195 protein-coding genes, 2 tRNA genes, 4 pseudogenes and 1 riboswitch (2 of these 202 running past the window's edge) are annotated in these 230,686 nt (G+C 61.3%); of the genes and pseudogenes, 101 read left to right on the forward strand and 100 right to left on the reverse strand.

Annotation, left to right across the window (positions count from 1 at the left end; all coding sequences use genetic code 11):
• The 4 genes from hslV to FJD34_RS18325 form a co-directional block, all read right to left on the reverse strand.
• A protein-coding gene (gene hslV / locus FJD34_RS18310) for an ATP-dependent protease subunit HslV (RefSeq protein ID WP_017738857.1) crosses the window boundary here: on the reverse strand, nt 1-400 show its 5' portion. 131 nt of this gene lie to the left of the window's left edge; the window shows 400 of its 531 coding nt (coding positions 1-400); it begins with the start codon at nt 398-400; its stop codon lies off the left edge, out of view.
• A 233-nt stretch (nt 401-633) separates the two neighbouring features.
• The gene (locus FJD34_RS18315) at nt 634-1,335 is read right to left on the reverse strand and encodes an SPOR domain-containing protein (RefSeq protein WP_029296044.1); all 702 of its coding nucleotides are present in this window, start codon (nt 1,333-1,335) and stop codon (nt 634-636) included.
• 1 nt (nt 1,336) lies between these two features.
• Nucleotides 1,337-3,073 (reverse strand): arginine--tRNA ligase, encoded by a 1,737-nt coding sequence (gene argS / locus FJD34_RS18320; protein WP_090293254.1) that lies wholly within the window; start codon nt 3,071-3,073, stop codon nt 1,337-1,339.
• Nucleotides 3,074-3,277: 204 nt separating this feature from the next.
• The gene (locus FJD34_RS18325; protein ID WP_032862221.1) at nt 3,278-5,497 is read right to left on the reverse strand and encodes a primosomal protein N'; all 2,220 of its coding nucleotides are present in this window, start codon (nt 5,495-5,497) and stop codon (nt 3,278-3,280) included.
• A 243-nt stretch (nt 5,498-5,740) separates the two neighbouring features.
• Here FJD34_RS18325 and rpmE point away from each other — a divergent pair, with 243 nt between their 5' ends.
• The 3 genes from rpmE (at nt 5,741) to FJD34_RS18340 (ending at nt 8,244) form a co-directional block, all read left to right on the forward strand.
• Nucleotides 5,741-5,971, forward strand: a complete 231-nt coding sequence (gene rpmE, locus FJD34_RS18330) for a 50S ribosomal protein L31 (protein WP_029296053.1) — start codon at nt 5,741-5,743, stop codon at nt 5,969-5,971.
• A gap of 14 nt (nt 5,972-5,985) precedes the next feature.
• Entirely contained in the window at nt 5,986-6,792 is an 807-nt protein-coding gene (locus tag FJD34_RS18335; protein ID WP_090292791.1) for a thermonuclease family protein, read from the forward strand.
• A gap of 183 nt (nt 6,793-6,975) precedes the next feature.
• Entirely contained in the window at nt 6,976-8,244 is a 1,269-nt protein-coding gene (locus tag FJD34_RS18340) for a malic enzyme-like NAD(P)-binding protein (protein ID WP_032862217.1), read from the forward strand.
• Nucleotides 8,245-8,355: 111 nt separating this feature from the next.
• Here the strand turns inward: FJD34_RS18340 and FJD34_RS18345 are convergent, their stop codons facing one another.
• Nucleotides 8,356-10,797 carry a penicillin-binding protein 1A gene (locus tag FJD34_RS18345; RefSeq protein ID WP_373290112.1) on the reverse strand — a complete coding sequence of 814 codons (2,442 nt, stop codon included), beginning with the start codon at nt 10,795-10,797 and terminating at the stop codon, nt 8,356-8,358.
• 221 nt (nt 10,798-11,018) lie between these two features.
• Here FJD34_RS18345 and pilM point away from each other — a divergent pair, with 221 nt between their 5' ends.
• From pilM to hemE, 11 genes are all read left to right on the forward strand, one after another.
• A complete protein-coding gene (gene pilM / locus FJD34_RS18350) occupies nt 11,019-11,672 on the forward strand; it encodes a type IV pilus biogenesis protein PilM (protein ID WP_065944536.1) in 654 nt (217 codons plus the stop codon).
• The gene (locus FJD34_RS18355) at nt 11,672-12,223 is read left to right on the forward strand and encodes a PilN domain-containing protein (RefSeq protein ID WP_032862211.1); all 552 of its coding nucleotides are present in this window, start codon (nt 11,672-11,674) and stop codon (nt 12,221-12,223) included. Before pilM ends, FJD34_RS18355 begins: the two co-directional genes overlap by 1 nt.
• The gene (locus FJD34_RS18360; RefSeq protein WP_090292794.1) at nt 12,220-12,840 is read left to right on the forward strand and encodes a type IV pilus inner membrane component PilO; all 621 of its coding nucleotides are present in this window, start codon (nt 12,220-12,222) and stop codon (nt 12,838-12,840) included. The genes FJD34_RS18355 and FJD34_RS18360 overlap by 4 nt, the downstream gene beginning before the upstream one ends.
• Nucleotides 12,837-13,352 (forward strand): pilus assembly protein PilP, encoded by a 516-nt coding sequence (locus FJD34_RS18365; RefSeq protein ID WP_083204931.1) that lies wholly within the window; start codon nt 12,837-12,839, stop codon nt 13,350-13,352. Before FJD34_RS18360 ends, FJD34_RS18365 begins: the two co-directional genes overlap by 4 nt.
• 70 nt (nt 13,353-13,422) lie before the next feature.
• Nucleotides 13,423-14,754, forward strand: a complete 1,332-nt coding sequence (locus FJD34_RS18370) for a type IV pilus secretin PilQ (RefSeq protein ID WP_090292795.1) — start codon at nt 13,423-13,425, stop codon at nt 14,752-14,754.
• Between the two features lie 4 nt (nt 14,755-14,758).
• Nucleotides 14,759-15,277: a shikimate kinase AroK gene (aroK, locus tag FJD34_RS18375; protein ID WP_032862206.1), complete on the forward strand. Its 519-nt coding sequence runs from the start codon at nt 14,759-14,761 to the stop codon at nt 15,275-15,277.
• Between the two features lie 147 nt (nt 15,278-15,424).
• On the forward strand, nt 15,425-16,525 hold the full coding sequence (aroB, locus tag FJD34_RS18380; protein ID WP_032862203.1) for a 3-dehydroquinate synthase: 1,101 nt from the start codon (nt 15,425-15,427) through the stop codon (nt 16,523-16,525).
• A gap of 10 nt (nt 16,526-16,535) precedes the next feature.
• Complete coding sequence (locus tag FJD34_RS18385; RefSeq protein ID WP_090292796.1) at nt 16,536-18,110, forward strand: SPOR domain-containing protein; 1,575 nt, start codon at nt 16,536-16,538, stop codon at nt 18,108-18,110.
• 348 nt (nt 18,111-18,458) lie between these two features.
• Nucleotides 18,459-22,904: a glutamate synthase large subunit gene (gltB, locus tag FJD34_RS18395; protein ID WP_032862199.1), complete on the forward strand. Its 4,446-nt coding sequence runs from the start codon at nt 18,459-18,461 to the stop codon at nt 22,902-22,904.
• Nucleotides 22,905-22,936: 32 nt separating this feature from the next.
• Entirely contained in the window at nt 22,937-24,355 is a 1,419-nt protein-coding gene (locus FJD34_RS18400; protein WP_032862197.1) for an FAD-dependent oxidoreductase, read from the forward strand.
• A gap of 243 nt (nt 24,356-24,598) precedes the next feature.
• Nucleotides 24,599-25,666, forward strand: a complete 1,068-nt coding sequence (hemE, locus tag FJD34_RS18405) for a uroporphyrinogen decarboxylase (protein WP_090292798.1) — start codon at nt 24,599-24,601, stop codon at nt 25,664-25,666.
• A gap of 119 nt (nt 25,667-25,785) precedes the next feature.
• On the opposite strand, the gene FJD34_RS18410 is transcribed toward hemE, so the two are convergent.
• Entirely contained in the window at nt 25,786-27,027 is a 1,242-nt protein-coding gene (locus FJD34_RS18410) for an MFS transporter (protein WP_229752224.1), read from the reverse strand.
• A gap of 155 nt (nt 27,028-27,182) precedes the next feature.
• Here FJD34_RS18410 and FJD34_RS18415 point away from each other — a divergent pair, with 155 nt between their 5' ends.
• A complete protein-coding gene (locus FJD34_RS18415) occupies nt 27,183-28,076 on the forward strand; it encodes a LysR family transcriptional regulator (protein ID WP_032862190.1) in 894 nt (297 codons plus the stop codon).
• A 321-nt stretch (nt 28,077-28,397) separates the two neighbouring features.
• Here the strand turns inward: FJD34_RS18415 and FJD34_RS18420 are convergent, their stop codons facing one another.
• The 20 genes from FJD34_RS18420 to FJD34_RS18530 all read right to left on the reverse strand — a co-directional run bounded on the left by FJD34_RS18420 (nt 28,398) and on the right by FJD34_RS18530 (nt 46,334).
• A complete protein-coding gene (locus FJD34_RS18420; RefSeq protein WP_032862188.1) occupies nt 28,398-28,847 on the reverse strand; it encodes a hypothetical protein in 450 nt (149 codons plus the stop codon).
• A 27-nt stretch (nt 28,848-28,874) separates the two neighbouring features.
• A complete protein-coding gene (locus FJD34_RS18425) occupies nt 28,875-30,101 on the reverse strand; it encodes a beta-ketoacyl-ACP synthase (protein ID WP_090292800.1) in 1,227 nt (408 codons plus the stop codon).
• Entirely contained in the window at nt 30,101-30,829 is a 729-nt protein-coding gene (gene fabG / locus FJD34_RS18430; RefSeq protein WP_032862184.1) for a 3-oxoacyl-ACP reductase FabG, read from the reverse strand. Before fabG ends, FJD34_RS18425 begins: the two co-directional genes overlap by 1 nt.
• Nucleotides 30,822-31,286 (reverse strand): ApeP family dehydratase, encoded by a 465-nt coding sequence (locus FJD34_RS18435; RefSeq protein WP_032862182.1) that lies wholly within the window; start codon nt 31,284-31,286, stop codon nt 30,822-30,824. Before FJD34_RS18435 ends, fabG begins: the two co-directional genes overlap by 8 nt.
• Entirely contained in the window at nt 31,283-32,449 is a 1,167-nt protein-coding gene (locus FJD34_RS18440; protein ID WP_090292802.1) for a beta-ketoacyl-[acyl-carrier-protein] synthase family protein, read from the reverse strand. Before FJD34_RS18440 ends, FJD34_RS18435 begins: the two co-directional genes overlap by 4 nt.
• Nucleotides 32,446-32,928 carry a hypothetical protein gene (locus tag FJD34_RS18445; protein WP_090292804.1) on the reverse strand — a complete coding sequence of 161 codons (483 nt, stop codon included), beginning with the start codon at nt 32,926-32,928 and terminating at the stop codon, nt 32,446-32,448. Before FJD34_RS18445 ends, FJD34_RS18440 begins: the two co-directional genes overlap by 4 nt.
• A complete protein-coding gene (locus tag FJD34_RS18450) occupies nt 32,925-33,659 on the reverse strand; it encodes a class I SAM-dependent methyltransferase (RefSeq protein WP_090293256.1) in 735 nt (244 codons plus the stop codon). The genes FJD34_RS18445 and FJD34_RS18450 overlap by 4 nt, the downstream gene beginning before the upstream one ends.
• An 11-nt stretch (nt 33,660-33,670) precedes the next feature.
• Nucleotides 33,671-34,918 carry an NAD(P)/FAD-dependent oxidoreductase gene (locus FJD34_RS18455; protein WP_083204820.1) on the reverse strand — a complete coding sequence of 416 codons (1,248 nt, stop codon included), beginning with the start codon at nt 34,916-34,918 and terminating at the stop codon, nt 33,671-33,673.
• 57 nt (nt 34,919-34,975) lie between these two features.
• Nucleotides 34,976-37,288: an MMPL family transporter gene (locus tag FJD34_RS18460; RefSeq protein ID WP_090292805.1), complete on the reverse strand. Its 2,313-nt coding sequence runs from the start codon at nt 37,286-37,288 to the stop codon at nt 34,976-34,978.
• Nucleotides 37,278-37,961, reverse strand: coding sequence for an outer membrane lipoprotein carrier protein LolA (locus FJD34_RS18465; RefSeq protein WP_174553298.1), 684 nt, complete (start codon nt 37,959-37,961; stop codon nt 37,278-37,280). Before FJD34_RS18465 ends, FJD34_RS18460 begins: the two co-directional genes overlap by 11 nt.
• 398 nt (nt 37,962-38,359) lie before the next feature.
• Complete coding sequence (locus FJD34_RS18485) at nt 38,360-38,788, reverse strand: acyl-CoA thioesterase (RefSeq protein WP_032862167.1); 429 nt, start codon at nt 38,786-38,788, stop codon at nt 38,360-38,362.
• Nucleotides 38,781-40,325, reverse strand: a complete 1,545-nt coding sequence (locus FJD34_RS18490; RefSeq protein WP_032862165.1) for an HAL/PAL/TAL family ammonia-lyase — start codon at nt 40,323-40,325, stop codon at nt 38,781-38,783. Before FJD34_RS18490 ends, FJD34_RS18485 begins: the two co-directional genes overlap by 8 nt.
• On the reverse strand, nt 40,306-41,244 hold the full coding sequence (locus FJD34_RS18495) for an LpxL/LpxP family acyltransferase (RefSeq protein ID WP_065942907.1): 939 nt from the start codon (nt 41,242-41,244) through the stop codon (nt 40,306-40,308). The genes FJD34_RS18490 and FJD34_RS18495 overlap by 20 nt, the downstream gene beginning before the upstream one ends.
• Nucleotides 41,241-41,975: a glycosyltransferase family 2 protein gene (locus FJD34_RS18500; protein WP_032862161.1), complete on the reverse strand. Its 735-nt coding sequence runs from the start codon at nt 41,973-41,975 to the stop codon at nt 41,241-41,243. Before FJD34_RS18500 ends, FJD34_RS18495 begins: the two co-directional genes overlap by 4 nt.
• A gap of 131 nt (nt 41,976-42,106) precedes the next feature.
• Entirely contained in the window at nt 42,107-43,777 is a 1,671-nt protein-coding gene (locus FJD34_RS18505) for an acyl-CoA synthetase family protein (protein WP_032862158.1), read from the reverse strand.
• On the reverse strand, nt 43,774-44,319 hold the full coding sequence (locus FJD34_RS18510) for a COG4648 family protein (protein ID WP_032862156.1): 546 nt from the start codon (nt 44,317-44,319) through the stop codon (nt 43,774-43,776). Before FJD34_RS18510 ends, FJD34_RS18505 begins: the two co-directional genes overlap by 4 nt.
• Entirely contained in the window at nt 44,316-44,570 is a 255-nt protein-coding gene (locus FJD34_RS18515) for an acyl carrier protein (RefSeq protein WP_032862153.1), read from the reverse strand. Before FJD34_RS18515 ends, FJD34_RS18510 begins: the two co-directional genes overlap by 4 nt.
• A 9-nt stretch (nt 44,571-44,579) precedes the next feature.
• A complete protein-coding gene (locus tag FJD34_RS18520; RefSeq protein WP_032862152.1) occupies nt 44,580-44,849 on the reverse strand; it encodes a phosphopantetheine-binding protein in 270 nt (89 codons plus the stop codon).
• Nucleotides 44,827-45,639 (reverse strand): lysophospholipid acyltransferase family protein, encoded by an 813-nt coding sequence (locus FJD34_RS18525; protein ID WP_032862150.1) that lies wholly within the window; start codon nt 45,637-45,639, stop codon nt 44,827-44,829. The genes FJD34_RS18520 and FJD34_RS18525 overlap by 23 nt, the downstream gene beginning before the upstream one ends.
• Nucleotides 45,615-46,334: a beta-ketoacyl synthase chain length factor gene (locus tag FJD34_RS18530; RefSeq protein WP_065942905.1), complete on the reverse strand. Its 720-nt coding sequence runs from the start codon at nt 46,332-46,334 to the stop codon at nt 45,615-45,617. The genes FJD34_RS18525 and FJD34_RS18530 overlap by 25 nt, the downstream gene beginning before the upstream one ends.
• Before the next feature lie 345 nt (nt 46,335-46,679).
• Between FJD34_RS18530 and FJD34_RS18535 the strand changes: the two genes are divergently transcribed.
• Nucleotides 46,680-47,450, forward strand: coding sequence for a ParA family protein (locus FJD34_RS18535; RefSeq protein ID WP_029296134.1), 771 nt, complete (start codon nt 46,680-46,682; stop codon nt 47,448-47,450).
• Nucleotides 47,451-47,563: 113 nt separating this feature from the next.
• On the opposite strand, the gene trxC is transcribed toward FJD34_RS18535, so the two are convergent.
• From trxC to FJD34_RS28885, 7 genes and pseudogenes are all read right to left on the reverse strand, one after another.
• Nucleotides 47,564-47,998 carry a thioredoxin TrxC gene (gene trxC / locus FJD34_RS18540; RefSeq protein WP_032862147.1) on the reverse strand — a complete coding sequence of 145 codons (435 nt, stop codon included), beginning with the start codon at nt 47,996-47,998 and terminating at the stop codon, nt 47,564-47,566.
• Between the two features lie 75 nt (nt 47,999-48,073).
• Nucleotides 48,074-49,537: a protein adenylyltransferase SelO gene (gene selO / locus FJD34_RS18545; protein WP_032862146.1), complete on the reverse strand. Its 1,464-nt coding sequence runs from the start codon at nt 49,535-49,537 to the stop codon at nt 48,074-48,076.
• Nucleotides 49,538-49,585: 48 nt separating this feature from the next.
• Entirely contained in the window at nt 49,586-52,924 is a 3,339-nt protein-coding gene (mscK, locus tag FJD34_RS18550; protein ID WP_032862143.1) for a mechanosensitive channel MscK, read from the reverse strand.
• 70 nt (nt 52,925-52,994) lie between these two features.
• A complete protein-coding gene (locus FJD34_RS18555) occupies nt 52,995-54,737 on the reverse strand; it encodes a potassium/proton antiporter (RefSeq protein WP_032862142.1) in 1,743 nt (580 codons plus the stop codon).
• Between the two features lie 280 nt (nt 54,738-55,017).
• Nucleotides 55,018-55,428 (reverse strand): hypothetical protein, encoded by a 411-nt coding sequence (locus FJD34_RS18560; protein ID WP_090292807.1) that lies wholly within the window; start codon nt 55,426-55,428, stop codon nt 55,018-55,020.
• Between the two features lie 304 nt (nt 55,429-55,732).
• The gene (locus FJD34_RS28880; protein ID WP_411736497.1) at nt 55,733-56,605 is read right to left on the reverse strand and encodes a methyl-accepting chemotaxis protein; all 873 of its coding nucleotides are present in this window, start codon (nt 56,603-56,605) and stop codon (nt 55,733-55,735) included.
• Between the two features lie 30 nt (nt 56,606-56,635).
• Nucleotides 56,636-57,358, reverse strand: a pseudogene (locus FJD34_RS28885) (MCP four helix bundle domain-containing protein); the annotation flags it as partial.
• Between the two features lie 275 nt (nt 57,359-57,633).
• Between FJD34_RS28885 and FJD34_RS18570 the strand changes: the two are divergent.
• Together FJD34_RS18570 and FJD34_RS18575 are read left to right on the forward strand one after the other, a co-directional pair.
• On the forward strand, nt 57,634-57,864 hold the full coding sequence (locus tag FJD34_RS18570) for a hypothetical protein (RefSeq protein ID WP_032862136.1): 231 nt from the start codon (nt 57,634-57,636) through the stop codon (nt 57,862-57,864).
• On the forward strand, nt 57,861-58,154 hold the full coding sequence (locus FJD34_RS18575; RefSeq protein WP_032862135.1) for a cell division protein ZapA: 294 nt from the start codon (nt 57,861-57,863) through the stop codon (nt 58,152-58,154). Before FJD34_RS18570 ends, FJD34_RS18575 begins: the two co-directional genes overlap by 4 nt.
• Here the strand turns inward: FJD34_RS18575 and FJD34_RS18580 are convergent, their stop codons facing one another.
• On the reverse strand, nt 58,155-59,957 hold the full coding sequence (locus FJD34_RS18580; RefSeq protein WP_090292809.1) for an acyl-CoA dehydrogenase: 1,803 nt from the start codon (nt 59,955-59,957) through the stop codon (nt 58,155-58,157). It lies immediately after the preceding gene.
• A gap of 186 nt (nt 59,958-60,143) precedes the next feature.
• A complete protein-coding gene (putA, locus tag FJD34_RS18585) occupies nt 60,144-64,097 on the reverse strand; it encodes a trifunctional transcriptional regulator/proline dehydrogenase/L-glutamate gamma-semialdehyde dehydrogenase (RefSeq protein ID WP_065942901.1) in 3,954 nt (1,317 codons plus the stop codon).
• A gap of 29 nt (nt 64,098-64,126) precedes the next feature.
• Here putA and FJD34_RS18590 point away from each other — a divergent pair, with 29 nt between their 5' ends.
• Nucleotides 64,127-64,333, forward strand: coding sequence for a hypothetical protein (locus FJD34_RS18590; RefSeq protein WP_146552247.1), 207 nt, complete (start codon nt 64,127-64,129; stop codon nt 64,331-64,333).
• A gap of 223 nt (nt 64,334-64,556) precedes the next feature.
• Nucleotides 64,557-66,041 (forward strand): sodium/proline symporter PutP, encoded by a 1,485-nt coding sequence (gene putP / locus FJD34_RS18595; RefSeq protein ID WP_032862131.1) that lies wholly within the window; start codon nt 64,557-64,559, stop codon nt 66,039-66,041.
• An 82-nt stretch (nt 66,042-66,123) separates the two neighbouring features.
• On the opposite strand, the gene FJD34_RS18600 is transcribed toward putP, so the two are convergent.
• Nucleotides 66,124-66,498, reverse strand: a complete 375-nt coding sequence (locus FJD34_RS18600) for a hypothetical protein (RefSeq protein WP_032862129.1) — start codon at nt 66,496-66,498, stop codon at nt 66,124-66,126.
• Nucleotides 66,488-67,228 carry a hypothetical protein gene (locus FJD34_RS18605; RefSeq protein ID WP_223232731.1) on the reverse strand — a complete coding sequence of 247 codons (741 nt, stop codon included), beginning with the start codon at nt 67,226-67,228 and terminating at the stop codon, nt 66,488-66,490. The genes FJD34_RS18600 and FJD34_RS18605 overlap by 11 nt, the downstream gene beginning before the upstream one ends.
• 179 nt (nt 67,229-67,407) lie before the next feature.
• Here FJD34_RS18605 and FJD34_RS18610 point away from each other — a divergent pair, with 179 nt between their 5' ends.
• Nucleotides 67,408-68,244: a 23S rRNA (adenine(2030)-N(6))-methyltransferase RlmJ gene (locus FJD34_RS18610; protein ID WP_032862126.1), complete on the forward strand. Its 837-nt coding sequence runs from the start codon at nt 67,408-67,410 to the stop codon at nt 68,242-68,244.
• 74 nt (nt 68,245-68,318) lie between these two features.
• Here the strand turns inward: FJD34_RS18610 and msrA are convergent, their stop codons facing one another.
• The 4 genes from msrA to aceE form a co-directional block, all read right to left on the reverse strand.
• The gene (msrA, locus tag FJD34_RS18615; protein WP_032862125.1) at nt 68,319-68,966 is read right to left on the reverse strand and encodes a peptide-methionine (S)-S-oxide reductase MsrA; all 648 of its coding nucleotides are present in this window, start codon (nt 68,964-68,966) and stop codon (nt 68,319-68,321) included.
• Nucleotides 68,967-69,033: 67 nt separating this feature from the next.
• Nucleotides 69,034-71,724: a putative bifunctional diguanylate cyclase/phosphodiesterase gene (locus FJD34_RS18620; RefSeq protein ID WP_032862123.1), complete on the reverse strand. Its 2,691-nt coding sequence runs from the start codon at nt 71,722-71,724 to the stop codon at nt 69,034-69,036.
• 412 nt (nt 71,725-72,136) lie between these two features.
• Complete coding sequence (gene aceF / locus FJD34_RS18625) at nt 72,137-73,780, reverse strand: dihydrolipoyllysine-residue acetyltransferase (RefSeq protein ID WP_090292810.1); 1,644 nt, start codon at nt 73,778-73,780, stop codon at nt 72,137-72,139.
• An 11-nt stretch (nt 73,781-73,791) separates the two neighbouring features.
• Nucleotides 73,792-76,437, reverse strand: coding sequence for a pyruvate dehydrogenase (acetyl-transferring), homodimeric type (aceE, locus tag FJD34_RS18630; RefSeq protein WP_032862120.1), 2,646 nt, complete (start codon nt 76,435-76,437; stop codon nt 73,792-73,794).
• Between the two features lie 383 nt (nt 76,438-76,820).
• On the opposite strand from aceE, the gene glnE reads away from it, so the two are divergent.
• From glnE to FJD34_RS18675, 9 genes are all read left to right on the forward strand, one after another.
• Entirely contained in the window at nt 76,821-79,760 is a 2,940-nt protein-coding gene (gene glnE / locus FJD34_RS18635; protein WP_032862118.1) for a bifunctional [glutamate--ammonia ligase]-adenylyl-L-tyrosine phosphorylase/[glutamate--ammonia-ligase] adenylyltransferase, read from the forward strand.
• Nucleotides 79,761-79,978: 218 nt separating this feature from the next.
• On the forward strand, nt 79,979-81,013 hold the full coding sequence (gene waaF, locus FJD34_RS18640; protein ID WP_032862117.1) for a lipopolysaccharide heptosyltransferase II: 1,035 nt from the start codon (nt 79,979-79,981) through the stop codon (nt 81,011-81,013).
• Nucleotide 81,014: 1 nt separating this feature from the next.
• Nucleotides 81,015-82,076: a lipopolysaccharide heptosyltransferase I gene (gene waaC / locus FJD34_RS18645; protein WP_032862116.1), complete on the forward strand. Its 1,062-nt coding sequence runs from the start codon at nt 81,015-81,017 to the stop codon at nt 82,074-82,076.
• Nucleotides 82,076-83,197, forward strand: a complete 1,122-nt coding sequence (locus tag FJD34_RS18650) for a glycosyltransferase family 4 protein (protein WP_065942899.1) — start codon at nt 82,076-82,078, stop codon at nt 83,195-83,197. Before waaC ends, FJD34_RS18650 begins: the two co-directional genes overlap by 1 nt.
• Nucleotides 83,197-84,003 (forward strand): lipopolysaccharide core heptose(I) kinase RfaP, encoded by an 807-nt coding sequence (gene rfaP, locus FJD34_RS18655; protein ID WP_032862113.1) that lies wholly within the window; start codon nt 83,197-83,199, stop codon nt 84,001-84,003. Before FJD34_RS18650 ends, rfaP begins: the two co-directional genes overlap by 1 nt.
• A complete protein-coding gene (locus FJD34_RS18660; RefSeq protein WP_065942898.1) occupies nt 84,003-84,737 on the forward strand; it encodes a lipopolysaccharide kinase InaA family protein in 735 nt (244 codons plus the stop codon). The genes rfaP and FJD34_RS18660 overlap by 1 nt, the downstream gene beginning before the upstream one ends.
• Nucleotides 84,734-85,486 (forward strand): lipopolysaccharide kinase InaA family protein, encoded by a 753-nt coding sequence (locus FJD34_RS18665; RefSeq protein WP_032862110.1) that lies wholly within the window; start codon nt 84,734-84,736, stop codon nt 85,484-85,486. The genes FJD34_RS18660 and FJD34_RS18665 overlap by 4 nt, the downstream gene beginning before the upstream one ends.
• Nucleotides 85,486-86,934, forward strand: a complete 1,449-nt coding sequence (locus FJD34_RS18670) for a lipopolysaccharide kinase InaA family protein (RefSeq protein ID WP_090292812.1) — start codon at nt 85,486-85,488, stop codon at nt 86,932-86,934. The genes FJD34_RS18665 and FJD34_RS18670 overlap by 1 nt, the downstream gene beginning before the upstream one ends.
• Before the next feature lie 126 nt (nt 86,935-87,060).
• Complete coding sequence (locus tag FJD34_RS18675) at nt 87,061-87,375, forward strand: hypothetical protein (protein ID WP_146552249.1); 315 nt, start codon at nt 87,061-87,063, stop codon at nt 87,373-87,375.
• 134 nt (nt 87,376-87,509) lie between these two features.
• On the opposite strand, the gene FJD34_RS18680 is transcribed toward FJD34_RS18675, so the two are convergent.
• Nucleotides 87,510-89,603 (reverse strand): TonB-dependent receptor family protein, encoded by a 2,094-nt coding sequence (locus FJD34_RS18680; RefSeq protein WP_174553299.1) that lies wholly within the window; start codon nt 89,601-89,603, stop codon nt 87,510-87,512.
• 164 nt (nt 89,604-89,767) lie between these two features.
• Here FJD34_RS18680 and FJD34_RS18685 point away from each other — a divergent pair, with 164 nt between their 5' ends.
• The 4 genes from FJD34_RS18685 (at nt 89,768) to FJD34_RS18700 (ending at nt 94,546) form a co-directional block, all read left to right on the forward strand.
• Entirely contained in the window at nt 89,768-90,109 is a 342-nt protein-coding gene (locus tag FJD34_RS18685; RefSeq protein ID WP_032862107.1) for a YceK/YidQ family lipoprotein, read from the forward strand.
• 150 nt (nt 90,110-90,259) lie between these two features.
• Nucleotides 90,260-92,014: a carbamoyltransferase family protein gene (locus tag FJD34_RS18690; RefSeq protein WP_065942896.1), complete on the forward strand. Its 1,755-nt coding sequence runs from the start codon at nt 90,260-90,262 to the stop codon at nt 92,012-92,014.
• Nucleotides 92,007-92,912, forward strand: coding sequence for a glycosyltransferase family 2 protein (locus FJD34_RS18695; protein WP_090292814.1), 906 nt, complete (start codon nt 92,007-92,009; stop codon nt 92,910-92,912). The genes FJD34_RS18690 and FJD34_RS18695 overlap by 8 nt, the downstream gene beginning before the upstream one ends.
• 227 nt (nt 92,913-93,139) lie before the next feature.
• Nucleotides 93,140-94,546: a hypothetical protein gene (locus tag FJD34_RS18700; protein ID WP_223232730.1), complete on the forward strand. Its 1,407-nt coding sequence runs from the start codon at nt 93,140-93,142 to the stop codon at nt 94,544-94,546.
• A gap of 2 nt (nt 94,547-94,548) precedes the next feature.
• Here the strand turns inward: FJD34_RS18700 and FJD34_RS18705 are convergent, their stop codons facing one another.
• Nucleotides 94,549-95,205: a phosphotransferase gene (locus FJD34_RS18705; RefSeq protein WP_090292817.1), complete on the reverse strand. Its 657-nt coding sequence runs from the start codon at nt 95,203-95,205 to the stop codon at nt 94,549-94,551.
• 124 nt (nt 95,206-95,329) lie between these two features.
• On the opposite strand from FJD34_RS18705, the gene msbA reads away from it, so the two are divergent.
• The 3 genes from msbA to FJD34_RS18720 all read left to right on the forward strand — a co-directional run bounded on the left by msbA (nt 95,330) and on the right by FJD34_RS18720 (nt 99,633).
• Nucleotides 95,330-97,150, forward strand: a complete 1,821-nt coding sequence (gene msbA / locus FJD34_RS18710; protein WP_032862102.1) for a lipid A export permease/ATP-binding protein MsbA — start codon at nt 95,330-95,332, stop codon at nt 97,148-97,150.
• A 105-nt stretch (nt 97,151-97,255) separates the two neighbouring features.
• Entirely contained in the window at nt 97,256-98,692 is a 1,437-nt protein-coding gene (gene hldE, locus FJD34_RS18715) for a bifunctional D-glycero-beta-D-manno-heptose-7-phosphate kinase/D-glycero-beta-D-manno-heptose 1-phosphate adenylyltransferase HldE (protein ID WP_032862101.1), read from the forward strand.
• A gap of 11 nt (nt 98,693-98,703) precedes the next feature.
• Nucleotides 98,704-99,633: an NAD-dependent epimerase/dehydratase family protein gene (locus FJD34_RS18720; protein WP_090292819.1), complete on the forward strand. Its 930-nt coding sequence runs from the start codon at nt 98,704-98,706 to the stop codon at nt 99,631-99,633.
• A 27-nt stretch (nt 99,634-99,660) separates the two neighbouring features.
• On the opposite strand, the gene FJD34_RS18725 is transcribed toward FJD34_RS18720, so the two are convergent.
• The 4 genes from FJD34_RS18725 to FJD34_RS18740 form a co-directional block, all read right to left on the reverse strand.
• Nucleotides 99,661-100,626 carry a hypothetical protein gene (locus FJD34_RS18725; protein ID WP_032862097.1) on the reverse strand — a complete coding sequence of 322 codons (966 nt, stop codon included), beginning with the start codon at nt 100,624-100,626 and terminating at the stop codon, nt 99,661-99,663.
• Nucleotides 100,627-100,667: 41 nt separating this feature from the next.
• Nucleotides 100,668-101,480: an aldo/keto reductase gene (locus FJD34_RS18730; protein WP_032862096.1), complete on the reverse strand. Its 813-nt coding sequence runs from the start codon at nt 101,478-101,480 to the stop codon at nt 100,668-100,670.
• On the reverse strand, nt 101,477-102,652 hold the full coding sequence (locus FJD34_RS18735; RefSeq protein ID WP_090292820.1) for an NAD(P)/FAD-dependent oxidoreductase: 1,176 nt from the start codon (nt 102,650-102,652) through the stop codon (nt 101,477-101,479). The genes FJD34_RS18730 and FJD34_RS18735 overlap by 4 nt, the downstream gene beginning before the upstream one ends.
• 85 nt (nt 102,653-102,737) lie before the next feature.
• Complete coding sequence (locus tag FJD34_RS18740) at nt 102,738-103,073, reverse strand: DMT family transporter (RefSeq protein WP_032862093.1); 336 nt, start codon at nt 103,071-103,073, stop codon at nt 102,738-102,740.
• Between the two features lie 201 nt (nt 103,074-103,274).
• Between FJD34_RS18740 and FJD34_RS18745 the strand changes: the two genes are divergently transcribed.
• Both FJD34_RS18745 and waaA read left to right on the forward strand, forming a co-directional pair.
• Nucleotides 103,275-104,165: a LysR family transcriptional regulator gene (locus FJD34_RS18745; protein ID WP_032862092.1), complete on the forward strand. Its 891-nt coding sequence runs from the start codon at nt 103,275-103,277 to the stop codon at nt 104,163-104,165.
• Nucleotides 104,166-104,188: 23 nt separating this feature from the next.
• The gene (gene waaA, locus FJD34_RS18750; protein WP_032862091.1) at nt 104,189-105,466 is read left to right on the forward strand and encodes a lipid IV(A) 3-deoxy-D-manno-octulosonic acid transferase; all 1,278 of its coding nucleotides are present in this window, start codon (nt 104,189-104,191) and stop codon (nt 105,464-105,466) included.
• A 45-nt stretch (nt 105,467-105,511) separates the two neighbouring features.
• Here the strand turns inward: waaA and FJD34_RS18755 are convergent, their stop codons facing one another.
• Nucleotides 105,512-106,951 (reverse strand): TolC family outer membrane protein, encoded by a 1,440-nt coding sequence (locus FJD34_RS18755; protein WP_090292822.1) that lies wholly within the window; start codon nt 106,949-106,951, stop codon nt 105,512-105,514.
• Between the two features lie 196 nt (nt 106,952-107,147).
• Nucleotides 107,148-107,253, forward strand: a riboswitch (TPP riboswitch).
• Between the two features lie 150 nt (nt 107,254-107,403).
• On the opposite strand from FJD34_RS18755, the gene thiC reads away from it, so the two are divergent.
• Nucleotides 107,404-109,293: a phosphomethylpyrimidine synthase ThiC gene (gene thiC, locus FJD34_RS18760; protein WP_032862087.1), complete on the forward strand. Its 1,890-nt coding sequence runs from the start codon at nt 107,404-107,406 to the stop codon at nt 109,291-109,293.
• 141 nt (nt 109,294-109,434) lie between these two features.
• A pseudogene (locus tag FJD34_RS18765) lies at nt 109,435-109,677 on the forward strand (putative hydroxymethylpyrimidine transporter CytX); the annotation flags it as partial.
• 22 nt (nt 109,678-109,699) lie between these two features.
• Here the strand turns inward: FJD34_RS18765 and FJD34_RS18770 are convergent.
• A complete protein-coding gene (locus tag FJD34_RS18770; protein ID WP_032862086.1) occupies nt 109,700-110,446 on the reverse strand; it encodes an RsiV family protein in 747 nt (248 codons plus the stop codon).
• A 202-nt stretch (nt 110,447-110,648) separates the two neighbouring features.
• Between FJD34_RS18770 and FJD34_RS18775 the strand changes: the two genes are divergently transcribed.
• The 3 genes from FJD34_RS18775 to cpdA all read left to right on the forward strand — a co-directional run bounded on the left by FJD34_RS18775 (nt 110,649) and on the right by cpdA (nt 112,620).
• Nucleotides 110,649-111,266 carry an NUDIX domain-containing protein gene (locus FJD34_RS18775; protein WP_032862084.1) on the forward strand — a complete coding sequence of 206 codons (618 nt, stop codon included), beginning with the start codon at nt 110,649-110,651 and terminating at the stop codon, nt 111,264-111,266.
• Nucleotides 111,257-111,706: a DUF1249 domain-containing protein gene (locus tag FJD34_RS18780; protein ID WP_090292824.1), complete on the forward strand. Its 450-nt coding sequence runs from the start codon at nt 111,257-111,259 to the stop codon at nt 111,704-111,706. The genes FJD34_RS18775 and FJD34_RS18780 overlap by 10 nt, the downstream gene beginning before the upstream one ends.
• 98 nt (nt 111,707-111,804) lie before the next feature.
• Nucleotides 111,805-112,620 (forward strand): 3',5'-cyclic-AMP phosphodiesterase, encoded by an 816-nt coding sequence (cpdA, locus tag FJD34_RS18790; protein ID WP_032862081.1) that lies wholly within the window; start codon nt 111,805-111,807, stop codon nt 112,618-112,620.
• Here cpdA and FJD34_RS18795 read toward each other — a convergent pair.
• From FJD34_RS18795 to FJD34_RS18805, 3 genes are all read right to left on the reverse strand, one after another.
• Nucleotides 112,614-113,600, reverse strand: coding sequence for a M14 family metallopeptidase (locus FJD34_RS18795; RefSeq protein WP_090292826.1), 987 nt, complete (start codon nt 113,598-113,600; stop codon nt 112,614-112,616). The two genes, cpdA and FJD34_RS18795, sit on opposite strands and share 7 nt — an antisense overlap.
• A gap of 71 nt (nt 113,601-113,671) precedes the next feature.
• Nucleotides 113,672-114,988 (reverse strand): MFS transporter, encoded by a 1,317-nt coding sequence (locus FJD34_RS18800; RefSeq protein WP_090292828.1) that lies wholly within the window; start codon nt 114,986-114,988, stop codon nt 113,672-113,674.
• A 223-nt stretch (nt 114,989-115,211) separates the two neighbouring features.
• Complete coding sequence (locus FJD34_RS18805) at nt 115,212-116,102, reverse strand: LysR family transcriptional regulator (protein ID WP_032862077.1); 891 nt, start codon at nt 116,100-116,102, stop codon at nt 115,212-115,214.
• Nucleotides 116,103-116,235: 133 nt separating this feature from the next.
• On the opposite strand from FJD34_RS18805, the gene FJD34_RS18810 reads away from it, so the two are divergent.
• From FJD34_RS18810 to FJD34_RS18835, 6 genes are all read left to right on the forward strand, one after another.
• Nucleotides 116,236-116,844: a YqiA/YcfP family alpha/beta fold hydrolase gene (locus FJD34_RS18810; protein WP_065942884.1), complete on the forward strand. Its 609-nt coding sequence runs from the start codon at nt 116,236-116,238 to the stop codon at nt 116,842-116,844.
• A gap of 44 nt (nt 116,845-116,888) precedes the next feature.
• Nucleotides 116,889-118,793 (forward strand): DNA topoisomerase IV subunit B, encoded by a 1,905-nt coding sequence (parE, locus tag FJD34_RS18815; protein ID WP_032862074.1) that lies wholly within the window; start codon nt 116,889-116,891, stop codon nt 118,791-118,793.
• On the forward strand, nt 118,793-119,776 hold the full coding sequence (locus FJD34_RS18820; protein WP_032862073.1) for an esterase-like activity of phytase family protein: 984 nt from the start codon (nt 118,793-118,795) through the stop codon (nt 119,774-119,776). Before parE ends, FJD34_RS18820 begins: the two co-directional genes overlap by 1 nt.
• A complete protein-coding gene (locus FJD34_RS18825; RefSeq protein ID WP_032862072.1) occupies nt 119,773-120,294 on the forward strand; it encodes a retropepsin-like aspartic protease family protein in 522 nt (173 codons plus the stop codon). The genes FJD34_RS18820 and FJD34_RS18825 overlap by 4 nt, the downstream gene beginning before the upstream one ends.
• A gap of 10 nt (nt 120,295-120,304) precedes the next feature.
• On the forward strand, nt 120,305-122,569 hold the full coding sequence (parC, locus tag FJD34_RS18830; RefSeq protein WP_032862071.1) for a DNA topoisomerase IV subunit A: 2,265 nt from the start codon (nt 120,305-120,307) through the stop codon (nt 122,567-122,569).
• A 177-nt stretch (nt 122,570-122,746) separates the two neighbouring features.
• Nucleotides 122,747-123,454, forward strand: a complete 708-nt coding sequence (locus FJD34_RS18835) for a PqiC family protein (protein ID WP_090292829.1) — start codon at nt 122,747-122,749, stop codon at nt 123,452-123,454.
• Between the two features lie 174 nt (nt 123,455-123,628).
• Here FJD34_RS18835 and FJD34_RS18840 read toward each other — a convergent pair whose 3' ends face one another.
• Nucleotides 123,629-125,161, reverse strand: coding sequence for an AhpA/YtjB family protein (locus FJD34_RS18840; protein ID WP_032862067.1), 1,533 nt, complete (start codon nt 125,159-125,161; stop codon nt 123,629-123,631).
• Nucleotides 125,162-125,294: 133 nt separating this feature from the next.
• On the opposite strand from FJD34_RS18840, the gene serB reads away from it, so the two are divergent.
• Nucleotides 125,295-126,506 carry a phosphoserine phosphatase SerB gene (serB, locus tag FJD34_RS18845; RefSeq protein WP_032862066.1) on the forward strand — a complete coding sequence of 404 codons (1,212 nt, stop codon included), beginning with the start codon at nt 125,295-125,297 and terminating at the stop codon, nt 126,504-126,506.
• A 126-nt stretch (nt 126,507-126,632) separates the two neighbouring features.
• Here serB and asd read toward each other — a convergent pair whose 3' ends face one another.
• From asd to FJD34_RS18860, 3 genes are read right to left on the reverse strand one after another with little or no spacing between them, the layout of a single operon-like run.
• The gene (gene asd / locus FJD34_RS18850) at nt 126,633-127,493 is read right to left on the reverse strand and encodes an archaetidylserine decarboxylase (protein WP_032862065.1); all 861 of its coding nucleotides are present in this window, start codon (nt 127,491-127,493) and stop codon (nt 126,633-126,635) included.
• Nucleotides 127,494-127,509: 16 nt separating this feature from the next.
• Nucleotides 127,510-128,325 carry a thiosulfate sulfurtransferase gene (gene rhdA, locus FJD34_RS18855; RefSeq protein ID WP_032862064.1) on the reverse strand — a complete coding sequence of 272 codons (816 nt, stop codon included), beginning with the start codon at nt 128,323-128,325 and terminating at the stop codon, nt 127,510-127,512.
• Nucleotides 128,326-128,382: 57 nt separating this feature from the next.
• Entirely contained in the window at nt 128,383-129,918 is a 1,536-nt protein-coding gene (locus FJD34_RS18860; protein WP_065942915.1) for an HDOD domain-containing protein, read from the reverse strand.
• Between the two features lie 166 nt (nt 129,919-130,084).
• On the opposite strand from FJD34_RS18860, the gene motA reads away from it, so the two are divergent.
• Together motA and motB are read left to right on the forward strand one after the other, a co-directional pair.
• Nucleotides 130,085-130,936, forward strand: a complete 852-nt coding sequence (gene motA / locus FJD34_RS18865; protein WP_032862061.1) for a flagellar motor stator protein MotA — start codon at nt 130,085-130,087, stop codon at nt 130,934-130,936.
• A gap of 3 nt (nt 130,937-130,939) precedes the next feature.
• Nucleotides 130,940-131,962 (forward strand): flagellar motor protein MotB, encoded by a 1,023-nt coding sequence (gene motB / locus FJD34_RS18870; protein ID WP_090292831.1) that lies wholly within the window; start codon nt 130,940-130,942, stop codon nt 131,960-131,962.
• A 63-nt stretch (nt 131,963-132,025) separates the two neighbouring features.
• On the opposite strand, the gene FJD34_RS18875 is transcribed toward motB, so the two are convergent.
• Nucleotides 132,026-132,472: a type II toxin-antitoxin system PemK/MazF family toxin gene (locus FJD34_RS18875; protein ID WP_223232729.1), complete on the reverse strand. Its 447-nt coding sequence runs from the start codon at nt 132,470-132,472 to the stop codon at nt 132,026-132,028.
• A gap of 232 nt (nt 132,473-132,704) precedes the next feature.
• Nucleotides 132,705-133,736, reverse strand: coding sequence for a small ribosomal subunit biogenesis GTPase RsgA (gene rsgA / locus FJD34_RS18880; RefSeq protein WP_032862057.1), 1,032 nt, complete (start codon nt 133,734-133,736; stop codon nt 132,705-132,707).
• A gap of 108 nt (nt 133,737-133,844) precedes the next feature.
• Between rsgA and orn the strand changes: the two genes are divergently transcribed.
• Together orn and FJD34_RS18890 are read left to right on the forward strand one after the other, a co-directional pair.
• Nucleotides 133,845-134,387, forward strand: a complete 543-nt coding sequence (gene orn / locus FJD34_RS18885) for an oligoribonuclease (protein ID WP_003188046.1) — start codon at nt 133,845-133,847, stop codon at nt 134,385-134,387.
• A gap of 104 nt (nt 134,388-134,491) precedes the next feature.
• Nucleotides 134,492-135,106: a trimeric intracellular cation channel family protein gene (locus FJD34_RS18890; protein ID WP_169851492.1), complete on the forward strand. Its 615-nt coding sequence runs from the start codon at nt 134,492-134,494 to the stop codon at nt 135,104-135,106.
• Here the strand turns inward: FJD34_RS18890 and queG are convergent.
• Nucleotides 135,088-136,167, reverse strand: a complete 1,080-nt coding sequence (gene queG, locus FJD34_RS18895) for a tRNA epoxyqueuosine(34) reductase QueG (protein ID WP_032862054.1) — start codon at nt 136,165-136,167, stop codon at nt 135,088-135,090. The genes FJD34_RS18890 and queG overlap by 19 nt on opposite strands.
• Before the next feature lie 63 nt (nt 136,168-136,230).
• Between queG and FJD34_RS18900 the strand changes: the two genes are divergently transcribed.
• The 12 genes from FJD34_RS18900 to FJD34_RS18955 all read left to right on the forward strand — a co-directional run bounded on the left by FJD34_RS18900 (nt 136,231) and on the right by FJD34_RS18955 (nt 150,582).
• A complete protein-coding gene (locus FJD34_RS18900) occupies nt 136,231-137,091 on the forward strand; it encodes an NAD(P)H-hydrate dehydratase (RefSeq protein WP_065942881.1) in 861 nt (286 codons plus the stop codon).
• Nucleotides 137,079-137,546, forward strand: coding sequence for a tRNA (adenosine(37)-N6)-threonylcarbamoyltransferase complex ATPase subunit type 1 TsaE (gene tsaE / locus FJD34_RS18905; protein ID WP_090292833.1), 468 nt, complete (start codon nt 137,079-137,081; stop codon nt 137,544-137,546). The genes FJD34_RS18900 and tsaE overlap by 13 nt, the downstream gene beginning before the upstream one ends.
• Before the next feature lie 17 nt (nt 137,547-137,563).
• Nucleotides 137,564-138,985 carry an N-acetylmuramoyl-L-alanine amidase gene (locus FJD34_RS18910; RefSeq protein WP_032862336.1) on the forward strand — a complete coding sequence of 474 codons (1,422 nt, stop codon included), beginning with the start codon at nt 137,564-137,566 and terminating at the stop codon, nt 138,983-138,985.
• Nucleotides 138,986-138,999: 14 nt separating this feature from the next.
• Complete coding sequence (gene mutL, locus FJD34_RS18915) at nt 139,000-140,898, forward strand: DNA mismatch repair endonuclease MutL (RefSeq protein ID WP_162276358.1); 1,899 nt, start codon at nt 139,000-139,002, stop codon at nt 140,896-140,898.
• The gene (gene miaA, locus FJD34_RS18920) at nt 140,898-141,869 is read left to right on the forward strand and encodes a tRNA (adenosine(37)-N6)-dimethylallyltransferase MiaA (protein WP_065942878.1); all 972 of its coding nucleotides are present in this window, start codon (nt 140,898-140,900) and stop codon (nt 141,867-141,869) included. The genes mutL and miaA overlap by 1 nt, the downstream gene beginning before the upstream one ends.
• 95 nt (nt 141,870-141,964) lie before the next feature.
• Nucleotides 141,965-142,225: an RNA chaperone Hfq gene (gene hfq / locus FJD34_RS18925; RefSeq protein WP_010221594.1), complete on the forward strand. Its 261-nt coding sequence runs from the start codon at nt 141,965-141,967 to the stop codon at nt 142,223-142,225.
• A 12-nt stretch (nt 142,226-142,237) separates the two neighbouring features.
• Nucleotides 142,238-143,539, forward strand: a complete 1,302-nt coding sequence (hflX, locus tag FJD34_RS18930) for a ribosome rescue GTPase HflX (RefSeq protein ID WP_029299582.1) — start codon at nt 142,238-142,240, stop codon at nt 143,537-143,539.
• 96 nt (nt 143,540-143,635) lie between these two features.
• Nucleotides 143,636-144,814, forward strand: a complete 1,179-nt coding sequence (hflK, locus tag FJD34_RS18935; protein WP_032862048.1) for an FtsH protease activity modulator HflK — start codon at nt 143,636-143,638, stop codon at nt 144,812-144,814.
• Nucleotides 144,814-145,680: a protease modulator HflC gene (gene hflC / locus FJD34_RS18940; RefSeq protein WP_017849753.1), complete on the forward strand. Its 867-nt coding sequence runs from the start codon at nt 144,814-144,816 to the stop codon at nt 145,678-145,680. Before hflK ends, hflC begins: the two co-directional genes overlap by 1 nt.
• Nucleotides 145,681-145,976: 296 nt before the next feature.
• Nucleotides 145,977-147,164: an ATP phosphoribosyltransferase regulatory subunit gene (locus FJD34_RS18945; RefSeq protein WP_090292836.1), complete on the forward strand. Its 1,188-nt coding sequence runs from the start codon at nt 145,977-145,979 to the stop codon at nt 147,162-147,164.
• Nucleotides 147,165-147,218: 54 nt separating this feature from the next.
• Nucleotides 147,219-148,508: an adenylosuccinate synthase gene (locus FJD34_RS18950; RefSeq protein WP_032862045.1), complete on the forward strand. Its 1,290-nt coding sequence runs from the start codon at nt 147,219-147,221 to the stop codon at nt 148,506-148,508.
• Between the two features lie 139 nt (nt 148,509-148,647).
• Nucleotides 148,648-150,582, forward strand: a complete 1,935-nt coding sequence (locus FJD34_RS18955) for a methyl-accepting chemotaxis protein (protein ID WP_090292837.1) — start codon at nt 148,648-148,650, stop codon at nt 150,580-150,582.
• Between the two features lie 90 nt (nt 150,583-150,672).
• Here FJD34_RS18955 and FJD34_RS18960 read toward each other — a convergent pair whose 3' ends face one another.
• From FJD34_RS18960 to FJD34_RS18975, 4 genes are all read right to left on the reverse strand, one after another.
• Nucleotides 150,673-152,238 (reverse strand): ABC transporter permease, encoded by a 1,566-nt coding sequence (locus FJD34_RS18960; RefSeq protein ID WP_032862042.1) that lies wholly within the window; start codon nt 152,236-152,238, stop codon nt 150,673-150,675.
• A complete protein-coding gene (locus tag FJD34_RS18965) occupies nt 152,238-153,263 on the reverse strand; it encodes an extracellular solute-binding protein (RefSeq protein ID WP_090292839.1) in 1,026 nt (341 codons plus the stop codon). The genes FJD34_RS18960 and FJD34_RS18965 overlap by 1 nt, the downstream gene beginning before the upstream one ends.
• A gap of 143 nt (nt 153,264-153,406) precedes the next feature.
• Nucleotides 153,407-153,493: transfer RNA gene (locus FJD34_RS18970), tRNA-Leu, on the reverse strand.
• 177 nt (nt 153,494-153,670) lie between these two features.
• Nucleotides 153,671-153,757, reverse strand: a tRNA-Leu gene (locus tag FJD34_RS18975).
• A 224-nt stretch (nt 153,758-153,981) separates the two neighbouring features.
• Here FJD34_RS18975 and rnr point away from each other — a divergent pair.
• From rnr to FJD34_RS19040, 11 genes are all read left to right on the forward strand, one after another.
• Nucleotides 153,982-156,612, forward strand: coding sequence for a ribonuclease R (gene rnr / locus FJD34_RS18980; RefSeq protein WP_032862040.1), 2,631 nt, complete (start codon nt 153,982-153,984; stop codon nt 156,610-156,612).
• The gene (rlmB, locus tag FJD34_RS18985; protein ID WP_032862039.1) at nt 156,609-157,364 is read left to right on the forward strand and encodes a 23S rRNA (guanosine(2251)-2'-O)-methyltransferase RlmB; all 756 of its coding nucleotides are present in this window, start codon (nt 156,609-156,611) and stop codon (nt 157,362-157,364) included. The genes rnr and rlmB overlap by 4 nt, the downstream gene beginning before the upstream one ends.
• A 307-nt stretch (nt 157,365-157,671) precedes the next feature.
• Nucleotides 157,672-158,094 carry a 30S ribosomal protein S6 gene (gene rpsF / locus FJD34_RS18995; RefSeq protein ID WP_003217491.1) on the forward strand — a complete coding sequence of 141 codons (423 nt, stop codon included), beginning with the start codon at nt 157,672-157,674 and terminating at the stop codon, nt 158,092-158,094.
• A 29-nt stretch (nt 158,095-158,123) separates the two neighbouring features.
• Nucleotides 158,124-158,354: a 30S ribosomal protein S18 gene (gene rpsR, locus FJD34_RS19000; protein ID WP_003171373.1), complete on the forward strand. Its 231-nt coding sequence runs from the start codon at nt 158,124-158,126 to the stop codon at nt 158,352-158,354.
• A gap of 36 nt (nt 158,355-158,390) precedes the next feature.
• Entirely contained in the window at nt 158,391-159,284 is an 894-nt protein-coding gene (locus FJD34_RS19005) for a YybS family protein (protein WP_029299607.1), read from the forward strand.
• An 18-nt stretch (nt 159,285-159,302) separates the two neighbouring features.
• Nucleotides 159,303-159,749 carry a 50S ribosomal protein L9 gene (gene rplI / locus FJD34_RS19010; RefSeq protein WP_003171376.1) on the forward strand — a complete coding sequence of 149 codons (447 nt, stop codon included), beginning with the start codon at nt 159,303-159,305 and terminating at the stop codon, nt 159,747-159,749.
• 109 nt (nt 159,750-159,858) lie between these two features.
• Nucleotides 159,859-161,253 carry a replicative DNA helicase gene (gene dnaB, locus FJD34_RS19015; RefSeq protein WP_032862036.1) on the forward strand — a complete coding sequence of 465 codons (1,395 nt, stop codon included), beginning with the start codon at nt 159,859-159,861 and terminating at the stop codon, nt 161,251-161,253.
• A 219-nt stretch (nt 161,254-161,472) separates the two neighbouring features.
• Nucleotides 161,473-163,776 (forward strand): YgiQ family radical SAM protein, encoded by a 2,304-nt coding sequence (locus tag FJD34_RS19025; RefSeq protein WP_032862035.1) that lies wholly within the window; start codon nt 161,473-161,475, stop codon nt 163,774-163,776.
• 250 nt (nt 163,777-164,026) lie between these two features.
• Nucleotides 164,027-164,944, forward strand: coding sequence for an NAD synthetase (locus tag FJD34_RS19030; protein ID WP_090292840.1), 918 nt, complete (start codon nt 164,027-164,029; stop codon nt 164,942-164,944).
• Entirely contained in the window at nt 164,944-165,384 is a 441-nt protein-coding gene (locus FJD34_RS19035; RefSeq protein ID WP_090292842.1) for a hypothetical protein, read from the forward strand. Before FJD34_RS19030 ends, FJD34_RS19035 begins: the two co-directional genes overlap by 1 nt.
• 69 nt (nt 165,385-165,453) lie before the next feature.
• Nucleotides 165,454-165,903 carry a hypothetical protein gene (locus tag FJD34_RS19040; RefSeq protein ID WP_032862030.1) on the forward strand — a complete coding sequence of 150 codons (450 nt, stop codon included), beginning with the start codon at nt 165,454-165,456 and terminating at the stop codon, nt 165,901-165,903.
• Between the two features lie 42 nt (nt 165,904-165,945).
• Here the strand turns inward: FJD34_RS19040 and FJD34_RS19045 are convergent.
• Nucleotides 165,946-166,086 (reverse strand): annotated as a pseudogene (locus FJD34_RS19045) (type VI secretion system tube protein Hcp); the annotation flags it as partial.
• Between the two features lie 123 nt (nt 166,087-166,209).
• On the opposite strand from FJD34_RS19045, the pseudogene FJD34_RS19050 reads away from it, so the two are divergent.
• From FJD34_RS19050 to FJD34_RS19070, 5 genes and pseudogenes are all read left to right on the forward strand, one after another.
• Nucleotides 166,210-167,113: pseudogene (locus tag FJD34_RS19050) on the forward strand (NAD synthetase).
• Between the two features lie 96 nt (nt 167,114-167,209).
• Nucleotides 167,210-167,584 (forward strand): hypothetical protein, encoded by a 375-nt coding sequence (locus FJD34_RS19055; protein WP_223232728.1) that lies wholly within the window; start codon nt 167,210-167,212, stop codon nt 167,582-167,584.
• Between the two features lie 201 nt (nt 167,585-167,785).
• Nucleotides 167,786-171,070, forward strand: a complete 3,285-nt coding sequence (locus tag FJD34_RS19060; protein WP_090292843.1) for a transglutaminase family protein — start codon at nt 167,786-167,788, stop codon at nt 171,068-171,070.
• 97 nt (nt 171,071-171,167) lie between these two features.
• A complete protein-coding gene (locus tag FJD34_RS19065; RefSeq protein ID WP_032862026.1) occupies nt 171,168-173,654 on the forward strand; it encodes a circularly permuted type 2 ATP-grasp protein in 2,487 nt (828 codons plus the stop codon).
• Nucleotides 173,654-174,544, forward strand: coding sequence for a transglutaminase family protein (locus FJD34_RS19070; RefSeq protein ID WP_090292845.1), 891 nt, complete (start codon nt 173,654-173,656; stop codon nt 174,542-174,544). Before FJD34_RS19065 ends, FJD34_RS19070 begins: the two co-directional genes overlap by 1 nt.
• Nucleotides 174,545-174,643: 99 nt before the next feature.
• On the opposite strand, the gene FJD34_RS19075 is transcribed toward FJD34_RS19070, so the two are convergent.
• Entirely contained in the window at nt 174,644-174,826 is a 183-nt protein-coding gene (locus FJD34_RS19075) for a hypothetical protein (RefSeq protein WP_032862024.1), read from the reverse strand.
• A gap of 382 nt (nt 174,827-175,208) precedes the next feature.
• Between FJD34_RS19075 and azu the strand changes: the two genes are divergently transcribed.
• On the forward strand, nt 175,209-175,655 hold the full coding sequence (gene azu, locus FJD34_RS19080) for an azurin (protein WP_032862023.1): 447 nt from the start codon (nt 175,209-175,211) through the stop codon (nt 175,653-175,655).
• 133 nt (nt 175,656-175,788) lie between these two features.
• On the opposite strand, the gene nadE is transcribed toward azu, so the two are convergent.
• From nadE to FJD34_RS19095, 3 genes are all read right to left on the reverse strand, one after another.
• Nucleotides 175,789-176,616: an ammonia-dependent NAD(+) synthetase gene (gene nadE / locus FJD34_RS19085; protein WP_032862022.1), complete on the reverse strand. Its 828-nt coding sequence runs from the start codon at nt 176,614-176,616 to the stop codon at nt 175,789-175,791.
• 3 nt (nt 176,617-176,619) lie between these two features.
• Entirely contained in the window at nt 176,620-177,834 is a 1,215-nt protein-coding gene (gene pncB / locus FJD34_RS19090; RefSeq protein ID WP_029300515.1) for a nicotinate phosphoribosyltransferase, read from the reverse strand.
• Between the two features lie 137 nt (nt 177,835-177,971).
• The gene (locus tag FJD34_RS19095) at nt 177,972-178,862 is read right to left on the reverse strand and encodes a LysR family transcriptional regulator (protein ID WP_032862020.1); all 891 of its coding nucleotides are present in this window, start codon (nt 178,860-178,862) and stop codon (nt 177,972-177,974) included.
• 150 nt (nt 178,863-179,012) lie between these two features.
• Between FJD34_RS19095 and amaB the strand changes: the two genes are divergently transcribed.
• The 9 genes from amaB to FJD34_RS19145 all read left to right on the forward strand — a co-directional run bounded on the left by amaB (nt 179,013) and on the right by FJD34_RS19145 (nt 190,106).
• On the forward strand, nt 179,013-180,503 hold the full coding sequence (gene amaB, locus FJD34_RS19100; RefSeq protein ID WP_090292847.1) for an L-piperidine-6-carboxylate dehydrogenase: 1,491 nt from the start codon (nt 179,013-179,015) through the stop codon (nt 180,501-180,503).
• A 152-nt stretch (nt 180,504-180,655) separates the two neighbouring features.
• Nucleotides 180,656-181,939: an L-pipecolate oxidase gene (gene amaA, locus FJD34_RS19110; RefSeq protein ID WP_032862016.1), complete on the forward strand. Its 1,284-nt coding sequence runs from the start codon at nt 180,656-180,658 to the stop codon at nt 181,937-181,939.
• Nucleotides 181,940-182,327: 388 nt separating this feature from the next.
• Entirely contained in the window at nt 182,328-183,464 is a 1,137-nt protein-coding gene (locus tag FJD34_RS19115) for a branched-chain amino acid ABC transporter substrate-binding protein (protein ID WP_032862014.1), read from the forward strand.
• 203 nt (nt 183,465-183,667) lie between these two features.
• Nucleotides 183,668-184,582, forward strand: a complete 915-nt coding sequence (locus FJD34_RS19120) for an ABC transporter permease subunit (protein ID WP_029300506.1) — start codon at nt 183,668-183,670, stop codon at nt 184,580-184,582.
• Nucleotides 184,583-184,584: 2 nt separating this feature from the next.
• Nucleotides 184,585-185,862: a high-affinity branched-chain amino acid ABC transporter permease LivM gene (gene livM / locus FJD34_RS19125; protein ID WP_090292849.1), complete on the forward strand. Its 1,278-nt coding sequence runs from the start codon at nt 184,585-184,587 to the stop codon at nt 185,860-185,862.
• On the forward strand, nt 185,859-186,734 hold the full coding sequence (locus tag FJD34_RS19130; RefSeq protein WP_029300504.1) for an ABC transporter ATP-binding protein: 876 nt from the start codon (nt 185,859-185,861) through the stop codon (nt 186,732-186,734). The genes livM and FJD34_RS19130 overlap by 4 nt, the downstream gene beginning before the upstream one ends.
• Nucleotides 186,731-187,447, forward strand: a complete 717-nt coding sequence (locus FJD34_RS19135) for an ABC transporter ATP-binding protein (RefSeq protein WP_032862008.1) — start codon at nt 186,731-186,733, stop codon at nt 187,445-187,447. Before FJD34_RS19130 ends, FJD34_RS19135 begins: the two co-directional genes overlap by 4 nt.
• A gap of 803 nt (nt 187,448-188,250) precedes the next feature.
• Nucleotides 188,251-189,015: an SDR family oxidoreductase gene (locus FJD34_RS19140; RefSeq protein ID WP_090292851.1), complete on the forward strand. Its 765-nt coding sequence runs from the start codon at nt 188,251-188,253 to the stop codon at nt 189,013-189,015.
• Between the two features lie 185 nt (nt 189,016-189,200).
• The gene (locus FJD34_RS19145) at nt 189,201-190,106 is read left to right on the forward strand and encodes a cation diffusion facilitator family transporter (RefSeq protein WP_065942870.1); all 906 of its coding nucleotides are present in this window, start codon (nt 189,201-189,203) and stop codon (nt 190,104-190,106) included.
• A 110-nt stretch (nt 190,107-190,216) separates the two neighbouring features.
• Here the strand turns inward: FJD34_RS19145 and FJD34_RS19150 are convergent, their stop codons facing one another.
• The 5 genes from FJD34_RS19150 to ureE form a co-directional block, all read right to left on the reverse strand.
• Complete coding sequence (locus FJD34_RS19150) at nt 190,217-191,338, reverse strand: AGE family epimerase/isomerase (protein ID WP_090292852.1); 1,122 nt, start codon at nt 191,336-191,338, stop codon at nt 190,217-190,219.
• Between the two features lie 184 nt (nt 191,339-191,522).
• Nucleotides 191,523-192,095, reverse strand: coding sequence for a HupE/UreJ family protein (locus tag FJD34_RS19160; protein WP_032862398.1), 573 nt, complete (start codon nt 192,093-192,095; stop codon nt 191,523-191,525).
• Between the two features lie 24 nt (nt 192,096-192,119).
• Nucleotides 192,120-192,734, reverse strand: coding sequence for an urease accessory protein UreG (gene ureG / locus FJD34_RS19165; RefSeq protein ID WP_017849719.1), 615 nt, complete (start codon nt 192,732-192,734; stop codon nt 192,120-192,122).
• A 9-nt stretch (nt 192,735-192,743) separates the two neighbouring features.
• Nucleotides 192,744-193,418 (reverse strand): urease accessory protein UreF, encoded by a 675-nt coding sequence (locus FJD34_RS19170; protein ID WP_032862397.1) that lies wholly within the window; start codon nt 193,416-193,418, stop codon nt 192,744-192,746.
• The gene (gene ureE / locus FJD34_RS19175) at nt 193,415-193,915 is read right to left on the reverse strand and encodes an urease accessory protein UreE (protein ID WP_065942867.1); all 501 of its coding nucleotides are present in this window, start codon (nt 193,913-193,915) and stop codon (nt 193,415-193,417) included. Before ureE ends, FJD34_RS19170 begins: the two co-directional genes overlap by 4 nt.
• A 297-nt stretch (nt 193,916-194,212) precedes the next feature.
• Between ureE and FJD34_RS19180 the strand changes: the two genes are divergently transcribed.
• A complete protein-coding gene (locus tag FJD34_RS19180) occupies nt 194,213-194,719 on the forward strand; it encodes a C40 family peptidase (protein ID WP_032862395.1) in 507 nt (168 codons plus the stop codon).
• A 5-nt stretch (nt 194,720-194,724) separates the two neighbouring features.
• Here the strand turns inward: FJD34_RS19180 and FJD34_RS19185 are convergent, their stop codons facing one another.
• Both FJD34_RS19185 and FJD34_RS19190 read right to left on the reverse strand, forming a co-directional pair.
• The gene (locus tag FJD34_RS19185) at nt 194,725-195,357 is read right to left on the reverse strand and encodes a TetR family transcriptional regulator (protein WP_029300780.1); all 633 of its coding nucleotides are present in this window, start codon (nt 195,355-195,357) and stop codon (nt 194,725-194,727) included.
• Nucleotides 195,358-195,509: 152 nt separating this feature from the next.
• The gene (locus tag FJD34_RS19190) at nt 195,510-195,929 is read right to left on the reverse strand and encodes a hypothetical protein (RefSeq protein ID WP_082445654.1); all 420 of its coding nucleotides are present in this window, start codon (nt 195,927-195,929) and stop codon (nt 195,510-195,512) included.
• A gap of 368 nt (nt 195,930-196,297) precedes the next feature.
• On the opposite strand from FJD34_RS19190, the gene FJD34_RS19195 reads away from it, so the two are divergent.
• Both FJD34_RS19195 and FJD34_RS19200 read left to right on the forward strand, forming a co-directional pair.
• Complete coding sequence (locus tag FJD34_RS19195; RefSeq protein WP_090292854.1) at nt 196,298-198,367, forward strand: AsmA family protein; 2,070 nt, start codon at nt 196,298-196,300, stop codon at nt 198,365-198,367.
• Nucleotides 198,368-198,501: 134 nt separating this feature from the next.
• Entirely contained in the window at nt 198,502-199,392 is an 891-nt protein-coding gene (locus FJD34_RS19200; protein ID WP_065942865.1) for an esterase/lipase family protein, read from the forward strand.
• Here the strand turns inward: FJD34_RS19200 and FJD34_RS19205 are convergent.
• Nucleotides 199,389-200,261 (reverse strand): DMT family transporter, encoded by an 873-nt coding sequence (locus FJD34_RS19205; protein ID WP_032862390.1) that lies wholly within the window; start codon nt 200,259-200,261, stop codon nt 199,389-199,391. The genes FJD34_RS19200 and FJD34_RS19205 overlap by 4 nt on opposite strands.
• A gap of 97 nt (nt 200,262-200,358) precedes the next feature.
• Between FJD34_RS19205 and FJD34_RS19210 the strand changes: the two genes are divergently transcribed.
• From FJD34_RS19210 to FJD34_RS19220, 3 genes are all read left to right on the forward strand, one after another.
• Nucleotides 200,359-201,147, forward strand: coding sequence for an AraC family transcriptional regulator (locus FJD34_RS19210; RefSeq protein WP_032862400.1), 789 nt, complete (start codon nt 200,359-200,361; stop codon nt 201,145-201,147).
• A gap of 71 nt (nt 201,148-201,218) precedes the next feature.
• Nucleotides 201,219-201,518, forward strand: a complete 300-nt coding sequence (locus tag FJD34_RS19215; protein ID WP_032862388.1) for a PsiF family protein — start codon at nt 201,219-201,221, stop codon at nt 201,516-201,518.
• 345 nt (nt 201,519-201,863) lie between these two features.
• The gene (locus FJD34_RS19220) at nt 201,864-202,877 is read left to right on the forward strand and encodes an AI-2E family transporter (RefSeq protein WP_032862386.1); all 1,014 of its coding nucleotides are present in this window, start codon (nt 201,864-201,866) and stop codon (nt 202,875-202,877) included.
• A 136-nt stretch (nt 202,878-203,013) separates the two neighbouring features.
• On the opposite strand, the gene FJD34_RS19225 is transcribed toward FJD34_RS19220, so the two are convergent.
• Nucleotides 203,014-204,282 (reverse strand): Hsp70 family protein, encoded by a 1,269-nt coding sequence (locus FJD34_RS19225; RefSeq protein ID WP_032862385.1) that lies wholly within the window; start codon nt 204,280-204,282, stop codon nt 203,014-203,016.
• 272 nt (nt 204,283-204,554) lie between these two features.
• On the opposite strand from FJD34_RS19225, the gene FJD34_RS19230 reads away from it, so the two are divergent.
• Nucleotides 204,555-205,499 (forward strand): DnaJ C-terminal domain-containing protein, encoded by a 945-nt coding sequence (locus FJD34_RS19230; RefSeq protein ID WP_090292855.1) that lies wholly within the window; start codon nt 204,555-204,557, stop codon nt 205,497-205,499.
• Between the two features lie 7 nt (nt 205,500-205,506).
• Here the strand turns inward: FJD34_RS19230 and FJD34_RS19235 are convergent, their stop codons facing one another.
• The 23 genes from FJD34_RS19235 to cbiE form a co-directional block, all read right to left on the reverse strand.
• On the reverse strand, nt 205,507-206,631 hold the full coding sequence (locus FJD34_RS19235) for a sensor histidine kinase (RefSeq protein ID WP_032862380.1): 1,125 nt from the start codon (nt 206,629-206,631) through the stop codon (nt 205,507-205,509).
• Between the two features lie 99 nt (nt 206,632-206,730).
• Nucleotides 206,731-208,431 carry an urease subunit alpha gene (ureC, locus tag FJD34_RS19240; RefSeq protein WP_032862379.1) on the reverse strand — a complete coding sequence of 567 codons (1,701 nt, stop codon included), beginning with the start codon at nt 208,429-208,431 and terminating at the stop codon, nt 206,731-206,733.
• A 111-nt stretch (nt 208,432-208,542) separates the two neighbouring features.
• Complete coding sequence (locus tag FJD34_RS19245; protein ID WP_090292857.1) at nt 208,543-208,848, reverse strand: urease subunit beta; 306 nt, start codon at nt 208,846-208,848, stop codon at nt 208,543-208,545.
• A complete protein-coding gene (locus FJD34_RS19250) occupies nt 208,845-209,378 on the reverse strand; it encodes a GNAT family N-acetyltransferase (protein WP_032862377.1) in 534 nt (177 codons plus the stop codon). Before FJD34_RS19250 ends, FJD34_RS19245 begins: the two co-directional genes overlap by 4 nt.
• A 5-nt stretch (nt 209,379-209,383) precedes the next feature.
• On the reverse strand, nt 209,384-209,914 hold the full coding sequence (locus FJD34_RS19255) for a GNAT family N-acetyltransferase (protein WP_090292858.1): 531 nt from the start codon (nt 209,912-209,914) through the stop codon (nt 209,384-209,386).
• A 9-nt stretch (nt 209,915-209,923) separates the two neighbouring features.
• A complete protein-coding gene (locus FJD34_RS19260; RefSeq protein WP_032862374.1) occupies nt 209,924-210,226 on the reverse strand; it encodes an urease subunit gamma in 303 nt (100 codons plus the stop codon).
• A gap of 79 nt (nt 210,227-210,305) precedes the next feature.
• The gene (locus FJD34_RS19265) at nt 210,306-211,145 is read right to left on the reverse strand and encodes an urease accessory protein UreD (RefSeq protein WP_032862372.1); all 840 of its coding nucleotides are present in this window, start codon (nt 211,143-211,145) and stop codon (nt 210,306-210,308) included.
• A gap of 30 nt (nt 211,146-211,175) precedes the next feature.
• Nucleotides 211,176-211,874: an urea ABC transporter ATP-binding subunit UrtE gene (urtE, locus tag FJD34_RS19270; protein ID WP_032862370.1), complete on the reverse strand. Its 699-nt coding sequence runs from the start codon at nt 211,872-211,874 to the stop codon at nt 211,176-211,178.
• A 142-nt stretch (nt 211,875-212,016) separates the two neighbouring features.
• The gene (gene urtD, locus FJD34_RS19275; protein WP_032862369.1) at nt 212,017-212,877 is read right to left on the reverse strand and encodes an urea ABC transporter ATP-binding protein UrtD; all 861 of its coding nucleotides are present in this window, start codon (nt 212,875-212,877) and stop codon (nt 212,017-212,019) included.
• On the reverse strand, nt 212,874-213,953 hold the full coding sequence (gene urtC / locus FJD34_RS19280; RefSeq protein ID WP_090292860.1) for an urea ABC transporter permease subunit UrtC: 1,080 nt from the start codon (nt 213,951-213,953) through the stop codon (nt 212,874-212,876). Before urtC ends, urtD begins: the two co-directional genes overlap by 4 nt.
• On the reverse strand, nt 213,953-215,455 hold the full coding sequence (urtB, locus tag FJD34_RS19285; RefSeq protein ID WP_090292861.1) for an urea ABC transporter permease subunit UrtB: 1,503 nt from the start codon (nt 215,453-215,455) through the stop codon (nt 213,953-213,955). Before urtB ends, urtC begins: the two co-directional genes overlap by 1 nt.
• A 159-nt stretch (nt 215,456-215,614) precedes the next feature.
• On the reverse strand, nt 215,615-216,880 hold the full coding sequence (urtA, locus tag FJD34_RS19290; protein ID WP_032862366.1) for an urea ABC transporter substrate-binding protein: 1,266 nt from the start codon (nt 216,878-216,880) through the stop codon (nt 215,615-215,617).
• Nucleotides 216,881-217,060: 180 nt separating this feature from the next.
• On the reverse strand, nt 217,061-218,071 hold the full coding sequence (locus tag FJD34_RS19295; protein WP_090292863.1) for a FecCD family ABC transporter permease: 1,011 nt from the start codon (nt 218,069-218,071) through the stop codon (nt 217,061-217,063).
• A complete protein-coding gene (locus FJD34_RS19300; protein WP_065942860.1) occupies nt 218,068-219,015 on the reverse strand; it encodes an ABC transporter substrate-binding protein in 948 nt (315 codons plus the stop codon). Before FJD34_RS19300 ends, FJD34_RS19295 begins: the two co-directional genes overlap by 4 nt.
• Nucleotides 219,012-219,800, reverse strand: a complete 789-nt coding sequence (locus tag FJD34_RS19305) for an ABC transporter ATP-binding protein (RefSeq protein WP_090292865.1) — start codon at nt 219,798-219,800, stop codon at nt 219,012-219,014. Before FJD34_RS19305 ends, FJD34_RS19300 begins: the two co-directional genes overlap by 4 nt.
• A 150-nt stretch (nt 219,801-219,950) precedes the next feature.
• Nucleotides 219,951-222,059: a TonB-dependent receptor gene (locus FJD34_RS19310; RefSeq protein ID WP_090292867.1), complete on the reverse strand. Its 2,109-nt coding sequence runs from the start codon at nt 222,057-222,059 to the stop codon at nt 219,951-219,953.
• Nucleotides 222,060-222,209: 150 nt separating this feature from the next.
• Entirely contained in the window at nt 222,210-223,592 is a 1,383-nt protein-coding gene (locus tag FJD34_RS19315; protein ID WP_090292868.1) for a PepSY-associated TM helix domain-containing protein, read from the reverse strand.
• Nucleotides 223,593-223,741: 149 nt separating this feature from the next.
• Entirely contained in the window at nt 223,742-225,817 is a 2,076-nt protein-coding gene (locus FJD34_RS19320) for a TonB-dependent copper receptor (protein ID WP_032859846.1), read from the reverse strand.
• 95 nt (nt 225,818-225,912) lie between these two features.
• Nucleotides 225,913-226,335 (reverse strand): DUF2946 domain-containing protein, encoded by a 423-nt coding sequence (locus FJD34_RS19325; RefSeq protein WP_090292870.1) that lies wholly within the window; start codon nt 226,333-226,335, stop codon nt 225,913-225,915.
• 19 nt (nt 226,336-226,354) lie between these two features.
• Nucleotides 226,355-226,837 (reverse strand): copper chaperone PCu(A)C, encoded by a 483-nt coding sequence (locus FJD34_RS19330; RefSeq protein WP_032859844.1) that lies wholly within the window; start codon nt 226,835-226,837, stop codon nt 226,355-226,357.
• A 45-nt stretch (nt 226,838-226,882) separates the two neighbouring features.
• The gene (locus tag FJD34_RS19335; protein ID WP_032859843.1) at nt 226,883-227,278 is read right to left on the reverse strand and encodes a DUF2946 domain-containing protein; all 396 of its coding nucleotides are present in this window, start codon (nt 227,276-227,278) and stop codon (nt 226,883-226,885) included.
• A 273-nt stretch (nt 227,279-227,551) separates the two neighbouring features.
• Nucleotides 227,552-228,262 (reverse strand): cobalt-precorrin-6A reductase, encoded by a 711-nt coding sequence (locus tag FJD34_RS19340; protein ID WP_090292871.1) that lies wholly within the window; start codon nt 228,260-228,262, stop codon nt 227,552-227,554.
• Nucleotides 228,259-229,464, reverse strand: a complete 1,206-nt coding sequence (cbiE, locus tag FJD34_RS19345) for a precorrin-6y C5,15-methyltransferase (decarboxylating) subunit CbiE (protein ID WP_090292873.1) — start codon at nt 229,462-229,464, stop codon at nt 228,259-228,261. Before cbiE ends, FJD34_RS19340 begins: the two co-directional genes overlap by 4 nt.
• 111 nt (nt 229,465-229,575) lie before the next feature.
• On the opposite strand from cbiE, the gene cobG reads away from it, so the two are divergent.
• Nucleotides 229,576-230,686, forward strand: partial view of a precorrin-3B synthase gene (gene cobG, locus FJD34_RS19350; RefSeq protein ID WP_090293263.1) — the 5' portion only. 194 nt of this gene lie beyond the right edge of the window; 1,111 of the gene's 1,305 nt are visible here — the first part of the coding sequence; its start codon is at nt 229,576-229,578; its stop codon lies beyond the right edge, outside the window.

Below are 230,686 nucleotides of genomic sequence, written 5' to 3' on the forward strand. Positions count from 1 at the left end.
CTGCAGCCTGGGCGTAGCCACCGCCGGAACCCATGGCGATCAGGCCGTTCTCAGGCTCCACTACGTCACCGTTGCCGGTGATGATCAGGGACGCGTCTTTGTTGGCGACGGCGAGCATGGCTTCGAGGCGGCTGAGGGAGCGGTCGGTGCGCCACTCCTTGGCCAGCTCGACAGCGGCGCGAACCAGATGACCCTGATGTTTTTCCAACTGGCCTTCAAAGCGTTCGAACAGGGTAAAGGCGTCAGCGGTGGCCCCTGCAAAACCAGCGAGGACCTGGCCGTGGTACAGGCGGCGCACTTTTTTGGCGTTGCCTTTCATCACGGTATTGCCAAGGGAAACCTGGCCGTCGCCGCCCATGACGACTTTGCCGTGGCGACGAACTGAAACGATGGTGGTCAAGGGGAGAGTCTCCACGCTGCGGGGCGAAAATGCCCTGATGGAACTCATATGGGGGTGGCGAGGGAGATTTCAACCGTAGGACGGGTCTGTGGACGAGTGGTGGAAACACCACAAAACCAAATGTGGGAGCTGGCTTGCCTGCGATGACGGTGCACCAGTCACCGAGAATATTGACTGATACACCGTCATCGCAGGCAAGCCAGCTCCCACATTTGATCCGTGTTGGCTGTGAATCAGCGGCTCTGGCGTTGTTGTAACAACAGGTTGCTAAAGCCAGCGCCCGCCAGTTGTTTCTGCGCCACGGTCAGCTGTTCACGGTTGCTGAACGGCCCGACCAATACGCGGTACCAGGTCGCCTCCTTCACCGTCCCGGACTCCACCGTCACGGTCTGCCCGAGCAGGATGATCTGCGCACGCACCCGATCCGCATCCGCCTGCTTGGGGAACGAGCCCGCCTGCAGGAAGAACTTGGTCACCGGCGCCGCCTTGGTGGTGGCGACCGGTGGTGCCGGCGGCGGGGTAATCCCGGCCAGTGCCGCCTGGGCGCGCGCAGTGTCGATTTTCGCCGCTTCCGCCGGGGTTACCGGGGTGGTCGGCACCTGCGGTGTCGGCAGGGTTTTCTCCGGCACGGCGTCTTGCGGCACGATCACTTCCGACTCCGGCAGCAGCGTGTAGAAGTCGTACTTAGGCTTCACTGGTGCGGTCGGGCTTGGCGGCGTCTTGTTCGCCTCGGCGATCTTGCTGGCCTTCTGCTGCTCCTGTTTGACCCGCTTGACGTCCTCGCCCTGGCCCGGCTCCAGTTTCATCAGGAACACGATAAACGCACCGACCGACAAGCCGATGGCCAGCCACATCCAGCCCGGGATCGGTTGTTTTGCCGGAGCCTGGTAGCGGCTGGCGCCGCGCTTGGGTGCAGGTTTTTTCTTGGCTGCCAACTTACATACGCTCCAGAGTTTCCAGGCCCAACAGTTCCAGGCCTTGCTTGAGGGTCCGTCCAGCCAGTGCGGCGAGGCGCAGGCGGCTTTGCTTTTGCGTTTCGTCGTCGGCGCTCAGGATCGGGCAGTTCTCGTAGAAGCTGGAGAACAACCCGGCGACTTCATACAGGTAGGTGCACAGAATGTGCGGCGTGCCTTTCTCGCCGACGCTGTTGAGCACTTCGCCGAACTGCGCGAGCTTGGCGGCCAGTTCCTGCTCGTGAGGCGCTTGCAGGATGATCTGGCCGTCGACCTCGCTGAAATCCTTGCCCAGTTTGCGGAATACACCGGCCACACGGGTGTAGGCATACAGCAGGTACGGCGCGGTGTTGCCTTCGAAGTTGAGCATCAGTTCGAAGTTGAAGCTGTAGTCGCTGGTGCGGTGCTTGGACAGGTCGGCGTATTTCACCGCGCCAATCCCCACCACTCGGGCGATGTTGCGCAGGTCGGCTTCGGCCAGCTCCGGGTTCTTTTCCTTCACCAGGTTGTAGGCACGCTCCTGGGCTTCGTTCAGCAGGTCGATCAGCTTCACGGTGCCGCCGTCGCGGGTCTTGAACGGACGGCCATCGGCGCCGTTCATGGTGCCGAAGCCCATGTGCTCCATGTGCATCGGGTGGGTGACGAAACCGGCGCGGCGCGCCACTTCGAACACTTGCTGGAAGTGCAGGGCCTGGCGCTGGTCGACGAAATACAGCGCACGGTCGGCCTTGAGCACGCCGCTACGGTAGCGCACGGCCGCGAGGTCGGTGGTGGCATACAGATAGCCGCCGTCGGCCTTGACGATGATCACCGGCAGCGGCTCGCCGTCGGCGGTCTTGAACTCGTCGAGGAACACGCACTGGGCGCCGTTGCTTTCAACCAGCAGGCCCTTGGCCTTGAGGTCGTTGACCACGTTGATCAGGTCGTCGTTGTAGGCACTTTCGCCCATGACGTCGGCCATGGTCAGCTTGACGTTCAGCAGCTCGTAGATTTTCTGGCAGTGGGACAGGGAAATATCGCGGAAACGCGCCCACAGCTCCAGGCATTCCTGGTCGCCGGCCTGCAGCTTGACCACCAGGCCACGGGCGCGGTTGGCGAACTCTTCGGATTCGTCAAAGCGCTTTTTCGCGGCGCGGTAGAAGTTTTCCAGGTCCGACAGTTCGTTGCTGGTGATGGGGTTCTCTTGCAGGTACGCCATCAGCATGCCGAACTGGGTGCCCCAGTCGCCCACGTGGTTCTGGCGGATCACGGTGTCGCCGAGAAACTCCAGGACCCGCGCCACGCCGTCGCCAATGATGGTCGAGCGCAGGTGGCCGACGTGCATTTCCTTGGCCAGGTTGGGCGCCGACAGGTCGATGGCCACACGCTGTACCGGGCCGGCCTTGCGCACACCGACTTTGGCGTCAGCCAGGGCTGCGTCCAGGCGCGAGGCCAGGGCTTGGGTATTCTGGAAAATATTGATAAAGCCTGGGCCGGCGATTTCGGCCTTGCTGACCTGTGGATCAGCCGGCAGCGCGGCAATGATTTTTTCCGCGAGGTCGCGCGGTTTCATGCCCGCAGGCTTGGCCAGCATCATCGCGATGTTGCTGGCGAAGTCGCCGTGGGTCTTGTCTCGGGAGTTTTCCACCTGGATCGCCGGCGTCAGGCCTTCAGGCAACACGCCTTCGTTGACGAGTTGGGTGAGGGCTTGTTGGATCAACTGGCGAATGGTGTCTTTCATGGTGTTCTCTTTCGACCGCAAGCGGCGGCGCGCAATGCGCAGGTGGAAAAACTGGACATTATCCGGTGCGAGGGCGGGCTTGCCAACCTTCAAGGTCCGTTACTGGACCTGCGGGCCTCATCGCGGGCAAGCCCGCTCCCACATTTTGATGTGTGAATACCGTCAAATGTGGGAGCAGGCTTGCCTGCGATAGCGATTTATCGATCAGTACAAATCCACCGGATCAACATCCAACGACCATCGCACCTGCCGCCCACTGGGCATTTGCTCCAGAGCAAGCAACCAGCTACTTAATAGCCGGTGCAGCGGCGCGCGGGCAGTGGCTTGCAACAGTAGCTGCGCGCGATAACGGCCGGCGCGGCGCTCCATCGGTGCTGGCACAGGGCCCAGTAACTCGATGCCGCTCAGACCCAGTTCAGCGAGCAAACGTTCAGCCGCGCTGCACGCTTCATCCAGGAAACCTTCGGCCTGCCCCGGTTTATGGGCCTCTGCGCGCAGCAATGCCAGGTGCGCAAAGGGTGGCAAGCCCGCGGAGCGACGTTCGCTCAACGCCTGCTCGGCGAAGGCGAAATAACCTTGTTCTGTCAGCTGAATCAGCAGCGGGTGGTCCGCCAAGTGGGTCTGGATGATCACTTTGCCGGGCTCTTCGGCACGCCCGGCGCGGCCTGCGACCTGCACGATCAACTGCGCCATGCGCTCGCTGGCGCGGAAGTCTCCGGAGAACAGCCCACCGTCGGCATCCAGGATCGAGACCAGGGTGACGCGTGGAAAGTGATGCCCTTTGGCAAGCATCTGCGTGCCGACCAGGATGCACGGCTGGCCTTTCTGGATGGTGGCGAACAGCTGGTTCATTGCATCTTTGCGCGACGTACTGTCGCGGTCTACACGCAGCACCGGGAAGTCCGGAAACAGAATCCCCAGGCGTTCCTCGGCGCGCTCGGTGCCTGCGCCCACCGGCCGCAGGTCGACTTTGCCGCATTGCGGGCAATGGCGCGGCACACGTTCCACATGGCCGCAGTGGTGGCAGCGCAGTTCGCCGGAGCGTTGGTGTACGGTCATCCGCGCGTCGCAGCGGTTGCATTCGGACATCCAGCCACAGTCGTGGCACAACAGCGTCGGCGCAAAGCCTCGGCGGTTGAGAAACACCAATACCTGCTGGCCGGCCGCCAGGGTCTGGCCGATGGCTTGTTGCATCGGCCCGGAAATACCGCTGTCCAGCGGGCGACTTTTTACATCCAGGCGCAGGAAACGCGGCTGCTTGGCGCCGCCCGCCCGCTCATTGAGGCGCAACAGGCCGTAGCGCCCGGTGTAGGCGTTGTGCAGGCTTTCCAGGGACGGGGTGGCCGAGCCGAGCACAATCGGGATGTTTTCCTGGCGGGCGCGGACCAGGGCCAGGTCGCGGGCGTGGTAGCGCAGGCCTTCCTGCTGTTTATAGGAACCGTCGTGTTCTTCATCGATGATGATCAGGCCGGGGTTTTTCATCGGTGTGAACAGCGCCGAGCGGGTGCCGATAATAATGTCGGCCTCGCCGTCCCGGGCGGCGAGCCAGGATTCCAGGCGCTCGCGGTCGTTGACGGCCGAGTGCACCAGGGCGATCCGCGCATTGAAGCGTTGCTCGAAGCGCGCCAGGGTCTGCGGCCCGAGGTTGATCTCGGGGATCAGCACCAGCGCCTGTTTGCCGGCTTCCAGGGTTTCGCGGATCAACTGCAAATAGACTTCGGTCTTGCCGCTGCCGGTGACGCCGGCCAGCAGGAACGCATGGAAACTGTCGGCGCCGGCGCTGATCGCCTCAAAGGCAGCGCGCTGTTCCGGGTTCAGCGGCAACTCCGGTTGGGCCAGCCAGTGTTCGTGACGTTCGCCGGGGGCGTGGCGGCGGATCTCCACCTGCACCAGGTCCTTGGCCAGCAGCAGGTCCAGGCTGTCCTTGCTCAACATCAGTTTGCTCAGCAACTGGTGAGCGACGCCATGGGGATGCTGGGCCAAGGTGGCCAGTGCCTCACGCTGGCGCGGGGCGCGGGCGATGCGCGGGTCATCCAGGCGCGCGCCGGGAGTTATCGACCAGAAGCGCTCCTGACGGGTCTCGGCCAACTCGCCCTGGCGCAACAGCACCGGCAGCGCCCAGCTCAAGGTGTCGCCCAGGCTGTGCTGATAATACTGGGAGGTCCACAGGCACAGCTTGAACAGCGACGCCGGCAGCGGTGGCGTGGCATCGAGGATGGCCAGGGCTGGCTTGAGCTTTTCTGCCGGCACTTCGCTGTGGTCCGCGACTTCGATCAGGATTCCGATCATCTCCCGTCGGCCGAACGGCACGCGCACGCGCATCCCCGGCTGCAACTGCGCCCGCACCACGCCCGCCGGCGCCCGGTAGTCGAACAGGCGGCGCAGGGGCGAGGGCAGGGCGAGGCGCAAAATGGCGTCGGGCACGCGGGAGGTTCTCATATGGCGGGCGGTGAAGAAGGGGGCGAGCCTAGCAGACCGGCGGTGCAAGTGTCCTGTGTGGGAGCAGTCCGGCGGGTACAAGAGGGTGTGGCAGGCCGGGCTTTTCTGATGAAAGGGTGCATGGCGGCGCTTGCGCGTTTAAAAAGCTCTGGTAGAATCCGCGGCCTAATTACGTGCGGTATTCGACAATAGTGTCGAGTGGCGGCACGCTAGCCCGAGGAAGACACCATGAAAGCCGATATCCATCCAGCGTACGAAACCATCCAAGTTACTTGCAGCTGCGGCAACAAGTTCGAAACCCGTTCGAACCTGTGCAAGCCACTGGGTACTGACGTATGCAACGAGTGCCACCCGTTCTACACCGGTAAGCAGAAGACTCTGGATACTGGCGGCCGTGTACAGCGCTTCGCCGACCGTTTCGGTGCTTTTGGCAAGAAAGCTCCAGCTGCTGCAGAGTAAGGTTCGAAAGCCTGATGGGCTTTTACCTGCTAATGAAAAAGGCGTCCCTTGCGGGCGCCTTTTTTGTGCCTGCGATTTGGCTGTCGGCCGCCCAGGCCGAGGTATTTTGCCCCGCGCCGACTACGCTCGGCACCTTTGAGGTACAGCGCGTGGTCGATGGCGACACTGTGCGTCTCAAGGATGGTCGCAGTGTGCGGATGATCGGCGTCAATGCCCCTGAAACCGGCAAGAAAGGCCGCCCTGACGAGCCATTCGCCGTGGCTGCACGCCAACGCCTGCAAGCCTTGGTAGATGCCAGTGGCGGTCGGGTCGGGGTGGTAGCGGGCCGCGAGGGCAAGGATCGTTATGGGCGAACGCTGGCCCATCTTTATGGGGCCAACGGCGCGAACCTGGAGGCCCAACTGCTGGCCGAGGGGCTCGGGTTCCTGGTGGCGGTGGCGCCCAATGTCGATCTGGTTGCCTGCCAGCAAGCGGCCGAGCGCAGCGCGCGCGCGGCCAGGTTGGGCCTCTGGCGTCAGTCGCCCGTGCAAAAAACCTCGCAAATCAAGCAGTCGGGCTTTGCCGTGGTCAGCGGCCGCGTAAGCAAGGTCGAACGCAATCGTGGCGGGATCTGGATCGAATTGCAGGACTCCCTGGTATTACGGGTTGCACCCAATCTTGTCGGACAATTCGATAACGCTCTGCTCAAGCGCCTTCAGGGCCAGGATATCGAGGCCCGGGGCTGGGTGCTGGACCGCTCCCGACGTGGCGGCCTGAAAAGTGGCCAGGCGCGCTGGCTTTTGCCAATAACGGATTCCGGCATGCTGCAATTGGCGCAATAAGAAAAAATTGTAGACATTTTTTATATCGATTGTGAACAGTTGTAGGCCTTGTATCCCGTGGCTCTTGGCCGAAAGTCGTAGGGTAGGGCCCTTGACACCTGTGACCGCTCAGTCTTGTAGGGACTTTGCGAGGCGAGTATCCTCGGCGATCCGTCGTCCAACAGTAAAAAGCGGAATGCCGATATGTCTGATTTGAAAACTGCCGCTCTCGAATATCATGCCCATCCTCGTCCAGGAAAGCTGAGTGTCGAGCTCACCAAAGCCACTGCTACCGCACGCGACCTGTCGCTGGCGTACAGCCCCGGTGTAGCCGAGCCCGTGCGTGAAATCGCCCGCGATCCCGAGCTGGCCTACAAATACACCGGCAAGGGCAATCTGGTTGCAGTGATTTCTGATGGCACCGCGATTCTCGGCCTGGGTAACCTCGGCCCATTGGCCTCCAAGCCAGTGATGGAAGGCAAGGGCGTACTGTTCAAGCGCTTTGCCGGCATCGATGTATTCGACATCGAAGTTGATTCCGAAAGCCCACAGGCCTTCATCGACACCGTCAAGCGCATCTCCATCACCTTCGGTGGCATCAACCTGGAAGACATCAAGGCACCTGAGTGCTTCGAAATCGAAAAGGCCCTGATCGAACAGTGCGACATCCCGGTTTTCCACGATGACCAGCACGGCACCGCGATCGTTACCGCGGCCGGCATGATCAACGCCCTGGAAATCGCTGGCAAAACCCTGTCTGACGCGAAGATCGTCTGCCTGGGCGCGGGTGCTGCCGCCATCTCCTGCATGAAGCTGATCGTGAGCATGGGCGCCCGCCTTGAAAACATCTACATGGTCGACAGCAAGGGCGTGATCCAGTCCGAGCGTACCGACCTGAACCAGTACAAGGCGATGTTTGCCCATCCGTCCTCCAAGCGCACCCTGGCTGACGCCCTCGACGGTGCTGACGTGTTCGTCGGCCTGTCCGGCCCGAACCTGCTGAGCGCCGAAGGCCTGAAGTCCATGGCGGCCAACCCGATCGTGTTCGCTTGCTCGAACCCTGATCCGGAAATCGCCCCGGAACTGGCACACGCCACCCGTAACGACGTGATCATGGCCACTGGCCGTTCGGACTACCCGAACCAGGTCAACAACGTACTGGGCTTCCCGTTCATCTTCCGTGGTGCCCTGGACGTTCGCGCCAAGCGCATCAACGAAGAGATGAAAGTGGCTGCCGCCAATGCCCTGCGTGAACTGGCCAAGCTGCCAGTACCTCAGGACGTGTGCGACGCCTACGGTGGCGCCAAGCTGGAATTCGGCCGTGAGTACATCATTCCCAAACCAATGGATAAGCGCCTGATCACCTTGATCTCCGATGCCGTGGCCAAGGCCGCCATCGAGACCGGCGTGGCTACCCTGCCGTATCCGAAGAACTACCCGCTCAAAAGCGTGGATGATGTGTTCAACGTCTAAACCGTTGTAGCGCACCAACAAAAAGCCCCGGCTCTTGCGAGTCGGGGCTTTTTTGTGGCTGTGCACAACAGGGGCGTGCATATAACCCCTTGTGGGAGCGGGCTGTGTTTATCAGAACAGATCGATCGGCGCCGACTCATCCGCCGGCAACGGGCTGCCCGGTGCCACGCCATTGCCCAGTTCATTCATCGATGGCGGCGTGTCTTCGCTCTTGAACAGTTCGAAGTACGCATTCGGCGTGCCTGGTGCGGCGGCGCGGCCGCTGATCGGGTCGATACGCAGGCTGAGGATGCCTTCCGGCTCCGCCTGGGTGTGGGCCGGCTTGTCCTTGAGAGCACCGGCCATGTAGCTCATCCAGATCGGCAGCGCGACAGTGCCACCGTATTCGCGGCGACCGAGGCTTTCCGGCTGGTCGTAGCCCGTCCACACGGTGGTGATGTAGTCAGCGTTGTAACCGGAGAACCACGCATCCTTGGATTCGTTGGTGGTACCGGTCTTGCCCGCCAGGTCCGTGCGGCCCAGGGCCAGGGCTCGGCGGCCGGTGCCGCGCTTGATCACGTCCTGCAGCATGCTGGTGAGGATATAGGTGGTACGGCCGTCAACCACGCGCTCGGCCACTGCCGGTGTTTGTGGGGCAGGCACTGCGTCGGTTGGTGCGGCGCCAGGCGTCGGCTCGATGGTGATACCGCCGTTGGCCGGTGCGGCCAGGCCATCACTTGCGGCAACGCCCTTGGGCACGCTCGGCGGGTTGGCGACAAACAGCGTGTCGCCGTTGCGGCTCTCGATCTTGTCGATCAGGTACGGCGTGACCTTGTAGCCGCCGTTGGCAAGCACACTCCAGCCGGTGGCGATCTCCATTGGCGTGAGGGTCGCGGTGCCCAGGGCCAGCGACAGGTTGGGCGGCAGGTCCTGCTTGTTGAAGCCGAAGCGGGTCATGTAATCAATGGTCTTGCCCACGCCCATCGCTTGCAGCAAGCGGATCGACACCAGGTTACGCGATTTGTACAGCGCTTCGCGTACGCGGATCGGGCCGAGGAAGGTGTTGGTGTCGTTCTTCGGACGCCAGACCTTGTCCAGGTACTCGTCGACAAACACGATAGGTGCGTCGTTGACCAGGCTGGCGGCGGTGTAGCCATTATCCAGCGCAGCACTGTAGACAAAAGGTTTGAAGCTGGAGCCCGGCTGGCGTTTGGCCTGCATGGCGCGGTTGTAGTTGCTTTGCTCGAAGGCAAAACCGCCGACCAGGGCACGGATTGCGCCGTTCTGTGGGTCCAGGGATACCAGCGCGCCCTGGGCGACCGGGACCTGGCTGAACTTCAGGCTGTCATCCTTCTGGCGCTGCACGCGGATCAGGTCGCCGACCTGGGCCACATCCGACGGCTGCTTGGGCATTGGTCCCATGCTGTTGGTGTTCAGGAAGGGACGGGCCCACTTCATGCTGTCCCACGCTACATGTTCTTCGCCGCTGCGGGTCAGCACCTGCACGCCATCTTTCTTCACTTGGGTGACGATGGCTGGATCAAGGCCGCTGATCGAGCGCTGCTTGCCCAGTTCGACTGTCCAGGCGCTCAGGGTCTTGCCAGGCAGGCGCGATTCCGGCCCGCGGTAGCCATGGCGCTGGTCGTAGGTGATCAGCCCTTCATGCACGGCGTTGTTGGCGATTTCCTGCAAATTGCTCGGAATAGTCGTGGTGACGCGGAAACCTTCGGTGTAGGCGTCGCTGCCATAGCGGCCGACCATTTCGGCGCGGGCCATCTCGGCGATATACGGTGCGCTGACTTCTGGCGTCGGTACGTGGTAGCTGGCGTTCAGCGGCTCGGCTACCGCGGTTTCATAGGCGTTCTGGTCGATCTTGCCCAGCTTGTACATGCGGCCCAGGATCCAGTCGCGACGCTCCTTGCTGCGGGCTGGATTGGCCAGCGGGTTGAAGCGCGAAGGCGCCTTGGGCAGGCCGGCAATCATTGCCATTTGTGCCAGGCTGGCATCACGAATCGACTTGCCGTAGTACACCTGGGATGCCGCCTCGATCCCGTAGGCACGGTTGCCCAGGTAGATCTTGTTGACGTACAGCTCCAGGATTTCATCCTTGGTCAACTGACGTTCAATCTGCAGCGCCAGGAGGATTTCCGTGGCCTTGCGCGAGAAGCTGCGCTCGCTGGTGAGGAAGAAGTTCTTCGCCACCTGCATGGTGATGGTGCTGCCGCCCGACTGAATGTGTCCGCTTTTTACCAGCTGCGTAGCTGCACGCACCAGGCTGCTGGGGTCCACGCCATAGTGGTTGGCAAAATTATCGTCTTCGGCCGATAGCAGGGCGTTGATGAAATTGGGCGGAATATCGGCGAAACGGATCGGGGTGCGGCGCATTTCGCCGAACTCCGCGATCAGTTTTTCATCGCTGCTGTAGACCCGCAAAGGAATCTGCAACTGGATACTTCTAAGGGTCTCTACCGAGGGCAATCCCGGGCTAAGGTAGAGATAGGCGCCGCTGAACACGAGCAGCAGCCCGCAAACGATCGCAACGAAGGAGTACCCGAAAAACTTCAGCAGACGAATCAAGGCTTTTGGATTTCCAGAGAAAAGAATGAGTTAGGTGTCGGGATAGGCATGACTTAAAGATGTATCGACCCGACCTGCAGATAAAAAGCGGGAAAAAACGCTGGGCATTAAAGCATTTTTCGCCTCGGGGCGTCATGGGCGCCACTCAACCGAGCCGACCGAATGCATCAAACCCGGAACCGACCAGCCCTGAGACAGGCAAAGCTTTAGGGAGTTTTATGAAAAAGGGATTTTTCAGGCGAAAAGCCGATACCGTACTGGGTGTGGACATCCAGGATAGCGGCGTCAAGGTACTGGAGCTGGCCCGCGCTGGCGATGGCTATGCAGTGCACGCGTATGCGAGCCAGCCTTTGCCGGGCCATGCGGTGGTCGACAGTAATATCGTTGATCTGGAGGTTGTCGCGCAGACCATTTCCAAGGCATTGTTCCGCGCGCAGATCCATCTCACGCATGCGGCAGTTGCCGTGGCGGGACCTGCGGTGATCAGCCGGGTGGTTGCGCTGGAGGCGGGGCTTGAGCCCGATGAGATGGAGCAGCGGCTGCTCTGCGAAGCCGACCAGTACATTCCTTATCCGCTGGATGAGGTAGCCATTGATTTTCAGGTCCAGGGCCCGTCGGGTCGTGAACCCGGTTATGTTGATGTACTGCTTGTGGCGTGCCTCAAGGAGCAGGTGGAAGCGCGCGAAGCGGTATTGGCCCTGGCCGGCCTGGTTGCGCGAGTGGTGGATGTAGAGGTGTTTGCCCAGGCGCGGATGACCGAGCAAGTGGTCGCGCGGATAGTGCCGGGGAGTGGGATCAATAGTGCACAATGGGCTGCCGATGCCCAGGGATTGCGGGTCGCCTGCGGTTTGGCCCTCAGGAGTTTCGATTGATGACAAGAATCAACCTTTTACCCTGGCGTGAAGAGCGCGCTGAGCGCCGTCGCAAGTTTTTCCTGATTTTTCTGTTGCTGATCACCACTATTGCATTGGCCGCCGTATGGCTGGCCGACCGGGTCATCGATCGCGCGATTGATCGACAAGTGGCCCGCAACAACCACTTGAGCAAGCAAGTCACGGTATTGGACTCGCGCATCAAGACCATCGATGAACTGCGCGAACAACGCCAGCAACTGATGGAGCGGATGAAGGTGGTCGAAGATCTCCAGGGCCATCGCGCCTCGGGCCAGCAATTGTTCGAGCAGTTGGCCCGCGCGATGCCGGATGGCGTTCAATTGAGCGAGGTCAGTGTCAGCGGTACATCGGTAGAGGTCACCGGCACGGCGGTGTCCAGTGATGATGTCGCCCGGCTGATGCGCAGCCTGGAAGCTTCCAACACGTTACGTGCGCCCAATCTGCGCCATGTACGGGCCGAGGAGGGGGGCGCGGGCAGTGCCTTCCAGTTGATGGTGGACCATGGGGAGCACCAGGAGACGCAGCGGTGAACCTTTCGCCCGGCCTGCCCAGGCTGGCGATCCCGGAACTCTCCACGCTGTACCGCAACATCGCCCACTGGCCATTGGCTGGCAGACTTATGGTGGGCGCCGTGCTCGCCTTGCTGGCGCTGGTTGCGGGGGATGCTGTGTACCTGGGCGGCGCGCGCGAGGACTTGCAGCGTCAGGAGGCGGGAGAAACAGCGCTGCGCCAGCAGTTTGCGGCAAAAGCCCGGCAAGCCGCCCAGCACGAAGGGCTGGTGCGCGAGCTTGAAACCCAGCGTGCCGCTTTCAGCGAACAGTTGCGCCAGATGCCGACGCTGACGCAAATGCCCGACCTGTTGGAGGATCTCGCCCGGCTGGGGCAAGCCAGCGGGGTACTGGTCGAGCAGCTCAGTGTGCTGGACGAGCGGGTGCAACCGGTGTTCGTCGAGCGACCGATGCAACTCAAGCTGCTGGGCACCTATCACGACCTCCTGACCTTCGTCAGTGGCGTGGCCGGGTTGTCGCATATCGTTACCTTGCATGACTTTGTCATTCGTCCCGTGGATCCCCAGGATGGCGCATTGCTGAGCCTGACGATGCTCGCCAAGACCTATCGATACAGCAACCTGGGAGCATTGCCATGAACCGCCTCAAGGTTGCGGGTCTGGGCCTGGCACTTCTTGCTGGATGCGACAGTGACCCGCAGTTGCAGGCGCTGAATGATGAGTTGCAACTGATTCGCCAGCAGGCAGTGCCGCTTGCTGACGAAACGCCTGTAGCAATGCCGGGGCTACGGTTTGTCGCCAGCGCGCCACCCCTGCGTGACCCTTTCCAGCCCCCTGACCAGCCGGCCAGTCGCCCCACCGGCAAGCCCGGATCTGCGCCGGATCTCGACCGCCCCCGGCAGTTTCTCGAAGGATTTGCCGTGGATCAGTTCCGGATGGTCGGCACGCTGTCGCTTGGGGCGCAGACATTTGCCCTGCTGCGCGGCACGGCAGGTGTTCATCGCCTGGCGGTGGGGGATTACCTGGGGGGTGATCATGGGCGCGTCGTAGCGATCCATGAGGGGCAGTTGGAGTTGGTCGAGCTTTTTCCCGATGGTGAGGGTGCCTGGCTTGAGCGCCCGCGCACCTTGGTGCTGAACGTGAACTCATAACGGAAGCAAGAAAATGAAAAGGATTATTTCGTCCTTCGGTGTGGCGCTATGGATAGCGTTCACAGCACCGATGACTGAGGCCGTGCCCAAGCGGATCGACCTGATTCAGTTGCCACCTCCCGGCGCTTCGCCCGTGAATGCCGGGCGTGGCACGTATAGCGGCGACAAGCTCTCCCTCAACTTCCAGGACATCGAGGTGCGCGCCGTCCTGCAGCAGATTGCCGACGTCGCCGGCCTCAATCTGGTGGCCGGCGATGATGTGCAGGGCTCGATTACCTTGCGCCTCAAGGACGTGCCGTGGGACCAGACCCTGGACCTGGTGCTGCAAGCCAAAGGTCTGGACAAGCGGGTGACGGCCAATGTGCTGTTGGTGGCGCCGGCCGAAGAGTTGGCTGCGCGCGAGCTGCTGGCCCTGGAAACGCGCAAATTGATGACCGAGCTGACGCCACTGCGGCGGGAGCTGCTGCAAGTCAATTACGCCAAGGCGTCTGAGCTGGCCAAGCTGTTCCAGTCAATGGCCGGGCCTGAAGGGGCGGCCGATGAGCGTGGCTCCGTGGCGGTGGATGACCGAACTAACCACATCATCGCCTACCAGACGGGGGAGCGCCTGGCCGAGTTACGGCGCATCGTCGCGCAGCTGGATGTTCCGGTGCGCCAGGTGATGATCGAGGCGCGGATAGTCGAGGCCAATGTCGACTATGACAAAAGCGTCGGCGTGCGTTGGGGCGGGTTGCTGCGCAACAAGGGTAATTGGAGTGGTGGCGGGGTCGATAAAACCCCGCCAGGTGAGGGCGAGTCTCCCGATAGCTCGCCGTTCGTTGACCTTGGAGTGGTCAACGCGAGCTCCGGTCTGGGCATTGCGTTTATCACCGATAACGTGCTGCTGGACCTGGAACTCACCGCCATGGAAAAAGGTGGCAATGGCGAGGTGATTTCCCAGCCCAAGGTGGTCACTTCCGACAAGGAGACTGCGCGGATTCTCAAGGGCACCGAGATCCCTTACCAGGAGTCCACGTCCGAGGGGGCGACCTCGGTTTCGTTCAAGGAGGCTTCGCTGTCCCTGGAAGTGACGCCGCAAATCACCCCGGATGGCCAGGTCATCATGGAGGTCCGGGTGACCAAGGATGAGCCGGACTACCTGAACAAACTCAATGATGTGCCGCCGATCAAGAAGAACGAGGTCAACGCCAAGGTCCAGGTCAAGGACGGCGAGACCATCGTCCTGGGTGGGGTTTTCTCTAAAAACCAGAGCAAGGTGGTAGATAAAGTGCCATTTTTGGGCGATGTGCCGTATCTTGGCCGCCTTTTCCGGCGTGATGTCGTTGCCCAAAGAAAATCCGAGCTGCTGGTATTCCTGACTCCGCGTATTATGAATAACCAGGCGATTGCTGTGAGTCGTTGATTCTGTGCGAAATTTGATTCTTGTAGGGCCGATGGGGGCTGGAAAAAGCACCATCGGCCGTTTGCTGGCCAAAGAGCTGCGCCTGCCATTCAAAGACTCCGATAAGGAAATTGAATTGCGCACGGGCGCCAATATCCCGTGGATCTTCGATAAGGAAGGCGAACTGGGCTTTCGTGACCGCGAGCAGGCAATGATTGCCGAGCTGTGCGGCTGCGATGGCGTGGTCTTGGCCACCGGCGGCGGTGCGGTGATGCGCGAGGAAAACCGGCGGGCGCTGCGTGCCGGCGGTCGGGTGGTCTATTTGCATGCGTCGGTCGAGCAGCAAGTCGGGCGCACCGCTCGCGATCGCAACCGACCGTTGCTGCGCACCGCCAACCCTGAGAAAACCCTGCGGGACTTGCTGACGCTGCGCGACCCGCTTTATCGGGAAATCGCCGATCTGGTGGTGCAAACCGATGAACGGCCGCCACGAATGGTGGTTCTCGACATTCTGGATCGTTTGCAGCAACTGCCGCCCCGTTAAAGCCAGGGCCGAAATGCGCTATTCTCGGCAGCGCGTTACAGCCGTCCGAGTTGTGGCGTAGAGCCATCAGGCAGCGCTCGACCTCGACGGTGCCGACAACGTTAATACAGGGCAGGACGCCTGCTTCCATCTTCAGCGCGGGGACACATGCAGACACTTAAGGTCGATCTTGGCGAGCGTAGCTACCCGATCCATATTGGCGAAGGTTTGTTGGACCAGCCCGAGTTGCTCGCACCGCATATTGCCGGGCGACAAGTGGCGATCATCTCCAATGAGACGGTGGCGCCGCTCTACCTTGAGCGTCTGAGTCGCAGCCTTGCGGCGTATTCGGTGATCTCGGTGATTCTTCCCGACGGCGAAGCGTTCAAGAACTGGGAAACCCTGCAACTGATCTTTGACGGGCTGCTGACCGCGCGCCACGACCGGCGTACTACAGTGGTGGCCCTTGGCGGCGGTGTGATCGGCGACATGGCCGGTTTTGCGGCCGCTTGCTACCAGCGTGGCGTGGATTTTATCCAGGTGCCGACTACCTTGCTGTCCCAGGTCGATTCGTCGGTGGGCGGCAAGACCGGGATCAACCATCCGCTGGGCAAGAACATGGTCGGTGCGTTCTACCAGCCCAATGCCGTGCTGATCGACACCGCGACGCTCAATACCCTGCCGCCTCGCGAGCTGTCGGCGGGCCTGGCGGAAGTCATCAAGTACGGGCTGATCTGTGACGAGCCGTTCCTGACCTGGCTTGAAGAACACGTCGATGCCTTGCGCAACCTGGACCAGGTGGCGCTGACTGAAGCCATCTCCCGCTCCTGCGCGGCCAAGGCGCTGGTGGTCAATGCCGACGAGCGTGAGTCTGGCGTGCGCGCCACCTTGAACCTGGGGCACACCTTCGGCCATGCGATTGAAACCCACATGGGCTATGGTGTCTGGTTGCATGGCGAGGCCGTAGCGGCTGGCACGGTGATGGCGTTGGAGATGTCGCAACGTCTGGGCTGGATCACGGTCCAAGAGCGTGACCGTGGTATTCGCCTGTTCCAGCGCGCCGGATTGCCGGTCATTCCTCCCGAGGAAATGACCGAGGCTGATTTCCTTGAACATATGGCAATAGACAAGAAAGTGATCGATGGTCGTTTGCGTCTGGTGCTGTTGCGCCGAATGGGCGAAGCGGTAGTGACCGACGATTATCCGAAAGAGATTCTACAGGCCACGCTGGGAGCGGATTACCGCGCCCTGGCCCAGCTGAAAGGTTAACCAGATCCCGATGACTAGTTTGCATGCCGACGAGGCTTTCCTCGGCCATTACCAGTTGAGCCACGACCCTTTTGCACCACGGGTCCCCGGTTTCAAGTTTTTCCCTGCACAACGCAAGCCTGTGTTGGGGCAGTTGCACCACCTGGCGCGCTACAGCCAGTTGCTATTGGTGGTCACAGGCCCCTTGGGCAGCGGCAAGACGCTGCTGCGCCAGGCCCTGGTAGCCAGCACCAACAAGCAATCGGTGCAGAGCGTGGTGGTTTCCGCCCGTGGTGCCGGCGATGCGGCAGGCGTGTTGCGCCAGGTTGCCCAGGCGCTGGATGTGGCCAATGCCGAGCCGACCGCGATTCTCAAGCAAGTGGTGCAACTGGGTTTGACCGGCCAGGAAGTCTACCTGCTGGTGGACGATGCCGAGCAGCTCGACGAATCCGCGCTGGAGGCCTTGCTGGCCCTGGCGGCCGGTACGCCGGAAGGTCGTCCCCATGTGTTCCTGTTCGGTGAGGCGTCGCTGATTGCCGACCTGGAGCAGCTCAGTGGCGAGCAAGAGCTGTTCCACGTCATCGAATTGCAGCCCTACGAAGAAGAGGAAACCCGCGAGTACCTGGCCCAGCGCCTTGAAGGTGCGGGCCAGGGCATCGAACTTTTCTCCGCCCAGCAGATCTCTGATATTCACGAAAGCTCCGACGGCTGGCCTGGCACCATCAACCAGGTGGCCCGGGATGCGATGATCGAAGCCATGATTGCCAGCCGCTCAGCGGTTAAGCGTCCAAAGATGGGGTTCACCATGCCGAAGAAACACGTACTGGCGATTTCTGCTGTTGTCGTGGTTGCCGTTGCCGCCGCCTGGTTGATTCCAGGCCGCAGCAAGGCACCGACCGCTCCAGGCGCGCCTACCGAGCAGGCACAGTTGCCACTGGGCAAGCCCACCACCAACGGCGCACCTGCCGTTGAGTTCGCCGGTTCTGGCCAGCCTACCAACCTGCCGATGGTCGGCCAGCCGGTCATGCGTGGCCCGTTGGCAGAAGAAGCAGGTGGTATCACCGAAGGCGATGATGGCGTACCGGTAGAAGGCTCCAGCGCCACGCCTCCGACCGTCACCACCGTGGCTCCACCACCTGGCGCAACCGCAAGCCCTGCACCTGTCCCGGCGGCCAAGCCAACGCCTGCGCCGACTCAGGTCGCTACCGCCAAGCCAGTCCCGGCACCAGTGGTCAAGCCAGCGCCAGCCCCTGTGGCCAAGCCAGCTCCCGCCGTCAAACCTGCGGAAAAATCGGTCACCGTGGCCAAGGCCGCTGCCGGCAGCGGCTGGTACGGCAGCCAGCCAGCCAAGAACTACGTGGTGCAGATCCTCGGCACCAGCTCTGAAGCCAACGCCCAGGCGTTCGTGAAAGAGCAGGGCGGCGAGTACCGTTATTTCAAGAAAGTGCTCAACGGCAAGCCTCTCTACGTGATCACCTACGGCAGTTTCCCGAGCCGCGCGGCAGCCGACTCCGCTATCAAGGCCTTGCCAGCGAAGGTCCAGGCTGGTAAACCTTGGCCTCGCACTGTTGCCAGCGTTCAACAAGAACTCGCAACAACTCGCTGAAGATCCGGCGACCTTACCCAGGTCGCCCTCCCAGCACCTCAAAAAACAACAAAGCGTGCAGCCCTGAAGGCCGCGCGCTTTGTGGTGTCTGCGTTACAGTAGCTTTTGAGTAGTAGCAGTCAGAATTAAAAAAGTTTTGACTAGCACAGCATATCGCTTTAAACCTTTCATAAATGCGACATAGATTTGCGACAGTTCGTCGCCAAATTTGTGGGCGTCTGTGTCGGTGTGTACAATGACCTCCCTTTTGCCCCCGCTAAGCCGGCGTACGTTCGGCGTGGAAGGTAACCGGTTGAATTGAAAAGAAATTTGCCTCGAAATAAGAGGCAGCCTGGTGAGAAAGTGTCTATGAAAGCAGGTCTGTACCAACCCGATGAATTCAAGGATAACTGTGGTTTCGGCCTGATTGCCCATATGCAGGGCGAACCCAGTCATACCCTTTTGCAAACGGCCATCGAGGCCCTGACCTGCATGACCCACCGCGGTGGGATCAACGCTGACGGCAAGACCGGTGACGGTTGCGGCTTGCTGATTCAAAAGCCTGACCAGTTCCTGCGCGCAATCGCCAAGGAAACCTTCGGCGCCGATTTGCCCAAGCAATACGCGGTGGGCATGGTGTTCTTCAATCAGGACCCGGTAAAAGCCGAGGCCGCTCGCGAGAACATGAACCGCGAGATCCTGGCCGCTGGCCTGCAGTTGGTCGGCTGGCGCAAAGTGCCGATCGACACCAGCGTACTCGGCCGCCTGGCCCATGAGCGCCTGCCGCAGATCGAACAAGTGTTCATCGCAGGCGATGGCCTGAGCGACCAGGACATGGCGATCAAGCTGTTCACCTCCCGTCGCCGCTCGTCCGTGGCCAACGCCCTGGATAGCGACCACTACATCTGCAGCTTTTCCCACAAGACCATCATTTATAAAGGCCTGATGATGCCGGCGGACTTGACCGCCTTCTATCCAGACCTGAGCGATGAGCGCCTGCAAACCGCGATCTGCGTGTTCCACCAGCGCTTTTCCACCAACACTCTGCCGAAATGGCCGCTGGCCCAGCCATTCCGCTTCCTCGCCCACAACGGCGAGATCAACACCATCACCGGCAACCGCAACTGGGCCGTGGCCCGTCGCACCAAGTTCGCCAACGATTTGATGGACCTCGAAGAACTCGGCCCGCTGGTCAACCGCGTGGGTTCCGACTCTTCAAGCATGGACAACATGCTGGAACTGATGGTCACCGGTGGCATCGACCTGTTCCGTGGCGTGCGCATGATCATTCCGCCAGCGTGGCAGAACGTCGAGACCATGGACCCGGACCTGCGGGCGTTCTATGAGTACAACTCGATGCACATGGAGCCGTGGGACGGCCCGGCCGGCGTGGTCATGACCGATGGTCGCTACGCGGTGTGCCTGCTCGACCGCAACGGCCTGCGCCCAGCGCGTTGGGTGACCACCACCAACGGCTTCATCACCCTGGCCTCGGAAGTCGGCGTGTGGAACTACCAGCCTGAAGACGTGATCGCCAAAGGCCGCGTGGGCCCTGGGCAGATCCTTGCCGTGGACACCGAAACCGGGCAGATCCTCGACACCGATGCCATCGACAACCGCTTGAAGTCGCGTCACCCCTACAAGCAATGGCTGCGCAAGAACGCCCTGCGCATCCAGGCGACCATGGAAGACAACGACCATGGCTCGGCTTTCTATGACGTCGACCAGCTCAAGCAGTACATGAAGATGTACCAGGTCACGTTTGAAGAGCGTGATCAGGTACTGCGCCCCCTCGGCGAGCAAGGCTACGAAGCCGTCGGCTCCATGGGTGACGACACGCCAATGGCCGTGTTGTCCCAGCGCGTGCGCACGCCATACGACTACTTCCGCCAGCAGTTCGCCCAGGTGACCAACCCGCCGATCGACCCGCTGCGTGAAGCCATCGTGATGTCGTTGGAAGTGTGCCTCGGTGCCGAGCGCAATATCTTCCAGGAATCGCCAGAGCACGCGTCGCGCGTGATCCTCAGCTCGCCGGTCATTTCCCCGGCCAAGTGGCGCTCGTTGATGACCCTGGACCGCCCAGGCTTCGACCGGCAGATCATTGACCTGAACTACGACGAGAGCCTCGGCCTGGAAGCCGCTGTGCGCAACGTCGCCGATCAGGCAGAAGAAGCGGTGCGCGCCGGTCGCACCCAGATCGTGCTGACCGATCGCCATATCGCTCCAGGCAAGCTGCCGATCCACGCGTCCCTGGCCACCGGCGCGGTACACCACCGCCTGACCGAAAAAGGCCTGCGCTGCGACTCCAACATCCTCGTCGAAACCGCCACCGCCCGCGACCCGCATCACTTTGCGGTATTGATCGGCTTTGGCGCCTCGGCGGTGTATCCGTTCCTGGCCTACGAAGTGCTGGGCGACCTGATTCGTACCGGCGAAGTGCTGGGCGATCTGTACGAAGTATTCAAGAATTACCGCAAAGGCATCACCAAGGGCTTGCTGAAGATCCTGTCGAAGATGGGCATCTCCACCGTCACGTCCTACCGTGGCGCGCAGTTGTTCGAGGCCATCGGTCTGTCGGAGGAAGTTTGCGAACTGAGCTTCCGTGGCGTGCCAAGCCGCATCAAGGGCGCACGTTTCGTCGATATCGAAGCCGAACAGAAAGCCTTGGCGGCCGAAGCCTGGAGCGCGCGTAAGCCGATCCAGCAAGGTGGCCTGCTCAAGTTCGTACACGGTGGCGAATACCACGCCTACAACCCGGATGTGGTCAACACCCTGCAAGCCGCTGTGCAGCAGGGCGACTACGCCAAGTTCAAGGAATACACCGCGCTGGTGGATAACCGCCCGGTGTCGATGATCCGCGACCTGTTCCAGGTGAAAACCCTGGACACGCCGATGGACATTGCCGAGGTCGAGCCACTGGAGTCGATCCTCAAGCGCTTTGACTCCGCCGGTATTTCCCTGGGTGCCTTGTCACCTGAGGCCCACGAAGCCCTGGCCGAAGCCATGAACCGCCTGGGGGCGCGTTCCAACTCCGGCGAAGGCGGTGAAGACCCGGCGCGCTACGGCACGATCAAGAGCTCGAAAATCAAGCAGGTCGCCACTGGCCGTTTCGGGGTGACCCCGGAGTATCTGGTCAACGCCGAAGTGCTGCAGATCAAAGTGGCCCAGGGCGCCAAGCCCGGCGAGGGCGGCCAACTGCCAGGCGGCAAGGTCAACGGTCTGATCGCCAAGCTGCGTTACGCGGTGCCTGGCGTGACCCTGATCTCGCCGCCGCCACACCACGACATCTATTCGATTGAAGACTTGTCGCAGCTGATTTTCGACCTCAAGCAAGTCAATCCCAAGGCCCTGGTCTCGGTGAAACTGGTGGCAGAAGCCGGCGTGGGCACCATCGCTGCCGGCGTGGCCAAGGCCTATGCCGACCTGATCACCATCTCCGGCTACGATGGCGGCACTGGCGCATCGCCGCTGACTTCCATCAAGTACGCTGGTGCGCCGTGGGAGCTGGGCCTGGCCGAGACTCACCAGACCCTGCGCGGCAACGATCTGCGCGGCAAGGTCCGGGTACAGACCGACGGCGGCCTGAAAACCGGCCTCGACGTGATCAAGGCCGCAATCCTCGGTGCCGAAAGCTTCGGCTTCGGTACCGCGCCAATGATCGCCCTGGGCTGCAAATACCTGCGCATCTGCCACCTGAACAACTGCGCTACCGGTGTGGCGACGCAGAACGAGAAGCTGCGCAAGGATCACTACATCGGCACCGTCGACATGGTGGTGAATTTCTTCACCTACGTCGCCGAAGAGACCCGCGAGTGGCTGGCCAAGCTCGGCGTGCGCTCCCTGGAAGAGCTGATCGGTCGTACCGATCTGCTGGACATCCTCCAGGGCCAGACCGCCAAGCAGCACCACCTGGACCTGACGCCGCTGTTGGGCAGCGATCACATCCCGGCAGACAAGCCACAGTTTTGCCAGGTCGAGCGCAACCCACCGTTCGACAAAGGCCTGTTGGCCGAGAAAATGGTCGACATGGCCGGTTCCTCGATCAATGACGCCAGCGGTGGCGAGTTTGCCCTGGATATCTGCAACTGCGACCGTTCCATCGGCGCGCGGATTTCCGGCGAAATTGCACGCAAGCACGGCAACCAGGGCATGGCCAAGGCGCCGATCACTTTCCGCTTCAAAGGCACGGCCGGCCAGAGTTTCGGCGTGTGGAACGCCGGCGGCCTGCACATGTACCTCGAAGGCGATGCCAACGACTACGTGGGCAAGGGCATGACCGGCGGCAAGCTGGTTATCGTTCCGCCGGCCGGTAGCGTCTACAAGACCCAGGACAGTGCCATCATCGGCAACACCTGCTTGTACGGCGCCACCGGTGGCAAGCTGTTCGCCGCCGGGACCGCCGGTGAGCGTTTCGCCGTGCGTAACTCCGGTGCCCACACCGTGGTTGAAGGCACTGGCGATCACTGCTGTGAGTACATGACTGGAGGCTTTGTCGCGGTATTGGGCAAGACCGGTTACAACTTCGGTTCAGGCATGACCGGCGGTTTCGCCTACGTGCTGGACCAGGACAACACCTTCGTCGACAAGGTCAACCACGAGTTGGTCGAGATCCAGCGGATCAGCGGCGAAGCCATGGAGTCCTACCGGAACCACTTGCAGCACGTGCTGGACGAGTACGTCGAGGAGACCGGCAGCGAATGGGGTCGTAACCTCGCCGAGAACCTCGATGATTATCTGCGTCGTTTCTGGCTGGTCAAGCCCAAGGCTGCCAACCTGAAATCGTTGCTTTCCAGCATCCGTGCCAACCCGCAGTGATATGCGCCTGAAGAGTTTGATGAGGTTTTAACATGGCTGAACGTCTGAATAACGACTTCCAGTTCATCGATGTCGGGCGCAAAGATCCGAAGAAGAAACTGTTGCGTCAACGCAAGAAAGAGTTCGTGGAGATCTACGAACCCTTCAAACCCCAGCACTCGGCCGACCAGGCCCACCGCTGCCTGGGGTGCGGTAACCCGTATTGCGAATGGAAGTGCCCGGTGCACAACTTCATTCCCAACTGGCTGAAATTGGTGGCCGAGGGCAACATCCTCGCCGCCGCCGAACTGTCGCACCAGACCAACACCTTGCCGGAAGTCTGCGGCAGGGTGTGCCCGCAGGATCGTCTGTGCGAGGGTGCCTGCACCCTCAACGACGGTTTCGGCGCGGTGACCATCGGTTCGGTGGAGAAGTACATCACTGACACCGCGTTCGCCATGGGCTGGCGCCCGGACATGTCCAAGGTCAAGCCGACCGGCAAGCGTGTCGCGATCATCGGCGCAGGCCCGGCGGGCCTGGGTTGTGCCGACGTGCTGGTACGTGGCGGCGTGACCCCGGTGGTGTTCGACAAGAACCCGGAAATCGGTGGCCTGCTGACCTTCGGCATCCCCGAGTTCAAGCTGGAAAAGACCGTGCTGAGCAATCGCCGCGAAGTCTTCACCGGCATGGGCATTGAGTTTCGCCTGAACACCGAAATCGGCAAAGACGTGACCATGGAGCAGTTGCTCGAAGAATATGATGCGGTATTCATGGGCATGGGCACCTACACCTATATGAAGGGCGGCTTCGCCGGTGAGGACCTGCCGGGCGTGTATGACGCGCTCGACTTCCTGATCGCCAACGTCAACCGCAACCTGGGCTTTGAAAAATCCCCGGAAGACTTCATCGACATGAAGGGCAAGAAGGTCGTGGTGCTGGGCGGTGGCGACACCGCGATGGACTGCAACCGTACGTCGATCCGCCAGGGCGCCAAGTCGGTGACCTGTGCCTATCGTCGTGACGAAGCCAACATGCCGGGCTCGCGCAAAGAGGTGAAAAACGCCAAGGAAGAAGGCGTGAAATTCCTCTACAACCGCCAGCCGATTGCCATTGTGGGTGAAGATCGCGTCGAAGGCGTGAAGGTGGTCGAGACCCGTCTCGGCGAGCCGGACGCCCGTGGCCGTCGCAGCCCCGAGCCGATCCCGGGTTCCGAAGAGATCATCCCGGCCGACGCCGTGGTCATCGCTTTCGGCTTCCGTCCAAGCCCGGCGCCGTGGTTCGAGCAGTTCCAGATCCAGACCGACAGCCAGGGCCGCGTTGTAGCCCCGGAACAAGGCCAGTACAAGCACCAGACCAGCAACCCGAAGATCTTCGCCGGTGGCGATATGGTGCGCGGTTCGGACCTGGTAGTTACCGCGATCTTCGAAGGCCGCAACGCCGCCGAAGGCATCCTGGACTACTTGCAGGTCTAATACCGATCCCCAGCTGCAATGGGATCAAAAATGTGGGAGCGGGCTTGCTCGCGAATACGGTGTAACAGTGACTAGATATGTCCACTGACAACCCGCATTCGCGAGCAAGCCCGCTCCCACATTTGTTTTGCGGCGCTCTCATGTCCGCGACAAATTGACCCGATAGACAAAAGGCTGACCTGCAACCGTGCCTTTTGCGTCCGGCTCTGAGAAAATGCCCGCACTTTTTTTGCGGATGCCGACATGACTGCCCTCAAGAACGACCGTTTCCTTCGTGCCCTGCTCAAGCAACCTGTAGACGTCACCCCTGTGTGGATGATGCGTCAAGCCGGTCGCTACCTGCCGGAATACCGCGCCAGCCGCGCCAATGCGGGCGATTTCATGAGCCTGTGCATGAATCCGGAGTTCGCCTGCGAAGTCACGATGCAGCCGCTGGACCGCTATCCACAACTGGATGCGGCCATCCTCTTCTCCGATATCCTGACCATCCCTGACGCCATGGGCCAAGGCCTGTACTTTGAAACCGGCGAAGGCCCGCGTTTCAAGAAAGTGGTCAGCACCCTGGCCGATATCGAAGCCCTGCCGATTCCTGATCCACACAAAGACCTCGGTTATGTGATGGATGCCGTCAGCACCATCCGCCGCGAGCTCAATGGCCGCGTGCCGCTGATCGGCTTCTCTGGCAGCCCGTGGACCCTGGCCACCTACATGGTCGAAGGCGGTTCGTCGAAAGATTTCCGCAAGACCAAGGCCATGCTCTACGACAACCCACAAGCCATGCACTTGCTGCTGGACAAGCTGGCACAGTCGGTCATTTCCTACCTCAACGGCCAGATCATGGCCGGCGCGCAAGCGGTGCAGATCTTCGATACCTGGGGCGGCAACCTGTCGGCGGCGGCGTACCAGGAGTTCTCCCTGGCCTACATGCGCAAAATCGTCAGCGGCCTGATCCGCGAACACGAAGGCCGCAAAGTGCCGGTGATCATGTTCACCAAGGGCGGCGGCCTGTGGCTGGAAAGCATTGCCGACGCCGGTGCCGACGCGCTGGGCCTGGACTGGACCTGCGACCTGGGCGAAGCCCGTCGCCGTGTGGGTAACCAAGTGGCCCTGCAAGGCAACATGGACCCGACCGTGCTCTACGCCAAGCCGCAAGCGATCCGTACCGAAGTCGGTCGCATCCTCGCCAGCTACGGTAAAGGCAGTGGACACGTGTTCAACCTCGGCCATGGCATCACCCCGGAAGTGAACCCGGAGCATGCTGGCGCGTTCCTGCGGGCGGTGCATGAGTTGTCGGCGCAGTATCACGAATAACACGCAAAACATATGTGGGAGCGGGCTTGCTCGCGAATGCGGAATGTCAGCTGATATATTCATGACTGATACACCGCTTTCGCGAGCAAGCCCGCTCCCACATTTGAAGCAACACCGTATCAGGTCTTTACGTTCCCCAGCGGCGGCAACTTTGCCAGCTTCAGCGCCACCAGCAGCGCAACGGTCAACAGCGCAACGATAAACCCGCCAATCCCGTTCCACCCCGCGTAGTGCCAGAAAACCCCACCCGCCGTACCGGCAATACTCGACCCCGCGTAGTAGCTGAACAGGTACAGCGACGAGGCCTGCCCCCTGGCTTTCAGCGCACGCCGGCCAATCCAGCTGCTGGCCACCGAATGGGCGCCGAAGAAGCCGAAAGTGAAGATCAGCATGCCGATGATGATCAGCGGCAGCGAGCTGAACAGGGTCAGGGTGATGCCGGCGAGCATCAGCACGATAGTGGCCCAGAGCACCCGGCGACGGCCCAGGCGGTCGGCCAGCGAGCCGATCTTCGCTGAGCTGTAGATCCCTGACAGGTACACCACTGACAGCAGGCCGACCACCGCCTGGCTCATGTCATAAGGGGCGGCCAGCAAGCGGTAGCCGATGTAGTTGAACAGCGTGACAAAGGCGCCCATCAGTACGAAGGCTTCGAGAAACAGCCACGGCAGGCCGGCATCCTTGAAGTGCATGACAAAGCCATTGAGCAGGTTGCGCGGCTTGAGGCTGCTGGCGCGGAAGTTGCGCGACTCGGGGAGGATTTTCCAGAACACCGTCGCCGCAATCAGTGCCAGCGCGCCGATGATCAGCATTGCCGTGTGCCAACTGACGAAATCGATCAGTACGCCGGTGATCAGGCGCCCGCTCATGCCGCCAATCGCATTGCCGCCGATATACAGGCCCATGGCCAGGCCGATGTGCTGCGGATGGATCTCTTCGCTGAGGTAGGTCATGGCCACGGCCGCCAAGCCACTAAGGGACAGGCCCAGCAACGCGCGCAGCCACAGGATGCCTTCCCAGGTCGGCATCAGGCCGCTGGCGATGGTGCATACCGCCGCGCAGAACAGCGAGGTGACCATCACTGGCTTGCGCCCCAGGCGGTCGGAAATCGGCCCGGTGATCAACAGGCCAAAAGCGAGCATCGCCGTGGAGACGGAGAGGATCAGGCTGCTTTGCGCGGCATTGATGGAAAATTCGTGGGACAACGCCGGCATCATCGGCTGCACGCAATACAGCAGGGCAAAGGTGGCAAAGCCGCCGGAAAACAGTGCCAGCACCGTGCGCATGAACATCGGCGTATCTTTTTCGATGTACACATCGTTGAGCTGCGCCACCACCTCGTCGAGGGCGGTGGGTGGCAGTTCCTGGGCGAGTGGAGCGACAGCAGATTTCACGCGGGACCTCGGGGGCAAAGGCTGCCAGGGCTGGCAATGAAAAAAGAATATAGCTGGCTAATGATTCTTTCCAATATATTGTTCGACCTGTTTGATAGCTTTTACGACCTAATGAGGTTTTCATGGAATTGCGCCACTTGCGCTACTTCATCGCCGTGGCTGAAGAGCTGCATTTCGGCAGGGCGGCCCAGGTATTAGGCATCTCCCAGCCGCCGTTGAGCCAGCAGATACAGGCCCTGGAACAGGAGGTCGGCGCCCGCTTGTTTGAACGTACCAATCGTCGGGTTGAGCTGAGTGAGGCCGGGCGTTTGTTCCTCACAGAAGCCCGCCTGGTACTGGCCCAGGTCGACAAGGCCGCGGATGTGGCACGCCGGGCGCAGTTGGGGGAGTTGGGTGAGCTGAAGATCGGCTTCACCTCTTCGGCGCCGTTCAACTCCAGCATCCCACAGGCGATTTTCGCTTTTCGCCAGGCTTTCCCGGCGGTGCACCTGAACCTGCAAGAGATGAGCAGTACCGAGGTGGCGGGCGCGTTGGTGGACGAGTCGATCCAGGTCGGCCTGATGCGCCCGCTGCCGCTGCCGGACTCATTAAGTGTCGTGGAGCTGATGCGCGAGCCTCTGGTGGCGGTGCTGAGTGCCGGCCACCCACTGGTAGAAGGCAGCGAGCGCGGTTTGCACCTGGCCCAGTTGGCTGAAGAACCTTTTGTATTTTTCCCACGGGCCTACGGCAGTGGTCTGTACGCCCAACTGATCAACCTGGCACGCGATGCCGGTTTCAGCCCGCACTTCGCCCAGGAGGCAGGAGAGGCCATGACCATCATCGGCCTGGTGGCAGCGGGGTTGGGGGTGTCGGTGTTGCCGGCCTCATATCAGCGCATCCGCATCGACGGCGTGGTCTACCGCACCTTGCTCGACCCTGAGGCAGTGACGGCGGTGTGGCTGGTGCAGCGTAAAGACCAGCAGTCGCCCATGGCCAAGGCGTTTGTCGAGCTGCTGACGCGCAAGGCGTTGGTGTAGCGGCACTCACATATCAGGTAATGGAACCGGTTTAGTGATTTGCCTTGGAGTTGCGCAGAATCGTTTCTTTTTCACTGAGTGACATGGATGACACTTCTCTATCAACCCAAAGACAGGAGGCGTTTTGCCATGGATTGTCCTGTCCGGCTTTTCAGGCATACTGCCCCAGTTCCCGAAAGGGGCTTGTGAGACTCTGAGGATCCTGGAAATCCAGCCATCGCAGAGCCGGGCAGGACAAAGGCGATGACAAGCCAGCCTGCTTGTGAAGAGGGCGCCGAAAGGCGCCCTTTGTCGTTTCTGGTGTTATGTCGGAGGCATCGATCAGTTCTGCTTCGACGTCCCCGTCTCCTTGAACAACTGCTCCGCCGTACCCGCTTGCGCCGCGCCGCTTGCGCGCAGCCCGGCCATGATGTCGCGGTCGAGCATGCTGATCCAGCGGTTGTAGTTGCGATGAATCTTGCCGTCCTTGTAGCCCAGTTCCTGGCTGTCACGATAGGTGATGGCGTAGCGGGTGCCGGTGTAGCGGATGTCGATCTCGGCGTAGTAGCGGTTGCGCACGTTGATCTGGGCCTGGATCAGGCGTGGGTCGGCGCGCTGGACGGTCCAGTTGCGCTTGTCCAGGGCGGTGAGGATGCTCTGTTTCATTTTCTCTTCGCTGACCTGCTCGTTGGCGGCGAGCGCGTGCTGGGTGTTGAGTACCGGCTTGCTGGTACAGCCGGCAGCGGTCAGCAGGGTCAGGGCGATGAGGGTGGCGCGTAGCAACGAAGACATTCCGTTCTCTCCAATCAAATAAAAGGCTTACTGCCAGCGGCGAAAGATCAGCGACGTGTTGACGCCGCCAAAGGCAAAGTTGTTGTTCATCACGTAGTCGTTGTGCATCTGGCGGAACTCGCCGCGCAGGTAATCCAGTTCGCCGCAACGCGGGTCGACTTGATCGAGGTTGAAGGTCGGCACGTACTGGTCGTGGTTCATCATCTCGATGCTGAACCACGACTCCAACGCGCCGCAGGCACCCAGGGTGTGGCCCAGGAAGCTCTTCTGCGAACTGATGGGCATACGGCTGCCGAACAGGCTGCTGGTGGCCAGGGTTTCGGCAATGTCGCCTTGTTCGGTGGCGGTGCCGTGGCCGTTCACGTAACCGATGGCATCCGGCGTCAGGTTGGCATCTTCGAGGGCCAGCTCCATGGCCCGGCGCATGGTGACCTGCTCGGGACGGGTGGTGTGCTGGCCGTCGGCGTTGCTGCCAAAGCCGACGATCTCGGCATGGATATGCGCGCCACGGGCCAGGGCATGTTCCAGCTCCTCAAGCACCAGCATGCCGCCGCCTTCGCCGATCACCAGGCCATCGCGGCCGCTGTCGTAGGGGCGAGGACTGGTTTGCGGGGCGTCGTTTTTCAGGCTGGTGGCGTAGAGCGCATCAAACACCATGGCTTCGGTGGGGCACAGCTCTTCAGCGCCGCCGGCGAGCATCAGCGGCAGGCGGCCGAACTTGATCGCCTCATAGGCATAGCCGATGCCCTGGCTACCGCTGGTGCAGGCGCTGGACGTGGGGATCAGGCGTCCGGTGAGGCCAAAGAAAATGCTGATATTGGCCGCTGTGGTGTGCGGCATCATGCGCACATAGGAGTTGGCGTTCAGGCCCTCGGCCACCGAGTTGAGCAGCATATTGCCAAACGCCTTGATCTCATCGGTGCTGCCGGTGGATGAGCCGCAGGCCACACCCATGCGCCCGTCCTTGATCGACGCATCGCCCAGCAGGCCGGCGTCCTGCAACGCCTGCTCGGCGGCCCACACGGCCAGGCGCGAGACCCGGCCCATGCTGCGCAGTTGCTTGCGGGTCCAGTGGGCCGGCACCACAAAATCGTCAATCGGCCCGGCCAGCCGTGTGTTCAGTTCGCTGAAGCGATCCCACTCATCCATGCGCCGGATGCCGCTGCGCTGGGCGCGGAAGTTGGCGACGATGGTTTCCCAGTCGCAGCCCAGGGAGGTCATGCCGGCCATGCCGGTGACTACCACACGTTTCATCAGCACAGGCCCCCATTCACGGCCAGGACCTGGCGGGTGATGTAGCCGGCCTCGGCCGACATCAGGAAGTTCACCGCACTGGCGACCTCTTCTGGCGTACCCATGCGTTGCGCGGGGATCATCTTCAGCAGTTCTTCCACCGGCACGTTCTCATCAAGCATTGCCGTGTCGATCAGGCCGGGGGCCACGCAGTTGACAGTGATCTTGCGCTTGCCCAACTCGATTGCCAGCGCCTTGGCCGCACCGATCAAGCCGGCCTTGGACGCGCTGTAGTTGACCTGGCCACGATTGCCGATCAGCCCCGAGACCGAAGTGATGCACACAATACGCCCGGCCGCGCGGCGCCGGATCATCGGCATCATCACCGGGTGCAGTACGTTGTAGAACCCGTCGAGATTGGTGCGCATCACCACGTCCCAGTCATCCTCCGACAGGGCTGGAAACGCGCCATCGCGGGTCAGCCCGGCGTTCAGCACTACACCGTAATAGGCGCCGTGGGCTTCAACGTCGGCTTCGAGGATCTGCTTGCAGGTGGCACGGTCTGCCACATCAAATTGCAGCACCCGCGCCTTGCGTCCCAGGGCCTGGATTTGGACCTGTACGGCATCCGCCTCGGCGCGGCCACTGCGGCAATGCAACACGATGTCATGGCCGGCCTGGGCCAGGCGCAGGGCGATAGCGCGGCCGATACCCCGGCTGGAGCCGGTGACCAGTACGGATTCAGTCATGACGCGTGTCCTTCGATTCAGCTAAATAGTTGGCCGCCTGGGGCGGTCGAAATACGTTCAGGCGCGCGCTGGCCTGGATGCCGTCGCCGGTCAGGTGGCATTCGAACACACCCATGCCGTTGTCGTCTTCCAGTGAGCGCAGGCCGTGGATGGTCAACTCGGTGCCGGCGGGAAAGTGCTCGACGTTGCATTCGAACTTACGGGTGCCCAACAGGAACCCCAGCTCGACGGCTTCGCCGTTCTGCCGTGCCCGACAGCCGGCATAGGCGGCGACGCTTTGCGCCATCAACTCGACGCCGACCCAGGCCGGCAAGCTACCGTCGGCACGGTTGAACAGCCCGCCGGGCTTGACGGTGAGGCGGGTGCGGATCTGCTCTTCATCGAACGCCAGCACCTGGTCGATCAGGATCATGTCCCCGGCGTGGGGCAGCAGTTCGGCGAGCGGCCAATTGATCATGGGGCGTCTCCGATAATCAGGCTGACGTTATTGCCGCCGAAGGCAAACGAGTTGCTCATCAGGCAGCGTGTTTGCAGGGTGTCGCCGACCTTGGCCCAATGCAGGGTAGGCAGCGCCGGGTCGGTTTGACCGTCCCAGACATGCGGCGGCACGGTACCTTCCATCAGGCTCAACCAGCAGAACGCCGCTTCCAGCGCACCCGCGGCGCCGAGGGTATGGCCGGTCAGTGGCTTGGTCGAGGAACAGGCCACGCCAGCGGGAAACAGCGCTGCCACGGCCAGGCTTTCCATCGCATCGTTATGCTGGGTCGCGGTGCCGTGCAGGTTCAGGTAACCGATCTGCGCGGGTGTCAATTTGGCGCTGGCCAGGGCTTTGCTCATCGCCTGCAATGCGCCCTTGCCGCTGGGCTCAGGGGCGGAAATATGGTGGGCATCGCAGCTCGCGCCACTGCCCAGCAAAGCGATCGGCGCCGGGCTTTTGCTCATCAGGAACAGCACCGCCGCCTCGCCGATGTTGATGCCGTTGCGGTTCACCGAAAACGGGTTGCAACGCTGGGCGGATACCGCTTCCAGGGAGGTAAAACCGTTGAGGGTCAACTTGCACAGGCTGTCGACCCCACCACACAGCACCGCATCGCACAGGCCCAGGTCCAGCAGGCGCTGCGCGCTCATCAGGGCGCGGGCGCTGGACGTGCAGGCGGTGGAAATCACATAGGCCGGGCCGCTCAGTTGCAGCCAGTCGGCGAGGAAATTGGCCGGGGCGCCGAGCTCTTGTTGCCGATAGTCATAATCTGCGGGGAAGTGCCCTTCACGCAGGTAGTCGGCGATACCGCGACTGGCCTCATCGATGCCCGAGGTGCTGGTGCCCAGCACGATGCCGATGCGCGAGGCGCCAAAGGTCTGGATCGCCTGTTGGATCGGGCCTTCGATCTGCAAGGCGGCCTCCAGCAACAGCTGGTTGTTGCGACTGTTCTGTTGTGCCAGGTGCGGCGGCAGCGCTGCCAGCTCACCGGGCACGCTACCCACCGGCAATACCCGCTCGGAAACCCAGCCGCTCTCGCTGCGCATGCCGCTGCTATCGCCGGCAAACAGGTTGCGCCGCACTTCGTCCTGGTCGCGACCCAGGGCACAGATGATCCCGAGGGCGTTGAGGTAGGCCGTCATGGGGTGTTCCCAAGCGCGCTGACGCGATAGTTCAGATGTTGGCCAGGCATGCTCACGCTGAATGCCAAGGGCGCCTGGTAGATCACTTGCCAGTGCGGCTTGAGCACCCGCACCCCATCGTGTTCACGGGCCTGGGGGTAGTTGCCGGGCACCTCGGCGGCGGGCGTCAAAGCAAACAGTAAGGCGGCAAACAACTCGCGGGCCTGGGGATTGGGTGGCAACAACCCATCCGCCTGCCAAGTACCCTCCACCAGCTTTTGCCGGGCCTGGGGGATGCCCAGCGGATCCATCAGCGACCAGCGCAAGGCATCGCCTTCGCGCTGGATCACCAGCAACCAGTCCTGGCGCTGGCCATCCTGTTCGCGTTCTACATGCAATTGCAGCGGCAGGGCCAGGCTTGGGGTGTGCACAGGCAGCGGCGGCTGGCTGGCGCAGGCGGCCAGCAGCAACAGGCAGCCGATCAACAGCGCACGGATCATGCTGTCGGGCCTGTGAATGGCTTGCGTGCGACCACATTCACCAGGGTCTCTTCACGCTCGCCAAACGGCTTGGGTTGGCGCAGGCCCCAACGCTCCAACAGGCCGAAGTCCGCCGAGCGGCTCCACCACAGGTAGGGGTACGAGACATTCTGCGAGCCAAACTCGAAGCCCTGGTCACGGATCATCTCCAGGTACTCTGCGGCACTTTTCTGCACGTGCATCGGGTGGCGGAACAGCCAGCGAATCACCCAGGTGTCGATATAGGCTTCGGTGGACTCGGCAAACAGCAGGTAGCCGCCGGGCTTGAGCACCCGGTAGAACTCGGTCAACGCCCGTTGCTGCTCCACCAGGTGGTGGAAGGTCTGGTGGCAGAACAGGATGTCGACACTTTCATCGGCCACCTCAAGGGTTGCGCAATCACTGCCGATCAATTCGATATCAATGCCCTGGCGCGCGGCTTCGGCACGGCTCAGATCGAGGCTGTGCGGGTCGGCATCAAGGCCGATCAAGCGCTCGGGGGCGAACACCTGCTGCAAATAGCGGAACGACTTGCCCTGGCCGCAACCGGCATCCAGCAGCACCGGCGCCTCAGGCAACGGGTCGCTGAACAGGTTGCGCAGGTCGTTGATCGCCACACGCAATACGTGATGCTGCCAGGTGTGGCTGCGCAGGAACCAGAAGCCGAATTTGGTTTCTTCGACGTAGTTTTTGCTCAAGTACTCTTTTTGCACAGACGAGCTGCTCATACGTTATCCCCAGCACAAATTTCCGAGAGCATCCGCAAGCGGCGCTTGGGTTCGCTGACAAATGGGTTGCGCTCGTCCCAGGCATAACCAGCAAGGATCGAGCTGATCATGCGGCGTATCTCCGGCGAGCTGCCAGGGTGGTAGATCACATCCTGGAACGTGCCGGCGTACCAGCCTTCGACGTAGCAGCGGAAGGTGTCGACCCCGCGTTTGAGTGGCTCGGCGAACTCGGTTTGCCAGTCGACGCTTTCACCCGTCAACTGGCGGTGCAAGAGGCCTGCGGCCATGCTGGCCGAGCGCATGGCGATGGTCACGCCAGAGGAAAACACCGGGTCGAGGAATTCGGCGGCGTTGCCCAGCAGCGCGAAGCCCGGACCATGCAGCGTCGTGACATTGGCCGAGTAACCGCCGATGGTCCGTGCCGGAGTATCCCAGAGCGCGTTTGCCAGGACGCGGGACAGGCTTGGCGTTTGCTCGATAAAGCCGCGCAGGCAGGCATCGAGGTCGGCGTCGTGACCGTCGAAATGCGCCTTGGCCGCCACCACACCTACCGAGCAGCGCCCGTTGCTGAACGGGATGGTCCAGAACCAGATATCGCGCTGGGTCGGGTGGGTGGTGATGAGGATTTTGCTGCGGTCGAAGCCTGGGTGCTCGATACGGTCTTCGACGTGGGTGAACACCGCCTGGCGCAACGGGAAGTTCGACGGTGCTTCGAGGTCCAGCAAGCGTGGCAGCACGCGGCCGTAACCGCTGGCGTCGAGGACAAAGCCGGCCTTGATGTGGTATTCGCGGCCATTTTCGCGGCGTACGTGCAGGTAGCGGTGGCCGGCGGCGAAATCCACGCCGACCAGGGTCTGGCCGTAACGGATCTCTACCCCTTGCAACGCGGCCTGATCGGCCAGCAACTTGTCGAAATCGGCGCGCTGGACCTGGAAGGTAGTGGGCTTGCCATCGCTGAACGTATCGCCGAAATCGAAGGCACTGTAGCGCTCGCCCCAGGCAAACGCGGCGCCGGTTTTCAGCTGGAAGCCGGCGGCGTTGACTGCGTCGAGCATGCCGGCTTCTTCGATAAAGTCGATGCAGTGGGACAGCAGGCTTTCGCCGATGGAAAAGCGCGGGAAGTGCTGGCGCTCGATGATCAGCACATCATGCCCTTTACGCTTGAGCAACGCGGCCGCAATGGCGCCGGACGGGCCGGCACCGATCACCACGACCTGGCGATGTTCCATTTCAACTGTGGGCACTGTGGCTCCTTGCCGGGTTGGCGATCATCACATTCAACTCGATAAAATTAGTGGGCATCATTGCGCATGTTCCTGGCGGCCAGCCCACGGCGCCAGCATAAAGCTGAAGGCCAGGCCCAGGCTCACCGACAGGCCGAAGTTACTCACCGCCGGGGTGCTGGACACCGCCAGCAAACCAAAGGACAGCCAGGTGGTGACGGCTGCCAGCAACGTCCCCAGCAGGCTGACCGCGGCCCCGCCGATCTGTTCGCGCATGAGGATCGCATAGTCGACGCTGATCGCCGTCACCAGCAGCAGGCCGAACAGGCTGAACAGGGTCAGCGGCTGCCCCAGCCAACCGAGGCTGGCCAGGCTGCACAGGGCGGCCAGCAGCGGCAGCGCGACGATCCGCAGCGCGCCGCCCAGGCCAAAGGGCAAGAGCAGCAGCAAGACGATCAGTACACAGGACAATAATTTCAATTCGGCGGCGCTGACCTGGGTCGCGGCAAAGACCTGGTTCAGGTCGCCGAGGCGATCCACCAGTTGCACGCCAGGCAAGTCCTGGGCCTGGATGCGCAACAGCGCCGGGTTGTTCAAGCCTTGCAGGCTGACCATTGCCGCCACGCCGCCATCGACATTGCCCAGCCACAACAGGCGCCAGGGCTCGGCCAACGGGCCGGCCAGGGCCGCGTTGATATCTGCGGTGGGCAGCGTCTGCAACTGCGCCAGCTCCCCTTGCAGGGCGCTGGCCGGAATGCCGAGGTCCAGCAGCGGTTGCCACAGCGCCGGCAATTGCTTCAGGGCCTCGCGCAGTTGTTGCTGTTCGTCAGGCGTGCTGACCAGTTGATTGAGCGCCAGGTAACCCTGGAGCTTGTCCATATGCACCAGTTGATCCAGGCGTTGGCTCAGGGCCGCCTGGCGTTCCAGCAACTGCTGTTGATTATCCGCACGCACCAGGAAGAACTGGCTGGTGGGCTGGTAGCCGGTAATGCGTGCAATGGCCTGGGCTTCTTGCAGTAACTGCGGCGGCGCGCCGATCCACTGGCGAATATCGTTCTTGCTGTTCAACTGCCACAGGCCACCGGCACAAAACAGCAGGGCCAGCACCAGTAACGCCTGGCTCGGCAAGCGTTTGAGCAGCGATTCGCGCACCCCCAGCAGGAGCTCGGCGACCCGCAGCGGCCACTGCGCCGGGCGCAGGTCCAGGCCGTTGAGCAGCGCCGGCAACAGGCACACCGCCGACAAATAGGCCCCGACCAGACCTGCGGCAGAGAATACGGCGATTTGGGTCAGTGCCGGGAATGGCGTCCAGGCCAGGGCCAGGTAGCCGATGCAACTGGTGGCCAGGCTCAGGCTCAGGCCCGGCAGGGTCAGGCGCAAGGCCGGCCAACTGCGCCAGGGTTGCAGGTTCCAGCTCTTGGACAGGTAGTGCAGCGGGTAGTCGACCGCCACGCCGATCAGGCTCGCCCCCAGCACCAGGGTCATCACATGCATATGGCCAAACAGCGCCACGCAGGCGACTGCGCCAAACAGCATGCCCACCAGCACCGGGACAAACGCCAGCAACACGCGCCAACGACGGAACGCCAGTAACAGCAACAGCAGGATGCCGACGGTGGCACCGCCGCCGACCCAGGTCATCTCCCGGCTTGCCTGTTGTTGGCCATTGGCCGCGTACAGCAGGCCGCTGGCGGCCAGCAGTTGTACGTCGTGCTCGGCGGCCTGTGCGCGGCTGGTTTGCAGCAAGTCGGCGACTTGCAACGGCAGTTTCATATCAAAGGCATTGCCCTGGGTGCGCGCACGCAGCAGCACCCAGCTTTTGCCGTCGGCATCGGCGATCAACGCGCCGCTACCGATATCCAGTTGCACCGCGCCGTGTTGCGGCTGGCTGCTCTGGATGCGTCCGGTCAGGCCCAGCCAATCATCCTGGCTTGGCACCAGGCTGAAGCCGGTGAAGGGGTCGAACAGTGATTGCACACGCTGCTGGATAAACGCTTCGGGCTCGGCGATCAACTGTTCGCGGTCCTTGGCCGAGAGCATCGCCAGGCGCCCTTGCAACAGTTGCTCGCGCAGGGCGGGCAAGTCGGCCTGCAAGGTCCAGGTGACCTTTTCAAACAGGCCGCTGGCTTGCCACTGTTCGCCGAGTTGTTGGGCCATGCCCAGGGCTTGCTGGCGATCGGTATGCCCGACCAGCACCAGCATCTCGCGGTTCAGCGGCTCTTGCATGCGTTGCTCGGCCATAAGCTCCAGCGCATCCGGCGAGTTGCCTGGCACCAGTTCCATCAGGTTGGCCGACAGCGGCGCGCCATGGCGCCACTGCCAGCCGGCCAGGGCCAGCACGGCCACCAGCAGGATCAGGAACAGGCGCGGTAACCAGCGCTCACTGGGCAAAGTCGTGTTGCTCCGCGTCGCTCAAAGGTTGCGTGCTGGTGCTGTCCTGCATGCGCAATACCGTGCTGTCGCCCTGAGTTTCCAGCAATTGGATGGTGTGCACCAACTCGCCACCGTCGATATTGATCTGGGTGAACACCTGCTTGAGCAGCAGCGAGCGTGGGGTCAGCATGAGTTTCCAGGCCGTGGCCGTGCCTTGCAGCTGCAACTCGAAGTCGCGCTGCAAGCCACTGCTGTCACCTTGCAGCACCGCGAGGAACAAACGGTTCTGCTCGGCCCCGGCGCTTTTGTTGGGCAGTGGCTGCCAGCCGTTGGCATCGCGGCGGGCAATGCCCTGGGCGTTGATGCGATAGTCCTGTTGCAGCGGGGTTTTCAGCAGCCAGAGCAGGCCGTGGTCCCGGGCCAATACAAAGGTGCCCTTGCTGGTCAACGGCTGGGGCAGGGCGCGTAGGTGTTTTTCCTGGATGAAGTTGCCGTGGATCACCGAGGGCTTGGCCAGTTGGTCGCTGAGCTGCTGCAAGTCAAAAGCATAAGCCCCAAAACTCAGCAACAACCCAGCCCCTGTAGGAGCGAGCTTGCTCGCGAAAAACCTGAGGACGCCGCGCAGTGTCAGGTGTCCCGCGTTATCGTTGGCGACCATCGCGGGCAAGCCCGCTCCTACAGGGGGCCGCATTTCAAAGTCCCTTCGACGACCCTCTGTAGGAGCGAGCTTGCTCGCGAAAAACCTGAGGCCGCCGCGCAGTGTCAGGCGTCCCGCGTTATCGTTGGCGACCATCGCGGGCAAGCCCGCTCCTACAGGGGGCTGCATTTCAAAGTCCCTTCGACGGCCCTCTGTAGGAGCGAGCTTGCTCGCGAAAAACCTGAGGACGCCGCGCAGTGTCAGGTGTCCAGCGTTATCGTTGACGACCATCGCGGGCAAGCCCGCTCCTACAGGGGTTAGCATTTCAAGGCCCCTTCGACGGCCCTCTGTAGGAGCGAGCTTGCTCGCGAAAAACCTGAGGGCGCCGCGCAGTGTCAGGCGTCCCGCGTTATCGTTGGCGACCATCGCGGGCAAGCCCGCTCCTACAGGGGTCAGCATTTCAGGGCCCTTTCGACGGCGTCAGTGAATACTTTGGGCGAGGCCAACTGCATTTCGCGGCTGGCAATTTCGACGGCCACTTGCACGGTACTGGCGCGGGTCAGGCGTTCGCCGCTGGCAAGGTCGGTGATCAGGTAGTTGACCTTCAAGCGGCTCTCCCATTCCACCAGGCTGGCGCGCACGTTGAGAGTCTGGCCAAAGGTGGCGCCACGCACGTAGCGCAGTTGCATGTCGATCACCGGCCAGGCGTAGCCCGACTCAAGCATGGCCGTGTAGTTATGGCCGAGCTTGTCCAGCAGCGCGCAACGGGCGATTTCCAGGTATTTCACGTAATGGCCATGCCAGACCACGTTCATCGTGTCGATGTCGAAGAACGGCACGAGAATCTGTGTGTCACTGTGCAATACGCCGGGGCTACGCATGCAGCCTCCAGTGTTGCGCGGCGATACGTTGCAGGCACAGGCGCAGTTCGCCTTCCAGGGCGCGGTCTTCAATGACTGGCGGGAAGTCTTTGGCCAGCTCGATATGCATGGCCGCCAGGGCCGGCGGCAACGGACGTGCATCGGCGACCTGGGCGCGCAGCCACACGCCCTGGTTGGCGGCGAGCAAGGTAGCGGCGGCGACCTGTTCGGTCAGCTCCAGCACGCGGATCGCATCGCGGGCGGCAATGGTGCCCATGCTCACTTTGTCCTGGTTGTGGCACTCGGTGGAGCGCGAGAACACGCTGGCCGGCATGGTGTTTTTCAACGCTTCGGCGGTCCAGGCGCTGGTGCCGATCTGCACGGCCTTGAAGCCGTGGTTGATCATCGCGCGATCCGCCGGGGCGCCCGACAGGTTGCTCGGCAAACCATGGTTGTAGCGCTCGTCCACCAGCAGTGCCAGTTGCCGGTCGAGCAGGTCGGCGACGTTGGCCACCAGGTTTTTCAGGCTGTCCATGGCAAAGGCGATATGCCCGCCGTAGAAATGCCCACCGTGCAGCACGCGCTCGGCCTCGGCGTCGATGATCGGGTTGTCGTTGGCGCTGTTGAGTTCGATCTCGATAAACGAACGCAGCCAGCTCAAGCTGTCGGCCAGCACGCCAAGGACGTGGGGCGCGCAGCGCAGCGAGTAGCGGTCCTGCAGGCGGTGCAGCGGCGCGGTCGGGGCGTCGATGGCCAGGTCCTTGCGCAACCAGGCCGCGACCTGCATTTGGCCGGGGTGCGGCTTGGCGGCGAACAGGCGCTCGTCAAAGTGCTCCGGGTTGCCTTGCAACGCCACCACATTCAACGCGGTAATGCGTGTGGCCAGTTGCAGCAGGTAGTCGGCGCGGGCGAAGGCCAGGCAGGCAAGGCCGGTCATCACTGCGGTGCCGTTCATCAGTGCCAGAGCTTCCTTGGGCCGCAGCACCAACGGGGTCCAGCCCAGTTCGCGATGCACATCGCCAGCCTGGCGGCGCTCGCCGCGAAACAGCACTTCGCGCTCGCCGGACAAGGTCGCAGCCACATACGACAGCGGCGTCAGATCGCCGCTGGCACCCACTGAGCCCTCTTCGGGGATCAACGGCAAGATGTCATGTTCAAGGAACGCATGCAGGCGCTCCAGCAGTTCAACCCGCACCCCGGACACGCCATGGCACAGTGACTGCAAGCGCGCCGCCAGCACCGCACGGGTGGCCTGGGCGTCGAGCAGCTTGCCCAGGCCGCAGCCGTGGAAGGTGTACAGATGACGCGGCAAAGCCTCGACATGCTGCAACGGTACCGCCACCACACACGAGTCGCCGTAGCCGGTGGTCACGCCGTAGATCACGCCTTCCTTGTCCAGCAGCGAATCGAGGAACTGCGCGCCCTTGGCGATGCGCTGGCGGTAACCGGCATCGTCTTGCAGGCGGGTAGGCGCCTGACGGTTGGCCAGGGCCAGCACGTCTTCGATGCGCAAAGGGAGTTCGCCGAAGGTTACCGGCTCAAGCAGATGCGTCGTCATCGGTCTTCCAGAAAGGGTAAAAGTTGAACCATTGTTGGGGCGCTTGCAGGCAGAACTGGCCCAGGCGCTCGGCATAGCGGGCGGTCCAGTGGGCGATCACGTGCTGGCGGTCGCTGCGTTTCCATTCGATCAATTGCGCAAAGGGCTCGATGATCAGGCGATAGCGGCCCTGGTGCTTGAGGCACATCAGCAGGTTGACCGGGCATTTGAGCAGGCCTGCCAGCAGCCACGGGCCCTGGGGGAATGCCGCGTCATGGCCGAGGAAGTCCACGCGCACCGTGCGTCCACCGTGCAATGGTACGCGGTCACCGGCAATCGCCAGCCATTCGCCGTCGTCCAGGCGCTGGCTGAGCAGCAGCATCACTGCCGGGTCCAGCTCGCTGACCTGGATCAGTCGCAAGTTGTTCGCCCCGGCTTCACCCAGCAGGCGGTTGAACTGTTCGGCATGCTTGGTGTGCACCAGCACGTTCATGGTGACTTTCTCGCCAAGCTCCGCGAGGGCGCGGCACACTTCCAGGTTGCCCAGGTGCGCCCCTACCAGCATCTGCCCGCGCTCGCCGCGCAGTTGCCCGCGCAGCTGCGCCGGGTCGATGATTTCGATCTGTTCCAGGCGCAGCTTGCCGTTCCATACGTCGAGCTTGTCCAGCAAGGCGTCGGCAAAGGCCATGAACTGGCTAAAGACCCTTGTGTGGCTGGGGCGCAGGTCGTCGCGCCCGCTCCAGTCGGCCAGGCGCTGCTGGTATTGCCAGATGCTCTGGCGGGCGGCACGGCCAAACACGAAAAAGTACAGGACGATGCCATACAGCAGCGGGCTCAACACGCGGCGGCCGAGGACCCTGGCGGCGAACGCGGTGAATTTCATCAGCCGGAAACTGCCGCGCTCCTGGCGGTCGGCCCAATGCCGGGGGGTGTCGCTCATGCCTGCCACCGTCGCCAGAGGATCATCGGCGCGCGCACCAACATGCCGAAGAACAACCGGGTGTGCATCGAGGAAATCAGCGCGTTGTCGTGGACCATCCGAAAGTGCGACAGGCCATCGGCCGGGTAATGCACCTTGGTCGGCAGCCAGCGCATCGGCTGGTTGCGCCACGACAGGCGCACCACGATGTCGGAGTCGAAATCCATGCGCTTGCCGATCCGCGCCGAGTCCATCAGCGTCAGTACCGGTGGCAGTGGGTAGATACGAAACCCGCACATCGAATCACGGATCTGCAACGACAGGCTGTTGATCCACACCCAGACGTGGGTCAGGTAACGGGCGTAGAGGCGGCCCTTGGGCACGCTGTCGTCGTATTCGGGGTAGCCGCAGATCAATGCGTCGGGGTGCGCGCGCGAGGCGTCGAGAAACAGTGCGACTTCGCGCAGGTCGTGCTGGCCGTCGGCGTCCACTTGCAGGGCGTGGGTGAAGCCCAGGCGCGCGGCTTCGCGAAAGCCCGCCATCACCGCTGCGCCCTTGCCCTGGTTGGTGGGCAGGGTCAGCAGCGATACGTTATCCAGGCTCGCCAGTTGCGCCAGCACCGCGGCGCAGGCCGGGCTGCTGCCATCGTCTACCAGCAGGCAGGGCAGGCCGTGGTCCAGCAAGTTGCGGACCACGGCGGGCACGGCGGCTTCGTGGTTGTAGACCGGGATCAGGGCGCAGGGGTTATGCATGGTGGTGGACGCCTGATGGACCGAGTCGACTGCATCGCAGGCAAGCCAGCTCCCACACTGGATTTGTGTTTGGCATGAAACCAATGTGGGAGCGGGCTTGCCCGCGATTGAGCGCGCAGCGCTCACCCAACCTATGCATGAAAATTCTCCAGCAAAATTCGCCCGCTGGAACATGCCGCACTGTCATTGCGATAAGCGAAGTACAACTTGCCTCGCTCACGATCAAAGCGCAGGTGCAGTTCGATCACATCGCCGGGGCGTACCAGTTGCTGGAACTTGAGTACTTCCATGCCGGCAAAGGTCGGCGGTAGGTCGAGCAGTTGCTGGCCCAGATTGAACGCCCATTCCACCTGCACCACTCCCGGCAGCACCGGTGTGTGCGGGAAGTGTCCGCTGAAATAGGCCAGGTCCGGCGGGATGCTCAGCTGCAGAGTCCATTCGCCGTCGTTCTCGGTTTGCGCCAGGACTTCCGGGGCCTTGGGCCGAGGCGCCAACAGCAGTGCCTCGACTTGCGCCTGGGGCAGCTTGCCTTGGGTATTGAGCGGCAACTGGCGCAACAGGCGCCAGCGGCGGGGCAGGGCCAGGGCTTCGCAGTGTTGGCCCAGGTGTTGGCGCAGGGTCTGGGTGACGGTGCGCCGGCCCTGGTTACGCAAGGCGTGCAGGCCGTCGCCACTGAGGACCACCAGGGCGCCCAGCGAGGCGCGGTTTTCCTGGACCACGCCCAGGCGTGCCTCGGCGACCCAGGCGTGCTCCGCCAGGGCTTGTTCGAGCATCGGCAGGGAGATGCGTTTTTCTTCCAGCTTGACGATCCGGTCCAGCCGTCCCAGCAGCTCAAAGCGCCCGTCGGCGTGGATCAGGGCGGCGTCGGCGGTCTGCTCCACATGCCCGGCCGGCAGGTACGGCGAGGCAATGCGCAACGCACCGTCGGCGTCCTGGCTCAGTTGCACTCCGGCAAACGGCTGCCACGGCGTTTGGCCCTGGCGCCAGGCAATGCCGCCGGTTTCCGAACTGCCGAGGATCTCGGTCGGCCACTGTTGCAGGCGTTGCTGCAGGCTCTGGGCAGCGTCTGCGGGCAGTGCGCCACCGGAGGAAAACACCCGCTTGACCTGGCTCAGTGCCGGCCAGTCGAGGTTGTCGCCCATGCGCTTGAGCAGCGCCGGGCTGGCGACCCAGGCAAAGTGCGGCTGCTCGCGGCTGGCGCGTTGCAAGTCTTCCGGGAACGGCAGTTGCTGGCGCACAAAGGTACGGCCGGCGCACAACGGCCACAGCACGCGAAACAGCAAACCGTAGATGTGTTGGGTGGCGACGCTGCCGATGATGCACGCCCGGCCGAGGTCGGCCCCCCACAGGGTTTCCAGGGCCTGGACCTCATTGGCCAGTTGGCGCAGGGTTTTGTCGATGCGCTTGGGGGCGCCGCTGGAGCCGGAGGTGCACAGGCTCAATTGGCACACCTCCAGGTCGAGGGCTGCGGCGCTGAGCGGCGTTTGGTAGAGCGCCTCAAGGTCGTCGGCTTCGCTCAGCCAGGCGTCCACCTCGTTGGCCCAGCGTTGGCGGGTCTGGGGTTGCAGGTCGGCAGGCAGCAATACGCTGACCCCGGCACGCCAGGCACCTAGCAAGGCCACAGCCAGCAGGCCGGCATCGGTCAGATGGACGGCCAGGCGCTGGATGCCACGGGTTTGCAGCCCGGCCGCCAGGCTCAGGGCCCGCTCACACAGCTGTGCGTGACTCATCGAAGGCTCGGTGGTGACCGAACGCAGTTGCACAGGCTCAAGCAACAGGTGCTCAAGATTGACCCAATTCATACGCGGCCTCGAACCCTTTGTCGTACCAGCCATTCCACGGCAAACAACAGGCCCATCAAGCCATAGGCGATCAGACCGTTGTACAACATCCACCAGCTCAGCGGTGCCCACAGGGTGAGCGCGGCGGCGAGCAGGCCGTTACACAAGAAAAATACACTCCACACCACGGTGACCTTGCGTGTGTACGCAATGGCTTTCTCGGGCAATTGCGGGTCGCTCAGGCGTGCCAGGCGCTCGACCATCGGCGGGCCGTATTTCAGGCTCAGGCCAAACAGCGCCAACATGAAGACGCTGACCAGGCTGGGGTACCAGCGCAGCATCTGCGGGTTGTCGAACCAGGCCAGCAGCAGGCAAAACACGACCGCTACAAAGGCCATCCAGCCGCTGCCGGGGCGCCGGGCACCGGTCAGTGCGCGCAGCAGCCACAGGCTGGCCAGCAGCAGGCCGAATTGCCACGGGGCGAAATGCTCCGTGCCGTAATACACCGCAAAAGGATACAGCAGCCCTACCAGCAACAGGCCAAGGCCGATCAGCCGGCTCATGCGGCCGGTTGGACCAGACGGTAGACCGCCTCGACCACGTCGTTGACCGTACGCACAGCCTTGAACTCCTCGGCGGCGATTTTCTTGCCGGTCTGGCGCTTGATGTGGTCGATCAGGTCCACCGCGTCGATGCTGTCGATTTCCAGGTCCTGGTACAGGTTGGCGTCGAGGGTGACCCGTGCCGGGTCCAGTTCAAATAATTCCACCAAGGCATCGCGCAGGGTGTTGAAGATATCGTCACGAGTTTGCATGGTTAAGTCTCAAGCTGCCTGTCTGGCCGTGACGAACGCCGCGAGGCTGGCCACGTTGATGAAGTGATTGCGGGTGTCCTTGGCGTCGGCATCGATCTTGATGCCGTACTTTTTCTGGATCGCCAGGCCCAATTCCAGGGCATCTACCGAATCCAGGCCCAGGCCTTCGCCGAACAGGGTTTGCTCGCTGCCAATGTCGCAGGCGTCGATGTCTTCAAGGCCCAGGGCCTCGATGATCAGGGTTTTAATTTCGTGCTCAAGGCTGTTGGGATTGCTCATCTTCGGCGAGCTCCTTAATGAAATAGTGATGCAGGTAATCGTTGAGCTTGCGTGAGGCCTGGGGTGCGGGCCCTTGTGAGGCAAACACCTGTGGGTCTATATCGGCACCCACCTGCAAACTGAAGTGAAAGCGGCGGTGGGGGATGCGATACCAGGGCTCGGCCTTGGTCAGCGTGGTCGGGCTGACCTTGAGCACCACGGGGGTGATGATTGTCGCACCCCGCAGGGCGATGGCGGCGGCCCCGCGATGAAAGGCCGGCGCTGCACCTGGCACGGTGCGGGTGCCTTCGGGGAAGATAATCAGGGTCTGGCCGCCCCGCAGGGCGCCCGCTGCGGCATCGAGCATGTCGATGCTGCCGTCATTGCTGATATAGCCGGCATCGCTCACCGGGCCGCGGGTGAAGGGGTTCTGCCAGAGGCTTTGCTTGACCACGCAATTGGCCTGGCGCACCAGGCCGATCAGCACCACGACGTCAATCAGCGACGGGTGGTTGGCGATGATCATCTGCCCGGGGCGCCCGAGTTTCTCAGCGCCTTCAACGCTGTAGGTCAGGATGCCGGCGCGCTGCATCATGTTGATAAAGAACCAGAACAACCGCCCGATGGTCAGGCGCGCCCGCCGTTGGTGCTGCTGTGCGTCCCCCGGCAGGCAACTGAGCAGCGGAAACACCAGAAGGCGCAGGCACAGGCCGCCCAGGCCAAACAGCGTGAAGCTGGCCGCCGTGGCAAACAGGCGCCAGTAGTAGGCGTCCCGGGGTTTGTCGGTCAGTGTTTGCGTTGCCAGTTCCATACTCGGTTCTTCCAGGCATGTTGGCAGGCGCCTTGCTCGGTGAGCAGGGTGCGCAGCAGGTTCAGGGCGTGAGGCCACTGGGTGTTGGTCGGTTGGACAGTCGCGGTGTGCAGCGCCAGTTGCCATTCGTCGCCTGGGGTCAGCAACAGGCCCAGGGCGTAAGGGAACGGCACGTCGTTGATCCAACTGGCATAGGCTTGGGGTGGCTGTTCTTCGGTGATCACCAGCAGCACGGCCGGTGCGCCTTCGTTGAGCAGGGCTGCGGCTTCCAGCATACCGTGCTCCAGGCCATCGCCTGCTGCGGCCAGGGCGGTCATTTCACTGGTTTCATTGCGCAGGATCGACCACAGGCCAATCACCGCGTTGTGTACCGACAGGCTGAACTGGGTGGGCGACAGGGGCTGGTCATTGGCCAGGTCGCTGAGGATATCCAGGGTGCGCGGGGTTTCGCCATGGCGTGAAACAAACACCAGTGGCAGGTCCTGCAGGCCTTCGGCCAATGGCCAGCCGACACTGAAGGCCATCCGGGCCAGGCGGCTCAGGCGCCGGCGTTGCATGGCGGGCAGAAACGACACATCGGGAGCAGCATCGCTTTGGGCCAGCAACGTCGGGGCCTGGCACCAGTCGCGCCAGGCATCCACGCTGTCGAGCCCAGGGGCCCAGGCGCGCCATTGGGCGATGTTGAAGTTGATCACTGAGAAAATATCCCGCCCCTGCGGGCTTCCTTGTGCTGCAAATTGCCCATGAAACCAGGGCATGGCGCGATGGCCGAGTGGCGCGCATTATCCCGGTGCGGTGGGGTTCTAGCAAACTTTGGTAAAGAATTGTTCACGGGATATTACAAATTTTCTGAAAAGAATCACTGATTGTCCGTTATGGCGGTGGGGGCGAATATCAGAAGGCTCCTACTTTGTAGGGCCGCTACAGGTTTGTGAGGTGAGATCTAGCCGTCGATGTTGTAGTACAGGAGTGAACAAGGTAGCTAACCGGCGCTTTTGCCCTCTACACTCGATCATTCATTGATACACGGAGGTTTTTCCATGCGGCGCGTGGTGTTCAATCAAAAAGGTGGTGTTGGCAAATCCAGCATCGCCTGTAATCTGGCGGCAGTCAGCGCCAGTGAAGGCTATCGAACCCTGTTGGTGGACCTCGATGCGCAGGCCAATTCGACCCAGTACCTGACGGGACTGACGGGCGACGATATCCCCATGGGCATTGCCGATTTCTTCAAGCAGACCCTGTCTTCCGGGCCGTTTTCGAAGAAAAACCAGGTCGATATCTACGAAACCCCCTTCGACAACCTGCACGTCATCACCGCCACCGCAGAACTGGCAGACCTGCAGCCCAAGCTTGAGGCCAAGCACAAGATCAACAAGCTGCGAAAGCTGCTCGATGAGCTGGCCGAGGATTACGACCGAATTTACCTGGATACGCCGCCGGCCTTGAACTTCTATGCGGTTTCCGCGCTGATTGCAGCTGATCGCGTATTAATCCCGTTCGATTGCGACAGCTTCTCGCGCCAGGCGCTGTACGGCCTGCTGGCGGAAATCGAAGAACTCAAGGACGACCACAACGAAGGCCTGGAAGTGGAAGGCATCGTGGTCAATCAGTTCCAGGCCCGGGCGAGCCTGCCACAGCAAATGCTCGATGAGTTGATTGCCGAAGGCCTGCCGGTGCTGCCGGTGTACCTGGCCAGCTCGGTGCGCATGCGTGAGTCCCACCAGGAAAGCAAACCGCTGATCCACCTCGACCCGCGACACAAACTCACCCGACAGTTCGTGGAACTGCATAACCTGCTGGAAAACACCTGATCCATGTAGGCGCCGGCTTGCCGGCGAAAAGCGCCAACAATAACGCGGGGCATCTGGTGCCCCGTATTGTTCTCGGGTTCTTCGCCGGCAAGCCGGCTCCTACAGTGAGGGGGTCATACTCCCTGGCTGCGCAACCAGCTCATCAACTGTGGTAACGCCAATGCCCCGCTCTGGCGCGCCACTTCCCGGCCGTTCTTGAACAGGATCAGGCTGGGTATCGAGCGAATCCCCAATTGCGCCGACAGTTGCTGGTTGGCCTCGCTATCGAGCTTGGCCAGGCGGCACTTGCCCGCCAACTGCCCAGCCGCCTGTTCAAACACCGGCGCAAACGACTTGCACGGCCCGCACCACTCGGCCCACACATCCACCAGCAGCGGCAAATCGCCCTTGATCTGGCTGGAGTAGTCGCCCTGTTTCAGGTCAAACGGTTTGTTCAGCAGCACCGGCTGCTTGCAGCGCCCGCACTTGGGCGCATCACCCAGGCGTTCGTGGGGGATGCGGTTGAGGCCGTTGCAATGAGGGCAGGGGATTACCAGGGGATCGGACATGGTGGGCTCTGTGGTTGATGTGGCCAATGATTGTTATTTGGAGCCGTTGCGAAGACTTATCAAGCAACAGTGCCCTCAAGAGGAGCAACTGATCTCCAAATGCTTGCCCCAATCGGGCGGCCGCTGCGCGTATTGCTCCATTCCCGCCTGTTCTTCAAATGGCTTGCTCAACACCTCATGCAACCTTCGCACTTCATGGTAGTCGCCTGACTCGGCGGCGGTGATGGCGTTTTGTGCAAGGTAGTTGCGCAGGATGTACAGCGGGTTCACTGCGTGCATCCGCTCGCGGCGTTCTGCCTGGGGGCTGTTGCCATCGCGCTCGACACGGGCTTTGTATAGGTCTGCCCAGGTATCGAACCCATTGAGGTCAACAAAGTCATCGCGCAACTGCGCCACGGCCAGTGCGGCGGACTCATCCCCCAGGCGGCGGAAGAACAAGGTGTAGTCCACGCCGCTGTCCTGCATCAATTGCAGCAATCGCTCCACCAGTTTCTGGTCGTCGTCTTCGGCGCTGGTCAAGCCCAGGCGGCGGCGCATCAGGTCCAGGTAGTGGGCCTGGTAGAGCGGCAGGTACAGGCCGAGGGTTTCGCGCAGGGCGTCAACGCTGATATACGGCGTCAACGCCTGGGCCAGGGCGCTGAGGTTCCATTGGCCAATCGGTACCTGGTTGCTGAAGGAGTAACGCCCTTCGTGATCGGAGTGGTTGCAGATGAAATGGGCGTCGAAGTCATCCAGGAAGGCAAATGGCCCGAAGTCGAAGGTAATGCCCAGGATCGACATGTTGTCGGTATTCATCACCCCATGGCAGAAGCCATAGGCCTGCCATTTGGCGATCAGTTCGGCGTTGCGCTCGACGATCTCGCGGAACATCGCCAGGTAGGGCTCGGGTTGTTCCTGGCACTCGGGGAAGTGCAGGCTCAGGACGTGCTCGGCCAGTTGCTGGTGCAACTCGGTTTTCTGGGTGTAGTAGAAGTATTCGAAGTGCCCAAAGCGGATATGGCTCGGTGCCAGGCGCAGGACCATCGCGGCGCGCTCCTGTTTTTCGCGCCACACCGGGGTGTCGGAGCCGATCACGCACAGGGCGCGGCTGCTGGGAATGCCCAGGGCATGCAAGGCTTCGCAGGCGAGAAACTCGCGGATCGAGGAGCGCAGCACCGCACGGCCATCGCCCATGCGTGAGTAGGGCGTTTGCCCGGCGCCCTTGAGGTGCAAGTCCCAGTGTTCGCCAGCGGCGTTATACACCTCGCCCAGCAGCAAGCCCCGGCCATCACCCAGTTGCGGGTTGTATGAGCCGAACTGATGCCCTGAATAGACCATCGCCCGCGGTTCGGCTTCGGCCCACAGCTTATGGCCGCTGAACAGTTCGGCGAATACCGGTGTTTGGGCGATAGCCGGGTCGAGATCAAGCAGGGCCATGGCCGCATTGCTCGCCACCACCAGGCGCGGGGCGTCGATGGGTTCGGGCAGGACGTGGGTTGAGAAACCATCGCCCAGGCGGGCGAAGCGGTTGTCGAAGGTCAGTTCGTCGAGGGCTTTCACTGGCCGTCTCCAGCAGAATGTCCGAGCATTCTGCTGGGGATAGCGCGGTTAGTCGAGTTTGGTGGGCGGTGGTGGTTGTGGCGAACCGTCATTCGCCGGTTTGCTCAGGGGCTCGATTTCCACCAGCTTGTATTCCTGGCCGTGCAGGTTCTTCAGGTAGACCTCCATCTGGCGGAACGAAATGTTGATGCTCTGCTTCTTGAACTCACGGTTGATGAAGCGGTTGACCTCATCGATCACCGGGTTCCGGTCGCCCAGGTCGCGTACGTGCATGCGCAATTCGTGGTCCAGGGTACTTTCGCCGAAGTTGAGGAAGTACACGTGGGGTTCCGGATCTTTCAGTACCCGTGGGTTATCCCTGGCGGCCTTGAGCAGCAATTCCTTCACCAGGTCCAGGTCGGAGCCGTAGTCCACGCCCAGCTTGAGGGTGACTCGGGTGATGGTGTCGGTGAGCGACCAGTTGATCAGTTGCCCGGTGATGAAGGTTTTGTTCGGGACAATGATGTCCTTGCGGTCGAAGTCGGTGATGGTGGTGGCGCGGATACGGATCTTGCTCACCGTGCCCGACAGGTTGCCGATGGTGATGGTGTCGCCAATCCGTACCGGGCGCTCGAACAGGATCATGATGCCGGAGATGAAGTTGGCGAAGATCTCCTGCATGCCGAAACCCAGGCCCACCGACAGTGCCGCCACCAGCCATTGCAGCTTGTCCCAGCTCACCCCGAGGGTCGACAGGGTGGACACGAAACCCACGCCGGCAATTACATACGACAGCAAGGTGGTGGTGGCGTAGGCGCTGCCCTGGGCCAGGTCGAGTTTGGACAGCACCAGCACTTCCAGAAGCCCCGGCAGGTTGCGCGCCAGGGCGAAGGTGATGCCGATGATGATCAGTGCGCCGAGCATGTCGCCGATGCTGATGGGCACCATGCTGATATTGGCGCCGGTGCCGCTGGTGTATTCGTAGAGGGTGACGTTGTCCAGGTAGGAGAACACCGAGATCAGGTCCGACCAGACCCAGTACAGCGCAGCGATAAAGCCGCCGAGCAGGGCCAGGCGAATCAGGCGCATGGACTGTTCGTTGACCTGCTCGATGTCCAGGGTCGGCTCTTCGACCACCACTTCGCCATCGCCGGCTTCCTTGGCAGCCTGGCGCTTGGCCAGGGCCCGGGAGTAGGCCAGGCGCCGCGCGGCAACGCTCAGGCCACGGACGAAGGTGGCTTCGATCACCAGCCAGAACATCAACAGGTACAGGGTGTTGATCAGGCGATCACTGAGCTTGAGGGCGGTGTAGTAGTAGCCAAAGCACACGGCGATAAACAGGGCGATAGGCAGCGCGGTAAACAGTACGCCCACCAGCTTGCGAAACAGCGAGGCTTTCTCATGGGTCGGGCTGTTGAGCAACAGGCGGCTGAGCAGCCAGGCCATCAGCCCATAACAGGTCAGGACTACGGCGATACCCAGCACATCGTCCGCCAGGGCGGCAGGTTGATGTTCGGCGATCGACACCACGGCCACCAGCGCCAGGACCACCAGCCCCAGCTTACGGATCCAGCCCTGGAGGAATTCGACCTGGGGTTTTTCCCAGCGGAAATGCAGCTCGGCCACACCGCCCGGCGCCAGGATCCGATAGGCGGTGTAGAACACCAGCCATGCCTGGGCGATCTGCACCAGGGCCATGCCCAGGTTGGCGTTCTGCCCACGGGCGTCGATTTGCAGGGCGTAGCCGCACAGCGCCAGGCCGAGGCTCACCGGCAGAGCCAGGAAGATGTTGACCAGAATTGCGATGGGAGTGTGCCACTGGCTGTCACGTTTGAAGTGACCGATATCCATGTGGATCTTTTTCAGGCGCTCGTACAGGTTGCTGCGCCGCCACAACAGTGCGCCGATCAACAGCAGCAGGGGTAAAAACAGCAGCGGGCGTTGGGTCAGACCGTCATACAACTCGCTGAGGCTGGAAGCCCAGGGCAGGGTGTCGACCTGCTTTTCCAGGCGGTTGGGTACGGTTTCCAGCCATTCGATGTCCAGCGGTTTGTTGCTGGGGATCCAGAACATCTGTTCGTCGAGGGTCGCGCGCAAGCTGGACGCGGTACTCAGCAGTTGCTTCTGGTTCAACTGCAGGGTGATGGATTCATTGAGCAGCGCACTCAGTTCCCGGCTCAGGCGCTCCAGCAGGTCGCTGCGGGTCACGGCCAGTTCCATCAGGGTGCGGCGCAATTGCGGGGTGACCTGATCCTCTGGCTGATTGGCCAGCAGGTTTTCGACGTAAGTGCTCGGCGAGCTGATCAGTTCGCGCTGCTGGTTGACCTCGAACTGGTACAGGCGAATGTTGGCAATATCGTCGGCCAGGTCGCGGTCGACCTTCAGGCGCGGCAATGCCTGCTTCTGCTTGTAGAGGATCTTCGACAGCAACAGGCTGCCCTTGAGCACGTTGATCTGCTCGTCCAGGGCCGAGTCACTTTGGGTCACGTTGTCCAGCAACTGCTTGGTCTGCAGGTTCTGCTGGGTCAGCTCATTGAGCCGGTCGGTGCTCTTGAGCAGGTAGTCAGAGAGTTTCAGGTTGGCTGCACTTTCCGTCGCCAGCAGGCTGCTGCCGCCGGCCTTCTGCGCTTCGATGGACTGCTGGGTCACGGTCTCCTGGGACTGGGCCAGGCGCTTCTGGTTGATCAGCGTCTGCAGGTCCTGGATTTCCTGTTCCATGCGCGCGGTTTTTTCCACCACCAGGTCATGCTGGCTGTTGCCCAGGTCCTGCAGTTGGCTGTTGCCTGCCAGCTCCTGGCGGCGCAACGGGATCAAGGCATTGAGCGCCGCCAGTTCGGCGTTCAGCAGGTTGCGCTGGTCGCTAGTGAGGGGTTTGCCATTGTCCTTGCCGGCCTTGAGGGTGGCGTTGATTTGCTGGATGCGCGTCTGGCTGTTGCTGATCTCGGTCTGGGCGCGCTCGGGCCGGGTCTGGGCGGCGATGCTCAAGCTGTTGGCGTCGGCCAGCTCCTTTTGCAGATCACCTTGCTGGGTGCTGCGCTGCACCAGCAGTTGTTCAAGTTGCGGGATTGGCAGGCTGGCATAGCGCTGCGCGACCGGGACGACCTTGCTGGCCTTGAGCCGGGTCAGTTCGCGGGCGTTTTCCGTGGTCTGGCGCGGGGCGTCTTCCAGCTGGCGCTTGAGATCGGCCAGGCGTTGCTCGTAATCCTGCTTGTTGCCGAGGAATGTCAGGGTCTGCTGCAGTACGTTTTGCAGCGCCTTCATGTCGGCGTCAGGCAATTTTCGGTCAGGCAGTTTGTCCAGGGTCTGCTGGACACTCTCGGTGCTCGGCGGGTCGGCGGCATACACAGGGCTGACGCAGAGGCTCAGGCCGAGCAGGGCAGTGGCTAAAAAAGTGCGCAGGATTGTCATAGAGACCGGTCGAACAAGATGAAGAGTAGGGGGCGTCCTGGCATCCAATGGCACGCCGTCGCCCCGCAGTTTAGAGGAAGAGTCCGGGGCCCGGGCGACTTCCTTCGGGGAATCTGACGCCGACTTTGCCGATCTTGTTCCCCTCCATCACCGCGACGGTCCAAATGGTGTTGTTCCACTCCACCTGGTCGCCAACAATCGGCGCACCGCCGACTTTGTGGGTGATGAACTGGCCCAGCGGCATGTCCGGGTCGATACCGTCGAGCTTGAGCCCGTAGAGTGCCGATACCGCGCCCAACTGGGCGTCGCCTTCCAGCACGAAATCACCGAAGAAGCGCAGGTCCAGGCCCCGTTGTGGTGCCTGGCTGAACAGTTTGCCGAGGGCGGCGAGGTTGTGTTCATGGCCGATGACACAGAGCAGATCACCGACTTCCAGCACTGTACTACCCGACGGGTGGAGCAGTTGCTGGCCACGAAATAACGCAGCGATCCGCGTGCCTTCGGGCATTTTCAGCTCGCGCAGGGCGGCGCCGATGCACCATTTTTCGGCACCCAGGCGATAGACGAACAGCTCCCACTCGCTGGTGACGTGCACTTCCAGGGCCGCCCGGGAAATCGGCGCGGGCTCGGGCGGTACCGTCACTTTCAGCAACTTGGCGACCCAAGGCAGGCTGGTGCCCTGGACCAGCAACGACACCAGCACGATAAAGAACGCCAGGTTGAAATACAGTTGGGCGTGGGGCAGGCCGGCCATCAGCGGGAACACCGCAAGAATGATCGGCACCGCGCCGCGCAGGCCGACCCAGGCGATAAACACTTTTTCGCGGCCATGGAACGCCTTGAACGGCAGCAGGCCAACCGCCACCGACAGCGGCCGGGCAAACAGGATCATCCACAGCGCCAGGCCCAGGGCCGGCAGGGCGATCGGCAGCAGGTCATGAGGCGTGACCAGCAGGCCCAGCACCAGGAACATGCCGATCTGCGCCAGCCAGGCCATGCCGTCGAGCATATGCAGGATCCCGTGGCGGCTGCGTACCGGGCGGTTACCGATCACCAGGCCGCACAGGTACACGGCCAGGAAGCCGCTGCCGTGCAAGGCGTTGGTCAGGGCAAAGACGAACAGGCCGCCGGCGATCACCAGGATCGGATACAGGCCGTTGGCCAGGTTGATGCGGTTGACCAATTGCAGCATCAGCCAGCCGCCGCCCAGGCCGATAATGCCGCCGATGCCGAATTCGCGGATCAGGTGGGTCAACAGGCTCCAGTGCAGGCCGGTCTGGCCGCTGGCGAGCATGTCGATCAGGGTCACGGTGAGGAACACCGCCATGGGGTCGTTGCTGCCGGATTCGATTTCCAGGCTGGCGCTGACCCGTTCGTTCAGGCCCTTGCCGCCCAGCAGCGAGAACACGGCGGCGGCGTCGGTGGAGCCGACGATGGCGCCGATCAGCAGGCCTTGGATCATATTGAGGTCGAACAGCCAGGCCGCCGCCATGCCAGTGAGGCCGGTGGTAATCAACACCCCCACGGTCGCCAGCGACAGGGCTGGCCACAGTGCCACGCGAAAACTAGCGACCCGCGTACGCAAGCCGCCATCGAGCAGGATCACTGCCAATGCCAGGTTGCCCACCAGGTACGCGGTCGGGTAGTTATCGAAAATAATCCCGCCGCCATCGACGCCGGCGAGCATGCCCACGGCCAGGATGATCACCAGGATCGGAATCCCCAGGCGGGACGAAAGAGAACTCACCAGAATGCTCGCACTTACCAGCAACGCGCCGATCAAGAACAGGCTGTTGATGGTTGTTGCATTCAAAGGCAGTACTCCGGAAAGAAAGGCGAGGCGCAGACTGACCATGCAGTCTGCGTGCCAGCGATTCTAACCTGTTGAATTGCTGCGCTGTCAAAAGCTTTCAGGTTGTGCCTATAAAATGGCGGGCAGTTCCAGTACTCGTCGCAGGCCTGCGGCTATTTATCAAATCAATATGTGTTTGTACGGTCAGAGTTGGTTTTTATGCGCCAATTGAAAGGCATGAACTTGTATGTCTAGTTGAGTGGTCTGTCTGTTATTGGCTTGGACAACTTTAGTAGGATGGTCACGTCCAGCTGGAACCGACAAGGTCTCCATTCTTTACTTGCCCTTCTACAGTAATGCTAAGAGGCTGCCGGCCGAGCACAAAAATATGGGTTTTACCTTCTTCCGAGTCCCAGTTCAAAAACGTGTCGCCCGGTTTTTTTATGGCATCAGGACCTAGGGTCTGGATGGTGAAAGAGTCCAGCCCCATGTGTTTCAGAGTGTCAGAAAGGTCTATGCGATCGTTGCCGGTTTGGAAACCATAGATTTTATGAGAACCGGCGCTTGGGTCGGATGGGCCGTAGATCGAGTAGGTGTTTCCTCCTGTATCGTTGGGGCTTACTCTGATGCCGCGGGCTGTGTCCGCTGGGGTGGTGGAGGAGTCCTGAATGGATGAGGCTGTTTCTAAGGTGTTCACGCTCGAAATGGTCATGATGTTTTACTCTCTCTTTGTTTGAATGTGTGTCCCGAATTAAATGGTTTGATTTTCGCTAGTGCGAGAATTAAGTATTCCATGACTGACTTTTTATTTGCCATGGCGGGTGTGTTTCGAATGTTTGCGTTTTTGATATTATTTTTATAGTGGGTTTTCTTGGGAGGGAAGTACTTGGCGGGCTATTGAATAGTTCGGCGTGCGATGAGTTGGTTGGAAGGAGGGGTTTATATAAATACAAACTCGCTTGAAATGCTTCGGGCTGAGAATGGAGGTTGATGCCCTCCATTCTTCATTATTTCAATCAGAGCCGAAAACGCCCCACCATCCCATTCAAATCCACCGCCAGGCGCGACAACTCGTTGCTGGCCGCACTGGTTTGGCTGGCACCCGTCGCCGATTGCACCGACAAGTCGCGAATGTTCACCAGGTTGCGGTCCACTTCCCGCGCCACTTGCGCCTGTTCTTCCGCTGCGCTGGCGATCACCAGGTTGCGCTCGTTGATTTCGACGATCGCGCTGTTGATGGTATCCAGGGATATTCCTGCGCCTTTGGCGATATTCAGCGTCGATTCGGCACGCTCGGTGCTGTTGCGCATCGAGTCCACCGCCTGTTCGGTACCGGCCTGGATGCTGCCGATCATCCGCTCGATTTCGCTGGTGGACTGCTGGGTGCGATGGGCCAGGGCCCGCACTTCATCGGCAACCACGGCAAAGCCGCGGCCGGCTTCCCCTGCGCGGGCTGCTTCAATGGCGGCGTTCAGGGCCAGCAGGTTGGTCTGGTCGGCCAGGCCGCGAATCACGTCCAGCACCTTGCCGATGTCCCGGGACTCTTCGGCCAGGGCGCCAATCAAGGTGGCTGTGCCTTGCACGTCACCACTCATGCGCTCGATGGCGCTGACGGTTTCCTGCACCAGATCACGCCCGTCGCCGGCCGAGGTGGTGGCGTTTTTCGAGGCTTCGGAGGTGCTGACGGCATTGCGCGCGACTTCTTCGACGGCGCTGGTCATTTCGTTGACCGCAGTGGCCGCCTGTTCGATCTCGTTGTTCTGCTGGGTCAGGCCGCGAGCGCTTTCGTCGGTGACGGCGTTCAGTTCTTCCGCTGCCGAGGCGAGCTGGGTGGCCGAGCCGGAAATACGCTGCAGGGTGTCGCGCAATTTTTCCTGCATTTTATTCATTGCCCGCAACAGGCGGCCGGCTTCGTCGTCGCCATCGACCTTGATCGGCCGGGTCAGGTTGCCTTCGGCAATGTTCTCGGCGGCGTCCAGGGCCTGGGCGATGGGCAGGGTGATGCTGCGTGTCAGCAGCCAGGCGAACAGCACTGTCAGCGCCGTGGCCAGCACCAACAAGGCAACCACCAGGTCAAAGGCTGAATCATATTGATCGGCGGCTTTCTGGTTGCTGTCGTTGGCCATCGAATTGTTGATGTCCAGCAGGCGCGTCAGGACCGTGTTGACCGCCTCGGAGTTGCTCAACAGTTCGGTGTTGAGCAAGGTACGCAGCTCTTCGGTCTGGTTGTTGCGCGACAGGCTCTTCATCCGCTCTTCAATCTGGCGGTACTGGCCCAACAGGCGCACGTAATCGTCGTAGGCTGAACGTTCCTCACGGCTGTCGATCAGCTTTTCGTAGACAGTCTGGGCTTCGCGGATCTGCTGGTTGCGCAGTTCGAAGGCTTCCAGGGTCTTTTGTTGCACCTCAGGTTCGCGGTTGGTCAGCAAGCGGTAGGACAGCACGCGCAGGCGCAGGGTCAGTTGGGTGAAGTCATCGAGGGCGCGAATGCTTGGCACGCTGCGCAGGGTGATGTCTTCGGTGGCGCCACGGATCTTGCTCATCTGGTTCAGGGCAAAAATACCGAGAAACAACATCAGCGCACCAATGCACGCGAAGCCGAGAAACGCGCGCGGCGCGATATTCATATTACGAAGAGACATGCAATGGTCCTGGGAGAGGCGCGATCCGTGCGGCGTTGAGGCGGGGTATGCATGACCTATCGGACGTACGACTAAAGTCTTGAGGGGCTGCGCGCTTTTGTCGCACCCTCGGTGGATCGGAATGGATTCAGGAACCAGATGGCGTAAATGCAGTCACTAAGGCTCGCAAGCGTGGCCTGCCCCGTGCAATCAAGGCTGCGCGCCAGGATATCCCTGGCTTCCACGGTGAATTTTCTTTATCGTCACCGCCCTTTGAAAAAGCCCGAGAATTCAAAATGTTAGAAACATCCCTCAGCCAACTGGAACAACTGGTCAGTGACCTGGTACAGCAGAATCAGGAACTGCTGGGCACCAATGAATCCCTCAAGGCGGAACTGGCCCGTGCCAAGGACGAAAACGACAGCTTGCAGCTGAACCTGATGGAGCAGGAAGAAAAGCAGGGCGCCACCGCAGCCCGTATCCAGGCGTTGGTTGAGCGTGTGAGCGCAGGTCCTGTCAGCGCATGAATGAAGGGATAAAGGTCGTTTCGATTCTCGGTGAGGATTACTCGATCAAGGCCCCGGACGGGGAAGACAACACCCTGCTCAAGGCTGTGACCCTGCTCAAGGCATCCTTGGCCACCACCAAGCAGAAGTACCCGACCTTGATCGGCGACAAACTGCTGGTGCTGGCGGCGCTGAACCTATGTGCCGAGCAGATCGAGATGCAGCAGCGTCACCAGCAGGAACTCGACCGTTACCAAGAGCAAGTCAGCGCCACGGTCGAGGTGATTTCCAAGGCCATCGGCCAGCCCTGATCAGAACCATTCGTCCTGCATGGCCAGGCACGTATCGTCCCGTGCCTGCAGGATCGCCAGTTCATGATGGCACCCCGGTATTTCCCAGGTCAGGAAGTACCGGGCGGCTTGCAGCTTGCCTTTATAGAAGGCCACATCCGCCGCATTGCCTTTGGCCAGCCCTTCTTCGGCGCGGATCGCCTGTTCCAGCCAGCGCCAGCCAATCACCGTATGCCCAAACACTTTCAGGTACAGCGCCGAGTTCGCCAGGCTGCTGTTGACCTTGCCCTGGGCGAGATCCGCCAACAACCCGAGGGTCACGCTTTGCAGGCGTGCCACCAGTTGCTCCAACGGCTCGCGCAATGCTGTGAGTGACTCATATTGCTGGGCCCGGGCTCCGGTCTCGGCGATCAGGCGGATCAACTGCTTCAAGCCCGCACCGCCGTTTTGTGCGAGCTTGCGCCCCAGCAGGTCCAGGGACTGGATGCCGTGGGTGCCTTCGTGGATCGGGTTCAGACGGTTGTCGCGGTAGTACTGCTCCACCGGGTATTCACGGGTGTAACCGTGGCCGCCGAGAATCTGGATCGCCAGCTCGTTGGCCTTCAGGCAGAACTCCGAGGGCCAGGACTTGACGATGGGGGTCAGCAGGTCCAGTAACTCATGGGCCTGCTTGCGTCCGGCCTCACTGTCCAGGGTGGTGGTGTCATCGAACAGCCGCGCGGCATACAGGCCCAGGTCGAAGGCGCCTTCCACATAGGCTTTTTGCGTGAGCAGCATGCGCTTGATATCGGCGTGCTGGATGATCGACACCGGGGTGGTGTTCGGGTCCTTGCTGTCCGGCAGTCGGCCTTGCGGGCGCTCCCGGGCGTAGTCCAGGGAATACAGGTAACCGGCGTAGCCGAGCATCACCGCACCCATGCCGACGCCAATCCGTGCCTCGTTCATCATCTGGAACATGCAGGCCAGGCCCTGGTGCGGCTTGCCCACCAGATAGCCGACACACTCGCCGTTATCGCCGAAATTCAGTGCGGTGGAGGTGGTGCCGCGCCACCCCATCTTGTGGAACAGCCCGGCCAGCAACACATCGTTGCGCTTGCCCAGACTGCCATCATCGTTGACCAGGAACTTGGGCACGATAAACAGCGAAATGCCCTTCACCCCGGCGGGCGCATCCGGCAGCTTGGCCAGCACCATGTGCACGATGTTTTCCGACAGCGGATGATCGCCGCCGGAGATGAAGATCTTGTTGCCCTTGAGGCGGTAGGTGCCATCTGGCGCGGGCTCGGCGCGGGTGCGGATATCCGACAGCGACGAACCGGCATGGGGCTCGGTCAGGGCCATGGTGCCGAAGAAGCGGCCTTCGATCATCGGTTGCAGGAAGCGTTGTTTCTGTTCCGCGCTGCCAAAACTCTCGATCAGATTGGCCGCGCCCATGGTCAGGAACGGGTACGAGGTCGAGGCCGCATTGGCTGACTGAAAGTGCGCAAAACACGCTTGGGACAGCAGGGTCGGCAGTTGCATGCCGCCTGCTTCGAAGCTGCGGGCAGCGTTGAGGAAGCCGGCTTCGAGAAAGGCATCAACGGCAGGTTTCACTTCTGGAATCAGGATGGCCTGACCGTTTTCATAGCGCGGCTCGTTCTCGTCACCCTTGCGGTTGTGCGGTGCGAAGTACTTTTCGGCGATGTTGCGGGCGGTGCCAATGGCGGCATCGAAGGTTTCGCGGTTGTGCTCGGCAAACCGCTCGCGCTGGGTCAGGCCCTCGGCATCGAGGACTTCGTACAGCTCGAAAGCCAGATTGCGGGAACTGAGGAGCGTCTCGGACATGGCGGCTTACCTATGAGGGAATAGGTCGGAGTCTAAGTCTGGGAATAGAGGCGCGATAGCAAGATTGATCTGGGTGATAGAGCAGCAAAACACAACGTAAAGGTATGACGCGGTCAATGTAGGAGCTGGTTTCGACTGATGCAATGCAGTGGGGCGCCCATTGCAGGCGCCCCACGTTGGCATTGATCAGCCGATAGTCATCAAGCTCGCATTACCGCCGGCCGCAGCGGTGTTGACGCTCAACGCGCGCTCGATCACCAGGCGCTCCAACGCAATGTTGGTTTCGCCCGAAGACAGGCCGTTGACCCCGACAATCGCGCCACTGCGCTGGGCCACTTGCTGGCAAACCCCACGCAGTTGGTCGCTGTCGCCGTGGTGCAGGACCGCATCGAAGATCACTTCGTCCTTGGTCCAGTCGGCCACGCGCTGGATCTTCGCCTGAACTTCCTTCGGCAGCCGTGGGAACAGCGCCTTGGTCAGGTCGGATTCCGGCCACACTGCCGAGCTACCCACAGCCAGTACGGCCGCCAGTTGCGACAACAGGTCGCCTTCCACCTCTGCCAGGCACAGCACGTGCTCGCGGGGCAGGATGGCGTAGCTGTTGCGCTCGCCGGTCGGGCCGGCCAGTTGGCGGGTGATGCCGCTCTGCGATTGCGCCGCGAACTGGCTGCACAGGCTGCTCAGGTCGCTGAACTTGTTGCTGTCGGCCCAGGTTTTCAGGGCGGTCAGCGGTTGGCTCATGGCGTCACGCAGGCGTACATCCGGCGCGGCCAGTGCATCACCGCGTACGAAGGATTGCTCGATCGCATCGGTAGGGCGCGTCGACAGCAAGCGGTACAGGTACAGCGGGCCACCGGCTTTCGGGCCAGTGCCCGACAGGCCTTCGCCGCCGAATGGCTGCACGCCGACCACGGCACCGACGATGTTGCGGTTGACGTAGACGTTACCGGCATGGACGTTGTCGATCACCTTGGCGATGGTCTCGTCGATACGGGTGTGCACGCCCAGGGTCAGGCCGTAGCCAGAAGCATTGATCTGGCCGATCAACTGGTCGATCTCTTTACGCTTGTAGCGCACCACGTGCAGCACCGGGCCGAAGATCTCCCGTTGCAGCTCGTCGAAGCTTTCCAGCTCGATCAGGGTTGGCATCACGAAGGTGCCGCGCTTGATTTCTTCGCTGTCGGCAATCGCCACCTGGTACACGGTGCGGCCTTTGTCGCGCATGGCCTGGATGTGCTTCTCGATGCCTGCCTTGGCTTCGGCGTCGATCACCGGGCCGATATCCACGGACAGGCGCTCCGGGTTGCCCAGGCGGCATTCAGCCATGGCACCCTTGAGCATTTCGATGACGCGGTCTGCCGAATCTTCCTGCAGGCACAGTACACGCAGGGCCGAGCAACGTTGACCGGCACTGTCGAAGGCCGAGGAGACGACGTCGATCACCACCTGCTCGGTGAGGGCCGAGGAGTCGACGATCATTGCGTTCTGGCCGCCGGTTTCGGCGATCAGCGGAATCGGGCGGCCCTGGGCATCCAGGCGACCGGCGACGTTGCGTTGCAGCAGGCGCGCCACTTCGGTGGAGCCGGTGAACATCACGCCTTTGACGCGCTCATCACCGACCAGTCGGGCACCGACGCTTTCGCCCTGGCCCGGCAGCAGTTGCAGCACGCCTTGCGGAATGCCGGCTTCCAGCAACAGGCGCACGGCCTGCGCGGCCACCAGCGGGGTTTGTTCGGCCGGCTTGGCCAGCACCGGGTTACCGGCGGCCAGTGCAGCGGCGACTTGGCCACTGAAGATCGCCAGCGGGAAGTTCCACGGGCTGATGCAGACCACCGGGCCCAATGGGCGGTGGGCGTCGTTGGTGAAATCGTTACGGGCCTGCACCGCGTAGTAACGCAGGAAGTCCACGGCTTCACGCACTTCGGCGATGGCGTTGGCGAAGGTCTTGCCGGCTTCACGGGCCAGCAGGCCCATCAATGGCTGGATCTCGCCTTCCATCAGGTCAGCGGCGCGTTCCAGGATCGCCGCGCGTTCGGCCGGCGGGGTGGCCTGCCAGATCGGTGCGGCGTTAAGGGCGCACTGGATCGCGTTGTCGACGTCTTCGACGGTGGCTTCCTGGACATGGCCGACCACATCACGCAGGTCGGACGGGTTCAGTACCGGCGCAGCAACTTCATTGCTGGACGCGCAACCGAGCATCGGCGCAGCTTTCCAGTGGTTGTGCGCGGTGGCCAGCAAGGCGCAGGACAGTGACGCCAGGCGGTGTTCGTTGGCCAGGTCGATACCGGCCGAGTTGGCACGCTCGCTGCCATACAGGTCACGCGGCAGCGGGATACGCGGGTGCGGCAGGCCGAAGCCGCCTTCCAGCGTCGCCATCTGCTCGATGCTGGCCACTGGATCGGCCACCAGCTCCTGGATCGAGATGGATTGGTCGGCGATACGGTTGACGAACGAAGTGTTGGCGCCGTTTTCCAGCAGGCGACGCACGAGGTAGGCCAACAGTGTTTCGTGGGTGCCAACCGGGGCGTACACGCGGCACGGGCGGTTCAGCTTGCCTTCGGAAACCTTGCCTACAACCTGTTCGTACAGCGGTTCACCCATGCCGTGCAGGCACTGGAACTCGTACTGGCCGGGGTAATAGTTCTGGCCGGCAATATGGTAGATGGCCGACAGGGTGTGGGCGTTGTGCGTGGCGAACTGCGGGTAGATGACTTCCGGTACCGACAGCAGCTTGCGTGCGCAGGCAATGTAGGAAACGTCGGTGTACACCTTGCGGGTGTACACCGGATAGCCTTCCAGGCCTTCGACCTGGGCGCGCTTGATTTCGCTGTCCCAGTACGCGCCTTTTACCAGGCGGATCATCAGGCGGTGACGGCTGCGGCGTGCCAGGTCGATCACGTAGTCGATCACGTACGGGCAACGCTTCTGGTAAGCCTGGATCACGAAACCGATGCCGTTCCAGCCGGTCAGTTGTGGCTCGAAGCACAGGCGCTCCAGCAGGTCCAGGGACAGTTCCAGGCGGTCGGCTTCTTCGGCGTCGATGTTCAGGCCGATGTCGTATTGCTTGGCCAGCAGGGTCAGGGACAGCAGGCGCGGGTACAGCTCGTCCATCACGCGCTCGTACTGGGCGCGGCTGTAGCGAGGGTGCAGGGCCGACAGCTTGATGGAGATACCCGGGCCTTCATAAATCCCACGGCCATGGGAGGCTTTGCCGATGGAGTGAATGGCTTGTTCGTACGAGGCCAGGTATTTCTGCGCATCGTGTTCGGTGAGTGCGGCTTCACCGAGCATGTCGTAGGAATAACGGAAACCCTTGGCTTCGAACTTGCTCGCGTTGGCCAGGGCTTCGGCGATGGTTTCGCCGGTGACGAACTGCTCGCCCATCAGGCGCATGGCCATGTCGACACCCTTGCGGATCATCGGCTCGCCGCTTTTGCCGATGATGCGGCTCAGGGACGAGGTCAAACCCGCCTCGTTGTGCGTGGCCACCAGTTTACCGGTCAGCAACAGGCCCCAGGTGGCGGCGTTGACGAACAGCGATGGGCTGTTACCCAAGTGTGGGTGCCAGTTGCCGGTGCTGATCTTGTCGCGGATCAGCGCGTCACGGGTGCCCTTGTCCGGGATGCGCAGCAGCGCTTCGGCCAGGCACATCAGTGCCACGCCTTCCTGGGACGACAGGGAGAATTCCTGCAACAGGCCCTGAACAATCCCGGCACGGCCGCCGGCGCTCTTCTGATTGCGCAGTTTCTCGGCAATCGAGGCGGCCAGCTTGTTGGTGGCCTCGGCCATTGGGGCCGGCAGGCGTGCCTGCTCGATCAGCATCGGCACCACTTCTGGCTCGGGGCGACGGTAAGCAGCAGTGATCGAAGCGCGCAGTACCGATTGCGGGAGGATGCTTTCAGCGAATTCCAGGAAGCACTGGTGGGCGTGATCGTTCTGCACCTCGCCGGCGTCGTCTGCGTCCTTGATGCCCGAGCCGTTGAGCTCGGTCAGGGTTGCACCACCCTCAAGTTTCTCCAGGTAATTGAAAATTGCCTGCTTGATCAGCCAGTGCGGCGTGCGATCAATGGAGGTCGCGGCGGCCTTGAGGCGTTCGCGGGTTGGGTCATCGAGTTTGACCCCAAGGGTGGTCGTAGCCATATTTTTATCCTCATGGGTGCCACTACTGCGTGGCATCAGCTGGCGGCAAGATTAGCTTTGCGCTGAACGAGGTGCAACCGGGTGCAACCCATTTTCTTCATGAAACCCGCGCTGCTCGTCAGAAAACAATTTCACTCGACGGAATCGGCTTGATATTGGTGCATTTGCTTCTGGATTTGGCTGTTCTTGCTCCGAAAAGGAGCAAAAAGCCGCCGTTTGCCGAAAAACGCGCTTAGGTGCAACTAATTCTCACGAAACTGGTTGCACCTTATTTGCTTTGTTGAATAGCATTCGCGCACCAAGGTGCAACCATCTGCAAAGTTCGGTTCATCGGCTGATGGCTTTCCTGGGGAAACGTCAGTCATAAATGCGCGGCATGCAGCTTCGTCTACAAGCTACTCTCTTGTAGGTGGGCTGACAGACCGCCGCTACATAAAAACAAAGCCAGGGCGTAACTCAATGAGCGTAAGTAATCCAACCCTGATCACATTTGTGATCTACATCGCGGCAATGGTGTTGATTGGTCTCATGGCCTATCGCTCCACCAATAACCTTTCCGATTACATTCTAGGCGGTCGCAGCCTCGGCAGCGTCGTCACCGCACTCTCGGCTGGCGCCTCGGATATGAGCGGCTGGTTGTTGATGGGCCTGCCAGGTGCCATCTACATGTCGGGCCTGTCGGAAAGCTGGATCGCCATCGGCCTGGTTGTCGGTGCTTACCTGAACTGGCTGTTTGTGGCCGGTCGCCTGCGCGTGCAGACCGAACACAACGGCGACGCCCTGACCCTGCCGGACTACTTCTCCAGCCGCTTTGAAGACAAAAGCGGCCTGCTGCGGATTATCTCGGCCGTCGTGATCCTGGTGTTCTTCACCATCTACTGCGCCTCCGGCATTGTGGCCGGTGCCCGTCTGTTCGAAAGCACCTTCGGCATGTCCTACGAGACGGCGCTGTGGGCCGGTGCTGCGGCGACGATTGCCTACACCTTCATCGGTGGTTTCCTGGCAGTGAGCTGGACAGATACCGTACAAGCCACCCTGATGATCTTCGCGTTGATCCTGACGCCCATCATCGTGCTGCTGGCCACCGGCGGCGTGGACACCACGTTCCTGGCCATTGAAGCGAAAGATCCAACCAGCTTCGACATGCTGAAAAACACCACCTTCATCGGCATCATCTCGCTGATGGGCTGGGGCCTGGGCTACTTCGGCCAGCCGCACATCCTCGCGCGTTTCATGGCGGCGGATTCGGTGAAGTCGATTGCCAAGGCGCGTCGCATCTCCATGACCTGGATGATCCTGTGCCTGGCCGGCACCGTGGCTGTAGGCTTCTTCGGTATTGCCTACTTCTCGGCGCACCCAGAAGTCGCCGGTCCCGTGACCGAAAACCCTGAGCGTGTCTTCATCGAGCTGGCCAAGCTGCTGTTCAACCCATGGATCGCGGGCGTGCTGCTGTCGGCCATCCTGGCTGCCGTGATGAGCACCCTGAGCTGCCAATTGCTGGTGTGCTCCAGCGCCCTGACCGAAGACTTCTACAAGGCTTTCCTGCGCAAAGGTGCTTCCCAGCTTGAACTGGTATGGGTCGGCCGTATCATGGTGCTGGTGGTTGCGTTGATCGCCATCGCGATGGCTGCCAACCCGGAAAACCGTGTACTGGGCCTGGTGAGCTACGCCTGGGCGGGCTTCGGTGCCGCGTTCGGTCCAGTGGTCCTGATCTCTGTACTGTGGAAAGGCATGACCCGCAACGGCGCACTGGCCGGTATCCTGGTCGGCGCGATCACCGTGATCGTGTGGAAGCACTTCGAACTGCTGGGCCTGTACGAAATCATCCCAGGCTTTATCTTCGCCAGCCTGGCGATCTACTTCGTGAGCAAGATGGGCGCACCTACCGCCGGTATGGTTGAACGCTTCACTGCTGCCGAGAAAGACTACAACCTCAATAAATGAGGCGTTCATGCGAGCCTTGATGGCCCGCTGAACTGAAAACGGCCCGCATCCTTTGGATGACGGGCCGTTTTTTTGCCCAAAGTTAATCGAAGTAAGTGATGATCAGCCCTGCCATACCGGCCACACCCAGAAGGGCGGTTCCGTGAAGCAGAATCTTGATGTCGCGTGGAAAGGCCTGTACCTGCTGAAGGTCAACGACACCACGTCGCGCATTCAGCCTGGGCAGCGCAATGGCTGCATACACTGCGCAAAGCCTCATCATTCTTCCTCGCGGTGAGTTCCCGAAGTAACTGCCGTGAAAGCTGACGAGTCGACACTTGTTTAAGTGAGCTTCCATAGCCTCAAGCTTTCGATAACACAAAAACACTCCGAGAATATTGGTAATAACTACCGCCGTTAGCGAGCCGATTACGATCTGGGCGCTGGCAGGGAGATTCAAGAAATAATCAATATTCATACAAAAGTAATCCTGCCTTTTCGCCGCCCGTACCCCCGAGGCTCCCACCTGCTGCGCCGCCAATCCCTGCGCCAATCAGCAGGCAAGTCAAGGCTCCTGGGCCAGTGGTGGGGGCTAAAATGGTGAGGCATAGTAGCGATCCGGCAGCGCCACCGAGTGAGCCACCAGCAACCCCGCCGGCCAGTTTTCCCAGTTCGGTATATTTTGCCATCCTGCACTGCTCTTCTCTTCCAGTAGAACATGCCTCCTTAATTTGCAGCGCCGTCGAGGTCGTACTCAACGCAATTCCCAGTGGCGTGCCGTTCTTAAGCAGCTTCGCGGTCTTTGAAATCCGCGCAACGGTTTCGGCATACCGAGTGATCTCCCCGGTATGCAGGTAACTCCTGGTGGATATCCCCAGCATTTTCTTGATCGAGCCCTCATTGCGTAAACCCGTGCCATATCGGGCGAACCCGCGCATCTGCGACTCCAGCTTGGCAAACAAGGTTTGGCGTCGGGCCAGGAAATCATCTCGCACCGTGCCCCCGCCCTGGCGCAGGGACTGTTTGTGCAGGGCATCAATGTCTTCAAGGGTTTTGCCAATGCCTTGCAGATGGCGACTCCAGGCGTCGCCCGCCGTACCTATACCCAGCGAAGCGAAACCCAGCAGTTTTTGTCGGTGTGGAGGCATTTCACAATAGGGTGGTTGCGTGTCATGCAGGCATTCCTTTGAATGGTGATGACGCAGCAATTTAAGGACCCGACTCACGTCTGTCGTGCTTGTGGCGGCTGAATTCGGGGGGCTTTTACAGTTTTGGGAAATGGGCTACTCAATCCAGTCCGGTGTCCGACAAAAAGCACCGCCCGGCATGCAGCCCTGCACCTTTGCCCGCGTAGAAGGTAAACTTCGCCCCCTGCGCAGGAGCAACCATGAATTATCGTCACGCCTTTCACGCCGGCAACCACGCCGATGTCTTCAAACACCTGACCTTGACCCGCCTCATCGCCCTGATGTCGCGCAAGGAGCAGCCGTTTGCCTATCTCGACACCCACGCCGGGATTGGTCTGTACGACCTGCAAGGCGACCAGGCCAACCGCACCGGTGAATACCTGGAGGGCATCGCCCGCCTGTGGGGCGAGGCGGACCTGCCGGCGCTGACCGCTGACTACATGCAGGTGCTGCACGAGATGAACCCGGATGGCCAGTTGCGCTATTACCCCGGTTCGCCAGAGCTGGCGCGACGCCTGACTCGTCCCCAGGACCGCGTGCTGCTCAATGAAAAACACCCGGAAGACGGCGTGCTGCTCAAGGACAACATGAAGGGCGACCGCCGGGTGAAGGTGCATCTGGGCGAAGGTTGGCATGTGCCACGGGCTTTGCTGCCGGTGCCGGAAAAGCGTGCGTTGATGCTGATCGACCCGCCGTTCGAGCAACTCGACGAGATGCAGCGCTGCGCCGCCTCCCTCAAGGAGGCCGTGGGCCGCATGCGCCAGACGGTCGCCGCGATCTGGTACCCGGTGAAGGACCAGCGCATGTTGCGTCGCTTCTATCAGGACCTGGCAGGTACCGGCGCGCCAAAGCTGCTGCGCGTGGAATTGCTGGTGCATCCGCTGGACACGCCCAACACCCTCACCGGCTCGGGCCTGGCGATTGCCAATCCGCCGTGGGGGCTGGAGGAGGAGTTGCGTGAGCTGCTGCCGTGGCTGTCGAAGAAGCTGGGGCAGACCCAGGGTGGGTGGCAGATGGATTGGCTGATTGCCGAGTAACCGGATCTAAAGGCGGTCACAGAACAAATGTGGGAGCGAGCAAGCCCGCTCCCACATTTTGATTGGGTTGTCTTTTAGATCGGGCAGGTCACGCCAGTACCGCCGATACCGCAGTAACCCTGCGGGTTCTTCGCCAGGTACTGCTGGTGATAGGCCTCGGCGAAGTACACCGTCGGCGCCTGGTCGATTTCAGTGGTAATTTCGCCCAGCCCAGCCTTGGTCAGTTCTTGCTGATAGGCCTGTGCGCTGGCATTCGCAGCGTCCAGTTGCTCTGGCGTGGTGGCATAGATCACCGAGCGATACTGGCTGCCGATGTCGTTGCCCTGGCGCATGCCCTGGGTCGGGTTGTGCAGTTCCCAGAACATCTTCAGCAGGTCTTCGTACTTGAGTTTGGCCTGGTCATACACCACCAGTACCACTTCGCTATGACCGGTCAGGCCCGAGCAGACTTCTTCATAGGTCGGGTTTGGCGTTAAGCCGCCGGCATAGCCGACCACGGTGCTGACCACGCCGTCGCGCTGCCAGAATTTGCGTTCGGCGCCCCAGAAACACCCCAGGCCAAAGATCGCGAATCCCACATCATCCATGAACGGGCCCAGCAGCGGATTGCCGTTGACGAAGTGCGTCTCGGGCAGGCTCATCGGGGTTTCACGACCAGGCAAAGCTTGTTCGGCAGTAGGCAGCACGTTTTTATTCACCAGGATTTCCGAGCGCAAGACCATGATCAGTCCTCTCGTCAGGTTGAGTTAACAGTTCAGACCACCAGTGTGCCCGAGTGTTACAGCGCTGTCAGGCGATTGGCCCGCGTGGATAGCGTTTGAGCTTGTCCAGCAGCTCGGAGCCGGGGATTGGCCGGTCGAACAGGTAGCCCTGGCCGACGTCGCATCGATGGCGGCGCAGGAACGCCAGTTGCTCGGCGGTCTCGATGCCTTCGGCGACCACCTTGAGCTTGAGGTTGTGCGCCATGGCGATCACCGCCGAGGTGATTTCCATGTCGTCCTGGTTGTCCGGGATTTCATGGATAAAGCTGCGGTCGATCTTGATGATGTCGATGGGGAATTTCTTCAGGTAACTCAGGGATGAGTAACCAGTGCCGAAATCATCCATGGCCAGGGTCAGGCCAAAGCTCTTCAACTGGTCCAGTTGCAGGCGCGTGTCCTCGGTGGCTTCCAGCAGCAGGCCTTCGGTCAGTTCCAGCTCCAGCAGGTTGGCGGGCAATTGCTCTTCCTTGAGGATACTGGCGATGGACGCCACCAGGTCCGGGTCGGAAAACTGCTTGGGCGACAGGTTGATCGCCACCTGCAGGTTGCCCATGCCGGCGGCGCTCAACTGCTTGCTCATGCGGCAGGCCTGGCGCGCGATCCATTTGCCGATGGGGATGATCAGCCCGGTCTCTTCGGCAACGCTGATGAACTGGTCCGGACGGATCATGCCCTTTTCCGGATGGTTCCAGCGCAGCAGCGCTTCCATGCCCAACAAGCGACCGCTGCGCAGGCACAGCTTGGGTTGGTAGAACACGTCCAGCTCGTTCTGGGTCAGGGCGCGGCGCAGGTTGTTTTCCACGAACAGTTTGTAGCTGGCCTCGGCATTCAGGGCCTCGGTAAACACCTGCACCTGGTGTTTGCCGTTAGCCTTGGCCTTGTGCAGCGCCAGGCCGGCGTTGCGCATCAGGGTCTGCGGGTCGCGGCCATGCAGCGGCGCGCAGGCCAGGCCCACGGAGCCGGTGACACTGATCAGTTGGTTGTCGACGAACATCGGCTTATCGAGGGTCATCAGCAGTTGGCAGGCCATTTGCTGGCCGACCTCAAGGTCGGCGTTGTCGAGCAGCACTGCAAATTCGTTACTGGCAAAGCGCGCCAGGCTACCGCCGGCATTGAGACTGTTGCGCAGGCGCCGGGCCAGGCTGATCAGCAACTTGTCGCCGGTCTGGTGGCCGAGGCTGTCATTGATCCGCTTGAAGTTGTCGATGTCCACCAGCAGCAGGCTGATGGGCGCGTCGCTGTCGCGGGCGAAGCGTTCATCGAGGTTGCGGATGAATGCCGGGCGGTTGCCCAGGTTGGTCAGGTTGTCGGTGTAGGCCAGGCGTTCGATACGCTGCTGGGCCAGTTTGGTCTGGGTGATGTCTTCGTAGATGCCGATGTAGTGGGTCAGTTCGCGATTGTCGCCATAGACCTTGGAAATCGACAGTTGGCCCCAGTACGGTTCGAGGTTTTTGCGCCGGCTCTTGAATTCGCCCTGCCAGCTGTTGCTCTTGGCCAGGCTGGAGGGCGCGTCGAACAACAGTTCGCTGAGGTTTTCCAGGGCCGGCAACTGGGCCAGGCGATGACCGTGGACTTCCTCGGTGCTGTACTGGGTGATCGCGGTGAAGCTGGGGTTGACGTACTCCACCACGCCGTCGCAATTGACCAGCAGGAAGGCATTGGCACTTTGCTCCACGGCGCGCTGGAACAGGTGCAGGGCGCTGGTGGCGGCGCGGCGGTTATGGTTGTTGATGACCTGGGCGAACTGGTCGGCCAACTCGCCGGCAAAGGCTATCTCATCAGATAGCCAATCCCGGGTGCCGGTGCTTTGCTCCAGGCACAGCACGCCCACTACCTGGCCGTCGATGCGGATGCTGGCATCGAGCATCGCGTGGACGTCCATGGGGCGCAGGGTTTCGACCATTTCCCGGGTGCGCGGGTCGCGCATGGCATTGCTGGCATCGATGGCACGGCTGCTGTGCAGGGCTTCCAGATAATCTGGGAAGCCGCTGGCATCAATCGACAATGGCAGATGGTGCTGTTGGTCGGCGCGATTAAAGGCCGAAATCGGCACCAGTTGCTGACCTTCCAGGTTCCAGATGCTGGCACAGTCGATCTGGTAGATGTCACAGGCGCTGCGGGTGATCAGTTCGGCGGCTTCTTGCAGGGAGTTGTTGGTGCTGTAGCGCTGGCGGGCCAGCAGCAGGATCAGTTCCTGTTGGGCACGCACCCGTTCCAGGTGCTGCAACTGCTCCTGCTGCGCGCGCTGGTTGAGCTCCAGGGCGATCTGCAGGCGACTGTTCTGGTCTTCCAGGTCGGCGGCGGGCACAGGTGTCAGGTTACTGAACAAACCGTCCACCACCATCAGGTAGCCGCGCAGCAGATGGCGATTGTGCTGCTTGTAGGCCTCACCCACCTCCAGCAGGCTCAGCGGGCCGTCGTTGGTGTGCAGGGTGTAGCGCACCAGGTAATGGGGGCTGAGGGTCAGTTGCTGCTGGATCGCATCGTGCAGTTGGTAGCGCGCCTGGGGCTCCATCAGGCTGGCGTAGGGCGAGCCGACCAGCGAGCACAGCTCTACCGCGGGCAGGCCGAATTGGCGTTCACAATTGGGGTCGAGGTACAGCAGCGCCCAGCTTGCCTCATTCAGCCGCTCGAAACGCAGCATACCGAGGCGCGAAGGCACCGGTAATTGCGTCACGACCTCGGCCGCCGTTCGGGCGACATCGGGTTGGCTTTTCATGGGGAAACTCGCTTGGAAAAATGCGCATCGCGCCGGGCTATCGCCCTCTTTACTGTTGTCTGCGGCAAGGTTGCATCATGCAGCACGGACTGACAAGTGAGGATGAAGGCTAAGTGCTATAAGTGGGTTATCGGCCGCGCAGCGGTTTTCTACAGTCGCAATGATGGACGGTTATCCTGCATGCCCTTTGTAGGCGCGAGCTTGCTCGCGAAAATCGTTAACGATAACGCGCCTAACCTGAATGAGCGTGGCGTCCTTGAGTTTTTTCGCGAGCAAGCTCGCTCCTACAGAAGGGCATGGGCAATTCAGGTGGGCAAAAAAAGCCCCGCCAAATTGGCGGGGTTGAGGTACGAGCGTGGCGCTCGGAAATCGGTGCAGCCAGGCCTCCCCGGTGAAGGGGAGGCCCGTTGGGTTACAGCAGGATCGTGCGGATGTCGTTCAGCAACTGGCTCAGGCGCTGGGTGAAACGTGCAGCGGCCGCGCCATTGATCACACGGTGATCGTAGGACAACGACAGCGGCAGCATCAGCTTCGGCTGGAAGGCCTTGCCGTCCCAGACTGGCTGGATGGTGGCCTTGGAGACACCGAGGATCGCCACTTCCGGCGCGTTGACGATTGGCGTGAAGCCAGTGCCGCCAATGTGCCCGAGGCTGGAGATGGTGAAGCAGGCACCTTGCATGTCGTCCGGAGTCAGCTTCTTGTCACGGGCCTTGGCAGCCAGTGCAGCCGCTTCGCCAGCCAGCTGCAGCAGGCTCTTCTGGTCGACGTTCTTGATGACCGGTACCAGCAGGCCATCCGGGGTGTCGACCGCAAAACCGATGTGCACGTACTTCTTGCGAATGATCGCTTTGCCGCTGGGTGCCAGCGAACTGTTGAAGTCCGGCAGTTCCTTGAGCAGGTGCGCGCAGGCCTTGAGCAGCAGTGGCAGTACGGTCAGTTTCACGCCGGCCTTCTCGGCCACGGCTTTCTGCGCAACGCGGAAAGCTTCCAGGTCGGTGATGTCGGCCTGGTCGAACTGAGTCACGTGCGGAATGTTCAGCCAGCTGGCGTGCAGACCGGCTGCGCCGATTTGCATCAGGCGGGTCATCGGCACTTCTTCGATTTCGCCGAAGCGGCTGAAGTCCACGGTGCGGATTGGCGGAATGCCCGAGCCACCGGTAGCAGCGCCGGCAGCCGGAGCTTCCTTGGCTTTTTGCATCATGGATTTGACGTAAACCTGTACGTCTTCCTTGAGCACACGACCGTGCGGACCGGTTGGGCTGACTGCGCTCAACTCGACGCCGAACTCACGGGCCAGTTGGCGCACAGCAGGACCGGCATGGGTCTTGGCACCGCTTGGTGCTGGGGCAGCAGCCGGGGCCGGAGCGGCCTCGGCTTTTGCCGCAGGCGCCGGGGCAGCAGCAGGTGCAGCTTCAGCCTTGGCGGCCGGAGCAGCGGCGGCTGGAGCGGCAGCAGCAGGAGCCGCAGCGCCCGCTACTTTCAGCTTGAGGATGAAGTCACCAGTGCCGACTTCGTCTTCCAGCTTCACGGCAATGCTTTCCACCACGCCGGCAGCCGGCGATGGGATTTCCATGGAGGCCTTGTCGGACTCCAGGGTGATCAGCGACTGGTCGGCTTCGACGGTGTCGCCGACTTTAACCAGCAGCTCGATGATCTTGGCCTTGCCCGACGAGCCGATGTCCGGAACGTGAATGTCCTGGACGGTAGCGGCGGCGGCAGGTGCAGCAGCCGGGGCCGCTGGGGCCTCGGCAGCAGCGGCAGGCTTTTCAGCGGGAGCCGGGGCAGCAGCAGGAGCGGCCGCCGCAGGGGCCGTATCAGCGGCACCTTCGATTTCCAGCTCAAGCAGTTCGTCGCCTTCTTTCAAGCGGTCGCCCAGCTTCACTTTCAGGCTTTTGACCACGCCGGCCTTGGGAGCAGGGATTTCCATGCTCGCCTTGTCCGACTCCAGGGTCAGGATGCTCTGGTCGGCTTCGACTTTGTCGCCGACCTTCACAAACAGTTCAATTACTTCACCTTCACCGCTGCCGATGTCAGGTACGCGAATGAGCTCGCTCACAGATAGTCTCCTCAGCAGTCCAGTGGGTTGCGTTTTTCCGGGTTGATCCCGAACTTGACGATGGCATCCGCCACCACCTTGGGTTCGATCTCACCACGGTCAGCCAAGGCTTCCAGGGCTGCCAACACCACGAAGTGACGGTCGACTTCGAAGAAGTGACGCAGCTTCTTGCGGCTGTCACTGCGGCCGAAACCGTCGGTGCCCAGGACTTTGAATTCCTTGGACGGGACCCACTGGCGAATTTGTTCAGCAAACAGTTTCATGTAGTCGGTAGAGGCAATGACTGGACCTTTACGGCCGGCCAGGCACTCTTCGACATAGCTCTTGGCTGGCTTCTGGCCAGGGTGCAGGCGGTTGCTGCGCTCTACGGCCAGGCCGTCGCGACGCAGTTCGTTGAAGCTGGTCACGCTCCACACGTCAGCGCCGACGTTGAACTCTTCACGCAGGATCTTCGCCGCTTCACGCACTTCGCGCAGGATGGTGCCGGAGCCCATCAGCTGTACGTGGTGTGCCGCTTCCTTGGTGTCTTCTTCGAGCAGGTACATGCCCTTGATGATGCCTTCTTCAACACCGGCAGGCATGGCTGGCTGCTGGTAGGACTCGTTCATCACGGTGATGTAGTAGAAAACGTCCTGCTGCTCTTCGGTCATCTTCTTCATGCCGTCCTGGATGATCACCGCCAGCTCATAGCCGTAGGTTGGATCAAAGGTGCGGCAGTTCGGGATGGTGGCAGCCAGGATGTGGCTGTGACCGTCTTCGTGTTGCAGGCCTTCGCCGTTCAGCGTGGTCCGCCCGGCAGTACCGCCGATCAGGAAACCACGGGTACGGCTGTCGCCGGCAGCCCAGGCCAGGTCGCCAATGCGCTGGAAGCCGAACATCGAGTAGAAGATGTAGAACGGCAGCATCGGCTGGTTGTGGCTGGAGTACGAAGTACCGGCAGCGATGAAGGAGCTCATGGCGCCCGCTTCGTTGATGCCTTCTTCGAGGATCTGGCCCTTCTTGTCTTCTTTGTAGAACATCACCTGGTCTTTATCGACTGGCTCGTAGAGCTGGCCGACGGAGGAGTAGATGCCCAACTGACGGAACATGCCTTCCATACCGAAGGTACGGGCTTCGTCCGGGATGATCGGGACGATGCGCGGGCCGATTTCCTTGTCCTTGACCAGTTGCGCGAGGATCCGCACGAAGGCCATGGTGGTGGAGATTTCACGGTCGCCCGAACCGTCAAGGATAGCCTTGAGGGTGCTGAGGTCTGGTGTCGGCACACCGAAGCTCTGTGCGCGGCGTTGTGGCACGAAACCGCCCAGGGCAGTGCGACGTTCGCTGAGGTAGCGGGCTTCGGCGCTGTTTGGCTCCGGCTTGAAGAACGGCAGGTTTTCCAGTTCTTCATCCTTGACCGGGATGTCGAAGCGGTCACGGAACAACTTCAGGCTGTCGACATCGACTTTCTTGGTGTTGTGCGCGGTGTTCTTCGCTTCGCCGGCACCGGTGCCATAACCCTTGATGGTCTTGGCCAGGATGACGGTAGGTTGTTCTTTGTGGTTGACCGCTTCGTGGTACGCCGCGTAGACCTTGTACGGGTCGTGGCCGCCACGGTTGAGTTTCCAGATCTCGTCGTCGGACAGGTCTGCAACCATCGCCTTGAGTTCTGGCGTGTTGAAGAAGTGTTCACGTACGAACGCGCCGTCTTTGGCCTTGTAGTTCTGGTATTCGCCGTCGATGACTTCGTCCATGCGACGTTGCAGGATGCCGTCGACGTCCTTGGCCAGCAGTGGGTCCCAGAAACGGCCCCAGATGACTTTGGTCACGTTCCACTGAGCACCGCGGAACACGCCTTCGAGTTCCTGGATGATCTTGCCGTTGCCGCGAACCGGGCCGTCGAGGCGCTGCAGGTTGCAGTTGATGACGAAGATCAGGTTGTCCAGCTTCTCGCGGCCGGCCAGGGAGATTGCGCCCAGGGATTCCGGCTCGTCGCACTCGCCGTCGCCCAGGAAGCACCAGACCTTCTGCTTGCCTTCGGGGATGAAGCCACGGGCTTCCAGGTACTTCATGAAACGTGCCTGGTAGATCGCCTGGATCGGGCCCAGCCCCATGGAAACGGTCGGGAACTGCCAGAAGTCAGGCATCAGCCAAGGGTGCGGGTAGGACGACAGGCCGCCACCGTCGACTTCCTGGCGGAAGTTGTTCATCTGGTCTTCGGTGATGCGACCTTCCATGAACGCACGGGCGTAGACGCCTGGCGAGGTGTGACCCTGGAAGTAGATCAGGTCGCCGCCGTGTTCGTCGGTCGGGGCCTGGAAGAAGTAGTTGAAGCCGATGTCATACAGGGTTGCGCTGGAAGCGAAGCTGGAGATGTGACCGCCCAGGTCAGAATCTTTCAAGTTCGTGCGCATAACCATCGCCATCGCGTTCCAGCGTACCAGCGAGCGAATGCGGCGTTCCATGAACAGGTCGCCAGGCATGCGTGCTTCGTGGGTAACAGGGATGGTGTTGCGGTATGGCGTGGTGATGGCGTAGGGCAGTTGCGAGCCGCTGCGGGTCGCGAGTTCGCCCATACGGGTCATCAGGTAGTGAGCACGGTCTTCGCCTTCTTTATCGAGAACCGATTCCAGGGCGTCCAGCCATTCCTGGGTTTCGACGGGATCGAGGTCTTGCATGGCTTGCTCCAGGGCGGAAAGGCTACCAGAATCGGTTGCCTGAAGTTTGCGACTGGCCTTGTGGGCAGACGACATAAATTCTTGGATGGCCGAAGGTTGCTTCGGCGTCCTGTAGTTTTACTACAAATCGTCGGCCATTTCAGCCTTTCGAATGTATATACGAGTAGTAAAACTACACAAGACTGAGCGTATGGCTCGGTCTGGCTGGTGAGCATAATCGTTATTGTTGATCTTTTGCGAGCGAGAAAAGGTAGAAGTTTAATGTTGCCTGCCAAAATTAATGTTTTTTCAGCTATTTCTAACTTTTGTTCGACAGTCCTTCATCGCGCGCGGTTCTTGCGTTCACAGCCACAAGCCATTTGCGCGCCGATCAAGGATAGACCATGAGCCTTCCAATGCTGGTTGAACTCCCAGCCATTCTGTTGCCATTTGCGAGCAGGGCCGAGCAGTCATTTCGTGACGCGGTGGCCATGCTGGAGGCCGATCATGGCCTGTCCGCGTGGACGCCGCAACGCTGGGCTGACTTTTCCCGGGTATGCGCTGCCAGTGATTTCGTCATTGAACAGAGTGTTCGTGACCCTTTGATGTTGCTCGAACTGGTGGCCAAGGGCGAGCTGGATCGCGGCTTTGCGCCCGATGAACTGTGCGGGCAGATTGCCGCAGCGGTGCAGCAGGCTGAAACAGAAGAAGAACTGGGCCGCGTGCTGCGTCGCCAACGCACTCGCCAGCAAGTGCGGATTATTTGGCGCGACCTGACCCGACAGGCGGACCTGGTGCAGACCTGCCGTGACCTGTCGGACATGGCCGACGCCAGCATCGACCAGGCGTACCAGTGGTTGTACCAGCGCCACTGCGCGCAATTCGGCATCCCCACCGGCGGGCGCAGCGGCGAACCGCAGCAGATGGTCATCCTCGGCATGGGCAAGCTGGGCGCGGTGGAGTTGAACCTGTCGTCGGACATCGACCTGATCTTCGCCTACCCCGAGGGCGGCGAGACCGTGGGCGCCAAGCGTGCCCTGGATAACCAGGAGTTCTTTATCCGCCTGGGCCAGAAACTGATCAAGGCCCTGGACCCGATGACCGTCGACGGCTTTGTGTTCCGTGTCGACATGCGCCTGCGGCCCTATGGTTCGGCCGGGGCGCTGGTGCTCAGTTTCAATGCATTGGAGCAGTACTACCAGGATCAGGGCCGCGACTGGGAACGCTACGCGATGATCAAGGCGCGGGTGGTGGCCGGCGATCAACAGGCCGGCGCGCAGTTGCTCGATCTGTTGCGCCCGTTCGTCTATCGGCGCTACCTGGATTTTTCCGCCATCGAAGCGCTGCGCACCATGAAACAGTTGATCCAGCAGGAAGTGCGGCGCAAGGGCATGGCCGAGAATATCAAGCTGGGCGCTGGAGGCATCCGCGAGGTGGAGTTTATCGCCCAGGCGTTCCAGTTGATCCACGGTGGTCGTGACCTGAGCCTGCAACAACGGCCATTGTTGAAGGTGCTGGGCACCCTGGAAGGCCAGGGCTACCTGCCGCCGGCGGTGATTGCCGAGTTGCGCAGTGGCTATGAATTCCTGCGCTACACCGAACATGCGATCCAGGCCATCGCCGACCGTCAGACACAGATGCTGCCCAACAATGATGAAGACCAGGCGCGTATTGCGTTCATGCTGGGTTTTGCCAATTGGACCGCGTTCCATGAGCAATTGATGTACTGGCGTGGCCGGGTGGACTGGCATTTCCGCCAGGTGATTGCCGATCCGGACGAAGAGGACGGTGCAGAAAGCGAATTGGTGGTGGGCGGTGAGTGGTTGCCCCTGTGGGAAGAATCCCAAAATGAAGAGGCTGCCTGTCGCCAATTGGCTGAAGGCGGCTTTGCCGACGCGCCCAAGGCCCTGAAAGCCTTGGCCGGCCTGCGCAGCAGCCCGCAACTGCGGGCGATGCAGCGCCTGGGGCGTGAGCGTCTGGACGCATTCATCCCGCGCCTGCTGGCCCAGGCGGTCGAGCACGCCAACCCGGACCTGGTGCTGGAGCGCGTACTGCCGCTGGTAGAAGCCGTTGCCCGACGTTCTGCGTATCTGGTGCTGTTGACGGAAAACCCTGACGCCCTGCGTCGGCTGTTGACCCTATGCGCCGCCAGCCCGTGGATTGCCGAGCAGATCACCCGCTTCCCGTTGCTGCTGGACGAATTGCTTAACGAAGGCCGCCTGTTCAAGCCGCCGTTGGCGCCGGAGTTGGCTGCCGAATTGCGCGAGCGCCTGACGCGTATCCCTGAGGATGATCTTGAGCAGCAGATGGAGGCCTTGCGCCACTTCAAGTTGGCGCACCGCCTGCGGGTCGCGGCGTCGGAAATCGCCGGCAGCCTGCCATTGATGAAAGTCAGCGATTACCTGACCTGGCTCGCCGAGGCGATTCTTGAGCAAGTGCTGGCCCTGGCCTGGCGCCAGACCGTCGCCCGCCATGGTTCGCCGCAGCGGTTGGACGGGACCTTGTGCGATCCGGGTTTTATCATTGTCGGTTATGGCAAGGTTGGTGGTATCGAGTTGGGCCATGGTTCGGACCTGGACCTGGTGTTTATCCATGACGGTGATCCGCAAGCCGAAACCGACGGCGCCAAGCCGATCGACGGTGCGCAGTTCTTTACCCGGCTGGGCCAGCGGATCATTCACCTGTTGACCACCCAGACCAACTCCGGGCAGCTGTACGAAGTGGATATGCGCCTGCGACCTTCTGGCGCATCCGGGCTGCTGGTCAGCTCCCTGGGGGCCTTTGCCCGTTATCAGGAAAACGAGGCCTGGACCTGGGAGCACCAGGCCCTGGTGCGGGCACGGGTGTTGGTTGGCAGCCAGGACGTGGGCCGGGCGTTTGAGGCCGTGCGGGCGCAGGTGCTGGGGCGCACGCAGGACCTGGCGAAGCTGCGCCAGGAGGTCAGCGAGATGCGCGCCAAGATGCGCGACAACCTGGGCACCAAGTCGACCGGGGCCGGCACAGCTGCGAATGCCTTCGAGCCCACGGCGGTGTTCGATCTCAAGCAGGACGCCGGAGGTATCGTCGATATTGAATTTATGGTGCAATACGCCGCTTTGGCGTGGTCTGCGCAACATCCATCGTTGCTGCGCTATACCGATAACATCCGCATCCTGGAAGGCCTGGAGCAGGTCGGGCTGATGCCCGCCGCCGATGCCCACCTGTTGCGTGAGGTGTATAAGGCTTATCGCTCGGCGGCCCATCGCCAGGCCTTGCAGAACGAGGCAGGGGTGGTTGCCGGGGATCAGTTTGCTGACGAACGGCGCCAGGTGAAACGGATCTGGCATGAGCTGGGGCTAAACTGAACCAGATCAACACAGCGACACGATGCTGATGTGGGAGCAGGACTTATGTGGGAGCGGGCTTGCTCGCGATGCAGGCGCTGTGGTCTGTCAGTCAGGCCGCGGCGATGCTATCGCGAGCAAGCCCGCTCCCACACAAGCCTGCACTCACATGAGTACGGTCTTACAGTTATATCGAGGCGGGGAGGCATGAGCCTCCCCGAATCGTTTGTGGAAACTACATGAATATTCTGATCGTTGGGCCCAGTTGGGTCGGTGACATGGTGATGGCGCAGACACTGTTCCAGTGCCTGAAACAGCGTCATCCCGACTGCCAAATCGACGTGCTCGCCCCCGAGTGGAGCCGGCCGATCCTGGAGCGCATGCCCGAGGTGCGCCAGGCCTTGAGCTTCCCGCTCGGCCATGGCGCGCTGGAGCTGGCGACCCGGCGGCGTATCGGCAAGTCCCTGGCCGGCCAGTACGACCAGGCGATCCTGCTGCCCAACTCGATGAAGTCGGCGCTGGTGCCGTTCTTCGCCGGCATCCCCAAGCGCACTGGCTGGCGTGGCGAGTTCCGCTATGGCTTGCTCAATGATGTGCGCAAGCTCGACAAGGCCCGCTACCCGCTGATGATCGAGCGCTTCATGGCCCTGGCCTACGCGCCCGATGCCGAGTTGCCGACGCCGTATCCACGGCCGAGCCTGCAAATCGACCCGGTTACCCGCGATGCGGCCCTGGCCAAGTTCGGCCTGACCCTGGACCGGCCGGTGCTGGCGCTGTGCCCTGGTGCCGAGTTTGGTGAGTCCAAGCGTTGGCCGTCGGAGCATTACGCCAAGGTTGCCGAGCTGAAAATCCGCGAAGGCTGGCAAGTCTGGCTGTTTGGCTCGAAAAACGATCATTCGGTGGGTGAAGACATCCGCCAGCGCCTGATCCCCGGCCTGCGCGAAGAAGCGGTCAACCTCAGTGGCGATACCTCGCTGGCCGAGGCCATTGACCTGCTGTCCTGTGCCGATTCGGTGGTGTCCAACGACTCCGGCCTGATGCACGTGGCTGCTGCGCTGAACCGCCCGCTGGTGGCAGTGTATGGCTCCACTTCGCCAGGCTTTACGCCGCCGTTGGCCGACAAGGTCGAAGTGGTGCGCCTGGGCCTCGATTGCAGTCCCTGTTTTGACCGCACCTGCCGTTTCGGTCACTACAATTGCCTGCGCCAATTGCTGCCAGAGCCGGTGACCGAAGCCTTGCAGCGGTTGCAGGGCAACGTGGTCGAGGTTCACTGAGTTGCGGGTACTGGTAATCAAGACCTCATCCCTGGGCGATGTGATTCACGCCTTGCCGGCATTGACCGACGCGGCCCGGGCGATTCCGGGGATTCGTTTCGACTGGGTGGTGGAAGAAGGCTTCGCCGAAATCCCCACCTGGCATCCGGCGGTGGACAAGGTGATCCCGGTGGCGATTCGCCGCTGGCGCAAGAACCTCTGGCAGACCTTCAAGAGCGGCGAGTGGCGGCGCTTCAAGAAGCAGATCCAGTCCACCAAATATGACCTGGTGATCGACGCCCAGGGCTTGCTCAAAAGCGCCTGGCTGACCCGCTATGTGCGGGCACCGGTGGCCGGCTTCGACAAGCAGTCGGCCCGCGAGCCAATCGCCGCACGTTTCTATTCCCGTCGCCTGGCGGTTGCCCGTGGCCAGCATGCGGTTGAGCGCTTGCGCCAGTTGTTCGCCGTGGCCCTGGGTTATGACCTGCCCAAGGGGCTGGGGGATTACGGCTTGAGCACCGAAAAACTGCTGGGCCTGCCGCCGAAAAAACCATTCGTGCTGCTGCTTCATGGCACCACCTGGGACACCAAGCATTGGCCCGAAGCCTACTGGCGCGACCTGGCCGAGCGCATGGGCAGCCTGGGCGTGGATGTGAAGTTGCCGTGGGGCAATGCCGCCGAAAAAGCCCGTGCCGAGCGCCTGGCCCAAGGCCTGGCCAACGCCGAAGTGTTGCCTAAATTGAATCTGGCCGGTGTGGCGCGCGTCCTGGCTGGCGCCCGGGCCTGTGTCGCCGTGGATACCGGCCTGGGGCATTTGGCGGCTGCACTGGATGTACCGACGATTTCCCTGTTCGGCCCAACCAACCCGGGCCTTACCGGTGCCTATGGCAAGGCGCAGATCCACTTGGGCAGCGATTTCCCCTGCGCGCCGTGCCTGCAAAAAAAATGCACCTACCAACCGACCGCTGAAGACCAGCGTCGGTTTGATCTCAAGCGCGAGTGGCCACTGTGCTTTACTCGCCTGAACCCTGAGCGTGTGGCCAGCCGACTGAGCACGTTGTTATTGGCTGAGGAGCTGCACTGATGCAACTGGCATTTGTTCTGTACAAATATTTCCCCTTTGGTGGCTTGCAGCGCGACTTCATGCGCATCGCCCTTGAGTGCCAGCAGCGCGGCCACCAGATCCGTGTCTATACCCTGATCTGGGAAGGCGACATCCCGCCAGGTTTTGAAGTGCTGGTGGCGCCGGTCAAGGCGTTCTTCAACCACCGCCGCAACGAGAAGCTGACCGCCTGGATGCAGGCTGACCTGGCCAAACGCCCGGTGGACCGCTTGATCGGCTTCAACAAAATGCCAGGCCTGGATGTGTACTACGCGGCAGATGGCTGTTTTGAAGACAAGGCGCAAAACCTGCGCCACTCGCTGTACCGCAGTTTTGGTCGCTACCGGCACTTTTCCGAGTACGAGCGCGCGGTGTTTGCCAAGGACGCCAAGACTGAAGTCCTGATGATCTCCGAGGTCCAGCAGCCGCTGTTTATCAAGCATTACGACACGCCGCTTGAGCGCTTCCACCTGTTGCCGCCGGGCATTGCCCAGGATCGTCGGGCGCCGCCGAATGCGGCCGAGATTCGTGCGGGGTTTCGCGCCGAATTCAACCTCGCGGACGACGATTTGCTGCTGGTGCAGATCGGTTCGGGCTTCAAGACCAAGGGCGTGGACCGCAGCCTCAAGGCGCTGGCCGCACTGCCCGCGGATCTGAAAAAACGCACCCGCCTGTTTGTAATTGGCCAGGACGACCCCAAAGTATTCCAATTGCAGAGTGCTACCCTTGGCCTGGGCGACAATGTGCAGTTCCTCAAAGGGCGCAGTGATATCCCGCGTTTTCTGCTGGGCGCCGACCTGTTGATTCACCCGGCGTACAACGAAAATACCGGGACTGTGCTGCTCGAAGCAGTGGTGGCCGGGTTGCCGGTGTTGGTCACGGCAGTGTGCGGGTATGCCCATTACATCAGCGAGGCTGATTGCGGGCGCGTGCTGGACGAGCCGTTCGAACAGGCCCAGCTCAACCACTACCTGGCCGGGATGCTCGGTGATCAGCAGCAACGTGCGGCCTGGAGCCGCAATGGTCTGGCCTTCGCCGAGACGGCCGACCTCTATAGCATGCCGCAGCACGCTGCGGATGTAATTCTGGCGGAGCAACACTGATGAAGTTGATTCTTGCCGAACCGTTCAAAAGCCTTTGGGCCGGACGCGATGCGTTCGCCGAAGTCGAGCTGTTGGACGGCGAGGTTTACCGTGAACTGGAAGCCCGTCGCACCTTGCGTACCGAGGTGGATGGGCGCGGCTACTTTGTGAAAATCCACCGTGGCATCGGCTGGGGTGAAATCTTCAAGAACCTGTTCACCGCCAAATTGCCGGTGCTGGGCGCCGGGCAGGAGTGGCAGGCAATCCAGCGCTTGCACGAAGTTGGCGTACCGACCATGACCGCCGTGGCCTACGGCGAACGCGGCGCCAACCCGGCCGACCAGCATTCCTTTATTGTCACCGAAGAGCTGGCGCCGACCATCAGCCTGGAAGACTTGAGCATGGACTGGCTCAAGCAACCGCCAGAGCCGCGTCTCAAGCGCGCGCTGATTGCCGAAGTAGCGCGCATGACCGGGATGATGCACCGCGCGGGCGTCAACCATCGCGACTGCTACATCTGCCATTTCCTGCTGCACACCGACAAACCGGTGACGGCCGATGACTTCAAACTCTCGGTGATCGACCTGCACCGTGCCCAGGTGCGGCCGCGCATCAGCCAGCGCTGGCGCAACAAGGACCTGGCGGCCCTGTATTTCTCGATCCTGGATATCGGCCTGACCCGCCGCGACAAGTTGCGCTTCCTCAAAGACTACTTCCAGCAACCCCTGCGCCAGATCCTGGCCGAAGAAGGCGCGTTGCTGCAGTGGCTGGAGCGCAAGGCCAGCAAGCTCTATGACCGCAAAGTCCGGTACGGAGGCGCGCTCTGATGGCGGGTTGGAACCTGGAACCTGCTTACTCGGAGCTTGTGGACGATTTTGGTAGCCTCGACGCAGTGTTTGCCCTGCAAGGCGAGCGGCTGACCCGCGACCCGTTGTCCGAAGTGATTCGTGTAGAGCGCGGCGGGGTCAACTATTACGTCAAGCGCTACACCGGCGCCGGCAAAGGCTTGCGCCGTTACCTGGGCAAGCCACGGGTCAAGTCCGAGTGGCAGAACCTCAAGCGCTTCGCCAAGTGGGGCATTCCCACCGCCGAAGTCGTGGCCTGGGGCCTGGAGCGTAAGGGCCTGGCCTATGACCGTGGGGCGATGATCACCCGCGAGTTGCCCAGGACCGAAGACCTGGCAGCCTTGGCCGAGCGCAAGGATCCGCAACTGTCCGACCCGGTGTGGGTCGACAAGGTCAGTCGCCAGCTCGCCGAATACACCCGGACCCTGCACGACCAGCGGTTTACCCACAACGATTTGAAGTGGCGCAACCTGCTGATCGACGACCAGCAGACCCTGTACCTGATCGACTGCCCCAACGGCGACTTCTGGCGCGGGTTCTGGCTCAAGTACCGGATCACCAAGGACCTGGCGTGCCTGGACAAGGTCGCCAAATACCATCTGTCGGCCACCCAACGCCTGCGTTTCTACATGCAATATTGTCGGCGCAAGCACTTGAACGTGTCGGACAAGCAACGGATTCGCCATGTGCTGAAGTTTTTCGAGGGACGCGAATGAACGACTTCCTGGCAACTGAAGACCGGGCCTTGCTGGAACGGCATGGCCTGGCTGATTTCGATGCCCTGTGGGCCAGGCAACTGGATGCGGTGGATGAGCCCAACACCAGTCGCGGCGGCTGGAGCAGCGTGTTTCGCCTGGAGCTGGAAGGCCGTGGCTTTTACCTCAAGCGCCAGAGCAACTACCTGACGCGCACCCTGCATCGGCCGTTGGGCGAGCCGACCTTTGCCCGTGAGTTTCGCAACATTAGCCGCTATCGGCAGAAGGCGATCCCGGCCTTGCAGGCGGCCTTTTATGGGGAGCGCAAAGTCGCCGGCGAATACCGCGCCTTGTTGCTGACCCGCGCGCTGGATGGCTGGAATGACCTGGATTCACTGCTGGAACAGTGGCCGACCCTGAGCGACGCCCAGCACCGCGCAATCCTCGTGGCCTGCGGCCAATTGGCGCGCAAGCTTCATGGCGTCGGCCAGGTGCATGGCTGTTTTTACCCCAAGCATATCTTCCTGCAGGCCACCGGCGACGGTTACGCGGCGCAGTTGATCGACCTGGAAAAAACCCGGCCGCTGTTGCTGGGCCGGCGCGATCGGGTCAAGGACCTTGAGCCGCTGCTGCGCCGCGCCGGGGCGTGGTCGCAAGAGCAAGTACGACAGTTTCTGGCGGCCTACCTCGATCAGCCTCTGGATAGCTCGTTGGTCGATAACTGGGCGCAGCTCCTGGCGGGTCGGCGCAGTCACAAGGAGGCCCGTTGATGCGCCTGTCTGAACTCAAAAACGCCGGGCGCACCCCTGCGCTGCCCTTGAGTATTGAGTTGGCGGATGCGGCGGGGCCTGGGCAATTGCAACTGCTGAGCCTGCTGCGGGTGTTGCCGGGCCAGCGTTATGTGGGCGCGGCTATCTGGCGCGGCCGGCCGGTGCTGGCCAAGTTGCTGGTGGGTGGCAGCGCGGCCCGGCATTTCCAGCGTGAACTCCAGGGTGTGCGCCTGCTGGCCGAACAAGGCCTGAGCACGCCGCTGTTGCTGGCTGACGGTCTGCAAGACGGTGAGGGCGGCTGGCTGCTGTTCGAATTTCTCGAAGGCGCTCAAAGCCTGGCTGAGGCCTGGGCGGCTGTTGAAACCATGCCGCCTCTGGCGGATGAGCAGCAGGCTGTGTTGGCCGAAGCGCTGGGCGCGATTGCACAGATGCACGCCAAGGGCCTGTGGCAGGAAGACCTGCACCTGGACAACCTGATGCGCCGGGGCGAAAAACTGTATTTGATCGATGGTGGCGGGATCTGCGTCGAACAGGCGGGGAACCCCCTGTCACGCAACCGGGTACTGGAAAACCTCGGGGTGTTTTTTGCCCAGTTGCCGAGCAACCTTGAGCCGTTTACCGAAGAATTGCTGGTGCATTACCTGTTAAGCAATGGCGAGCACGCCTTGCCCCTTGAAGCCCTGCAAAAGCAGGTGCGCAAAGTCCGGGCCTGGCGCCTGAAAGACTTCCTGGGCAAGGTTGGCCGCGAATGTACCTTGTTCAGTGTCGTGCGCGGGGCCTTTGGGCTGCGGGCGATTCGTCGTGAAGAAGAAGCGACCCTGCTGCCGGTACTGGCGCAGGTCGATGCGTTTATCGACCAGGGCCAAATGTACAAGGCCGGCGCCTCGGCCACGGTGGCCGGGGTGGATGTCGCGGGCCGTCCGCTGGTGATCAAGCGTTACAATATCAAGGGCTTTGCCCACTGGCTCAAGCGCTTCTGGCGACCAAGCCGCGCCTGGCACGCCTGGTGCGAAGGCAACCGCCTGGCGTTCCTGGGAATCGCCACGCCCAAGCCGCTGGCACTCCTGGAGCGGCGGTTTTTCTGGCTGCGCAGCCGGGCTTACCTGGTGACGGAACACTTGACCGGGCCGGACCTGATTGAGCATCTGGCGCCGTACGTGGAAAACGGCGAGGTGCCCGAGCCTGAACTGCTGGCCCTGGAGCGCTTGTTTGGCGAACTGATTCGTGAGCGGATCAGTCATGGTGATTTCAAGGGACGCAATCTGTTCTGGCAGGAGGGGCGCTGGGTGATGATTGACCTGGACTCGATGTGCCAGCATGGATCCCTAGGCAGTTTCGCCCCGGCGTTTGCCAAGGATCGCGCGCGGTTTATGCGCAATTGGCCTGAGAGTAGCGCGCTTTACCGGGTAATTGATCAGCGTTTGCCCAAGGGGATCGCGCCTGATTAATGTTTTGACTAAGTTGCACTCTGGACTTTATTTCTCGGGGTTAATAAGTTGTGCCGGTACTTGGTGGGTTTGTCTGTCTGGATAATTTCATCAAGTGTCCGGTGACTTAATCTTGGGAGTGTGCAAATGACATCAATTACTGGTTCCCCCTCATTTTCTTTTTATAATGATCTTGCTAATAAAAACAAACCAATAGATCCCGTGAACCCTGTTCGGCCAATAGATAACGTGCAGTCGGGTTCTCGTAATCCGCTGGACCCTACTGCTGGCGATGATGCCGAGTATTTCAGTGCTGAAACCCAGGAGTGGCAGCCAACGGCCTCTGATGGTAAGGGAAGCGGTGGATATGTAAATCTCGGTGATCCCTATCGGGAGCCTATAGACTTTGAAATAGTGGCTGGACCGAATGGTGATTGGGTGCAATCAAGCGACAACAGGTGATTGCTTGAAAGTTGCATGGGGCTTTCGTTTTGTTGTTTGCTATGTAGTTATTTTGCTGATGGTTTGTAGGTAATGTCTGTGATTAACATGGGAACCGATTGGGCAGCGCAAGTTGCCCATCGGTTTTGTATTGTTCAGAAACTGTATTGGGCTCCTGCGCCGGCATACCAGGATCGGCCTGGCGCGGCCTCGTAATAGCGCTGGTTGCTGTCGCCTACGATCACCGACCCCACGTATTGGCGATCCAGCAAGTTATCCAGGCGCAAAGTCTGATGAAAGGTCCAGTGCTCCACCTTCTGCTCAAACCGCGCACGCCAGTTGAAGACGCTGTAGCCCGGCGCAGCACGCTCCTGGTTGGTGTCCTCGACATAGATCTTGCTGCGGTACATGCCTTCGACAGCGGTGCTGAGCCAATCCCGTGGTTTCCAGTTCAGCTCGGCAAACAGCAGGGTCTGCGGGACGCCGGGCAGGTAGTTGCCTTTGTCGATGGATTTGCCGTTGTTGCTGAAGTCACTGTCGTAGGTGGCTTGCAGGCGGGTGTAGGCGAGGTTGGCGCTCCACTGCTCGCTCAGTTGACTTTCGATGCCCAGTTCAAAGCCGCGGCGCAGGGTGCGGCCGGCGTTTTGGTAACTGGTGCGGCCATCCTTTGAGGCAGTGACTACCAGCTCATCATCGGTTGTGATTTGGAACACCGCAGCATTGACCCGTGTGCTGTTGTTGATTTGTGCCTTTAGACCTACTTCATACTGAGTGCTTTCAGCCGGTTTCAGGCCAAAGTTGAAACCCTCTACATCGCCGGGCGCATAAGCCAGTTCGGCCTGGGTCGGGGTTTCGAATCCCTTGCCGGCGCTGACGTAGCCATGCAGATCAGGGGTGAAGGCGTACATCACGCTCATCGAGGGCGTGTTTTTCTGATAGGTCTTGCTGCCGCTGGCGTCACCATTGCTCAGGAATTGGTCATCGACGTCCAGTTCCATGGTGCTGTGGCGCAGCCCGGCTTGCAGGGTCCAGCGGTCAATGGCCCAGTTGGCCTGGATATATGGGTCGAGGCTGCGGGCGGTGTCGATTTCATTGCGGCGCAATTCGCCTTTCACGCCCAGGGTGTTGCCGTTGTAGTTCTTGTAGCCGTGGCGGCTGTCTTCGCTCTGGTCGAAGTCCAGGCCGGTGATGATCATCAGTTCACCCGGCACGCTGGCGATGGGCTGCATCCAGCGTACGCCGGCGCCGTAGAACTTGCGGTCGAATTGCACCACGCCGCCACCGCGTTCGTTGCTTGGGACGCCCTTGGGAATCGACAAATACTGAATCACACTCCGCCGCCCGGTATAGGCATTCACCTGCAACGTCGCATCGCCAATGTACCGCTCGTAATTCATCCCCAACTGCTGATGGTCAATGCTCTTGCGCGTGTTGTACGTCAACGCGTTGCTGGTGACCGAACGCGGGTCGGCCTTGTAGCCAGCCCAGGTCTGTCCCAGTGGATCCTGGGTGCCGTTCTGCTCCAGGCTGCTGGAGATCAGGGCCAGCTTACTGTCGTCATCGGGCTCGACATTAAGCTTGGCGAAGGTCTGGTCGCGACGGGCGCTGCTGTGGTCGCGGTAGCCGTCGGTGTCCATGCGCGAGGCGTCGAGGACAAACCCGGCACCGTCCACCGCGCCTTCGGCGCTGAGGTGGTTCTTGTTCAGGCCGTCGCTGCCGAACAGGGTTTCGGCACCGATGCGTGGCGGGCCCTCGCCGTTGCGCGAGAACATCTGGATCACCCCGCCGGCGTTGCTGCCATACAAGGTGGCGGCTGGACCGCGCAGCACTTCTATGCGCTCGGCAGTGTCAAGGTTGAACGTGGCCGCCTGGCCCTGGCCATCCGGGGTGCTGGCGGGGATGCCATCGGCAATCAGCTTGATCCCGCGCACGCCAAACGCCGAGCGCGCGCCAAAGCCCCGGGACGAAATCTGCAGGTCCTGAGCATAGTTCTGGCGGTTCTGCACCACCAGCCCCGGCACGCGGGCCAGGGCCTCCGAAGCGTTGATGCCCAGTTGGCCATCGCTGATCTGTTCACGGCTGATGCTGTCCACCGAGTAGGGCAGGTCGAAACTGCGACTGACGCTGCGCGAGCCTGTCACCACGCTGGGGTCGAGGATCAGCGGGGCATCTTCTGCCTGGGCGGGTTGCTGCAGGCCCAGCAGGCCGGGGAGCAACATCGCAAAACAGGTGGGGACAACGACTTTCATGAGCGAACCAACTTCCATGACGCGCAGCGCGGGCGCGGAAAAAAGGGCGCGAGTTTAACGATTCTGTGAGGCTTTTCCGAAGAATATTCCCGCACAATTTCGGCATATTCGTCTTACGCAGTCTTGGGTTAGGCTGCCCGCCTCATGCCAAAGGAGGGTTGCCCGTGAATCCTACAAACATTCTGCTGCTTGCCGCCATTGTCCTTTCGACCACGGCCTGTGGCACCATCGATACGGTGTTTCGCGAAGACGCGGTGGCCAGCCAGAAACTCAAGGACCTGCGCAGCCATTGCGAGAGCGTGCCCCGTATCTACAGCGGCGTGGTGTACGACTTCTGCTCCCTGAATGGCGAACCCAACAGCAAGAAAAGCCTGGACGACCAGCAGATCGGCCCGCTGCCGTGGATTGCCGTTGATTTCGCCCTGTCAGGCGTTCTCGATACTTTGGTACTGCCCTACACCGTCTACCGGCAGAGTCGTGATGGCAGTATCGAGATTTTCCGATAACGCCTCTTGTTTCTCCCTGCCATTTGCAGCTAGAGGCGTTTTGCCTCTTTTAAGCTATAATCCCGCCCTTTAGCTTTTCTCGCCGAGGCGAGGGGCACACATTTTTCAGGCGCAAGCGCCTGCTTGCAGACTAAAAGAGGCTAGACCCCAGTGGCATTGACGATTCTTGGCCTGTCCGGCGCCCTTAGCCATGATCCTTCCGCAGCCCTGTATATCGACGGCAAGCTGATCGCGGCTGCCGAAGAAGAGCGCTTCGTACGCGATAAACATGCAAAGAACCGCATGCCCTACGAATCGGCGAAATTCTGCCTGGAACAGGCCGGTATCAAGCCTTCCGACGTTGATGTGGTAGCGATCCCGTTCGCCCCGATCAGCTTGTTCGGCGAGGCTCGCTGGCACTATGCCAAGCGGTACTGGTACGCCCCGGACCGCGCCCTTGACGCGATCCTGATGGGTAATCGCCGCTACAAGCGCTATCGCAACAAGATTGTCTGGTGCCTGGAGCAACTGGGCTTCGATCCGAAGAAGATCAAGATCGAGCCGGTTGAACACCACCTGGCCCACGCTTCCAGCGCCTATCACTGCTCGGGTTTCCAGGAGAAGACCGCGATCCTCGGGATCGACGGCAAGGGCGAGTACGCCACCACCTTCTTCGGCTACGGCGAGAACGGCAAGATCCACAAGATCAAGGAGTTCTACGATCCGGACTCCCTCGGCGGCCTGTACGGCGCGATCACCGAGTTCCTCGGTTTCGAGATGCTTGATGGCGAGTTCAAGGTCATGGGCATGGCGCCGTATGGCGATGCCAGCAAGTACGACTTCTCGCGCCTGGCCTCCTTTGAAAACGGCGAGTTGGTGATCAATACCGACTACGCCAACGTCATCGGCCTGCGCCGCTATAAAGAGAAGGGCAAGGGGTTCTACTTCTCGCCAAAACTGATCGAATGGCTGGGTCCCAAGCGCGAAGGCGACATCGCCGACGAACCGTACATCCACTACGCGGCGAGCATGCAGGCCCTGTTCGAGAAACTGGCCTTGCAGATGATCGACCATTACCTGGGCGATATCCTCAAGGAAACCGGCAAGCTGGCCTTCGCCGGCGGCTGTGCGCTGAACGTCAAGTTGAACCAGAAGATCATTGCCCGCGACGACGTCAAGGAGCTGTTCGTGCAGCCGGCGTCCGGCGATGCCGGCACCGCCGTGGGCGCGGCGGCCTATGTGTCCCATGCCCGTGGTGTACCGGTAGAGAAGATGGAACACGTCTATCTCGGCCCGTCCTACAGCAACGAAGAAGTGATTGCCGCGTGCGCCAAGCACCCGAGCAAGCCGAAGTGGCGCCAGATCGACGACATGCCAAAGCGCATCGCCCAGATCATGGTCGACGGCAACCCGGTGGCCTGGTTCCAGGGCCGCATGGAGTTCGGTCCGCGTGCCTTGGGCGGTCGTTCGATCATCGGTTGCCCGAGCGCCGTGGGCGTGGCTGACCGGATCAACCACCAGATCAAGTTCCGCGAGCGCTGGAGGCCTTTCTGCCCGTCGATGCTCGACACCGTGGCCCCGCAGATGATCAAGGTCGATCACCCGGCCCCGTTCATGACCTTCACCTTTGAAGTGGCGGAGGAATGGAAAACCCGCGTGCCGGAAGTGGTCCATGAAGATGGCACCTCCCGCGCCCAGGTGCTCAAGCGCGAATACAACCCGCGCTACTACGACATGATGAAAGAGCTGGAAGTGCTGACCGGTAACGGCGTGTCCCTGAACACCTCGCTCAATCGCCGTGGCGAAGCGATGATCTGCTCGCCGACCGACGCACTGAACATGTTCTTCGGCTCTGACCTGCAGTACCTGATCATGGAAGACATCCTGGTCGTCAAAGACGGTGTGGAAGGGCAAGTCATTGACTGAAGCACTGATTGGCGTCGTCATCCCCGCCTACAACTATGCGCGCACCCTGGGGCGCGCGGTTGAATCGGTGCTGGCACAACTCGACGAAGCCGATGCGCAGTTGTTGGTGATTGATGACGGCTCTACCGATGAGACGCCGCAGGTGCTGGAGGCTTTGTTGGCCAAGCACCCGGGACGTTTCCGGGCCTTGCGCAAGCCCAATGGCGGCTTGGCCTCGGTGCGCAATCGCGGGATTGAAGAGTCTGCTGGCCAGTACCTGATGTTCCTGGACGCCGATGATGAAATGGCACCCGGTGCGCTGGCCCTGGTCGCGCAGCATATTGCCGCTCACCCGGACAGTCGCTTGATCATCGGTGGCCACTGGTCGGTGTTCGAGGATGGCAAGCGCCGCCTGCATGCCGTCAAGCCGCTGCCTGCCACGCCTTATCTGCGAGTGCGCGGGTATTTGCTGGACAAGACCATCGCGATCTCCAATGGCGCCTGCGCCATGCATCGAGACATCTTCTCGGTGGGCAACTACCCGGAGCGCATGCGTAACGCCGAGGATATTCCGGTGTTTGCCCAGGCCCTGGCGCGCGTGCCCTGTACGGTCATCGATCAGCCACTGGCGTTGATCTACAAGCATGCCGACAGCTTGCGGCATGACATCAATCACAGTGTGGCAGCGGGCGTGAGCCTGGTTGACGAGGTCTTCTCGCCAGTGCGTATGCCCAAGGCGTTGCAAGGCCTGCGCAGTGCGTTTCTCGCGCAGCGCTGCCTGTCTTTGTTTCGCAATTGCCTGAGCGCTGGCGAATACACGCTGGCCCGGCAGTTTTACTGCCAGGCGGTGCGTACCGACTGGCGCGCGCTGACACGTTGGTCGTACACCCGCAAGGCGCTTCAGCTGTTGTTCAAGTAAGAGTTTTATAGCCTGTTAGGCTACGCCGTGAATCACCAATACAGCGCCTGAGTTGATTGCAACGACCGGGCGCTTGGTTTTTGGCGGCGTGATGGTTTTCTGAAATGGATGTTTTCCAAATCTTGTGCACGCGATGTGACGCCAGGTTTTAAGGGGGGGGTGTGGTTGGTATAGGTAGCAAGGTGTGGGCTCGGGCTTTGAATGTGGTCGTCGAACATCCCGTTCGAGTGGCATTTTTTGGGAGCCTGCTGCTCTCCCTGATCGCCGTGCTGGGCGCGGCGACTGTCGGGCGTGATGCTGCTTTCTACCTGACCATTGCCCAGGATGTTCAAGTCCACGGCCCGAAAGTCGCCTTTGCCGTCTTCAACTGGCCCTGGTTCTCCCTGCTCCTGGCGGGTACCCATTCGGTTTCAGGTCTGCCCATAGAACTGAGCGCTTACTTGTGGTGCTCGCTGTTTGCCGCGGGCACCTGTGCGCTGCTGGTTGACTGCGTGCGCCAGCGCTCGGTGCAGGTGGCGCCATGGGCTTGCCTGGTGGTGCTGGCGATGCCAGCATTCAATATGTTTCGTGGCGAGATCCTGCGTGAGTTCGGCTTCTGGTTCTTCTGCATCCTGACGCTCTGGCTGGCCATGCGTTGGCAGGCCCGAGGCGGGTGGCTGCGGGCAATAACCATCCATCTGGCGATTGTCGCGGCGGCAGCTTTCCGGCTGGAAGCGTTGTTGCTGTTGCCTGCGTTGGGTTTGTGGCAGTTGCCTGGCCTGTGGGTGCGCGAGCGGCGCCTGGCGCTCTTGCAGTTTGTCGCGCTGCCGCTGCTTGCGGTTGTGGCGGGGATGGTGCTGATCTCGGTGACGGGCGGCTTTACATCGGCCCGTGTTGCCTACTATTTGGACCTGATCAACCCAAGCAGTGTGCTGGCGTCATTCGATTTGCTGCGCGAGCAGTTTGCCAACTCGCTGATCAACAAGTACTCCCAGGATGAAACGGGGCGCATCATCTTTTTTGGCATTCTGGCGGCCATGGCCATCAGCTTTGTGAATATTTGCGGACCCTTTGCCGTGCCGTTTTTACGGGGTAGCAATTGGCAGGCAATAAAGCGCTACTGGCATGAGTATCGGCCTTTTGCCTGGACGGCAGTGATGTACCTGCTGGTGTTGCTGCTGTTCTTTATCCAGCAGCAGTTCATGAATGTGCGCTACATGAGCTTCTTGAACCTGCTGTTTGTGCCGGCGTTGGCGATAGCGCTGCAGATGTTTGCCCGGCAGTTCCCGCGCCTCGGTAAGGTCTTGGTGGCGGTGTGCCTGCTGGTGATGCTATCCAACGTGGTGTCCACCGGGCCGGGCAAGGTCCAGTACGTCGACGCTGGGCGTTGGATAGCGGCGAATGTCGAGCCGGACGTCCCGGCCTATTTCGATGACGGCCGGATCGGCTATTACGCCGGGCGTGGTTATCAGCTCAAGCAATTGACCCGGGAAGCGGCCATGTCGCCGGCCCATGCAGATAAATTCCGCTACTTCCTGATCGAGGCCCGCGGTAACGAACCCTGGCTCACCAGTTGGCTGGCCGAGCGCAACCTGCGCATTGTCGAGCGCTTCGCCAATCGCCGAGGCGCCACGGTACTGATCATCACCCAGTAAAGTCAGCCCAGTAATTGCCGCAGGCGCTCAATCAACGGCGCCTGCTGGCTACCTGCCGGCAAGCCTTGGCGATAGCCATCGAAGAAGGCTTGCCCGGCATCATCCCCCAGCAGCCATTGCCGGTCCTCGGGATAGCGCCGCAGATGGCTGAAGTTGCGCAGCCGCTTGCTCTGGCTCAGCGGGACGCTCTGGCAGCTCAGGTCGGCAATGTCGATCAGCCCCAGGGTGTTTTCCGGTGTCAGGACCACGTTGCCAAAGTGCAGCGAGCGAAAGTACACGCCTTTCTCATGCAATTGCGCGATGAAACAGCCGAGGCGCCCACGCAGGGCGTCGGCGTCTTGCTTGGCGAGTTTCAGTTGGCGGATGGTTTCCCCGGCCAGCGGGCTGTAGTACACCGCATCCCGCGCAATGCTGGGGATGCGATACACCGCAATGATGCGCGGGCAGGGGATGTCCCGTTGCTGTAGCGCACGGGTGTTGTTGGCGAAGCGTTGTGCATAGGGGTAGAACAGCGCCGAACTGAGCAGACGCTTGCGCCGGAACAGTTTGAGTATGCAACCATCGGTCAACCGGAGCACCTTGTCGCCAGAACCATCGGCTTCCAGCACCTGCGCGGCGGCGCGCAATGCCTCGTAGGTGTTGTGATCGATTACTTGCATGCCTGACTCCCATCAATAGCCGGTTATCTTAACCGACTTGGTGCAAGGCTGGCCCCTGCTCGTGTTTTTTGGGGCGAAGAGGCCTGTGATATGATCCGCGCCTTACTGATTTGCGCGGATTCCCATGAGCAGTCCTGAACCGAAAACCCAGTCGACGCTGGCGATTTACTTTCGCCTCCTGACTTACGTACGGCCTTATGTGGGTCTGTTCATCCTGAGTATCGTCGGGTTCCTGATCTTCGCATCGACCCAGCCGATGCTCGCTTACATCCTCAAGTATTTCGTCGATGGCCTGGCGAACCCCGAGGCCAGCCTGTTCCCCGGCAACCCTTATCTTGGCAAGTTGCAGTTGCTGGAAACCGTGCCGCTGATGATCGTGCTGATCGCCGCGTGGCAGGGCGTGGGTTCTTTCCTCGGCAACTTCTTCCTGGCCCGGGTTTCCCTGGGGCTGGTCCACGACTTGCGCGTGGTGCTGTTCAACAAGCTGTTGGAGTTGCCCAACCGCTTCTTTGACAAGAACAACTCCGGCCACCTGATTTCCCGCATTACCTTCAACGTCACCATGGTCACCGGGGCTGCCACCGATGCGATCAAGGTGGTTATCCGTGAAGGCATGACCGTGATTTTCCTGTTTTGCACCCTGGTGTGGATGAACTGGAAGCTGACCCTGGTGATGCTGGCGATCCTGCCGGTGATCGGCATGATGGTGAACAGCACCAGCCGTAAATTCCGCAAGCAAAGCAAGAAGATCCAGGTGTCCATGGGCGACGTGACCCATGTGGCCTCCGAGACGATCCACGGTTACCGCGTGGTCCGCAGCTTTGGCGGCGAGCAGTATGAAAAGGTGCGCTTCGAACAGGCGAGCCTGAGCAATACCGAGAAACAACTGGCGATGACCAAGACCGGCGCGGTGTACACGCCGATGCTGCAGTTGGTGACCTACAGCGCGATGGCCGTGGTCATGTTCCTGGTCCTGTATTTGCGTGGCGATGCCTCGCCGGGTGACTTGGTGGCCTATATCACCATGGCCGGCTTGTTGCCCAAGCCGATTCGCCAGCTTTCCGAAGTCAGCTCCACCATCCAGAAGGGCGTGGCGGGTGCCGAGAGTATTTTCGAGCAATTGGATGAGCCGGTAGAAGTCGACCAGGGCGTGATTGAGCATGAACGTCTGGCTGGGCGCATTGAAGTGCGCAACCTCAGCTTCCAATACCCGGAAAGCGACAAGAAGGTGCTCAACGACATCAGCTTTATCGTCGAGCCTGGGCAAATGGTCGCGCTGGTGGGACGCTCAGGCAGCGGCAAGTCGACCCTGGCGGGCTTGATCCCACGCTTCTATCAGCATGAGCAGGGGCAGATTCTGCTTGATGGCGTGCGCGTGCAGGATTTCACCCTGCGCAACCTGCGCCGGCAAATTGCCCTGGTGACCCAGCAGGTCACCTTGTTCAACGACACCGTGACCAACAACATCGCCTATGGTGACCTGGCCGGCGCGCCAACCGACGCCGTGCACCATGCCGCTCGCGAAGCGTATGCCGATGAGTTCATCGTGAAGATGCCCCAGGGCTACGAAACTATGGTGGGCGAGAACGGCGTGCTGCTGTCCGGCGGCCAGCGCCAGCGCATCGCAATTGCCCGGGCCTTGCTCAAGGATGCACCGCTGCTGATTCTCGATGAGGCGACCTCGGCCCTGGATACCGAGTCCGAGCGCCACATCCAGGCCGCTCTGGACCATGTGGTGAAGAATCGCACGACCCTGGTGATTGCCCACCGATTGAGCACCATCGAGAAAGCCGACCTGATCCTGGTGATGGACGATGGCCAGATTGTCGAGCGCGGCACTCATGTCGAGTTGCTGGCGAAGAATGGCTACTACGCCCGCCTGCACGCCAAGGAGTTTGAAGAAGGCGACCCGGTGGCGCCCTCCCACGTGACGGATGCCTATTGAGGCGTCATTGGCGCCGGGCTGGAATCGACCGCCAGGATTGAAGCGGTCGATGCTTTTCCCTGTGCTAATATCGCGCCCCTGTTCATTTTGTATGTGGGTTGCTCCATGAAGTTGTCCATGCCGCGATTCGATCAAGCCCCTGTCTTGGTGGTCGGCGATGTCATGCTCGACCGTTACTGGCATGGCGGTACCTCACGGATTTCCCCTGAGGCACCGGTACCGGTAGTCAAGGTCGAGCAAATCGAAGACCGTCCAGGCGGCGCTGCCAACGTCGCCCTTAACATCGCCGCACTCGGCGCCCCGGCCTCCCTGGTCGGCGTGACCGGTGACGACGAAGCCGCCGACAGCCTGACCAACAGCCTGCGCGGCGCTGGTGTGCGTGCCCTGTTCCAGCGCATCGCCCATCAGCCGACCATCGTCAAGCTGCGGGTCATGAGCCGTCACCAGCAATTGCTGCGTATCGATTTTGAAGAACCTTTTGCCACCGACGCCCTGGCCCTCAGTGAGCAGGTCGACGAGTTGCTCGAAGGCATCAAGGTGCTGGTGCTGTCGGACTACGGCAAAGGCGCACTGAAAAACCACCAGATGCTGATCCAGGCCGCCAAGGCCCGTGGCATCCCGGTGCTGGCCGATCCCAAGGGCAAGGACTTCTCGGTTTACCGGGGCGCCAGCCTGATCACGCCGAACCTCAGCGAATTTGAAACCATCGTCGGCGGCTGCGCCGATGAGCACGAACTGGTGAGCAAAGGCGCAAGCCTGATGGCCGAGCTCGACCTCGGCGCTTTGCTGGTGACCCGTGGCGAACACGGCATGACCCTGCTGCGCCCCGGTCACCCGGCCATGCACTTGCCGGCGCGTGCGCGGGAAGTGTTCGACGTCACTGGTGCCGGCGACACGGTGATCTCCACCCTGGCGGCGGCGATCGCGGCGGGGGAGGAGTTGCCCCATGCGGTAGCCCTGGCCAACCTGGCGGCGAGCATCGTGGTGGGCAAGCTCGGTACGGCGTCGATCAGCGCCCCGGAACTGCGTCGTGCGATCCAGCGCGAGGAAGGCTCGGAGCGTGGTGTGTTGAGCCTGGACCAATTGCTGCTGGCGATTGACGATGCCCGTGCCCATAACGAAAGCATCGTTTTCACCAACGGTTGTTTCGACATTCTGCACGCCGGGCATGTGACCTACCTGGAGCAGGCTCGCGCCCAGGGTGATCGCCTGATCGTGGCGATCAACGACGATGCTTCGGTCAGCCGCCTGAAAGGGCCGGGCCGGCCGATCAACAGTGTCGACCGGCGCATGGCGGTGCTGGCTGGGTTGGGCGCGGTGGACTGGGTTATCAGCTTCTCCGAGGGCACCCCGGAAAATCTCCTGGCCCAGGTCAAGCCTGATGTGTTGGTCAAGGGCGGTGATTACTCGGTCGACCAGGTGGTCGGCGCCGATATCGTTAACGCCTATGGTGGCAAGGTCAAAGTCCTCGGGTTGGTGGAAAACAGCTCGACCACCGCGATTGTCGAAAAAATCCGCCAAACCAACGATGCCGCTCAATAGGTTTTACCGTTATGTCTGATGCTCTCGTACTGATTACCGGCGGTGCCGGCTTTATCGGTTCCAATCTGGTTGATGCACTGCTTGCCAAGGGCTATGCGGTGCGGGTGCTGGATAACCTGTCCACTGGCAAGCGCAGTAACCTGCCCCTGGACAACCCGCGCCTGCAATTGCTCGAAGGCGACGTGGCCGATGCTGCACTGGTGGCCCGAGCGGCTGTAGGGGCGACGGCAGTGGTGCACCTGGCGGCAGTCGCTTCGGTGCAGGCGTCGGTGGATGACCCGGTCAGTACGCACCAGAGCAACTTTGTCGGTAGCCTGAATGTCTGCGAGGCCATGCGCCAGGCCGGGGTCAAGCGCGTGGTGTTTGCCTCCAGTGCTGCGGTGTATGGCAACAACGGCGAGGACGACTCCATCGATGAGCAAACCGCCAAGGCGCCGTTGACGCCTTATGCTTCGGACAAGCTTGCGAGCGAGCACTACTTCGATTTCTACCGTCGCCAGCATGGCCTGGAGCCGGTGATTTTCCGCTTCTTCAATATTTTTGGCCCGCGCCAGGATCCTTCATCGCCGTATTCCGGGGTGATCAGCATCTTCAGCGAGCGTGCGCAAAAAGGCCTGCCGATTGCGGTGTTTGGCGACGGGGAGCAAACCCGGGACTTCATGTACGTCGGGGATCTGGTGGCGGTGTTGGTGCAAGCGGTGGAAATGGCCGAGGCGCCCCTGGGTGCGATCAATGTCGGCTGGAACCGCACCACCACGCTCAAGCAGTTGCTGCAGGCGCTGTCGGAAATCATCGGTTCGTTGCCGGCTGTCAGCTACACAGAACCGCGTTCGGGGGACATCCGGCACTCAAGGGCCAATAACCAGCGCTTGGCAGCGAGTTTCACATTGCCTGAGCCGACGCCGCTGAAGGTTGGGCTGGAAAAACTGCTCAACCAGTAAGTACCACTTGCCACAGGCGGGGCTGCTTTAGTGACCCGCCTTCTTCGGTACGATCTTGCGCAAGATCTGCCGGGCCCGGCCAGTCAGCTGTTTCAACTTCGATTCCTTCTCCGGCGCGCTGAGGCCCTGTTGCCTGAGCCAGTCCTTCCAGCGAATCCGCTCATCGCGCACCAGCCAGCCTTCCTGCTGGGCAAAACTTTCGGCCAGGTACAACCCGCGCGTGCTCGCCGGCACCAGTTGATCCTTCTTCAGGGTATACAGCTCGGCGCAAGGCTGGCCGTCCTTCAGGGGCATCAGGTACAAGTCCGGGCGCTGGCGGTCCAGGCGTGCCACCAGTTGATCGCCCTCCAGGCGTTCATCGACATGGAACAAGCTCAGGGACTTGGCTTCCTTCGGCACTTCCAGGCGCAGGTCGTAGATCAATTGCAGTGAGGCCGTGGGCAGGTGCACATAGGCCCGCGGGCGTTCGATCAACTGCATGTTGGCGCAGCGCACCGGGCGGGCGGCGCCGGACAACGGCGACAGACGAAACGGCAAGGCCTCACGGTAATGCAGCGCGCTGGAGTAGGGCGCCGGCAGCCAGGTATCGTTGAAACGTCCGCCCAGCCAGCCCTCCGGGGTTTCCAGCAGGCATTCCTCGGCGATTTCCTGAATGGCGGTGTGCAGCGGCAGGTTCAACTCGTGGGCCGGCACGTAGCCGGAAATCAACTTGAGCACCACATCGCCACGGTCCTGGCGACGCTGGCGCACCAGCACCCAGTAATCGCGGTTTTGCCAATGCAATGTCAGGCGCACCGACACCCCGAGGTTGGCCAGTTCCAGGGCGAAGCGCTCGGCGTCTGCCACTTCTACCGGCTTGCGCCGCTGCAGGGTCTGGGCAAAATTGAGCGGCATGCCCACGCTCTGGTAGCTCAGGCCTTCGGGGGTGGCTTCGACGTACAGCGGCAGTGTTTTAAAGTTACTGGGGTTTTTTCTTATGAGCGTTCGCGGCATGTCGGCTCCTTCTTGCGTCGGGGTCGGCCGCGTCGGCGGCATCAGGATTGGCGAATGATCTTGGCAGCGGTTGCCACATTGTGGGCAAGGTGCAACGGGTTGATGGTCCCGACAATAGCACTGGCCACGCCCGTTTGCGCAAACAACAAGATGAAACTGGCATGAATTGGATCCACTCCTGGCTCAAGGCAGGCATGACCACTGGCCAGGGCCTTTTTCACCAGGATGCCTTTGCCGTGGGCGGCGGCGTAATCAATCACGGCCTTTTCGTTTTGTTCGTTCAGATTGTAGGTGACCATGGCGCAATCACCTTGTTCCAGAGCCTTCACGCCGCCTTCGACGGTTTTGCCGGAGAAGCCGAAACCGCGAATCTTGCCCTCGGCCTTGAGGTCCGCCAGGGTCTGGTAGACCTCGCAGTCGTTGAGGATATGCAAGTCGTTACCATCGGAGTGCACCAGCACCAGGTCGATAAAATCCGTTTCCAGGCGTTTCAGGCTGCGCTCCACGGACAGCCGGGTGTGGGCTGCGCTGAAATCGTGATGGGACACGCCGTCGACAAATTCTTCGCCGACCTTGCTGACAATTACCCAATCCTGGCGCTGACCACGCAGCAGCGGGCCCAGGCGTTCTTCGCTGTGGCCGTAGGCGGGGGCGGTGTCGATCAGGTTGATCCCCAGCTCGCGCGCCTGGCGCAGTAACATCCGCGCCTGCTCATCATCGGGAATCTGGAAACCATTGGGGTACTTCACGCCCTGGTCGCGCCCCAGCTTCACGGTGCCCAGGCCCAGTGGCGACACCAACAGGCCGGTGCTGCCCAGGGGGCGATGAAGGTCGTGCAGGGTCGGCAGGCTCATGGCAACAATTGCTCCCAGGCAGGTTGGGCGATGGCTGGGCGCGGCAGTTCCGGCAAGGGTTCGCTGGGTGCTGGCTGGATGCCGTCACGTTCCAGGGCGTTGAGCACTCGGTCGGCGAAGTCCGGCGCCAGGGCCAGCTTGGTTGGCCAGCCCACCAGCAGGCGGCCCTGTTCGGCGAGGAACGCGTTGTCCGGCCGGGTCAGGCCTGATTGCAGGGGCTCGGCGCGATCTACACGCAAGGTTGCCCATTGGGTCTGGTTCATATCGATCCACGGTAGCAACTGCGCCAGCTCCTTTTGCGCCGTGGCGATCTGCTCGGCGGGCGTGCGGTGCACACCTTCGGCCTCGGCGATATCGCCGCCCATGTACCACACCCAATTGCCATCGGCGGCCGGGTGCGTGGTGATGGTGATCCGTGGCTTGGTACCGCCACCCAGGCAATGTGCGTACAAGGGTTTGAGGCCAGGGCCCTTGGCGATGATCATATGCAGCGGGCGCTTTTGCATGGCTGGCTGGCTCAGGCCCAGGGCCATCAGCAACTCGGCGGTGCCACCGCCGGCACTCAGCACGATGCGCTGGGCGCGAATCGCCCGGCCATCGACTTTCAGGCCAACCAGGATGCCACCCTCAAGCAGTGGCTCGATCTGTTGCCCGGCGAGCAGGCCGTCACCGGCCAGTTGCGCCAGGCGTTCGATCAGGCTCGGCACATCCACCACCAGTTCGGCCAGGCGATAGACCTTGCCCTTGAAGCGACGGTTTTGCAGGGCCGGCGGCAAATCGTCGCCCTTGACCTGGTCGACACGGCCGCGCACCGCTTTGCTGGCGAAGAAACTGGTGAGATTGCCGGCCAGGGTGCCCGGCGACCACAGGTAATGGGCCTGGGACAGCAGGCGCACGCCTGTCAGGTCCAACTCGCCTGTGCCCGCCAGCGCTTCACGCCAGCGTCGCGGCATGTCGGCAATGGCTTCGGAGGCGCCGGTCAGGGCGCCGTGCAAGGCGTATTTCGCACCACCGTGAATGATCCCCTGGGACTTCACGCTCTGCCCGCCACCCAGGGTCGCGTTCTCCACCACAATCGTGGAAAACCCCTGGCTGCGTAGGCGCGCATTGAGCCAGAGGCCGGCAACCCCGGCGCCGACAATCAGGACGTCGGTGGAAATAACGGATGGCATGGGGCGACCTCAGTGTTCAGAACAAGAGGCCAAGTATACAGACTCGACGGCGGGATCTTTGCTCAGGATCAACAACTGTAGGAGGTCAGTGCCCTGCCGTTTTCGAAAACAACTGAATCACCACCACCCCCAGCACAATCAAACCCATCCCGAGCATCGCCGGCAGATCGAGCTTCTGCCCATAGATAAACAGCGCCGCGATGCTGACCATGACGATCCCCAGCCCCGCCCACACCGCGTAGGCCACGCCCACCGGAACGGTGCGCACCACCAGGGTCAGCATCCAGAACGCCACGCCGTAACCCACGATCACCAACAGCAGAGGAATCGGCGTGCTCCAGCCCTTGATCGCTTTCATGGAAACGGTGGCGATCACTTCCGAGCAGATGGCAATGGCCAGATAGTAGTAGGCGGCGGTCATGGGGCAATCCTCGGAATGGGCTCAATACTGTAGGAGCGAGCTTGCTCGCGAAAATCGTTAACGATTACGCGTATAGCCTGGTTGAACGTGGTGTTCTTGGGTTTTTCGCGAGCAAGCTCGCTCCTACAAAGGTGGGCATTTTAGTGCGTTCTCAGATGGGGTAAAGTCATTACCTATCCGAATTCAAGATAGGTTTAACCCATGAGCGTGCAATGGAACCTGGAGCAGATGCGCCTGTTTGTCAGCGTCGCCGAACAGCGCTCGTTTTCGGCGGTGGCGCGGGACCAGCGCAAGGCGCAATCAGCGGTAAGTAGTGGTATTGCCTTGCTGGAGGCCGACCTGGGCGTGAGCCTGTTTGATCGTAGCAGCGGCCGCCAGCCCCGGTTGACCGAGGCCGGCACGGTGCTGCTGGAGGAGGCCCGGGAAGTGCTGCGCCAGTGCGAGCGCCTCAATGGCCGCGCCTTGTCCCTGATGCGTGGCGAAGAAGCACGGCTGCGCCTGGCCCAGGACGAAGCCATGCTGTATCAGCCGGTACTCGACAGCCTTGAGGCGCTGGCCGGGAAGTTTCCTAGCCTGGAAGTGCAATTGTCGAGCACGGCCCAGGGGGATGTCGCACGCAAATTAGTCGAGCGCAAAGCGGACCTGGGATTGCTGTTCTATCACGACCAGATCCCCGAAGCGCTTGAGCGGCGGGTGGTCGGCAGTGTGGAGATGGTCACGGTGTGCGGCGTCGGCCATCCACTGGCCAGCGGTGGTTTTGTCGATTGCCAGCGCCTGGCGCAGTTTCGCCAGTTGCTGATGTCGACCCAGACCAGTGTCTACCCCGGCAGCGAAGCGGCCAGCCCGCAGGTCTGGCGTGCCGACAGTTTCTATGTGTTGGCCGAGTGGCTGGCCCGTGGCCTGGGTTGGGCCTGGTTGCCGCGGCATGTGGTGCAATACCCGACCTATCACGGGCAGATGGTCGAGTTGGATAGCGAATGGACGCCGCCGGCCCTGGTGGTGGAGCTAGTCTGGCGCCGGGATGAACCCCTGGGCCCGGCGGCGCGCTTTCTTGCCGAACGGTTTACCGAGTGTTTGCAGGCGATCGGCTGAAAAAGTCGATAAACTCCGCCGCCATGAATAGAACTCTCTACAGCTGTCTGTTTTATCTGGCGCTACCGTTGGTGGCCTTACGTCTATGGCTACGGGCACGCAAGGCGCCGGCCTACGCCAAGCGCGTCAGCGAGCGCTTTTCCTACGGTTTGCCGGTACTCAAGCCCGGCGGGATCTGGGTGCACGCGGTGTCGGTGGGCGAGAGCATCGCTGCCGCGCCGATGATCCACGGTTTGCTGGAGCGCCACCCTGGATTGCCGATCACCGTCACCTGTATGACGCCCACCGGTTCCGAGCGGATCCAGGCGTTGTTCGCCAATGAGCCGCGCATCCAGCATTGCTACCTGCCCTATGACTTGCCGTGTGCGGCCAAGCGTTTTCTGGACCGGGCCCAGCCCAGGCTTGCGGTCATCATGGAGACCGAGTTGTGGCCCAACCATATCCACCAATGCGCCAAGCGCGGGATTCCCGTGGCCCTGGCCAATGCGCGGCTGTCGGCCCGCTCTGCCAAGGGCTACGGACGTTTCGCCAAACTGACAGCACCGATGCTGGCAGAAATGAGCCTGTTCGCCGTGCAGACCGCCACCGAGGCCGAGCGTTTTCGCAGCCTGGGCGCACGCCCGGAAACGGTCGAAGTCACCGGCTCGATCAAGTTTGACCTGACCATTGACCCACAATTGCTGGAGCGTGCCGCCGCGTTGCGCGAGCAGTGGCAGGCCAGCGAGCGCCCGGTGTGGATCGCGGCCAGTACCCACGAGGGTGAAGATGAAGTGGTGCTGGCGGCCCACCGGCAGTTGCTGGTCAGCTATCCCAACGCCCTGTTGATTCTGGTGCCCCGGCATCCGGAGCGTTTCAACACGATGTTTGAGCTGTGCCAGCAGCAGGGTTTTGCCACGGTACGGCGCTCCAGCGGCGCGCCGGTCAACGCCCAGACCTCGGTGTTGCTGGGCGACACCATGGGCGAGTTGCTGTTTTTGTATGCCTTGGCCGACAGCGCTTTTGTCGGCGGCAGCCTGGTGCCCAATGGGGGGCACAACCTGCTGGAGCCCGCAGCGTTGGCCAAACCGGTGATCAGCGGCCCGCATCTGTTCAACTTCCTCGAAATCGCCGCGATGATGCGCGAAGCCGGGGCGTTGCGGGAGGTGGAGGATGCCGAGGGATTGGCCGAGGCAGTGCGGCAGTTGTTTGAACTGCCGCAGGATGCCCAGAAGATGGCGCAGGCGGGGCTCAAGGTGATGCAGGGCAATCAGGGGGCGTTGAAGCGCTTGCTCGATGGCCTCGATCGCCTGATCAACCGCTGACCTTGTGGGAGCAAGCCCGCTCCCACATTTTATTATGCGGTGGGTTTAGTAGCCGGGGCGGGCCTTCAGTTGTTCGGCCGCAGCCTTGGCCAGGTCTGGCGGCAGGAAGTCCTTGTCCGGGTTGTAGTCAGCCTTCAGGTAGCGCGCCAGGTCCTGCAAGTCCCTCGGGTTCAATGTCCCCGCCGCCTGCTTCAAGCGCAGGTTGTCGAGGATGTAGTCGTAGCGGCTGTTGTTGTAGTTGCGCACCGACGCGTAGAGCTGGCGCTGCGAATCCAGCACATCGACGATATTGCGTGTGCCCACCTGGTAACCGATTTCCGTGGCTTCCACTGCGCTCTGGTTGGAGATGATCGACTGGCGGCGTGCCTGCACCTGTTCCACATCGGTATTCACTGCGCGGTGCAGGTTGCGGGTGTTTTCCACCACCTGGCGGCGCAGGCCTTCGCGTTGCTGCTCGGTCTGGCCCAGGCGCGAATAGGATTCGCGCACTTGGGAGCTGGTGAGGCCGCCGCTGTACAGCGGGATATTCAGGCGCAGGCCGATGGTGCGTTGTTCGACATCGCCGCGATACGGCTGGCCGAAGGCATTGGGGTTGCTGAAACCCAGGGCGTCGTTGTCGCCTTTCTCGTATTGCGCCACGGCATCCAGGGTCGGCGCGTGGCCGGCCTTGCGTTGCTTGAGGGTTTCTTCGGCGGCGGTGACTGCATAGTTGCTGGCCAGCAAATTCAGATTCTGCCGGCCGGCGGTGTCGACCCAGGCCTTGGCGTCGTTGGGCGACGGCGGCAATACCGGCAGGGTGTGGACGATGCCCTGGATCGCGTTGTACTGGCGGTTGGTCAGGGTGATCAGCGCTTCAAACGCGTCATCCACCTGGCGCTGGGCGAGGATCCGGTTGGCCCGCGCGGTGTCGTAGCTGGCCTGGGATTGCAGCACGTCGGTCTTGTCCGACAGGCCCACGTCGAAACGTTCGTTGGACTGGTCCAGTTGGCGCTTGAAGGCAGCCTCTTCGGCCTTGGTCGAGGCCAGGTTGTCCTGGGCGCGCAGCACGGAGAAGTAGTTTTCGGCGCTTTGCAGGATCAGTTCCTGTTCGGTGGCCGAGAGTTGCAGCGCAGCCTGCTCGTTGACCGCTTCGGCGGCTTGCAATTGGAACCAGCGGTCGGCACGGAACAGCGGCTGGCTCAAGGTTGCGCGCCAGGTATGGGCGTCGCGATTGGCGGTGGCCGACGGTGTGTCGATCTGGGTGCGCACATTGTTGATGTCGGCACCGGCCGAGAGATTGGGCAGCAGGCCGGCACGGGCCTGGGGCACCACTTCTTTCTGCGCGCCGTATTGCGCACGGGCGGCGGCCAGGTCGGCATTATTGTCCACCGCTTCCTGGTAGACGCTGACCAGGTCGGTTTTGGTCGACAAGGGCGCTTCAGCTGCCCAGACCATTCCATTGGTCGCACAAGACACGGCAAGAGCCAGTGAAAGTTTGCGCAGCATGAGGCGATCCCTAGATAAATATTACGGCGATAATTTAGCGCCCAAGGCTACGACGAGCAATCCATAGCGTCAAGGCGTTGAGACAGTAGCCGAGTGTAGTGGCCGTATCACGGCGCAACAATCCTGTAATTGCGCCATTCATCACGCTGAATGCACCGCTATTGGCAATTTGCCTGCTCCATGGTCTAGACTGGCCGCGTTCTTGTCGGGGTGCCTTGTTATGAGGCTGAGATCGGTAAATACCGGATCCCGTTGAACCTGATCAGGTTAGCGCCTGCGTAGGGAACAAGATTTCTCGTCACCCGGCGAGTCCTCTTGTGCTTCGTCCGGGATGTTGTTCGACAATCGAACAGCCCTCGTGCGCCAAGCACAGCACTGGTTCCAGTGCGTCCGTCCGTCACAGGTTCGCTCCGACAAAAATCCACTGCCTGGATGTGTCTGGAGAGCCCGTGATGAGTACAAAACTAAAAAACACCGTGCATTTGAGTGAGTCGGCCAAGGTTGACTCGGGATCCGTGCAGCCGTTTACCCGCTCGCAAAAAGTCTATGTGCAGGGCACCCGCCCGGACATCCGCGTACCGATGCGCGAAATCAGCCTCGACGTGACGCCTACCGACTTCGGCGGCGAAATCAATGCGCCTGTGGTGGTCTACGACACCTCCGGCCCGTACACCGACCCGAATGTCATCATTGACGTGCGCAAGGGCCTGGGCGATGTGCGTTCGCCGTGGATCGAATCCCGTGGCGACACCGAGCGTCTGTCGGGCCTCAGTTCGCACTTCGGCCAGCAGCGCCTGAGCGACGCCGAACTGACCGCCCTGCGTTTTGCCCACGTGAAAAACCCGCGCCGCGCCAAGGCCGGGGCCAACGTCACGCAAATGCACTACGCGCGCCAGGGCATCATCACCGCCGAGATGGAATACGTCGCCATCCGCGAAAACATGAAGCTTGAAGAAGCCCGCGCCGCCGGTCTTCTGACCCAGCAACACGCCGGCCACAGCTTCGGCGCCAGCGTGCCGAAAATCATCACTCCCGAATTTGTGCGCGAAGAAATCGCCCGCGGCCGGGCGATCATCCCGGCCAACATCAACCACACCGAACTGGAACCGATGATCATCGGCCGTAACTTCCTGGTGAAGATCAACGGCAACATCGGCAACAGCGCCCTGGGCTCGTCCATCGAAGAAGAAGTGGCGAAACTCACCTGGGGCATTCGCTGGGGTTCGGACACGGTGATGGACCTGTCCACCGGCAAGCACATCCACGAAACCCGCGAGTGGATCATCCGTAACTCGCCGGTGCCGATCGGTACGGTGCCGATCTACCAGGCCCTGGAAAAAGTCGGTGGCGCTGCCGAAGACCTGACCTGGGAGCTGTTCCGCGACACCCTGATCGAGCAGGCCGAGCAGGGCGTCGACTACTTCACCATCCACGCCGGCGTGCTGTTGCGCTATGTACCGCTGACCGCCAAGCGTGTCACCGGTATCGTTTCCCGTGGCGGCTCGATCATGGCCAAGTGGTGCCTGGCGCATCACAAAGAGAACTTCACCTACACGCATTTCGATGAAATCTGCGAAATCATGAAGGCCTACGACGTCAGCTTCTCCCTCGGCGATGGCCTGCGTCCGGGGTCGATTGCCGACGCCAACGACGCCGCGCAGTTCGGTGAGCTGGAAACCCTTGGCGAATTGACCAAGATCGCCTGGAAGCACGACGTACAAACCATGATCGAAGGCCCGGGCCACGTGCCGATGCAGTTGATCAAGGAGAACATGGACAAGCAGCTGGAGTGCTGTGACGAAGCGCCGTTCTACACCCTCGGCCCGCTGACCACTGACATTGCACCGGGCTACGACCACATCACCTCCGGCATCGGCGCGGCGATGATCGGCTGGTTCGGTTGCGCGATGCTCTGCTACGTCACGCCCAAGGAGCACCTGGGCTTGCCGAACAAGGATGACGTGAAGACCGGGATCATCACCTACAAGATCGCGGCCCATGCGGCAGACTTGGCAAAAGGTCATCCGGGCGCGCAGATCCGTGACAACGCCTTGAGCAAGGCGCGGTTCGAGTTCCGTTGGGAAGACCAGTTCAACCTCGGCCTGGACCCGGACACCGCGCGCTCCTACCACGATGAAACCCTGCCCAAGGATTCGGCCAAGGTCGCGCATTTCTGCTCGATGTGCGGGCCGAAATTCTGTTCGATGAAAATTACCCAGGAAGTGCGCGAGTACGCGGCCAACCAGCGTATCGAGGCGGTGGATGTGGATGTGGCCAAGGGCTTGGCCGAGCAGGCGGAGCGGTTCAAGCAGGAAGGCAGCCAGCTCTACAAAAAGGTCTGATCCGAGATCGCAGGCGCCTGTAAGGGCCTCATCGCGAGCAAGCCCGCTCCCACTCGATCGAGCTCCACATGGAATGCGATCGAATGTGGGAGCGGGCTTGCTCGCGAAAGCAATCTCTCAAACAACCAATACTCCTCAGAGATTCCACCCCCGAGCATTCAACCGAGTACCTACTCTCCCGACATTGCAGTCCCCATAGACAAACGTGTCTTCGGCGCCCGCGATCTGTTCTCCCTGTGGTTCTCCCTCGGTATCGGCCTGATGGTCCTGCAAACCGGTGCGCTGCTGGCCTGGCTGGGTGGTATCAGCACCTATCATCTGTTGGCCAATCTGTACCCGGATATCGGCGCAACCCTGCCGGCACTGGCGCTGACAGGGCTGCTGCAATTTATCCTCGGGCGCGCCTTCAGTGGCGCACGGGCACCAGTTCAGGCTTGATGATGCCGTCGAGGCGCGCATAAGGGATCTGCAACTCGACGTGGCCCATGGCGTAGGGCGCAATCGTGGTCGTAGGGTACTTGAGCACCACTGCTCCATAGGTCAGCGCCACGTTCGGGGTTTTCTGGAAGGGCCAGCTTTTCACGTAGTCCGGCTCCAGGCTCAGGCGGGTGCTGATCAGCCAACTGTTGTGGGCCACCTGGGCGGCTTTCCAGAACGCGTCTTCCTTGCCGGGACGCAGCATGTCCGCGAGGGTCAGGTTTTTTTGCTGCTGGCGCGAGTAGTTGATGAAGCCGCGGCCAGGTTCGCCATGGGCACCGCCGGTGTCCAGGTAGCTGGACAGCTCGATGATCACCAAGCCGTCATGCTGCTCCCGTACCTTGGCCTGCAAGTACATGCTGTTGCGCGGGCCGGATTCGCGCAGGAATTTTTCCCGATAGGCGTTCAGCGACGCCGGCAGTGGCGCGCCGGGGGTGGTGCGGGTCATTTCCAGCAGGCGCTGCTCGATCAGCGCATCGAGCTTGGGCTCGCTGGCGAAATGCACGGTGTCGATGTTCACCAGTGGGCAATCGGCAGTGGTGCAGCCGGGTTGCACCACTTCGGATGCATCGCGGGTGGCTTCCAGCGGCGCTCGGTAGCTGGGTTGGAACAGGCTCTGGCAAGCGCCGAGGGTCAAGGCAATACAGGCCACGGAGGCGACTTTTAACAGCGACATGGGCGTCCTTCATAAAGCGGAGAAGAGCGAAAGATATGGGGCTTCGACTACCGGCATCCCAGTCAGTTCGCCACTAAGCTGATTACAGTGAGTTTGACCTGAGCCGCCTGTCCCGGCAACCGCAAAGGGGCTGCACCGAGGGACGCGGGCGCTGTAGGATGGCGCGATGCCAAGACACACACCGCAATAAACGAGGGTTGATATGACCGACAGTGCGAAATCGACGCCGAACAGAATTGAAGTGGTTCAGCGCGACAATGCCTACCAGGGCTTCTACAAGCTCGATCGCGTGCAGCTGCGTCACGAGCTGTTCGACGGTGGCATGAGCCGGGTGATCGATCGTGAAGTCTTTGTGCGCCATGACGCGGTGTGTGTACTGCCCTACGACCCGCAACGTGATCAAGTGGTACTGATCGAGCAATTTCGCGTTGGCGCCATGGGCCGCACCGACAACCCCTGGCTGGTGGAGATGGTTGCCGGGCTGATCGACAAGGACGAGCAACCGGAGGAGGTTGCACACCGCGAAGCCGAGGAGGAAGCTGGGTTGACCTTCAGCGCGCTGTGGCCGATCACCCAGTATTTCCCCTCGCCAGGGGGCAGCACCGAATTCGTCCACCTGTTTTTGGGGCGTTGCGACAGTAGCGGTGCTGGCGGCATTCATGGCCTGGCCGAAGAAGCAGAAGATATCCGCGTCACCGTGTGGGCCTTTGAAGATGCCCTGCAAGCGGTACGCGACGGTAAGATTTCCAACGCAGCCAGCATTATCGCCCTGCAATGGCTTGCGCTTAATCGCGCGGAAGTGAGGGGGCTATGGCAGTAAAGGCACGGGAACGTTACCGGGTCGACCTGGTCGGCTTGCAAGCCGCTTGCGAGGCCAACTACGCACGGCTGATGCGCTTGCTGCCGGACATGCGCCACACGCCCGAGGCGCGGCGCATTGCCGTGACCCATGGCGACCAGATGCTCGGCGTGCTGACCCTGGAAGTGATCCTCACTTGCCCGTATACCAGCACCTTGCGCGTGCGCCAGGAACACAGCCTGCCATGGTTGCCGGTGCCGCAGTTGGAAGTGCAGGTGTATCACGATGCGCGGATGGCCGAGGTGATCAGCGCCGAACATGCGCGGCGCTTTCGCAGCATCTATCCTTATCCCAATGTGTTCATGCACCAGCCCGATGAGAAAGCACAGCTCAATGTGTTCCTCGGTGAATGGTTGAGCCATTGCCTGGCCTTGGGCCATGAGTTTGAAGTCGTGCGGTAGATGTGAACTGCGTCTGCTTCACAGGTTTCCTCTTTGCGTCCTGCCCCAGCATAATTGCGCCCATTGCCCATTTTTCGTGATCGCCCTGGGAGAACGCCTTGCCGAGCGTATCCACCGTGAACCCTGATGCACCGGCGTTGCTGGTGCAACTGTCTGACAGCCACTTGTTTGCCGAGGCCGACGGTACGCTGCTGGGCATGAATACCCGTGACAGCCTGCAACGGGTGATCGAGCTGGTGCGGGCCCGGCAGCCGCAGATTGATTTGCTGCTGGCCACCGGCGACTTGTCCCAGGACGGTACGCTTGAGTCCTACCAGCTGTTTCGCGACCTGACCCAGCCAATCGGCGCCCCGGCGCGCTGGATTCCCGGCAACCACGATGAGCCGCAAATCATGGCCCAGGCGACCATGGGCAGTGCGTTGCTGGAGTCGGTGGTGGATGTGGGCAACTGGCGCATTACCTTGCTGGACTCCGCCGTGCCGGGTTCGGTGCCGGGTTATCTGGCCGAGCCGCAACTGCAACTGCTGGCGCAAGCCTTGAGTGAAGCGCCGGGTCGCCATCATCTGGTCTGCTTCCATCATCACCCCGTGCCCATTGGCAGTGCCTGGATGGAGCCCATCGGTTTGCGAAACCCCGAGGCGCTGTTTGCTGTGCTCGACCGTTTTCCCCAGGTGCGGGCGGTGTTGTGGGGGCATGTGCACCAGGAGATCGACCGGGAACGCAACGGCGTGCGCCTGCTGGCGTCGCCGTCGACCTGCATCCAGTTCGCCCCGGGCAGTGAGGATTTCAAGGTCAGCGAAGAGGCACCGGGCTATCGCTGGCTGCGTCTGCATCCCGATGGGCGGTTGGAAACAGGCGTGGAGCGGGTCCAGGGGTTTGCATTCACCGTCGATTACGGTAGCACTGGCTACTGATGGCGATAGTCCCGGGCTAACCTCACCACCGTGACGCCTTGCCCCAGATGCCGCAGCGATGGCTGGATCAGCACGCAATTGTCATACGGTGTGACGATCTCGCGCTGAGCATCTCGGGCGATCACCGTTCCAGCGTGAGTGATCCGCTCCAGTCCACGGAAATCATCAGTGAAACTGAAGTCCATGCTGTGGGCGATCACCGGGTCGGTGACTTGCAGGCATTGCTGGGGCGCAGGCTTTTCCTGGCTAAGAAACCTCGACACATCAGCCTCGGCAACTGCTTGAGTCGCAATCAGGAAGCGTGCTGTCACATCGAGGGCGACGTATTCACTCTTTTTTGAAAAATGCTGGCCCGTCTCGATCAGCAGCGCATTCTTGGGGCTGGCGGCATCGCCAAACCCACCGTAGTCACGCATGCGCCGGCCGTTGGCATGGCCGGCGTCTGCGACGATGGTTGCAGGTACACCTAATGATTGGGCGAACTCCAAGCCTTTGGCGCATGCACCGCACATCATCAGCGGCGGGGATTCTTCGTGCATTGAGTGGATATCGAGCAACAAATCAACACTGTCGATCAGCGGTCGTAACTCCCGTGCTCGGCGCAGTTCGGCGGAGTCGCGCGGGCCGTCGAGGGCCGATGGCAGCCAGACACGGTTCATGTCCTCGTCAATAAAGCGGGTCGCATCAATGTCCTGTGGGTCGAAGCGTTGATAGGCCTGTATGTTGGCAAACCCCAGTGACAACCGCCCCTGGCGCGGGCGCACCCCACTGCGTAACAGGGTATCCACCGCGATTGCCCCACTGACTTCATTGCCATGGGTCAGCGCCATGACCAGCACATGCGGTCCTGGCTTGCCGCTGTCGAAGCTGTGGATGTAGTCGATTCCACAGTTACCGGTTTTCCATTGTCTCAGGTCAGGGAACTGGACTTCCACGGGGTAGGGTTTGAGTGATGCACGAACCTGCTCAAGGGTTTTCATTTCAGTCTCCGACTGACCGATGTGTGTACTTGTCGCGAGGGGGTGGGGCGCGACAAGCAGGAAGAGTGTGTTTAATTGGCAGCGGGGTGGGTGCCGCGCATGCGGCGGCCCAGGCAGACAATCGCCAGTACGCTGATCAAAATGGTCGCCATCACATAAAAACTGGGGGCCAGCTTGCTGCCGGTGGCGTCGATCATCCAGGTCACGATCAATGGCGCAAAGCCACCAAATAGAGTGACGGAAAAGTTGTAGCTCAGCGCCAGACCGGTCCCGCGAATACTGGTTGGGAAGATGTCGGCAAGCATCGCCGGAATCGGCCCCAGGCAGGCGGCGATCAGCACACCGACAATCGCTTGCACAATCAGCAGCGTAGTGAAGCTTGGGAAGGTATTAAGCAGAACGAACATCGGATAAGACGAAAACCCGGTAATCAGCAATGCGATCGTCAGTACCCGAAAACGTCCGTGGCGATCGGATAAACCGCCAAATATCGGAGCCATCAGCATCAGCGTGATGCCGGTCATCAGCGCCCCGAGATACGAGGAGGTAGCGGTGATATTCAGTTGTTTCAGGGCGTAGATAGGCATGTACAGCTTGTGCACGTAGTTGAACGCTGTCGCACCGGCCACCACCCCGATAGCCAGTAACAGGCTGACGTGTCCTTTGATCAACACATCTCGTAGCGGCGTCCTCACCACTGTGCTGGCTACGGTTTTCTTGAAGTCCGGGGTTTCATCGATTTGCGTGCGAATGTAGAAGCCCGCCGGCCCGATCAGCAGGCCGAAGCCGAATGCCACGCGCCAACCCCAGTCGTTCAACTGCACATCCGACAGCGCATAGCTGAGGATTGCACTGACACCTGCGGCCAGTACCGTTGCCAGCCCCTGGGTCGACAATTGCCAACTGGCAAAGAAACCACGACGCTTGGCATCTGCATGTTCGACCATAAACGCGGTGGCCGCACCAAACTCACCGCCCGTAGAAAACCCCTGGAGCATGCGCGCAACGATGATCAACAGCGGTGCTGCCAAGCCGATCTGCTCATAGGTCGGGGCGAAGGTAATCATTGCGGTGCCGATCAGCATGATCATGATGGACATCGTCAACGATGCCTTTCGGCCAGCCCTGTCGGTGTATGAACCGAGCACGATGGCACCTAGCGGGCGCATCAGGAAGGAAATGCCAAATGAGCCTACGGCCAGCAACAGTGAGGTGGTTTCGTTATCGGACGGGAAAAACTGTTTGCTGATAACTACCGCAAAATAGCCGTAGATCAGCAAATCATAAAACTCCAGCGCGTTGCCGACACTGGCAGCGATGATTTCCTTCCATGGACCTCGCTGGGTTGGAGCCTGTGCCGATGATAAGACGGATGATGGGACTGTCATGGATGTGCACCGGGTCTGTTTCACAGTTGGCATTCGGATTCGCCGAGCCGCAGGGTGGCCTGGCGAGATCGAAGGCATTAATTGTTATGGGTGAAAGCCCGGGTGAAATTGAATCAAGTGCGGGTCAACAGCAATTGCTGTTTCGGCACAGGTTTGAGCTGTTTTGGCACGGGGCCGACAGGCATTGGGATTTACGCGTCTTTAAGTTGATGCAACGACAGCGTCACAGGCCTTCCCAGATATTCATGACCATTTCGCTCTGGTTGGTGCGCAGGCGATGCAGCGAGACGTCGAAGGCCACGTGAAACTCGGGGCCGCCTGCAATCACCAACTCGCCCGAGGCCAGGGCACCTTTGACCACCATGCGCGGCAGCCACGCCAGGCCTCTGCCACGCTTGGCCATTTCCAGGATGGCGTCATAAGAATCAGCCTGGTAGACCATCCGCAACGCTAGGTGCTGTGGTAACCGCTCCAGGTGCTGGGCCAGCACGCCGCGTAGGGCCAGGGAGGGTGAGAAGGCCAGCCACGGGATGCTCAGGGCGTTATGATCGACGGATATCCGCTGTCGCGGCTGCGCCTTTGTGTCTGGCGCGCTGACCGGCAGCAGTTCCTCATTGGCCAGTACTCGGGAGTCGAAACGCTCCGGGTCCAACAGCGTATGGGTCAATGGGCTGGAAAAGCTCAACAGCAGGTCGACCTCGCCGGCGGACAACTTACTGATCGCTTCTTGCGCCCCGCTGGTGACCAATGACACCGCAAAATTGCCCAGGCGCTGGTGCAATGACTCGTACCAGTCCGGGAAAAAATCGCAGGCCAGGGTCCGACCGGTGGCGATGCGCACGGGTTCGTCGCGGCTCAGGGTGGTGCCTTTGAATTGCGCTCTGACAGCGGTCAGCAATTGCAGTGATTGTGTCGCGGCATCCAGGAACAGCGCGCCGCAAGGCGTCAGTGACAGGGGTTGTTTGCGCTCGATCAATGGCGTGCCGACCCATTCTTCCAGCGCCCGGATACGTCGGCCGAACGCGGGGTGCGTGACACAGCGATTTTCGGCGGCACGCGACAGGCTGCGGGTGCGGGCCAGTTCGATAAAATCCTCAAGCCATTCAAGTTGCATGCGGTTTTCCTGCTTGGCGGCTCATCAACGCGGCGGAACCGATAGTACCGCCAGCGGCGATGGGCTGCACCCACAACCCCCCCGTTCCCTGTAAACTGCGCCCCTTTGGCCGATAACGCACGGAGAGCCCGGCATGTCCGCTTCGATCTTGTATATCCACGGTTTCAACAGCGCGCCAGCCTCGACCAAGGCCAGCCAACTGATGGGCGTGATGGACAGTCTGGGTCTGGCCGACCAGCTACGGGTGCCGGCCCTGCATCACCACCCGCGCCAGGCGATTGCCCAGCTGGAGCAGGCGATCAGCGAGCTGGGGCGGCCACTGCTGGTCGGCAGCTCACTCGGCGGCTACTATGCAACCCATCTTGCCGAACGCCATGGCCTCAAGGCCCTGTTGGTCAACCCGGCGGTCAGCCCCCATCGCATGTTCGACGGTTACCTGGGCACCCAGAAGAACCTCTACACCGATGAAACCTGGGAATTGACCCACGATCACGTCGCGGCCCTGGCTGAGCTTGAAGTGGCGGCGCCCCAGGATGCCCAGCGCTATCAGGTATGGTTGCAGACCGGGGACGAAACACTGGATTATCGCCTCGCCGAGCAGTATTACCGGGCCTGTGCCTTGCGTATCCAGGCCGGCGGCGACCACAGTTACCAGGGCTTTGGCCGACAGTTGCCGGCGCTGTTGAGTTTTGCCGGCATTGGCGCAGATCAGTACCAATCCTTCGATTTCACGGCATTGTGAAACCGCAGGTTACTTTTTAATCGAACGACTCACGATGAGACCCCATGGCCACTCCCAGCGCTAGCTCTTATAACGCCGACGCCATCGAAGTCCTCTCGGGCCTCGACCCGGTGCGCAAACGCCCCGGCATGTACACCGACACCAGTCGGCCGAACCACCTTGCCCAGGAAGTCATCGACAACAGCGTCGACGAAGCCTTGGCCGGGCACGCCAAGTCGGTACAGGTCATTTTGCACGCCGACCATTCCCTGGAAGTGTCCGACGACGGGCGCGGCATGCCGGTGGACATTCACCCGGAAGAAGGGGTATCGGGTGTCGAGCTGATCCTCACCAAGCTCCACGCGGGCGGTAAGTTCTCCAACAAGAACTATCAGTTTTCCGGCGGCTTGCACGGTGTGGGTATTTCCGTGGTCAACGCCCTGTCCACGCAGGTTCGGGTCAAGGTCAAGCGCGACGGCAACGAGTACCAGATGACCTTCGCCGATGGCTACAAGGCCACTGAGCTGGAAGTGGTCGGCACCGTCGGCAAGCGCAATACCGGGACCAGTGTGTACTTCGCGCCGGACCCGAAATACTTCGACTCCCCCAAATTCTCCATCAGCCGCCTCAAGCACGTACTCAAGGCCAAGGCCGTATTGTGCCCGGGGCTGCTGGTCAGTTTCGAAGACAAAGGCACCGGCGAAAAGGTCGAGTGGCATTACGAAGACGGTCTGCGCTCCTATCTGGAAGATTCGGTCAGCGACTTCGAACGCCTACCCAATGAGCCTTTCTGCGGCAGTTTGGCGGGCAATAAGGAAGCGGTTGACTGGGCGCTGTTGTGGTTGCCCGAGGGCGGCGACAGTGTCCAGGAAAGCTACGTCAACCTGATCCCCACTGCCCAGGGCGGCACCCACGTCAACGGTTTGCGCCAGGGTTTGCTGGATGCCATGCGCGAGTTCTGCGAATACCGCAGCCTGCTGCCGCGCGGCGTGAAGCTGGCGCCGGAGGACGTCTGGGAGCGCATCGCCTTCGTTCTGTCGATGAAAATGCAGGAGCCGCAATTCTCCGGCCAGACCAAGGAACGCCTGTCGTCCCGTGAGGCGGCGGCGTTTGTCTCGGGTGTGGTCAAGGACGCGTTCAGCCTGTGGCTCAACGAGCACCCGGAGCTGGGCCTGGCCCTGGCCGAGCTGGCGATCAACAACGCGGGGCGTCGTCTCAAGGCCAGCAAAAAGGTCGAGCGCAAGCGCATCACCCAGGGCCCAGCATTGCCCGGCAAGCTGGCAGACTGCGCCGGGCAGGACCCGATGCGCTCCGAACTGTTTTTGGTGGAAGGTGATTCTGCCGGCGGTTCCGCCAAGCAAGCGCGGGATAAAGAGTTCCAGGCGATCCTGCCGTTGCGCGGCAAGATCCTCAATACCTGGGAAGTCGACGGCAGCGAAGTGCTGGCCAGTCAGGAAGTGCACAACATCGCCGTGGCCATCGGCGTCGATCCGGGCGCCGAGGACATGAGCCAACTGCGCTACGGCAAGATCTGCATCCTCGCCGACGCCGACTCCGACGGCCTGCACATTGCTACTTTGCTCTGCGCACTGTTCGTCCAGCATTTCCGCCCGCTGGTGGATGCTGGCCACGTCTATGTCGCCATGCCACCGCTGTACCGTATCGACCTGGGCAAAGAGATCTACTACGCCCTGGACGAAGCCGAGCGCGACGGCATCCTCGACCGCCTGGTGGCCGAGAAGAAGCGCGGCAAGCCGCAAGTCACTCGATTCAAGGGCCTGGGTGAAATGAACCCGCCGCAACTGCGGGAAACCACCATGGACCCGAACACCCGGCGCCTGGTGCAGTTGACCCTGGAAGACTACGCCGCCACCTCGGAAATGATGGACATGCTGCTGGCCAAGAAGCGCGCCGGTGACCGCAAGGCCTGGCTGGAGTCCAAAGGCAACCTGGCCGAGGTATTGGGCTGATGCGCAGCGGTTTCGCCCTGGCGATACTGTTGTTGAGTGGGTTGGCAGTGGCCGAACCTGCGGTTGAGCTCAAGTTGTTGTCCGAACACCCGGTCGAGGGCATGCGCGGCGGTAACCTGTCGGGCCTGGCCTTGTGCGGCAAGGACTTGTGGACGGTCTCCGACCGCGACGACGACCAGATCTACCGCCTCGATACCCGTGCCGAGACCTGGCAGGCCGAAACGGTCAGGATCGACGTGCCGCCAGTGCCTGAATCGGGCTTGCCGTGGGGCTTGCGCGCACGCACCACGGCGGCTTCGGTGATTCGTGGCGGCGACCTGGATTTTGAAGGCATCAGCTGTGACGCCGCGGGTAATCGTTATATCGTCAGCGAAGCCCACGCGGCGGTGCTGCAGGTACCGGCAAGTGGGGATCCGGAATGGCTGAAGATTGCCCCTGGGATGGTTCGCGAGGCGCGGGCCAGTGGCCTGTTGCTGCACTTCAATGCCTTGTTTGAAGGCCTGGCGGTCAACCCCGAGGGCAATCAGATCTGGCTGGCGGCCGAACGTGAACGGCGCGGGCTGATTTCGATCAAGCGTGGGCAAAGCGTTTGGGATTGTGACGGGCCGTGCGTGCTGTTGAGCGAGGCTGGCCAGGAAATGCAACCCGCGCAGTTTCCGGGCGCCAAGGCCGTTTCCAAGGATTTTGCTGACCTTGCGCTGTTCAACGGCAAGCTGTTTACCCTGGAGCGCAATGCGTTCCAGATCTGCCGGCGCGACAGCGTGACGGCCAAGGTCGAGCGGTGCTGGTCGTACGCCGATGAGGCCCTGGTGCCGAATCGCCGTTATCCCCAGAGCTATGGCCTGGCGGAAGCCTTGCTGATTGATGCCGAGGGCGCCTGGGTGGGCATCGACAATAATTTCGGCGCCCGGGCCGATGGTGAAAAACGCCCGGTGGTCTACCGTTTTGCTGCGCCGGCCGGTGGTTGGAGCGCCCAGCCATGAGCGCGCAAGCGCCTGGCAAGCGCGCCGGACGTATATTGATGTTCGTGGCGTGGGGCGCCGGGCTGTTTCTGGCAACACGGTTTTTTGGGCAATGGGAAGCGCGTCAGGAAAACCCCAACGCCGTGGTCACCTCGCAGCAACACGCGGGTTATATAGAAGTGAAACTGGTCGGCAACGGCCAGGGGCATTTTGTTGCCACTGGCCAGATCAACGGCCAGCCGGTGGATTTCATGCTCGATACCGGCGCCACCGACGTGGCGGTACCGGCCGAGCTGGCCGAACGCCTGGGGCTCAAGCGCGGTTTGCCGGTGACCTTGAGCACCGCCAACGGCCGCAGCCAGGGCTATCGGACCCACCTCGACCGCCTGCAACTGGGCGATATCGTCTTGCAGGACGTGCGTGCCCTGGTGGCGCCGGGCCTGGGTGGTGAGCAAGTGCTGTTGGGCATGAGCGCATTGAAACAACTTGAATTTACCCAGCGCGGCGGCACCATGCTGCTGCGCCAGACCAGACAATGATGAGGCCCGCATGAGTGACATCCTTGCAGACAGCTTAGACGGCGTAGAACGCCGGTCGCTGGCTGACTTCACCGAAAATGCCTACCTCAACTACTCCATGTACGTGATCATGGACCGTGCCCTGCCGCATATCGGCGACGGCCTGAAACCAGTACAGCGGCGCATTATCTACGCCATGAGTGAGTTGGGCCTGGACGCCGACTCCAAGCACAAGAAATCGGCGCGTACCGTCGGTGACGTGCTCGGCAAGTTCCACCCCCACGGCGACTCGGCGTGCTACGAAGCCATGGTGCTGATGGCCCAGCCGTTCAGCTACCGCTACACCCTGGTCGACGGCCAGGGCAACTGGGGTGCGCCGGATGATCCCAAGTCGTTCGCCGCCATGCGTTACACCGAGGCGCGGCTGTCGCGCTATTCCGAAGTGCTGCTCAGCGAGCTGGGCCAGGGCACCGCAGACTGGGGCCCGAACTTCGACGGCACCCTCGACGAACCGCTGGTCTTGCCGGCGCGCCTGCCCAATATCCTGCTCAACGGCACCACCGGCATCGCCGTGGGCATGGCCACCGACGTACCGCCGCACAACCTGCGCGAAGTCGCCACGGCCTGCGTGCGTTTGCTCGATGAGCCCAAGGCCACGGTCGAGCAGTTGTGCGAGCATATCCAGGGCCCGGACTACCCGACCGAAGCGGAAATCATCACCCCGCGCGCCGACCTGCTGAAAATGTACGAGACCGGCAAGGGCTCGGTGCGCATGCGTGCCGTGTACCACATCGAAGATGGCGACATTATCGTCACCGCCTTGCCGCACCAGGTCTCCGGCGCCAAAGTGCTGGAACAGATTGCCGCGCTGATGCAGGCCAAGCCGTCGAAACTGCCGCAAGTCGCAGACCTGCGTGACGAGTCCGACCACGAAAACCCGTGCCGCATCGTGATCATTCCGACCAACAGCCGGGTCGACCATGAAGTGCTGATGCAGCACCTGTTTGCCAGCACCGAGCTGGAGTCCAGTTACCGAGTCAACGTCAATATCATCGGCCTGGATGGCAAGCCGCAGCTGAAAAACCTGCGCAACCTGCTGGTGGAGTGGCTGGAGTTCCGGGTCAATACCGTACGCCGCCGCCTGCAATTTCGCCTGGACAAGGTCGAGCGTCGCCTGCACCTGTTGGACGGCTTGCTGATTGCCTATCTCAACCTGGATGAAGTGATTCATATCATCCGTACCGCCGAGCACCCGAAAGCCGAGTTGATCGCGCGTTTCGAGTTGAGCGAGATCCAGGCCGACTACATCCTCGATACCCGTTTGCGCCAGTTGGCGCGCCTGGAAGAGATGAAGTTGCGCGACGAGCAGGACGCGTTGCTCAAGGAACAAGCCAAGCTGCAAGCGCTGCTGGGTAGTGAAGCCAAGCTCAAGAAACTGGTGCGCAGCGAGCTGATCAAGGACGCAGAAACCTATGGTGACGACCGTCGTTCGCCGATTGTCGAGCGTACCGAAGCCAAGGCCCTGACCGAAACCGAGCTGTTGCCCAACGAGAAAATTACCGTCGTTCTGTCGGAAAAGGGTTGGGTTCGCTCCGCCAAGGGGCATGATATTGACGCCACCGGCCTGTCTTACAAGGCCGGCGATGGGTTCAAGACTGCTGCAGCCGGGCGCTCCAACCAGTTTGCGGTGTTTATCGACTCCACCGGGCGCAGTTATTCGGTGCCGGCGCATACCTTGCCGTCAGCACGAGGCCAGGGCGAACCGTTGACCGGTCGCCTGACACCACCGCCAGGGGCAAGTTTTGAATGTGTATTGCTGCCTGATGATGACTCGCTGTACGTCATCGCCTCCGATGCCGGCTACGGCTTCGTGGTCAAGGGCGAGGATTTGCAGGCCAAGAACAAGGCGGGCAAGGCCCTGTTGAGCCTGCCGAACAACGCCAAGGTGATCTTGCCGCGTCCGGTCGAGGACCGTGAAGGCAATTGGCTGGCATCGGTGACCACAGAAGGGCGCTTGCTGGTGTTCAAGATCAGCGACCTGCCGCAGCTGGGCAAGGGCAAGGGCAACAAGATCATTGGGATTCCAGGAGAGCGGGTGGCCAGTCGCGAAGAGTACGTGACCGACATCGCAGTGATCCCGGAAGGTTCGACCCTGGTGCTGCAGGCCGGCAAACGCACGCTGTCGCTGCGTCCTGACGATCTTGAGCACTACAAGGGCGAGCGCGGTCGCCGCGGGAACAAATTGCCCCGTGGCTTCCAGCGAGTAGATGCATTGCTGGTGGAAACACCGGCTTAAGGCGATATAGAGCACCCGATCTACGAATTTAACCCGTAGATCGGCGCTTTCGCGCTGGAGTCATGGCGCATATTCACGGATGATATGGCCTTTCCAGCGCCGGCGTGGCTGAGCGCGTATAGGTTATTTTTAGTATTACATTGTGGTTTGCCTTGTGGCAGCCACCTGGATGGGATGATGACTGCTCCACGCCTTCCTTTATTTTTGATGCTCGCTGGCCTTTTGGGGTTGGCGGGTTGCGCTACGCACCAGCCGGTGTCGCTGTACCAACTGGATAGCGGAAACCCTGCGCAGCCAGCGCAAAGTGCTGGCATGGCGGTCTTGCTCGGGCCGGTCGTGGTTGCCGATTACCTGCAACGTGAAACCCTGCTGCAACGCCAGGACGATGGCAGCCTGCAAGGCTCCGTCGATGGCCGTTGGGCGGGCAGCCTGTCGTCGGATATCAACCAGTTGATGCTGCGCCAGGTGGCCGGCCACCTCGACAGCCAGCGTGTGGTGCTGTCGCCGGCACCTACCAGTTTCTCGCCCGATGTTCAGGTGCTGTTGACCATCACGCGCCTGGACTCCGGGGCATCGCAGCCGGCAATCCTTGATGCGCAATGGCGCCTGATCGACCGCCGCGGCCAGGTGCGGGACAACCGCATCGTGCATCTGCAAGAACAACACGCTGGCAGTACCGCTTCCCAGGTCCAGGCCCAGGGTGTGTTGTTGCAGCGTTTGGCAGAACAGCTGTCGGTAACCCTCAAGCCATTGGCCAACCAGCCACCGATTGCCGAGGCCCCGCGCAAACAGGCCCCGGCTCCTGCCAAGCCGGCAGCCCCGGAAAAGCCGAAGATCCCAATGGCTTCGCCGATTCGCACGGACATGGAAGTGTTCCGCTTCTGAGGTAACAGCCCCCTGTAGGAGCGAGCTTGCTCGCGAAAAACTCAAGGGCAACGCGCTCATTCAGGATAAGCGCGTTAACGTTGACGATCTTCGCGAGCAAGCTCGCTCCTACACAGAGCCAATAAAAAGCCCACCCATGAGTGATCATGGGTGGGCTTTTTGTTGGGGGAGGATTCAACCCTTGTTGCGGGTCTCATGCATCCGCGCCAACTGGCGCTCCAGCATCGACGGATAAGGCTCCATCAACCGCTCTACACAGCACGCGCCTTCGGGGCTTGCAATCGGGCGGATCCGCGCACGCTGGCGGATCAAGGCGTCGTCGCTGATCTTGCGCTCCACCAGCAGCAGGTTGCGGCTGTGTTGCGACAAGGCCAGGGCGTCCTGGGCGTTTTCGGTCAGCAGCAGGTCGATCTGGCTCATGCCATACAGGTCGTCGCCCAGGGTCAGGCCCAGTTGCAGTTGCAGGGTGATGCCGCTATCAGCGACTTCGATCTGCAACGCATGGCCCAGCGCCCGCAACAGCTCACCGCAGCAGATGGCGTTGGTCAGGTAGTCTTCGCCGCTGTCTTCGCTGTGGAACAGCATCAAGGTGCTGCCGTCGTTCAGGGTGTGTAGCTCGCTCTGGTACAGCGAGGCCGCCTGGTCGAGGCAGTCGCGGTAGCGTTCCAGCAGCTCGGTCAAGCGTGCGCGGGGCAGGCGGCGCAGCTGTTCCTGGGCGCCCAGTTGCACGGCCAATACCGCACTGTGCTGTGGCTGTGTGTTGTGCGAGACCGCAGGTTTTGGCGCTACCACCGGGGTAGGCACCGACTCGTCGCGCAGGTCGGCAAACGGGTCGTCATCGTCCAGGCTGTCTTCGTCGGCCTTGATGGCTGTGCGCGGTACTGGCTTGAGGCCCGCCACTGGCGCCGACTCGTCGAAGCTCGGGTCGCGCAGGTTGCGCACTTCAAACTCGGGTTCGTCGTCGTAATCGGTGTCGTCAAACGCCGGTTCAGGCTCGACTTCCTGTACCACGGGCTCTGGAGCGAAGCTGGTGTGCAACTGGCGGGCAAGGTCGCCGATTTCATCCTGGCGGTCAGTGGCCGGGGTGTGCTCGTCGATATCGCGCAGCCAGATGCGCAATTGCATCAGGGGCGTGGAGATATGCCGGCCCAGGCGCAGGCTCAAGGCCAGGGCCAGCGCCAGCAGGATCGCGCTGAGGATCCCCATGCTTTGCAGGCTGATGGTCATCGGCTGCTGGAACTGTTGCATGTCCAGGCTGATACGCAATTGACCGGCCTTCACATCCTGAAACGTGATATTGCTCTGGTACAGGCCTTCGGCTTCACCCAGCAGGCCGTTCTTCGGGCGTTGCCCAGCCTCGGCCATGATCCGGTTGTCCACGCTGTAGATGGCGGCGTGGGCCACCAGCGGGTTCTTGGTCAAGTTGTTGAGCAGCACGTTGAGGCTGAGGATGTCGTTGGACACCAGCAACTCAGTCGCCGAGGTGGCGGTCTGGGTCGTCAAGCTCTCGCCCAGGGCGTCGGCTTGCTCGTGCATGGCCTGTTTGAACTGCAAACCCATCACGCACGCATAGATCACCAGGGCCAGGGCGACCAGGATCACGTTATGGCTGGCGATGCGTAATGCGATCGGTACACGGCGGTGGCGCAGTGCCCGGAAGATCAGCAGGAAGAAGTTATCGGTTTTTACTGGCGTGGGCCGGTTCACTTGCGCTCGGCTCTTGGTCCGTGAAGTTGACGCGCAGTATAGCGACAGGCCCAAGACCGGCAAAGCGCTGGCTGTGCCCGATGGTCACTGAAAGTGGGTAGAATGCGGTTTTTTTCCAGCCCGGGGGTGCGCTTTGCGCGAAATTGTCCTGATTAACATCACAGGTGAGGACCGTCCGGGTCTTACCGCGGCCATCACTGGTGTTCTGGCCCAGGGTGGCGTGACCATTCTCGACATCGGCCAGGCCGTGATCCACGACACCCTGTCGTTCGGCATCCTGGTCGAGATCCCGAGCACCGAGCAGGCCTCGTCCGTGCTCAAAGACATCCTGTTTACGGCCTATAAGCTGGATCAGCAGGTTCGCTTTACTCCGGTTTCCGAAGAGGATTACCAGCACTGGGTGGCCGGCCAAGGCAAAAAGCGCCATATCGTCACGCTGCTGACGCGCAAGGTGACCGCCGAGCAATTGCAGCGTGTCAGTTCGATCACCGCGCAGTACGGTTTGAACATCGACCATATTGACCGTCTGTCGGGTCGCATGCCATTGGATACCCCGGCAGACCAGGGCAAGGGCTGTATCGAGTTCTCCGTGCGCGGTGAACCGGCCGATCCGCAGGCTCTGCGCGCCGAGTTCCTCAGCGTTGCCCAGGAGTTGAATGTCGATATCGCCTTCCAGGAAGACTCGCTGTTCCGTCGTAACCGCCGCCTGGCGGTGTTCGACATGGACTCGACGCTGATCGAAGCCGAAGTCATCGACGAGTTGGCCAAGGCTGCGGGCGTTGGCGAGCAAGTTTGCGCGATCACTGAACGCGCGATGGCGGGTGAGTTGGACTTTCGCGCCAGCTTCAAGGAGCGCCTGGCGCTGCTCAAGGGCCTGGATGTCAGTGTGTTGGACTCCATCGGCGCATCCCTGCGCTTGACCGAAGGCGCCGAGACCCTGTTCGCCGAACTCAAGCGCCTGGGCTACAAGACCGCGATCCTGTCGGGCGGCTTTACCTACTTCGCCAAGCAATTGCAGGCCAAGCTGGGCATCGACTATGTGTTCGCCAACGAGCTGGAAGTGGTGGATGGCAAGGTGACGGGCGTGGCGGTCGAGCCGATTGTCGACGCGCAGCGCAAAGCTGATCTGCTACGGGAGTTGGCGCACAAGGAAGGTTTGCGTCTGGAGCAGACCATTGCGGTCGGCGACGGTGCCAACGACTTGCCGATGCTGGCAATCGCCGGGCTGGGCGTGGCGTTCCGTGCCAAGCCTTTGGTCAAGCAATCGGCCAAGCAGGCGATTTCGACCCTGGGGCTGGACGGTGTTCTGTATCTGTTGGGCTTTCGCGACCGCGACGGCCAATAACGACAGAAACGTGCTCATCAATGTGGGAGCTGGCTTGCCTGCGATAGCGGTGTTGGACTCACCATCGTCATCGCAGGCAAGCCAGCTCCCACATTGATTGGGTTCCGGCTTCAAATCTGTGGGGGATCAGGCTTTCGGCAGCGCGATACCCTGGCCCATCTGCACCGGCGTACCCGCCGCCAGTTCTTCGGCCCACTTCACCTGATCCGGCCCAAACAGCACGATGGCGGTCGAACCCAGCTTGAAACGCCCCAGTTCCGCACCTTTTTCCAGGTGGATCGGTGCGCGGGCGGCTTCGTCGTAACGGACGGTTTTCAGTTCGCGCTTAGGCGGCGTCACCAGGCCGGCCCAGACGGTCTCGATCGACGCCACAATCATCGCGCCGACCAATACCACGGCCATCGGCCCACGTTCGGTATCGAACACACAGACAACGCGCTCGTTACGTGCGAACAGTTCCGGCACGTTTTCGGCGGTGGTCTGGTTGACCGAGAAAATCCGCCCAGGCACGTAGACCATTTCCCGCAGGGTGCCGGCCAGTGGCATGTGCACGCGGTGGTAGTCCTTTGGCGACAGGTAGATGGTGGCAAAGTCACCGCCCATGAAGGGTGCGGCAACAGCGGCGTCGCCACCGAGCAATTCCAGCACGCTGAAGCTGTGACCCTTGGCCTGGAACACTCGGCCGTGTTCAATCGGGCCGAGCTGGCTGACGGCGCCGTCTGCCGGGCTCAAGATCGCGCCAGGGGTTTGATCCAGTGGGCGTGCGCCCTCTTTCAAGGCGCGGGTGAAGAAGGCGTTGAAGTGCTCGTAAGCGGTCACGTCTTCGACCAGGGCCTGGGACATGTCCACCTGATAGCGCTTGGCGAACCATGTGGTGAAGGCATTCTTGAACCAACGCACGCGGCACTCGGCAATGCAGCCGGCCAGGCGCGACAGCAGGTGGTGAGGCAGCAGGTACTGGCTGAGGATAAACAAACGCTTTTTCATGAACTGTCCTTAAACCTTAAATCTCGACGGGGGTGTCGGGGTGGTTGCCCCATTCGCCCCAGGAACCGGCATAACCTTTGACTCGCGGATAACCGAGCGCCTTGGCCACCAGGTAGGTGAAGCCAGAACGGTGGTGAGTCTGGCAGTGGGTAATGATTTCTTTGTCTTTGGTCAGGCCCAGGTCTTCGAGGATCTGCGGCATGTCGCGGCGGATCCGCAGGTTGCGCGCCTTGTCCATGCCCGCAGTCCATTCGAAGTTCACGGCGCCGGGAATATGCCCGCCTTTGGCTGCAAGGACTTTCTCTCCCGAGTATTCCAGCGGCCCGCGTGCATCCCAGATCCCCAGGTCAGCAGCGCCGAGGCGGCTTTGCAGGTACTCGCGGGTGGCGGTGGGTTCGTCGTGCAGGGTCAGGCTGATCGGGCCGCCGACGGGTGCGGCGACCTCGGTGGACACAGGGTGTTTTTCATCCAGCCACGCCAGCAGGCCGCCATCGAGGTAGTGATACTTCTTGTGACCAATAACGTCGAGCAGCCAGATAAACCGCCCGGCCCAGCCGCCGCCCTCGTCGTCATACACCACGTAGGTGGCATCCGGGGTGTGGCCCAGTTCGCCGAACAGCTTTTCCAGATCGGCCTTGGCTGGCAGCAGCCCTGGTGCGGGTGGCTGGCCCAGTTGGGTGCGCTTTGGGTCAACGAAGTGCGCGCCGGGGATATGCCCTTCGGCGTAGCGTGCGGCGCTGGTGAGATCCACCAGAATCAACGGCTCGGCGGCGAGCCGGCCAAGCAGGTCGCTGGGCTCGATCACCAGCGGCAAGCCAGAAAAGTCAGGCATGTGAGGTCTCCCGGGCACTAGGTTGAGCGATAAAAGAGGGCGATTGTAACGCAAGCATCAGGCGCTGCGGTTGGTAAAGCAGTGCAGGGCTTTTTCGATGCACTGGGCGGTTTTGCCGAAGGCCTGGACGGTGGTTTCGGAGAACGGCCCGCCGCCCTGGTCGGCAATCATCAGCATCACCACCCGGCCGTTACAGCTCAGGGAGCGCAACAGCAGGTGCTCGCCAACGAACAGGCGGCGCAATGAGGCAGGCAGCAGTGCTGCGAATTGCGCGTGATTGTCCGGGGTCAGGCGCACCTGCGCAGACTTTTCCAGCAAGCGTTGCAGCAGCGTGCTTTGTGCGGCCTCAAGGGTCAGGTTGGCGGCGTCCTTGGGCAGGCCATCGACCTGATGCACGCGCAACGTGGCCAGGGCCTTGTCGGCCATCAGCAGCATGACGCGCTGCATGCCGCTGGCCGCCAGGGCTTCCTTGGCGCAGGTGGTCAAGTGCATGGCGTTGGCGAAGCGGCTCGGCTCCACCAGTAATTCGCTGCAGCGCTTGCGCCAGATCGCCAGGGCTTCGGCCGTGGGTGGCGGTGCTGGCAGCAGGCCGCGATGGACCCGTTGCACATGCCACGGCCAGATCAGCGCCAGCGCCGGATGCCAGAGACTGGCGCTCAAGGTGTGTCGGGCGCTGATCACGGCCTGTTGGTGCACCTGTTGCTGAACGTCGGCCAGCGGTTGTTGCAGGTACAGCGCGGTGAGGTATTGCCAGCGCTGGGTGTGCGGGCAGGTCCAGGATTCCTGCGCCGCCAGCGCCATGCCATTGGCTAGCAGCACAGTGTTGGCGGGCTGGTTCAACCAGCGCCGTAGCGCCGGGTCGGCATCGAGTTTTTGCTGCTGGCTCAACGGCGCTTCATCGCGGGCGATATGCAGGGCCTTGACCAGCAAACGTTGTTCCTTGAGCAGTAACTGGTAGCCCTGGGAGACCCAGATCGGCAGGCGCCAGGCTTCGGTCAAGCCCAGGCACAACTCCAGCAGGCGCACGCCAAACAATTCCTGCTCGACCTTGTGCGCCGATTGGCCCTTGTGGATCACCCGCAGTTCCCACTCTTCCAGGAGCTTGGGGTAGGCAACGGCCATCGGCCACAACGGCGAGAGAAACAGCAGGCTGCCCCAGTGAATATCCTGCCACAGGCGCGCCAGCCGGCTGGCGAACAGGCCGCTGGCTTGTTGCGAGGCATGCTGGCTGACCAGCTGCAGTTGGCGCAGGGCCACGGGGATTTCATTGAGCGGGACTGACGGCAGGCGGGCGAGCAGTTCTTCAGTGCGCTTCAAACCCAGGCGGTTGATCGCCACTTCAAGGTTTTCTGCGGGCTCTGCCAGGCTGCCGTGGGCCTGGTTGTTGGCCTCGCGCATGACGCTCAGGACCAGCGCCGGGCTGTCTTGCATCAGCTCTGCAATATCTCGCAACGAACGGCGACTGTCGCCGATGGCCTTGCACACGGCAACGTGGCTCGCTTGCGGGACGGGCAGGTGAACCTCGTCCAGACGCTTGATCCAGCCAGCCAGGGAGTTGGGTTTTGCAGTTGGGACTGTCGTTTCATTTGCCATGATTGGGGCGCGATCATCACTTGCGGTCAACACGCCCGGAGTGGGCCGAACTGGCTTTTCGCCTTAACGGGCTATAGTCTGGCGCAGATTTGCCGATAAGTAGAAGAAGAGTTTTTAGATCTTCCGAATATGTCCATGAACCCGACGGCGCAAGTACTCATCCCCTATGGCTAAAATTATCGGCATCATCGTCGTCATCGCAAGCGTGCTCGGCGGATATGTTCTGTCCCACGGTAAAATTGCTGCGCTGATCCAGCCCTTCGAAGTGCTGATCATCGGCGGTGCGGCGTTTGGCGCTTTCCTGCAGGCTAACCCAAGCTATATGACCATGCACGTGATCAAGAAATCGCTGGGCATGTTCGGCTCACGTTTCTCCCACACCTTTTATCTGGAGGTGTTGGGCCTGGTCTACGAGATCCTCAACAAGAGCCGCCGCGAAGGCATGATGGCCATCGAGGCTGATATCGAGGACGCTGCGGCGAGCCCGATCTTCGCCAAGTACCCGGCCGTGCTCAAGGACGACCGCATGACGGCGTACGTCTGTGACTACCTGCGCATCATGTCCTCCGGCAACATGGCCCCGCACGAGCTCGAAGGCTTGTTCGACATGGAGCTGTTCAGTCTCAAGGAAGAGCTCGAACACCCCTCCCACGCGGTGACCGGTATCGCCGACGGCATGCCTGGCTTCGGTATCGTCGCGGCGGTACTCGGCATCGTAGTGACCATGGCATCCCTGGGCGAAGGCGACCAGGCTGCGATCGGCATGCACGTTGGTGCGGCGTTGGTGGGCACCTTCTTCGGTATTCTCGCCGCATACGGTTTCTTTGGCCCGTTGGCCACCTCCCTGGCCCACGATGCCAAGGAAGAGTTGAACATCTACGAAGCGATCAAGGCGTCCCTGGTGGCCTCCGCCTCGGGCATGCCGCCATCCCTGGCGGTGGAGTTCGGGCGCAAGGTGCTGTATCCGAAGCACCGTCCAAGCTTTGCCGAGCTGGAACAAGCAGTTCGCGGTCGCTAAGTCATGGAAAACAACCAGCCAATCATCATCAAGCGCGTCAAGCGCTTCGCTGCCGGGCACCACGGCGGCGCCTGGAAAATTGCGTTCGCCGACTTTGCGACAGCGATGATGGCGTTCTTCCTGGTGCTGTGGCTGATGTCCACTGCAACCCCGGAACAGAAAATCGCCATTGCCGGCTACTTCAAGGACCCCATCGGATTCTCCGAGAGCGGCACGCCGTTTGTGATCGATCTGGGGGGCTCCCCAGAACTGGCCCCCGAACGCACCATCAACCCGGAGGTGCAGACCGAAGCGCCCCAGGAAAACATCCCGATCGAGCGCCAGACCGTCGAAAGCATGGCCGAGCAGGTCGAGCAGGAACGCCTGGAGTTGCTGCTGCAAGAGTTGCAGAACAAGGTGGATGAGAATCCGCAACTGCAAAAATTCAAGGACCAGATCCACTTCCAGATCACTCCGGATGGCCTGCGTATCCAGATCATGGATGCCGCCAACCGACCGATGTTCGATTCGGGCAGCGCACGTCTGAAGCCCTACTTCGAAGACATCCTGCTGGCCATGGCTGACACCATCAAGGCGGTGCCGAACAAGATCAGCGTCAGCGGCCATACCGATGCCAAGCCTTATTCGGGGCAGGGCGACTTCGGTAACTGGGAGCTTTCCGCCAATCGTGCCAACGCTGCGCGCCGTGCCCTGGTGGCCGGCAGTTATCCGGATCCACAAGTAGCGCGCGTGGTGGGGTTTGCCTCGTCACAGCTGTTTGATGCCCAGGACCCGTTCAACCCGGTCAACCGGCGCATTGATATTGTGGTGCTGACCAAGAAGGCCCAGCGTGCGATTGAAGGTGACCAGGTGCCAACGCCGCCAGTGCCGACCCAGGGCGAGGGTGCGCCGGGCGAAGTGCCGGTGGACCCGAACGCCTTGCCGCCAGAGCAGGAGCCATTGCCGGCCCATGAGTTGCGACAGAAGCTCAATCTGTTTGATGAGGGTGGGGTGAAGGAGCCTACGTTGCCTACGCCGGGCTCGTAAGCGGGTAATGACATATTGCCCCAATGAAAACGCCCCGATCAATCGGGGCGTTTTCATTTCTGGTCAGAGCGGGAGGTAGGCTTTGACGCCACCGATCACACCTTGCATGTCATCGATATGCAGGCGCGGTACGAAGTACTCTCGCCCCTTTGACCGGGTTTTTCTGTGGAGTTTGTCGAGGCGCTCGAAGCTCACGGTATAAATCATGTCGCATTTCACCCAAAGCTCCTTGTAGCCATCTGATTGAAGCGGGTTGGTGCGTAGCAGGTGGTGCCAATCATGCTGGATCTCGGGGGCTGTTGAAGAGATCGGCACCACTGTGCAGAGTTTGCGATTGTGAGTGGAGGTAGGGGATATCACCACGACTTTACGAATCTTCAGCATTTCGGGGGCGACAAAGCCACGTGTGAAATCGCAGAGAAGAACGTCGCCTTGTTTGGGGTGATAGTAGAGAGTCAATCGAATGTCCTGCAAAAAGCAAAGCCGCCCGAAGGCGGCTTCATTCGACACGCAGTGGAGCTTGCTTCGCCCCTTCTGCGCCGCTGGATCAACTTCGCAAAGGATCCAGACTCCTGCCGGCTTGTGCCGGTGACGGAGCGATTATGGGCATCAGGAATTTCGAATTCAAGCGGGCTTGCATGACGAGCCACCCAGTTGCTCTGAAGTCTTGATGCCAACCCTCATTAAATCAATGGAGTAGCGGGTCTTAGGGCGCAATTTATATGTATCAAGGCATGGCTGTTCAGTAGCTGCTCTCCGGCAAGCTGGCGATGATCGAGCGATAGCTGTTCATCCGCTGCTGCTGCACGCGTCCGTCTTCCAGTGCCTTGAGCAAGGCGCAGCCCGGCTCGCGGTCGTGCTTGCAGTCACGAAAGCGGCAGGTGCCGATCAAGTCGTTGAATTCGATGAAGCCGGCTTCCACGTCGCTGCGGCTGACGTGACCCAGGCCGAACTCACGGATGCCTGGTGAGTCGATCAACTCGCCGCCCCCCGGGAAGTGAAACAGGCGGGCGGTGGTGGTGGTGTGCGTGCCCTGGCCGGACAGTTCCGACAGCGGGCCGACGCGGGTTTCGACTTCCGGCAGCAGGCTGTTGACCAGCGACGACTTGCCCACGCCCGACTGGCCGACGAACACGCTGATGCGCCCGTCCAACTGCTGTTGCAGTTGTTCCATACCATTGCCATGGTGCGCCGAGACTTCCAGCACCGGGTAACCCAACTGCCGATAAACCGCGAGCAATGCATTGAGCGCTGGCGCGTTCTGTTCGTCGATCAGGTCGAATTTATTCAATAGCAACAGCGGGCGGATGCCGGCGTGTTCGGCCGCCACCAGATAGCGGTCGATCAGGTTGGCGTGCGGCTCGGGCAGCGGGGCGAAGACGATGACAATCATGTCGACGTTGGCCGCTACCGGCTTGAGTTGGCCGCGGCTGTCCGGGCGACGCAGTTCGGTGGTGCGCGGCAGCTGCGCGACGATCACCCCGATGCCCTGGTTGCCGGCACGCCAGACGACTTTATCGCCGGTTACCAGTGCCGGCAGGTTGGCGCGCAAGTGGCAGCGGAAAACCTGGCCCGCCAGTTCGCCTTCCAGCGCCTCGACTTCGACCTGCACGCCAAAGTGCGCGATCACCAGGCCCGTTTGCTCGGGGCCCAGGTCGCCACCCTCCAGCGCTTCCACGGCAGAGGATTCACGTTTGGCGGCGCGGGCAGCGCGTTCACCCTGGATCTTTTCGATGCGCCAGTTTTGGCGACGGTTGAGCTGGCGTTTGGCCATTGGTGTTCCGTGTCGATAATGCAAAAGGTTGGGTAAAACGGTCGCGAGTCTAGCACGCCGCCGCCTGCTAAACTGCGCAGCTACGCCAAGGTGCCAAGGAACCACGACATGCAAAACCCACAGAACCTGATTTGGATCGATCTGGAAATGACCGGTCTGAACCCTGACACCGACGTCATCATCGAGATGGCGACCATCGTCACCGACAGCAACCTCAACACCTTGGCCGAAGGTCCGGTGATCGCCATCCACCATAGCGATGCGGTCCTGGCCACCATGGACGAGTGGAACACCCGCACCCACGGCAACTCGGGCCTGACCCAGCGCGTGCGCGATAGCCGTATCAGCATGGCCGAGGCTGAAGCCCAGACCATTGCCTTCCTGGAAAAGTGGGTGCCCAAGGGCAAGTCGCCGATCTGTGGCAACAGCATCTGCCAGGACCGGCGCTTCCTTTATACCCATATGAAGGGGTTGGAGAGCTATTTCCACTATCGCAACCTGGACGTATCGACCTTGAAAGAACTGGCCGCGCGCTGGGCACCGGAGGTCAAGGACAGCTTCCACAAGGGCAGCACCCACCTGGCCCTGGACGATATTCGTGAGTCGATTGCCGAGTTGCAGCATTACCGCAAGCATTTCATCAAGGCTTGATTCTATGGTGTTCGCGATTGGGTGCGACTGGGTCTTTCGCCGCGCGCCCCCTTTTGGTGCCTGCGCCAAATGATTAGACTGCGCGCCTCATTGCAAGGATCGCCATCATGCTGTTGATGCTCTACCTCATTGCCATCACCGCTGAAGCCATGACCGGTGCCTTGTCGGCCGGCCGTCGTGGCATGGACTGGTTTGGCGTGGTGCTGATCGCGTGCGTCACGGCCCTTGGCGGCGGCTCGGTGCGTGATGTGCTGCTCGGCCACTACCCGCTGACCTGGGTCAAACACCCGGAATACCTGGTGCTGACCTCGGTTGCAGCGTTGGTCACGATCTTTATCGCCCCACTGATGCGCCATCTGCGCTCGTTGTTCCTGGCGCTGGACGCCGTGGGTTTGGTGGCGTTTACCCTGATCGGCTGTATGACGGCCCTGGAAATGGGGCACGGCATGCTGGTGGCTTCGGTCAGTGGGGTGATTACCGGTGTGTTTGGTGGAATCCTGCGGGATATCTTCTGTAACGATATCCCGCTGATCTTCCGTCGCGAGTTATATGCCAGCGTGTCGTTCCTGGCCGCCTGGTGCTACATGCTGTGCATCTACCTGGAACTGCCCAGTGAGCAAGCGATCCTGCTCACCCTGTTCAGCGGTTTTCTATTGCGCCTGCTGGCGATCCGCTTTCACTGGGAAATGCCCAAGTTCGTCTACAACGACGAACACTGACGCGTTGCGTGCTGGTTCAGCGCCCACTCCACATGTTCGCGAACCAGCTCCGAAGGGTAATCCCGACGGGCCTTCAAGGCTTCCAGCACTGGAATACTGGAGGGCGCATTGCCCAGGCCCACCGCCAGGTTGCGCAGCCAGCGCTCATAACCGGCACGGCGCAGCGGTGAACCTTCGGTGCTGCTGAGGAATTTATCCTCATCCCACATGAATAACGCGGCCAGTTCGGCGTTATCCAGGTTGTGGCGCGGCTTGAAATCGCTTTCTCCTGAAGGCCGCGCGAAACGATTCCACGGGCAAACGATCTGACAGTCATCGCAGCCAAACACGCGGTTGCCAATCAACGGCCGCAGGTCTTCGGGGATCGCGCTCTTGAGTTCAATGGTCAGGTAGGAAATACAGCGCCGGGCGTCCAGCACATAAGGCCCGACGAACGCATTGGTCGGGCAGATATCCAGGCAGGCGGTGCAGCGTCCGCAGTGTTCGGTGGTGTGGGGCGGGTCGACGGGCAGTGGCAGGTCGACAAACAGCTCGCTGAGGAAAAAGTAGCTGCCGGCCTTGCGGTTGAGGACCAGGGTGTTTTTGCCGATCCAGCCCAGGCCTGCCTGTTCAGCGATGGCCTTTTCCAACACCGGGGCGCTGTCGACAAAGGCGCGAAAGCCAAACGGGCCAATCTGCGCCTGGATGCGGTCGGCCAGTTGCTGCACGCGCTTGCGGATCAGCTTGTGGTAGTCGCGGCCAAGAGCGTAGCGGGAGATGTAGGCTTTTTCGGGTTGGGCCAGCAATTGCGCCATTTGCGTGTCGCCGGGCAGGTAATCCATGCGCAGCGAGACCACGCGCAAGGTGCCGGGTACCAGTTCGTCGGGGTGCGAGCGCTTGCTGCCGTGGGCGCCCATGTAGTCCATTTCGCCGTGATAGCCCGCGTCGAGCCAGCGTTGCAGGTGCTGCTCATGCTCGGCCAGGTCCAGGCCGCTGATGCCGACTTGTTGGAAGCCCAGCTCGCGGCCCCAGTCTTTGATCGATTGGGCGAGGGCGGGCAGATCGGTGGTAATAGCAGGCATGAGACGAGAGAAACCGCAGGTTAGATGCGTATAATTCTGCCAGACATCGGAGCTTGAAGACGTATGCCGCAGACAAAACACGAAATAACCGACGTTCAGCCCCTGTTGCCTGGCCATTTGCCGCAACTGGCTGGCCGTTCCCCGGACGCCCACAAGGGCCAGTTCGGCCATGTCCTGGTGATTGGTGGCGACCAGGGTTTTGGCGGCGCGGCCCTGCTTGCTGCCGAAAGCGCGCAGCGCAGCGGTGCTGGCCTGGTGTCCCTGGCGACCCGCAGTGAACATATTCCAGCGGCCTTGGCCCGCTTGCCGGAAGTCATGGCGCGTGGCGTGCACTCAGCCAATCAGTTGATGGGCTTGCTGGAAAAAGTCTCGGTGATCGTTATCGGCCCTGGGCTGGGGGACATGGCCTGGGGCAAAAGCCTGCTGTCGGTGGCCGCCAACGCCCGGCAACCTCAGGTCTGGGATGCTGATGCACTGAACCTGCTGGCTGCAGGCCATGTAGACCTGCCAGCCGATTGCGTGATCACTCCCCATCCGGGCGAGGCGGCGCGGTTGATGGGCATCTCGACAGCCGAGGTTCAGGCCGACCGGCTTAAGGTGGCGCGCGCGCTGAGCCAGAAATTCAATGCGGTCACCGTGCTCAAGGGCGCGGGCAGCCTGATCGCCAGCCCGGATGGGCGGGTATCGCGTTGTGATCAGGGGCATCCGGCAATGGCCTCGGCGGGTCTGGGCGATGTGCTTGCCGGCCTGATCGGCGCGTTGCTGGCCCAGGGCATGTCGGCGTTCGAAGCAGCCAGCCTGGCGGTGTGGCTGCACGCCACGGCGGGTGATCGCCAGGGCAGCTTTGGTCGTGGCCTGGCGGCCAGCGACCTGATTCCGGTCATTCGTCAGTTGTTGGAGGAGCAGTCACCGTGTCTGAAGTAACACTGTTTATGGCGGATGAAGAGGCCATGGTGGCTTTTGGCAAACGTATTGCCGAGGTGACTGGCGGCACGGGCCTGATCTTTTTGCACGGCGACCTGGGGGCCGGTAAAACCACGCTGTCGCGCGGCATTATTCGTGGGCTCGGCCATACCGGCGCAGTGAAAAGTCCGACGTTTACGTTGGTAGAACCTTACGAGATCGGTGACGTGCGGGCGTTCCATTTTGACCTGTATCGCCTGGTGGATCCGGAGGAACTGGAGTACATGGGCATCCGCGATTATTTCGATGGCGACGCTTTATGCCTGATCGAGTGGCCGGACAAGGGCACAGGCTTTTTGCCAAAGCCCGACCTGACCATTACCATTACCCCGCATAACCATGGACGTCAGTTGAAATTGTTGTCCCAGAGCGCGCGCAGTGAGTCCTGGTGCGCCGCTTTGGCTTTGGAATTCTAATAATGGGTGGGTTAGGTATGCGCTTTCGCGCGTTGGTTGCTGTCGTGGGGGTGTTGCTTGCGGCAATGACTGTCAATGCTCTGGCCGCTTCACAGGTAAAAAGTGTGCGCTTGTGGCGAGCACCGGATAACACGCGACTGGTGTTCGACCTGTCTGGCCCGGTCCAGCACAGTGTCTTTACCCTGACGGCGCCCGATCGCCTGGTGATCGACATCAACGGTGCGACCCTGGCGGCGCCCTTGAAGGTCTCCACCGCCAACACGCCGATTACCGCGATGCGCTCGGCCCAGCGTACGCCGACCGACCTGCGGGTGGTCATCGACCTGAAGAAGGTCGTCACGCCCAAGAGCTTTTCCCTTGCGCCGAACGCCCAGTATGGCAACCGCCTGGTGGTCGACCTGTTTGACAACCCGGCCGACGCCGCGCCAGCCCCAGCGCCGACACCGGCTGTCGCCACGACCCCTGCGGTGCCGGTCAACCCGGCGCAACCCCAGGTCAAGTTGCCACCGCTGCCGCCTGCGCCTGCCGGCAAGCGCGATATTATCGTAGTGATCGATGCCGGCCACGGCGGCGAAGACCCGGGTGCCTCTGGCTCCCGTGGTCAGCATGAAAAGGACGTGGTCCTGGCCATCGCCCGTGAATTGCAGCGCCAGATCAACGGGATGAAAGGCTATCGCGCCGAATTGACCCGTACCGGTGACTACTTCATTCCATTGCGTGGACGTACCGAAATCGCTCGTAAGAAGGGCGCCGACCTGTTCGTTTCGATCCACGCCGACGCCGCACCGTCGAAGGCCGCCTTTGGTGCCTCGGTATTTGCCCTGTCGGATCGCGGCGCCACGTCCGAGACCGCCCGCTGGCTGGCTGACAGTGAAAACCGTTCCGACTTGATCGGTGGCGCGGGCAACGTGTCCCTGGATGACAAGGACCGCATGCTCGCCGGTGTGTTGCTGGACCTGTCGATGACCGCCTCGTTGACCTCCAGCCTGAACGTCGGGCAGAAAGTCCTGAGCAACATGGGCCGGGTCACGCCGTTGCACAAGCAGCGCGTGGAACAGGCCGGCTTTATGGTGCTCAAGTCGCCGGATATCCCGTCGATCCTGGTGGAAACCGGCTTTATCTCCAACGCCAACGAAGCCAACAAGCTGGCCAGTGCCAGCCACCAGCAGGCCCTGGCGCGCTCCATCAGCTCTGGCGTGCGTCAGTTCTTCCAGCAGAATCCGCCACCGGGCACCTATATCGCCTGGCTGCGCGACTCCGGGAAAATTGCCCAGGGCCCGCGTGACCACCGGGTGCAGCCCGGCGACACACTGGCCATGCTGGCCGTACGCTTCCAGGTGTCGGCCGCCACGCTGCGCAGCGCCAACAGCTTGAAAACCGACGAACTGAAAGTCGGCCAGGTGTTGACCATCCCCGGCACTGAATTGGCAGCCCAGTAATGAGTGAATCGGTATTGAACAGCGCCTCGCGCATCGAACTGCTCAGCCCGCGACTGGCCAACCAGATCGCTGCGGGCGAGGTAGTCGAGCGCCCGGCTTCGGTGATCAAGGAGCTGCTGGAAAACAGCCTCGACTCCGGCGCCAAGCGCATTGACGTGGATGTCGAGCTGGGCGGCGTCAAGCTGCTGCGGGTGCGCGACGACGGCAGCGGGATTTCTTCCGATGACCTGCCACTGGCCTTGGCGCGACATGCCACCAGCAAGATTCGTGACTTGGAAGACCTTGAGCGGGTGATGAGCCTGGGCTTCCGGGGTGAGGCCCTGGCGTCGATCAGCTCCGTGGCCCGCCTGACCCTGACGTCCCGCACCCGTGGCGCCGAACAGGCCTGGCAAGTAGAGACCGAAGGCCGTGACATGGCGCCGCGGGTCCAGCCGGCGGCTCATCCGGTGGGCACCTCGGTGGAAGTGCGCGACCTGTTCTTCAATACTCCGGCGCGCCGCAAGTTCCTCAAGGCCGAAAAAACCGAATTCGATCACCTGCAAGAAGTCATCAAGCGCCTGGCCCTGGCCCGTTTCGACGTGGCCTTCCATTTGCGCCACAACGGCAAGACCATCCTCAGCCTGCACGAGGCCAACGACGATGCCGCGCGCGCCCGACGCGTATCGGCGATCTGTGGCGCGGGCTTCCTGGAGCAGGCGCTGCCGATTGAAATCGAGCGCAATGGCCTGCATTTGTGGGGTTGGGTCGGCTTGCCGACGTTCTCCCGCAGCCAAGCGGACTTGCAGTATTTCTTTGTGAATGGCCGGGCGGTACGCGACAAACTGGTGGCCCATGCGGTACGCCAGGCGTATCGCGACGTGCTGTTCAATGGCCGCCATCCGACCTTTGTGCTGTTTTTTGAAGTGGACCCGGCGGTAGTCGACGTCAACGTGCACCCGACCAAGCATGAAGTGCGCTTTCGTGATGGGCGCATGGTTCATGACTTCCTCTACGGCACCTTGCACCGTGCTTTGGGCGACGTGCGCCCGGATGATCAACTGGGCGCGCCGATTGTCACGGCCGTCGTCCGCCCGACGGGGCCAGAGGCCGGTGAATTCGGGCCCCAGGGCGAAATGAGCCTGGCGGCCAACCTGCTGCAATCGCCGCAAGCCCAGCCAAGTTACCCGGCGCCGGGTTCTGGCGCGGGTGCGGGTTATCAATATCAGTACACTCCGCGCCCGCAATCGGCGGTGCCGGTGGCCGAGGCCCAGGCGGCCTATCGCGAATTCTTTGCGCCGCTGCCCGGTGCCGAGCCGGGCGCAGTGGCTTTACCCGAAGGTGGCGGTGATATCCCGCCCCTGGGTTATGCCCTGGCCCAGCTCAAGGGCATCTATATCCTCGCGGAAAACGCCCACGGCCTGGTGCTGGTGGACATGCACGCGGCCCATGAGCGAATCATGTACGAGCGCCTGAAGATCGCCATGGCCAGCGAAGGCCTGAGCGGCCAGCCGTTGCTGGTGCCGGAGTCCCTGGCGGTCAGTCAGCGTGAAGCCGATTGTGCTGAAGAGCATCTGGCGGTGTTCCAGAAGCTGGGCTTTGAATTGCAGCGCCTGGGGCCGGAAACCCTGGCGATCCGCCAGATCCCGGCTTTGCTCAAGCAGGCCGAAGCCAATCGGCTGGTGGCTGACGTGCTGGCGGACCTGATGGAGTACGGCACCAGTGACCGGATCCAGGCGCATATCAACGAACTGCTTGGCACCATGGCCTGCCACGGTGCGATCCGCGCCAACCGGCGCCTGGCCCTGCCGGAAATGAACGGCCTGCTGCGGGACATGGAAAACACCGAGCGCAGCGGCCAATGCAACCACGGCCGACCGACCTGGACCCAAATGGGCCTGGACGATCTGGACAAACTGTTCTTGCGCGGCCGCTGATGAGCTCTCTACCTCCCGCCATCTTCCTGATGGGCCCGACGGCCGCCGGCAAGACCGACCTGGCTATCGAGCTGACCAAGGTCCTGCCCTGCGAGTTGATCAGCGTCGATTCGGCCCTGGTTTACCGGGACATGGACATCGGCACCGCCAAACCGTCCAAAGAACTGTTGGCCGCCCATCCCCATCGTCTGATCGACATTATCGATCCGTCGCAAAGCTACTCGGCGGCGGATTTTCGTACCGACGCCCTCGCGGCCATGGCGCAAATCACTGCGCGGGGCAATATCCCGCTGCTGGTGGGCGGCACGATGCTCTACTACAAGGCATTGCAGGAAGGCCTGGCAGACATGCCACCGGCCGATCCACAGGTGCGTGCCGACATTGAAGAAGAGGCTGCACGCCTTGGCTGGCAGGCCCTGCACGAGCAATTGGCGGCGATTGACCCGGTGTCTGCGGCACGTATTCACCCCAACGACCCCCAGCGCCTGAGCCGGGCCCTGGAAGTCTGGCGCGTGAGCGGCCAGACCATGACAGCCCACCGCCTCAGACAATCTGCGCAAAGTACTGATGCAGGCACCTCTGGACCGGGACAATTGCCCTATACTGTCGCAAATCTGGCTATCGCTCCGGCGAATCGGCAGGTGCTACATGAGCGAATTGCACAAAGATTCACAATTATGTTGGAACAGGGGTTCGTGGACGAGGTCGTAGCACTGCGTTCAAGAGGTGATCTGCATCCGGGATTGCCTTCGATACGTGCTGTAGGCTACCGCCAAGTCTGGGATCATCTGGATGGCAAGCTGACGTCAGCCGAAATGCAGGAGCGCGGCATTATTGCCACGCGCCAATTGGCAAAGCGCCAGTTCACTTGGCTGCGCAGCTGGACTGACTTGCATTGGCTGGACAGTCTGGATTGCGACAATCTGTCACGCGCCTTGAAATACTTGGGAACGGTCTCCATATTGAGCTGAGTCCTTGCAATTGCCGTCTATCCTTGGGGGTGTGACGGTCACAAACTATCTATTTTTCCGATTTTTTATTATTGATCCTTAAAGGAGTGCGGCACATGTCAAAAGGGCATTCGCTACAAGACCCTTACTTGAATACTTTACGTAAAGAGAAAGTTGGGGTTTCCATCTATCTGGTCAACGGCATCAAGCTGCAAGGTACGATCGAGTCTTTCGACCAGTTCGTTATCCTGCTGAAAAACACCGTCAGCCAGATGGTCTACAAGCACGCTATCTCGACAGTAGTGCCGGTTCGTCCAATTCGTCTGCCTAGCGCAACCGAATCCGAACAGGGTGACGCTGAGCCAGGTAACGCCTGATAGGAGTCTCCTTTGTTCTTTGAGCGCCACGGTGGTGGTGAGCGAGTGATCCTCGTTCACTTGGATGGACAGGACCCTGAGGCGCGCGAAGATCCGCAGGAGTTTCAGGAGCTGGCAAATTCGGCCGGCGCCGAGACCGTCGCGTTTTTTAACGTGCCGCGTCATCGGCCAACCGCCAAATTTCTGATTGGCAGCGGCAAGGTCGAAGAGCTACGCGACCTGGTTCATGCCGAAGAAGCCGATCTGGTGATCTTCAATCACATCCTCACGCCCAGTCAGGAACGTAACCTCGAACGTGTTTTCGAGTGTCGCGTGATTGACCGCACCGGTCTGATTCTCGATATTTTCGCCCAGCGCGCTCGTACCCATGAAGGCAAGCTCCAGGTCGAACTGGCCCAGCTTGACCACATGAGCACCCGCCTGGTTCGCGGCTGGACGCACCTTGAACGTCAGGGTGGCGGTATCGGCATGCGTGGCCCGGGTGAAACCCAGCTCGAAACCGACCGGCGCCTGCTGCGGGTTCGCCTGCGCCAGATCAAGGGCCGCCTGGAAAAAGTACGCAGCCAGCGTGAGCAGTCGCGCCGTGGCCGTACGCGTGCGGATATCCCGACCGTGTCCCTGGTGGGCTATACCAACGCCGGTAAATCCACGCTGTTCAACAACGTGACTAAGTCGGACGTGTACGCGGCGGATCAACTGTTCGCCACCCTCGACCCGACCTTGCGCCGTCTGGAGCTCGACGACCTGGGGCCGATTGTGCTGGCCGACACCGTGGGCTTCATTCGCCACTTGCCCCACAAGCTGGTCGAGGCGTTTCGGTCTACGCTCGAAGAGTCGAGCAACTCCGACCTGCTGCTGCACGTCATCGATGCGGCCGAGCCTGACCGGATGTTGCAGATCGAACAGGTCATGGTGGTACTGGGCGAGATTGGTGCCCAGGACTTGCCGATCCTTGAGGTCTATAACAAACTCGATTTGCTTGAGGGTGTAGAGCCGCAAATCCAGCGCGACGAAAACGGCAGGCCCCAGCGGGTCTGGCTCTCGGCGCGGGACGGTAGCGGTCTGGAACTGCTCGAACAGGCGATTGCCGAGTTGCTGGGCGGCGATTTGTTTGTCGGCACCTTGCGCTTGCCGCAGCGTTTTGCTCGACTGCGTGCTCAGTTTTTTGAGTTGGGCGCCGTACAGAAAGAAGAACACGACGAAGAAGGTGTCAGCCTGCTGGCTGTTCGTTTGCCTCGTTCGGAGCTCAATCGGCTGGTGAGCCGTGAGGGTGTTGTACCGACAGAGTTCCTCGAACAACACACTTTGCAATAAAAGCCTGAGAAAGCGGTTGTGCCGCTGTGGCAGGCATTCTGTAGCATTGGTCGGCGCGCCGTGGGTGCGTCTTTGCTTTATCAGATGGAGAGCGCTATGGCTTGGAATGAGCCGGGTGGCAACTCGAATAATCAGGATCCTTGGGGTGGTAAACGCCGCAATAATGGCGACCGCAAGGGGCCACCAGATCTCGACGAGGCCTTCCGAAAGCTGCAGGAAAGCCTGAATGGGTTGTTCGGTGGTGGAAAAAAACGTGGTGGTGACGACGGCGGTCGCACGAGCAAGGGCGGCGGCTACGGCCTGCTTGGCCTCGGCCTCGTGGCGCTGGCGGCTGTCTGGCTGTACAGCGCGGTCTATGTAGTTGACGAGCAGGAGCAAGCCGTGGTGCTGCGCTTCGGCAAGTACTACGAGACTGTCGGCCCCGGCCTGAATATCTACTTCCCGCCGATCGACAAGAAGTACATGGAGAACGTCACGCGTGAGCGTGCCTACACCAAGCAGGGCCAGATGCTGACCGAAGACGAGAACATCGTCGAAGTGCCGCTGACCGTGCAGTACAAGATCAGCAACCTGCAGGACTTCGTGCTTAACGTCGACCAGCCGGAAATCAGCTTGCAGCACGCGACCGAAAGCGCCCTGCGCCACGTCGTGGGCTCCACTGCGATGGACCAGGTGCTGACCGAAGGTCGTGAATTGATGGCCAGCGAGATCAAGGAGCGCCTGCAACGGTTCCTCGATACCTATCGCACCGGTATCACCGTTACCCAGGTCAACGTACAGAGCGCAGCGGCACCGCGTGAAGTGCAGGAAGCCTTCGATGACGTGATCCGTGCCCGTGAAGACGAGCAGCGTTCGCGCAACCAGGCTGAAACCTACGCCAACGGCGTCGTGCCGGAAGCCCGTGGTCAGGCCCAGCGCATCATCGAAGATGCCAACGGTTACCGCGACGAAGTCGTGTCCCGCGCCAAGGGTGAGGCTGACCGCTTCACCAAGCTGGTGGCCGAGTACCGCAAGGCACCGGAAGTCACCCGTGAGCGTCTGTACCTGGACACCATGCAGGAAGTCTTCAGTAACACCAGCAAGGTTCTCGTGACCGGCAACAAGGGTGGGCAGAACAACCTGCTGTACCTGCCGCTGGACAAGATGATCGAAGGTGGTCGTAGTGCCGGCAGTACTTCGTCTTCCGCCAGTTCGACTGCCGCTGCCAACGAAGCGAGCGCCCGTGCGGCCGCTGACTTGCAGCAACAGCAAACACGTTCCAGGGAGAGTCGTTGATGAGCAATAAATCGCTGACCGCCCTGATTGTGGGTGTCGTCGTGGTCATCGCTGCCTGGAACTGCTTCTACATCGTGGCTCAGACCGAGCGTGCGGTGTTGCTGCAATTCGGTCGCGTGGTCCAGGCGGATGTCCAGCCAGGTCTGCATGTGAAGGTCCCTTACGTCAACCAGGTGCGCAAGTTCGACGCCCGCCTGATGACCCTGGATGCACCGACACAGCGTTTCCTGACCCTGGAAAAGAAAGCCGTGATGGTTGACGCCTACGCCAAGTGGCGCGTCAAGGATGCCGAGCGCTTCTACACCGCAACTTCCGGCCTCAAGCAGATTGCCGACGAGCGTTTGTCCCGTCGTCTGGAATCGGGCCTGCGTGACCAGTTTGGTAAACGCACCCTGCACGAGGTGGTATCGGGTGAACGTGATGCGCTGATGGCTGACATCACGCGTTCGTTGAACACCATGGCGGAAAAAGAGCTGGGCATCGAAGTAGTCGATGTTCGGGTCAAGGCCATTGACCTGCCCAAGGAAGTGAACCGCAGCGTGTTCGAGCGTATGAGCACCGAGCGTGAGCGTGAGGCTCGTGAGCACCGCGCCAAGGGTAACGAACTGGCTGAAGGTATCCGTGCGGATGCCGACCGTCAGCGTCGCGTACTGTTGGCAGAAGCCTATCGTGAGTCTGAAGAGGCTCGCGGTGACGGTGATGCTCAAGCCGCATCGATCTACGCCAAGGCTTATGGCCAGGACCAGGAGTTCTACGCGTTCTACCGTAGCCTGCGCGCCTACCGTGAAAGCTTTGCGAACAAAACCGACGTCATGGTGCTGGACCCAAGTAGCGATTTCTTCCGCTACCTGGAAAAGTCCAAGTAACCCGCTGACTGGCTGGTTCCACTCCGTCGGGCGGCTAAAACGCTCGGCGGGGTGATCCTTTCGGAAAACGGGTGTATGATGCGGCAGCCGGGAAATTCCCGGCTTTTTTGCGTCTGCATGTTTGATTGTTGTTGTGCGATGCAGGCGTGACAGGTTTTTCGAGGAAAGTGCCCGACGAGGCCGTTTACAGGCCATTCGTCACGTCGCTCTTGCGCGTGGTTTATGCAGGGGTCGGGTATTTTCTGCTTCACTCAAGGCTCGCCCAAGGGCTGGCCGGGTCATAGGGGAATGGCGTAATGGCAACGGTAGACCGCTGGCTGCTGCCAGATGGCATCGAAGAAGTACTGCCACCAGAGGCTGCGCGTATTGAAATCGCGCGCCGCCAGGTGTTGGATCTGTTCCAGAGCTGGGGTTACGAGTTTGTCGTGACTCCCCATATCGAGTACCTGGAATCCTTGCTGACCGGCGCGGGCCAGGACCTGGATCTGCGCACCTTCAAGGTCATCGACCCGCAGTCGGGCCGGCAAATGGGCTTTCGCGCCGACATCACGCCGCAAGTGGCGCGCATCGATGCGCATACCCTGCGTCGTGAAGGGCCGAGCCGCCTGTGCTACGCCGGCAGCGTGCTGCATGCCCAGCCGCGCGCCTTGTCGTCGTCCCGTAGCCCGATCCAGCTGGGTGCCGAGTTGTACGGCGATGCGAGCCCGAGCAGCGACGTCGAAGTCATCAGCCTGATGCTGGCGATGCTGCAATTGGCCGATGTGCCGGATGTGCACATGGACCTGGGACATGTCGGTATCTACCGTGGTCTGGCCCGTGCGGCTGGTTTGTCCGGTGAAGTGGAGCAACAGTTGTTCGATGCCCTGCAACGCAAGGCCATCGATGAAGTGATCGCCCTGACCGAAGGTGTGCCTGCCGACCTGGCTGGCATGCTGCGTGCGCTGGTGGATCTGTGTGGTGGTCGTGAAGTGCTGACCGCCGCCCGTGATCGCCTGGCCAAAGCGCCAGCGCCTGTATTGGCGGCGCTGGACGATGTGCTGGCGATTGCCGAGCAGCTGTCGGCGCGCTTCCCGCAGTTGCCGCTGTATTTTGACCTGGGTGAGTTGCGCGGCTACCACTACCACACCGGTGTGGTGTTCGCGGTGTTTGTGCCGGGTGTTGGCCAAGCCATCGCCCAAGGCGGTCGTTATGACGATATTGGCGCCGACTTCGGTCGTGCCCGTCCGGCGACTGGTTTTTCTACCGATTTGAAAACCCTGGTGACCCTGGGGCGTGCTGAAGTCGAGTTACCGTCTGGCGGTATCTGGATGCCAGACAGTACGGACGCGGCACTCTGGCAGCAGGTCTGCCAGTTGCGCAGCGAGGGTCAGCGTGTCGTCCAGGCCTTGCCTGGGCAGCCATTGGCCGCCGCCCGTGAAGCGGACTGCGACCGGCAATTGATTCAGCAGAACGGGCTTTGGCAAGTATCGCCACTGGCTTCTTGAGTTTTCCTGCCGGCCAACGCCGGCACCAAGTTTGCGCGAATGAGGACAAGTGTTATGGGTAAGAATGTCGTAGTCCTGGGCACCCAATGGGGTGATGAGGGCAAAGGCAAGATCGTTGATCTGCTGACCGAACATGCTGCCGCCGTAGTGCGCTACCAAGGTGGCCACAACGCAGGCCACACCCTGGTCATCGATGGCGAAAAAACCGTCTTGCACCTGATTCCGTCGGGCGTCCTGCGCGAAGGCGTGCAGTGCCTGATCGGCAACGGCGTGGTGGTTGCACCTGACGCCCTGCTGCGCGAGATCATCAAGCTGGAAGAGAAAGGCGTACCGGTGCGCGAGCGCCTGCGTATCAGCCCATCCTGCCCGCTGATCCTGTCCTTCCACGTGGCGCTGGACCAGGCCCGTGAAAAGGCCCGTGGTGAGCTGAAGATCGGTACTACCGGTCGCGGCATCGGCCCGGCCTACGAAGACAAGGTTGCACGTCGTGGCCTGCGTGTGGGCGACCTGCTCAACATGCCGCGCTTTGAAGACAAGCTGCGTGAACTGGTGGATTACCACAACTTCATGCTGGTCGGTTACTACAAAGAGCCTGCCATTGAGTTCGACAAGACCCTGGCTGAGTGCAAAGAGTACGCTGAACTGCTCAAGCCGCTGATGCTGGACGTGACTGCCGAGCTGCACGACCTGCGTCGCGCTGGCAAAGACATCATGTTCGAAGGCGCCCAGGGTTCGTTGCTGGACATCGACCACGGCACCTACCCGTACGTGACCAGCTCCAACACCACCGCTGGTGGCGTGGCGACCGGTTCGGGCGTTGGCCCGATGTTCCTGGACTACATCCTGGGCATCACCAAGGCCTACACCACTCGCGTTGGTTCGGGTCCGTTCCCGACTGAACTGTTCGACGAAGTTGGTGCGCACCTGGCCAAACAAGGTCACGAGTTCGGCGCGACTACCGGCCGTGCTCGTCGTTGTGGCTGGTTCGACGCCGTTATCCTGCGTCGCGCTATCGATGTGAACAGCATCTCGGGCATCTGCCTGACCAAGCTGGACGTACTCGATGGCCTCGAAACCATCAACATCTGCGTCGGCTACAAAGATGCAAATGGCAATGATGTCGCCCCGACTGATGCTGACAGCTACGTCGGCCTGCAGCCGGTTTACGAAGAAGTGCCTGGCTGGACCGAATCGACCGTGGGTGCCAAGACCCTGGAAGAGCTGCCAGCCAACGCCCGTGCTTACATCAAGCGCGTGGAAGAGCTGATCGGCGCGCCAATCGACATTATTTCGACAGGCCCGGACCGCAACGAGACCATCGTTCTGCGTCACCCGTTCGCTTAATAAGCTGTTGATGTAAAAAGCAAAGGGCCCCTTCGGGGGCCCTTTGTCGTTTCTGTCTCGGGCACGGCACGACCCTTGCTATGTTTCTCTCTTTCGCGGTGCCATCAATTTAATGGCGCCCGTGGTGGAGGGATTCCCGATGTCTGCCGTTCTCTCATTGTTACAAAGCCGTCTATTGCGGCCGGTGTTCGTTACCCTTGGTATCGCTCTTTTGGTGCAAGTGCTGGTGGCGGTCGCCCTGACCCGGAGCACCGTCACGGCCCTGGAAGCCGATTTGGGCAAGCGCCTGGGTGTGGACAGCCAGAAACTGTCGGGCGAATTGACCCAGGCGGGCAAGGAAGTGACCTCCAGCCTGGACAGCCTGTCGACCAGCACCCGTGACCGCCTGACTGCAGGCCTTTCTGCGCGCTTGAAGCAGGAGCAGCAGCAACTGCGCACGACCCTGGAAAAAGACCTGAAGGACTCGGCCAATGACATGGCGCAGTTGCTGGCCTCGGTTGCCCCACGGGCGATGTGGGACAGTGATGTTCCGGCGCTGTCGGAATTCGCCCGGCGCGCCCAGCGCAATCCCAATGTGTTGTTTGTGGTGTATGACGATGCTACTGGCCAGCATCTGACCCGTTATCTGAACCGGGAAAACCCGATCAACAAGGCGCTGTTGGAGAAAGGCGAGGGTGATCGTGCGTTGGATAAAGTGTTGAATGCCGCGAAAAATGACCCTTCGGTGTACTACGTCGAAGCCTCTATCAGCCCCAATGGCGTGGAGATCGGCAAGGTGCTCATGGGGGTTTCCACCGCGGCGGTGGAGGCTGACCTGACGGCGCTGGACCAGCGCTTTGCCGCGTTGATCGCCAGTGGCGGTCAATTGGTCGGGGACAGCCTCAAGGGCGCTGCGGCTGACAGTGCGGCGGCCATGGGGGCTCGTTTGCAGTCGGCGCAAGCCACGGCCACGGAAATGACGGCCAACACCTCGGGTGCGGTACAGGAGGCCGCGCAAGCCTTGCGCTGGCGCATCGGCCTGGGCCTGGCGGTGGTTGGCCTGGGCGTGTTGTTGCTGATTGCCGTGGTGCTTGGGCGGCGTGTGGTCAACCGCTTGAAACTGCTGATTGCGGCCATGGATGATCTGGCGGCGGGTGAGGGCGATCTGACCAAGCGCGTACAGATCAACAGCCAGGATGAAATCGGCGCCATGGCTTCGGCGGTCAATCGCTTTGTGGATAAGTTGCAGCCGATTGTGCGTGAGGCGGGCGATGTGGCCCAGCGAACCGGGGTGGAAATCGGCGCGATGACCCTGCGCAATGCCGGTGCCGATGCGGCGGCGGGGTTGCAGCGCGATGAAGTGGCCGAAAGCCTGCGGGCCCTGTCGCAAATGGCCGATGAGGCTCAGGCCGAAAGTCATGCCATGCAGGCCGCGTTGCAGCAGGTGGTGGATATCCGCCAGGCCACCGATGAAAATTCCCGCACCTCGGCCGAGGTCGGCAGTCTGATCGAGGCATTGGCAGGCCAGGTGCAGGCCGGCTCCAAGGTGATTGAGCGTCTGGCCCAGCAAAGTGAGCAGATTGAAGTGGTGCTGACAGTTATCCACGGCATTGCCGAGCAGACCAACCTGCTGGCGTTGAATGCGGCCATCGAAGCGGCACGTGCTGGCGAGACCGGGCGTGGTTTTGCGGTGGTGGCGGACGAAGTGCGGGCGCTGGCCAGTAAAACCCAAAGCTCCACTGGCGACATCCAGGCGCATATCGTGGCGTTGCAGCAGGGCGCGCGTGAGGCGGTGGAAACCATCGGCAAGGCCGGGCGCCAGGCTAGCGAAGGTTTGTTGGTGCTGCGTGACAGCGTGCGTCTGCAGCAAACGGTGCAGGCCTCGGTGGAGCAGGTGCATGCGGCGATTGGCCTGGCGACTCGGGCTGCCGAGCATCAGGCCCAGGGCGCGCATGCGGTGCGTGGTCGGGTCGAGGTGATCCACGCCCAGGCCGAGCGTGCGGCGCAGGCGGTGGTGGAGACTACGGCCAGTGGCAAGGTGCTGGATGGGTTGGCGGCGCAGTTGAAGGCCAGCCTGGGGCAGTTTCGGGCTTAGTGTTGTCTGATCTGGTGTTATCGCGAGCAAGCCTGCTCCTACAAGAGATCGCACACACCTGTAGGAGCGGGCTTGCCCGCGATTGCGGTCTCAGCGGCTCAGATACATCCGCGTCGTGAGCAGATACACGGGCAACCCCGACACCACAATCAATAACGCCGCATAAGGCGCCGCCGCCGCAAACTCCACATTCGAGGTATGCGCCCATACGGCAGTGGCCAAGGTGTTCAGCCCAGTCGGGCTCAGCAGCAGTGTTGCCGTCAACTCCTTCATCGCATCCAGGAACACCAGCGCAAACGCCGCCCCCAATGCGGGAAAGATAATCGGCAGGGTCACCCGGCAGAACGCGCTGAACGAAGACGCCCCCAATGTCCGCGCAGCTTCCTCCAGTTGTGGCGCCGCCTTGTTCAGCGCGGTCCGGATCGGCGCCTGGGCCAGCGGCAAGAACAGCAATGCATACGCGATCAACAGCAGTGCTGAGGTCTGATACAGCGCCGGCACGTAATGCAGGGCGAAATACACCAGGGTCAAGGCAATCACCAGGCCGGGCAGGGCGTGCAGCAGGTAGGGCAGACGTTCAGCCCAGAGCGCCAGTTGGCCCTTGTAGCGCACCACCAGCAAGCCGACGGGCACTGCCAGCGCCAGGCAGAGTGCGGCGCCGCCCAGGGACAAGGCCAGGGAGGACAGCAACGCCTCACTGATTTGCGCAACCGGGAAGGCGGCCGAAGACCCCACGGCCAGCCAGTAACCGAGCATCCCCAGTGGAATGCCGCTGCCAATGATCGCCAGCATCAAGCAATAAAGCTGACCCAGTGGTGCCCATTTACCCAGTCGAACCTGCTCGGCATGCCGCGCCGCGCCTTGCCCGGTGCGCACATGGCGGCCCTTGCCGCGCACGCGCAATTCCAGCCAGAGCAGAGTCAGGCACATCATCAGCAACACCGCAGACAGCATCGCCGCATTGGCATTGCTGAACTCCAGCTCGAACTGCTGGTAGATCGCCGTTGTGAAGGTTTGCAGGCCGATGATCGACAGGGCGCCGAACTCCACCAGCATATGCAAGGCAATCAACAGGGCGCCAGCCAGTAGCGATGGCCATAGCAGCGGCAGGGTAATGCGAAAGAACACGCTCCAGCGATTCAGGCCCAGGGTGCGCGCCGACTCTTCCAGGGACGGATCCAGGTTGCGCAGGGTGGCCGCCACCGGCAGGAACACCAGTGGGTACTTGGACAGGGTCATCACCAGGATCGCCCCGCCAAGGCCTTCGAACTGGGCGCTCAATGACACCCAGGTGAAGCTGCTGACAAATGCCGGTACGGCAAACGGCAGGCACAGAATGACCCCCCAGATCCGCCGTCCCGGCAGATTGCTGCGTTCCAGCAGCCAGGCCAGGGACAGGCCGATCACGGCGCAGGCCACGGTTACGCCGATCATCAGTGCCAAAGTGTTGCGCAGCAATCCGAACACATACGGTCGCCACAGCAGATGCACTGCCTCGGCCCACCCGGCTTGCCAGGCCTTGAGGCCGACATACACCAATGGCAACAGGCTCAGGCCCACCAATAGCAAAACCGGCAACAGCAACCAGATTGACGGGCGCTTGCGCCTTGGACTAAAACCCCCGCGCAAGGCGGGGGTTGGTAGCGGCGGGTTCATCAGTTCAGGCCAACCTCACGTTCCAGCTCCAGGGCTTCTTCGGCATTGCCCAGGTCGGCAGGGGTGATTTTCGGTGGTTGCAGTTCGCTGAAAGGCTTGAGGCCGCGATTGGATTCCATGCCTTTGCGCAACGGGTATTCGGCGGACGTGTTGGTAATCACGCGCTGGCCTTCTTCGCTGGCCATGAACGCCAGCAACTGCTGGGCTTCCTTGGGATGTTTGCTGGACTTCAGTGCTGCCGCTGCGGATACGGTAATCAGACCGCCAGCATCGCCATCGGTGAAGTAGTGCAGTTGCGAATCCAGGTTGGTCTTTTCCTTTTTCAGGGCAAACCAGTAGTAGTTGTTCACCAGCACTGTGGCTACTTCGCCATTTTCCACGGCTTTTAGCGCAACCATATTGTTGCTGTAGACCTTGCCGAACGCGCGCAGGCCGGTCAGCCATTCTTCGGCGGCGTCGCGCCCGTGCATCTTGAGGATGGCGACGGCTTGTTCCTGGAAGGCACCGCTGGTGGGAACGAAGCCAACCTTGCCTTGCCACTCTGGCCCGGCAAAATCCAGTACCGACTTGGGCAGCTCTTCTTCCTTGATCAGTTTCGGGTTGAAGGCCACGACGCGGGTACGTGCGGTTACGCCCATCCAGGCGCCGTCGGCGGCTACGTATTCCTTGGGCAGGACATCAAGCGTGCTGGCATCGATGGTCGCGAGCAGGCCTTGTTCGCCGAGCTTGTTCAGTGGTGGCGATTCTTCGGTGTAGATCACATCGGCGGGGGAGCGTTCGCCTTCTTCGACGACCTGGCTGGCCAGCTGATTGCTGCTGCCCTTGCGCACATTGACGTGAATGCCGGTCTTGGCTTCGAAGGCCTTGGCGAGTTCATCGCCGACCTCCTTGTGCTGGCCGTTGTACAGGGTCAGTTCAACCTTGTCGGCGGAATAGGCGGTGGGCGAGAGCAGGCTCAGGCCGAGCAGAGTGATGGTCAGGCCACGCAGAAGGGATGTCTTGAGACGGGTATCGCGGATCATCATCCGGGGTGTTCCTCACTTGTATGCAACAAATTCTTACAAGGATAAACGATAAACCTTCTCAAGTCCGGTAGGGCTGGAATGGCTGGCGGGGTTTTTAAACCCCGGAAACGAAAAAACCCGCTTTCGCGGGTTTGATCTGAATTTGGTGCCCAGGAGAAGACTCGAACTTCCACGACCTTGCGATCACCAGCACCTGAAGCTGGCGTGTCTACCAATTTCACCACCTGGGCATTATCAAGCAACGTTGCCGCTGTTGATGGGACGAACTATACGGAGGGCTTTTTGATCTGTAAACCCCTGATTTGATTTTATAAATCAACTTTTCAGTTAAAAATCAAAGGCCTGTAACGCAAAAACCCGCTTTCGCGGGTTTTTGTGAAACTCAAGGATGACCTTGAGTTTTGAATTGGTGCCCAGAAGAAGACTCGAACTTCCACGGCCTTGCGGCCACCAGCACCTGAAGCTGGCGTGTCTACCAATTTCACCATCTGGGCAGTATCTTCAACGTTGCCGTCGTCGATGGCGCGCACTATACGGAGTGCCTTTTGAGCTGTAAACCCCCGTCATCAAAAAAGCCTGGAAAAATTCGCAGGCGGTCGCGCAAGGTGGTTTCCCGGGGCTATAAAACGCATTTCCCGGCTAGTTATTGCTGGAAATTTCCCGTTTCAATACGCGTATGCCAAACTAACCCGCATATAGACAAGGTGAAAACTCTCTAATGGCCGATTGGCAGTCCCTCGATCCCGAGGCCGCTCGTGAAGCGGAAAAATATGAAAACCCTATTCCTAGCCGTGAACTGATCCTGGCGCACCTCGCCGATCGGGGTTCGCCTGCTAGCCGCGAGCAGCTGGTTGAAGAATTCGGTCTGACCACCGAAGACCAACTCGAAGCACTGCGCCGCCGCCTGCGCGCCATGGAGCGCGATGCACAGTTGATCTACACCCGTCGCGGTACTTACGCGCCGGTGGACAAGCTCGACCTGATCCTTGGCCGCATTGCCGGTCACCGTGATGGTTTCGGCTTCCTGATCCCTGACGATGGCAGCGATGACCTGTTCATGAGCCCGGCGCAAATGCGCCTGGTGTTCGATGGCGACCGTGCCCTGGCGCGCGTGTCGGGCCTGGACCGTCGCGGTCGCCGTGAAGGCGTGATCGTCGAAGTGGTGTCCCGTGCCCACGAGTCCATCGTCGGTCGTTACTTCGAAGAAGGCGGCATCGGCTTTGTGATTCCGGACAACCCGAAGGTCCAGCAGGAAGTGCTGGTAACCCCGGGCCGTAATGGCGCCGCCAAGGTCGGTCAGTTCGTCGAGGTGAAAATCACCCACTGGCCAACCCCGCGCTTCCAGCCGCAGGGCGATATCGTCGAAGTGGTCGGCAACTACATGGCGCCGGGCATGGAAATCGACGTTGCGCTGCGCACCTACGATATCCCCCACGTCTGGCCTGAGGCCGTGCTTAAAGAAGCCGCCAAACTCAAGCCGGAAGTCGAAGAAAAAGACAAAGAAAAACGCATCGACCTGCGCCATCTGCCGTTCGTCACCATTGACGGCGAAGATGCCCGCGACTTCGACGATGCGGTCTACTGCGAAGCCAAGCCTGGCAAGCTGCGCCTGTTCTCCGGCGGCTGGAAGTTGTTCGTCGCGATTGCCGACGTATCCAGCTACGTGAAGATCGGTTCGGCCCTGGATAACGAAGCCCAGGTGCGCGGCAACTCCGTGTACTTCCCTGAGCGCGTGATTCCGATGCTGCCTGAGCAGCTGTCCAACGGCCTGTGCTCCCTGAACCCGAAAGTCGACCGTTTGGCCATGGTGTGCGAGATGACTATCTCGAAAACCGGTGAAATGACCGATTACCAGTTCTACGAAGCGGTGATCCACTCCCAGGCGCGCCTGACCTACAACAAGGTCAGCACCATCCTGGAAACGCCGAAAACCAGCGAAGCCAAGGCTTTGCGCACCCAGTATGCAGACGTAGTTCCGCACCTCAAGCAGCTCTACTCGCTGTACAAGGTGCTGTTGGGCGCACGTCATGTGCGTGGCGCGATCGATTTTGAAACCCAGGAAACCCGGATCATCTTCGGTTCCGAGCGCAAAATCGCCGAGATCACGCCGACTACCCGTAATGACGCGCACAAGCTGATCGAGGAATGCATGCTGGCGGCCAACGTGGCCACCGCCGAGTTCCTGAAAAAGCACGAGATTCCTGCGCTGTATCGGGTCCACGATGGCCCGCCGCCGGAGCGCCTGGAAAAACTGCGCGCCTTCCTCGGTGAGCTCGGCCTGTCCCTGCACAAAGGCAAGGACGGTCCGTCGCCGAAGGACTACCAGGCTCTGTTGGCCAGCATCAAGGACCGTCCGGATTTCCACCTGATCCAGACCGTGATGCTGCGCTCCTTGAGCCAGGCGGTGTACAGCGCCGATAACCAGGGCCACTTCGGCCTGAATTACGAGGCGTACACCCACTTCACCTCGCCGATTCGCCGTTACCCGGACCTGCTCACGCACCGCGCAATCCGCAGCGTGATCCACTCCAAGCAAAACACCCCGCACGTCAAGCGCGCCGGTGCCATGACCATTCCGAAGGCGCGGATCTATCCGTACGACGAGGCGGCCCTGGAACAGTTGGGCGAGCAGTGCTCCATGAGCGAACGCCGTGCCGACGAAGCCACCCGTGACGTGGTGAACTGGCTCAAGTGCGAGTTCATGAAGGATCGCGTGGGCGAGTCGTTCCCGGGCGTGATCACCGCCGTGACCGGTTTTGGCCTGTTCGTCGAGCTGACCGATATCTACGTCGAAGGCCTGGTGCACGTCACTGCCTTGCCGGGTGACTACTATCACTTCGACCCTGTGCATCACCGCCTGGCGGGCGAGCGCACTGGTCGTAGCTTCCGTTTGGGCGATACCGTGGAAGTACGGGTCATGCGCGTCGATCTCGATGAGCGCAAGATCGACTTCGAGATGGCCGAAAAAACCATCGAGGCGCCGATTGGTCGCAAAAAGCGCGGCGCTGAAACCACCGCTCCGGCAAAAAAAGGCGCGCCTGCAAAGGCTGCCGCCGCCGAGCCTGCAGCTGCCAAGCCTGCTCGTCGTTCTTCGACCAAGGAAAAAGCCAGCGACGCCTACCGTCCTAGCGATGCCGCGGCGAAAAACGCCGAGCTGCGCAAAAGCCGTGAGTTGAAGCAACAGTTGCTCAACGAAGCCAAAAGCGGTGGTAAAGCGGCGTCTGGGGGAAAGTCCCAGGGCGCCGACAAGCCGTCGAGCAAACCGAGTAAACACCGTAAAGGCCCGCCTAAAGCGGGTTCGGCCCCCGCGAAAAGCGGCGGGTCGCGCAAACCTAAGGCCAAGTCATGAGTCTGGAAAAAATCTACGGCGTGCACGCCGTAGAAGCGTTGCTGCGTCACCACCCTAAGCGCGTCAAGCAGGTATGGCTGGCGGAAGGTCGCAGTGAGCCGCGCGTGCAAGCGCTGGTCGAACTGGCCAACCAAAACAAGGTTGCCATCGGCCAGGCCGAGCGTCGTGAAATGGACGTCTGGGTCGAAGGCGTGCACCAGGGTGTGGTTGCGGACGTGAGTCCGAGCCAGGTCTGGGGCGAGGCGATGCTCGACGAGCTGCTCGACCGTACCGAAGGCGCGCCGCTGTTGCTGGTGCTGGACGGCGTGACCGACCCACACAACCTCGGCGCCTGCCTGCGTTCGGCAGATGCTGCCGGCGCGTTGGCGGTGATCGTGCCTAAAGACAAGTCGGCTACCTTGACGCCGGTTGTACGTAAAGTTGCCTGCGGCGCGGCGGAAGTAATTCCGCTGGTGGCCGTGACCAACCTGGCGCGCACCCTGGAAAAACTCCAGCAGCGCGGTTTGTGGGTCGTGGGCACGGCGGGGGAGGCTGAGGTCAGCATTTATGACCAGGACCTCACTGGCCCGACCATCCTGATCATGGGCGCCGAAGGCAAGGGCATGCGTCGCCTGACCCGCGAGCATTGTGACTACCTGGTGCACTTGCCGATGGCCGGTAGCGTCAGCAGCCTCAACGTTTCAGTCGCAACGGGCGTCTGCCTGTTCGAAGCCCAGCGCCAGCGTGGCGCCAAGGCCAAGACCAAGAAGTAATCCGGTCTGGCGCAGGTCCAAATGTGGGAGCGGGCTTGCTCGCGAATGCGCAGTGTCAGTCGCCATAAATGTTGGCTGGCCTAACGTATTCGCGAGCAAGCCCGCTCCCACACTGGTTTTGCAGTGTTTGAAAGATTGTTCAAATAATCACCAATTGCCTTGCGCCCTTTCTCCCCCTTCTCTACAATTGCGCCCCTTGCCTTCCCGGCGGGCACGCATGTGCCTCCCAGTGGCAAGATTCCTAAGTGTCATTCACTCCTTGTCTGACCGTTTTTGAGCGGCAGGCTACAACCCGTAAGGAGCATTCATGCGTCATTACGAAATCATCTTTTTGGTCCACCCGGATCAAAGCGAGCAAGTCGGCGGCATGGTTGAGCGTTACACCAAGCTGATCGAAGAAGACGGCGGCAAAATCCACCGTCTGGAAGATTGGGGCCGTCGTCAACTGGCCTACGCAATCAACAATGTTCACAAGGCTCACTACGTGATGCTGAACGTTGAGTGCACTGGCAAGGCCCTGGCCGAGCTGGAAGACAACTTCCGCTACAACGATGCAGTGATCCGTAACCTGGTCATCCGTCGCGAAGAAGCCGTTACCGGCCAATCCGAGATGCTCAAGGCTGAAGAAAACCGCAGTGAGCGCCGTGAGCGTCGCGACCGTCCTGAGCACGAAGGCGCTGAAAGCGCTGATAGTGATGACAGCGACAACAGCGATAACGCTGACGAGTAATCCACGGACCTTATTAAGGAGCCTATCAAATGGCACGTTTCTTCCGTCGTCGTAAGTTTTGCCGCTTCACCGCTGAAGAAGTGAAGGAGATCGACTACAAAGATCTCAACACTCTGAAAGCCTACGTATCCGAGACCGGCAAAATTGTTCCAAGCCGTATCACCGGTACCAAAGCTCGTTATCAGCGTCAGCTGGCCACCGCTATCAAGCGCGCCCGCTTCCTGGCCCTGCTGGCCTACACCGACAGCCACGGCCGCTGAGACCGGGCAGTCGACAAGTAGTAAGGGATTGAATGCATGCGCGCCTTAGCTGAGTTCATCATGCGCGGTCGTGTGCAGGCCACTCTGGTAGTGGCTGGATGTGCAGCGTTGCCGTTGTTGTATTGGTTGGGTGCTGCCGCAGGAAGCCTTGTGCTGCTGCGGCGCGGTTTGAAGGACGCCTTGGGCGTTCTTGCCCTGGGGTTGCTGCCGGCCTTGATCTGGTGGCTGCAATTCGACGATCCACGGGTACTTCTGGTACTGCTGGGGTCGTCGAGCCTTGCGTTGGTTCTGCGCGCAAGTGAGTCCTGGGTCCGTACGCTGCTGGTCAGCGTGGCATTGGGAGTGGTGTATTCAGTGGTGCTTGGCGCGGCTTTCCGCCCGCAAATCGAGGCGCTGTCGCAGGAGTTGGTAAAAATCCTGCCACTGGCCCTCGGGGATCTCTACCAGCAATTGTCGGTAGATGAGCGAGCGCGCATGGCCACACTGATTGCCCCGGTCCTGACCGGCCTGATAGCGGCACTGTTGCAGATCGTCAGTGTGCTGAGCCTGATTCTTGGGCGCTACTGGCAGGCGTTGTTGTATAACCCGGGTGGTTTTGGTCGCGAGTTTCGCAGTATCAGAATCCCCGCAGGCCCAGCGATGTTGCTGCTGGCGTGCATGCTTGTAGGGCCGAACTTCGGCCCGCAAATGGCCATGTTGACGCCGTTGTGCAGCGTACCGCTGGTGATTGCCGGGCTGGCCCTGATACACGGGCTGGTGGCGCAGAAGCGCCTGGCCAAGTTCTGGCTGGTGGGGTTGTACGTGACGCTGTTGCTGTTTATGCAGCTGATCTATCCGTTACTCGTGGTCTTGGCCATTGTCGACGGCCTGATTGATTTTCGCGGTCGTCTGGCGCCGAAAGACGCCGATAACGCGAACGGTGAAGGTTAAAAGTTAGAGGATTTTCACATGCAACTGATCCTTCTGGAAAAAGTCGCCAACCTGGGCAACCTGGGCGACAAAGTAAACGTTAAGGCCGGCTACGGTCGTAACTACCTGCTGCCATACGGCAAAGCCACCGCTGCAACCGCTGCCAACCTGGCCGCGTTTGAAGAGCGTCGCGCTGAGCTGGAAAAAGCTGCAGCAGACAAGAAAGCTTCGGCTGAAACCCGTGCTGCCCAACTGGCCGAGCTGGAAGTGACTATCACTGCCACCGCTGGCGACGAAGGCAAGCTGTTCGGTTCGATCGGTACTCACGACATCGCTGATGCACTGACCGCCTCCGGCGTTGAAGTGCAGAAGAGCGAAGTTCGTCTGCCGAACGGCACCATCCGCAACGTAGGCGAATTCGACGTAGCCGTGCACCTGCACGCTGAAGTTGAAGCCACCGTACGCGTTGTCGTGGTAGCAGCTTAAGAAGCACCTAACTGACTGGCACCTCGCGTGTCAGCCAGTTAACATCGGGCACGATCCTGTTTACAGGTCGTGCCTTTTGTTTTTTCAGACCCCCTAATTTCAAGTGGCCATGAACGATATCTCCGCTCCTGAGCAATACGATCTGCAAACCGCTGCCCTGAAGGTGCCGCCGCATTCCATCGAGGCCGAACAGGCCGTGCTCGGTGGCTTGATGCTGGACAACAACGCCTGGGAACGTGTGCTCGATCAAGTCTCGGACGGTGACTTCTATCGCCATGACCACCGCCTGATCTTCCGTGCCATTGCCAAGCTGGCCGATCTGAACTCCCCCATCGACGTCGTGACCCTTGCCGAGCAATTGGACAAGGAAGGTCAGACCTCACAGGTGGGCGGTCTCGGCTACCTTGGTGAACTGGCGAAAAACACACCGTCCGTCGCCAACATCAAGGCCTATGCGCAGATCGTCCGTGCACGGGCCACCTTGCGGCAGTTGATTGGCATCGCTACGGAAATCGCCGACAGCGCCTTCAACCCTGAAGGGCGTACGGCAGAAGAGATTCTCGATGAGGCCGAACGGCAGATCTTCCAGATCGCCGAAGCGCGACCGAAGACTGGCGGCCCTGTCAGCGTCAACGACCTGTTGACCAAGGCCATCGACCGAATCGATACCCTGTTCAACACCGACAACGCCATTACCGGCCTGTCCACTGGCTACACCGACCTCGACGGCATGACCAGTGGCCTGCAACCGGCTGACTTGATCATCGTCGCCGGTCGTCCGTCCATGGGTAAGACCACCTTTGCCATGAACCTGGTGGAAAACGCGGTACTGCGCAGCGAGAAAGCCGTACTGGTGTACTCCCTGGAGATGCCAGGTGAATCGCTGATCATGCGGATGCTCTCGTCCCTGGGCCGCATCGACCAGACCAAGGTGCGTGCCGGTCGCCTCGAAGACGACGATTGGCCGCGCCTGACCTCGGCGGTCAACCTACTCAACGACCGTAAGCTGTTCATCGACGACACCGCTGGCATCAGCCCGTCGGAAATGCGCGCGCGTACTCGGCGCCTGGTCCGTGAACACGGCGACGTCGGCCTGATCATGATCGACTACCTGCAATTGATGCAGATCCCTGGCTCTGGCGGCGACAACCGGACCAACGAAATTTCTGAAATCTCGCGCTCCCTCAAAGCCCTGGCCAAGGAATTCAACTGCCCTGTGGTTGCGCTCTCGCAGCTCAACCGCTCCCTGGAGCAACGCCCGAACAAGCGCCCGATCAACTCTGACTTGCGCGAATCCGGAGCGATCGAGCAGGATGCTGACGTAATTATGTTCGTTTACCGGGATGAGGTTTATCACCCGGAGACCGAGCATAAAGGCATCGCCGAGATCATTATCGGCAAGCAGCGGAACGGCCCGATCGGCACCACGCGCCTGGCGTTTATCGGCAAGTACACGCGTTTCGAAAACCTTGCGCCAGGCAGCTACAACTTCGACGACGAATAAGCGCCATCCAATGTGGGAGCGGGCTTGCTCGCGAAGGCGGCGGATCAGTCAATAGATGTATTGACTGACACACCGCTTTCGCGAGCAAGCCCGCTCCCACATTTCAAATGTATTCACAATTCAGGGCACTCCACAATTCCGACCATTACCGTCGGAATTGGTCAAAATTTGTGCTATATTCCGCGCCCGCGATTTTTCATCTCAACACCGGTCACCGTCATGCAAACAGCCAAGCCGTTATTTGACTATCCCAAGTACTGGGCCGAATGTTTCGGTCCAGCGCCATTCCTGCCGATGAGCAGGGAGGAGATGGATCAGCTTGGCTGGGATTCATGCGACATCATCATCGTCACCGGTGATGCGTACGTTGACCATCCGTCGTTCGGCATGGCAATCATCGGCCGGCTGCTGGAGTCCCAGGGCTTTCGCGTCGGGATCATTGCCCAGCCCAACTGGCAGTCCAAAGACGACTTCATGAAGCTCGGCGAGCCGAATCTGTTCTTCGGCGTCGCGGCCGGCAACATGGACTCGATGATCAACCGCTACACCGCCGACAAGAAAATCCGTTCCGACGACGCCTACACCCCGGGCGGCATGGCCGGCAAGCGTCCGGACCGCGCCAGCCTGGTGTACAGCCAGCGCTGCAAGGAAGCCTACAAGAACGTGCCGATCGTACTCGGCGGCATCGAGGCTTCCCTGCGCCGCATCGCCCATTACGACTACTGGCAGGACCGGGTGCGCAACTCGATCCTGATCGACGCCACCGCCGATATCCTGCTGTACGGTAACGCCGAGCGGGCGATTGTCGAAGTCGCCCAGCGCCTGTCGTGGGGCCACAAGATCGAAGACATCACCGACGTGCGCGGCACTGCGTTCATTCGCCGTGATACGCCTGAAGGCTGGTACGAGGTGGACTCCACCCGTATCGACCGTCCGGGCAAGATCGACAAGATCATCAACCCGTACGTGAATACCCAGGACACCCAGGCCTGCGCCATCGAGCAGGAAAAGGGACCGGTTGAAGATCCGGAGGAGGCCAAGGTCGTACAGATCCTGGCCAGCCCGCGCATGACCCGTGACAAGACGGTCATTCGTCTACCGTCCGTGGAAAAAGTCCGTGGCGACTCCGTGCTGTATGCCCACGCCAACCGTGTGCTCCACCTGGAAACCAACCCTGGCAACGCCCGCGCCCTGGTGCAGAAGCATGGTGAAGTGGACGTGTGGTTCAACCCGCCGCCCATTCCCATGACCACCGAAGAAATGGACTACGTGTTTGGCATGCCTTACGCGCGTGTCCCGCATCCTGTGTACGGCAAGGAGAAAATCCCGGCCTACGACATGATCCGCTTCTCGGTGAACATCATGCGTGGCTGCTTCGGCGGCTGCACCTTCTGCTCGATCACCGAGCACGAAGGCCGGATCATCCAGAACCGTTCCGAAGAGTCGATCATTCGCGAGATCGAAGAGATCCGTGACAAGGTTCCGGGTTTCACCGGTGTGATTTCCGACCTCGGCGGCCCGACCGCGAACATGTACCGCATCGCCTGCAAGAGCCCGGAAATCGAATCTGCGTGCCGCAAGCCATCCTGCGTGTTCCCGGGCATCTGCCCGAACCTGAACACCGACCACTCCTCCTTGATCCAACTGTACCGCAGCGCCCGTGCGTTGCCGGGTGTGAAGAAAATTTTGATCGCTTCCGGCCTGCGCTATGACCTGGCTGTCGAGTCGCCGGAGTACGTCAAGGAGCTGGTGACCCACCACGTCGGTGGCTACCTGAAGATCGCCCCGGAACACACCGAGGAAGGTCCGCTCAACCAGATGATGAAGCCGGGCATTGGCAGCTATGACAAGTTCAAGCGCATGTTCGAGAAGTACACCAAGGAAGCGGGCAAGGAACAGTATCTGATCCCGTACTTCATCGCCGCCCACCCGGGCACCACCGATGAAGACATGATGAACCTGGCCCTGTGGCTCAAGGGCAATGGCTTCCGTGCCGACCAGGTGCAGGCGTTCTACCCCTCGCCGATGGCCACCGCCACCGCGATGTACCACTCGGGCAAGAACCCGCTGCGCAAGGTCACCTACAAGAGCGATGCGGTGACCATCGTCAAGAGCGAAGACCAGCGCCGCCTGCACAAGGCCTTCCTGCGCTACCACGACCCGAAGGGCTGGCCGATGCTGCGTGAAGCACTGACCCGCATGGGCCGCGCCGACCTGATCGGGCCGGGCAAGGACCAGTTGATCCCGCTGCACCAGCCGAGCACTGACAGCTACCAGAGCGCCCGTCGCAAGAACTCGACGCCGGTGGGCAGCCATAAGGTCGCCAAGGAAACCACCACCAAGATCCTCACCCAGCACACCGGCCTGCCACCCCGTGGCAGCGACGGTAGCAACCCGTGGGACAAGCGCGAACAGGCCAAGGCCGCAGCTCAGGCGCGTAACAAGCAGGCGGCCAAGGAGCGCGCTGATGCGGCCAAGGGCAAGGGCGGCAAGCCTGCGCGCAAGCCGGTAGTGCCGCGTTGATTGCAGCCTGAAATGCCAAACGCCAGCCTCCGTGCTGGCGTTTTGCTTTCTAGCGGCAGGGAAACCTGTTTGTTAAGGTGGCGCCCGTTAAACCGCCATACCTGTAGGAGCGAGCTTGCTCGCGAAAAACGTCAACAATAACGCGAGCTGCCTGGACAAACGCGGCGCTTGTGAGTTTTTCGCGAGCAAGCTCGCTCCTACAGGAATGAGGCCTCTGCGGCCACTCGAACCCGTCAAGGAAGAACACCCCATGAGCAACCCCCTGCTCAACATCGGCATGGACTCCAGCCGCTCCCAGTTCATGGCGCGCCAGCGCATCGAAAGCCAGATCAACCTGCCCCGCCTGTTCGCCGCCATCGACGCCGACCCCGGCATCGTCGGTGCGGGCGTGGTGTATATCGATGCGGACTTCAATGTCGTGACTCTGCGCGAGTTCAAGCCGATCTGCAGCATCAAGCCCAAGCGCATCATTTTACGTGAGGCGCAGAGGTACATTGCGCCGGCGCAGTTTGCCCAGCAGGTGACAAACAACCCGCGTGAGTCTCGGTTGGTGGGGGAAGCGGTCAATACGACCCTGTCTTGTGCGGGTGCAATCCTCGGTTGGATTGTCGTGTTCAGCGGCACAGTCGCCGTGCCTTTCACGGGGGGCGCGAGCCTGGTGGTGACGGGCATTGGCGCGACTGCTGCAGCGGCCAGTACTGCGCAATGTGTAGTCGGGGGTATGAGAACTATCAACGAACTCAATGACCCGGCAGCCAATGACGATATGGATAGCGAAGACTGGTATCGCTATGCAATGCCGGTATTGGACGCCGCTTCACTGCTGGGTGCCGGCGCCTCAACTCTGACGACTCTTCGGCTGCTGCAGGCTCGAAAGGTGACGACTGGCAGAAGTTGGTACGAGTTGTCCAAGGGGTTGACCCGTCAGCAACGTAAGGCGCTCACCAAGGAGTTGCTAAGCCTGAAAGATCCAAGCTTGAGCAATAAGCTCTTGAAACTGCGCCAGCGCTCCGGTGAGTTGAGCAAGCGCTATTCGGCGACCGAGATCAATCACGCTACTGTGACGCAGATCAGAGATTCCCTGGGCGCTGCCATTGGTTTTACCGGGAGCGCCTTATCAGGCAACATTCGAACTGTTGCAGTTGGCCTGTATGAGGAGCTTGAGTGATGGATCGCCAAGGTTCGCTGAAAGCTTTTTTAGCCCAGTATTTTCCAGCGTTTATATGCGCATTTTTCCTTGCCTGCTTCTCTCTCTCTGTCGCAATTTCACTGGCATCAAGTACATTTTTTCGCAGTGACCCAGAGCGGGCGCGCTATTCTTTTCTGGCGGCAGTTTTCTTGGGATTGCTCTTGGCGTTCAGCCATTTCGTCATGATTAGAGGGCGAGAGTGGGGGGCTTGGGCCATCGCAGCCTTCTACGTTGTCTGTTTTCTGGTCGTGCTGCCGACCTATAGCTATCGGCCACATATGGCTGCGTATGTAATAGGGCTGTTGTTTCCGTTGCTGGGGCTGTTGTTGTTCAATAGTCAACGTCATAGGGACATGCGCCGTCAGCTTCTGGAGATCCGTCGTCTGCGCCAATCCTTGAAATCACAGCGCAAAAAATGATGCCCCCTCACAACCTCAACATTATTCAGAAGGTAGCAACTGCTGTGGCCTGCACTAGGAACGCGAGCAATGAATGAGCTGCCCAGCATTCGTAGTTTTCTGTCGAAGTATTTTCCGGTCTTTATGGGGGCTATATTCGCGTCCATTTTTACTCTGGTGTTTGCGGTCCCGTTGTTTTTCGACAGCTATTTGCCAAGCCTTTCCATGGCAGACAACACCAAGTATTCCTTCCTGGGGGGCATAGCGCTCACTCTGTTCATCGTGCACTGCAACTTTATGATTGCGCGCGGGCGTCCACAATGGGTGTGGCCGCTGGTGGTGCTTTTGGGGCTGTGTTTCCTGGGTGTGTTACCCGCCATCAGTGATCGGCAGCATTCGTTAATCTATGGTTTGAGCCTACTGTTTCCATTGCTGGCGCTACTGCTGCTCAATAGCAAGCTCCATCGCGTAATGCGTCAGAAGTTTTTCGACATTCGTCAATTGCGCAAGGCTGCAATCGCCAGGCAAAAAACACGGTAGGCAAGACCAACTGAGGGGGGGCAAACACCTTGGCTCATACCTTCAGATTTTGATGTTTTCGCGAATATTCCAGCCGAACTTGATAGCCCCACCATCCTTGCCTCCATCGGACTTCTGCGGCTGATAGCTGACTTCGATCTTGGAGAAGTTCAGGTTGATCATTTCGCTCAGTACATCCTCGGTAAGTCCCGCATGGCCTTGAGGTACGTTCAGGAAGTGGCTGTCTGAAGAAAGGAAAAAATCCGACATTCTTGAGCGATGCACTGTCTTTACGCTCGGCGCTCTTGTGTACTCAGGAGTAAAAGGATGACTTCCAGTGTATTGAGGGATGGTTTCTCCATCGACCATTCCATGACGCGGCAACGGGTTGAAAGCAGTATCGACCTACGCCGATTGTTTGCGGCCATCGACGCTGATCCCGCTATTGTCGGGGCCGGGGTGGTGTATCTCGATGCGCAAATGCGCGTGGTGGTGTTGCGTGAGTTTCAGCCGATTTGCAGCATTGCGCCGAAGAAGGTGATTTTGCGGGAAGCTCCCAGCTATATCGGGCGGGTGGAGTTTGCTCGGCGGCTGGAGAACGAGCCGCGAGAGTCGCAGGTGGCGTTTGAAGCGGTTAATGCGGCGTTGGCGTGTAGTTCGGCGGTGATCAGTTGTGGGGGGCTCGGTGCTGAGTCCTTTTACCTTCGGGGCGACGGGTGTGGTTGCTGTGATTAGTTATACGTCAGCAGTAGCCAGTTCGATCCAGTGCGTGATTGGCGCTCGCCGGACCAGGAATGAAATGACTGACCCTGCCCGTAATGACGCTCTGGATAGCGATCAATGGTATCAGGCCGTAACGACCGGATTGGATGCGGCTTCGTTGTTAGGTGCTGGTAGCGCAGCGCTGTCGACGATTCGGTTCGTCAGCATGCTCAAAAAGGCAACGGGGAAAAACACACACCAGGTACTCAAAGGGCTGAGTCGACAGGAGCGGGTAAAGCTCACCAGGGAGTTACTCAGTATCAACCATCCGGAATTGACCCGGAAAATGATCAAGCTGAAACAAATGGCTGGAGAGATGCCAAAGCGCTACACCTCGGCTGAAGTAAGGCGCGGGACCATCATGCAGATGCTTGATGCCCTTGGCGCCGTATCGGGCATTACTGGCAGCATGCGTTCCGGCAACATCCGGACTATTGCGGTTGGACTCTACGAGGAGACATCAGAATGAAGTTTCTCGTGCCACTTCGTCCTTTTTTGGTCCGTAATTTCCCCGTGTTTATTGGCGTAATTTTTTTCAGGTTTCTTCGGCAGTACTGCTGTTGTCGTGTTGGTGGAAAATTATTATTTACCATCGTTATCAAATGCTGCTGCTGAAAATGCCTGCGTGGTCTTGGCTTTATTTATCACACACTGCAACTTCATGATCGCCTATGGGCGACCGAAGTGGGCCAAGGGCATGTACGGCCTTTTCATCGCCTGCCTATTGGTTGCCTTGCCAGGTTTTCAGTTCTCGCCGCACCCATTCATTTACGCAGAAAGCTTCTTTTGGCCGGTACTTGGGCTGCTGCTGCTGCGCAGTAAACGCCATCGAGAAATGTGTGCAAAAGCCGTAGAGCTTCACCATATGCGCCGGAAAGTATCGGCGGCCATTAGCAAGCGACGTAAACATGAGCGGGCAATAATAAGGAAGTCGAGGTGATTCCCCACCCCATTGGCCGCCAAACCGATACCGCCCCACCCACATTCGCCACAAATGTGTGCAACCCTTGCACCACGGCGGTCACTCTCGCGCCGTTTTGGTGCTGTACTGCACCGGGTCCCTTGATAAAGCGCAATGACCGCCGCTCTGGCATAAGTCTTGCGCGCTTTGTTTCCATGCCCTGGCTCGCAGGAGGCCGCCGTGTCGATTCATGTCGCGTTGCACCATGTTACGCATTACCGCTACGACCGCGCTGTGGAGCTTGGCCCGCAGATTGTGCGCCTGCGCCCGGCGGCCCATAGCCGCACGCGGATCCTGTCCTACGCGCTGAAAGTGCTGCCCGAGCAGCATTTCATCAATTGGCAGCAAGACCCCCAGGGCAATTACCTGGCGCGCTTGGTTTTCCCGGAAAAGACCGATGAGCTGCGCATCGAGGTGGATCTGGTCGCCGAGATGGCGGTGTTCAACCCGTTCGATTTCTTCCTTGAACCCTACGCTGAAAAAATCCCCTTCAGTTACGCCGCCGATGAGCAGCGCGAGCTGGCGCCGTATCTGGAAACCTTGCCGCTGACGCCGAAGTTCGCCGCGTACCTGGCCGGTATCGACCGCACGCCACTGCCAGCCGTGGACTTCCTGGTTGGCCTCAATCAGCGCCTGGCTGCCGATATCGGCTACCTGATCCGCATGGAGCCCGGCGTACAGACCCCGGAGTTCACTCTGGAAAACGCCAGCGGCTCGTGCCGCGATTCGGCCTGGCTGCTGGTGCAGTTGCTGCGCAACCTGGGCTTGGCGGCGCGGTTTGTTTCCGGTTACCTGATTCAGCTCACCGCCGACGTCAAGGCCCTCGACGGCCCCTCGGGCACCGAGGTGGACTTCACCGACCTGCACGCCTGGTGCGAAGTGTATTTGCCGGGCGCGGGCTGGATTGGCCTGGATGCTACGTCCGGGTTGTTCGCTGGTGAAGGGCATATCCCGTTGGCCTGTAGTCCTGATCCTTCGTCAGCGGCGCCTATCAGTGGTCTGGTCGAGCCCTGCGAGTGCGAATTTACCCACGAGATGTCGGTGGAGCGCATCTGGGAAGCGCCACGTGTCACCAAGCCCTACACCGAAGAGCAGTGGCTGGCGATCCAGGCGCTGGGGCGGCAGATTGATGGCGACCTGCTCAAGGACGACGTGCGCCTGACCATGGGCGGCGAACCGACATTTGTCTCCATCGACGACCCCGACGGCGCCGAGTGGAACACCGCCGCCCTGGGCCCGGACAAGCGTCGGCTGTCTGCCGAGTTGTTCCAGCGCATGCGCAAGCACTATGCGCCCAAGGGGCTGGTGCATTTCGGCCAGGGCAAGTGGTACCCCGGCGAGCAATTGCCGCGTTGGTCCCTCAACTGCCATTGGCGTCGCGATGGCGTGCCGGTCTGGCACAACAGCGCGTTGATCGCCGATGAACAGCAGGACTACGGCGCCGATGAGGTGATGGCCGGGCGCTTTCTGGCCAGTGTCGCCGAGCGCCTGAAGTTGCCGGCGCGCTTTGTGTTCCCGGCCTACGAAGACAATTTCTACTACCTGTGGCGCGAGGGTGCGCTGGCACAGAATGTCAGTGCCCAAGACCCGCGACTGGACGACGAACTGGAGCGTGCGCGACTGCGCAAGGTGTTTACCCAGGGCCTGGATAAAGTCATTGGCCAGGTTTTACCGCTGGCGCGCACGGCGGCCAATGATCGCTGGCAAAGCGGTCGCTGGTACCTGCGCGACAACCATTGTCGGCTGGTGCCTGGGGATTCGCCGCTGGGCTATCGTTTGCCATTGGCCTCGCAGCCGTGGGTGACGGCGGCCGACTACCCCTTCGTGCATCCGACCGATCCCAATCAGGATCTGCCGCCATTGCCTGTCACGGCGCCGGCCCCTGGCGAGCCTGCTCCCAGTGAAGAGCGGGTGCCCAGGATCGACGAGTCGGCTGACTGGCTGACGCGTACCGCCTTGTGTGCCGAGGCGCGGGAAGGTCGGCTCTATCTGTTTATGCCGCCCCTGGAGCGGGTCGAGGATTACCTGGAGCTGGTGGCGGTCATCGAGGCCTGCGCCGAAGAACTGCATTGCCCGGTGCTGCTGGAAGGCTACGAGCCGCCAAGCGATCCGCGCCTGAGCAACTTCCGCGTCACGCCCGACCCCGGCGTAATCGAAGTCAATGTGCAGCCGTCCGCGACCTGGGATGAATTGGTGGAGCGCACCGAGTTCCTCTATGAAGAGGCCCGGCAAACCCGCCTGACTACCGAAAAATTCATGATCGACGGGCGTCACACCGGCACCGGTGGCGGTAACCACTTTGTGCTCGGCGGCGCCACGCCCAAGGACTCACCGTTCCTGCGTCGCCCGGACCTGTTGCGCAGTTTGATCAGCTATTGGCACAACCATCCGTCCTTGTCGTACCTGTTTTCCGGCCTGTTTATCGGCCCGACCTCCCAGGCGCCACGGGTGGATGAGGCGCGCAACGATGCGCTGTATGAACTGGAAATCGCCTTCGCGCAGATGCCCGAGCCTGGGGAGGAATGCCCACCTTGGTTGGTGGACCGGCTGTTGCGCAACCTGCTGATTGACGTCACCGGCAACACCCATCGCGCCGAGTTTTGCATCGACAAGCTCTACTCCCCCGACGGCGCCACCGGGCGCCTGGGCCTGCTGGAACTGCGTGCCTTTGAAATGCCGCCCCACGCGCGCATGAGCCTGACCCAGCAGTTGCTGCTGCGGGCACTGGTGGCGCGTTTTTGGCGCGAGCCCTACGCGCCGCCGAAACTGGCGCGCTGGGGCACGGAACTGCACGACCGTTTCCTGCTGCCGCACTTTATCGAGCAGGACTTTGCCGACGTTATCGTCGACCTCAACGCGGCCGGCTACCCGCTGCGCGCCGAGTGGTTCGCCGCGCACCTGGAGTTCCGCTTTCCCAAGATCGGCGACTATGCCGTCAGCGGTATCGAACTGGAACTGCGCCAGGCCCTGGAGCCCTGGCATGTGCTGGGCGAGGAGGGCGCGGCGGGCGGGACGGTGCGTTATGTGGACTCATCCCTTGAGCGCTTGCAGGTGAAACTCAGCGGCTTGCCGCCGCAGCGTTATGTGCTGACCTGCAACGGCGTGGCCGTGCCGCTGCATGCCACCGGGCGTGTGGGTGAGTTTGTCGCCGGCGTGCGCTATCGCGCCTGGCAACCGGCCAATTGCTTGCAGCCGACCATCCCGGTGCATGCGCCGCTGGTGTTTGATCTGCTCGATACCTGGATGCAGCGTTCCCTGGGCGGCTGCCAATACCATGTGGCCCATCCGGGCGGGCGCAATTACGACAGCCTGCCGGTCAATGCCAATGAAGCCGAGAGCCGGCGCATGGCGCGGTTTTTCCGCTTGGGGCATAGCCCCGGGAAGCTGCCAGTACCGCCGGTGGTCGTGAACGACGAGTTGCCAATGACCCTGGATCTGCGGCGGTTTCCCCATAAAAATGACTAAACACAATCCTACTGTAGGAGCCGGCAAGCCAGCTCCTACAGTAGATTTGCAGTGTTTGTGAGTTAATCTGAGCCCCCATGCCTCTGCCGAGCGTTCCATGTCCGACTTGCTCGACCGTTACCCGCTGACTGCGGGCACTTATCACGAACTGCTGGACGACAGCGGTGCCGTCCGTACCCATTGGCGGCGCTTGCTTGACCATCTGCAGCGCAGCACCCCGGCACAACTGGCCCAGCGCCAGGCGTTGCTGACCCGCCAGATCCAGGAAAACGGCGTGACCTACAACGTCTACGCCGACCCCAAGGGCGCGGACCGCCCCTGGGAGCTGGACTTGCTGCCGCACGTATTGGCGGCGGATGAGTGGGCGCATTTGTCCGCGGGCATCGCCCAGCGCGCACGGTTGCTCAACGCCGTGCTGGCCGACCTGTACGGCCCGCAACGTCTGATTGCCGAAGGTTTGCTGCCAGCAGAGCTGGTGTTCGGGCATAACAATTACCTGTGGCCGTGCCAGGGCATCCAGCCGCCCGATGGCGTGTTCCTGCACCTGTATGCGGTGGACCTGGCGCGCACCCCGGACGGTCGCTGGTGGGTCACGGCGGATCGCACCCAGGCGCCGTCCGGCGCCGGCTACGCCCTGGAAAACCGGACCATCGTGTCCCGTGCGTTCCCGGACCTGTATCGCGACTTGCAAGTGCAGCACCTCACCGGCTTTTTCCGCACCCTGCAGGAAACCCTGGCCCGCCAGGCGCCGGGCGATGACCAGCCGCCGCTGATCGTGCTGCTGACCCCGGGGCGGTTCAACGAAAGCTATTTCGAACACCTGTACCTGGCCCGCCAGCTCGGTTACCCACTGGTAGAAGGCGGCGACCTGACGGTGCGCGACAGTACGGTGTACCTCAAGACCCTCAGCGGCCTGCGCCGTGTACACGCGATCATGCGGCGGCTGGACGATGATTTTTGCGACCCGCTGGAGCTGCGCACCGACTCGGCCCTGGGCGTGCCCGGCCTGTTGGATGCGGTGCGCCAGGGCAATGTACTGGTGGCCAACGCCTTGGGCGCCGGCGTGCTGGAGTCTCCCGGCTTGCTGGGTTTTTTGCCGAAGATCAATCAGTTTCTGTTTGGCGAAGAACTGATCCTGCCGTCCATCGCCACCTGGTGGTGCGGCGAGGCGCCGGTGCTGGCTGAAGCCCTGGAAAAGCTCCCGGAGCTGCTGATCAAGCCGGCGTTTCCCTCGCAAAGTTTTGCCCCGGTGTTTGGTCGCGACCTGAACCAGGAACAACGCCAGGCTCTGGCTGAACGAATACAGGCGCGCCCCTATGCCTACGTCGCGCAAGAGTTGGCGCAACTGTCCCAGGCGCCGGTCTGGCACACGGTGGACGATCATCTACAGCATCGCGCCATCGGCATGCGCGTGTACGCGGTGGCCAGCGAAGACGGCTACCGGGTGTTGCCGGGCGGCCTGACCCGTGTGGCGGCGCAGGCGGACGCAGAAGTGGTGTCGATGCAACGTGGTGGGGCAAGCAAGGACACCTGGGTCCTGGGCGAGCGCGCCCCAGGTGGCGAACAATGGCGGGCGCAGCGAGTGATTGGCGCTCACGACCTGGTGCGCCGCGACCCGTACCTGCCCTCGCGGGTGGTGGAAAACCTGTTCTGGTTCGGCCGTTACTGTGAGCGCTGTGATGACAGTGCACGCTGGCTGCGCATCGTCCTCGCCCGCTATGTCGACGGTGACGATCCGCTGGCCTTGCAGGCCGCCGTGGAGCTTGGAGAAAGCCTGCGCCTGCTGCCGGAGGAGGGTGAGTTGCCAGAGCGGCTGCTGGAAGCCCTGCTCGGTGATGACTGGCCGTCGAGCCTGCGTGCCAATTTGCAGCGTTTGCAGTGGGCGGCGTCCCAGGTGCGCGGCAAGTTGTCCCGGGAGAACTGGCAGGCTCTGGTGGAGTTGCAGCGCGAGGCCATGGAGCTGGAAAGCGAGACCCCGGACTTTGGCCAGTTACTGGACTTCCTCAACCGTCTGGTGATGTCCCTGGCGGCCTTGTCCGGTTTTGCCCTGGACGACATGACCCGCGACGAAGGCTGGCGTTTCTTGATGATGGGCCGGCGTATCGAGCGCCTGCAATTTCTCAGCAGCAGCCTCGCGGCCTTCTTGCGCGGCGTGGCGGTGTTCGATCAGGCCGGGCTGGACTGGTTGCTGGAGCTGGGCAACAGCAGCATCACCTACCGCTCGCGCTACCTGGCGGTGCCGCAATTGATTCCGGTGCTGGACCTGTTGCTACTGGATGAACAGAACCCCCACGCAGTGCTGTTCCAGCTCAAACTGGTGAGCCGCACCCTGCGCCGGCTCAACGATGACTTCGGTGTGCCGCGGGAGACCGGCCTGGCGCCGCTGGTGGAGCGCCTGTCGCGCTTTGACCTGGGTTGCCTGGAGAACCCGCTGTTTGGCGACGCCGGCGTACGCGCGGCCCTCGATGGCCTGGCGGACCTGTTGCAGGCCGTCGCCGATGAAAGCGGGCAAGTTTCCGATCGCCTGGCCTTGCGCCATTTTGCCCATGTGGATGATGTCAGCCAGCAAACGGTGTCTGTGTGATGAGTGCGCGCTACCAGATTTTCCACGATACCCATTACCACTACGACAGCCCGGTGTCCCTGGCCCAGCAACTGGCGCACTTGTGGCCGCGCCCCTGTGCCTGGCAGCGCTGCACTTCGCGGCAATTGGAGATCAGCCCCGAACCGACTGCGCGCCGCGATGAGCTGGACGTGTTTGGCAACCCGATCACCCGGCTGGCGTTCGAGCGGCCCCATGATGAATTGTTGGTCAATGCCGGCTTGACCGTCGAAGTGCTGGCCCGGCCGGTGCTGGATTTCAGCCAGTCACCGCCCTGGGACCAGACTCGCGACAGCCTGACCTACAGCAGCCAGCCGTTGTCGGCAGAGGCCATCGAGGCGTGCCGTTATCGTTTTGAATCGCCCTACGTGCATCTGAAGAAAACCTTCGTCGAGTTCTCCGAGAGTTGTTTTCCTGCCGGTCGTCCGCTGTTGTTGGGCGTGCAGGCGTTGATGGAGAAGATTTTCAGCGAGTTCACCTTCGATGCCGAAGCCACCCAGGTCGCCACGCCGCTGGTGGAGGTGCTGGAGCGCCGACGGGGGGTTTGCCAGGACTTTGCCCATCTGATGCTCGCTTGCCTGCGCTCACGGGGCCTGGCGGCGCGTTACATCAGTGGCTACCTGCTGACCCAGCCGCCGCCTGGCCAGCCACGGCTGATCGGCGCCGATGCGTCGCACGCGTGGGTGTCGGTATTTTGCCCGGTGTCAGGTTGGGTGGATTTTGATCCGACCAACAACGTGCAGCCGGCACTGGAGCACATCACCCTGGCCTGGGGCCGGGATTTTTCCGATGTCTCGCCGTTGCGGGGGGTGATTCTGGGGGGAGGGAGCCATGACCCGGAAGTGCGGGTAACGGTGATGCCATTAATGTAGGAGCGAGCTTGCTCGCGAAAAACGCAAGGGCACCGCATAAAGCCAGGATGTCCGCGTTATCGTTGTAACGCTTCGCGAGCAAGCTCGCTCCTACAGGTGTTATTCAGCCGGGTCTTTCGCGGTCTCGGTGTCATCAGCAGCCACTTCACCTTCGGCATCCGGGTTCAGTGCGCCAGCTTCTTCGTCAGCTGCAGCTTTCTTGCGTTGCAGCTTTTCCTCTTTCTTCTGTTCCTTGGCCAAGTCTCTCTGACGTTTGGCGAAGGAGTAATTAGGTTTTGCCATGGGCGATCCTCTGGGGTCGAAGGTGAGGTTGAGCGGCGGCTATTCTGCCTTTAAACGCGCCCCAAGGGGTAATCGGGTTTCAGAATCGCCTCTCAAGATTAAACGTTAGTCGACATTAACCGTTTCGTAAGTACCACTGGCGCCACAGGCGTAAGTGGCAAGCAGGCTGCGCAACAGGCTATTGAGGTGCATGGCTCGGACTCCAAAAGGGGGTGATGGACCGATCTTAGGCGGCGTGCGGCACTTTGGCTGGTTGATTCTGTCGATCAGTCTGATAGCCTAAAGTTGTATACAATTTGTTGATTCAGATCATTGGAACATCTGCCTGCCTCAGGCACCCTTGTCGCATATGCGTTTTCTAAACCCTGCCTTGGAGATTCACATGTTTGCCAAAATCGTTGCTGTTTCCCTGCTGACTCTGGCTAGCGGCCAGTTGCTTGCTGCAGAGTGCAAGGTCACCGTCGACTCCACCGACCAGATGTCCTTCAACACCAAAGCCATTGAAATCGACAAGAGCTGCAAGACGTTCACCGTTGATCTGAAACACTCCGGCAACCTGCCGAAGAACGTCATGGGTCACAACTGGGTGTTGACCACTGAGGCTGATATGCAGCCGGTTGCAACCGATGGCATGGCCGCCGGTATCGACAAGAACTACTTGAAAGAAGGCGATACCCGCATCATCGCCCATACCAAGATCATCGGCGCTGGTGAAACCGACTCGGTGACCTTCGATGTGTCCAAGCTCAAGGCTGATGGCAAATACATGTTCTTCTGCTCGTTCCCAGGCCACATCTCGATGATGAAAGGCACTGTGACCCTGAAGTAAGGCTCAAGACCGCGTTATCGTTCATCGCAGGCAAGCCAGCTCCTACATTTTGATGTGTGAATACATTCAAATGTGGGAGCGGGCTTGCCCGCGATAGCGGTCTGACAATCAATACACAACCACCCGGCCTACCTCACGGCGCAAACGGCATCACCCGCTTGTGCTCAGTCTTGCGATAGGTATCGCAGATAATCCTGAACGCCTCTTCACGCACCGGCTCACCGTGCAGGAACGCATCGATCTCGGTATAGGTCACGCCATGGGACGCTTCATCCGGCTTGCCCGGTGACAGGTCTTCCAGGTCGGCGGTCGGGATCTTCTCCACCAGCGACTCAGGCGCACCAAAGTGCCGGGCAATCGCTCGTACCTGGTTTTTCACCAGGCCGCTCAATGGTGCCAGGTCGCAGGCGCCGTCCCCGAACTTGGTGAAAAAGCCCATCACGGCTTCCGCCGCATGGTCGGTACCGATCACCAGGCCGCTCGCCGCGCCGGCGATGGTGTATTGCGCGACCATGCGCATCCGCGCCTTGGTATTGCCCAGCACAAAGTCACGGGACACCGCCGCCTTGCCTTCGAAGGCCGCCACTTCATTGGCCAGGGCCTTGACCGCCGGGCCGATATTGACGGTGTGGCGCTCGTCCGGGTTGATAAAGTCGACGCTGGCCTGGGCATCGTGTTCGTCGAACTGGGTCTCGTAAGGCAGGCGCACCGCGATAAAGCGGTAAGCGTCATCGCCTTTGAGGGCGCGCAGCTCTTTCATTGCCCGTTGGGCCAGGAGGCCGGCGGTCAGGGAGTCGACGCCGCCGCTGATGCCCAGCACGAGGGTCTTGAGCCCCGAATTGAGCAGACAGTCCTGGATAAAGGTAATCCGCCGGGCCACTTCCGCTGCAAGGGCGGCGTGGTCCTGGAACGGTGGTTGAACCTTGAGCTGTTGGGCAATCTCACGCTGTACGGCTTGCATGATTCACTCCTCGCTAGAGATGGCAGGTACTTTGAAAACGTGGCGCAAATAGGCGACGAAGTTCGGATCCGTGCAATGGGTCTTGCCCGCTTCATCGGAGATCTTCGCCACGGGCTGGCCATTGCAGGCGGTCATTTTAAGCACGATGCTCATCGGTTCCACACCTGGAATGTCACAGGTCAGGTTGGTACCGATGCCAAAGCTGACATTGATCCGCCCGCGCAGCGCCCGGAAAATCTCCAGGGCCTTGGGCAGCGTCAGGCTGTCGGAGAACACCAGGGTCTTGCTCATCGGCTCGATGCCCAGCTTGTGGTAATGGGCGATGGCCTTTTCGGCCCACTGCACCGGGTCGCCAGAGTCGTGGCGCAGGCCGTCGAACAGTTTGGCGAAGTACAGATCGAAATCGCTGAGGAAGGCATCGGTGGTGATGCAATCGGTCAGGGCGATACCCAGCAGGCCACGGTACTCGCGGACCCAGCAATCGAGGGCGGCGATCTGGCTGTCGATCAGCCGCGGGCCCAGTTGCTGGTGGGCCATGATCCATTCGTGGGCCATGGTGCCCAGCGGCTTCATGTCCAGCTCGCGGGCCAGATGTACGTTGCTGGTACCGACGAAACGGCCGGGGAAGTCGTGCTTGAGCACATTCACCACTTCCTCCTGCACGCGGTAGGAGAAGCGCCGCCGGGTGCCGAAGTCCGCGACCTGCAATTCGGCCAGCTCATCGCTGCTGGCGTTGGCGCTCAGCCAGTCGAACTTGCGATACAGCTGTTCGCGCGCCTGCTCCAGGATGATGGTCTGGTAGCGATAGCGGTTGCGCACTTCGCTGACGATGGCCAGCAGTGGCACTTCAAACAGGATCACATGCAGCCACGGGCCGCGCAGGCGGATAAACAGCTCGCCGTTCTCGATGCCGGTCTGCACATAGCGCAGGTTGAAGCGAAACAGACCGAGGAAGCGCAGGAAGTCCGGCTTCATGAAGCTGATACGTTCCAAAAAGCCCAGTTGATCCGGGCTCAGGCTCAACTCGGCCAGGCGCTCGATCTGGTAGCGGATTTCTGCCAGATAAGGGCGCAGGTCTTCGCTGTTGCGGCAACGGAATTCCCATTCAACTTCCACATTGGGGTAGTTGTGCAGCACCGCCTGCATCATGGTCAGCTTGTAGAAGTCGGTGTCGAGCAGGTTCTGCACGATGCGATCGGCAAACACACTCTCGCTCATAACGGGAATCTCCAAACAAGAATGGCGCTAGTGGCGCATAGACCTGTGTTGTTTTGCCAGAGGTTTTTTTGTTGTGGCCTCTGGCGCTATCGCTGGCAAGCCAGCTCCTGCGGGGGAATGCATTCCAAATGTGGGAATCAATCAACCTGCTCCATCATCCACTTCACAAAGTCCCGCACCTTGGGCACCTCCGCCGAATGCTCCGGGTACGCCAGGTAGTACGCATCCTGGCTGGGCATTGCGTGCTGCCAGGGGATCACCAACTTGCCATCCGCCAGCTCTTCTTCCACCAAAAACCGTGGCAACAGCGCCACGCCACAACCCACCTGGGCCGCGCGGATACACATATAGAAGGTATCAAAGCGCGGCCCATGGTAGCTGTGCTCGGTCTGGTAACCGAGGCTGGCGAACCAGTCGTGCCAGCCCTGGGGGCGCGAGGCATTTTGCAGCAGCACCAGGTTGCTCAGTTGCGTGGGGTCAGTGAAAGGCTGGGTGGGCAGGCTCTCTGGGGCGCACACCGGCACCAGTTCCTCACTGAACAGCTTGAGGCTCTCGGTGCCCGGCCGCGAGCCTGCGCCGAAGTAGAAGGCCAGGTCTGCCTTGCCTTGCAGCAGTTCATCCGGCGTCTGCTCGTTGCACAGGTCCAGGTGGATCTGCGGGTGGCGCAGGCGCCAGCCCTTGAGCCGTGGGACCAGCCAGCGCGCGCCGAAGGTGTAGGGCGTGGACACCCGCAGTACTTCGGTCTCGCCGCCGTAGGAGCGCAGGTAGTGGGTCGACATTTCCACCTGGCTGAGGATCTTGCGCACTTCCACCAGATACAGGTCGCCCGCAGGGGTCATCTGCAAGCGGCGGCGCACCCGGCGAAACAGCAGGTGCTGCAGCAACTCTTCCAACTGCGCGACCTGTTTGCTGACGGCGCTCTGCGTGAGGTTCAGCTCCTCGGCGGCGCGGGTGAAACTCAGGTGGCGGGTCACGGCCTCGAAGCACTGCAGGGCGGTGATCGAGGGCAAATGTCTTTTATTGAGCACGGCCTGCCTCTTTTTTATTTTGGCATGAATAAACGGAATGATATCTCGCCTAATCGTCGTTTGTTGGTAAGTCCCGGGCCGGCTACAAATAAGGCCTGGATCGCCGTGTTGGCCGCGGCGCAATTTTTGTGTGGATTGAAGGAGTGACCCATGGTTGCCGCATTGCTTGATCGTCTCGGCGTAGACCCAGCGTTGTACCAGGCCGGTAAACAGCCTGTGCATTCACCCATCGATGGCAGCCGCATCGCCAGTGTGCACTGGGAAGGGGCCGCCGAGGTCGAGCAGCAGGTCAGTCGCGCCGAGCATGCATTCGACGCCTGGCGCAAGGTGCCGGCACCCCGTCGCGGTGAGCTGGTGCGCCAGTTCGGCGACTTGCTGCGTGAGTACAAGGCCGACCTGGGCGAACTGGTGTCCTGGGAAGCCGGCAAGATCACCCAGGAAGGCCTGGGTGAAGTGCAGGAAATGATCGACATCTGCGACTTCGCCGTGGGCCTGTCGCGCCAGTTGTACGGCTTGACCATCGCCTCCGAGCGCCCGGGCCACCATATGCGTGAGACCTGGCACCCGCTGGGCGTGGTTGGCGTGATCAGCGCCTTCAACTTCCCGGTCGCGGTGTGGGCGTGGAACACCGCGCTGGCGCTGGTGTGCGGTAACGCGGTGATCTGGAAACCTTCGGAAAAGACCCCACTCACCGCCCTGGCCTGCCAGGCCTTGTTCGAGCGGGTAGCGAAGAACTTCAGCGACGCGCCACCGTACCTCAGCCAGGTGGTCATTGGCGGTCGCGATGCCGGCGCGGCCCTGGTGGACGACCCACGCGTAGCGCTGATCAGCGCCACCGGCAGCACGCGCATGGGCCGCGAAGTGGCGCCCAAGGTCGCCGCGCGGTTTGCCCGCAGCATTCTTGAACTGGGCGGCAACAACGCGATGATCCTCGGCCCAAGCGCCGACCTGGACATGGCCGTGCGCGCCATCCTGTTCAGCGCGGTGGGTACCGCTGGTCAGCGTTGCACCAGCCTGCGTCGGTTGATCGCCCATGAATCGGTCAAGGAGGAGATCGTCACGCGTCTCAAGGCGGCGTATTCCAAGGTGCGCATCGGCCATCCGCTGGAAGGCAACCTGGTCGGCCCGCTGATCGACAAGCACAGCTTCGACAACATGCAGGACGCCCTGGAACAGGCCTTGAGCGAAGGTGGTCGGGTGTTCGGTGGCAAGCGCCAGTTGGAAGATAAGTTCCCCCATGGCTACTACGTCTCGCCAGCGATTGTGGAGATGCCCGAGCAGAGCGATGTGGTACGCAGCGAAACGTTCGCGCCGATCCTCTACGTGATTGGCTACTGCGATTTTGCCCAAGCCCTGCGCCTGAACAACGAAGTGCCCCAGGGGCTGTCGTCATGCATCTTCACCACTGATGTGCGCGAAGCCGAGCAATTCATGTCGGCGGTAGGCAGCGACTGCGGGATCGCCAACGTCAATATCGGCCCGAGCGGTGCAGAGATCGGTGGCGCGTTTGGTGGCGAGAAAGAAACCGGTGGCGGGCGTGAATCGGGCTCGGATGCGTGGCGCGGGTACATGCGCCGCCAGACCAATACCGTGAACTATTCGCTGGAGTTGCCGCTAGCGCAGGGCATTACCTTCGACTGAGCCTCCAGCCCAAATGCGGTCAATGTGGGAGCTGGCTTGCCTGCGATGGCGATGGCGAATCCAATACCGCTATCGCAGGCAAGCCAGCTCCCACAGTTGATCGGGTTTGCCGTTCAACAATTGTTTGTTAGGTCTCATCCCGGAGTCTGGCAATGCCATTACGCGAAGCGTGTTTGTGGGAACAACTGACCCCTGGCCGGCCGGATCGCGCCGCGCTCAAGGGCGAAGTAAAAGCCGATGTGTGCGTGATCGGCGCCGGTATCACCGGTTTGTCAGCGGCCATCCATCTGCTGGAGCAAGGTAAAAGTGTGTGCGTGCTGGAGGCCCATCGCACCGGCCATGGCGGTTCGGGGCGTAACGTTGGCTTGGTCAATGCCGGGCTGTGGATCCCCCCGGACGAGATCGAGGCCGGTTTCGGCACGGCGGTGGGCAGCCAGCTCAACCGCATGCTCGGTGCGGCACCGTCCCTGGTGTTCAGCCTGATCGACAAGTACAAGATTGATTGCCAGTTGCGCCGTGAGGGCACCTTGCACATGGCGCACAACGCCCGTGGCGAAGCCGACCTGCGCAGCCGCGAGGAACAATGGAAGCGCCGCGGCGCGCCCGTCGAACTGTTGACCGGTGCTGCGTGCGAGCAGGCCACCGGCACCAAAAAGATCGCCGCCGCCTTGCTCGACCGGCGCGCCGGTACCTTGAACCCGATGGCCTACACCAGCGGCCTGGCCAATGCGGCGGTGGGTCTGGGCGGGCAGTTGTTCGACCATTCCCCAGTGACTCAATTGGAGCGCCAGGGCCAGCACTGGTCTGTGCAAACTGCCCAGGGCGCGGTGCAGGCTGCACAAGTGGTGATCGCCTCCAATGCCTACACCGAAGGTGAGTGGACGGATTTGCGGCGCAATTTTTTCCCCGGCTATTACTACCAAGTGGCTTCGGCGCCATTGAGCGATGACGCCGCGCAACAAATCCTCCCGGGCGGCCAGGGTTCCTGGGATACGCGCCAGGTGCTGAGCAGCATCCGCCGCGATGCCGAGGGGCGTTTGTTGCTGGGCAGCCTGGGCAATGGCAACCAGAAGCCGGCGTGGTTCCTCAAGGCCTGGGCTGACCGTGTGCAGCAGCATTATTTCCCGTTTCTCAAGGCGGTGGATTGGCAATACACCTGGACCGGCTGCATCGCCTTCACCCCGGACCACTTGATGCGCCTTTTCGAGCCTGCGCCCGGCTTGGTGGCGGTCACTGGCTACAACGGGCGTGGTGTGACCACGGGCAGTGTAGTGGGCAAGGCATTTGCCGATTATTTGTGCCACCAGGATCCCCAGGCCCTGCCAATTCCGTTCGCCCCCATGCAACCGCTGGCCGGGGTGGGCCTGCGCAGTTGCCTGTACGAGGCTGGGTTTTCGCTGTACCACGCCGGCCAATGCCTGCGAATTGTCATCTGATCAGCGAAATACCCCTCAAAAGCCGGCATTTTCTTAGCCGGCTACTAATCTGTATTGGTGCGAGTCGTAGCAGTGACGCACTGTAAATGTGCACTTCCGTTACGCCCATGGTTACAGATGATCAAGGGTTCGCTTGATGGCTGGCTGACATCAGTTTTTCGAGCGGGTTTCACCCTTTTTACCCATTGGTTGCACCTTTGCGGGCTAGACGGTTGCACGTCCCGCCAAAAAGGCACCGAAACACCTGTAATAACAATGACACCGTGTCTTTCTGAAATAAAAAAACGCAATGGCACGCTGCTTGCTCTGAGCTTTTAGTGAAGGTTTCAAGTGAAAGTTTGAAGTGAAATTGCAGTGCCCATTCAACAAAAAACTCGGAGCACCACTCATGTCCCAGACGTTTTACAAGAAAGGTTTCCTGGCCCTCGCGGTAGCTGCCGCGCTGGGTGTTTCTACGTTTGTTCAAGCTGATGTGAAGATTGGCGTAGCGGGGCCGATGACCGGCGCCAACGCTGCCTTCGGTGAGCAGTACATGAAAGGTGCCCAGGCGGCAGCTGACGTTATCAACAAGGCCGGCGGGATCAACGGCGAGCAGATCAAGCTGGTGGCCGGCGACGATGCGTGCGAGCCCAAGCAGGCCGTGGCCGTGGCCAACCGCCTGGCCGACCAGGACAAAGTGATCGGTGTGGTCGGGCACTTCTGCTCGTCGAACACCATTCCTGCCTCCGAGGTGTATGACGAAGCGGGCATCATCGCAATCACTCCAGGCTCCACCAACCCACAAGTCACCGAGCGTGGCCTGGGCGCCATGTTCCGCATGTGCGGGCGTGACGACCAGCAAGGCATCGTGGCCGGTGACTACATCGTCGATGTGCTCAAGGGCAAGAAAGTCGCGGTCATCAACGACAAGGACACCTACGGCAAAGGCCTGGCCGATGCCACTGCGGCACAGTTGACCAAGCGCGGCGTCAAGCCGGTGCTGGAAGAAGGCCTGACCCGTGGCGAGAAAGACTTCAGCGCCCTGGTCACCAAGATCCGTTCCCTGGGCGCCGACGTCGTCTACTTCGGCGGCCTGCACCCGGAAGCCGGTCCACTGGTGCGCCAGATCCGTGAAGCGGGCCTCAAGGACGTCAAGTTCATGTCCGACGATGGTGTAGTGACCGATGAACTGGTCGCCACTGCCGGTGGTGCGCAGTACGTCAATGGCGTCTACATGACCTTCGGTGCTGACCCGCGCCTGCTGCCCGATAGCAAGGCGGTGGTGGAAGAGTTCCGCAAGAATGGCACTGAGCCAGAAGGCTACACCCTGTACGCCTACGCTTCGATCCAGGCCCTGGCAGCTGGCTTCAACGGCGCCAAGTCCAACAAGGGCGAAGACGCGGCCAAGTGGCTGAAAGCCAACCCGGTGCAAACCGTGATGGGCAAGAAGGAGTGGGACACCAAGGGTGACCTGAAGGTCTCCGATTACGTGGTTTACCAGTGGGACAAGGACGGCAAATACCACCAGTTGGAAAAGCAGAAGTAATCCGAACTGACGGCATCTTCCTGTAGGAGCGAGCTTGCTCGCGAAGAGCGTTAACGATGACGCAGGCATCCTGAATGCCGCATCGCTCTCGGGTTTTTCGCGAGCAAGCTTGCTCCTACAAGGAGCGTTGCTAAGCCTCTGTTTTCCTCCAGAAGGGCCGCACACCCAACGGTGTGCAGGTCCTCACCGCGTGAGATTGCGTTATGGATGGTATTTTCCTGCAGCAACTGGTCAACGGCCTGACCCTCGGGTCGGTCTATGGCCTGATCGCCATCGGCTACACAATGGTCTATGGCATCATTGGCATGATCAACTTCGCCCACGGCGAGGTTTATATGATTTCCGCTTACCTCGCGGCGATCAGTCTGGCACTGCTGGCTTACTTCGGCCTCGAATCCTTCCCGCTACTCATCCTTGGCACGTTGATATTCACCGTGGTGGTCACCGGCGTCTACGGTTGGGTCATCGAGCGTGTCGCCTACAAACCGTTGCGTAACTCCACCCGCCTGGCCCCGCTGATCAGCGCCATCGGTATTTCGTTGATCCTGCAGAACTACGCGCAGATCGCCCAGGGCGCCAAGCAACAAGGCATTCCGACCCTGCTGGCCGGCGCCTGGCGCGTCGATATCGGCACTGGGTTCGTGCAGTTGACCTACACCAAGGTCTTTATCCTGGTCGCGGCCTTTGCCGGCATGGCACTGCTGACCTACATCATCAAGTACACCAAGCTCGGCCGCATGTGCCGCGCGACCCAGCAAGACCGCAAGATGGCCTCGATCCTGGGGATCAACACCGACCGCGTGATCTCCTACGTGTTTGTCATCGGTGCCGCCATGGCGGCCCTGGCCGGTGTGCTGATCACCCTGAACTACGGCACGTTCGACTTCTATGCCGGCTTCATCATCGGCATCAAGGCATTTACCGCCGCAGTACTTGGCGGCATCGGCTCCCTGCCCGGGGCGATGCTGGGCGGGATCATCCTGGGGATTTCCGAGTCGCTGTTCTCGGGGTTGATCAACTCTGACTACAAAGACGTGTTCAGTTTCTCCCTGCTGGTGGTGATTCTGATTTTCCGTCCCCAGGGCCTGCTTGGTCGCCCACTCGTGGCGAAGGTGTAAACATGTCTGCAGCCAAATCTATCGATATCAAGAAAAGTGTGGTCGATGCAGTCCTCGCCGGGCTGATTTCCCTGATCGTGTTCGGGCCCATCGTCGGCGTGGTCCTGGACGGCTACAGCTTCAACCTGGAACCGGCCCGCGTGGGCTTGCTGGTGGCCATCGTGATGGTCGGGCGCCTGGTCATGAGCCTGTTCCTGCAAACCCCCAAGGGCTTGAAGATTCTCCAGGGTTTTGAAACCTCGGGCTCCGGCGTGCATGTGCTGGCGCCGGACTACAAGTCGCGGTTGCGCTGGATCATCCCGGCGCTGATCGTGATCGCCATCGTCTTTCCGTTTTTTGCCAACAAGTACCTGCTGACCGTGGTGATCCTCGGGCTGATCTACGTGTTGCTCGGCCTGGGCCTGAACATTGTGGTCGGCCTGGCCGGGCTGCTCGACCTGGGTTACGTGGCGTTCTACGCCATCGGCGCCTATGGCCTGGCCCTGGGTTATCAATACCTGGGCCTGGGGTTCTGGACGGTGCTGCCACTGGCGGCCATCGCTGCTGCGCTTGCGGGGTGCATACTCGGCTTCCCGGTGTTGCGAATGCACGGTGACTACCTGGCCATCGTGACCCTGGGTTTTGGTGAAATCATTCGCCTGGTACTCAACAACTGGCTGTCGTTCACCGGCGGGCCGAACGGTATGCCGGTGCCATCGCCGACGTTCCTCGGCCTGGAATTCGGCCGGCGTGCCAAGGAAGGCGGGGTGCCGTTCCATGAGTTCTTCGGCATTGCCTACAACCCCAACGTGAAATTCCTGTTCATCTACATCGTGCTGTTTCTGGTGGTGCTGCTGGTGCTGCACATCAAGCACCGCCTGACCCGCATGCCAGTGGGTCGCGCCTGGGAGGCCTTGCGCGAGGATGAGATTGCCTGCCGTTCCATGGGCCTGAACCACGTGCTGGTGAAACTTTCGGCGTTCACCATTGGTGCGTCCACTGCTGGCCTGGCCGGGGTGTTTTTTGCCAGCTACCAGGGCTTCGTCAACCCGTCGTCGTTTACCTTCTTCGAGTCGGCGCTGATCCTCGCCATCGTGGTGCTGGGCGGCATGGGTTCGACGGTGGGCGTGGTGATTGCCGCGTTCGTGCTGACCGTGGCACCTGAACTGCTGCGCAGCTTCTCCGAGTACCGCGTGCTGCTGTTTGGCGTGCTGATGGTGGTGATGATGATCTGGCGCCCACGCGGCTTGATCCGGATCAGCCGAACCGGGGTGACACCACGCAAGGGGGTGGCGCCATGAGCAAGGAAGTCGTTCTCAACGTGGAACACCTGATGATGCACTTCGGTGGCATCAAGGCCTTGAGCGATGTGAGCCTCAAGGTCGAGCGCAACTCGATCTTCGCCCTGATTGGCCCCAACGGTGCTGGCAAGACCACGGTGTTCAACTGCCTGACCGGTTTCTATACGGCCAGCGGCGGCAAGATCGAACTCAACATCCGTGGCAAGCAGACCAATGTGATCCAGTTGCTTGGCGAGCGCTTCAAACCCACCGACTTTGTTTCGCCCAAGAGCTTTTTCAGTCGGGTGTACTACAAGATGTTCGGCGGTACCCACCTGGTGAACCGCGCCGGCCTGGCCCGGACGTTCCAGAACATTCGCCTGTTCAAGGAAATGTCGGTGGTGGAAAACCTGCTGGTGGCCCAGCACATGTGGGTCAACCGCAACATGCTGGCAGGCATTCTCAACACCAAGGGCTACCGCAAGGCGGAAAGCGATGCCCTCGACCATGCGTTCTACTGGCTGGAGGTGGTGGACCTGGTGGACTGTGCCAACCGCCTGGCTGGCGAACTCTCCTACGGCCAGCAGCGCCGCCTGGAAATCGCCCGGGCCATGTGCACCCGGCCGCAGATCATCTGCCTCGACGAACCGGCTGCGGGCCTCAACCCCCAGGAAACCGAAGCCCTCAGCGCGATGATTCGCCTGCTGCGCGACGAACACGACCTCACAGTGGTACTGATCGAGCACGACATGGGCATGGTGATGAGTATTTCCGACCACATTGTGGTGCTGGACCACGGCAACGTCATCGCCGAGGGCGGGCCGGAAGCGATCCGCAACGACCCGAAAGTGATCGCGGCCTACCTGGGCGCCGATGAAGAGGAGTTGGTATGAGTACACCTATCCTCGAAATGAAGGACCTGGACGTGTTTTATGGCCCGATCCAGGCCTTGAAGAAAGTCTCGCTGCACATCGACGAAGGCGAAACCGTCAGCCTGATCGGCTCCAACGGCGCGGGCAAGTCCACGCTATTGATGTCGATCTTTGGCCAGCCACGGGCCGAGTCGGGGCAGATCCTGTACCAGGGCGTGGACATTACCCACAAGTCGTCCCACTACATCGCTTCCAACGGCATCGCCCAGTCTCCGGAAGGGCGGCGAGTGTTCCCCGACATGACCGTCGAGGAAAACCTGCTGATGGGCACCATCCCCATCGGTGACAAGCACGCCAGCGAAGATATGCAACGCATGTTCGAGCTGTTTCCACGGCTCAAGGAACGGCGCAACCAGCGCGCAATGACCATGTCCGGTGGCGAGCAGCAAATGCTCGCCATCGCCCGGGCGCTGATGAGTCGGCCCAAGCTGTTGCTGCTCGATGAGCCGAGCCTGGGGCTGGCGCCGATCGTGGTGAAGCAGATTTTTGCCACCCTGCGCGAACTGGCCGCCACCGGCATGACCATCTTTTTGGTGGAGCAGAACGCAAACCACGCGTTGCGCCTGTCTGACCGGGCGTATGTGATGGTCAACGGCGAGATTCGCCTCACAGGCAGCGGCAAGGAGCTGCTGGTCAACGAGGAAGTGCGCAACGCCTACCTCGGTGGGCATTAATCCGCCACCACCCTAGGCGCCAGCTTGTGTGGGAGCTGGCTTGCCTGCGATGCATACACCTCGGTATTTCAGGTAAACCGAGGTGATGCCATCGCGGGCAAGCCCGGCTCCCACATAAAGTTGGCTCTTACATTCTTGGGGCGTGCGCAGACCCTCCGGCAAATTGTGGAAAACAAATCCACACACCTCCCAAAGCGCGACATATAGCCGCCGCAAATCCCTGTTTTGTCACACAAATGACTTGTCCCCATCCGCTGTGGAACCGGCTGTGGGTAACATGGGAGTAGCTGGCTGCAAGCCTTTATTTACGAGGCTTACAGCGCGGTGGTTGTTTTTTGAACAGGCGCTTTTTTGTGGGGCCCGGCAGGTTTTGTCAACCTGTTCAAAGACACAGGTGAATGACCGAAAGATGACGCTCAGGCCTGTGGATAAGTCTGTGGTTAAACTCTGGAAAGACCTCCGTAGAGGCCGGTTTTACTGGCCTGGAGCCATGTCCCTCGACACATCCTTTTGCAGAGGCCTACATATGGCCGGTCCAAGGTCAAGCAAAAAACTTTTTGAATCGCCCTGAAAGCCTCGTACTCAGCGGCCTGCAGGGTTTCGTACTTGCCCCCAAAGACTGTGGGCGCAGCTGTGGATAACCTGCGCGCACATGGCTGTAAGCCACGGTTCATAGGTCATTGGTCAAGATGGTTAAAAAATGATCAAGGGTGTATCAAGTTGTGCGCTTAGCGGTTGCCGGGACGGCGGGGTAAGGGCATTCTGCTGGCTGATTTTTTCCCGATGCCCGCAAGGAGAACACCATGTCCAACACGCTGTTTATTACTGGCGCAACCTCAGGTTTCGGCGAAGCCTGTGCCCGTCGCTTTGCCGAGGCCGGCTGGAAACTGGTGCTCACCGGTCGTCGTGCCGAGCGCTTGAATGCCCTGGTCGAAGAGCTTTCCAAGCAGACCGAGGTGCATGGCCTGGTGGTGGACGTGCGTGACCGCAAGGGCATGGAAGAGGCGATTGCCAGCCTGCCACCGCCGTTCAGCAAGCTGCGCGGGCTGATCAACAATGCGGGCCTGGCGGTGGGCACGGATCCTGCGCCCAAATGCAGCCTCGACGATTGGGAAACCATGGTCGACACCAATATCAAAGGCCTGCTGACCACCACCAGCCTGCTGCTGCCGCGCCTGATCGCCCATGGCCGTGGCGCGGGGATCATCAACCTGGGCTCCATCGCCGGCAATTACCCATACCCGGGCAGCCACGTGTATGGCGGCTCCAAGGCGTTCGTCAAACAGTTCTCCCTGAACCTGCGCTGCGACCTGCAAGGCACCGGCGTGCGCGTGACCAACATCGAGCCGGGGCTGTGCGAAAGCGAGTTCTCCCTGGTGCGCTTTGGCGGTGACCAGGCGCGTTACGACGCCACCTACGCCGGCGCCGAGCCGATCCAGCCGCAGGACATTGCCGACACCATCTTTTGGGTGATGAACACCCCGGCGCACGTGAACATCAACCGCCTGGAACTGATGCCGGTGAGCCAGACCTGGGCTGGGTTTGCGATTGAGCGTGGGGCCAAGTAAGGCTTGAGACCGCGCCGCCTGTTTCGCGAGCAAACCCACACACACATTCGACTGTATTCACAAATCCAAATGTGTGCGGGCTTGCTCGCGAAGGCGTCAGATCGGTCAAAACAGGGCATAAGGTACACTCCACTCCTGAAAACCCCACCGTACCCAGCGGTTTAAAGGTTTTGACAGGAGGATATGTGAGTAACCGAGGTGAGCAGGCACTGCTCAAACAATCGACCATCCTGATGTTCGCCGTGGCGATCGCCGGGATTGTCACGGGTGTGATATCAGGCGCCCAATCCATTTTGTTCGATGGCTTTTTCTCGCTGATCGCAACCTTTATCAAGGTGCTGATGCTGATCACGGCCAAGCTGATCGCCAAGAAAAGCAACGAGCGCTTCCAGTTCGGCTACTGGCACCTGGAGCCCATGGTGTTGCTGATCGAGGGCAGTTTCCTGCTACTGATTGCTATCTACGCGTTTCTCAACGGGGTGTTCGGCATTATCAATGGCGGGCGCGAGATCGAGTTGGGGCTGGTGATCATCTATGCCGCGGTGTTTACCGTGGTCGAGTTCGCCTATTTCTTCTACGTGCGCTACCGCAATCGCACGCTCAAGTCGTCGTTGATCCAGTTCGACAACATCAGTTGGCTGGTGGACGCCATGCTCTCCGTGGGCCTGCTGGTGAGCTTCCTCGCTGCGTTGCTGCTCAAGTCCCAGGGCTATGGCGAGTGGGCGGTGTATGTCGACCCCTTGATCCTGATCCTGCTGGCCCTGAGCATGCTGGCGCCGGCCTTGAAGATCCTGCGCCCGGCCTTGCGCGATGTGCTGGGGATTGCCCCGGACCAGTTGGACGACAAGGTGCGCGAAGTGATGGATGCGGCCCAGGCCCGGCATGGCTTCGATGACTATGTGTCCTACGTGCAGAAACACGGGCGGGCGCGGTTTATCGAGATTCATGTGGTGTTGCCGGCCGATTACCCGGTGGATAAGGTTGCGACACTCGATGAGCTGCGTGAAGAGATATCCACAGGGCTGGGCGCGGCGGACAAGGCGCGCTGGTTGACCATCAGCTTTACCGGGGATCGCAAGTGGATTGCCTGATAGTCAGTTAGACCGAGGTGAGGCTATCGCAGGCAAGCCAGCTCCTACATTTTGATGTGTGAACCCATTCAGGTGTGGGAGCGGGCTTGCTCGCGATGGGGCCTTTGAATTCAGCCAAGAAACTCGATCAGGCCCTGATAGCACGTCGCCAAATGGTAGGGCGTAGTCGACGGCATATCCCGCCGGCTCACCTCACCCTTGGCATCCAGGCACTCATTCCAGCCCTTTGCATGCAGGAAATGCTGCTGCAACGCCAGCAACTGGCGCTCCAGCACCGCCTCGCTGCCTGGCCGCAGCGTCAGCGCGCGCAGATATTCGGCCTGGGCCCAGATCCGCTGGGTGCCGTCGCGCACGCTGCCATCGAGTGCCAGCATCCCGCTGACTGCGCCGCTCACGTTATCCACACCCATCTGCTCGGCATAGGCAAACGCCCGGCTCAGCGAAGCGTGCAGGGGCGTGCCGCGCAGCACGGGCGAGGACTCCAGCAGGAAGAACCACTCGAACTGGTGCCCCGGCTCGAACCAGTTATCCACAGCACCCAGGGGCTTTTCCATCATCACGCCGTGCTGACGCTCGATAAAGCGTTGCTGCATGGCCGTCGCCAGTGCCAGCAGGGCCTGTTGCACCGCAGGGTCTTCACGTACCGCGAGGGTGGCGAGGAAACCTTCGGCCAGATGCATCAGCGGGTTTTGCAGCGGGCCGGACTTGAGGGACGACCAGTTGCGCTCCAATACGGCCTCATACAAGCCGTCGCCCGTGGCAAAGCGCTCGGCGACCACTTCCAGGGCGGCGTTGAGCACCGACTCCACCAGCGGCTCGCGGACCTTGGCCCAGTAATGGGCGCAGGCGAAGATGATAAACGCGTGGGTATACAGGTCTTTGCGCTTGTCCAGCGGCTTGCCGTGGGGGTCGATGCTGTAGAACCAGCCACCGTGCTCGGCGTCGTGGAAGTGCCGTTGCAGCGAGCGGAACAACGCCGCTGCACGTTCTTGCGCAAAGTCCTTGCCGGGCTCGCCGATCAGGCTGGCAAACACATACAGCTGCCGGGCGCAGGCCATGGCGCGGTAGCGCTGCGGGGCCAATGGCTGGTGATCGGCATCCAGTGCTTCATAGGGCAACGCCAACTCGGCATTCCAGCCTGGGCCCTGCCAGAGCGGCACGATCAGGTCGTTGAAGTGCGTGAGCACAGCGTTCAGTTGAGGCTTGTTGGCAGAGCTTGGAGCGATGGGCATCGGCTGGTGTCGTCACGGCAGGGGTGTTTGCCGCGCATGGTAGCAGGCTTGGGGGCAGCGGTGGTTTTGCTACCGCTTTCGCGAGCAAGCCCGCTCCCACATTTGACCGGGTTCCATCGTTGGAATGCGGTCAAATGTGGGAGCGGGCTTGCTCGCGAAGAGGCCCTCAACAGCGCTGCATCACTCAGCCCGCCAGCAACCAACCCCCAGTCGCCGCCGAAGCCGCCCCTGCCACCCGCACCAGCGGCGCCGCCGCAGCCGGCAGAAAGCGCACCACTGCATAACCCGCCGCGTGCAGCACAGCCGTCGCCCCCACGAACCCGGCTGCATACGCCCACGGGCTGGTCATATCCGGCAGTTCCAGGCCGTGAGCCACGCCGTGGAACAGGGCAAACACGGCTGTTGCAGCTACCGCCACCGCCACCGGCGGACGAATCGCCAAAGCCACCGCCAGGCCCAGGGCCAGTACCGACGCGGCAATCCCGCTTTCCAGGGCCGGCAAGGCCAACCCTTCAAAACCGAGCACGCCACCGAGCAGCATGGTGCCGACAAAGGTGCAAGGCAGGGCCCAGCGCGCCGCGCCTTGTTGCTGCGCCGCCCACAGGCCGACGGCCAGCATCGCCAGCAAATGGTCGAGACCGCCGAGGGGATGGCTGATGCCGGCTACCAGACCATTGTCGCCGTGACCCGGATGGGCAAAGGCCAGGGCCGGGACCAGTAGCAGGGCGAGGGTGGCAAACAGTTTGTTGAGGCTCATAAGACAGCTCCTTGATAAGAGGGATCAGGCTGCGGTCAGCAGGCCCTGGCGTTCGATAAAGGCGACGATTTCGTCGAGGCCGACGCCGGTTTTCTGGTTGCTGAACACAAAGGGTTTGCCATTGCGCATGCGCTGGGTGTCGCTGTTCATCAGCTCCAGCGAGGCCCCGACCAGTGGCGCCAGGTCGATCTTGTTGATCACCAGCAGGTCGGACTTGCAGATTCCCGGTCCACCTTTGCGCGGCAGTTTGTCGCCGGCTGATACATCGATCACATAGATGGTCAGGTCTGACAGTTCGGGGCTGAAGGTGGCCGAGAGGTTGTCGCCGCCCGACTCCACTAGGATCAGGTCGAGGCCGGGAAAGCGTCGGTTCAGTTGATCAACCGCTTCGAGATTGATCGATGCATCTTCACGGATCGCCGTGTGCGGGCAGCCGCCGGTTTCCACGCCAATGATCCGCTCGGGCGCCAGGGCCTGGTTGCGCACCAGAAAGTCGGCGTCTTCGCGGGTGTAGATGTCGTTGGTGACCACCGCCAGGTTGTAGCGATCACGCAGGGCCAGGCACAGCGCCAGGGTCAAGGCGGTCTTGCCGGAGCCAACGGGGCCGCCGATACCGACGCGCAGGGGTTGTGTGTTCATGGGGCTCTCCTAGGAACGGAACAGGCGGCTGTACTGGCGCTCGTGGGCCATGCATGCCAGGGACAGGCCGAATGCGGCGCTGCCAAAATGATGAGGGTCGCGCTGGCTGGCGTCCTGCTGGGCCTGTTGCAGCAGGGGCAGCAGTTCGCTGGTCAGGCGTTGGGCGGCTTGCTGGCCCAGGGGCAGGGTTTTCATCAGCACGGCCAATTGGTTTTCCAGCCAGCTCCAGAGCCAGGCGGCCAGGGCATCGTCGGGGCTGATCGTCCAGGCGCGAGCCGCGAGCGCCCAGCCCAGGGCCAAATGCGGCTCGCGGGTTGCCGTAAGAAAATCGCGGGCGGCTTCATCCAACTCCGGCAAGCCATTGAGCAGTTGTTGCAGGGAATAGCCCATCTGCCGGCTCTCCTGGAACAACTCACGGGTTTCGCGGCTGGCGCGATGCTCCTCGCAGAGTTGGCGCAGGCGCGCCCAGTCCTGGGCTGCGGCGGCCTGGCAATGGGCGAGCAGCAACGGCGCTTCGAAGCGCGCCAGGTTGAGCAGCAACTGGTCGCTGATCCAGCGTCGGGCGCTGTCGGCATCACTGACACGGGCATTCTCCACGGCCATTTCCAGGCCCTGTGAATAGCTGTAGCCGCCAATCGGCAATTGCGGACTGGCCAGGCGCAACAGCGCCCAGGCCGGGTTCACAGGCGCACGCCGAACTGATGCAGTTTGGGCGGGTAGTTGAAGTCTTCATCACCATGGCGCGAGTGATGATGACCGCCACCATAGGCGCCGTGTTCTGGCTGGAACGGTGCTTCGAGGGTTTCGGTATGGGCGCCCAATTGCTCCAGCATGGCCTTGAGCACGTAGTCATCGAGCAGCCGCAGCCAGCCGTCTCCCACTTGCAGGGCCACGTGGCGGTTGCCCAGGTGATAGGCCGCGCGGGTCAGTTCGAAGGCGCTGCTGCAGGTGACATGCAGCAGTTGTTCAGGGCGAGCACAGACGCGTACGACACGTCCGTCTTCAGCCTGTAGGAATTCTCCGTCATGCAGCGGCGGCTGGCCACGCTCCAGAAACAGGCCGACGTCTTCTCCCTCGGCACTGAAACAGCGCAGGCGGCTTTTGCTGCGAGCGTCGAAGTTCAGCAACAACTCTGCGGCCCAGACGGGTTGGGGGGCGATTCGGCGGTGGATCACCAGCATCAGGAAGCTTCCAGCTATGAGCGATAAACAGGCTAGAGCAAGGGGCTTGCCAATCTGGCTGGATGTGGGAAAACGACGTAGGAATCGAGTGTCTGCCACTCATTGGGGCAACAGGTTGCGCGAGGCATGACTCATTTTGGTGCGCGGTGGCGGCTTTTGGCGCCGAAGTTGTGCAGTTGGTTACGGGCTTCAGGGGCTTTGGGATGTGTCTTACAACGATCTGAGAGTTTCCGTTCATCTCGTTCTACGTCGTTTCACTAGGATTTCGCCCCTGTTTAATCCATCGCGACGTTCATCATGTTCAAGTCATTTTTAGGTGTAGTTATTGTCGGCCTGTTTGCGCTGACGTCATCGTCCTGGGCCAACGTCAGTAAACGCGGTACGTCACTGGCCTCGTTCAGTTCCGTGCCCAGGCCTGCCATCGACAACGTTGTCGACCGCGCCTATGAATTGTTGGGCAAGCCTTACAAATTGGGAGGGGCATCGGTGGATCAGGGGTTCGATTGCAGCGGTCTGTTGGTCTATCTGTTCAAGACCCAAGCCAATATTGTTATCCCGCGCACCACCTCGGCGATGCACCGCTCAACGGCGGCAACGATCAAGCGCGATGCGCTGCAACCCGGCGATGCGGTGTTTTTCAGGGGCAATGGCAGCGGCCAGGTTGGCCATGTCGGCTTGTACATCGGCGAAGGCAAATTCATTCATTCACCGCGCCCGGGCAAAAGCATCCGCATTGATTCGCTGGCCAACACCTACTGGAAGAAGAACTACACCACCGCCAAACGCTTCTACGCGGTGCGTTGATCGCTCTATTCGGTGCTGCCCAGGCCTTGCCAGTGCTTGAGACCGATAAAGATAAAGCGCAGTTGCTGGGTGATCTTGGCCTGGGGTGTGAGGTGTGCAGGCAGGGCGGCGGCGGGCGGGTCGATGATGTCGGGCAGGGTGGCGAACACGCTCTTGACGATCAGGTCGGCCATCACATGCAGACCCTCGGCATCCAGGTGCTGGAGTTTGGGCATCAGCGTCAGGTCGGCCGCCAGGTCCGAGGTGATGTCTTCACGCAAGGCGCCGATGGCTTGGCGCACGGCCAGGCAACCGCCGTATTGCTCGCGGGCGAGGAATAAAAACTGTGAACGGTTGGCCGCGACCACATCGAGAAAGATCCGCACCGAGGCATCGATGATGCCGCCCATGACGAATTCGTTGTGGCGTACCAGGCGGATGGTGGCACGGAAGGTTTGGCCGACCTCACTGACGAGCACCAGGCCCAGTTGGTCCATATCGGCAAAGTGACGGTAGAAACCGGTCGGCACGATGCCAGCGCTCTTGGCCACTTCCCGCAGGCTCAGGCTGCCAAACCCTCGTCCACCCTCCATCAGATGGCGGGCTGCGTCCATCAAGGCAAGGCGGGTCTGTTGCTTCTGTTCGGCGCGGGGGAGCATGGGCGGGTGGGCTTTGTAGGCAAGGACAGCGACGCACTCTAGCAAATCAACTTTACCGGCGTCGAACTTCAAGCGAGACAAGGGTGTTGCGGGTCACACAAAGTCAAAGCCCGATCGCAGGGGATCGGGCTTTTTTCAGGGCCAGCACAGGCTTAGCTCGTAGCTTTATGCATTTCAGCCAGACGGTCGGAACCGCCTTCAGCTACGGCGTTACGTTCTTGCAGACGGTCAGAACCACCTTCAACCAGACCTTTCTGTTCCAGGCGATCGCGGCCGCCTTCAGCTACGGCATTGCGTTCTTGCAGACGATCCGAGCCACCTTCGACCAGACCTTTCTGTTCCAGGCGATCGCGGCCGCCTTCAGCTACGGCATTGCGTTCTTGCAGGCGATCCGAGCCACCTTCGACCAGGCCTTTCTGTTCCAGGCGATCGCGGCCACCTTCGGCAACGGTCTGGCTGATGTGTACAGCGTCAGATTTGACTTGTGGGATGGCTTGTTCTGCAGCTGGCAGGGCGAAAGCGCTGGTGGCCAGGACAGAGAGTGCAACACTGAGCAGTAATTGGCGTTTCATGATGAGTTGCTCCTTGGGAGGGCGATAAAGTGGGTACAGAGCTAATGCTACTCTCGATAACTCGATATAAAAGTTCATAAACACAATGGTAATAATCAACAGAATTGATTGTTCTACGCGATGGCTCTAGAACGCGCGTCTCAAGCACGCGCTTTTGCACCGATGTGGGTATTTTCGACACGGGCGTGGGTAACAACGGTGCGCCGTTGATGAAAGAAGCTGTCGGATTAGTCAGAAAAAGCGCTTTTCGCCGCTAATTCCACTCTGCGGTTAAACCCCCAGGCCATTTGCCAGTCGTAGCCATATAAGCTTTAGTCCTTGCGCGCGTTGCCACTGGCACGCGCAGTCGTAATCAGGAGCCCTGTGCAATGACGCGCACTCGTAAAATTCTCGCCTGGAGCAGTGCTTGCTTCGTTCTGTTAATCGCCGCCGTCGTGCTGATCCTGGTGTTCTTCGACTGGAACCGGATCAAGCCGCAACTCAATGCCAAAGTCTCCGAAGAGCTGCATCGCACCTTTGCCATTAATGGCAACCTGGCCGTGGTCTGGCAGCGCGAGCCGGACGAGGGCGGTTGGCGGGCCTGGGTGCCGTGGCCCCATGTGGTGGCCGAGGACCTGAGCCTGGGCAACCCCGAGTGGTCGAAAAAACCGCAGATGGTCAGCCTCAAGCGTGTCGAATTGCGTATCTCACCGTTGGCCTTGCTGGCCCAGCGCGTGGTGATTCCGCGTATCGACCTGACCGAACCGAGCGCCGAGTTGCAGCGCCTGGCCGATGGCCGCGCCAACTGGGTATTCAAATTTGATCCCAAGGACCCGAATGCCGAACCGTCCAGCTGGGTGGTGGATATCGGCGCTATCGGCTTCGACAAGGGCCACGTGACCCTCGACGACCAGACGCTCAAGACCCGCCTGGATGTGCTGATCGACCCGCTGGGCAAGCCGGTTGCGTTCAGTGAAATAGTCGGTGAGCGCGACGCAAAAAAGGCCCTGGAGAAGGGCTCTGCCCCCCAGGACTACGCTTTCGGCCTCAAGGTCAGCGGTCAGTACCACGGCCAGAAACTCGCCGGCAGCGGCAAGATCGGCGGGTTGCTGGCCCTGCAGGACGCCGCTAAGCCATTCCCCCTGCAAGCCCAGGCCAGGATCGGTGACACCAGCATCGCCCTGGCCGGCACCCTGACCGACCCGCTGAACCTCGGCGCCCTGGATTTGCGCCTGAAACTGTCCGGTACCAGCCTGGGCAACCTTTACCCGCTGACTGGCGTGACTCTGCCGGACTCACCGGCCTATTCCACCGATGGTCGCTTGATCGCCAAATTGCATGAAGCCGGCGGCGCGTCGTTCCGTTATGAAAACTTCAACGGCAAGATCGGCAACAGCGATATCCATGGCAACCTGGCCTACGTCGCCAGCCAGCCGCGGCCCAAGCTCAGTGGTGCGCTGGTCTCCAATCAACTGTTACTGGCCGACCTGGCGCCGCTGATCGGTGCTGACTCCAACGCCAAGCAAAAGGCCCGTGGCGGTGAAAGCAAGCAACCGGCGACCAAGGTGCTGCCGGTCGAGGAGTTTCGCACCGAGCGCTGGCGCGATATGGATGCGGATGTCGAGTTCACGGGCAAACGCATTGTCCACAGCGCCGAACTGCCGTTCACCGACCTCTACACACACCTGGTGCTGACCGACGGCCAATTGAGCCTGGAACCCCTGCGTTTTGGCGTGGCGGGTGGCAAGCTCAGCGCGCAAGTCCGCCTCAATGGTCGCATCACTCCGCTGGAGGGCCGGGCGAAGTTGACGGCGCGCAACTTCAAGCTCAAGCAGTTGTTCCCCACCTTTGAACCGATGAAAACCAGCTTCGGCGAACTCAACGGCGATGCCGACATCGCCGGGCGTGGCAACTCGGTGGCGGCGCTCTTGGGCAGTGCCAATGGCGATCTGAAAATGCTCATCAACGACGGCGCGATCAGCCGTGGCCTGATGGAAATTGCCGGGCTGAACGTGGGCAACTATGTGGTCGGCAAGATGTTTGGCGACAAGGAAGTGAAGATCAACTGCGCGGCGGCGGACTTCGGCATCAAGACCGGCCTGGCCACCAGTCGGCTGTTTGTGTTCGATACCGAGAACGCGATCATCTACATCGATGGCACCGCGAACATGGCCAGCGAACAACTGGACCTGACGATTACCCCGGAGTCCAAGGGTTTCCGCCTGTTCTCGCTGCGCTCGCCGTTGTACGTCAACGGGCCGTTTATCAAGCCCAATGCCGGGGTCAAGGCGGTGCCGTTAATGCTGCGGGGTGCAGGGATGGTGGCGTTGGGGGTGATTGTCGGGCCTGCGGCGGGATTGCTGGCGCTGGTGGCACCGAGCGGTGATGTGCCGAACCAGTGTGTGCCGCTGTTGCAGCAGATGAAGGAAGGCAAGGCGCCGAAGACGGTGAAGGGCTGACTGACGAGCCCGAAACCAAAATGTGAGTGCTACGCGGCGCAAAAAGTTTTATCGGATGTAGCCGGGTGTCATATCGATTGCCGCAGGGCTGGTCTAGGATCTGCTCAATCGCCTCTTTGACGGACGTTCGCCCCATGCCGCAGTCATTGGCTACACGTTATCCCCTGGTCCTGGTGCCGGGCATGCTCGGGTTTGTGCGGCTGGTGCTGTACCCGTATTGGTACGGGATCGTCCCGGCATTGCGTGCCGGCGGGGCGCAGGTGTTTGCGGTGCAGGTGGCGCCGCTCAACGCCAGTGAGGTGCGCGGCGAGCAGTTGCTGGTGCAGATCGAACAGATACGCCGCCAGACCGGCGCCGACAAGGTCAACCTGATCGGTCACAGCCAGGGTTCGCTCACCGCCCGTTACGCAGCGGCTAAACGCCCGGAATGGGTGGCCTCGGTCACGTCGGTGGCCGGGCCCAATCACGGTTCTGAACTGGCGGACTACTTGCACACCCACTACCCGGCCGATAGCGCCAAGGGGCGGATCATGAGTGCGTTGTTGCGCCTGGTGGGCGTGGTGATGGGGCTGCTCGAAACCGGCTATCGCGGCCCGCGTTTTGCGGCGGATATCCACGCCTCTCATCAGTCACTGACCAGTGAGGGTGTGGCGCTGTTCAATCGCCAGTACCCCCAGGGCTTGCCCGATACCTGGGGCGGGCAGGGCGCCGAGGAAGTGAACGGTGTGCGGTATTACTCCTGGTCCGGCACCTTGCAGCCGGGCAAGACTGATCGCGGGCGCAACCTGCTGGACGGTACAAACCGCAGTTGCCGGCTGTTTGCGCGCACCTTCGTCAAGGAGAAAGGCCAGTGCGATGGCATGGTCGGGCGCTACAGCTCGCACCTGGGCACGGTGATTGGTGATGACTATGCGCTGGACCATTTCGATATCGTCAACCAGTCGCTGGGCCTGGTGGGCAAGGGCGCCGAGCCGATTCGCCTGTTTGTCGAGCATGCGCAGCGGTTGAAGGCAGCCGGGATTTAGCGCCTTACCGGCGTCGTCCAGCGCTCCGACAAAATCACCCCACCCAACGTCAGCACGCCCCCGACCAGGTGATACAGCGCCAACTGCTCCTTGAGCACCACCGCGGCAATCAGCGCGGTGATCAACGGCAGCAAATTGAAAAACAGCGTGGTGCGGCTCGGCCCCAGGTTTTTCACCGAATGCATCCACGCAAGTGGCGCGATCATCGACGCCAGCAGGCAGGCATACACCACCAGGCCAATATTCGAGGGGCCCAGGCCGACCTTGTCCGACGCCAGGAACAGCGGAAACAGCACCACCACCGCCACCAGTACCTGCAAATACAACAACACCAGGGGCGGCAGGCGCAGTTGCCATTTTTTCAGCAGGGTGCTGTAGATCGCATAGGCCAGCGTGGCCACCAGCATCATCGCGTCGCCCAGGTTCACCCCGTGTTGCAGCAGCGCGCCGAGGCTGCCGGACGATACCACCACCGCAACCCCGGCAAACGACAGGACTGCACCGGTCAAGGCGCCGAAGGTCAGGCGCTGGCCGAGACTGATAATGGCGGCGGTCAGGGCCATCAACGGCATCAGCGACAGGATGATCCCCATATTGGTGGCGCTGGTCAGGCTCGCCGCGTAGTACGCCAGGCTCTGGTAGACCGCCATGCCGAGCACACCGAGGATGACGATTTTGCCCAGGTTGGGGCGGATCAGCGCCCAGTTGGCAATGACCGGCTTGAGCATGAACGGGGTAAACAGGATGGCCGCCAGCAGCCAGCGATAAAAGCCGATCTCGGCCGGGAATATCGAGCCCACGGCGAGTTTGTTGACCACGGTATTGCCAGCCCAGATAAAAATGGCCAGCAGCGGATAAGCGTATTGCATCGCAAGGAACCAGGAACGTTAGTGAGGCTTGATTATCCTTTGTCTGGATCGAAGCCTATACTTCGATCCAGACAAGCCGCCTTTGTATCCAGACAACATGTCCAGAACCTACATCAACTTGCCCGATTTCGACGTACTGCCGGCCCCGGTGTACTTTCGCTATTCGGAGTTTGCCGCCGACAGCCATGCTTCCAGCCATCAACATGCATGGGGTTCCCTGGATTACTCGGCCCGTGGCGTGATGCGCTTTGAGGTGGGCGGCAACCGGTTTATGTCGCCGCCGCAATACGCGGTGTGGATCCCGCCCAACACCCAGCACAGCTCCTACAACGCCCAGGCGATTGTCTACCGCTCGGTGTACCTGGCGCCGTCCTTGTGCGAGCAATTGCCTGCGCAGCCCTGCACCCTGACCATCAGCGACATCCTCAAGGCCATCCTCAGTGACTTTGCCGAGCGCGACGTCAACATCCCCGCCAACGAGGCCGACGTGCGCCTGGCCCAGGTGCTGGTGGATCAACTGCGCCAGGCGCCGGTGCATGATTGTTTCCTGCCCTATGCCAGTAGCCCCGGCCTGCTCAGCGTGCTCGAAGGCATGCAGGTGGACCCTGGCGACAGCCGCGCGCTGGCGCAGTGGGCGCAGCAGGTGCATGTCAGCGAGCGCACCCTGGCCCGGCAATTTGTGCGTGAACTGGGCATGAGTTTTGGTGAGTGGCGCCAGCGCCTGCGTTTTCTGGCGGCCATTGAGGCGCTGGAAAGCAGCCGCAGTGTGCAGGAAGTAGCGTTTGACCTGGGCTACAGCACCGCCTCGGCGTTTATTGCGATGTTCCAGCGCCAGGCCGGCAGTACGCCGGAGCAGTATCGACGGACGAACCTACGTAGTAGGTGAAGGTGTAACAGGCTTTGTCTACACTGCAGGGGAGGCCGCGCCCCTCGGCGTGGTAACAGGGAGAAAACTCCATGAAGATGTTGCGTATTCCGTTGTTGATGATCGGTCTGCTGCTCTGTTCCCAAGGGTTTGCGGCCACTGCCCAGCAAAACAAAATGACCACCTGCAACGCCGAAGCTTCCACCAAGACCTTGAAGGGCGATGATCGCAAGGCCTTCATGAAAACCTGCCTCTCGGCCCCGGCCGCCAATGACGCCAAGACCCTGACCCCGCAGCAGCAAAAGATGAAGGACTGCAACGCGTCGGCCAAAACCAAGGCGCTGGCTGGCGATGCGCGTAAAACCTTTATGAGCACCTGCCTGAAGAATTAATAGCCCCGGACTACCTAAGGCTGCGACACTCGCACAGCCCTTACACCTGTAGGAGCGAGCTTGCTCGCGAAGAACGTGAACGGTATCGCGCGCATCTTGAATGCACGCGTTGCCCATGAGTTTTTCGCGGGCTTGCCCTAATGCCAGTCAGTTAAGGCTTTTTTGTAGGAGCGAGCTTGCTCGCGAAAAACTTACAGGCGCTGCATTCATTCAGTAAGCACGCGTTATCGTTGACGTTTTTCGCGAGCAAGCTCGCTCCTACAGAAGGCGATGACCGCTTAACTGACTGGCATTAGGGCAAGCCCGCTCCTACACGTCCTTTAACGCCGTTCGTTTAGAGGCTGTATGCCAACGTTTTCTCAGCGTCATGTGTTGTTGCTGGCCAGCTACATCATCATTTTCGGCGGATTGTTGCTGGTATTGCCGTTAAAACTGCTGCCCAGCCTGTTGGCTGGCTTGCTTGTCTTCGAACTGGTCAACATGCTCACCCCGCAGTTGCAACGGTTGATCGAAGGCCGGCGCGCACGCTGGTTGGCCGTGGCCTTGCTCGGCACGGTTATTGTCAGCGTACTGACTCTAATTTTTGCCGGCGCCATCAGCTTCCTGCTGCACGAAGCGGAAAACCCCGGGGCTTCCCTGGATAAATTCATGGGCGTGGTGGACCGCGCACGCGGCCAATTGCCGCCGTTCCTCGACGCCTACCTGCCGGCCAGCGCCGCCGAATTTCGCGTGGCCATTGGCGATTGGTTGAGCAAGCACCTGAGCGATTTGCAACTGGTCGGCAAAGACGCCGCGCACATGTTCGTGACCCTGCTGATCGGCATGGTCCTGGGCGCCATCATCGCCTTGCAACGGGTCCCCGACCTGACCAAGCGCAAACCCCTGGCCGCCGCGCTGTTCGACCGCCTGCACCTGCTGGTCCAGGCCTTTCGCAACATTGTCTTCGCGCAAATCAAAATCGCTGCGCTCAACACTGTCTTCACCGGGATATTCCTCGCGGTGGTGCTGCCGCTGTGCGGGATCCACCTGCCGCTGACCAAGACCCTGATCGTCCTGACCTTCCTGCTGGGCCTGCTGCCGGTAATCGGCAACCTGATGTCCAACACCCTGATCACCATCGTCGCCCTGTCGCTGTCGATCTGGGTCGCGGTGGCGGCGCTGGGGTATCTGATCGTGATCCACAAGGTCGAGTACTTTCTCAACGCGCGCATCGTCGGCGGGCAGATCAGTGCCAAATCGTGGGAGTTGCTGTTGGCGATGTTGGTGTTCGAAGCCGCATTCGGCCTGCCGGGAGTGGTGGCGGGGCCGATCTACTATGCGTATTTGAAGAGTGAGTTGAAGTTGGGTGGGATGGTCTAAAACTTGAGGGTGTTTGGACTGGCCCTTTCGCGAGCAAGCCCGTTCCCACATTTGGACCGAGTTCCACCTTGGGAATGCAGTCTAAATGTGGGAGCGGGCTTGCTCGCGAAGGCCGCGCCACGGTCTTGGCTAAAGCTCAATAGCCATAGCGCTTACTGGCCTCAATCGCCAACCCACTGCCGATGCTGCCAAAGATATTCCCTTCTACGTGCCGCGCATTGGGCAGCATCGCCGAAACACTCTGGCGCAGGGCCGGGATGCCGCTGGAACCGCCGGTGAAGAACACCGTGTCGACCTGGGCTACGTCCACCGAGGCGTCGTCGAGCAGTTGGGTCACGCTGTTGCGCACCCGTTCCAGCAGGTTGTCGATGGACGACTCGAACAGGGCGCGGCTCAGTTCCACGCTCAGGCCCGCTTCGACCCGATCCAGCGGCACATGGCGGCTGGCGTCGTGGGTGAGGTGGATCTTGGTTTCTTCCACTTCCATGGCCAGCCAGTGCCCGGCGCGCTGTTCGATCAGCTTGAACAACCGGTCGATGCCGCCGGTGTCTTCGATGTCGTAGCGCATGCTGCCCAACGCAATCTGGGACTTTTGCGAGTACACCGAGTTGATCGTGTGCCAGGTGGCCAGGTTCATATGGTGGCTGGTGGGCATGTAGGCGCCGCTTTTCATGCGGCTGCCGTAGCCGAACAGCGGCATCATGCCGGCCAGCGAGAGCTGTTTGTCGAAGTCGGTACCGCCGATGTGCACACCGCCGGTGGCGAGAATGTCGTCGTGGCGGTTGTCGTGCTTGCGCCGCTCAGGCGACAGGCGCACCAGGGAGAAGTCGGAGGTGCCGCCGCCGATATCGACGATCAGTACCAACTCTTCTTTTTCAATGGTGGACTCGTAGTCGAAGGCCGCGGCGATCGGTTCGTACTGGAACGAGACTTCCTTGAAGCCAAGCTTGCGGGCCACGTCCACCAGGGTGTCTTCGGCCTCTTTGTCGGCCATCGGGTCGTCATCGACGAAAAATACCGGGCGGCCCAGTACCACTTCTTCGAACTCACGGCCGGCGGTGGCTTCGGCGCGGTTCTTGAGCTGGCCGATAAACAGGCCCAGCAGGTCCTTGAACGGCATGGCCGTGCCCAACACGCTGGTGTCGTGTTTGATCAGCTTGGAGCCCAAAAGGCTCTTGAGCGAGCGCATCAGGCGGCCTTCGTAGCCTTCCAGGTACTCGTGCAGCGCCAGGCGGCCGTACACCGGGCGGCGTTCTTCGAAGTTGAAGAACACCACCGACGGCAGGGTGATCTTGTCGTCCTCCAGCGCGATAAGCGTTTCCATGCCGGGACGGATCCAGCCGACAGTGGAGTTGGACGTGCCGAAGTCGATGCCGCAGGCACGGGCTGGGGAGGTGTTGTTCATGTCTAACAGGTTCCGGTTAAAAAACGGCCGCGCAGTGTATGTCACTCGCGTGCAGATGCGTAGGCCGACTATCCGCTAAATACAGCAGACTTGTTACCTTGAAAGGTCGGCTCTTTGCCCCCAACTCCTGTGCATACGGTTGGTGGCTGTCGAAAGGATCAAGTTTGTCCTGCAAGCCGCCGATAATTTTCTGACGCACCTCGAACCGCCCCGCAATGCCCAGGCAGGCAGGGCGCGACTGTGCGATCTCGATAACGGATGGTGATGCCCCCATGGATTTCAAAGACTATTACAAGATTCTTGGTGTCGAGCCGACGGCCGATGACAAGCAGATCAAGGCCGCTTATCGCAAGCTGGCCCGTAAGTATCATCCCGACGTCAGCAAGGAAAAGGACGCGGAAGAGAAGTTCAAGGATGCCTCGGAAGCCTATGAAGCGCTGAAAAGTGCGGACAAGCGCGCCGAGTACGACGAATTGCGCCGCTATGGCCAGCATGGTCAACCGTTCCAGGGGCCGCCAGGCTGGCAGAGCCGTGGCGGGTTTGGCGGTGGCCAGGACAGCGGTGAGTTCTCTGACTTTTTCAGCTCGATCTTCGGCTCCCGTGGCGACGGCTTTGGTGGCGGTCAGCGCCGTCCTACAGGGCGTAAAGGCCAGGACGTGGAGATGCAGCTGTCGGTGTTCCTTGAGGAGACACTCTCTACCGAGTCCAAGCAGATCAGCTTCCAGGTCCCGCAATACGACGCCTCGGGCCGGCACGTCAGCAACACCACCAAGAGCCTGAACGTGAAGATCCCGGACGGTGTAGCCGATGGCGAGCGCATCCGCCTCAAGGGCCAGGGTGCGCCGGGGATTGGCGGTGGGGCCAATGGCGACCTGTACCTGATCATCAAGTTTGCGCCGCACCCCAAGTTCGAAGTGGACGGCGAAAACCTGATCATCAACCTGCCCCTGGCGCCATGGGAACTGGCCCTAGGCACGGAAGTGGCGGTGCCGACCCTCACCGGCAAGATCAACCTCAAGGTGCCGGCCGGCAGCCAGAATGGCCAGCGCATGCGCGCCAAGGGCCATGGCTTGCTGAACAAGGCCGGGCAACGCGGGTATCTGTTTGTGCAGCTCAAGGCGGTAATGCCTAAGAGCTGTGACGATGAGGTCAAGGCGTTGTGGCAGGAACTGGCGAAAAAAGCCGACTTTGATCCACGGGAAGCCTGGAGCCGCTAACAGAGGCCTATCGGCGCGGCAGCACCACGGTAAACGTGGTGCCCGCCGCTTCGCTGGAGGCCACTTCAATCGTGCCCCGATGGGCCTGCACCACTTCCTTGACGATAAACAGCCCCAGCCCAAGGCTGGTTGAGGTGCTGCCCAGCTCTTCAGTGGCGCTGCGCACCAGCGGGTCGAATACGGTGCCCAACGCCGCCTGGGGAATCGGTGTGCCGTAGTTGTGCATGCGCAACTCCACGCTATCAGGCGTGCCGTTGAGGCTCAGGGTCACGGCCTGGCTGTTGAGGCCGTGCTGCAACGCGTTGCCGATCAGGTTCTGCAACAGTTGATCAATCCGCCCGCGATCCCACTGCCCTTGGGCATCCCCGTCGATATGCAAGTGAATCTGGCAGTCCGGATGGCCCGCGCACGCTTCGTCGATGGCTTCCTTTGCCGCCTCGGCCAGGTTCATCGGCTTGGGCTCGATGGGCAGGCTGCTGCCCAGTCGGCTGCGCACAAACTCCAGCAGATCGCTGACCATGGCTGCCATATGCCGGGCGCCACTCTTGATATTACCCACCAGGTCCAGGCCATTGCTGTCCAGCGGGACCTTGCGCAACAACATCTCGGTAGACATCTTCACCGCCTGCAACGGTGCACGCAGGTCGTGGCCGAGGATGGCGAGGAAAATATCCCGCGAGCGATTGACCTGCTCGGCGTAGGCCGCGGTGGACTCGGCCAGGGCTTCGTCGATGGCTTCGTTGAAACGGATCATGTCCTGGAAATACTTAAGGTCCGGCGCCTCCAGGCTCTCGACCCACAGCCGGATCACACAGGCCCGCAGGTGACGGAACTCGGAGGTCATCTGCACCAGGTCAAAACCCACGGTATGGCGCAGCTCGCCATGGCTGGCGGCGGCTTCGTCCAGGCTCGGGGTTTTCTCCGGGCCTTCGCCCTTGGCCTTGGCCGCTTGTTCGCTGGCGCTCTGGCGGGTGTTCATGTCCCGTGCGGCGGCCAGCAGGATCGAGTGCGCGTGGTCGCGCAGTTGCGTGCGGTTCAGGGTTTCGGCGGCCGGGGTCAAGGTTTCGGCAAACTGCTCCCATTCATCGACGATCCGGTCGGCATGCAACGCGATGAATTCGGATAGGCGCATAGCCAGGTTCCCAAGTGCAAGACAGTGAGCAAACGTGGCGCATCGTAGCGCCAACGTCTGCGAGCTTCACTGGCTCGCTGGCAACCTGCCGATGAACGGTCAGAACAGGAAGTACCGCTGGGCCATTGGCAGCACATCTGCCGGCTCGCACCACAACAGCTCGCCATCGGCCTTGACCTGGTAGGTCTGCGGGTCGACCTCGATGTCTGGCAGGTAGTCGTTGTGGATCAGGTCTGTCTTCTGTACCCCACGGCAGCCCTTGACCACCCCGATCTGCTTTTTCAATCCCAAGGCCTGCGGCAAGCCTTCAGCCAGCGCCGCCTGGCTGATAAACGTCAGGCTGGTGGCGTGCAATGCACTGCCGAAACTGGCGAACATCGGGCGGTAGTGCACCGGTTGCGGGGTGGGGATCGAGCCGTTGATATCGCCCATCAGGCTTGAGGCAATCGCTCCGCCCTTGAGAATCAACGTGGGCTTGATACCAAAGAATGCCGGGCGCCACAGCACCAGGTCGGCCCATTTACCGGCTTCGATGGAGCCCACCTCATGGCTGATGCCATGGGTGATCGCCGGGTTGATGGTGTACTTGGCGATGTAGCGCTTGGCGCGGAAATTGTCGTTGCCTGCGCCGTCCCCCGGCAGTGGCCCGCGTTGCTTTTTCATTTTGTCGGCGGTTTGCCAGGTGCGCATGATCACTTCGCCCACGCGGCCCATGGCCTGGCTGTCGGAGCTGATCATCGAGAATGCGCCAAGGTCATGCAGGATATCTTCGGCGGCGATGGTCTCGCGGCGGATGCGGCTTTCGGCGAAGGCCACGTCCTCGGCAATGCTCGGGTCGAGGTGATGACAGACCATCAACATGTCCAGGTGCTCGTCGATGGTATTGCGGGTGAACGGCCGGGTCGGGTTGGTGGAGCTGGGCAGCACATTGGGGAAGCCGCAGGCCTTGATGATATCGGGCGCATGCCCGCCGCCGGCACCTTCGGTGTGGTAGGTGTGGATGGTGCGGCCCTTGAGCGCGGCGAGGGTGGTTTCGACAAAGCCGGACTCGTTGAGGGTGTCGCTGTGGATCGCCACCTGCACGTCGTACTGGTCGGCCACGCTCAGGCAGTTGTCGATACTGGCGGGCGTGGTGCCCCAGTCTTCATGCAACTTCAAGCCGATGGCACCGGCCTTGACCTGCTCGATCAACGGCTCGGGCAGGCTGGCGTTGCCCTTGCCGGTAAAGCCTATGTTCATCGGGAACGAATCGCTGGCTTGCAGCATGCGCGCCAGGTGCCACGGGCCCGAGGTGCAGGTGGTGGCGTTGGTGCCGGTGGCCGGCCCGGTGCCGCCGCCGATCATGGTGGTGACGCCACTGGTCAGTGCTTCTTCGACCTGCTGCGGGCAGATGAAGTGCACATGGGTGTCGATGCCGCCGGCGGTGAGGATCATGCCTTCGCCGGCAATCACTTCGGTGCTGGCGCCGATGGCCAGGGTCACGCCGGGCTGGATATCCGGGTTGCCGGCCTTGCCGATCCCCGCGATACGGCCATTTTTCAGGCCGACGTCGGCCTTGACGATACCCCAGTGATCGATGATCAGCGCGTTGGTGATCACCGTGTCGACCACCTCGGCGGCCAGCAGTTGGCTCTGGCCCTGGCCGTCGCGGATGACTTTGCCGCCGCCGAATTTCACTTCTTCGCCGTAGGTGGTGAAGTCCTGTTCCACTTCGATCCACAGCTCGGTATCGGCCAGGCGGACCTTGTCACCGACGGTGGGGCCGAACATGTCGGCATAGGCCTGGCGGCTGATTTTCATAGGAGTGTCCTGAAGAATTTGTGTTGAATGTGAATCCGCTATCGCAGGCAAGCCAGCTCCCACATTTGAAATGCATTCCCATGTGGGAGCTGGCTTGCCTGCGATGAGGCCCTAAAGATCACCCATGATCTTCCCGGCAAACCCGAACACCCGGCGCAACCCTGCCAGCTCCACCAACTCCACCTCGCGACTCTGCCCCGGCTCGAACCGCACCGCCGTGCCCGCCGGGATGTTCAGGCGCATGCCGCGGCCCAGGGCGCGGTCAAAGGTCAGCGCGTCGTTGGTCTCGAAGAAATGGTAATGGGAGCCGACCTGGATCGGCCGGTCGCCGCTGTTGGCCACGCTCAGGCTCAAGGTGCGCCGGCCCACGCTCAGTTCGATCTCGCCAGGCTGGATCTGGTATTGGCCAGGAATCATGCAGGTTGCCCCAGGGTCTTGAAGTAGATGGCGGTCGGGCTGTAGCGTCCGTCCGGGCTTTGGCAGTAGTCCGGCAGTTCGCCGATCTTGGTGTAGTGCAGGGCCTGGTAGAAGGCTTCGGCCGGGGAGCCGGCTTCGGTGTCCAGGTACAGCAGGCCACGCTTGTGCTGGCGTGCACACAGCTCCAGCGCGTTCATCAATTGATGGCCCAGGCCATGGCGCCGGGCGTCATTGAGCACCAGCAACTTTTGCACCTCGGCGCGGTTGAGGCCGTTGGCTTTCTGGCACAGCGCCAGTTGCACACTGGCCAGCACCTGTTCATCGCGCACCACCACCCACAGCAGCAGGCTGGCGTCCTCGACGCCGGCCTGTACGCCGTCGAAGTAGGCGCGGGCCTGGGCTGCGTCGAGGTCGGCCATGAAACCCACCGATGCGCCGTGCTTCACGGCGTCCAGCAACAGCTCAATCAGGCCCTGGCGATAATGGGCAAAACTTTCGGCATTCACTCGACGCAGTTGGGCAGCGTTCATCGGTATCACTCCTTGTGCACGGCAGGTGGCTGGGCGCCGGGGTTGAGCAGCAGTTGCATGAAGGTCAGGTCCAGCCAACGGCCAAACTTGGTGCCCACCTGGGCCATCTGCCCGGTGGTGCTGAAGCCCAGGCGCTCATGCAGGCGGATCGAGGCCAGGTTGCCGCTTTCGATGGCCGCGACCATCACATGTTTGTCGCAGGTCCTGGCGCGCTCGATCAGTGCCTGCATCAGCAGCGGGCCAAGGCCCTTGCCACGTTGGTCGTTGCGCACGTACACCGAATGTTCGACGGTGTGGCGAAAGCCGTCGAAGGGCCGCCAGTCGCCGAACGAGGCATAGCCGACGACCTGCTCGGCATCCACCGCCACCAGGATCGGATAGAACTGCGCCAGGCGCGCGCTGAACCAGGCCTGGCGATTGCCCAGGTCCACCGGTTGGTCGTTCCAGATCGCTGTGGTGTTGAGCACGGCATCGTTGTAGATATCGCGGATGGCCGGCAAGTCGCCGTGCACCGCGTCACGAATCAGCAAGGACATGGCCGGGCCTCAGGCGATGGGTTGGTGGACGGTCACCAGTTTGGTGCCGTCGGGGAAGGTGGCTTCGACCTGGATATCCGGGATCATTTCCGGGATGCCTTCCATCACTTGCTCGCGACTGAGCAGGGTGGTGCCAAAGTGCATCAGGTCGGCCACGGTACGGCCATCACGCGCACCTTCGAGCAGGGCGGCGGAGATATAGGCAATGGTTTCCGGGTAATTGAGCTTCACCCCGCGCGCCAGGCGGCGTTCGGCCACTAGGCCGGCGGTGAAGATCAGCAGTTTGTCTTTTTCCCGTGGGGTCAGGTCCATGGTCAGCAATCCGTTTTGAAAAAAATTTATTAACAACACAGGTCCAATGTGAGGGCTTGCTCGCTCCCACATTTTGATTTCATGTGTTCCAAATTCTCGGAGGTATGGCCTCACGCCCCAGCAGCGCCGGGCGCAACAACCGCCACAGATCAATCAACCAGGCCCGCGCCAGCAACGTCTCGCTGGCCAGGCAGCGCGCCACCAGCAAACCCGGCAGTTGGGTCAGGTCGCCACGCACTGCATGGGGCAGCGCACGGCATTGTTCAAGCAGTTCGGTATCGATTTCCCCGCTCACCAGCAACGTGGCAAACACCGGCTGCCCATCCAGGCCAATCGGCGAGTCGAGCAGGCCGTCGTCGCCCACAATGCGCTGGCGCTCATGCCACAGCAACTGGCCGTCGCGGCGGATATCCAGGTGCGACTGAAAGTGCCCAAGGTCGAAACGCTCGCCACTGGCCGGGCGCCCCAGCGCCACCACATCCCAGTAGAACAAACGGGCGTCGCCGTGCAGGTCGATGCGGGTACTGAGTTCGGCCTGTGCGGCGCTGAACACGATGGTTTCCTGGGGCAGCCACTCCAGGGTGGCGCCGGCCTCGACCGTCAATGCCACTTGCTGATAGGCCGGCCCGCTGGCGCGGTACCACTTGGCGGCGCCGGGGCTGGTCAACTGTGCCCATGCACCCTGGCCGACATGCGCCGTGATATCCAGGCGATCCCCCCCGGCAATCCCGCCCGGCGGGTGCACGATAATGTGCTGGCACACCTCGGGACCTTCGGCGTACAGGTGCTTTTGCACCCGCAGCGGGCCCTGATGGCGGCGCAGCACCGGGCGCGTGGTCGTGCCAAATTGTGCGTAGCCCAACTCCAGCGCGGCGTGCCAGCTGGGGGTGAACAGGGCGGTGGGGGCAGGAACAGTCATGGTCAGGGCTTATCAACGAGACGCTACAGATTAGATGGTAACCAGGCCGCGTACACCCTCGGCTTCCATATTTTCACCACGGCCCTGCTGGACGATTTCACCCCGTGACATCACCAGGTATTGATCGGCCAGCTCGGCGGCAAAGTCGTAGAACTGCTCCACCAGCAAAATCGCCATGTCGCCACGTTCGGCGAGCTTCTTGATCACCGCACCGATCTCCTTGATCACTGACGGTTGGATGCCTTCGGTGGGCTCGTCGAGGATCAACAGGCGCGGGCGGCTGGCCAGGGCCCTGCCGATCGCCAGTTGTTGCTGCTGGCCGCCGGACAAGTCACCACCGCGGCGGTGCTTCATTTGCAGCAAGACCGGGAACAGTTCGTAGATAAACGGCGGCACTTCCTTGGCTTCGCTGCCGGGAAAACGCGACAGGCCCATCAGCAGGTTTTCTTCCACCGTCAGGCGGCCGAAAATCTCCCGGCCCTGGGGCACGTAGGCGATGCCGGCGTGTACCCGTTGGTGCGGCTTGAAGCCGGTGATGGCCTTGCCTTCCCAGTTGACTGCACCTTCCTTGGCCGGCAACAGGCCCATCAGGCATTTGAGCAGGGTGGTCTTACCCACGCCGTTGCGTCCCAGCAGGCAGGTGACTTCGCCGACTTTCACGTCAAAGGACAGGCCGCGCAGGATGTGGCTGCCGCCGTAGTATTGGTGCAATTTATCGACTTGCAGCATGTTCAAATTCTCCTCAATTCCCTGTAGGAGCGAGCGTGCTCGCGAAAAGCGCCAAGGCACCGCGGGCATTCAGGCTCGGCGCGTTATCGTTGACGATCTTCGCGACCAAGCTCGCTCCTACAGAGAGCAATCCGCATCGGGTTCAGCGACCGAGGTACACCTCGATGACGCGCTCGTTTTCCTGCACCTGTTCCAGCGACCCTTCGGCCAGCACGCTGCCCTGGTGCAACACCGTGACGTGGTCGGCAATCGAGCCGACAAAGCCCATGTCATGCTCCACCACCATCAGCGAGTGTTTGCCCGCCAGGCGCTTGAACAGCTCGGCGGTGAACTCGGTCTCGGCGTCGGTCATGCCTGCCACCGGCTCATCAAGCAGCAACAGTTGCGGGTCTTGCATCAACAACATGCCGATTTCCAGGAACTGTTTCTGGCCGTGGGACAGCAAGCCGGCCGGGCGTTGCACTGATGCTGTGAGGCGAATGGTGTCCAGCACCTCGTCGATGCGGTCTTTCTGCTCGCCGCTCAGGCGTGCGCGCAGGCTGGCCCACACTGACTTGTCGGTTTTCTGCGCCAGCTCCAGGTTTTCGAACACGCTCAGGGCTTCGAACACCGTGGGCTTCTGGAACTTGCGGCCGATTCCGGCCTGGGCGATCTGCACTTCGCTCATGCTGGTCAGGTCCAGGGTTTCGCCGAACCAGGCCTTGCCGTGGCTGGGGCGGGTCTTGCCGGTGATCACGTCCATCAGCGTGGTTTTGCCCGCACCATTGGGGCCGATGATGCAGCGCAATTCGCCGACGCCGATGTACAGGTTCAGGTCGTTGAGCGCCTTGAAGCCGTCGAAGCTGACGCTGATATCTTCCAGGGTCAGGATCGTCCCGTGGCGGGTGTTGAGGCCCTTGCCTGCGGCCTGGCCGAGGCCGATGGCGTCGCGGCTGCTGCCGGCATCTTTGTTGGGGTCGAGAACAGGTTCGAGCATAAATTCAGCCGTCGGTGTGATTCTCATTGTTCGCCCTTCTTCTTCAGCAGGCCGATGATGCCCTTGGGCAAATACAGCGTGACGATGATGAACAGCGCGCCGAGGAAGAACAGCCAGTATTCCGGGAAGGCCACGGTGAACCAGCTCTTCATGCCATTGACCACGCCTGCGCCGAGCAGTGGGCCAATCAAGGTGCCGCGCCCGCCGAGGGCAACCCAGACAGCCGCTTCGATGGAGTTGGTCGGTGACATTTCGCTGGGGTTGATGATGCCCACCTGCGGCACATACAGCGCCCCGGCCAGGCCGCACAACACCGCGCTCAGCACCCACACGAACAGCTTGAAGCCGCGTGGGTCATAGCCGCAGAACATCAGGCGGTTTTCTGCATCACGCAGGGCCGTCAGCACCCGGCCGAACTTGCTCTGCGCCAGGCGCCAGCCGATGTACAGGCTGGCCACCAACAGCAGCACCGTAGCCAGGAATAGCACCGCGCGGGTGCCCGGTTCGGTGATGCCGAAGCCGAGAATACTGCGGAAATTGGTAAAGCCGTTGTTGCCGCCAAACCCGGTCTCATTGCGGAAAAACAACAACATCCCGGCAAAGGTCAGGGCCTGGGTCATGATCGAGAAATACACGCCCTTGATTCGCGAACGGAAGGCAAAGAAACCGAACGCCAGCGCCAGCAAGCCCGGGGCCAGGACCACCAGGCACAGGGCCCAGAGGAAGTGCTCGGTGCCGACCCAATACCACGGCAACTCAGTCCACGACAGGAAGGTCATGAACGCCGGCAGACCCTCGCCGGACGCCTGGCGCATCAGGTACATGCCCATCGCGTAGCCGCCGAGGGCGAAGAACAGGCCGTGGCCCAGGGACAACATGCCGGCGTAACCCCACACCAGGTCCAGCGCCAGGGCGACGATGGCGTAGCAGAGGATCTTGCCCACCAGGGTCAGGGTGTAGGCCGAGACGTGCAATGCACTGTCTGCGGGCAACAGTGACAACAACGGCAACGCCAGCAGCACGGCGAGGATCACCACGCCCACCGCAATCGTCACCTTGGGGCCGGCCTTTTGCGCGGCCGTGAGCATCAATGGCTGGTTCATCAGTCGATCACCCGTCCTTTCAGTGCGAAGAGTCCCTGCGGGCGTTTCTGGATAAACAGAATGATCAGCGCGAGGATCAGGATCTTGCCGAGCACGGCACCGATCTGCGGTTCAAGAATCTTGTTGGCAATCCCCAGGCCGAAGGCGGCCATGACACTGCCGGCCAACTGGCCGACACCGCCGAGCACCACCACCAGGAACGAGTCGATGATGTAGCTCTGGCCCAGGTCCGGGCCGACGTTGCCGATCTGGCTCAGGGCCACGCCGCCCAGGCCTGCGATGCCGGAGCCCAGGCCAAACGCGAGCATATCCACGCGCCCGGTGGGTACGCCGCAGCAGGCGGCCATGTTGCGGTTCTGGGTCACGGCGCGCACGTTGAGACCCAGGCGGGTCTTGTTCAGCAGCAGCCAGGTCAGCACCACCACGCACAGGGCGAAGGCGATGATCACGATGCGGTTGTACGGCAGCACCAGGTTGGGCAGCACCTGGACCCCGCCCGACAGCCACGCCGGGTTGGCCACTTCAACGTTCTGCGCGCCGAACACCAGGCGCACCAACTGGATCAGCATCAGGCTGATGCCCCAGGTCGCCAGCAGGGTTTCCAGCGGCCGGCCATAGAGGTGACGAATCACCGTGCGTTCCAGAACCATGCCGATGCCGGCGGTGACAAAAAACGCCACCGGCAGTGCGATCAACGGGTAGAACTCGATGGCCTGGGGTACGTAGCGCTGCATCAGCAACTGCACCACATAGGTGGAGTAGGCGCCGAGCATCAGCATCTCGCCATGGGCCATATTGATCACGCCGAGCAAGCCGAAGGTGATCGCCAGTCCCAGGGCCGCCAGCAACAGGATCGAGCCCAGGGACATGCCGCTGAAGGCCTGGCCGAGCATTTCGCCCACCAGCAGCTTGCGCTTGACCTGGGCCAGGCTGGTTTCGGCGGCGGTGTGCACCGCGGCGTCAGCCTCGACACCAGGTGCGAGCAGGGCTTCCAGGCGGGTACGGGCCAGTGGGTCGCCGGTGTCGCCGAGCAGGCGCACGGCTGCCAGGCGTACTGCGGGGTCGGAATCGACCAGTTGCAGGTTGGCCAGGGCCAGGCTCAGGGCACTGTGGACGTCGTCGTCGGCTTCGTTGGCGAGTTGCTGGTCGAGGAATTTCAGTTGTGCAGGCGTCGCACTTTTTTGCAGTTGTTGCGCAGCCGCCAGGCGCACCTTGGGTTCGGTGGCGAGCAACTGCTGGCTGGCTTGTACGTTGTTGATCAAGCCGCGCAGGCGGTTGTTCAGGCGTACGGTCTTGGTTTCGCCGTTTACCGTGAGTTGGCCTTGTTGCAGTGAATTGATCAACTCGACACGCGCCGGGTCGGGCTGGGCGGCCCAGTCCTGCAACAGTTTGGCCTGTTGCGTGGGGTTGGCCGCGAGGAAATCTTCGGCATCGCCTGCGTGTGCAGCCAGGGGCAGCAACAGCAGGCAGGCCAGGATGAGGCGGTGGAGGGCAGTGGGCATAACAAATTGTCCTGAACATGCGCGGACGGTGTGAACACCTACCCTCTGTAGGCGCTGGCTTGCCGGCGATAGCGGTGGGGCAGTTATAGATGAGTCGACTGACACACCGCTATCGCCGGCAAGCCAGCTCCTACAGGGAGCGGGCCCGTGGGTTGGGGCTTAGTTGCTCTTCACCGCGTGATCCGGCTTCTTGTCGTTGCCAGGGATATACGGGCTCCAAGGCTGGGCACGGATCGGCCCTTCGGTCTGCCAGACCACCGAGAACTGGCCGTCAGACTGGATCTCGCCAATCATCACCGGCTTGTGCAGGTGGTGGTTGGTCTTGTCCATGGTCAGGGTGTAGCCCGACGGTGCGGCGAAGGTCTGGCCGGCGAGGGCTTCACGCACCTTGTCGACGTCGGTGGACTTGGCTTTCTCCACCGCCTGCGCCCACATATGGATGCCGACGTAGGTGGCTTCCATCGGGTCGTTGGTTACGGCCTTGTCGGCGCCCGGAAGATTTTTCGCCTTGGCATAAGCTTTCCAGTCAGCGACGAACTTGGCGTTGACCGGGTTCTCTACCGACTGGAAGTAGTTCCACGCCGCCAGGTTGCCCACCAGTGGTTTGGTGTCGATGCCGCGCAGTTCTTCTTCGCCCACCGAGAACGCCACCACCGGAACTTCGGTGGCTTTCAGGCCCTGGTTGGCCAGTTCTTTGTAGAACGGCACGTTGGAGTCGCCGTTGACGGTGGAGATCACCGCCGTCTTGCCACCGGCGGAGAATTTTTTGATGTTGGCGACGATGGTCTGGTAATCGCTATGGCCGAACGGGGTGTAGACCTCTTCGATGTCTTTGTCGGCGACGCCTTTGGACTGCAGGAACGCGCGCAGGATTTTGTTGGTGGTGCGCGGGTACACGTAGTCGGTACCCAGCAGGAAGAAGCGCTTGGCGCTGCCGCCTTCCTCGCTCATCAGGTATTCCACCGCCGGGATTGCTTGCTGGTTCGGCGCGGCGCCGGTGTAGAACACGTTGGGCGACATTTCTTCGCCTTCGTATTGCACCGGGTAGAACAGCAGGCCATTGAGTTCCTCGAACACTGGCAGCACCGATTTACGCGACACCGAGGTCCAGCAGCCGAACACCACGGCGACCTTGTCCTGGGTCAGCAACTGCCGCCCCTTTTCGGCGAACAGCGGCCAGTTGGACGCCGGGTCCACCACCACCGCCTCCAGCATCTTGCCGTTGACGCCACCCTTGGCGTTGATCTCGTCGATGGTCATCAAGGCCATGTCTTTGAGCGACGTTTCGGAGATCGCCATGGTCCCGGACAGCGAGTGCAGGATGCCGACCTTGATGGTCTCGGCGGCCTGGACGGTCCAGGTCAGGCCCATGGCGGCAATGGATGCCGTGAGTGTGAAAGCCTTGATCAAGCTGCGACGCTTCATTGTGCAATCTCCGTGACTCAACAGTGTTAGACGACAGTTGAGGGAGGCATTGCAAGCCGTGTGCCTAGTCGTATAAAGGCAGAAAACGGTCGTTTTGGCGCGGGCTAGGTTTGTGCAGTGCACCATAAGCTGGCAGATCGAGTGGCATGGTGCGCGTGCGTGCGCCACAAGGGGGCGTCATCAGCGCTTGCGCATCAAGCCGATAAAAAACAACCCGCCAATGGCCGCAGTGGCCACGCCGATCGGCAAGTCCTCGGGGGCGATCAGGGTGCGCGCGGCAACGTCGACCCAGACCAGGAACAGGCTGCCCAGCAGCACGCACACCGGCAGTACCCGGCGGTGTTCTGCGCCTACCAGGCGACGGGCGATGTGCGGCACCATCAGCCCGACAAAGCCAATGGAGCCGCTGATCGATACCAGCACGCCGGTCATCAACGAGGCGATCAAAAATACCTTGAGGCGCACATTGCGGGCGTTCAGGCCCAGGGTCACGGCGGTCTGCTCGCCGGACATCAGCGCGTTGAGCGGGCGCGCCATGCCCAGTAGCAAAACCAGCCCCAGCAAGACAGTGACGGTGGGGATCGCCAGCAGTTCCCAGCGCGCCAGGCCCAGGCCGCCGAGCATCCAGAACATCACGGCTGACGCCGCGCGATGATCGCCCATGAACAGCAACAGGTTGGCAACCGCCATCATCACGAACGACACGGCCACGCCGCACAGCAACAGACGATCACTCTCCAGGCGGCCATTACGACTGGCCACCGCCAGCACCACCAGCATGCTTAGCAGCGCGCCGATGAAGGCGGCGGTGGGCAGGGTCAGCAGGCCGATGACTTCGCCGACATGCAGCACCACAATCACCGCGCCCAATGTGGCGCCCGAAGTTACGCCCAGCAGGTGTGGATCGGCCAGGGGGTTGCGTGTGACTGCCTGCAAGACCGCGCCGATCAGCGCCAACCCGGCGCCTACCAGCGCGCCCAGCAACATGCGTGGTACACGGATCAGCCAGACGATATGTTCCTGGCCGGCGCTCCAGTTGGCCTCGCCGATGCCCAAGGCCTTGTGCAGCAGAATCCGCCACACCACATCTACCGGCACTCGCGCGGAGCCGAACCCCAGCGAGATTACGCAAGAGATCAGCAACAACCCGCCAAGGGCACTCAGCAGCAGGGCATAACGACGGTCGATCATTGGCCGTGGAACCCCTTGGCCAGGGTCTCGACCGCCAGCACATTGTCGATGCCCGGCGTGGCCTGGACGTAAGGGATCACGATGAAACGCTGGTTCTTGATTGCGTCCACCGATTGCAGTGCCGGGTTATCGAGCAAAAACTGCTGTTTCTGCTCGGCGGTGATTTCGCTGTAGTCGACGATCACGATCACCTGCGGGTTGCGTTCGACCACGGTTTCCCAGTTGATCCGGGTCCAGCTGGCTTCGACGTCATCGAGGATATTGCGCCCGCCGGCAGCATCGATCAGTGCTTGCGGCATGCCCAGGCGCCCGGAAGTCATGGCGCGGTCTTCTCCGCTGTCGTAGAGAAATACCCGTGGCTTTTCGGCGGGCAGGGTTGTCTGCACCTGGGCGACCTGGGCCTGCATCTGTGCGATCAAGGCGTTGGCGCGGTCCTGCACGTCGAAGATCTTGCCCAGGTTGCGCAGGTCGTTATAGGTGTCGTCCAGGGTTGCAGCGGGGCGCTTCATCACAAAGGCGCAGGACTCGGTCAGCTCCAGCACATTGATACCCAGGGGCTGCAGGGTTTGCGGCGTAAGGTCGCCCCCCACGCGCATGCCGTAGTCCCAGCCGGCGAAGAAGAAATCGACGTTGGCGTTGAGCAGGGTTTCCACCGACGGATACTTGCTGGCCAGTTCCGGCAGACCGTCGAGGATCTGCGCCATCTCGGGCGTGACCGACTTCCAGCCAGTCACGCCGCTGTAGCCGACCATGCGCGACTTGAGACCCAGTGCGAGCATCATCTGGGTCATGTTGATGTCGTGGCTGACCGCATGCCTGGGCGCCTGCTTGAAGGTCACTTCGCGGTTGCAGCTCTGGATCTTCAGTGGGTAATGGGTGGCCTCGGCGAACGCCTGGGTCGCACCGCACAGCAGGGTAAAGCACAGCAGGGAGCGCAGGATCATGGTTGGGTTATCCAGGTGATTCGTGGGTAGCCGGACAGGGGATGAGTGTCAATCAAGGCTTCGACACCAAACACCTCGCGCAGCAGTTCGGCAGTCAAGACTTCGTGGGGCGTACCGCTGGCAACGATCTGCCCATGGTTGATGACGTACAGGCGATCACAGAAGGCTGCGGCCAGGTTGAGGTCGTGAATGCTGGCCAGGGTGCCGATGTTCAGGCGCTTGACCAGCCCCAGTAACTCTAGCTGATAGCGCGGGTCGAGATGGTTGGTCGGCTCGTCAAGGATCAGCAGTTGCGGTTGCTGGGCCAGGGCGCGGGCGAGGATCACCCGCTGCTTTTCACCGCCGGAAAGCGTAGCGAAGGCATGGTCTTCAAAGCCCAGCAGGCCGACCGATTCCAGGGCTTGTTCGATCAACTGCCGGTCGTGCCGGGTATCGCCGTCGAACAGCCCCTTATGGGGCGTGCGACCCATGGCGACCACCTCATCGACCCGCAGGCCGAAGGCGTCGGGAAATTCCTGCAACACCACGGCGATGCGCTGGGCGCACCAGCGCGAGGATTGCTTCCAGACGTTCTGGTGGTCCAGCAGCACCTCGCCGGCGGCGGGTTTGCTGAAACGATAGGCGCAGCGCAACAGGCTGGTCTTGCCGCTGCCGTTGGGGCCGATCAAGCCAACAAACTCCCCCGCACCCACCCGCAGGCTGGCATCACGCAGTTGGAACTGGTGATGACAGTGGCCATGGCCCAAGGGCGACCAGGCGAGGTGGTGAAGGTTGAGTGCGGTCATCGATAATCTCAAGTCAAACATAGATCCAATGTGGGAGCTGGCTTGCCTGCGATAGCATCACCCCGATGTAACTGACAGACCGAGGTGTCTGCATCGCAGGCAAGCCAGCTCCCACAAAAGCCCTTCCACACTGGAGGGTGTTGTCATCCGTTAGAAGGTGTAGTCGGCGGTCACAAAGAACGAGCGCGGCTCGCCCAGGATCCACTGTTGGCCGTCATTGTACTGGCTCACGGCGTAGGTGCGGTCGAACAGGTTATTCAATTGCAGGCCCACTGTCGTGTTGCGCAGGGCTTTCCACGACACGCTGGCATCGACCACGGTGTAGCTGGGCAGCTCGTTCTGGTTGGCCATGTCGGCGTAGCGCGCATCGACATAACGCACACCGGCACCGGCGCGGATGTCTTCGGTCACGGCCTTGCTCAGCCACACGTTGGCGGTACGGCGCGGTACATCGACCGGGCGATTGCCGTCGCGGGAGATGGCAACGCCGCCGACGTTCTGGCTGAAATCGTCGTACTGGGCGCGCACGATTGCCGCGTTGGCTTGCAAGGCCCAGGCGTTGGGCAGTTGCAGGTCCAGGCTGGCTTCGAGGCCGTCGGACGACTGTTGGCCGACTTGCTGCTTGAGTCCGGGGCTGCCGGGCACATCGGTCAGCAGTTTCTTTTTGACGATGTGATAGGCCGCCAGGGTCCACTCGCCACGCTGGTCCCAGAAGGCCTGCTTGATGCCGATTTCGGTCTGTTTGGCGGTGGCAAGGTCGAATTGCTGCTGGCTGGGGCTCAGGGAAATCAGGCCGCTGATGCCATCGGTGCTGGTCGCATACTGGCCGTAGATCGAGGTGTCCGGGGTTACAGCAAACACCAGGCCGGCCTTCCAGTTATTGCCGGTGAGGGTCTTGTCGCTCTGCTCGCCGGTTCTCAGTTGGTCGCGGTCCAGGTGTACGTAGTCGCGACGGATGCCGGTGATCAGCGACAGTTGGTCGGTCAGTTGCAGGCGGTTTTCGGCAAAGCCCGAGAACTGTTTGGTGGTGGTGACGAACAGCGGCAGGAATGGATCGGCACTTTCAAACGGCGCTGATGCCGGGTGGTTTACGTCGATGGGTTGGCCGGCGGGCAATACATCGTCAAACGGTGAGTTACTGGCCAGGCGGAAACGGATACGGTTGTATTCCACGCCGGTCACGGTCTGGCTGTCGAGGCCCAGCAGCGTGTGTTTGAAGGTGAAGGTCTGGCGGTCGCCGACCTGTTCCTGGTTGTGCTTGATGCCGTAGAAGCCGCTGCGAGTCAGTTGCCCGCCGCTGAAGTTGTAGTTCTCGGCGTTCTGCCAGCGGCGCTGGTTCTTCAGGTAGTACAGCTCGTTGCTGGCACTCACCGAATCGCTGATCTGCCATTCGCTGGTCAGGCGGGTCCATTGGTCGTTGTAATGCTGGGTGTCGTTGCTGACGTTGTAGTTCTTGTCGCGCAGGCCCTTGTGCAAGTGGCCGTTGATCAGCGGCGTGCCGAAGTAGTTCTGTGGGCGCTGGTCGCCGTAATCGTGAGCCAGGGTGAAACTCAGGTTGTCGGCCGGCTGCCAGCGCAGGGCTGCGCTGACGAAGTCGCTGGCCGAGTCGCCACGGTCGATAAAACCATTGCTGCGCAGGCGGTTGAGGTTCAGGCGGTAGCTCAAGGTGTCGGTCAGCGAGCCGCCGCTGTCCAGGGCTTGTTGCTGGCGATCATAGGAGCCGTAGCCCAGGCGGATACGGTTTTCGATATCGCCGGTGAAGGGCTTTTTCGAGATCGTATTGACCACCGCGCCGGTGGCGCCTTCACCGTACAGCACCGATGCGGGGCCGCGCAGCACATCCACACGCTCCACGGACCAGGTGTCTACCGGGAAGGTGGACGTGCCCATGCCGTTGTACATGCGATTGCCGTCATACAACTGCATCACCGAACCCTGGCCGGTAAAGCCCCGTGCTTGCAGGGACGTACCGCCGTCGCCCGGTGTGCCGGTGCGGCTGATGCCGGTGGCACGGGAAATTGCGTCCTGCACGCTGACATCACCACGCTCGCGGATCTGTACGCCGGTCTGGCTTTCGACACTGCCCGGCGTTTGCAGGGCCGTAAGGTTCAGACGCGAACCGGCAGTAGTCGCAGTGTTCAGGTCGATAGCCGGGCTGTCCACTTCTGGCGCGGTGACGGGGCTGACAGGCAAGGTCAATGCCTGGGCGCTGGTGTGCAGCGCAAGCAGGCACAGGCCGGACGCAAGGTACTTGTTCATTGCAGGATCAATTCTTCTTCGAGGCGGTGCTCGCCGCCGGGCGCGGCGAGCAGGGATTGCACTGAGTGTTATAATGTAACACTTCTTGCGTTGAGGGTGAAAGCCCGCGCAAGACTACATAACGCCTCTATGTAGGGCATCTCGCCTACCTCATGCAGAAGATGAGGCCGATTCACGTTGCTTGAAAAAACGCGCCAGCACTAGCCGATCCACTACCCACACCACAATCAACGAGGCGCCAACCAACGGAAAAATGATCGCCAGGCCGAGCATGATCACCATTGCGGTTTTCCACTTCGGCAAATCATGGCGCAACGGTGGAACCCCCAGGCCGCCCTGTGGCCGGCGCTTCCACCAGATCACCACGCCGCTGACCGCACTCAACAGAATCATCAGGCACACCAGCAGCACGATGATCTGGTTGACCACGCCGAACATCTTGCCCTCATGCAGCATGACCCCGGACTCGGTGACCCGCGCCACGCTGTTGTAGTGCTCCCAGCGCACATCGGCGAGGACCTTGCCGGTGTATTGGTCGACATGCAGGGTCGCGTCATTGCGCGGGTCGTTGGCGAACACCGCAATGGTGAACACGCCTGTGGCGGTGGTGGGGAAGGTGATGCTGTAGCCCGGCTCGACCTGGCGGGCCATGGCCAGGTCCACCACCTGTTGCAGGCTGATCGCCGGGGCTGCGGGGCCGTGGTTCATGCCGCCGTGTTGCATGTGCTCGGCATGCTCGCCGGACATCGGCATCGGCGTGTTCTCCATGGCCCATGGCACCGTCTGCTGGGTCGCGGTGTTGAGGCTGCGGGCCTGCTGGTCAGACTGCGGCACATCGTTCCACATCGCCGCTGGAAAGTGGTTCCACAGGTCCGCGTATTGCTTGCCCCAGAAGCCGGTCCAGGTCATGCCGCTGAGGATCATCAGCAGCAAAAATGCGGCGCCCCAGAACCCGGTGACGGCATGCAGGTCACGCCAGAACAAGCGCCCGCGGCTGCCCAGGCGTGGCCACAGAATCCCGGCCGCCGACTTGCCACGCGGCCACCACAGGTACAGGCCAGACACCACCAGCATCACGCCCCAGCCGGCCGCGAGTTCCACCAGGCGGTCGCCGGTGGTGCCGATCATCAACTCACCATGCAGCGCACGGGCGATGGCTTGCAGGTTGTAGGTGGCGTCCTGTTCACCCAGGACGGTGCTGCGATAAGGGTCGACAAACACCGTCAGCTCGTTGCCGACGTTGTGCAGGACAAACTGCGCGCTGCTGCTGGCGTCCACCGGCGGCAGGTACTTGCTGATCGTGCCTTGTGGGTAGGCGGATTTGGCCCGTTGCAGCAACTCGTCGGCGCTGAGGACCTGCTCGCCGGGCTGCACGTTGAGCAAGTGGCCGTACATCAGCGGGTCGAGCTGGGGCTTGAACAGGTAGATGATGCCGGTCACTGCCAGCAACACCATGAAGGGGGCGACAAACAACCCGGCGTAGAAATGCCAGCGCCAGGCCAGGTTGTAGAAGGAAATCTTTGGAGGGGTCATCAGGGTGCTCCGCAAGGACGTTATTTTTGTGCATGACTTGTAGGCGCGAGCGTGCTCGCGAAAAACCTGAGGTTGGCGCATTGAGTCTGACTTACCGCGTCATCGTTCACGTTCTTCGCGAGCAAGCTCGCTCCTACAAGGGTGGTGGGTTAGAAGCTCATATCCACCTTGGTCCAGAGCGTACGGCCCGGCTCATTGATGGCTTGCGGGTCGTTGGCCGGGTAACCGAACCCGGCGTTGCCGGCCAGGTTCAGGTGCTCGGCATAGGCCTTGCCAAACAGGTTGTCGACGCCGGTGCTGACCTTGAAGTTTTTGTTGATGCGGTACGCCGCGTTAAGGGAGAACACGCCAAAGCCACCGCTCTTGTCGAAGTCTTTGCCGACCACGTTGCCCTTGTTCTGGTCGATACGGTTTTGCGCCGCCACCACACGCCACAACGCGCCGGCGCTCCAGTCGTCTTCGCTGTAGGTCAGGCCGAAACGCGCATCCAGCGGCGGCATTTGCGGCAGGGCTTTACCGTCGCTGCTGTTCTTGCCCCAGGCATAGGCCAGGGTGGCGTCGGCTTTCCAGTTGGCTGTCAGCTTGTAGGCGGCGCCCAGTTCACCGCCCATGATCCGCGCATCGATGTTCTGCGCCTGGGAGGTCATGCCCATCATGCCGGGCGTGTAGTTGAACAGGATGTAGTCGCGTACCTGGCCGATATAGCCGGAGGCCCAGGCTTCCAGGTCTGCGGTCTTGTACTGCAGGCCGAAGTCCAGTTGAGTGGTCTTCTCCGGCTTGATCGAGTCGAAGGCGTTCAGCGAACCCGACGGACCACGGTTGGGCGAGAACAACTCCCAGTAGTCCGGGAACCGTTCGGCGTGCCCGAGACCTGCGTAGAGGGTGGTCGGGCTGTCGGCCAGGTCGTGTTCATAGCGCACGAAGCCGGATGGCAACGTGTCAGCACGGGTATCGCCGGCCGTGGGGTTGGCGCGGCTCATCATGCCGCTGCCGGTGCGCTGGCGAAAATCCTTGGCCGAGGCGCGATCCAGGCGGGCGCCGCTGATCAGCCGGTCGTTGTCGGCGGCATACCAGGTCAGCTCGCCAAATACCCCGTAGTTGTGGAAGTCGGCGTCCTTGTTGCGGGGCAGGTTCTTATAGGTGTCGACCCCGGCGCTGCTGCGCTGGCGGTGTTCGTTGGTCTGCGCATCGATGCCGCTGATCAGTTGCACATCGGCCCAGCGCCAGGTGGCCTTGATCCGTGCGCCAAGGGTGCGGCGGTCGACGTTGGAGGCCATGGGGCCGGCCATCATCCCGGTACCTGACGGCGTGCGCAGGCTGTAGTTGTCCATCACGTGGTCGGCGTAGTTGTAGTAGACCTGGGCTTCGACCTTGTCCAGCACCTCGCCGATATTGGATTTCTCGAAACGCAGGCCCAGGCTTTCGCGCAGGAACTGCGAGCCATCCATGCCGCGTCCGGCGTAGCGCGCCTGGCCATCGCCACGGCCAGCGGTGAGTTCCAGCAGGGTGTCGGCGTCCGGGGTCCAGCCGAGGGCAACGTCGCCGTTCCATTTGTCGTAGCGCGAGCCGACGGTGTCGTTGTTGCCGTCCTTGTAGTCATCGGCGTGGGCCTGGTTGCCGATCACACGGATATAACCGAGCGAGCCACCGGCGGCGGCATCCAGCACTTTGTCGAAGCGCCCGTTGGAGCCGGCGAGGATGCTCGCATTGACCCGGGTGCCCAGTTCACCGAACTGCTCCGGCTCACGGTCGAACAGCACCGTGCCGGCCGAGGCGCCAGGGCCCCAGAGCACGGTTTGCGGGCCTTTGATCACGGTCAGCTTGTCGTAGGTTTCCGGCGAGATGTAGGAGGTGGGCGCGTCCATGCGGCCCGGGCAGGCGCCGAGCATCATGCTGCCATTGGTGAGGATATTCAGGCGCGAACCGAACATGCCGCGCAGCACCGGGTCGCCATTGGTCCCGCCGTTGCGCACCAGGGCAAAGCCGGGAATGGTCTTGAGGTAGTCACCGCCGTCACTGGCCGGCACCGGCTGGCGCGGGTCCTTGGGGTTGGTGACGATGGTCAGTGGTGAGCTTGGAGCAACGCCGGTAATCACCGTCGGGCTCAGCTCATTGTGGTGCTCGGCGTGGTCGTCGGCATACGCCTGGGGCGCCAAGAGTGCGCCGCACAAAACGGCGAGCACGGGGGTACATCCCATACGGGTGTCAGCAGGAAACCTGGACATGAAAAATTCCATCAATCAGTCGTAAACAACACGGCCAGCAGCCTGCGGCTGTCTGTGTGAAGGCGGCCGTGCGAAGTGGTTGTTTGATCAGTGATCTACGACTGGATGGGCGGTGCGCGGCTGCGGGCGCCAGGGAAGATGCTCTGCCGGGCATGGCCCAGGCGCGTTGCAGGGGTGAGGGCGTTGGCCGGTGGTGGGGTGCCAAGGGCCACGAATGACACATGGCCAGGCAGGGCCGGGCAACTGAACAGCAGGCTGCAATAGCCGCATTTCTCCCACATGACGTGGTCGGCTGCGGGGGGCTTGGTGTACTCGGCGGGGTGCTGGGGCGCCGCATGGCAGGTATCGTCCATCGACATCTGCATGGACATGCCGGCGTGATGATCCATCGGCATCGCTTGGGAAATCAGCGGTCCGATAAAGATCATCAGCATGGCGAACAGGCTGATCCAACTGCCGCGTGCAAGCCTTGCGGGCGTGCGGCGGCGCTTGGTCAATCTGCTGGCGGGAGCACCCATGGGGGGCGGCCTGTGGTGATTACTGGGCGTGCTTGTGCTCGTGGCCGGTCATCGGCGGTGCTTTCTGGACCGAGACTTCCACGTTGACCGGCCCGGCCTTTTCGAAGTTCAGGGTCAGCGGGAAGTGCTGGCCGTCGCGCAATTGGCTGCGGTCCTTCAGGTCCAGCAGCATCACGTGATAGGCCATGGGCGCGAACGTCAGCTCGCCCTTGGGCGGCACGGCCACGCTGGGCACCTGTTGCATCTTCATCAAGTCGCCCTGCATCACATGCTCATGCAACTCGGCCTTGGCCGCCACTGGGGTGTCGACGCTGAGCAGGCGATCCGGGGTTTCGCCCTGGTTATGGATCACAAAGTAGGCGGCAACCGTCGGCGCATTGGGCGGTAATTCCTGTGACCAGGGATCGCTCACCAGCAGGTCGCCGGCCTTGTAGTCATCGGCATTGGCGGCACTGAACACAGGCAGCAGCAAGGCCGCCAGAAGCAGGGAAGATTTGAGCATGGCAGTTCTCCAGAACGATTCAAACGCAGTTCAATTGCGAAGTGATCAGACGGTTGGAGAGGCGCGGGGGTTGAGGCTCGGCCATTGCTGGCGCGGGGTAGGGTGCTGCAAGACGGGCGATGGCAGGCCAGGCGCCGGGTCGATCCGTGTCAGATACAACTGCGGCACATGCCCCGGCAGCGCCACCAACGGCGCCGAGCCCGAGCAGCACCAGCAATGCTGCATGGTGGAATGCTCGTCCTGCTGCGGCGCAGGTAGATCCAGCTTGCCCAGGGAGATCGCCACCAGCTTGCTGCCGTTGGACGAACAGAAACTGCCCCACAGCAATTGTTCGGCCGGGCTCTGCCCCTGCTGCATCGCCCCGGCCATCGGCATGGCAAACGCGTTGAACAGCACTGCAAGGCAGGCGATCCAGGCAAATGCAAAGCGTTGACGGGCCATGGCGGACAATCCGTAGGGTTAAACGATCAGGTGGGTATTTAGCCTGATCGAGGGGCATAAGTAAAAAGGGCCGGTGTGGTTTGGTGTCGCAGTGCTGCGTGTGGGCTATGGCTTTGATGATAGACGGGAACGAGAGAATACCAATCTCCAAAACGCCGCAGCCCTAAATGTGGGAGTGGGCTTGCCCACGATAGCGGTGTATCAGTCAGTACATCGGTTACTGACATACCGCAATCGCGGGCAAGCCCGCTCCCACATTTGAGCTGCGTTGTTCTATAAAGCCTGCAGTACCGAGTCGACGGTCAAAAACTCCCGATCCACCCCCGCCAACACTGGCCGCTGCAAAACCACCACCGGCACGCCGCGCTCGCGGGCCACTTCCAGCTTGGGCTCGGTGGCGCTGCTGCCGCTGTTCTTGCTGATCAACACATCAATCTGTCTGCGCTCGAACAACGCCCGCTCATCCTCAAGCAAAAACGGCCCACGGGCGCCGATCACTTCGCAGCGTGCGTTGCCGGGGTAGGTGTCCAGTGCGCGCAAGGTCCAGAACTGTTCGGCAGGGATTTCGTCGAGGTGTTGCAGCGGTTCGCGACCGAGGGTGAACAACGGGCGCTTGAAGGGTTTCAGGGTTTCGATCAGCTCGGCCCAGTCACTGACTTCGCGCCAGTCATCGCCGGGCTGTGGCTGCCAAGCCGGGCGGCGCAGGGCCCAGCAGGGGATATGGCACAAGCGTGCGGCCTGGGCGGCGTTGGCACTGATGTGTGCGGCGTAGGGGTGGGTGGCGTCGAGGATCAGGCTGATGTTTTCGGTGCGGACAAACTGCGCCAACCCCTCGGCACCGCCGTAGCCGCCTACGCGCACCTGACACGCCAGGTCGGTGGGCACCCGGCCGATCCCGGCCAGGCTGTAGATGTGTTGTGGCCCCAGGGTGCGGGCGATGGCCAGGGCTTCCGTCACGCCGCCCAGCAGCAGGATGCGCTTCATAGCGGCTTGATCACTTCCAGCAAGGTGATGGGCAACGCCTGGCGCCAAGTGTCGAACTCGCCCAGGGGCTGGGCCTGGGCCACATGAATGCGGGTCAGTTCGCCGCCATGTTGCGCGCGCCAACTCATCAAGGTCATTTCGCTTTGCAGGGTCACGGCATTGGCTACCAGCCGGCCACCGGGCCGCAGGTGCTGCCAGCAGGTATCGAGCACGCCATCGCGGGTCACGCCGCCGCCGATGAAGACCGCATCGGGTACCTCCAACCCTGCCAGGGCCTGGGGGGCGCTGCCGCGAATCAGTTGCAGGCCGGGCACGCCGAGGGCGTCGCGGTTGTGCTCGATCAACTGCTGGCGGCCGGCATCGGCCTCAATCGCCAGGGCGCGGCAGTTGGGGTGGGCGCGCATCCATTCGATACCGATGGAGCCGCTGCCGGCGCCGACGTCCCACAGCAGTTCACCGGGGGTTGGCGCAAGGCGCGCCAGGGTCATGGCGCGTACATCGCGCTTGGTCAGTTGCCCGTCATGTTTGAACGCCGAGTCTGGCAGGCCCGCCAGGCGCGACAGGCGTGGGGTGTCGATAGCGGCGAGGCAGTCGATAGCCACCAGGTTCAACGGCGCAATTGGCGCGTCTTGCCAGGTGTCAGCGTGGCCATCGATCCGCCGCTCTGCCGCACCGCCCAGGTGTTCAAACACACTCAAGCGGCTCGCGCCGAACCCGCTGGCGCGTAACAGCGCGGCTATCGCCGCCGGGCTCTGGCCGTCATTGCTCAACACCAGCAAGCGCACGCCGCTGGACAGATGGGCATTGAGTGCCGCCAACGGACGGGCGACCACCGATAAGGTCACCACTTCCTGCAATGGCCAGCCCAAGCGTGCCGCCGCCAGTGACACCGAAGAGGGCGCCGGCAGGATCAACAGCTCATCCGTCGCCACCAGCCGCGCCAGGCTGGCGCCGACGCCGTAGAACATCGGATCGCCGCTGGCCAGTACGCACACCGCCTCACCCCGTCGCGCCAGGATCGGCTCCAGGGAAAACGGGCTGGGCCATAGCTCGCGCTCACCGCGAATGCACACCGGCAGCAAATCCAGCTGGCGCTGGCCGCCAACAATCCGCGAGGCGCGCAGCAGCGCATGCCGGGCATTCCTGCCCAGCCCCTTGAAGCCGTCTTCACCGATGCCTACTACTGTCAGCCAGGGCGACATATTGATTCCTTGAACGACATCCGACGGGCAGGCTTTTCATGCCGTCGGACAAAGCAGGCATAATACCGCGCCTTTGCCCGTAAACCGGTAGCCCCCGTGAAGCCACTTCCACTGTCCAGCAGCAAACGTCCCTCGGGTTGTCCGGGGTTGCTGCGTATTGTCCAGGCCTTGGATGGCGGGATCTGCCGGATCAAGTTGGCGGGCGGCGTCATCCGCGCCGAACAGGCGATGGCTGTGGCGTATGCGGCCCACACCTGGGCGGGCGGGGTGATCGAGGCGACCAACCGCGCCAACCTGCAGATTCGCGGCATCGGCCAGGAACACGATGGCCTGGTCACGCACCTGCTGGATGCCGGTCTTGGGCCGACCACCGCGGGCGGTGATGACGTGCGCAATGTGATGCTCAGCCCCGGTGCCGGCATTGATCGCGACATGCTGCTGGACACCCGGCCCCTGGCAGAGCAGGTCCTCGCTACTCTGCAAAGCCATCCGCGCTTTCATGAGTTGTCGGCCAAGTTCGCCGTGCAACTGGACGGCGGTGAGGCGCTGGCGATGCTCGATCATCACCACGACCTGTGGTTGTCAGCCTATCAAGCACAAGGCCAGACTTTGTTGGCGTTCGGCCTGGCCGGCTGTCCCGGTCGTGATCGGCCGCTGGCCGCCGTAACCCTGGACCAAGGCTATGCGCTGGTCGTTGCGGTGCTGGAACTGTTTCTCGACCTGGCCCGGCCCGACCAGAACCGTATGCGCGACCTGCTGGCGCAAACGTCTGTGGATAACTTCCTCGCACGCTTGAACCTGCCGTTACTTCCCGCCGACGGCTATCGTTGCCGCGCCAACCCGCCCCTGTTGCGCCTGGGCACTTATCCACAGCGCCAATCTCAGCAGGTCTACGTCGCCGCCGTCGCGCCATTGGGGCGACTGGACTCGGCCATGCTGCGCGGCGCCGCACAACTGGCCCTCGCTCATGGCGACGGCACATTGCGCTTCACCCCATGGCAAGGCCTGCTGCTGCCCAACTTGGCGCCGGACGCTGCCCCGCGCGTCACCGACGGCCTGGCGCAGTTGGGCTTCCTCTGTTCTGCCGAGCAGGCGCTGGCGCGGCTGATTGCCTGCACCGGCTCCAGCGGCTGTGCCAAGGCCCAGGCCGACACCAAGGCCGATGCCCTGCACCTGGCCACACTGTTGCAGGATCACGTCCAGGGCCTCGACGTGCACCTGT

Source organism: Pseudomonas brenneri (assembly GCF_007858285.1).
Taxonomy (GTDB): domain Bacteria; phylum Pseudomonadota; class Gammaproteobacteria; order Pseudomonadales; family Pseudomonadaceae; genus Aquipseudomonas; species Aquipseudomonas brenneri.

Excerpts from the sequence above, each read along its gene's own strand:
- argS (WP_090293254.1), bottom strand. The coding sequence starts at position 3,073 with ATGAAAGACACCATTCGCCAGTTGATCCAACAAGCCCTCACCCAACTC.
- rpmE (WP_029296053.1), top strand. The coding sequence starts at position 5,741 with ATGAAAGCCGATATCCATCCAGCGTACGAAACCATCCAAGTTACTTGC.
- FJD34_RS18335 (WP_090292791.1), top strand. The coding sequence starts at position 5,986 with ATGGGCTTTTACCTGCTAATGAAAAAGGCGTCCCTTGCGGGCGCCTTT.
- FJD34_RS18340 (WP_032862217.1), top strand. The coding sequence starts at position 6,976 with ATGTCTGATTTGAAAACTGCCGCTCTCGAATATCATGCCCATCCTCGT.
- pilM (WP_065944536.1), top strand. The coding sequence starts at position 11,019 with ATGAAAAAGGGATTTTTCAGGCGAAAAGCCGATACCGTACTGGGTGTG.
- FJD34_RS18355 (WP_032862211.1), top strand. The coding sequence starts at position 11,672 with ATGACAAGAATCAACCTTTTACCCTGGCGTGAAGAGCGCGCTGAGCGC.
- FJD34_RS18365 (WP_083204931.1), top strand. The coding sequence starts at position 12,837 with ATGAACCGCCTCAAGGTTGCGGGTCTGGGCCTGGCACTTCTTGCTGGA.
- FJD34_RS18370 (WP_090292795.1), top strand. The coding sequence starts at position 13,423 with ATGACTGAGGCCGTGCCCAAGCGGATCGACCTGATTCAGTTGCCACCT.
- aroB (WP_032862203.1), top strand. The coding sequence starts at position 15,425 with ATGCAGACACTTAAGGTCGATCTTGGCGAGCGTAGCTACCCGATCCAT.
- FJD34_RS18385 (WP_090292796.1), top strand. The coding sequence starts at position 16,536 with ATGACTAGTTTGCATGCCGACGAGGCTTTCCTCGGCCATTACCAGTTG.
- gltB (WP_032862199.1), top strand. The coding sequence starts at position 18,459 with ATGAAAGCAGGTCTGTACCAACCCGATGAATTCAAGGATAACTGTGGT.
- FJD34_RS18400 (WP_032862197.1), top strand. The coding sequence starts at position 22,937 with ATGGCTGAACGTCTGAATAACGACTTCCAGTTCATCGATGTCGGGCGC.
- hemE (WP_090292798.1), top strand. The coding sequence starts at position 24,599 with ATGACTGCCCTCAAGAACGACCGTTTCCTTCGTGCCCTGCTCAAGCAA.
- FJD34_RS18415 (WP_032862190.1), top strand. The coding sequence starts at position 27,183 with ATGGAATTGCGCCACTTGCGCTACTTCATCGCCGTGGCTGAAGAGCTG.
- FJD34_RS18420 (WP_032862188.1), bottom strand. The coding sequence starts at position 28,847 with ATGTCTTCGTTGCTACGCGCCACCCTCATCGCCCTGACCCTGCTGACC.
- FJD34_RS18425 (WP_090292800.1), bottom strand. The coding sequence starts at position 30,101 with ATGAAACGTGTGGTAGTCACCGGCATGGCCGGCATGACCTCCCTGGGC.
- fabG (WP_032862184.1), bottom strand. The coding sequence starts at position 30,829 with ATGACTGAATCCGTACTGGTCACCGGCTCCAGCCGGGGTATCGGCCGC.
- FJD34_RS18435 (WP_032862182.1), bottom strand. The coding sequence starts at position 31,286 with ATGATCAATTGGCCGCTCGCCGAACTGCTGCCCCACGCCGGGGACATG.
- FJD34_RS18440 (WP_090292802.1), bottom strand. The coding sequence starts at position 32,449 with ATGACGGCCTACCTCAACGCCCTCGGGATCATCTGTGCCCTGGGTCGC.
- FJD34_RS18445 (WP_090292804.1), bottom strand. The coding sequence starts at position 32,928 with ATGATCCGTGCGCTGTTGATCGGCTGCCTGTTGCTGCTGGCCGCCTGC.
- FJD34_RS18465 (WP_174553298.1), bottom strand. The coding sequence starts at position 37,961 with ATGCGGCCCCCTGTAGGAGCGGGCTTGCCCGCGATGGTCGCCAACGAT.
- FJD34_RS18485 (WP_032862167.1), bottom strand. The coding sequence starts at position 38,788 with ATGCGTAGCCCCGGCGTATTGCACAGTGACACACAGATTCTCGTGCCG.
- FJD34_RS18490 (WP_032862165.1), bottom strand. The coding sequence starts at position 40,325 with ATGACGACGCATCTGCTTGAGCCGGTAACCTTCGGCGAACTCCCTTTG.
- FJD34_RS18495 (WP_065942907.1), bottom strand. The coding sequence starts at position 41,244 with ATGAGCGACACCCCCCGGCATTGGGCCGACCGCCAGGAGCGCGGCAGT.
- FJD34_RS18500 (WP_032862161.1), bottom strand. The coding sequence starts at position 41,975 with ATGCATAACCCCTGCGCCCTGATCCCGGTCTACAACCACGAAGCCGCC.
- FJD34_RS18505 (WP_032862158.1), bottom strand. The coding sequence starts at position 43,777 with ATGAATTGGGTCAATCTTGAGCACCTGTTGCTTGAGCCTGTGCAACTG.
- FJD34_RS18510 (WP_032862156.1), bottom strand. The coding sequence starts at position 44,319 with ATGAGCCGGCTGATCGGCCTTGGCCTGTTGCTGGTAGGGCTGCTGTAT.
- FJD34_RS18515 (WP_032862153.1), bottom strand. The coding sequence starts at position 44,570 with ATGCAAACTCGTGACGATATCTTCAACACCCTGCGCGATGCCTTGGTG.
- FJD34_RS18520 (WP_032862152.1), bottom strand. The coding sequence starts at position 44,849 with ATGAGCAATCCCAACAGCCTTGAGCACGAAATTAAAACCCTGATCATC.
- FJD34_RS18525 (WP_032862150.1), bottom strand. The coding sequence starts at position 45,639 with ATGGAACTGGCAACGCAAACACTGACCGACAAACCCCGGGACGCCTAC.
- FJD34_RS18535 (WP_029296134.1), top strand. The coding sequence starts at position 46,680 with ATGCGGCGCGTGGTGTTCAATCAAAAAGGTGGTGTTGGCAAATCCAGC.
- trxC (WP_032862147.1), bottom strand. The coding sequence starts at position 47,998 with ATGTCCGATCCCCTGGTAATCCCCTGCCCTCATTGCAACGGCCTCAAC.
- mscK (WP_032862143.1), bottom strand. The coding sequence starts at position 52,924 with ATGACAATCCTGCGCACTTTTTTAGCCACTGCCCTGCTCGGCCTGAGC.
- FJD34_RS18560 (WP_090292807.1), bottom strand. The coding sequence starts at position 55,428 with ATGACCATTTCGAGCGTGAACACCTTAGAAACAGCCTCATCCATTCAG.
- FJD34_RS28880 (WP_411736497.1), bottom strand. The coding sequence starts at position 56,605 with ATGAATAAAATGCAGGAAAAATTGCGCGACACCCTGCAGCGTATTTCC.
- FJD34_RS18570 (WP_032862136.1), top strand. The coding sequence starts at position 57,634 with ATGTTAGAAACATCCCTCAGCCAACTGGAACAACTGGTCAGTGACCTG.
- FJD34_RS18575 (WP_032862135.1), top strand. The coding sequence starts at position 57,861 with ATGAATGAAGGGATAAAGGTCGTTTCGATTCTCGGTGAGGATTACTCG.
- FJD34_RS18580 (WP_090292809.1), bottom strand. The coding sequence starts at position 59,957 with ATGTCCGAGACGCTCCTCAGTTCCCGCAATCTGGCTTTCGAGCTGTAC.
- putA (WP_065942901.1), bottom strand. The coding sequence starts at position 64,097 with ATGGCTACGACCACCCTTGGGGTCAAACTCGATGACCCAACCCGCGAA.
- putP (WP_032862131.1), top strand. The coding sequence starts at position 64,557 with ATGAGCGTAAGTAATCCAACCCTGATCACATTTGTGATCTACATCGCG.
- FJD34_RS18600 (WP_032862129.1), bottom strand. The coding sequence starts at position 66,498 with ATGAATATTGATTATTTCTTGAATCTCCCTGCCAGCGCCCAGATCGTA.
- FJD34_RS18610 (WP_032862126.1), top strand. The coding sequence starts at position 67,408 with ATGAATTATCGTCACGCCTTTCACGCCGGCAACCACGCCGATGTCTTC.
- msrA (WP_032862125.1), bottom strand. The coding sequence starts at position 68,966 with ATGGTCTTGCGCTCGGAAATCCTGGTGAATAAAAACGTGCTGCCTACT.
- FJD34_RS18620 (WP_032862123.1), bottom strand. The coding sequence starts at position 71,724 with ATGAAAAGCCAACCCGATGTCGCCCGAACGGCGGCCGAGGTCGTGACG.
- aceE (WP_032862120.1), bottom strand. The coding sequence starts at position 76,437 with ATGCAAGACCTCGATCCCGTCGAAACCCAGGAATGGCTGGACGCCCTG.
- glnE (WP_032862118.1), top strand. The coding sequence starts at position 76,821 with ATGAGCCTTCCAATGCTGGTTGAACTCCCAGCCATTCTGTTGCCATTT.
- waaF (WP_032862117.1), top strand. The coding sequence starts at position 79,979 with ATGAATATTCTGATCGTTGGGCCCAGTTGGGTCGGTGACATGGTGATG.
- FJD34_RS18650 (WP_065942899.1), top strand. The coding sequence starts at position 82,076 with ATGCAACTGGCATTTGTTCTGTACAAATATTTCCCCTTTGGTGGCTTG.
- rfaP (WP_032862113.1), top strand. The coding sequence starts at position 83,197 with ATGAAGTTGATTCTTGCCGAACCGTTCAAAAGCCTTTGGGCCGGACGC.
- FJD34_RS18660 (WP_065942898.1), top strand. The coding sequence starts at position 84,003 with ATGGCGGGTTGGAACCTGGAACCTGCTTACTCGGAGCTTGTGGACGAT.
- FJD34_RS18665 (WP_032862110.1), top strand. The coding sequence starts at position 84,734 with ATGAACGACTTCCTGGCAACTGAAGACCGGGCCTTGCTGGAACGGCAT.
- FJD34_RS18670 (WP_090292812.1), top strand. The coding sequence starts at position 85,486 with ATGCGCCTGTCTGAACTCAAAAACGCCGGGCGCACCCCTGCGCTGCCC.
- FJD34_RS18675 (WP_146552249.1), top strand. The coding sequence starts at position 87,061 with ATGACATCAATTACTGGTTCCCCCTCATTTTCTTTTTATAATGATCTT.
- FJD34_RS18680 (WP_174553299.1), bottom strand. The coding sequence starts at position 89,603 with ATGAAAGTCGTTGTCCCCACCTGTTTTGCGATGTTGCTCCCCGGCCTG.
- FJD34_RS18705 (WP_090292817.1), bottom strand. The coding sequence starts at position 95,205 with ATGCAAGTAATCGATCACAACACCTACGAGGCATTGCGCGCCGCCGCG.
- msbA (WP_032862102.1), top strand. The coding sequence starts at position 95,330 with ATGAGCAGTCCTGAACCGAAAACCCAGTCGACGCTGGCGATTTACTTT.
- hldE (WP_032862101.1), top strand. The coding sequence starts at position 97,256 with ATGAAGTTGTCCATGCCGCGATTCGATCAAGCCCCTGTCTTGGTGGTC.
- FJD34_RS18720 (WP_090292819.1), top strand. The coding sequence starts at position 98,704 with ATGTCTGATGCTCTCGTACTGATTACCGGCGGTGCCGGCTTTATCGGT.
- FJD34_RS18725 (WP_032862097.1), bottom strand. The coding sequence starts at position 100,626 with ATGCCGCGAACGCTCATAAGAAAAAACCCCAGTAACTTTAAAACACTG.
- FJD34_RS18730 (WP_032862096.1), bottom strand. The coding sequence starts at position 101,480 with ATGAGCCTGCCGACCCTGCACGACCTTCATCGCCCCCTGGGCAGCACC.
- FJD34_RS18735 (WP_090292820.1), bottom strand. The coding sequence starts at position 102,652 with ATGCCATCCGTTATTTCCACCGACGTCCTGATTGTCGGCGCCGGGGTT.
- FJD34_RS18740 (WP_032862093.1), bottom strand. The coding sequence starts at position 103,073 with ATGACCGCCGCCTACTACTATCTGGCCATTGCCATCTGCTCGGAAGTG.
- FJD34_RS18745 (WP_032862092.1), top strand. The coding sequence starts at position 103,275 with ATGAGCGTGCAATGGAACCTGGAGCAGATGCGCCTGTTTGTCAGCGTC.
- waaA (WP_032862091.1), top strand. The coding sequence starts at position 104,189 with ATGAATAGAACTCTCTACAGCTGTCTGTTTTATCTGGCGCTACCGTTG.
- FJD34_RS18755 (WP_090292822.1), bottom strand. The coding sequence starts at position 106,951 with ATGCTGCGCAAACTTTCACTGGCTCTTGCCGTGTCTTGTGCGACCAAT.
- thiC (WP_032862087.1), top strand. The coding sequence starts at position 107,404 with ATGAGTACAAAACTAAAAAACACCGTGCATTTGAGTGAGTCGGCCAAG.
- FJD34_RS18770 (WP_032862086.1), bottom strand. The coding sequence starts at position 110,446 with ATGTCGCTGTTAAAAGTCGCCTCCGTGGCCTGTATTGCCTTGACCCTC.
- FJD34_RS18775 (WP_032862084.1), top strand. The coding sequence starts at position 110,649 with ATGACCGACAGTGCGAAATCGACGCCGAACAGAATTGAAGTGGTTCAG.
- FJD34_RS18780 (WP_090292824.1), top strand. The coding sequence starts at position 111,257 with ATGGCAGTAAAGGCACGGGAACGTTACCGGGTCGACCTGGTCGGCTTG.
- FJD34_RS18795 (WP_090292826.1), bottom strand. The coding sequence starts at position 113,600 with ATGAAAACCCTTGAGCAGGTTCGTGCATCACTCAAACCCTACCCCGTG.
- FJD34_RS18800 (WP_090292828.1), bottom strand. The coding sequence starts at position 114,988 with ATGACAGTCCCATCATCCGTCTTATCATCGGCACAGGCTCCAACCCAG.
- FJD34_RS18805 (WP_032862077.1), bottom strand. The coding sequence starts at position 116,102 with ATGCAACTTGAATGGCTTGAGGATTTTATCGAACTGGCCCGCACCCGC.
- FJD34_RS18810 (WP_065942884.1), top strand. The coding sequence starts at position 116,236 with ATGTCCGCTTCGATCTTGTATATCCACGGTTTCAACAGCGCGCCAGCC.
- parE (WP_032862074.1), top strand. The coding sequence starts at position 116,889 with ATGGCCACTCCCAGCGCTAGCTCTTATAACGCCGACGCCATCGAAGTC.
- FJD34_RS18820 (WP_032862073.1), top strand. The coding sequence starts at position 118,793 with ATGCGCAGCGGTTTCGCCCTGGCGATACTGTTGTTGAGTGGGTTGGCA.
- FJD34_RS18825 (WP_032862072.1), top strand. The coding sequence starts at position 119,773 with ATGAGCGCGCAAGCGCCTGGCAAGCGCGCCGGACGTATATTGATGTTC.
- parC (WP_032862071.1), top strand. The coding sequence starts at position 120,305 with ATGAGTGACATCCTTGCAGACAGCTTAGACGGCGTAGAACGCCGGTCG.
- FJD34_RS18835 (WP_090292829.1), top strand. The coding sequence starts at position 122,747 with ATGACTGCTCCACGCCTTCCTTTATTTTTGATGCTCGCTGGCCTTTTG.
- asd (WP_032862065.1), bottom strand. The coding sequence starts at position 127,493 with ATGAAAAAGCGTTTGTTTATCCTCAGCCAGTACCTGCTGCCTCACCAC.
- rhdA (WP_032862064.1), bottom strand. The coding sequence starts at position 128,325 with ATGCCTGACTTTTCTGGCTTGCCGCTGGTGATCGAGCCCAGCGACCTG.
- FJD34_RS18860 (WP_065942915.1), bottom strand. The coding sequence starts at position 129,918 with ATGGCAAATGAAACGACAGTCCCAACTGCAAAACCCAACTCCCTGGCT.
- motA (WP_032862061.1), top strand. The coding sequence starts at position 130,085 with ATGGCTAAAATTATCGGCATCATCGTCGTCATCGCAAGCGTGCTCGGC.
- motB (WP_090292831.1), top strand. The coding sequence starts at position 130,940 with ATGGAAAACAACCAGCCAATCATCATCAAGCGCGTCAAGCGCTTCGCT.
- rsgA (WP_032862057.1), bottom strand. The coding sequence starts at position 133,736 with ATGGCCAAACGCCAGCTCAACCGTCGCCAAAACTGGCGCATCGAAAAG.
- orn (WP_003188046.1), top strand. The coding sequence starts at position 133,845 with ATGCAAAACCCACAGAACCTGATTTGGATCGATCTGGAAATGACCGGT.
- queG (WP_032862054.1), bottom strand. The coding sequence starts at position 136,167 with ATGCCTGCTATTACCACCGATCTGCCCGCCCTCGCCCAATCGATCAAA.
- FJD34_RS18900 (WP_065942881.1), top strand. The coding sequence starts at position 136,231 with ATGCCGCAGACAAAACACGAAATAACCGACGTTCAGCCCCTGTTGCCT.
- FJD34_RS18910 (WP_032862336.1), top strand. The coding sequence starts at position 137,564 with ATGCGCTTTCGCGCGTTGGTTGCTGTCGTGGGGGTGTTGCTTGCGGCA.
- miaA (WP_065942878.1), top strand. The coding sequence starts at position 140,898 with ATGAGCTCTCTACCTCCCGCCATCTTCCTGATGGGCCCGACGGCCGCC.
- hfq (WP_010221594.1), top strand. The coding sequence starts at position 141,965 with ATGTCAAAAGGGCATTCGCTACAAGACCCTTACTTGAATACTTTACGT.
- hflK (WP_032862048.1), top strand. The coding sequence starts at position 143,636 with ATGGCTTGGAATGAGCCGGGTGGCAACTCGAATAATCAGGATCCTTGG.
- hflC (WP_017849753.1), top strand. The coding sequence starts at position 144,814 with ATGAGCAATAAATCGCTGACCGCCCTGATTGTGGGTGTCGTCGTGGTC.
- FJD34_RS18945 (WP_090292836.1), top strand. The coding sequence starts at position 145,977 with ATGGCAACGGTAGACCGCTGGCTGCTGCCAGATGGCATCGAAGAAGTA.
- FJD34_RS18950 (WP_032862045.1), top strand. The coding sequence starts at position 147,219 with ATGGGTAAGAATGTCGTAGTCCTGGGCACCCAATGGGGTGATGAGGGC.
- FJD34_RS18955 (WP_090292837.1), top strand. The coding sequence starts at position 148,648 with ATGTCTGCCGTTCTCTCATTGTTACAAAGCCGTCTATTGCGGCCGGTG.
- FJD34_RS18960 (WP_032862042.1), bottom strand. The coding sequence starts at position 152,238 with ATGAACCCGCCGCTACCAACCCCCGCCTTGCGCGGGGGTTTTAGTCCA.
- FJD34_RS18965 (WP_090292839.1), bottom strand. The coding sequence starts at position 153,263 with ATGATGATCCGCGATACCCGTCTCAAGACATCCCTTCTGCGTGGCCTG.
- rnr (WP_032862040.1), top strand. The coding sequence starts at position 153,982 with ATGGCCGATTGGCAGTCCCTCGATCCCGAGGCCGCTCGTGAAGCGGAA.
- rlmB (WP_032862039.1), top strand. The coding sequence starts at position 156,609 with ATGAGTCTGGAAAAAATCTACGGCGTGCACGCCGTAGAAGCGTTGCTG.
- rpsF (WP_003217491.1), top strand. The coding sequence starts at position 157,672 with ATGCGTCATTACGAAATCATCTTTTTGGTCCACCCGGATCAAAGCGAG.
- rpsR (WP_003171373.1), top strand. The coding sequence starts at position 158,124 with ATGGCACGTTTCTTCCGTCGTCGTAAGTTTTGCCGCTTCACCGCTGAA.
- FJD34_RS19005 (WP_029299607.1), top strand. The coding sequence starts at position 158,391 with ATGCGCGCCTTAGCTGAGTTCATCATGCGCGGTCGTGTGCAGGCCACT.
- rplI (WP_003171376.1), top strand. The coding sequence starts at position 159,303 with ATGCAACTGATCCTTCTGGAAAAAGTCGCCAACCTGGGCAACCTGGGC.
- dnaB (WP_032862036.1), top strand. The coding sequence starts at position 159,859 with ATGAACGATATCTCCGCTCCTGAGCAATACGATCTGCAAACCGCTGCC.
- FJD34_RS19025 (WP_032862035.1), top strand. The coding sequence starts at position 161,473 with ATGCAAACAGCCAAGCCGTTATTTGACTATCCCAAGTACTGGGCCGAA.
- FJD34_RS19030 (WP_090292840.1), top strand. The coding sequence starts at position 164,027 with ATGAGCAACCCCCTGCTCAACATCGGCATGGACTCCAGCCGCTCCCAG.
- FJD34_RS19035 (WP_090292842.1), top strand. The coding sequence starts at position 164,944 with ATGGATCGCCAAGGTTCGCTGAAAGCTTTTTTAGCCCAGTATTTTCCA.
- FJD34_RS19040 (WP_032862030.1), top strand. The coding sequence starts at position 165,454 with ATGAATGAGCTGCCCAGCATTCGTAGTTTTCTGTCGAAGTATTTTCCG.
- FJD34_RS19065 (WP_032862026.1), top strand. The coding sequence starts at position 171,168 with ATGTCCGACTTGCTCGACCGTTACCCGCTGACTGCGGGCACTTATCAC.
- FJD34_RS19070 (WP_090292845.1), top strand. The coding sequence starts at position 173,654 with ATGAGTGCGCGCTACCAGATTTTCCACGATACCCATTACCACTACGAC.
- FJD34_RS19075 (WP_032862024.1), bottom strand. The coding sequence starts at position 174,826 with ATGGCAAAACCTAATTACTCCTTCGCCAAACGTCAGAGAGACTTGGCC.
- azu (WP_032862023.1), top strand. The coding sequence starts at position 175,209 with ATGTTTGCCAAAATCGTTGCTGTTTCCCTGCTGACTCTGGCTAGCGGC.
- nadE (WP_032862022.1), bottom strand. The coding sequence starts at position 176,616 with ATGCAAGCCGTACAGCGTGAGATTGCCCAACAGCTCAAGGTTCAACCA.
- pncB (WP_029300515.1), bottom strand. The coding sequence starts at position 177,834 with ATGAGCGAGAGTGTGTTTGCCGATCGCATCGTGCAGAACCTGCTCGAC.
- amaB (WP_090292847.1), top strand. The coding sequence starts at position 179,013 with ATGGTTGCCGCATTGCTTGATCGTCTCGGCGTAGACCCAGCGTTGTAC.
- amaA (WP_032862016.1), top strand. The coding sequence starts at position 180,656 with ATGCCATTACGCGAAGCGTGTTTGTGGGAACAACTGACCCCTGGCCGG.
- FJD34_RS19115 (WP_032862014.1), top strand. The coding sequence starts at position 182,328 with ATGTCCCAGACGTTTTACAAGAAAGGTTTCCTGGCCCTCGCGGTAGCT.
- FJD34_RS19120 (WP_029300506.1), top strand. The coding sequence starts at position 183,668 with ATGGATGGTATTTTCCTGCAGCAACTGGTCAACGGCCTGACCCTCGGG.
- livM (WP_090292849.1), top strand. The coding sequence starts at position 184,585 with ATGTCTGCAGCCAAATCTATCGATATCAAGAAAAGTGTGGTCGATGCA.
- FJD34_RS19130 (WP_029300504.1), top strand. The coding sequence starts at position 185,859 with ATGAGCAAGGAAGTCGTTCTCAACGTGGAACACCTGATGATGCACTTC.
- FJD34_RS19135 (WP_032862008.1), top strand. The coding sequence starts at position 186,731 with ATGAGTACACCTATCCTCGAAATGAAGGACCTGGACGTGTTTTATGGC.
- FJD34_RS19140 (WP_090292851.1), top strand. The coding sequence starts at position 188,251 with ATGTCCAACACGCTGTTTATTACTGGCGCAACCTCAGGTTTCGGCGAA.
- FJD34_RS19150 (WP_090292852.1), bottom strand. The coding sequence starts at position 191,338 with ATGCCCATCGCTCCAAGCTCTGCCAACAAGCCTCAACTGAACGCTGTG.
- FJD34_RS19160 (WP_032862398.1), bottom strand. The coding sequence starts at position 192,095 with ATGAGCCTCAACAAACTGTTTGCCACCCTCGCCCTGCTACTGGTCCCG.
- ureG (WP_017849719.1), bottom strand. The coding sequence starts at position 192,734 with ATGAACACACAACCCCTGCGCGTCGGTATCGGCGGCCCCGTTGGCTCC.
- ureE (WP_065942867.1), bottom strand. The coding sequence starts at position 193,915 with ATGCTGGTGATCCACCGCCGAATCGCCCCCCAACCCGTCTGGGCCGCA.
- FJD34_RS19180 (WP_032862395.1), top strand. The coding sequence starts at position 194,213 with ATGTTCAAGTCATTTTTAGGTGTAGTTATTGTCGGCCTGTTTGCGCTG.
- FJD34_RS19185 (WP_029300780.1), bottom strand. The coding sequence starts at position 195,357 with ATGCTCCCCCGCGCCGAACAGAAGCAACAGACCCGCCTTGCCTTGATG.
- FJD34_RS19190 (WP_082445654.1), bottom strand. The coding sequence starts at position 195,929 with ATGAAACGCCAATTACTGCTCAGTGTTGCACTCTCTGTCCTGGCCACC.
- FJD34_RS19195 (WP_090292854.1), top strand. The coding sequence starts at position 196,298 with ATGACGCGCACTCGTAAAATTCTCGCCTGGAGCAGTGCTTGCTTCGTT.
- FJD34_RS19200 (WP_065942865.1), top strand. The coding sequence starts at position 198,502 with ATGCCGCAGTCATTGGCTACACGTTATCCCCTGGTCCTGGTGCCGGGC.
- FJD34_RS19205 (WP_032862390.1), bottom strand. The coding sequence starts at position 200,261 with ATGCAATACGCTTATCCGCTGCTGGCCATTTTTATCTGGGCTGGCAAT.
- FJD34_RS19210 (WP_032862400.1), top strand. The coding sequence starts at position 200,359 with ATGTCCAGAACCTACATCAACTTGCCCGATTTCGACGTACTGCCGGCC.
- FJD34_RS19215 (WP_032862388.1), top strand. The coding sequence starts at position 201,219 with ATGAAGATGTTGCGTATTCCGTTGTTGATGATCGGTCTGCTGCTCTGT.
- FJD34_RS19220 (WP_032862386.1), top strand. The coding sequence starts at position 201,864 with ATGCCAACGTTTTCTCAGCGTCATGTGTTGTTGCTGGCCAGCTACATC.
- FJD34_RS19225 (WP_032862385.1), bottom strand. The coding sequence starts at position 204,282 with ATGAACAACACCTCCCCAGCCCGTGCCTGCGGCATCGACTTCGGCACG.
- FJD34_RS19230 (WP_090292855.1), top strand. The coding sequence starts at position 204,555 with ATGGATTTCAAAGACTATTACAAGATTCTTGGTGTCGAGCCGACGGCC.
- FJD34_RS19235 (WP_032862380.1), bottom strand. The coding sequence starts at position 206,631 with ATGCGCCTATCCGAATTCATCGCGTTGCATGCCGACCGGATCGTCGAT.
- ureC (WP_032862379.1), bottom strand. The coding sequence starts at position 208,431 with ATGAAAATCAGCCGCCAGGCCTATGCCGACATGTTCGGCCCCACCGTC.
- FJD34_RS19245 (WP_090292857.1), bottom strand. The coding sequence starts at position 208,848 with ATGATTCCTGGCCAATACCAGATCCAGCCTGGCGAGATCGAACTGAGC.
- FJD34_RS19250 (WP_032862377.1), bottom strand. The coding sequence starts at position 209,378 with ATGAACGCTGCCCAACTGCGTCGAGTGAATGCCGAAAGTTTTGCCCAT.
- FJD34_RS19255 (WP_090292858.1), bottom strand. The coding sequence starts at position 209,914 with ATGTCCTTGCTGATTCGTGACGCGGTGCACGGCGACTTGCCGGCCATC.
- FJD34_RS19260 (WP_032862374.1), bottom strand. The coding sequence starts at position 210,226 with ATGGACCTGACCCCACGGGAAAAAGACAAACTGCTGATCTTCACCGCC.
- FJD34_RS19265 (WP_032862372.1), bottom strand. The coding sequence starts at position 211,145 with ATGACTGTTCCTGCCCCCACCGCCCTGTTCACCCCCAGCTGGCACGCC.
- urtE (WP_032862370.1), bottom strand. The coding sequence starts at position 211,874 with ATGCTGCAAGTCGATAAATTGCACCAATACTACGGCGGCAGCCACATC.
- urtD (WP_032862369.1), bottom strand. The coding sequence starts at position 212,877 with ATGAGAATCACACCGACGGCTGAATTTATGCTCGAACCTGTTCTCGAC.
- urtC (WP_090292860.1), bottom strand. The coding sequence starts at position 213,953 with ATGAACCAGCCATTGATGCTCACGGCCGCGCAAAAGGCCGGCCCCAAG.
- urtB (WP_090292861.1), bottom strand. The coding sequence starts at position 215,455 with ATGCCCACTGCCCTCCACCGCCTCATCCTGGCCTGCCTGCTGTTGCTG.
- urtA (WP_032862366.1), bottom strand. The coding sequence starts at position 216,880 with ATGAAGCGTCGCAGCTTGATCAAGGCTTTCACACTCACGGCATCCATT.
- FJD34_RS19295 (WP_090292863.1), bottom strand. The coding sequence starts at position 218,071 with ATGATCGACCGTCGTTATGCCCTGCTGCTGAGTGCCCTTGGCGGGTTG.
- FJD34_RS19300 (WP_065942860.1), bottom strand. The coding sequence starts at position 219,015 with ATGATCCTGCGCTCCCTGCTGTGCTTTACCCTGCTGTGCGGTGCGACC.
- FJD34_RS19305 (WP_090292865.1), bottom strand. The coding sequence starts at position 219,800 with ATGACCGCACTCAACCTTCACCACCTCGCCTGGTCGCCCTTGGGCCAT.
- FJD34_RS19310 (WP_090292867.1), bottom strand. The coding sequence starts at position 222,059 with ATGAACAAGTACCTTGCGTCCGGCCTGTGCCTGCTTGCGCTGCACACC.
- FJD34_RS19315 (WP_090292868.1), bottom strand. The coding sequence starts at position 223,592 with ATGACCCCTCCAAAGATTTCCTTCTACAACCTGGCCTGGCGCTGGCAT.
- FJD34_RS19320 (WP_032859846.1), bottom strand. The coding sequence starts at position 225,817 with ATGTCCAGGTTTCCTGCTGACACCCGTATGGGATGTACCCCCGTGCTC.
- FJD34_RS19325 (WP_090292870.1), bottom strand. The coding sequence starts at position 226,335 with ATGGGTGCTCCCGCCAGCAGATTGACCAAGCGCCGCCGCACGCCCGCA.
- FJD34_RS19330 (WP_032859844.1), bottom strand. The coding sequence starts at position 226,837 with ATGCTCAAATCTTCCCTGCTTCTGGCGGCCTTGCTGCTGCCTGTGTTC.
- FJD34_RS19335 (WP_032859843.1), bottom strand. The coding sequence starts at position 227,278 with ATGGCCCGTCAACGCTTTGCATTTGCCTGGATCGCCTGCCTTGCAGTG.
- FJD34_RS19340 (WP_090292871.1), bottom strand. The coding sequence starts at position 228,262 with ATGAAGCGCATCCTGCTGCTGGGCGGCGTGACGGAAGCCCTGGCCATC.
- cbiE (WP_090292873.1), bottom strand. The coding sequence starts at position 229,464 with ATGTCGCCCTGGCTGACAGTAGTAGGCATCGGTGAAGACGGCTTCAAG.